A 203,266-nucleotide genomic window follows, 5' to 3' on the forward strand; every position below is an offset into this window, starting at 1 on the left:
GTGTAGGAGCTGGCGAAGGCTGCTACACGGGCTCGACTCGGGCAGGGGCGAGCTGCGCCACCAGAAACTCGACAAACGCCCGGGTCTTCTGCGGCACTCGCCGCGCCGATGAATACACGGCGTTGACGCTGATCGCCGGAGCCTGCCATTCACACATTACCGCCACCAGGCGCCCTGCCGCCAAACCCTCCTCGACGATGAAGTCCGGCAACAACGCGATCCCCATGCCGGCCTCGGCCGCCTGCGCGAGCAAATCCCCGTTGTTCGCGTGTAAGGGGCCAGTGACGTTGACTCGCTGCGTTTCCTTGCCGTTGCTCAATTGCAAACTGACACCGCTCTGCAGATAGCCATAGTTGAGACACTGATGGGCGCGCAGATCTTGTGGCATCTGCGGTACTCCCGCGCGTTCGAGGTAAGCGGGAGAGGCGACCATGATGCGCGGCGCGGGGGCCAGTTGCCGCGCGATCATGCTCGAATCAGGCAGGCTGGCGATGCGGATGGTCACGTCGAAACCGCCGCGCACCGGATCCACCTGCTGATCGCTGAGCACCAGTTGCAACTCGATGTTTGGGTGTTGCTCATGGAACAGCGGAATCAACTTGCCCAACCGTCGTAGACCGAACGACATCGGCGCGTTGACCCGGAGCACGCCGCGCAGCTCGCCGATCCCGTCCCGTGCCCGTTGCTCGGCCTCGTCCAGCGCGGCGATGACTTCCCGCGCCGCCTCGAAATATTCGGCGCCTGCTTCGGTCAAGTGCAGGCTGCGTGTGGTGCGTTGCAGCAATTGCACACCGATGGCTTCTTCCAGTGCCTGAATCTGTTTACTGACTTTCGAGCGCGGCACATCCATGGCCCGGGCAGCGGCGGCGAAGCCGTTCTCACCGACCGTCACCACGAAGGCGCGCATGCATTCGATGCGATCCAAGGATTGTCCCCAAATTGGAATCAATGATTCTCGATTTTAGGTAATTGTCCCTTTGTGCGCTAGCCCCTAAAGTGACATCCAAGCCGAGACAACAACGCCGCAGACGGCCAAACGCCTCGACTCACTCTTACTGATTAACACTTGAAATCGACATCAAAAGGAACGCGCCATGTCTATCCGTGAACTGCTGAACCCTGCTAACTCCGCCCTGATCCTGATCGACCACCAGCCACAAATGGCTTTCGGCGTGCAGTCGATTGACCGTCAGACCCTGAAGAACAACACCGTCGGCCTGGCCAAAGCGGCGAAAATTTTCAACGTACCGACGATCTACACCTCGGTGGAAACCGCCAGCTTCAGCGGTTACATCTGGCCGGAGCTGCTGGCGGTTCACCCGGATCAAAAGCCGATCGAGCGCACCTCGATGAACTCCTGGGAAGACAAGGCATTGGTTGATGCGGTGAAGGCCACCGGGCGCAAGAAACTGATCATCGCTGCGCTGTGGACCGAGGTTTGCCTGACCTTCCCGGCACTGGAAGCGCTGGCTGAAGGTTACGAGGTCTACATCGTGACTGATGCCTCCGGCGGCACCACCAAAGAAGCCCATGACATGTCGGTGCAACGCATGATTCAGGCCGGCGCGGTTCCAGTGACCTGGCAGCAAGTGCTGCTCGAATACCAGCGTGACTGGGCACACAAAGAGACTTACGAAGCGGTAATGGAACTGGTGCTGGAACACAGCGGCGCATACGGCATGGGCGTGGATTACGCCTACACCATGGTGCACAACGCCCCACAACGCCAAGCCAAGTAACTGCTCTCCCCGCAGGCTGCGATCTTTTGATCTTGATGTTTGAAGATTCAAAGATCGCAGCCTGCGGCAGCTCTACAGGGGGATTGTGGTTTACATGAGGTGTTTTTCAGGCTCGGGAATTGCGGCCGAGCCCAGCACCGCTGGCAACAACCCCGCCCGCAAATCCCCGCCACTCGGCTGCTGGTACAGGCTCAGGCCAAACTCCGGCAACACCGCCAGCAGATAATCGAAAATATCCCCCTGAATCCGCTCGTAATCGCCCCACGCCGTGGTGCGGGTGAAGCAGTAGATTTCCAGCGGAATGCCCTGCGCCGTGGTCTGCATCTGGCGCACCATGCAGGTCATGTTCGGCTGAATCTCCGGGTGACTCTTCAGATAGGCCAAGGCATAGGCGCGGAACGTGCCGATGTTGGTCATGCGCCGCCGATTCGCCGACATCGCCGCCACATTGCCCTGGGCTTCGTTCCAGGCCTTGAGTTCAGCTTTCTTGCGGCTCATGTAATCGGTGAGCAGATGCACCTGCGAGAGTTTTTCTTCTTCGTCATCACGGATGAACCGCACGCCGCTGGCGTCGATAAACAGGCTGCGCTTGATGCGTCGCCCGCCGGATTGCTGCATGCCGCGCCAGTTCTTGAACGACTCGGACATCAGGCGCCAGGTCGGGATCGACACGATGGTCTTGTCAAACTATTGCACCTTGACCGTGTGCAGGGTGATGTCGACCACGTCGCCATCGGCACCGACCTGCGGCATTTCGATCCAGTCGCCGACCCGCAACATGTCGTTGCTGGTCAACTGTACGCTGGCGACGAATGACAGCAGCGTGTCCTTGTAGACCAACAGAATCACCGCCGACATCGCCCCCAGACCCGACAGCAGCAACAGCGGCGAACGGTCAATCAGGGTGGCGACAATGATGATCGCGCCGAACACATACAACACCATTTTCGCCAGTTGCACGTAGCCTTTGATCGAACGGGTGCGGGCGTGTTCGGTGCGCGCATAGATGTCGAGCAAAGCGTTGAGCAGGGCGGTGATCGCCAGCAGCAGAAAAAGGATCGTGAAAGCCATGGCGATGTTGCCGAGAACCGTCATTGCCGTGTTACTCAAATCCGGCACCAGATGCAGGCCGAACTGGATCACCAGCGACGGCGTCATCTGCGCCAGCCGCTGAAACACCTTGTTATGGCGCAAGTCATTGATCCAGTGCAACGCAGGCTGGCGGCCGAGCATGCGGCTGGCATGCAGAATGAGATAACGCGCCACTCGTCCGAGCAACAGTGCGATCACCAGCAGCACCAGAAAACCGAGGCTGGCATGCAACAGCGGGTGCTGATCGAGGGCACCCCAAAGGTCTTGAACGTTGAGCCAGAGCTGTTTGATATCCATAAGTGAAACGATTCTTCTGTAAGACGCGATGGTGGATTAGAGCACTTAACACGCGATCTATTACGATTCAGGACAATTCCGGCAATAAAAAAGCCACTGATTGCCACCATTCGTATAAAGAAACTCGGCCTGAGCGCTCGAAACCGGTAACCTATGCAGCTGTTTTTTTGCATATCTTCGAGGTAGCACCCGTGTTTTCCGAATTCGCCCTGCACGAACGCCTGCTTAAAGCTGTGGCCGAGCTTAAATTTGTCGAGCCTACGCCTGTGCAAGCAGCGGCTATTCCGCTGGCGCTTCAAGGGCGTGACCTGCGGGTGACGGCGCAAACCGGTAGTGGCAAAACCGCCGCTTTCGTTCTGCCGATCCTCAATCGCCTGATCGGCCCGGCCAAGGTTCGCGTCAGCATCAAGACGCTGATCCTGCTGCCGACCCGCGAACTGGCCCAGCAGACCTTGAAAGAAGTCGAACGCTTTGCGCAGTTCACCTTCATCAAGTCCGGCCTGATCACCGGTGGCGAAGATTTCAAGGTACAAGCGGCGATGCTGCGTAAAGTGCCGGACATCCTGATCGGCACCCCGGGCCGGATGATCGAGCAACTGAACGCCGGCAACCTCGACCTCAAGGAAGTCGAAGTGCTGGTGCTCGACGAAGCCGACCGCATGCTCGACATGGGATTCTCCGAAGACGTACAGCGTCTGGTCGATGAATGCCCGAACCGTCAGCAGACCATGCTGTTCTCCGCCACCACCGGCGGTTCCGGCCTGCGCGAGATGATTGCCAAAGTGCTGAACAACCCTGAGCACTTGCAGCTCAACGCGGTCAGCCAGCTGAACTCGACGACCCGTCAGCAGATCATCACCGCCGACCACAACCAGCACAAAGAACAGATCGTCAACTGGTTGCTGGCCAACGAGACTTATCAAAAAGCCATCGTGTTCACCAACACCCGCGCCATGGCCGACCGCATCTACGGTCGCCTGGTGGCTCAGGAATACAAGGCGTTCGTGCTGCACGGCGAGAAAGACCAGAAGGATCGCAAACTGGCGATCGATCGTCTGAAGCAGGGCGGCGTGAAGATTCTGGTGGCCACCGACGTTGCCGCGCGCGGCCTGGACGTCGACGGGCTGGATCTGGTGATCAACTTCGACATGCCACGCAGCGGCGACGAATACGTTCACCGCATCGGTCGTACCGGCCGCGCCGGCAATGACGGTCTGGCGATCTCGTTGATCTGCCACGGCGACTGGAACCTGATGTCGAGCATCGAGCGCTACCTCAAGCAAAGCTTCGAGCGCCGCACGATCAAGGAAGTTAAAGGCACCTACGGCGGGCCGAAAAAGGTCAAGGCCTCGGGCAAAGCCGTCGGCGTGAAGAAGAAAAAGACCGACGCCAAGGGCGACAAGAAAAAAACCGCCGCCAAGACCCCGACCAAACGCAAGAGCGCCAACCGTCCGAAGCCGGACGCACTGGTGAGCAGCGATGGCATGGCACCGCTGAAGCGCCGTAAGCCGGCTGAGCCTGCGGCTGAGTAAGCTGTTCAGCGAGCCATAAAAAAACCGGACGATGTCCGGTTTTTTTACGTCTTTTAATCTTAGCTTTCTGCTTTTTTCTCGGCGGCATCCAACTCTTTCAACCGCTGATCAATCAACTGGCACTTGTCCGGCAGGTCCGCACTGGCTGTGCCCAAATCCATCTTCTGCAACTCAGCGTTGATTTCCTTGGCCTTGGCCGGATTCTGCTCGGTCAGCCTGGTGACTTCTTTCGCCAGCTGTTCACGCTTGGCGGTAGCTTCTTCGGGCGTGCATGCCCAGGCGGGAAGGGCGCAGGCGAGGGTGGCGGCGACGATAATCTTGGGCAGTATTTTCATGGGAGTCGTGCCTCGGTTCCGGTTAAGGCGGGTTACCCGGTTGAGGACGCAATGTCAGGAAAGTTCAGTGGGAGATTTCGCTGTGGCAGCAACTGGATTGGGCGGTCTCTTCATACCGGTCATGATGCCGCACCCACTCCATGATCTCCTCTTCGTTCCTGCCTTTGGGCGTGAGGTCGAGGTAATTATAGGCGCCGACCAGCATATCCAGACCGCGCGCGTACGTTGAATAGGTGTGAAATATCTCACCCTTGTCGTTTCGATAAAAAACGCTGAGCCCAGGCATTTCCTCCTCAACACTGTCAGTCGTTTCGTAGTTGTACGTAGCCTTTCCTGCAGCAACTTCTTCAGCCCTGGCACAAACCCCAAAGTCATAATTGAAATCGCAGCCTTCTGACGAAACCCAGTCAAACTGCCAGCCCATCCGCTGTTTGAAGTCTTGGAACTGGGCGAACGGTGCATGCGACACCGCAACCACCGCAATATCGTGATGTGCCAGATGCAGATTCGCGCCATCGATATGATCGGAAAGAAACGAACAACCCTGGCAGCCTTCCTCCCAGCCTTCAGCGAACATGAAGTGATAGACGATGAGTTGGCTCTTGTCGCCAAACAGGTCAGCCAGTCTGAGTTCGCCGTTTGCGCCTTGAAAGTGGTAGTCCTTATCGATCCTCACCCAAGGCAGCGCCCGGCGTTCGGCGCAGAGCCGGTCGCGCTCCTTGGTGAAGGCTTTTTCGTGAAGCAGATGTTGCTTACGGGCGGCGACCCATTCTTCGCGCGACACCACCGGATGATTCTCAATGTTCATGGCGATTTCTCCTGAGGAATTAAACCCGTTTACCCAGCCTAGTCGTTTGACCGGGTGGCAAATCGACAAACCGCCGGTCGGTACGCCGATCCCGGCTGAACGGCGGCGGCCCGCTTCGGTCACAACCAATGAGCCCCACTCATGCTTGGGCACCGGAGGTTGAATCAGGATGACGACTTATAACTGGGATTTGATTGAACGCTTGCTGCACGAAGTGCAGAACAGCGCCGGCCATAACTTCACGCCACGGCCTTACGCTGAGCAGCATGCGGCGGAAAAAGCATCGGCGGGCGAGTCGGTCGGGAATCTGGATCATCTGAAAACGCTGGCCTGCGAGTATGAAAAGCTATTGCTGGAGCGGGGCTATATCGAGCCTCGGCCGGAGGAGGAGGGCGGCAATGGCGAGAATTTTGTGCTGACGGCCCGGGGTTCGCGATTGCTGAGCCTGATCGACAGCAGCATTCCCGGCAATGACCATCCGCGGCAGGTGCTGGATGATCAGGACGATGCGCTGGATGAGTTTACGTTTGATGAGGTTGCGTCGAAGGCGCAGATTGCCTAGATCAAAATCAAAAGATCGCAGCCTGCGGCAGCTTCTTAGGAGCTGTCGCAGGCTCGGGCCGCGTTTGGACGATCTTTTGATCTTTAACCCTGGTTAGCCGCTTTCAAACATTTCAAATCGCTGAAGTCCTTGCGAACGCCCTCGATTTTCTTCAACAACCGCTCACGCTGTTCCGGGGTGCTCTCGGCCATCAAATCCACCGCCAGCGCCCTCCCTTGCGCTTCAGTATTGGCGTAGGCCTTTTTGTAATCCGCTGTCCACAAACGCTCGCGTTCCACCAGAAGCGTCTCGATCCGTTGTGGGAATTCAGGACTGTGTCGCTGCGCAACGGCCGCGCTGAATTGGGTCTGCCAGTGCGCCCGATTGGCGATCCACTGGGTGTTCTGGTCGCCCAGCGCCGTCGACCACGCAACGACGCGCTGCTTCTGGGTGTCGCTGAGTGGGCCGAGCCAGTCGTTGAGGCGCTTGTTCATGCGCTCGGCGCGTTCCTTGATCTGCTGCGCCAGTGGCGGCTTGAGGTATTCCTGCTGACGTTTGCGCAAGTCCTTGGCGAAGGCGTCGTTCATTTCCGCGACTTGCTTGTCGTCCAGCCCTTGCAGCAATTCGACGGCCGATGGGGTGATTTCCCGGGCAGTCTGGGCGATGGCTTGTTTGGCTTCAACGGTGCGGGTCTGCAGTGCGGCGTCGGTGACTTGATTGGTTTCGACCATCGCTTGCAAGCGATCCAGCCAGTCGAGGTAGCCCGGTAGTTGCGTAGTGCAATGCCAGCTCAAATGATCCTTGAGGCGGTCGTTGAACCAGTCTTTTTGCTCGCCGTTCATGTCCAGGTAGTCGCTGAGCGTCCACGGAATGATCACGTCGAGATTGCGATAGGCCAGGCCCACGCGGCTGCAAGCGCCGAGGGCGAGGCTGACGATAAGCAGCAAGGCGATGTTTCTGAACCAGCGAGACATGGGCGAATCCTTGCGTGGGCCTGGCTTCGAAGTCTGATTCTTATGTGGACGCAGGATGCGCGCGGCAGTTCAGCCGATCAATAGAAAGCGCGTTCGGCCCTGAGCGTGACCAGTCCGTCGCACTCGCTGTTGTGGCCCGAGTAGGCCGAGCAATCGCTGCCGCTCAGGCTGGAATTGCTGTAGGTCAGGTCGAGGTCGACACCCATGAACGGGCGGGAAAATTTCACCGACCAATCGGTGAAACTGCTGACATAACCGCCGTCGACAGCGACCGGCGAAGTCAAACTGTGGGTCGTGTATTTCATGCTGATGCCGATGCCGAACGGCTGGTTGCCACCGAGATCGGCAAACAGTGTGCTGTTCTGTTTATCGGGGTCATCGCTGAATGCCGCGCCAAAACGACTGCCGAGCAGGGTGAGGCCGCCGAATATTTCCTGGCTGTCGAGGGTGTCCAGGCTTGGATAGCTGTAGTGGATCAGCCCGACTTCGTAGCCAAGGGTTTGATCGAAGGGTTGTTTGAAGCCGACGTAGGAGTCCACTTCAAGGTTGGTGCCCGGCGCGATACCGACGCTCGGCGACCACTGCCCGACGTAAAGGCCGCTGATGTGGCTCAGGTCGAGGCCGCCATGAAACGAGCCTATCGAAGCGGGCTTGACCAGTCCTTGAGCCATGCTCCGGCTTGGGGTTGTGCCCAGTTTAAGATCGAAGTCGCCGAGTTCTCGCTGGAAGATTTGCCCATGCGCAGTCGAGCAGGCCAAAAGGCCTACGAATGATAAACAAAAAGAATGTTTAAGCATGCTTCGCTCCATGAACAGCGAGGGCAGGCGGGCGAACCTGCTGAAACGCTTGATCCAGACGCGTGCAAGGATACCGGCGAATGATCGGCGTCGAAGGCCGTTCGTCGATTTCTATGAGATTGGTTGAACTGGGGAGGGGGATTGCGAGTGGTGCCAGTCCAGACGCTTCGAAGCTCAAAGCGCCTTGGGACGGGTGTGTTACCGGATCTTACTTCTTGCCCAGGCTGATCTGCTTGGACGGGCCGAATGTCTGGCCGCTGACGCCCTTGGCAATTTGCTGGATTTCGCCACCGGATTTGAGGAATGCCGCGATCTGGTCGTTGATCGATTCGCTGGTTTCAACGGCTGGAGCTGGCTTTGCTTTGCTGTTGGATGCTTTTACGCGCATGGCGGCCATTAACCTTTCAGAAAGTAACTCGGCCAGGCATCGTACAGGAAATACTTGACAATTGCTTGGCAAATATCCCCCGGAATAACCTGGCCAAGTACTGCAATATTGTCGGGTTCCTATCCAGCGACTTTCGCTAACCTACTGTTTTTATTACGGACATTTGTGGTTGTAAGCGCTCTTGCCATAGAGCCTGAGGCGTTCGTGCAAGCGATGTCGTCCTGACGAGCGGCAGTCAGAAGCCGTCAAATAACCATTGAACCGGGCGCCCACGGATTTTCACGCCTGTGGCCGTTCGGCCGCGAACGCGTCCGGCAAAAACGGGTAGAATGCCGCCCACGCAATGAGGGTATTGGAAATGGCTTTAGTCGGGCGCTACAACAGTTTGCAAGTGGTTAAACACACTAACTTCGGTTTATATCTGGACGGCGGGGCCGACGGCGAGATTCTTTTGCCCAACCGTTATATCCCTAAAGATATTCCCAGCGAAGATGAGGATTGGCTCAACGTTTTCATTTATCTGGACAGCGATGACAAACTCATCGCCACCACCGAAAAACCGAAAGTTCAGGTCGGTGATTTCGCCAGTTTGAAAGTTGTGGAAGTCAACAGCATCGGCGTGTTCCTCGACTGGGGTCTACCGAAGGATCTGCTGCTGCCGTATTCCGAAGAAAAGCGCCAAATGACCGCCGGCGAATACTGCGTCGTGCACGCCTACCTCGACAAACACACCCGTCGTATCACCGCGACCGCGCGGCTGGATCGCTACCTCGACAAGACCCCGGCCAGCTACAGCCCGGGCCAGGAAGTCGACATTCTGGTGGCGGAAGCCACCGATATGGGTTTCAAGGCGATCATTAATAACAAGCATTGGGGCTTGATCCACAAGAATGAAATCTTCAAGTTCATGCGTTCCGGCATGCGTGAGAAAGGCTTCATCAAGGAAGTGCGCGCCGACGGCAAGATCAGCCTGAGCCTGCAACCGGTCGGTCAGGAAGCAGCCAGCAGCCTGAACTCGAAAATCCTCGCCAAGTTGCGTGAAAATGACGGCACGTTGCCTGTCAGCGACAAGAGCGATCCAGCGCTGATCAGCAGTCTGTTTGGTGTCAGCAAGGGTAACTTCAAGAAGGCTATCGGTTCGTTGTACAAAGACGGCAAGATCGTCATTCACGCCGACCGCATTGAACTAACCTGATTCCCAAACGCTCCATGTAGAACTGCCGCGGCCAGAGCCTGCGGCAGCTCCTATGCAAGAGGGCGGCGGTGATGAAGAAAGCGTTGATTGCTTACGTTGCCGCCCTGGTGACGTTTCTGGTACTTGATGGCCTCTGGTTGGGCGTGTTCATGGCCCCGACCTATCGATTGTTGCTCGGTTCGCTGATGCTTGATAAACCGCTGCTGTTTCCAGCCGCGGTTTTTTATTGCCTGTATGTTTTCGGTTGCCTGGTGTTTGTGATCTTGCCGGCGCGCACTTGGCAACATGCCGGGCGAATGGGCGCGTTGCTGGGGTTGGTGGCGTATGGCACCTATGACCTGACTAACTGGGCGACGTTGCGCGGTTGGTCGATGCAGGTGACGTTGATGGATTGGGCGTGGGGGACGGTGGCGACAGCGCTGATGTGTGTGATGGGGTTTTGGGCGGCTAATCGGTTTGTGAGGGTTTAGTTTTGGTCGGCGGTGACTGGGCTGGCCTATTCGCGAGCAGGCTCGCTCCCACAGGGGAGATTTTAAACAAGTTGCCTGGCGGTAATTTTTGCGCAACTGGTGAATAATCCACCGAATGACTATTCGCCCCGGACATTGATCCGGGGTTTTGTTTTGACGATTGGATGACTGCCATGTTGCGTGAAATGGAGAGGCTGCGATGAGTGTCAGTCGGCGCAATGCCGACGGTTTTGCCCTGCAAGTGATGATCGGTCTGTGTCTGGTCTGGGGTATTCAGCAGGTCATGATCAAATGGGCGGCAACCGACATCGCGCCAGTGATGCAGGCGGCCGGGCGGTCGGGAATTTCCGCGTTGCTTGTAGGATTGCTGATCTGCTGGAAGGGCGGCTGGGATCAGGTCGGAAGCACCTGGCGCGGTGGCTTGCTGGCCGGTGCGCTGTTCGGGCTGGAGTTCTATTTCATCTCCGAAGGTTTGCAACTGACCACTGCCGCGCACATGTCGGTGTTTCTCTATACCGCGCCGATTTTCACGGCGCTGGGCGTGCATTTTCTATTGCCGAGCGAGCGCCTGCGGCCGGTGCAATGGCTGGGGATTTTCCTCGCCTTTGTCGGCATCGCCATTGCTTTTGCCGGCGGCGTTTCGTGGGACAACCTCGACCGACGCATGTTGCTGGGCGATGCCCTTGGCGTGCTGGCCGGCGCCAGTTGGGGCGCGACCACGGTGGTGGTGCGTGCTTCAAAACTGTCTGAAGCACCGGTGACGCTGACATTGTTTTATCAGTTGATCGTCGGTTTCCTCGGACTGCTGTTGATTGCGCTGATGAGCGGCCAGATCACCCACGTCAGCCTGACTGCGGTGGCGGTGGGCAGCGTGCTGTTTCAGGGATTGGTGGTGTCGTTCTGCAGCTACTTGGTCTGGTTCTGGCTGCTGCGTCGGTACTTGGCCGCCAACCTGGCGGTGTTTTCGTTCATGACGCCGTTGTTCGGCGTGACCTTCGGCGTGCTGTTACTCGGAGAAAAGTTGAGCCTGAACTTTGTCGCGGGCGCGGTACTGGTGCTGCTTGGCATCACGTTCGTCAGCGCTGAGCAGTGGGTGCGTCGGCGACTGCGCAAAGCCCTCGGCCAACACTGAACGGACGAAGCGCCGGACGGCTTACAGAGGCTCTATCCCGCGGCTCCGACACAAACCCGAGAAATCGCTTGAACGAATGGAAGATGATTTGGATCAATTCAGTAACAGATCATTGCCGATTTGGCCAAGCATTTCGTAGCACTTCAGACTATTATCAGTGCGAAGTGGCTACAGAATTCCAGCCGCTCAGCACCACCCCAAGGGGGCACGACGATGAAAGAGAAAATTCAAAACTGGCTTCACGACTTGGGTGTTGCCCTTGGCTTGATCGAGCCGCCTATGCAACCGATCCCGATTCGCACGGATGATGAACAGCGTCGGCGTCAGCCGCGTCGGCGGTAAAGGGTTTAAAAGATCACAAGATCAAGAGATCGCAGCCTGCGGCAGCGCCTACATCAAACGGTGTAGGCGCTGCCGCAGGCTGCGATCTTTTGCTTCTAGTGCCGCGCGATCATCAGCAGAAACCGGCTCAGGTCATTCGCGGTTCTCGCCGAGCTGAGCAACTGATCCTCCTCAGCCGTAAACGCGGTCAGCCCCAGTTCATCCTCCAGGTGAAAGATCAGATCCTCGATATCCGCCTTGTCCAGGCCCAACTCCACCAGACTCGTGCCGTCGTTGAACGGGCGGTTTTCCAGCAGTCGACTGATGTACGCATGCACGGCGGCACGCACGGCGGCTCGTTTCATGGCGAAGATCGCACAGTGAAGATCATTTCAGTACAGCAGGCCTCAGCCATGTCGGCGCAGCCATTGGTCAATCATCGAGCGTAAATGCTCACCCGAAAAACTGCCGAAATGCCCGCCGTGTACGGTGCGGACAGGCAAAGCCTGCAGGCGCCGAAGGCTGGCGGCATAGTCATCCAGATTGGAATGGTAGGCGTCTTCGATCAGCGGTCCGTCGTAGATGATGTCGCCGCTGAACAGCGTTTCGGTGGCAGCCTCGTACAGGCTGATTCCGCCCGGTGAATGCCCCGGAGTGTGCAGCACTTGCAACGTTCGATTGCCCAGATCCAGCACGTCGCCGTCTTCGACAAACCCGGAGGCCGGCGCGGCTTTGACCCGGTATTCGGCGTAACACAGCGGGCAGTCGGGGTGTGCTTCGAACATGTCGTCACCGACAAAAGCGCGGCTCAGGTCGTTTTCACCGTCCGGCGCGGCAAGGATGTCGGCTTCGGCCGGATGCACCAACCGTTCGGCGAACTCATGATGCCCGGCGATGTGGTCAAAGTGGCAATGACTCGCCACCGCCACCAGCGGCCGCTCGGTCAGCCACGGCAGTTGCTCGCGCAGGCTGACCAGCCCCGAGCCGCTGTCGAGCAGCAGATCCTTGTCCCGCCCCTGTATGTGCCAGAGGTTGCAGCGGTAGAAGGGCCGAATAAACGGCTCGTGAATCAGGCGCACTCCGTCGCTCAGGGTTTGCACGTCGAACCACTGATCGCGCGAAACAATTTTCATCAGCACATTCCTTCAGGCGAAAAAAACGGGTATGGCAACCGACGCCACACCCGTCGAAGAAAGTTGTTGCTACCGCTTCAGCTTAGACGGCGCTGGTCACCAGGTTCGGGCGACGGGAGAGCAGGCTCACCAGCACGAAACTCACCAGGCTGACGCCCAGGCTGTAGTAGATCGGCGTGTTGGCGTCCATGCCGTCGGTGATCATGAAGATCAGCGCCGTAGCGAAGCCCAACGTCATCGCGGTGATTGCAGCGGCTGTCGTCGCGCGTTTCCAGAAGATCGCCCCCATCAGAGGGATCAGCATGCCGCCGACCAGCAGGTTGTACGCCAGGGTCAAAGCGCTAATCACATCGTTGACCACCAAAGCGATGCCTAACACAACGATGCCAGTCAGCATTGTGAAGAGGCGGTTGATGGCCACGTTCGACGGTTTGCCTTTGCGCAGTTTCGGCAGCAGGTCTTCGGTCAGCGTGGTGGACGCCGCCAGCAGGCCGGCACTGGCAGTGGACATCATCGCGGCCAGCGCAGCGGCGATCACCAGGCCACGGATGCCGTCAGGCAGCGAGACTTTGACGATGGCGGCGAAGGCGTTGTTGACGTTGTCCAGATCCGGAATCAGTACATGCGCCGCCATGCCGATCAGAGCGCAAACGAGGCCGTAAATGATGCAATAGATGCCGGCCGAGGTGCCGGCATACCGGGCGACTTTTTCGCTGCGGGCGGTGAACACCCGTTGCCAGATGTCCTGGCCAATCAGGATGCCGAAGAAATAAATCATGAAGTAGGTGATGATCGTGTCCCAGCCGATGCTGGTGAAGTTGAAGCTGGCGGCCGGCAATTGCGCGACCAGTTGATCCCAGCCACCGACGCGGTACAGGCAGATCGGCAACAGCACAAACATCAGGCCGACGGTCTGGATACCGAACTGGACGATGTCGGTCAGGGTCAGCGACCACATGCCGCCGATGGTCGAGTAGATCACCACCACACCACCGCCCAGCAGCACGGACATCCAGAACGGCAGGCCGAACAGCACTTGCAGCACGGTGCCGATCGCCAGGATCGAGGTCACGCCGATCATCAGCGCGTAGGCCAGCATGATGGTCGCGCTGGCGGTACGGGCCATCGGGTTGTAGCGTTTTTCCAGCACCTGAGTGACGGTGAACACTTTGAGTTTCAGCAGCGGTTTGGCGAGGAACAGGTTCAGCGCGACGATGCCGCACCCCAGTGCCGCGCACAGCCAGAAGCCGGAAATGCCATGCACGTAACCCAGGCGCACGGTGCCGACGGTGGACGCGCCACCCAGCACGGTTGCGGCCATGGTGCCCATGTAAAGGCCCGGGCCGAGGTTGCGACCGGCGACCAGGTAATCTTCGTGGGTCTTGGCCTTGCGCATGCCGTAATAGCCGAGAATCAGCATCGCGGCGGCGTAGATGAGTACGACGAATAAATCCAAAGCCATGATGGCGTGTCTCCGATTGTCTTTTTTATGTGAGGCTGAATTCAATTCCTCCTGTAGGAGCGAGCCTGCTGGCGATAGCGATCGGTCAGTCACATCGAGGTTGGATGTGCCGCCGTCATCGCGAGCAGGCTCGCTTCTACAAGGGATTCGCGTCAGGCGGCCTGACGCAGTTCAGGTTCTTCTTCGGCTTTTCGGCGCGAATCCGTTGGGCCATACACCAGCGCCGGCTCCGGAAACAGGCCCAGCAGCGTCATGTACAGCACTGACGCCAGGCCCAGTGTCACCAGCAGGCTGATGTCGATGCCGCCGGCCAGTTCGCCCAGCGGGCCGACAAACTGCCCCGGCAAATTGACGAAGCACAGACCGACCGCCGCGCTCGGGATCCACGCGCCCAGCCCGCGCCAGTTCCAGCCGTGGCTGAACCAGTAGCGCCCGCCCTGTTCGCCACGCGTGAACACTTGCAGGTCATCCGGGCAGTAGAAGCCGCGACGCACCAGCAGGCCAATGATCATGATCACCATCCACGGCGTGGTGCAGGTGATGATGAGCACGGCGAAGGTCGACACGCTCTGCACCAGGTTCGCCGCGAAGCGTCCGATGAAGATGAAGGCAATCGACAGCACGCCAATCAGCAATGTCGCCTTGACCCGCGACAGCACGCGCGGGAACACGCTGGACATGTCCAGTCCGGTGCCATACAGCGACGTAGTGCCAGTGGACATGCCGCCAATCACCGCAATCAGGCACACCGGCAGGAAGAACCAGCTCGGCGACACTGCCAGCAACCCCCCGACATAGTTGTTCGCCGCGATGTAGTCCGGCGCCTGGATCGCGACGATGGTCGCGGTGGTCAGGCCGAACAGGAACGGGATGAACGTGGCGATTTGCGAGAGGATCACAGCGCCCATGATGCGGCGCTTGGAGGTGTCACGCGGGATATAGCGCGACCAGTCGCCGAGGAACGCACCGAAGGAAATCGGGTTGCTCATCGCCACCAGCGCCGCGCCGATGAACGCTGCCCAGAAGCCCGGTTGACCGAGGCTGACGGTGCCGGCGTAGTGCGAATCGAACGGTCCGGCGAACGCAAAAGCACCCAGCAGAAACAACAGGCTGGCGCTCCACACCGCGATCTTGTTCACCCACAGCAAAAAGCGGAAGCCGTAGATGCACACGGTTAGCACCAGGATCGCGAACAGCCCGTAGGCCAGGCCCAGGGTCAGGTCGGTTTCCGGCAGACCGATCAGGCGTTTCGCTCCACCGATCAACGCATCGCCCGAACTCCACACCGAGAGCGAGAAGAAGGCGATGGCGGTCAACAACGACAGGAACGAACCGACGATCCGCCCGTGCACGCCGAAGTGCGCACCGGACGACACGGCATTGTTGGTGCCGTTGAGCGGGCCGAACAGGCCCATCGGCGCAAGGATCAGCGAGCCGAGCAACACGCCAGAGACAATTGCCCAGACGCCGGCCTGAAAAGACAGGCCGAACAGCACCGGGAAGCTGCCGAGCACGGCGGTGGCAAAGGTATTCGCGCCGCCGAAGATCATGCGGAACAAGTCCACAGGGCCGGCGGTGCGTTCGTTGTCCGGGATCTGTTCGACCCCATGGGTTTCAATCTGCGTAAGGCTTTGGTCGTTGTTGTTGTTATTCATGATCTGCTCCGATCATAAAGGCGCGCTCATCGTGCGTGAGCGTCACCTGTTTGGCTAAGGGGATGGCAGCCCTTCCGGCATTGCGGACAAATGTTCATGACAGGCCAGCCAAAGGCCTTGTTGTTCTAGGCTCGACGCGTGTTTCTTGAACACAATCGTCTCGCGCTCCTGGCTGAAGTGTTGCTCCCCTTGCATGCGCAGCTCGGTGGCCACGTCATGGATGAAAATCGCCACGTCACCCTGCAGGCTGACAAAGGCGTTGCTCGAAGTGCACGACAACACCTCGAAGCCATCCTCGGCGCGCCAACTGTCCCACAGCGCCTGATAGGCATCGCGCGACAGCAATGGCTGGTCGAGGGTGTAGAAGACGAAGCTTGCGTCGCTGCTGAATGCACCGAAGTAAGCTTCGCGATCGTTGCGGGCAAATGCCGACACCAGATCGGCGGCGGATTGCAAAACCTGATCACGTTCGTTCATGACCCACCCTCAGCGGTGCACAACGCCTGGCAGTACGCAGAGCATTTCGTACAGCAGATTGGCGGCCAGCAGCGAGGTGTTGCCGGTGGTGTCATAAGCGGGCGAGACTTCTACCAGATCGCAACCGATCAGGTCGAGGTCTTGGCAGCCGCGAATGATCTCAATCGCTTGAATGGTCGTCAGACCACCGATTTCCGGGGTGCCGGTACCAGGCGCCCAGGCGGGGTCGATGCCGTCGATGTCGAAACTCAGGTACACCGGGCCGCCGCCGACTTTCTCGCGCACTTCGGCCATCAGCGGGGCGAGGGATTTGTGCCAGCACTCTTCGGCCTGCACCACACGGAAACCCTGATTGCGGCTCCAGTTGAAGTCTTCAGCGGTATAACCCTGGGCGCGCAAACCGATTTGCACCACGCGGTCGCAGTCCAGAAGGCCTTCTTCAACGGCGCGACGGAAGGTGGTGCCGTGGGCGATTTTCTCGCCGAACATGTGATCGTTCACATCGGCATGAGCATCGATGTGCACGAGGCCTACCTTGCCGTGCTTTTTATGAATGGCGCGCAGGATCGGCAGGGTGATGGTGTGGTCGCCACCGAGGGTCATCGGGATGACGTTGTGCTCGAGGATGTTGTCGTAGGCTTCTTCGATGATGCGCACGGCGTCGAGCAGGTTGAACGTATTGATCGCCACGTCACCGATGTCGGCCACCGACAGCGAATCGAACGGCGCAGCACCGGTGGCCATGTTGTACGGGCGGATCATTACCGATTCGGCGCGGATATCGCGCGGCCCGAAACGGGTGCCGGGGCGCAGCGAAGTGCCGATGTCCAGCGGCACGCCAACGAAGGCAGCGTCGAGACCGGCAGCGGTAGGCACATGGGGAAGTCGGAGCATGGTGGCGATGCCGCCGAAGCGCGGCATTTCGTTGCCGCCCAGTGGTTGGTGAAGAATCTTGTCCACGGGTAGGGCCTCATCGTCTTTGTTTTATTTGTGTCGGCGCGCTGTTCAGCACAGGTTCGGACGCCGCTGTGGGGCCGATGATGCGAAATGTAGTGCGGCGGAAGAATCGCTACGGGCAAAAACTTAGTTCAGATTTTTCTAAACTAATGCCAGACTTCCCACCTGCTCGTTCCCATGCTCCGCGTGGGAATGCATCCACGGACGCTCCGCGTCCAGCTGTATTCGCAGGTGACGCAGAACGTCACGGGCTGCATTCCCACGCAGAGCGTGGGAACGATCCTTGGAGTAGACATGGCCAACGCTTTACCCGACCTGAAACTGTTGCGCATTTTCGTCAGCGTCGTGCGTCATCAGGGTTTTGCCAATGCGCAGCAGGAACTCAACCTGTCGACCTCGGCGATCAGCACTTACATGAGCCAGCTCGAAGCCGCGCTCGGTCTGGTGTTGTGCCATCGCGGGCGGGGCGGGTTCAGCCTGACCAGCAAGGGCGAGCTGTTCCATCAGGAAACCCTGCGCCTGCTCGGCGAGCTCGAAGGTTTCGAGCAATACGCCGCCGCGCTCAAGGGCGAATTGCGCGGCACGCTGAACCTCGGCGTGATCGACTCCACGGTCAGCGACAAGGCTTTGCCATTCGCCGAGGCCATCGGCGCCTACACCCAGGAACACCCGGCGGTGCATTTGCACTTGTCGGTGATGAGCCCGTACGAGTTGCAGCTTGGCGTTCAGGACAACCGCCTCGACTTGGCCATCGGCGCGTTTTCCACGCGCATGAGCGGACTGGTCTACATGCCGCTGTACCGCGAGCAGCACTGGCTGTATTGCAGCAGTCGGCATCCGTTGTTCACCGAGCGGCGGATTCCCGAGCAGGTCATCACCCAGCAACGCATGGTCGGACGCGGTTACTGGAGCCAGGCCGAACTCGCCCGCCATGGCTTCAAACACAGCGCGGCGACGGTGGAAAGTATGGAAGCGCAGCTGATTCTGGTGCTCTCCGGCGCCTACATCGGTTACCTGCCCGAGCATTACGCCCAGGCCTGGGCCGACAAGGGCGACTTGCGCGTGTTGCTGCCGGCCACGTTTGGCTATCAGGCGCCGTTCTCGATGATCGTGCGTCGGGGGCGCAGTCGCGAACCGCTGATCCAGACCTTCCGCGATCTGCTCAAAGCCCAGCTCAATCCGGCGGCATAAAGGAGCTAAAACATGTCCAGACCCCAATGCCCTCGCTGCCTGCGCCCGCAAAGCCATTGCCTGTGCTCACTGATCCCGAGCCTCGACAGCCGCACCCGGGTGTTGCTGCTGCAACATCCAAGCGAAGTGAACCATGCGCTGAACACGGCGCGCTTGGCGGCGCTCGGTTTGATGAATGCTGAGTTAATCGTCGGTGAAGTCTTCGAGGATCTGCCTGCGTTGCTGGACCGGCCCGGCTATCAGGCGCGCTTGTTGTTCCCTGCCGACGACGCGCAGCCGATGCAGGCGTACCGCGAGTCCGACGAGCCGCTGCTGCTCGTCGTTCCGGACGGCACCTGGCGCAAGGCGCGCAAGATGTTGCACCTCAATCCTCTGCTGGCGGCGTTGCCACGGGTGACCTTGGCCGAGGGCGGCGTGTCCCGATACCGGTTGCGCAAGGCACCGGGGCCGGGGGCGTTGTCGACGATCGAAGCGATCGTCCAGGCGCTGCAAGTGCTGGAAGCACCGACGTCATTCGAGCCTTTGCTCAAGCCGTTTGAAGCGCTGATCGAGGGGCAGATCGCGGCGATGGGGGAGGAGATTTTTCAGCGTAATCACAGCAAGTATTGATGGCGCGACTGCCGGCCCCATCGCTGGCAAGCCAGCTCCCACAGTGTTTGTGGTGTCCGAAAACCCTGTGGGAGCTGGCTTGCCAGCGATGGCGGTCTACCAGACACATCAGGAAAAAAGACTGACCCAGCCATAACGATCATTGAGGTCTAGCCTTCAGACGAACCCATTTTGAAAGGGGCAATGGATTGCCTGATCTTCCCGCGTCACATCGCCTGCGTGCTGGCCGCTTCGCCGAACCCCACCGAATCTACCTACTGACCACCATCACATTGGGGCGTGAGCCCATTTTTGCCGACTTCGGGTTGGGCAGATTGGTTGTCCACCAATTTCGCCGAGCACAAAATCTCGGGTTGGCTAACACGCTGGCCTGGGTCGTTATGCCTGATCATTTCCACTGGCTGGTCGAATTGGAAAGCTGCTCGCTCAGCAAGCTAATGCGCGAAACCAAGTCGCTGATTACTCGGGAAGTAAATGTTGCTGGTAACAGAAAGGGCGGATTGTGGCAGCAGGGTTTTCACGACAGGGCGTTGAGGCGAGAAGACGATTTGGTACGGATGGCGCGTTATGTGGTGGCGAACCCGTTGCGGGCTGGGCTGGTTAAAAAGCTCGGCGATTACCCACTATGGGACGCAGTTTGGCTTTAACAATCAGAACCGAGTCGGCCCCATCGCTGGCAAGCCAGCTCCCACAGATGCCATGTTGATTTCAAATCTAACGAACGACACGGATCCTTGTGGGAGCTGGCTTGCCAGCGATGAGGCCATTTGCAGCGCCACAAAATTAACGTTCGCGCATCGCCTCGGTTCGCGCCTTGAGCACCGGTTTCATCAGGTAATCCAGCACAGTTTTCTCCCCGGTAATGATGTCCACCGTCGCCACCATGCCTGGAATGATCAGCAGCGGTTTCGCATCCCCGCCCAAATGGTTTTTATCCGTGCGCACCTGAATCAGGTAGAAGCTGTTGCCCTTGTCGTCCGTGATGGTATCGGCGCCGATCAGTTCCAGTTTGGCGCTCAGTCCGCCATAGATCGTGTAGTCGTAGGCGCTGAACTTGACCATGGCTTTCTGGCCCGGATGCAGAAACGCTACATCTTGAGGTCGTACACGGGCTTCGATCAGCAGGTTGTCCTCCAGCGGCACGATTTCCACCATGTCGCTGCCCGGCTGCACCACGCCGCCGATGGTGTTGACCTTCAACACCTTGATGATCCCGTGCACCGGCGACGTCACCGTGGTGCGACTGACGCGGTCATCGATGGCGATGCTCGATGCGGTGATTTTCGACAGGTCGGTGCGTTTTTCATTGAGCTCTTTTGCGGCTTCCGAGCGGAAGGTTTGCTCAGACTCGTCGATCTTGCTGCGGATCTCGGCAATGGCCGATTCCGCCCGGGGAATCGCCAGTGTTGTGGCGTTCAGCGAACCGCGAATCTCCACGGCGCTACGCTTGAGTCGCAAGATTTCCACCGGCGAAACGGCGCCAGCCTTCACCAGCGGTTCCGACATGTTCATCTCTTGATTGACCAGCGCCAGGCTCGAACTGTATTGCCCTTGCTTGGAGCGAAACTCCGCCAGTTCCTGAGTTTTTTGCCGCAGCTGTTCACTGAGCGTGCGCTTCTCGCTCGACAGCCGCCGCTGCCGTTGCTCGTACAGCGAGCGCTCGTCTTCGGCGACTTGCGGTGACTTGGCAATCACCTCTGCGGAAAGGTTGAACGGCCGACCGTCGGCCTCGGCGGACAAGCGTTCAACCTGCGCGGTCAACGCGTACCGATCTGCCTCGCTCTCACCCTTGTTCGAACGAAACCGCGTGTCATCCAGGCGCAGCAAGGTGTCGCCCTTGTTCACCATTTGCCCTTCGCGCACGAAAATCTCGGTGACGATCCCGCCTTCAAGGTTCTGGATCACCTGCACCTTGCTCGACGGAATCGCCTTGCCTTCGCCCATGGTCACTTCTTCGAGCACGGCGAATTTGGCCCAGACCACTGCGCTGACCAGCAGCGCCGCCGCCAGCCATACGGTGATGCGCGACCAGCGTGGCGAATCCTGCAACGAAGCACCGGCGGTTTCCGGCATGAATTCGGCTTCCGCACTTTTGCTGAAACTGTCGAAATAGCCACGGGATTTGCTTTCGGATGAAGAGCCTGATGACGAGCCGGACACAGCAGACATGGGCAACTCCTAGACCGCCGCCGAGCCGACCCGGCCCTTGCGCAGTGCTTCAATGACCGCTTCTTTGGGACCGTCGGCGACGATCCGGCCGTTGTCCAGCACCAGCAACCGATCCACCAGACTGAGCATGGAAGTGCGGTGGGTGACCAGCAGCAGGGTTTTGCCTTGCATCAAGCCGTGGAGCTTCTGGCGCAGGAGGTCTTCGCTGCTGTTGTCCATCGCGCTGGTGGGTTCGTCGAGCAGCATGATCGGCGGATCGAGCAACAGCGCCCGGGCCAGCAACACGGCTTGACGCTGGCCGCCCGAGAGCAATTGCCCGCGCTCGCCTACCGGCCGGTCAAAGCCTTGCGGATGCTGGCGCGCCAGTTCGGTGACACCGGTCAGTTCAGCGACCTCAAGCATGCGTGAATCACTGATGTAGCGGGCGCCGAGGGTGAGGTTGTCGCGCAGGCTGCCGGCCAGTAGCGGCAAGTCGTGGGCGACGTAACCGATCTGCTGGCGCAGGTCGGCGACATCCAGTTGCCGCAGATCCAGACCGTCAAGCAGCAACTGGCCTTCTTCCGGTTCATAGAATCCCATCACCAGTCGCGCCAGAGTGCTTTTGCCCGAACCGCTGCGACCGATGATGCCGACCCGTTCGCCGGGTTTCAGGCTGAAACCGACATTGTTCAGCGCCGGTGCATTCTGGCCGTTGTAGTGGAAGATCACGCCGTTGACGTCGAGCGCGCCTTGCAGTTGCGTGCGCTCCAGCGGCCGTTGCCTGGCATCGCGTTCCTGGGGCAACGCCATCAGCGCATCGGTGCTTTTCATGGTCAGCTGCGCTTGTTGGTAACGGGTGATGAGCCCGGCGATCTGCCCCAGCGGCGCGAGCACGCGGCTGCCGAGCATGTAGGTCGCCACCAGCGCGCCGACGCTGAGATTGCCGGCGATGATGCTGTAGACCCCGGCGACAATTGTGGCCATCCCGCAAAACTGCTGGATGAACAGCGTGCCATTGGTGGCCAGCGCCGACAGATTGCGCGCGTGGCTGTCGAGACGGGTGAGGGCGCCATGGGTGCTTTCCCATTTGTGCTGGCGCTCGCTTTCGGCGCTGCACGCCTTGAGGGTTTCCAGGCCACCGAGGGTTTCGATCAGCACGGCCTGACGCTCGGCGCCGAGGCTCAGGCTTTTTTGCACGGTGTCGCGCAGGCGCACTTGAATGATCATCGCGAAGAGAATCGTGATCGGAAACGCCAACAGCGGAATCACCACCAGCCAGCCGCCAAGCAGGCCGATCACCACCAGCATCAGCACGGCGAAGGGCAGGTCGATCAGGCTGGTCAGGGTGACCGCGGTGAGAAACTCGCGCAGGCCCTGGAAGTCGTGAATGCTCTGGGCGAAACCGCCGATGGTGGCTGGGCGCGCCTTCATCGACATGCCGGTGATGCGTTCGAACAGCGTCGCGGAAAGGATCACATCGGTTTTCTTTCCGGCGGTGTCCAGCAAGTGCGCGCGCACCACCCGCAGCACCAGTTCGAAACCGGTGCCGATCAGCAGACCGATGGACAGCACCCACAGGGTCGACGTGGCCTGGTTGGGCACCACGCGGTCATAGGTCTGCATGACGAACAGCGGCACCATCAAGCCCAGAAGGTTAATCAGGAAGCTGGCGAGGATTGCGTCGCTGTACAGCCATTTCGACAGCTTCAACGTGTCGCGAAACCACGCTTCAACGCGCGGTACCAACGGTGAGCGCAGGTCTTCGAGTTCATGCCGTGGCCGGGCGAATAGCGCCTGGCCGCTGTAGTGTTCGGCGAGTTCTTCGCGGCTGACCCATTGTTCCCCACCGTCGGCTTCGCTCGGCAGAATCAATGCTTTGCCGTCATCACCGAAACGGCGCAGCACGGCGGTGCGGCCATCACCCAGCAGCAGCAACACCGGCAGGTTCAGCGGGGAAATGTCCTTGAGGGAGCGCCGCAACAACCGCGCCTGCAATCCGGCGCGAGCGGCGGCGCGGGGCAGCAAGTCGAGGCTCAGCCGTTGTTTGTTTAGCGGCAGCCCGGCACTCAGGCTGGCCCGACTGACCGTCGCGCCATGCAGTTTGCAGAGGATCAACAGACCGTCGAGTAACGGGTCATCGAAGCTCAGGCGCGGATCGACCCCGTGGTTGCCCTGTTCCATGCTGGTCACATTGATCGCCCTCATTGCAAGACAGCAAATGGAATACAACACACATCCGTGTAGGAGCTGTCGCAGGCTGCAATCTTTTGATTTTGAAGATCAAAAGATCGCAGCTCGTTGCGCGCGTCAGCTCCTGCAGGGGGTTTATTTCAACTGGGGCAGGCGGGCTTCGTTTTTGACTTCCGCCGAGGCGATCGCATCGGCCGGCAGTACCACCCGTTGTTTGCTCAGCAACTGGCCCATGTTTGCCAGCACGCGGTACATCGAATATTCCTCGGTGTAGCGGATTTCGGTGTAGCGACGGTTGGCGTTGTACAGCTCGTTTTCACTGTCGAGTACGTCGAGCAGGGTACGTTGACCGAGGCCGAACTGATCCTGATAGGCGGCGCGCACGCGTTTGCTGGTTTCGGCGTATTCACGGGCAGTCGGGGTTTGCTTCTTGGCATTGACCATCGCGTTCCACGCCAGGTGAATGTTTTCGTTGAGCTGGCGCAGGGCGTTGTTGCGGATGTCCATCGCCTGATTGATCTGATGCGCATCGGATGCCAGACGCGCCTTGTCGCTGCCGCCACGGAACAGGTTGTAGTTCATCACAACGCCCACGCGCCATTCGTTGTCGTGGCCTTCATCGCCCTGCACGTTATTGTTCGCGCCCACCGCAGCTTCGGCGTCGAAGCGTGGGTAGAACGGCGACTTGGCGACTTCGTACTGGCTCTCGGCCGATTGCACGTCAGCCTGGGCGGATTTCAGGTACGGGTTGTTTTCGACCATGCTCTGCTGGGCTTCGGGCAGGGTGGCGGGCAGTTCGCCACGGGTCGACGCCGGCGCTTCCAGTTCATCGGGCAGGCGTCCGACCACGTTGAAGAAGTTTGATTCGGCGTCGGCCAGATCGACTTCGGCGGTGTCGAGGTTGTTCTGCGCCAGGGCTTTACGTGCGCTGGACTGATCGGAGTCAGCGGTGCTGCCCACGCCACGTTCGGTGCGCAGGCCGATCTGATCGTTGACGCGCAAGTGCGCCTGCAGATTGTTCTGCGCCAGTGTCACCAATTCACGGCGCTTGAGCACTTCGAGGTAAACCTCAATGGTGCGCAGGGCCAGATCCTGGGCGGTGCCTTGCGCGTAATAGGCGCGCGAGTTGGACACGCCCTTGGTGCGCTCGACTTCGTTCGACGTGTTGAAACCATCGAAGAGCATTTGCCGCAGACGCAATTCCGACTGGGTGTAAGTGAGGATTTCGGTGTTGTGGTTACCGAAGGCTCGGGTGTTGGTGTTGTCGCTGTAGCCGCGACCGTAAGCGGCGTTCAGATCGACGGATGGATAAAAACCGCCCTTGGCGACTTTGATCTGCTCATCAGCCGACAGGCGGGCGTCCACGCGCGAAGCAAGTTCGGGGTGGGTGGCGATCGTGCTTTGGATCGCATCGGTCAAATTCATTGCCTGGGCTTGGGATGTGCAGGCCATGGCCAACAAAACCGCGCTGCAGAGGGGGTTTAAAACGCGCATGGGTGCATCTCCCTGAGTACGTGTGGTGCTTAACTGTCGCCAGTTATTTGACGGTTTTTAAGGTGAAAGCGTTTCACTCTTGTAACAGCAGAGCTAAGAACATCCTAGAGCGTAGCTAAGAAAAATTTTTCATAACGCTTATTCCAAAAAAAACTTATGCGCTTTTTTGATTCCAGCACATTGTTCAGCGTGAAAGCCTTGGTTTTATGCGCTTTAGGGAGCGCAAAAAGGCTTGAGGAAAGTTCCACTCACTTTGCGACATACCGCGAAGTACTGCTAAAGGGGAGGGACGCGTAGCGGAAAAGAGCGACATTTTTTTGTCACTCGGGTGGTTCACCGCCGTTACGTAGCGCTAGTGGGCAAAAGCGCTGATCAGGGATTCAATGTTGTTGATTGCATTGAGTTTTTGGTCAGCAGGCCTGCGAAACGAACTGTCGAGGGTGCGAGCGTCACCCCCGGCAACCCGCTTGAGCCATGGGCTACTTCGTGAACCAGCGCCGACGGTGGTCGGCAGCGGAGGATTTCACATGGCAACGCTCATCGGCACCGTCACCCAAGTCATTGGTCAGGTATTCGCCGTCTCCAGTGATGGCATCAAGCGTCAGGTCTTTGAAAAAGATCGGCTGTTTGCCGGCGATCAATTGATCACCGGGCCCGAGGGCGCGGTGGCGGTGCAGCTGCAAAATGGCCAGGAGCTCACCCTCGGCCGTGACAGCAGCCTGACCATGACCGGCCAGTTGCTGGCCCATCAGGCCGCCCATGTCGACACCCCCGAGGCGCTCACGCCTAGCGACGCGCAACTGACCGACGTCGAACAAATCCAGAAAGCCATTGCCGCCGGTGATGACCCGAGCAAAACCGCTGAAGCCACGGCGGCCGGCCCCGACAATCCCGGGGGCGCGCCGGGCACGTTGGGCGGCGGCCATAGCTTTGTGATGCTGAGCGAAGTCGCCGGCAGCGTTGATCCGACCGTGGGTTTCCCCACCGCCGGGTTCAATGGCATTCCTGAATTTCCCGAATACCGTTTCGACGCCACCGACAATAACGGCGATGACGCGGCCGGCGACAATGGCGACGGCACCTTACCGCCCGTGGTCGTTGCGCCGCCGCCACCGCCAGCCGGCGATGACAATCCCGTCACCCTCGGTGGCCTCGACGTCAGCGGTGGCGAACTGGATCTCAACGAAGCCAATCTTTCCGATGGCAGCGCCGCCAATCCTGGCGCGCTGATCCAGACCGGCACGTTTACCATCAACGCGCCGGACGGCCTGACCAGCCTCAACATCGGCGGCATCAGCGTGATCAGCGGCGGCGTGGCGACCGGTTTTCCCCAGTCGATCACCACGCAACTGGGCAACACACTCACCGTCACCGGTTACAACCCGGCCACGGGCGTGATCAGTTACAGCTACACCCTCAACGGCAGCGAAGCCCACGCGGCCGGCGATGGTGCCAACAGCGTCAGCGAGCAATTCACAGTGGTCGCAAGTGACAGCGACGGCGACACCGCCACCGGCACGCTCGACGTCAACATTACCGACGATGTGCCCAAAGCCATCGACGACAGCAACGCCAACACCGCCTCGGAAACCCTGCTGACTCTCACCGGCAGCGTGTTGCCAAATGACGTGCAAGGCGCCGACCGCATTCCCGTCGGCCCGAACAGCGGCCCAGTGATCGGCGGCACGTTCACCGGCACATACGGCACGTTGGTACTGAACGCCAACGGCACCTACACCTACACGCTGAACCCCGACGACACCGATTTCAAAAACCTGCACGGCGGCGGCAACGGCACCGAGACCTTCACCTACACCCTGACCGACGCCGACGGCGATACCAGCACCGCGAACCTGGTGCTGAACATTCACAACAACGATGACCCGGTGACCCTCGACGGCCTGAACGTCGAGAGCGGCGAGCTGACGGTCTACGAGAAAAATCTTGTCGACGGCAGCGCCCCGGATTCAACCTCACTGACTCAGAACGGCACGTTCACTGTGACCGCGCTGGACGGTGTTACCACCCTGACCGTCGGCGGCATCAGCGTGGTCACCAACGGCGTGGCGGCAGGCTTTCCACAGTCGATCACCACGCCACTGGGCAGCACGCTGACCATCACCGGTTTCAATCCGGCCACAGGCGTCGTCAGCTACAGCTACACCCTGGTCGACAACGAAGCCCACGCCAATGCCGATGGCACTAACATGCTGAGCGAGCAGTTCGCGGTGACGGTGGTCGATGACAACGGCACCACCGCCAATGCGTCGCTGGACGTGACCATCGTCGACGACGTGCCCACAGCCGTGGACGACAGCAACGCCGGCACCACTTCGGAATCGCTGCTCACGCTCAACGGCAATGTTCTGGACAATGACGTTCAAGGCGCCGACCGCCTGCCGTCGTCCAGCGCGACCACCGGCCCGGTCACGCCCGCTACCTTCATCGGCACCTACGGCACGTTGGTGCTCAACGCCAACGGCACCTATACGTACACGCTGGACACCAACGACACCGATTTCAAAAACCTCCACGGCGGCGGCAACGGCACTGAAACATTCACCTACACCCTCACCGATGCCGACGGCGACACCAGCACCGCGAACTTGGTGCTGAACGTTCACAACAACAATGATCCAGTGACCCTCGCGGGGCTGGACGTCGAGGGCGGCGAACTCACCGTCCACGAGAAAAACCTCAGCTTCGGCACCAGCCCCGACACCCCGGCGCTGACCCAGACCGGCAGCTTCACCGTGACGGCGCTAGACGGTTTGCAAACCCTCACCATCGGCGGCATCGCCCTGGTCACTAACGGCGTCGCCCTCGGGGTTGCGCAATCGATCGTCACGCCGCTGGGCAGCACGTTGACCATCACCGGATACAACCCGAGCACCGGTGTCGTCAGCTACAGCTACACCCTCGCCGACAACGAGAGCCACCCCAACGGCAACGGTGAAAACAGCATCACCGAAAACTTCACAGTGGTGGCGACGGACACCGACGGCAGCACCGCCACTGGTCAGATCAACGTCAATATCGTCGACGACTTGCCACTCGCCAAGCCCGACCACGACTCGGTGCGGGAGGGCGGCACGGTCAGCGGCAACGTCCTCGACAACGACATCGGTGGTGCTGACGGCCCGGCCGCATCCGGTGCGGTGGTCGGCGTGCGCGCCGGTTCCAACACCACCACCTCGGCCATCGGCGGCCTCAACACCCAAATCAACGGTGACTATGGTTACCTGACACTCGACGCCAACGGCAACGCGGTCTATCACAGCAATCCCAACGTGGTGAACGGCCCCGGCGCGGTGGATGTGTTCACCTACACCGTGCGCGATGCCGACGGTGACGAAAGCACCACGACCATCACCATCGACGTCTACAACAGCTGCCTGAAAGCGGTGAGCGACAGCGACGTCACGGTGTACGAAAAAGCGCTGGATCTGACCAAGGATGGCAACGATCTCGCCGCCGGTTCCGTCAATGGCAGCGAGCCGGGCAATACCGGCGAAACCGCGTCCGGCACGCTGGTCGGCTCGGTCACTGGCGCGGTCGGTGCGATCACTTACGCGCTGGTTGGCAGCGCCACCGGCAGCTATGGCCAGATCGTGCTCAACCCCAACGGCACGTACACCTACACCCTGACGTCACCCGCCAGCACCACGCCCCACGCGGACGACGGCGCCAACACGCTTCAAGAAACCTTCACCTATCAAGCGACAGATTCCCTCGGCAACATCGTCACCAGCACGCTCGTCGTCAACATCGTCGATGATGTGCCTAAAGCGTTGGATGACAGCAACAGCCGCACGGCGTCGGAATCGCGGCTGACCCTGACCGGCGATGTGCTGGACAACGACGTGCAAGGCGCCGACCTGGTAGCGCCCGGCCCGAACAGCGGTCCGATCACTCCCGGAACATTTACCGGCGTTTACGGGACATTGGTGCTCAACGCCAACGGCACGTACACCTACACACTGAACAGCAACGACGCCGATTTCAAAAACCTCCATGGCGGCGGCAACGGCACCGAAACCTTCACCTACACCCTGACCGATGCGGACGGTGATACCAGCACCGCAAACCTGGTGCTGAATATCCACAACAACGACGACCCGGTGTGCATCACCGGCCTCAATGCGAAGGGCGGCGAACTCACCGTCTACGAGAAAAACCTCAGCGACGGCACTAGCCCGAACGACACTGCGCTGACCCAAAATGGCAGCTTCACCGTGACGGCCCTCGACGGTCTGCAAACCCTGACCGTTGGCGGTATCGCGCTGGTCACCAACGGCGTGGCCCTCGGCGTTCCGCAATCCATCGTCACGCCGCTGGGCAGCACGCTGACCATCACTGGTTACAACCCGGCCACCGGCGTCGTCACTTACAGCTATACCCTCGTCGACAATGAAACCCATCCGAACGGCAACGGCACCCATAGCATCACTGAGAACTTCAACGTGGTGGCGACCGACACGGATGGCAGCACCGCCAGCGGCCAGATCAACGTCAACATCGTCGACGACTTGCCAACCGCAAACCCTGATCACGACTCGGTGCAAGAGGGCGGCACCGTCAGCGGCAACGTGCTCGACAATGACATCGGTGGCGCCGACGGCCCGGCCGCGACCGGTGCGGTGATCGGCGTGCGCGCCGGCTCCGGCAACCTGTCGACCCCGGCCGTGGGCGGCCTCGATACGCAAATCAACGGCAACTACGGTTACCTGACGCTCGACGCCAACGGCAACGCGACCTACCACAGCAACCCGAACTCGGTCGGAGAACCTGGCGCCACCGACACCTTCACCTATAGCGTGCGCGATGGTGACGGCGACATCAGCACCACGACCATCACCATCGACGTCTGCAACAGCAACATCAAAGCCGCCGTCGACTGCGACGTGACGGTCTACGAAAAAGCCCTCGACCTGAGCAAGGATGGCCAGGATCTGGCCGCCGGCACGGTCACCGGCAGCGACCCGACCCACACCGGCGAAACCGCGTCCGGCACCCTGGTCGGTTCGGTCACCGGCGCGAGCGGCGCGATCACGTACACCCTGGTCGGCAGCGCCACCGGCACATACGGGCAGATCCTGCTCAACGCCGACGGCACTTACACCTACACGCTGACCTCGGCGCCGAAAACGGCACCTGCTGCCAACGACGGGCCGAACAACCTGAGCGACAGTTTTACCTACAAAGCCACCGACGCACTGGGCAACAGCACCACCAGCACCCTCGCAATCAAGATTGTCGATGACGTGCCCAAAGCCGTGGCGTCGGATCGCTCAGTGGCGGCGGTCGAAATCGATTCCAACGTGCTCATCGTCCTCGATATCTCCGGCAGCATGGCCGATGCCTCCGGTGTGCCGGGCCTGTCGCGGCTGGCGCTGGCGAAGCAGGCGATCGGTGCGTTGCTCGACAAATACGATGATCTGGGCGATGTGAAAGTGCAGCTCGTCACCTTCAGCAGCAACGCCGCCGACCGCACCAGCGTGTGGGTCGACGTCGCCACAGCCAAGTCGATCCTCATCGGCCTCAGCGCCGGCGGCGGCACCAACTACGACGCCGCTGTAGCAACGATGCAAAGCGCCTTCAACACCTCGGGCAAACTCACTGGGGCGCAGAACGTCGGCTACTTTTTCTCCGACGGCAAACCCAACGAAGGTGACATCGGCACCAACGACGAGGCGGCGCTGAAAAACTTCCTCGACGCCAACAACATCAAGAACTACGCGATTGGCCTGGGCAACGGCGTGAGCAACGCCAACCTCGATCCGCTGGCCTACGACGGCATCAATCACACCAACACCAACGCGGTGGTGGTCACCGATCTCAACCAGCTCAACTCGGTGTTGTCCGGCACCGTCATGGGGGCGCCGGTCACCGGTTCGCTGCTGGGCGAGGGCGGATCGTTCGGTGCCGATGGCGGTTTCATCAAGTCCATCGTGATCGACGGCACCACGTACACCTACGATCCCAAAGCCCTCGGTGGCCAGGGTTCGCTGACCCCGAGCGGAGGCGTCAATCACGGCACCTTCAACACCGTCGGCAACACGTTGAGCATCGCCACCAACAATGGCGGCACCTTGCTGATCAGCCTCGACACGGGTGAATACACCTACACCTCGCAGAAAACCACGGCGGTGGTCATCACCGAAAATATCGGTTTCACCGTCAGCGACAACGACGGCGACCTCGCCAGCTCGACGCTGACCGTGAAGGTGATCCCCAATGCACCACCCGTGGCGACGGACGACCACATCATCACCAACGTGCTGTCGGGCAACATCGTGGTGCCGGGCGAATTGCTCCTGGCCAACGACACCGACCCGAACGGTGACCCTCTCAGCGCCTCGCCGACCTCGTTCAATACCGGCTGGATTTCCAAGGCTGCCGATTTCACCGGCACCGGCGCGATCGGCTTCACCGGCACCAACATCAACAACGCCGCCAATCAGAACCTCGCCAATGTGCGTAGCTCGTTCAGCGCCAACGCCGCGACCATGACCGCCGTGCTGGTGGTCAGCGGCTACCTCGGCGGCGTAACCCACACCAACGCTAACGATGAAGACCGCATCACGGTGAAGCTGCGTGAAGGTGAAACGCTGAACCTGGATCACAACCTGGCGGCGGGTCACATCAGCATGGAGTATTCGATCAACGGCGGTGCCTGGATTGCCCTCGCGGATGGCCAGACCCTGACGGCCACCGCCGATGGCACCTACCAGATCCACCTCACCAACATCACCAACACCAGCGGCAACAACGCCAATGCGGCGGAAAACTACCAACTGACCATGACCCTCAACTACGCCGGGGCCCACGACCTCACCCCGGACTATCACGGCACCTACGCCGCCAATGACAGCCATGGCGGCAGCGATTCGGCCAACGTGACCATCCGCTATCAGGACGGTCATACCCTCACCGGCACCGCTGGTGATGACGTGCTGGTGGCCGGTGCGGGCGACAACATTCTCAACGCCGGTGACGGCAACGACGTGCTCACCGGCGGCGCCGGCAATAACGAACTGCACGGCGGCTCGGGCAACGATTTGCTCTATAGCGGCGCGGGCAACGACCTGCTCGACGGCGGCACCGGCATCGACACGGCGAGTTACGCCCATGCCACGGCCGGCGTCACCGTCAGCCTCGCTACCCTCGGAGCGCAGAACACTCTGGGCGCCGGCACCGATACCCTCACCGGTATCGAAAATCTGGTTGGCTCGAACTTCAACGACAGCCTCACCGGCAACGATCAGAACAACGTGCTCAACGGCGGTCTCGGCAACGACTTCCTCAACGGCGGCGGTGGCGACGATCTGCTGATCGGCGGTATGGGCAACAACACTCTCACCGGCGGGGCAGGGGCCGACACCTTCCAGTGGCTCAAGGGCAACAGCGGCCACGACCTCGTCACCGACTTCACCCCGGGCACCGACAAACTCGACCTCTCGCAACTGCTGCAAGGCGAAAACGGCACCGCAGCGTCCCTCGATGACTACCTGCACTTCAGCGTCACCGGCACGGGCGCATCGGTAATGACCAGCATCAACGTCAGCGCCATGGCCGGCGCCACGCCGAACCAGACCATCGACCTGGCCGGCGTCAACCTCGCCAGCCACTACGGCGTCACGCCGGGCTCGAACGGTCTGATCGCCAGCGGCCACGACACCGCGACCATCATCAACGGCATGCTCAACGATCACTCGCTGAAGGTGGACACCGTTTGATCCAACGCTGAAACAACAAAACCCGCCCTCCCGTTCAAACGGAAGGGCGGGTTTTTTATGCCCGAACGTCTCACGCCTCCGGTACCCACCTCCGTCATGATGGCTCCAATTTCCCCCCGAATTTCCGATGAGCGGTAGCAATACCTGTAATTTCTGACAGTAGGCAGTCCACCTCATGACGCATTAAATGAAGTCCCGGTACGCAAATTTTCCGATGGCATGCATAGAACCGTCATGAACAGCCTGCAGCAGGGATACACGCAAATGGCAGCCTCAGAGACCCCAACCGATCAACAAGCGTCTGCAGCCGAACCTGCAGCGGATCTTGAGAAGCCAAAAGTCCCGGCCGTTCTCGATCCCGATGATCCGACCGGGCTTCTGCCGCTCAGGGTGCTCGGCCAGGATCTGATAGTCACCTACACGGGATGGGATTTTTCGGTCATTCCCGGACGAGTCGACGACGTCGAGTTGGGCTTCACCCCCGTAGGGGCAGACTTCCGCAAGGTTTCAACACAAGATTATCCCGCGGGTGAGCCGGTTGACCTTCCGCAAACCCAGTGCGTCCCCGTCGACCTTTTGAGTCAGGGGGTTTATGACGTATCAATCAAGGTGTATCGCGGAGGATTGAACCCAGTTGAGTCTCCCAAAAAAAGAATCACCATCGATACCACCAAACCCAACTTTGGCAACATCCCCGACCCGGTCATTTTTCCCGATGAGTTGAATGGGGTCATCTCCGAAAGCTATTTGACCCAGCATGGTCAGGTGGTCGTTGAGGTGCCGTATTACGACGATGTGAGAGTGGGAGATCGGGCTGTCTATTACTGGACGGATAAGGTCATTCCACCCGACAACGAAATTGAGATCCGAGAACAAGAGTTCAGTGCACAAGACATCATCGACAGGCGTCTGTTGATTACCGTTTATGCCGACCAGATACGTCCGTGGGGGTCAGGAACCCGCTACATGTATTACCGCCTTAGAGACCGGGCCGGCAATATTGGGCCTAATGCTCTTCTGGCGATGATTACTGTCGATCTGACGCCATTGCCGGGTATCTTGCCGCCACCGCGAGTGCCGTTGCCACGTGGGCTAATCGATCGCCAACAAGCACGTGAGGGCGTGTTGGTGGAGATAGACGAGTACGAATTTTCCGACGGCGCACACTGGCTGGCAATTGATTGGGATGGTACTTCGCTGGAGGAAACCCCTGTCGATCCAGCAGGGTTTCCCTTGCGCGTTACGGTTCCCTGGTTGGTATTGCAGGCTAATGGAAACGGGCCTTCGCGGGCCATGGTCGATTATCGGATACGCTTGGCCGATGGCAGCTACACGCCGCCTTCTACCGATATATCCGTTCCCGTTGATCTGACGATCGCCGGTCAGGATCATGCCAATGCTCCGGCCCTCCTCAATATGAATCTGGCCCAACTGGAAATTCGCGGGCGCAACTCAGATCTTCCAAACAAGTTGCAAGGAATAGATTTCGGCCTGCCTGCCAGAGCGTTGTTAGCGCTGTACGAAGATCCCCAGCCGTTTCAAACCATCGAACTCTATTGGGCGCAGATTGCCTGCCCGGTCGAGATTTACACCGTCCAGCATGGAGATACTGCCGGAAAGCCTCTAGAGCTTTCCGTACCTTGGGACGCTATTGAACCCGACCTGGAAAACCCGCGATTGCCGGTTTACTACATCACCCGCAACGGTGTGAATGATCAGCATGCACGCGTGACCGAAGTCGAGATGTCCATTGTGGTCATCGACAACCTTAAAGAGCCGACATTTCCTCACGCAGATAGAAACGGCGTACTCAATTGCTGTTCCCGGCCCCGTTTGTGGGAGGGCGTCACCGTGCATATTCCCTACGACCCACGTTTTTCCGCTATGGATGAGATCGTCATGTACTGGCAAGGCTGCGCAGGCCCGAACGGCAGCAGTCCTATCCCCGGAGTTAGTGACCAGTTCACACACAAATTGAGCGCATCGGATGCCGCGAACGGTTTTGATCTGGTGGTTGAGGATTATGAAAAATTGATCTCACCCATGGTGAACAAGGGCTCAGGACTTGTTTATTACATATTGAACAAGACCAATGGCAGCCGAGGGAAATCGATAGCCGATTTTGTGATTATCAATCGAACAATGCCCAGTGGAGAAGTTTGTTCACCCAACCACGAAGTTTTCTGTCCCGAAGATTCCTGATGGGGTGAGATTTTCAAAAGAGAGGTGATGCAGGAACGGACGAGATGTTCGATTCAGGAAATTTTTCGCGTGAAAAAACTGTTCGACAACTTTAGCTATGTTGCTGGGAGATAAACAATGGCCAAGTACAAAAAAGTTTATGATGAAGATCCGGGTCGTGCGGAGCTAAGAGCGATACGACTTGCCAGTGTTAGAGCTGCGTCAGCTCCAGAGCTGGAGGGCCTGTTGGACGACGTTGAGGGTGATGAACCAAACAAACTACCGAAAAAGTTTCAAAATACGGAGCTGGATGTAACAATCCCTGATTTACTTGGTATTACCGCACCGCCCAATAGAGCGGTCGTGTTTCGTCTGCTCTGGAATGATGTTCCAATCGGCGATGAGAAAAATTGGCTTACTCCGCTTACCTTGCCCATTATTGTCAAACTCCCCGCTTCCGCTACGCTGACAGAGGGTGTTTATAACCTGGCTTACGAATATACCTATCAGGGGAACCCCTATAAATGGTTACGTCCTGTGGCCATTTATATCGATAAAGAGTCCCCGAACCAAAACGCGCCCGGTGAGCCCGTCACTTTACCCGCTGAAGTGATTGATGGCATTCTCACCTTGGAGTATCTAGAGGATAATGATGGTGTTGAAATTACGATTCCTATTCCGACGGACACACGAACTGGCGATAAATTAGAGGTCTACTACGGGCAAAGTGATCCAGGAAATAAGGTGGGTGAGTTCTACGTGACGGAAGATCGTGATATTGAACCAAAAATCAAACTTGATCTGGATAAGATTAAGGAGGAAAAAGAAGGGCCGAAGATTTTTTACTATATCTGGACTGACCGTGTTGGTAATGTCAGCCCTCATTCCAAACACTTGCCTGTAAAAGTCGTATTGACGAAGGCCCCTCGCAATCTGGTGCCGCCGAGAATTCCGGAAGCCGTCCCGCCTGAAAAATTGATTGACTTGAGCGATGCCTTTCCAGAAGTTGGCGTGATCATCGACCAATATGAGGATTGGAGGCCCGAAGATGAAATCGAAGTTGACTGGGATACCAAAATTCAACCGCGTATAAAAGTCGGGAGTGGATTTCCAGTCTTTGTCGACGTTCCCTATGCGGATGTTCGAGCAGGTGGGGTGGGGCCCAGAAGTGTGCCGGTTGCCTATACCGTTTGGCGCAATGGGCTGGATTATCCCGAGACGGTAGGAGAAACAGTCAACGTTAATCTTTCTCGTCCTGGTCCGTTGCCGCCAGATCCCGAAGACCCGGAAGTTGGAAACCCCAATTTGTCTGAAGTTACGGTTCAAGGTAGCGTTACCACCGATCCCAATAAGCTTGAGCTGGTAGACGCTGACGACGTCGCTGTCGCAAGTTTTGAAATCGCCGATCCTCATCCTGCCGGTGATGTTTATACACTTTATTGGGATGACGTAGCAGTGCCGGGTGCTGTTTATAGTGCGACGGGTTCCGAAGCCGATGATTTCGTGATAGAGCTTGATATCCAGCCGGACTTTTTTAAAGGTGAGGGTAATAGTTCCGCTGTCAATGTTCATTATAAAATTACCAATGCTACGCAACCCAACGCCAATCCTTCATTACGGCAGCCGGTCAGTGTCTATGTCAACCCGGTCATACTGCCGACGCCGAAGATTAACCACATAACGACCGAAAATGGTTTTGATTATGTTTCTTGCTCTTCTCTGCGGAATATTTCAAATGTGGGGTGGGCGGCCGAGGTGGATGTACCAGGCGGTGCGCCTTTGGAGGCAGGCATAACACTGGAGTTTGTTTGGTCCGGAAAAAGTTGGCAAACAGGTTCACCCGTTGATGTTCCTGATTATGTGTTTGAAAAAATACTAACGGGGACGGAGCATACGACTGGGTTTACTGTGTACCTGCCACTGATAGCTGCTTTAGAACCTATCAAGGACGGGCAGGGCAGTATTAAGTACAGTGTTACGATTGACGGCCGTTTAGAAGAGTCTGAACCCCACGATGTTGAAGTTGTCGTTCAGGATGGGGAGGGCGGGGCGTGCCAATTGCCTTAGTTGTTTTTTGTTAAGGTTGAACATGGAGGGAAGCCTTTGTCTTCCCTTTTTTCTCTTGAATAATTAGCTTTTGACAAGTTGGTAGTGGGATTGCCGTCATTCTTCAGAAATGTGGAAGAGGAGAATAAACCACAGCGTTTAAGGATTAATCCTACAGAATTTTCGGACTGGTGAAGTTAGCATGCGTCAATGGCGCTATTCCTGCGTGATGGCATTAGAATTTACACGGAGTCAATTGTCATGCGAGTATTTTTTGCATCATCAAAATCTTTTCGTTCTGTAACGGCGTTTTATAAACTGGCGATGGCACCTGTTTTAATGCTCAGTACGCCAGTCATGGCGCTGACAACGGTAGGGCCGGGGCAAACACTCAATATCGATGGAACAACGGCTCCAGATAACTATCTGGTGACTGGCGGAGCACTCAATACCACCGGTTCTCGGACATTCGAAGTGTCAGTTCTGCAAGGTTCGGCTATTACCGCGACGGGGGGGACTTTCGCGGGGCGGGGCAACCAAAACGGTGTCACTGTCACGAACAGCCAGGCAACAATGAATGACGTCACGGTGACCGGAGGTAATTCAGGTTTGACGTTCAATCGATTAGGTACAAGTACCACGGGATCAACCGGCCGTGTCACCAATAGCGTTGTCAGCGGAGAAAGCTCTGGAGTCGCGATCACGGGGTTGAGTGCAGTTGAGTTGATCGGCACGCGCGTTACGGGAAATCGGACGGACAGCGTCGGCCTCAACTTCTTTGGCGGCAGCATCATCGCCAGTCAGAACTCGGTCATCAGCGGCGGCGAGAATGGCGTACGTATGGGCGAAGACTCTGACCGGTTTGGTGTGAACAGCCTGACAGTCGATAACTCTGTCGTCGAAGGGCGGGCCGGTTCCGCCATTGTCATCGAGCAGGGCATCGAGGCGACGGTGATGCTGCAGAACAATGCGCTTCTACAGTCTGGTAACGGCATTTTGCTTGAGATTCGTGAAGCGTCTACCGGCACAATGACGGTCGCGGGCAGCAGCGTTGAAGGCAGCATCAACATCTCCGACAGCAGCACTGCCAACCTCACATTCGAACAGGGCCGCATGACGGGCGACGTGCTGGTCGATGACACATCCGCAGCCACTGTTACTTTGAACAATCAGTCCGCGTTTACCGGCCGCCTCGACAAGGTCGACGGCGTGACCATCAACAGCTCATCGACCTGGACGCTGACCGGCAACGACACCATCGGCGCGCTGGCCATGGGGGGAGGGGCCGTCAATTTCGGCGCCGCTGATGCACCGGGCACTTTTTATCAATTGAACGTCGGTTCGTTGGCAGGCACCGGTACGTTTGCCATGAAAGGCAATTTCGTCACCGGCGAGCGGGACTTTCTCAACGTGACCGGTGTATCCACCGGCAACTTTGATCTGGCCGTCGCTGCTTCCGGTCTGGACGCCACGGCGCCGCAGCAATTGACACTGGTGCACACCGCTGCGGGCGATGCGCAGTTTTCGCTGGTCAATGGCAGGCCGGTGGATGTCGGCACCTTTTCTTATGAACTGGCCAAACGAACCGATGGCGCGGGCGGCACCGACTGGTTCCTCGATCCAACCACACAAACCGTCAGCCCCGGCGCCCGATCGGTACTGGCGCTGTTCAACACCGCGCCAACGGTCTGGTACGGCGAATTGACTTCGCTGCGCAGCCGCATGGGTGAATTGCGCTTCAATGGTGGCCAGTCCGGCGCGTGGATGCGCACCTATGGCAACAAATACAACGTAGCCGACGGATCGGGCGTTGGTTACCAGCAACGCCAGCAGGGCCTTTCCCTCGGCGCTGATGCCCGTGTGGGTGAAAGCGATGTGCTGGTCGGCGTGCTGGCGGGGTTCAGCGAGTCCGATCTGGATCTGAACCGTGGCACCTCCGGCACGGTGAAAAGCTACTACTTCGGGCCCTACGTGACCTGGCTGGATGCCGACACCGGTTACTACTTTGACGGCGTGCTCAAGTTCAACCGCTTTCGCAACGAATCAAAAGTCAGCCTCAGCGACGGTAGCCGTGCTCAGGGTGATTACGACAACTGGGGCGTTGGCGGATCGGCAGAATTCGGTCGCCACATCAAACTCGCCGACGGCTATTTCATTGAACCGTTCACCCAACTGTCGGCAGTGCAGATCCAGGGTAAGCGCTACAGCCTGAACAACGACATGGACGCCGACGGCGATCGCACCCGCTCACTGCTGGGCAAGGCCGGCGCCACGGTCGGACGCAACTTCGGCTTCGGCAACGGCAGCATCGCCCAGCCTTACGTACGAGCCGCCATCGCTCACGAGTTTGCAAAAAACAACGAAGTGCAGGTCAACAACAACGTATTTAACAATGATCTTTCCGGCACCCGTGCCGAGTTTGGCGCGGGTGTGGCAGTGGCGATGTCCGAGCAGTGGCAAGTGCATGCGGATTTTGATTATGCGAACGGGGAGAATATTGAACAGCCATGGGGGGCTAATGTTGGGGTTCGGTATAGCTGGTGAGGGTTGATTTGAGATAAACAAAAACCGCTTGTTCCCATGGAATAAGCGTTTTTTTGTTTGCCTGGTTTTTCTATGCGCGGCGAATACCAAATCCATCGGCTGTGCCGCCAGAATTGCCGAAATCCAACCTTGTGTCCGTCTGCCCCGTGGCAGGAAAAATCACCATTCGTTTGAAACCCCCCCCCGAATCCGATGCCCAGCACCAGCGCTCGATGCTCGGCCCGCCTCTGTAATTGTTGATATAGGCTCGCCACTCCGCGAGAGATGGAATCCGCCCGCCCATACTGCTAGCCGTGCTGGCACACAGACCGTAGACACTGAAATGGCCGGTGCCAAATAACAGATCCACATTCGAGGTCGTAACGGGGTAACTGACCGATTGGTTGGAGTTATCCCGCACGGTAATGGTCGCCGAGCCGTTACCCCTTGAGATCACCCGTCCGGTGTTGTTGTTGACTTCGGCAAAGGCAATATTACTCGACTCATAACGATAGGGAGGTACCCCCCCTTGAGGCGTTCTATCGCCATAGGCCCCCGCTGGTGGATTGGTGGGTGTGTTCAAGTCTCTGAAATGCCAGGCGCTGAGGTTCATTGTCGAGGTATTGATTGTTAGTGGAGGAATCGGCGAGTTAACGGTAAAACTCCGTGTATTGGAGTTGTTTCCAGTACCGATTGCTTTGGCATAAACGCTGTGACCGCCAATGCCGACAGCGAGGGTGGTGTTCCAATCGCCCGAGCCGTTACTGGTAACCGTATGTTTTGGCGAACCGTTATCGTAAATCTGAACCTGACGGGAAGGCGTGACGCGCCCATCGATCCGAACAGACGTATCGATAGTCGTACCGTTTTGAGGAATGTCACGAATTGAATCTCTCAGGTAAGTGATGGCGGGTGGCGTATTCACGCCCACGATGAAGGTTCGGGGCTCGCTGGAATCTGGAGTAACCGGATATAACGCCTTTGCGGTGATGCTGTAAGACTTGGCGGTCAGATTGGAAAGCGGAGCCTGCCAATCGCCGGTGCCGCCGACAGTGACGGATCCCTTTGACGCAGCGCTATCGAACACTTCGACTTTCTCCCGAGGCGTTGCTCTGCCGCGCACGGTCACCGATGTGTCATATGTCGTTGCCCCAGGCTGCACGATGCCTACAGTGTCGGTGACCGATGTGATGCTAGGGACAATGTGCGCCGCTACAGTGAACACCCGCGCCGGTTCAGATACAGGTTCGCTGCCATATTCGGCTTTGGCCGTGAGGCTGTAAGTTTTCAACGTGAGATTGCCGTAAACGTATTTCCATCCGCCGGTAGAGTCGATGATGACGGTGTCGATCAGCGTAGCCCCATCGCGAAGAGTGATTTTTTCGTTGGGACTGGCTTTGCCACTGAGTGTCACGCTTTTGTAATAAGTGGTTCCGTTGAGCGCCACGTCGCCTCGAACGTCCTCAACCCGTGAGATCGTCGGCGTGACGGCTTGGGCCACTATAAAGATGCGCGGTGGGCTGACATCGGGTTCTATTTCATACAACGCTTTGGCGGTCAGACTGTAGGTCTTGACGGTGAGGCCGGTGACTCGATAGTTCCAGTCACCGACATCGTCGACGTCACGGGTAGCGATGGATGAAGAACCATCGAACAACTGTATTTGCAAATTCGGCGTGGCACTTCCTGTAACCAGCACACTGTTGTCATAGGTAATCGCTTGCGGAGCAACGGGGCCCCGGGAATCGGTGACGGTAAGGATTTCAGGTGTCTGCGCGAATTTGACGGTGAAAGTTCTGGGCTCGCTGGACGCCGGATCAGCGCCATACAATGCCTTGGCGGTGATGCTGTAATCTTTTTCCACCGACGTGTCGATCTTGCGAGTCCAGACGCTGTCAGCACCGACGAGCGAGGTTCCCTTGGACGTCGATGCACCATCAAACAGTTCAATGGTCTCGCCTCGCGTGGCGGTGCCTTTTAGCGTTACTTCGGCGTCGCGGGTCTTACCACCTTCCGGCACTTCACCTCGGGAGTCCGTCACATCGGTGATGACGGGCGTCACATAGTCATAGCGGGTTCTTACGGTCAGTGAGCGCGACGGAAACGCGATGGCCTCGCCTTTACTGTCTTGTTCGTAGAATGCGACGGCGCACTTCACGCTGGCCGGGCTGGAATGTCCCAGCTTCATCAATTCATTTCTGGACAGGTTTTCTTTAAGACCACTGCTGACTTGTGCCGCAGTGACCTCTACGTTGTCCAGCAGGGTGATGATGTACTCGGTGCCTGCTGTGGTTTTGCCTTCGAGCCATAGCCAGGCGCGTTGTTTAAGTGCGATGTACGGCCATCTTTCCACGAGCACGTCTGCATCGCCGGTGAAAGTCATCAGATCCAGAACGTCATCAGTCGCCTGTGGAATCTGCGGGCGGGGTAGCTCGTTCTCGGGATCCTGAAAGCTCAACACCCTGAGGCCCAACGAGGGTGAATCCGTGTCGTGCCCATAGCGTTTGACGAAATAGCAGACGTCCACGGCCTTGTTGATGTTAGGGCCAATCACCGTAGGCGGCAGGTGAAACAGAACGCTGCCGCTGGAATCTCCAGGCAGTTCAAGATCTTTTGATGTGCCGGCCCCTGGCGTACCGACCCAATGCAGTGTGATGGTGTCCAGAGCCGGATCCATGTTTTCGTACCCGACCCTTACATCCACTCCGTTCAATGCCTGACCAGGATCCAGAAAATGATCGGGTGCTTGAACCACCTCCGGGGCATCCAGATCGCCAACGAGTGATCCGATTAAAAGATTCAGGGTCGCAGAATGGTTGAATAAGCCGGTCGCAGCTCGTTTCAATGAATATCGCACTTTTACGTATTGGCCGATGTTGGCTGTCACAAACTGTTTATCAACCCTGAAACGGATGGGTTCGCCTTCGATCAGGGAGGTGATTGGCATCCAGTCGCAGGTGCTGCCGAACGGTTTAACGCCTTGCCAATAATAAGTAAGGATGTCTCCCTTGATCGTACCCAGGTAGTCAACCAGCACCGTGACGTTGTCGAATACTTTTGAAGGGTCAAGAATATCCGGCGGATCAGCCTCCACCACTTTGGGTGCCGGTAGCGAAGCCGTTACGTTTTCAATCTTGACCAGCAACCGTTCCGACTCGCTCACCCCGTACAGCGCATCCAGATCATTGGATACCCGATAGGACAAATCCAGCCTGCCACCGTCGAGCACACTGATGTGCTCATTGCTGACGTACAACGTGATGATCCCGGCCTCGGCTTCGTTCCGGCTGATAATGTGCTCTTCCTCGTGCACGTAGGGTCGGTCATCGGAACGGATGCCATCCCAGATCATGTTGACCAGTTCCCCTTCGGTCATCGAGTAGCGGATATCCACCGTTGCGTTGGGTTCATCCGGTTCGAGCGTGTCGCCCAGCAATTCGCGGATGACCGGCTCAGGCAGCATGAAAGGATCGCCAACGACGTCGGCAGTTTCGCGCTTGGAGGACAGTGGTGGGTCACCGTTATTTTTTCTCAATACGTAAGAGGCATCCGCGCTACCTTTCGCGAGTTGCCGGACATCTTCGTAGGGCACCAGAAACGTCATGATGCTCGGAATGTTGACCACCGTTCTGGTTTCGGTGTGGATCAATGGCTTGCCGGTGAAGGGCGTGCCGATCCACGTCATGGTGACAGTGTCCTGCTGCTGGAAATCGGCGCCAATGGAAACATTAACCTCGACATCTTCCTTGTTCAGATCCCGAATCGTGATGACGCCATTGATCGACTGTTGAATGATTGGCGCATCCAGAAACCAGGCGCCGGCCTCGACGCCGATGTAAGTGCGTTTTGAGTGCCTTACCGCCCAGTTCCAGACTTCGTCATGAATGTCGTATTTGATTTCCAGCCTGTTACTGTCGCCACCGGCCAGAATCGCATCCTGATCCGCCGTGATTACGATGGCGTCTTTTTCGTCAGCCTGATCTTCTGTAACGGGATGTGGGGTGAGTGTCGTGGTTCCCCAGCGCACCAGCATCGTGTCGTGGGCTGTGATCTCCGGGTAGAAAGGTACGGTCATCGGCACGCCCTTTTCCGCCCACTCGGCATCGATCACGCCTTGTTCGATAAGGTCGTCCGGCAGTTTTACGATGTTCAATTCGGAATGGCCGTCAGGTAGATGGGGCGCGTTGTCGCGCCCGCCTGGCTGATTGAGTTTGACCAGTACGCGCAAGGCTGTGGACGGTTCCGGCGTGGTTTCGCCTAACCGGGTCAATTCGTAATGGCACTCGGCCCAACCCGGTTTGATGTAGTCGGTCGGTATGTAAAAGAACACGTCCTTGTTGACCTCATCCGGTGGTAGTTCTCCTTTGAAAACGGAATCACCGTCCCAGTAGACTTCATATTTATCGCCGGCCAGCATCGGCTCGCCCCACGCCCGAATCAAACACTGAACGCCGTTCGCATTTTCTTCCATCATTTCGATATTGATCCCGCCATCGCCGCCCACGACAGGCTCAATCATTCCCCTGATGTCCAAGGGTCTTAGAGCGAGTGGATCGGTTCGAGTGTCGCGCCGTGGGAACAGATATACACTTTTAAAAGGCATGTTGAAGCTCCTGACAAAGGCACCGCCGGTATGTTTCAGGCGGGCAATGGTTCAGTTGATTGAGCGCCGGGATGAGGGGTTTGGCTACTGTCAGAAGTAACAGGGTGGCGAGTGAAATCGACGAATGGTTGTTGAAGGCGGGATTTAATGCAGCCTTCGACAGCTCCTGCAAAAGCGGGGTCGCGCATCCGATTCATAGCCAATTCGCCCCCCGCCAGTCGATGGCGATGCGGCGTGTTTATCAGCGCAGTGATTGCTCAGTGTGGGCGTTCATGCGGCGGCGCCGCAGTCGTGATATTGGACGTACGCACAGGAAAAGTGGCCGCAGAGCGTTCATCAACGTTTCCTTCAAACGTCAGCTTGTAGACACGATCAGATACGTCCCGACCCTCTAATCCTTAAGACCGGTCGGAGCGATCAAGCTTGGAATGTCTTGGGCATCAGGATCGAAATCGAAAACGTAGCCGCTTTTCATGTCGCTGAAAGCCAAATGCACGATGGGCAGATAACGCCCGGTCTGTTCGTAGTAATCGCGTTGGAAAAAACGTGCTTGCGACAACCCTGACTCGGCTACATAAAAGAAAGCTTCAAGGGGAAGGCGGGAGGGTATGTCCTGAGGCCAGGTGGCAATGAATACTTCGTTGTGCTCAGCTTGATCATCAGGCCTGAGTTGCGCGCGCGCCTCAACACTGACAGCGAAAGGTTGTTGATCACCACTTAACGCACAACCGTGATAAGGGCTCGCTTGTGCATAAAAATGTTCGATGTAGGCCGCCACGGTGGTGATGCCTTGTTCTGCGCAAGGATGGCTTGTATCTGGGGCGTCTGAGTGAGCGTTGCAGCCGTCGCTGCGATGGAACGAGGCGGCATCAAAGGGAAACGCGCAGCGCACGGTCAGTGGATAACCGGTCGGTGCGGCCAGCTCTTTCATGATGAGCCCCTGGTTTTTTCCCCAGGCCAGACGCGGTAGATGAACATCGGCTCGAAGGTAAGAAAAAGAAACACCGTTGCGTTCGATAGAGCCTGGACTCGGGTTCCATGCATGAAACGCTGTAGAGGCGTCAGTGGTGCGTATCAGCACGCCGTTGCAGTTGTAAGCCGCACTGTTACCTCGGCATGCCATAGCCGTATCGTCATAGCGTGCGTTCAATCGTGAAGCTGTTTGATAGCCGGAGTACAACTGATCCGAAAGGTCAAAGCCGAACACGCCGGTGGATGTTTGGGTCAGATCCATCCGCAGAATCGGCAGCCAGTCTCCTGTGGCGTGGAAATAGTCACGTTGATCTCTTTGTGCTTCGAGCAGCGAACCGGATTGAGTCACGTCATAAAACAGGCTCTGCAGGGGAATCTGCTTTGGAGCGTCGGCGTTCCAGTTGCTTATCTGGACTTGCATCGGTTTTGCCGACCAATCGCCGTCGATGCCCTGATGGGCGATCAGGCTGGCATTGAACTGACCGGAAATTCGGGTACTCAATGAACACTGCTGATCAGGTTGCTGATTATGCTGCCGGAAATGGGTCAACCAACTCGCTGCGTCGGTCACACCTTGCTCATTACAGGAGCTTGCGTCCTGAGTTATTTGAGATGAAAAGGGAAGACCGCATCCAAACGCGGAGCGATTACCCGAGAGGAGTCGGTGAACACCACGCCATTGGTGGCTCTTGTCCGGCGAGTCCCGAGATCTTCCCGTAAATACGTAAAGCTCTCCGCGCCCAGTTGCGTGGCAATCTCGTCATGTTTCCAGAACTCACCTGATCGCGCGCTGCCGCGTATCAACACACCGCTGCAAAAGTATGCCGGGTTGGCGCCGGCACATTCGGGCACGGTGTTCTGATAACGCTTGTTGAGCAGCTGAGCGGTTTCCGGGCCGGTGGCAGCTTGACCAACAGCACTGAACAGTACTAGCGCAAGCAGGCAGTGTTTGAGAACGAATACTAAGCTTTTCATGACACTCTCCCTAGGGGTTACACGTCCATCAAGCTTGCGAGGTGCCGAGAATTTGCCAGACGGTGTCTGTGTTCTGACTACTGGCGTTGTCATTGACGGATGAGCCGTTAAGGTCATATGTCCATGCCGTTCCAGCGCCCAGGGTATCCCCCGTCCATACCGGGTAATTCAGCCATTCCAGGTAGTCGGCGACAGGTCCGGAACTGGGGAAGTACAGCGTCCACATTCGCTTGATTTGAATTATCGTGAGCGGTTGCAATTGGGCGGCGGCGCACAGTCGGGTCATGCCTTCCCAGTCCGCACCAGGGCTCAGGAAATGCACTTCGTGAATACCCGTTACGGTCAGTTTGTAGCTGAACATTTGGTTCAGTGAGTCGGTAGCAGTGATGGTGCATGAGCCATTTTTGATCGCCGTCACCTCACCGGATCGCTCATTAACGGTAGCAATTGCCAAGTCGCTGCTCAGGTAAACGTATGGCCCGGTGCCCCATTTGGCTTCGCGAATCATGCGCGCTTCGACGGGGGGAGCTTGCGGTGGTTTTTCCACTGAGGCGACATAGTTATGCTCACTCAAATCCAGCGTCGCATCACTCTCGAATGGTTCTTTGAGCAACAGTTCAAGAGTCTCAGACGGTTCCCGCGAGCCTTCAAAAAACTGCACCTCATAGCGGATGGCTACGACATCGTCGACGCCGACGAACTCCTTGGCGGCCACAATGAACTCAATGTCCTTGCCGACGGCGGTCAAGCTGATCGGGAGGTCGTCAGCGTAGTGTTCACCCACATAGACGTAAACGTGATCGCGATAAGCCATGTCATCGTAAGGTTTGATTCGTACAGTTGCGCCCATGGCGGGAATTGTCGCGGGATCCAGCACTCCATCGGGAGCCTGATCCACCGAAGGAGGACTCAATGAGATTTGCGATATTTTCATGACCTACCTCAGAAGGAAGTCACGCAACGCTCTATTTCGAGCGCCGCGCAACAGGTTCAAGGATTGCTTCCCTTGCTCAGGCGCGGTACGCCAAACGGCTGGCTTTGAGCGCCAGACCCCGGGATGCCGGATTGGCCAGGTAGGAAACCTTGCCTCTGAGTCGATCTTGTACGGCGCTGCTGTCGCCACCACCGGCCGCGTTACCCCAAGTCACCACGCGACCGTCAGCGGTCAGTGCGGTGAAACCGTGGGTATTGTCATAGAGCGCCTGCACCTGGGTTAGTTGATCGACAACCTCTGTGGTATCACCTCCAACCGTTGCGTTACCCCACGCGACAACCGTTCCATTCCTGCGCAGGGCGGCAAACGCCATTGACGAGCCGCATACCTGGACGATGTCATTCAATGTGGCGATGTCATCAGGTACCGCTCCTCCTTCCGCAGGGCGACCCCACGCGACCACTCGGCCATTGGCGCGACGCGCTGCGAATGCTCGCCAGTTCGAACTGACTTCGACGATGTCCGTCAATCCTTCGATCAGCGGGTCTATCGTGCCGCCATACTCGGCGGTGCCCCAGGCCACCACTTGTCCGGTAGCGCGTCTTGCAGCAAAGGCTTGGGCGTTGGCGCAACTGAGTTCGATGATGTCGGTCAGGGCGGCGATTTCCGCCGGCACGTTGCCGCCATGGGTCGCATGGCCCCAACCTACAATTCGGCCATTGGCGCGATGTGCCGCAAACGCCCCGAAGCTGCCGATCAGCGTTTCAATGTCGGTGAGCCCGGCGACGTCAGCGGGTATTGTTCCGCCGTTACCCTCTAACCCCCAAGCCACCACGTGCCCGGTGGCACGCTGTGCCGCGAAAGCCTGGCCTGCGGCAGTGATGTGGACAATGTCGGTCAACTCGGAAACCGGTGCGGGAATCGTTCCTCCGTCCGCAGCAGTGCCCCAAGCGACGATTCTGCCAGTCGTTTTCAGACCGGTGAATGCTGTGGCATTACCCACGACGTGAACGAAGTTCAGCGGGTCAATACCCGTCATGCTGCCGCCTTCGGCTGCCGTTCCCCACACAACCACCGCGCCGTTAGCGCGTCGTGCGGCGTACGCGCTACGTGTGCAACTCACTTCGACGATGTCGTCCATCGTGATGATGGTTGAAGGAATGAGTGCGCCATACTGAGCATTGCCCCAACCCACCACATCGCCCACATCACGGTGCGCAACAAATGCCGCGAGCCCGGTCACCGTGGTATCGATGCCATTACCGAAAATGTTCGCCGGATTGAGTGTGAGCTGGTCGTCATTCGTGCGTACCTGCAACGGTTCATGAGGATGGACATCGCGCCATGTCGTTGCCGTTTTCCAATCGGTTTCAGCCGGATATTTCCATTGCGCCTGCAAGGGTTGGCCAGTCGTGGCGTTGAAGGCACTCAACATGCGGATCGCACTGGAAGCCCTGTAAGTGCTGCGGTTATAGCGCGCGCCCATGACCTTCAGCGTGCCGCTGCCGACCACCTTGCGCACGTCGTAAACCGATGGGTTTGAAGGGCCATCCGTGCCTCCTGCGGCTCGCTTCACGGTGTAAGTCAGGGCAATGCTGCCACCGTCGTTGGCGTCGATAACACTGTGCGGCACTTTGATTGACGACAGCTCCTTGTCCTCTTCCGCCGCCGATACCTTATGTGCGTACGTGGTGGTGGCCTGGCCTTCTACTGTGACTGTGATTTCGTCATCAGTCTTGAGTCGAGCGGTTGCCGGAATCAGGACGATCGCCCCATCGGGATATACATCGTCAGGATTCAACTGGTCTTTTTGCGGGCCGGTTGCTTGCGCAAAAGTAGCGAGCGGTAACGTGACAGTCTGCTCCTGCACTTGCAGCTCGTAATCCTCGCCCTGCGCTTCACCACCTTCAAACAGCACAACGTGATAACTGATAATGACGGTCTTATCCTTGCTGGCCTGCACGACGCTTTGGTCAACGGTAAATTTCACTGGTAAGCCTTTGTTGTTACCAGTGATGACTTTGTCAGCTTCGTATACGGTGGCACCGTCCGTAGTAGTCCAGACCATGTAGAAATGATCGCCAGCGTTATCGGGGTCGTTGGCTTCAATCTCCACTGTTGCACCGTTCGGTACGTCGGCGGGATTCAGAATGCCATCGGGCGCTTCCAGTACTTTCGCCGGTTTTAACTGCGGTAGTTCTTTTTGGCCAATGATGAAGGTCAATGGATTCGAGAAGCTGGTCTTGTCTGTATCGGCACGCAGAATCCTGTATTTGGCGGTTACAGACTGGCCGCGATTGGGCTTGATGTGATTTTCCACGAACTCGGCATTCAGGTTGAACCTGACATCTTTGTTTTCAGTCAGGCTGCTGAGAGTGACTGAGTCTTCTGTTGTGCCGGTAACGTCACCGACCCAGGTATAGGTCACGATGTCGCCACGCTTGCTGATATCGACGGTGGGTCTGGGGGCAATCAATCCGGTCCCGTTGGGCAGTTCGTCGGGATCCAGCGCGCCGTCGATCACGCTTTCGACTATGGGGTGGATCAGTTCGAACTGAGGCTCGCCGACCCTAAGTTGTGATGCCGGCCGGGAACTGCGCCGGACGGGCTCATCCGGGTCTTCACCTTCGCTCAGCAGGTCGTAGGAAAGATCCAGCGTGCCACCTTCAATGGTCTTCAGATGTTTGCCTTCGACAGGAATGAGGAAGCCTTCCTCATGCTCGACTTCGTTTTTGTCGGGGATATACCAAGTCAGATCCGGTTCGTATCGGCTGCCGTTGGGACGGGTACCGCGCCATTTATGGTTTATCGCCATACCGTGTTTGATCATTGGGTCATGGGGTATGCGAATGTAGGTGGTGACCAAGTCCGGATCGATTGCGCCTTGATCGGCATGAGTCGCAATCGGTGCAGCAAGCCGTGTCGATTCACCGATGATCTGGATGAACTGGCCTTTGGAAGTCAAGGCGTTGCTTGCATCGGCGCTGCCGTCGCGTGTCAGTGTATAAGCGACGGTGGCTTGAGTTTTCGCCAGTGTGCGGATGTCCGCGTTCTTCATCGGTATGTCGAAAGTGTGCGGAATGTTACTGACGGCAGTGGCAGGGCCATGGTACTCAACCACTTCGCCTGCCTGCGTCGTGCCACGTATCGTCACATTGATGACGTCATGTTCTTTGAACAATGGTGATGTGGCCGTTACGTGCACCGTGATGTCCTTGTCGCCCAGCGTGTCCAGATTCAGAATATTGTTTTGGGTTTCATCAACGATGGGGGCTGAAAGCACCGCGATGCCGGTTGAAACCCGGATGCGGGTTGCCTTGCACCAATCCTCCGATTCGTTGTGCACCAGATCGCGGATTTTGAAGCTGACGGCCAAGCCGATGCCGTCCGTATCGCCGGCCTTGAGGATGGTGTCCTTTTCGACGCGGATTATGATCGGATGGTTGGCCGGGTCGTCGATCTGCTCGGCGGTGAGCGGTGAAGAGTCCACAAACTCTCCCCCCCAGCTCAGCTTGATGATGTCGCCGACAGCAGCGTCCGGATAAGGAGCGCCGGTGCCAGAGCGTGCACGAATGATGATCGGCACGCCTTCTTCAGCGATATCCATATCGACTATGCTGTTGACGATCTCGGGCGGGATGAACATGTACAGCTCTGAATGTTGACCGGGTTCCGGGTCAGTGTCTTGTCCGCCGGGAATTTCGATTTTGACGTAGAGCCTGACGGGCGGTTCGAACACTTCCTCTGCCTGTTTGTCCTTTTCAACCGCGTAAGTCAGCGTGTGAGAGCCCGTCAACAGATGGCGCGGTGCGACATACAACGTCACGCGTTCATTCACTTCGCTGTCTTCGGCGATCGTATGTTGATCGACTTGCCTGCCATCGAACAACAGCCTGACCGCGTCACCCTTTCCCATCTTGGCCCATTCGGCAATGTAGACCTGCATGCCGTATTCGGGATTCAAGGTATGCGCGGCGGCGCGGTTGATTCCCCACTCGCCTGAGGGCAGGAGCGGACGGGTACGGTCAGGAATCTCGGGTGCAATCAAAGACCGTGCGGGTGTGTTTTTCACCGGTGGGACGAGCATGGCAGGCACTCCTGTCGAGGGCTTGGATGACAGGATTCATTTAGAGCTTGGGTGCGTGTTTTGCCTACTGTCAGATCTGACAGGTAAAAGCGTGTTTAAGACGAACGGTAACTCAACCGCGCAGCGTTTTCTGCCGAAGGATATAAACCGTCACCAACACCGCACTGGTCAGCATGAAGACCCGTGCCCAGGGCAGCGGCACCAGATAACAGGAAAACAGAATGCTCGCCCACATCAGGCCGATCGCATAGACCTTGCCCTTGAGCGGAATGCCGTTGCCGTCGAGGTAGTCGCGGATCCATGGGCCGAGCCGGGGATGTCCGATCAGCCATTGATAGAAGCGCGGAGAGCTGCGGGCGAAGCAGGCTGCCGCCAGCAGGAGGAAAGGGGTGGTGGGTAAGACAGGCAGGAAAATCCCGATCACTCCCAGCGCTACGCTCAGCCAGCCAATGGCCAACAGCACGTAGCGCAAAATCGGGGAGCGGCTGCCTATGGGGTTGTCCATAGGCCGGAACTTAGTGGTGACGGGGCTTGAGGATCGCCGGTTTTTCGTCTGGCGCATTGCACAGCAGGTACAGCGCGGTCAGGGCTTCCGGGATCTGCACGATCATGTCGTCCATCAGGTTGGCGTCGGCGGCGATGTCGGCGAACTCTGGCTGCTCGTCGAACAGGCCCGAACCGACCATGATCGGCAGGAGCATTTCGCTGACTTCGTCTTCGGCGGTTTCGAACCAGGCCTCTTCGCGCAGGAACACGCCTTCCATGAAGCCGATGCACCAGCCGCGCAGATCCGAATCGTCCGGCTCTTCGCCCAGATCCAGGTCGCATGGCAGTTCGAATTCTTCATCCGATGCCAGTTGACGGGCGATGTGTGCCTTGAGGCCGATCAGCGTTGCTTCGATCTCGGCGCGCTGGGCTTCGCTGCTGTAATGCGGCTCTTCGGCAAACAGGGCATCGATCCACTCGCGATCCGGCACGACTTCCGAGCAGATCGACAGCGCGGTGAGATAGCCGTGGGCGGCCACGTAGTCCAGCGCCTCGTCATGCAGTTCGTCGGCGTCGAGGAAGACTTGCAGGCGGGTTAGTTGCTCAGCGAAGGACATTAAAGGGCTACCTTGGGGAATAAACAATGCGGGAATTCTAGGCCTTCTTGCGCGCTCAAGCCAGCCGCTCGGCAGATTTGCCCCCGTGACCTGTGTAGGAGCTGCCGAAGGCTGCGATCTTTTGATTTTGTTTTTAAAAGCCAGATCAAAAGATCGCAGCCTGCGGTAGCTCCTACACGGGGGATTGTGATTTCAGCCGATGGTGTCTTATCAGCGGTGCCCTGTGCAGGGGAGGGCTCGGGTATACTGCCGCGCTTTGTGATCCCTGTCGGCGCGCGCGCTTGGTTGCAATGCGCGCTTACGTTTTGTTTAAGCAGCCGCGGCTGTCCTGAACCAGCCTTTGCAGGGATGTTTCGGTAGATTTTTGGAGTTTTTATGCTCGAACAGGCTCAACGCGTCCTCAAGGACATCTTTGGCTACGACAGTTTCCGTGGCCGTCAGGGTGCAATCATTGAGCGCGTGGCCAGCGGCGGTGACGCGCTGGTTTTGATGCCTACCGGCGGCGGCAAGTCCCTGTGCTTCCAGGTGCCGGCGCTTTTGCGTGAAGGTTTGGCGGTGGTGGTTTCGCCGCTGATCGCGTTGATGGACGACCAGGTCGCCACACTCGAAGAACTGGGCGTCGCCGCTGCCGCACTGAACTCCACGCTGAGCGCCGAACAGCAGCGCGATCTCGCCAACCGGATCAAGCGCGGCGAAGTGAAGATGCTCTATCTCGCGCCCGAGCGCCTGGTTCAGCCGCGCATGCTGGCGTTCCTGCAATCGCTGAACATCGCCTTGTTTGCCATTGACGAAGCCCACTGCGTCTCGCAATGGGGCCACGATTTCCGTCCGGAATACCTGCAACTGGGTCAGTTGGCGGAAATGTTCCCGGACGTGCCGCGCATCGCCCTGACTGCGACCGCCGACAAGCGCACCCGGGAAGAAATCGTTACCCGCCTGCATTTGCAGAACGCCGAACGTTTCCTGTCCAGTTTCGACCGCCCGAACATTTTTTACCGCATTGTCCCGAAGGAACAGCCGCGCAAGCAGTTGCTGGCGTTCCTCGCCGAGCGGCGTAGTGATGCCGGTATCGTTTACTGCCTGTCGCGCAAAAAAGTCGAAGAGGTCGCTACGTTTCTCAGTGAGCAGGGCTTCCCGGCGCTGCCGTATCACGCCGGTCTGCCCAATGATTTGCGGGCACATAACCAGAAGCGCTTCCTCAACGAAGAAGGTCTGATCATGGTTGCCACCGTGGCGTTCGGCATGGGCATCGACAAGCCCAACGTGCGTTTCGTGGCTCACCTCGATCTGCCGAAGTCCCTTGAGGCTTACTATCAGGAAACCGGGCGCGGCGGGCGCGATGGTCTGCCAGCGGATGCCTGGATGGCCTACGGTCTGCAAGACGTGGTGATGCTCAAGCAGATGCTGCAGAACTCAGAGGGCGACGAGCGCCACAAGCGTCTTGAGCAGCACAAACTCGACGCCATGCTCTCGCTCTGCGAAGAAACCCGCTGCCGTCGCCAGACGCTGCTGGCCTATTTCGACGAAGACATGCCCGAGCCCTGCGGCCACTGCGACAACTGCACCGATGGCGTGCAGACGTGGGACGCCACCGAACCTGCGCGTCAGGCATTGTCAGCAATTTTTCGTACCGGCCAGCGTTATGGCGTCGGCCATCTGGTGGACGTGCTACTCGGCAAGGACAACGAAAAAGTGCGCAGTTTCGGCCATCAGCATCTATCGGTGTACGGCGTCGGCAAGGCACTGGGCGAAAGTGAATGGCGCTCGTTGTTCCGTCAGTTGGTGGCGCGCGGGCTTGCCGATGTCGATCACGAAGGCTACGGCGGCCTGCGTCTGAGCGACACCTGCCGGCCACTGCTCAAAGGCGAAGTGACCCTGGAGTTGCGCCGCGATCTAAAGCCTCAAACTACCGCCAAGAGCACCAGCAAAAGCCCGGCGAGCCAATTGGTGCGCGGCGAAGAGCGCGAACAGTGGGAAGCCCTGCGTGCCTTGCGCCGCAAACTGGCCGAAGAGCACGGCGTGCCGCCTTACGTCATCTTCCCCGATTCGACCTTGCTGGAAATGCTCCGCAGCCAGCCGACGTCCCTGGCGGAAATGGCCACGGTCAGCGGCGTCGGCGCGCGCAAGCTGGAGCGTTACGGCGAGGCGTTCCTCGAAGTGCTCGGCGGCGAAGTCGAGGCGCCGAAAGCGGTGGCCGATGTGCGCCACGAATTGATTACCCTGGCCCGCGCCGGTATGACGCCGCTGCAGATCGCCGGCCAGTTGCAGTGCTCGGAAAAGAACGTCTATACGATGCTTGCCGAAGCCATCGGCAAACAGCAACTGTCGCTGGAGCAGGCGCTGGACCTGCCGGAAGAGCTGATGGGCGAAGTCCAGGACGCATTCCTCGATGGCGAAGGCGAATTGCCGTCGGTCGCGGAGATTGCCGAATTGTTTGCCGGGCGTGTGCCGGAAGGCGTTTTGTATTGCGTGCGAGCGGCGCTGCAATCTGAATTCGAGATGTGAAATCGGCCATTTGGCTGGACTGGCATGCACATGTAACGATTCAGTTCAGATCAAGCCTTGCCTATAGCCAAAGGTCATGCTTAGCTGACTAATAATTAGTTTTTCTCTATTTCTATCAGTCTAATCATGAGTGCTTTATGCCGTTAACCGATCAACACCGTTTTGGCATGCAACTGGCCCAGATGTCCCGAGGCTGGCGTGCCGAACTGGATCGTCGTCTCGCCGGCCTGGGTCTGTCTCAGGCGCGCTGGCTGGTGCTGTTGCATCTGGCACGTTTCTCCGATGCCCCCACCCAGCGTGAGCTGGCGCAAAGCGTCGGCGTCGAAGGGCCGACTCTGGCGCGCTTGCTCGACAGCCTGGAAAGCCAGGGTCTGGTGCAACGCCAGTCCGTGATGGAAGACCGTCGGGCGAAAAAAATTGTTCTTTGCGCACCGGCCCGGCCGCTGATCGATCAGATCGAAACCATCGCCACGCAACTGCGCCACGAATTGTTCGATGGCGTCGACGAGGCGGATTTAAAGGTCTGCATGCGGGTTCACGGGCACATTCTGGCTAACCTGGAAAAATCTTGAGGCACAACCACACGCGGGTTTTTTGAGGGATAGCGCTGGGCAGACTATAAGAACTACTAGGCAATATCGTGTTCGTACCGGATGTGCGAACGCATAGAAGTCGGTTTTGCTTATTTAAGGGATGCTCAATGCTCGAAAGTCGGCGCATGGTTTGGCGTGGTTGCACGAAAGGTTTGTTGGTCGGTGGCTTGATCACCTGGTCGACGTGGGCGCTCGCGTTGGGGCTGGGTGACATCACCGTGCATTCGGCTCTTAACCAGCCATTCAAGGCCGATATTGCCCTGGTCGATGTCGCGAATTTAAGTGAAAGCGATCTCTCGGTCAGCCTGGCGACGGCGGATGAGTTCGGCCAGGCTGGCATTGAACGGGTGTTTTTTCTTAATGACCTCAAGTTCACCCCGATTCTGCGGGGCAATCGCCATGTGATCCGCGTGACGTCCGCCAAAGCGGTCAGCGAACCCTTCCTCAATTTCCTCGTGCAGCTCAGTCAGCCCAATGGCCGCCTGCTGCGCGAGTACACCGTGCTGATCGATCCGCCGGGATCGCCCAATATCGTTCCGGCCACGGACGAGCCGGCACCCCGCGCGCAATCTTCTGAATTCCCGACGGTTGAACCGGCCGTCGCGGCGCCACCTGCCAATCCTGCACCCGCAACACCGAAACCGGCGGCAGCACCGGTCAACGATGCCTTGGCCGAGCAGCTCGCTGCCAGCGTTTTGCAGAACCGGCAACTACAAAAAAAAGTCGATGAATTGAACGCAAAACTTTCGACGCAGGAGGCGCAGATCGCCGATGGCAAGAAGCAGGTGAGCGATCTGCAAACCCGGCTGGCGGAGATTCAGCAGGCGCCACCGGCACCGTCAGTCCCTGCGCCCGTAATGCCTGCCCCGGCGCAGGTGACGGATGACTCGCTTAACTGGCCATTGCTCGGCGGGCTATTGGCAATGGTCGGCATGTTGTTGGCGGTGGTGTACGTGCGCCGTCGTAAACAAGCGCATGCGTTCGACGAACCATTGCCGCCGACGTTCGAGAAAGTCCCCGAAATGGACGAGGTTGAAGCCGTCGAACCGGTCGTGATTCATGAAACCACCGAGCATCGCTACGAACCCGCCGCCGGGGATGTGCTGGAGGCCGTGGCGATTTATCTGGCTTACGGTCGCCTCGGCGAAGCGGTCGGTCTGCTACGCGAGGCGCTGGTCAAGGAGCCGCAACGAACTGATCTGGGCCTGCAGTTGCTGGACGTGCTCGGCCGTCAGGGCGATAACCCGGGCTATATCGCGCAGGAAAACCATTTGCGCGACACGGGCGTCGACGGTGAGCAGTTGCAGGACATTCGCGCCAGGCATCCGAAACTGGCGGGGTCTTCATATTCGTCGGCACTGCCCGTGGCGCCGCTGATTGTCGCCCCTCCCGTGGAGTCGAGCCCGCCGGTGCAGGCGGTGGCCGATGATGATTTCGAACTGAATCTGGACGACCTGTCGATGGATTCCAGTTGGGATCTTGAAGACAGCAGGCCAGCCGTCGAGCCACCCGCACACGCTAAGGCATTGGGCTCAAGCCTGGAAGTGTTGCCGCAGGACTTTGAATTGCCCGATGGCGCGCCTCCGGAGGATGGCGACGAGCTGGAGTGGATCGCTGACACCGATCCCCAACCGCTGGATGACGATTTCCTCAACGAATTCGGTGACACCCCGACGTCGCTGACACTCGCGCCGCTGGATCCCATGGAGATCGCAAGCGTCGAAAAACTCGAACAGGCCCAGACCTGCATCGACGACGGTGACCTCGACAACGCCATCGCCTTGCTCAATGAACTGCTCGCGGAAGGCGATGAACCCCTGAAACACACCGCCCGAACATTATTGGCCGGTATCCGCTAATCCCCTGTAGGAGCTGTCGAGTGAAACGAGGCTGCGATCTTTTGACTTTGTTTTTCAAGATCAAAAGATCGCAGCCTGCGGCAGCTCCTGCGCAGGGTGGTCAGAAGGTCTGGCCCAGGTTCAGATACACCGCCTGTTCGTGCGCATCGTTCAATCCGTAACTGAAATTCAGCGGCCCCAAGGGAGTGTCAAAACCGATGAACACGCTGGCGGCATTGATATAGCCGCTATCGAATTCATTGTCGTTGTTCCACGCCCGCCCGCGTTCCAGCGAGGCCCCGGCGTACAGCGGGAAATCCAGCGGCAGGTACGATCGCGGCGTCAGGCGGCGATAGTAAACCGCACGCATCAGGCTGACGTTCTGCCCGGAAATCGCATCCTCGCGGAAACCCGATAACTGCCGCGCACCGCCGAGCAGGAAGCTCGAAGTCACCACATTGGCGTCCTCCAGGGTTCGCGCATAACGGCCACCGAGTATCAGCGTGTCCGGGCCGCTGCTCATGGCTTTGTCGAGTTTGAATTCCCACTGGTGATAGCGATTGTCCGAGCCCAGGCTTGGCTCGAATTGCAGCAGGGTCAGGTTGATGTCTTCGCCTTCGTGGGGGAAGTAAACGTTGTCCAAAGAATCGAAGGAATACTTCAGCGAATAAAACCCTTCACTGAAACTCTCGCTGGGCAGATCCTGATCGCCGATGCGCACATCCGCCTTGCCCCACGCTTCGCCGACACCAAAACGAACTTCGCCGCTGTTGCCGATCTGCCGGCCGACGTTCATCGCGAAACCGTAACGCTCGACGCGGTATTGAGCGACCGGATCGTTATCGAGCACGGCGTCGACGTTCTGCGCTTCGAACACCACCGAGGGCGCGATGAAGTAGCGCGAGCCGACGTCGAGTGGCTGGTAGAACTCGCTGTACAGCTCCTGTTTGTCGCCGATCTGCGCACGGGTCAGCCATTCCGCGCCGAGCCGGTTGATGCCGTTGACCCGGTAGCTGGCGCCGAGGTTGAAGGCGCTGTCGCCGCGCATGTCGTCTGACAGATTCAAACCGACCCGCAGATAATCGGTGCCGCTGCGTTTACCTCGGGCCGTGATGACTAACGTGTGATCTTTGCCTTTGTGCGCGACGCGGTACTGCACTTGTTCGAAGTAATCCAGACCGTACAGCGTGCCCATGTCCGTTTGCAGCCGCCCAAGGTCCAGCGGTTCGCCGATGTGCTGGCGGATGTAATAGCGAATCACATCGTCGCCGACTTTCGAATCGTTTTCGACCCTGATCGCGGTGATGATTGGCGTGCGCTGGTCCGGCGTGCGCGCGGCGTTGAGTTCGGCGTCCTGGGATCGGGCGGGTTTCAACGTGGCGAGACGCCCGGCGAGGAGGGTGGTGGCGCGATAACCGGCGTCGATCATGTCTTGGGCGCGGCCGAAATCGGTGGAACCGAAACTCGCCAGCGGCGGCTGAATCAGCACATCGGTCGGGTGGAGGGTGGCGAGTTGTTCTTCGGAGTTGCGTCGGGTCATCAAGGTGATGGACTGGTTCAACACGTCGACCACGGTGACCAGTTCCTTGCGATTGCGCAGCGGCGTACCGATGTCGACGACGATGGCCACGTCCACGCCCATTTCCCGTGCGACATCCAGCGGAATGTTGTCGGTCATGCCGCCGTCCACCAGCAGTCGGCCGTCCAGCTCCACCGGGGCGAACACTGCGGGAATTGACATGCTCGCGCGGATTACTTGAGGCAAATGACCTTTGCGGAACACCACTTTTTCACCGTTGGCGATGTCGGTGGTGACCGCGCGGAACGGGATCGGCAATTTGTCGAAGTCGCGGGTGTCGCTGGTGTGCGCGAGCAGGCTTTCCAGCAACAGCGCGAGGTTCTGGCCCTGAATCACGCCCAGCGGCAAGCCGAGGCTGCCGTCGTCGCGGAAGCTGAGTTTCTGTTTCACCAGAAAGTCGCGGTCATCCTGTTTTCGGCGAAACGGCACGTCCTTGCGCGGCGGCGCATCGGACAGGGCTTGCTGCCAGTCGATGCCCAGCGCGAGTTTTTCCAGTTCATCGATCTTGTAACCCGAGGCGTATAAGCCGCCAACCACGGCGCCCATGCTGGTGCCGGCAATCGCGTCGATCTTGATGCCTTGCTCTTCCAGTGCCTTGAGCACGCCGATGTGCGCCAGCCCGCGCGCCGCGCCGCCGGACAACACCAGGCCGACCTTGGGCCGGGGCGGTTCGTCAGCCAGTGCGATGAAGGGAAGGAAACAAAGCAGGCAGAGCAGCAAACGACGCATTCTGAGTCTCGGAGCAAGCGCAAAGGTGGCTATTATAGCGGCGCCCCTCTGGCACAGGAGTTTCAGCGAACATGACCCAGAAAAAAGCGGAAATCGTCATCACTTACTGCACGCAATGCCAGTGGTTGCTGCGCGCGGCGTGGCTGGCGCAGGAACTGCTCAGTACTTTTGGCGACGATCTCGGCAAGGTTTCCCTGGTGCCCGGCACCGGCGGTGTGTTTCACATCAGCTGCGACGGCGAGCAGATTTGGGAGCGCAAGGCTGACGGCGGTTTCCCCGAGGCCAAAGTGCTCAAGCAGCGCGTGCGCGACCGGATCGATCCCGATCGCGACCTCGGTCACAACGACCGCACTCAGTGAGACGCTGCCTCGGTGGCCACGGCTTTCTTGTCGGCGCTACCTGACAATCGGCTCGACACGACGATGGCCACGATAATCAGCACGCCGCCGATCAACATGCGCAGGGTCGGATTCTCATCGAACAGCAGCCACGCCACGGTGATTCCGTAAACCGGTTCCAGCGCAAACACTACGGCGGCGGTGCGCGCCTTGATCACCGCGAGGCTGGCGACAAACAGGCTATGGGCAACGCCGGTGCAGAATACGCCGAGCAGGCCGATCCACAACCAATCCAGTGCGCGCACTTCACTCAAATGAGGCCCTGCGACCGGCAGCAGACACAGCGCAACCACCACGTTCTGACACAACGCAGCCTGCACTGCCGGAATCCGCCCGGAACCGGCCCGGTTGGTCAGCGACAGCAGGGAAAAAAGCAGGCCGGACAAAATCGCCCAGAGCAGCCCGGTGGTGGCGCCGCTGGCCAGGTCGAACGCTGGCGTGACGAGCACCAGGCCGACAGTGACCAGAACGACCAGCAGGATTTCATTGGCGCGAATGCGTTCGCGAAAGATCAAGCCTTCCAGAATGACCGTGAAGGCTGGAAAACTGGCAAACCCCAATGTCGCAATCGCCACCCCGGCGACCTTCACCGAGACGAAGAAACTGACCCAGTGCCCCGCCAGCAACAGACCGCTGAGCAGCAGTCGGCGCCAATCCTGCGCCTGAAGTTTTTTCCAGCCACTCTGACTGGCGAAACGCGCGAAGAAAGCGAGGGCGAGCACGGCAAACGCCGCCCGACCAAACACAATCACGGCGGGCGAGGCGGCGGCCAGTTTGCCGAACACACCGGTCAGGCCGAACATCAATGCGCCAATATGCAAGGCGCCGAGGGCGGTACGGGGAGTCATCACAATCCTTCAAAAACATAAATTTCAATGTAGGCGCAGCCTGCGGAGGCGCCTACATTGAACCGTGTTGGAACCGATAAATCTGTCGGCAGACTATCGTTTTTTGTCGCCAGCCTCGCGGCGTAACCGGCCGGGCGATGCGCCGAACTCGCGCAGCACGGCGGCGGCGAAGGCGCTTTGGGAGCTGTAGCCGACGCGGCTGGCGATTTCGCCGATGGGCAGGATGCTGCTGCGCAACAAATCCACGGCCTTGTGCAGGCGACGGCTGCGAATGTAATCCATCGGCGTCTGTCCGCACTCAAGGACAAAACGCGCATGCAGGCGCGCGCTGGACAGGCCGGCGATACGCGCCAGGTCGGCGACTTGCAGCGGATACGCCGCGTATTGGTCGATGTGCGCATCCAGCGCTGCGTAAGGCAGGCGTCGGACGGCCAGCTCGGCGGGTTTGGCATTGTTCAGGCTGGCGAGCAACAACACCGCACCCTGCTGAGCGATCAGCGGGTCAGCCACCGGGCTGTTCGCCAACCAATGAATCAACTGACTCTGACCGGTATCCAGCGACAATCGAGCGGTGTTATCGAGCAAGCGTCGGCTGGCATCGGCGTGATCACCCAGAGAGCGGCCAATCCATTCATCGTCTGGCACGTCCAGCACCAGACATCGGCTGCCGTTGGGACTGCCGCAAGCGTGATGCGCGCCGGAAGGGATGACCACGAAACTCTGTTGCAGTACCTGGCTGCCCTGACCCTCGACCTCGAAATCCAGCGCGCCGGACAAACCGAACACCAATTGCGCATGATCGTGGCTATGCACAATCAGGTCGTGGGTGTAATGGCGCAAGGTGAGGATCGGTCGCATGGCAGGTCGTCTCCAAAGTTGCTGCCAGTGTACCTGTTCACAATCGACCTGGGTTTTCACGGGACGGACTTGCGCCTCTGGCCCGACGTTGCGGAGATTGTCTGAATCAAGATCAAAAGATCGCAGCCTTCGTCAGCTCCTGCAGGGCATTGGTGCAGGCTGCGATCTTTTGATTGTCAGGCCGGCGCGTGTTGTTCCATCGCCGCTGTGTAGATGGAATTCTTCGGCTGGGCGAACAGCCGCAGCAGCATCGGCTCAAAAAAACTCAACGGTAGCGTGTCGTAAGCCGGGTCGAATGCCGCCGCGTCGTATTTGGCACAGAACTCGATGGTCGCCCGGTATTGCGGGTGATCACTGAATTGCTCGCGCAGGTGCCGATCCATGCCCAGGTGATGGAAAAAGTAGTAGCCCTGAAACACCCCGTGTTTTTCCACCATCCACAAATTGTCGGCGCTGACGAACGGCTTGAGAATTGCCGCCGCGATGTCCGGGTGGTTGTAGCTGCCAAGGGTGTCGCCGATGTCATGCAACAGTGCGCAAACCACGTATTCCTCGTCGCGGCCATCGCGATAAGCGCGGGTGGCGGTTTGCAGGGAATGGGTCAGGCGGTCCACCGGGAAACCGCCAAAGTCACCTTCCAGCAATTTCAGGTGAGTCATGATCCGGCCCGGCAAACGCCGCGCGTAGGCGCTGAAATCGGCAGCGATGATCGCCCAGTCTTCCTGGGTGCCATCCTTCATATGGGTGAAGCGAGCGCTGCTCATCGGCAATTCTCCTGCGTCGGACTAGAACGGCACACGGCCCAGAATCATGTCCCGGTACATGACGAAATCGCCCGCCAGGCTGTAGAAGGGATGCTGAAAGGTCGCCGGGCGATTCTTCTCGAAAAAGAAATGGCCAATCCAGGCGAAGGTGTAACCGGCCACCGGCAAAGCGAATAAAAGCAGCCACGCGCCTGTGGCGATGGTCAGCGCCAGAATAAAAATCACCAGGGTGGTACCGATGAAGTGCAAGCGACGACTGGTGCTGTTGCCGTGTTCGCTGAGGTAATACGGATAGAACTCAGCGAAGCTGTTGAAATGTCTGCTGTTTTCCAAGACCGCGATCTCTGTGGTTGTTGTTCTGACGGCAAGTTGTTCGGCGGGTAGCTTATTTGAGTCTAGAGTGATCATTGGCGTGGGCCAGTGACAATAGGCGCCACTTTAGTATCCTTCGCAAATCTGCCGTGAGATGCGGCCCATCATCTAAAGAAAACGCCATGAGCGAACGAACGACTTCTGCAAGCTGGGCGATGGGGATTGTCAAAGCACTGGAAATGGACGGCCTGGATTGCCGGGTTCTGTTCAAGCAACTGGGGCTCGATTACACGGCTCTGGACGATCCGGATGCGCGCTTCCCGCAAGACTCCATGACCCGACTCTGGCAACGGGCGGTCGAGCTGTCCGGCAACCCGGCGATCGGCCTGAACATGGGCAAAGTGGTGCGACCAGCGTCCTTTCATGTGGCCGGTTATGCGCTGATGTCCAGCAACACGCTGGCGGAGGGGTTTGAGCGGCTGGTGCGTTATCAGCGGATCATCGCCGAAAGTGCCGACCTGAGTTTTCGTCTGCTCGATGAAGGCTATGCGTTGATCCTCACGGTGCACGGCGATCACTTGCCACCGACCCGGCAAAGCGCCGAAGCCTCATTGGCCTGCGCATTGGCCCTGTGCGGCTGGCTGACCGGGCGAACGCTGCAACCGCGCAAAGTGTTGATTCAGGCTGATCAGCCGGTGAATCTTGAACCCTACAAACTAGCGTTCCACGCACCGTTGGTGTTCAACGCGCCATACGATGCGCTGATTTTCGAACGGGCCGACATGGAAGCCCCGTTGCCCACCGCCAATGAAGCCATGGCGCTGTTGCATGATCGTTTTGCCGGGGAGTATCTGGCGCGGTTTTCTGAAAGTCGTGTGACCCACAAGGCGCGCCAGGTGCTATGCCGCTTGCTGCCCCAGGGCGAGCCCAAACGTGACACCGTCGCGCAGACGCTGCACTTGTCTCAGCGCACCTTGCAGCGGCGTTTGCAGGAGGAGGGCACCAGTTTTCAGCAGTTGCTCGACGACACCCGCCGAGAACTGGCCGAGCAGTATCTGGCGCAACCGTCCATGACCTTGCTGGAAATCGCCTATCTGTTGGGATTCGCTGACCCGAGTAACTTCTTCCGCGCCTTCCGCCGCTGGTTCGACGCCACGCCCGGTGAATACCGGACGCGGTTGTTGCAGGCGCCGAGCGCGATCAGTGCCGCCAAAACGCCGGAATACACAGCACAAACACCGTAATGATCTCCAGTCGGCCGAGGAGCATGCCAAACGACAGGATCCACTTGGCCGCATCCGGCAGGGTGGCGAAGTTGCCGGATGGCCCGATCGTCTCGCCAAGGCCCGGACCGACGCCGGACACCGTGCTGGCCGCGCCGGTCAGTGCAGTCATCCAATCCACGCCGAGCAGCGATAGCAGCAGGGCGATCACGCAGATGGTGATGGCGAAGAAGAACGAAAACGTCAGGATCGAGCGCACGATTTCTTCATCAAGACGATGCCCGTTGTACTTTTGCTTGATCACCGCGCGCGGGTGGATCAACTGATTAAGGTTGGCCTTGAGCAGGATGTAGGCCACCTGGAAGCGGAAAATCTTGATCCCGCCCGCCGTCGAGCCGGAACATCCGCCGACGAAGCCCAGATAAAAGAACAGCATCAGCGAAAAGTTGCCCCACAGGCTGTAGTCGCCGAGGGCGAAACCAGTGGTGGTGACCACCGACGTCACGTTCAGCGCAACATGGCGCAAGGCGTCCAGCCAATGCAGGTTGGTCGTCCACCAATACCAGGTGCCGAGCACCAGCCAGGTCACCAGCAACATGCCGAGCAAACCCTGCACCTGCTGATCCTTGATCAACGCCTGGCGGTTGCCGCGCAACGTCGCCACATACAGGGTGAACGGCAGGCTGCCGAGAATCATGATGACCACCGCGACCCAGTGCACCGCCGGTTGCGTCCATTTGGCCAAGGATTGGTCGGACGTCGAGAAACCGCCGGTGGAAATCGCCGACATCGCGTGGTTGATCGCATCAAACGGGCTCATCCCCGCCCACCAGAACGCCAGGCTGCCGAGGATGGTGATGCCGACGTACGCCGCCACGATCAGCCGCGCCACCATGTGCGAGCGGGGCATGACCTTTTCCGAGCGGTCGGAGGATTCGGTCTGGAACAGCCGCATGCCGCCGATACGCAGCAGCGGCAGGATCGCTACCGCCATGCCGATAAAGCCGATGCCACCAATCCAGTGCAGCAGCGAACGCCACATCAGAATCCCGGGAGACATGTCGTCCAGATGATTGAGCACTGTCGAACCCGTGGCGGTGATGCCTGACATGCTTTCAAAGAATGAGTCGGTGTAGCTGATGTGCTGAGTCAGCAGAAACGGCAGCGCGGCAAAAATACACACCACCAGCCAACTGCTGACGGTCAGCAGATACATGTCGCGGGGGCGCAGGTGAATGTGTTCGGGACGGCCGGGAATCACCAGCGCGAGGCCGGCGACGAAGGTGATCAGGCTCGCCCAGAGGAACGACGGCATGTCGCCGGTGCGCTCGAAAATGATCAGCGTGGCCATGGGCACGACCATGGCGATCGCCAGCGTGATCAGGAAGATGCCGATGATGAAACCAATGATCCGTAAGGTCGGCAACGCCATGAAGTCCGCTCGGGCTGATGTGGGAAGGGCGCCATTCTACCCGTGGGGCAGGGCATGTAAACCGGCACTCCCGAGTTGGATACCGCTAGAATAGCCAAACATTTTTACAGGAGGTGGCCGATGCAGGCTCTCGACGCTTTGCTCAACCGTGTTTCCGTTCCCCGACTGATCGACCCGGCCCCGACCGCCGAACAGCGCGAAGTCCTGTTCGGCGCGGCGATGCGCGCACCGGATCACGGCCATTTGCAGCCATGGCGCTTCCTGACCGTTGAAGGTGACGCCCGCGTTCAAATGGGCGAGCTGCTGGCAGAAGCGGCGCGATTGCAGGGTGGCGAAGTCAGCGAAGCGGCCATCGACAAGGCGCGCAACGGCCCGCTGCGGGCGCCGCTGGTGGTGGTGGTAATCGCGAAGCTGCAGGATCACGTCAAATATCCGAAATCCGAGCAGTTACTGGCGGCGGGCTGTGCGGCGCACGGGATCTTGCTGGCGGCGTATGCGCAAGGTATCGGTGCTGTGTGGCGTACGGGTGAATTGGCGTACTCGCAGACTGTTGCCAAAGGGTTGGGATTGACGGCGGATGAAGAGGTGATCGCGTTTCTTTATCTGGGTACACCGCAGAAAGAACCGCGGGTGGCGGAGAAGGTTGATTTGAGCGCGTTTGTCAGCGCTTGGCCCGCTCCGTAATGATCGTTCCCGCGTCGCGTGGAAATGCCTCTACGGACGCTCCGCGTCTACGGTGATGCGGAGCGTCACGGGCTGCATTCTCACGCAAAGCGTGGGAACGATCATTGAGCAGAAATCCCCGGCACCAGCGGTAACTCAAGACTCGCGACAAACCCACCCTGAGGATGATTGGCCAGCACCAGCGTGCCGCCATGGCGTTCGGCTGCACGGCGCGCAATGGCCAGCCCCAGGCCATGTCCCGCCGCTGTCTGCCCCGGCGCCCGGAAGAACGGCTCGCCCAGTTGCGCCAAATGTTCTTCCTGTACACCTGGCCCATGGTCACGCACGCTGATCACGATTCGCTCGCCCTGGTGTGATGCCTGCATTTCAATCGGCTGCCCGGCCGGATTGAAGCGCTGGGCGTTGCGCAGCAGATTGTCCACGGCACGCTCGATCATGGTCGGCCAGCCAGTGAGCTTGAGCTGCGGTTCGGCATCGAGTCTGACCGTCTGCTCCGCCGACGCCAGTTGCGCATCCTTTTGCAGCGTACGCAGCAAGGCGTTCAGATCCACGTCTTCGGCACTGGCGTTGTCGGCATCGACCCGCGCCAGCACGAGGATTTCACTGATCAAGGCTTCCAGACGATCACACTCGCGGGTCAGGCGCGGCCAGAGTTTTTCCCGCTCTTCAGGGTTGGCCCGTTCCGCCAAGGCCAAGGCAATGCGTAGACGCGCCAGCGGTGAGCGCAATTCGTGGGACACATCACGCAGCAATTGGCGCTGACTGCTGATGAGGCTTTGCAAGCGTGCGCCCATGCGGTTGAAATCGTTGGCCAGCACGCCGAATTCATCGCGTCGATTGGCCAGTTGCGCCAGGCTGTTTTGCTGGTAAGTGGTCTGCCCAAGATCATGCACCGCACCACGCAAGCGGCTGAGCGGACGGGTGATCGAGAGCGTCACCATCAGGCTGAACAGGGTCAGCACCACCAGTGCGATGCCCAAAGCACTCAGCGGCCAGAGCAGACTTTCACGGTGCCAGGAATCCAGTTCCGGGTGGGGGATGCGGTAGATGAACAGGTAGGTATCGCCAGTTTTTTCGCTGGTGATTTCGTCGGTCAGGCGCCGCCACGGCAGCCGTCGCTCATCGTTGTTCTGCCGCGCTTCGAAGGCGGCCGCGCGTCTGGGGAACGTGCCGCGTACCACCGGGTCGCCACTTTCGTTGAGCACCTGAACATCGATGTGATATTCGCGTTTGCGCTGTTCAAGGATGTCCTGGGCGGCTTCTTCACCCTGACTTTCATACGTTTGCGTCCACTGCTCGGCCAAAGTGTTGAGGCCCGGATGGCGGCTGAGGATCCAGGCGTCCTGGTTGAGCATGTGCCCCAGCAGAATGGAAAGCCCTGCAACCAGAGCGATGGCCAGCCAGAAGCTGGCGAGAATACGCCAGAACAATGAACGCACGAAAAATCCCCAGATAGATACAAGACCCCGTGTAGGCGCTGCCGCAGGCTGCGATCTTTTGATCTTAAAATCGAGATCAAAACATCGCAGCCTGCGGCAGCGCCTACACAACGGAAACAGGCCCGACGGTGTTGACCGTCGGGCCCGGAGTTACTGCATTATTGCGCCTTTTGTGGCTGTTGCGCTTTCCAGGCCTTGAATTCGGCCCACTCGGCGCGACGCTCAGCTTTCTTCTTCTGGATCTCGTCGAATTTCTTCTGTTGATCCGGTTTCAGCACTGCCCGCACATCGCTTTCGGCTTTCTTGTGGTTGGCAGCCATCTCGTCTTTCATGGCCTTCTGATCGGCTGGCGAGAGTTTCTCCAGGTACTTGTCGACCACTTGCTTACGCTCGTGCATCTGCTCGCCCATGATCTTGCGGATCTGATCGCGTTGTTCGCGGGAGAGATCCAGTTGGCTGTACGGGCCTTTACCGTGCATGCCGTGCATTTGACCGCCGTGGCGTGGGCCATCCATTGGGCCACCCATCGGACCTGCACCTTCGGGCATGGCCATGGCGACGGTTGGCAGAGCGGCAGCAAACATCAGAGCGATAAGAGTCTTGCGCATGGTGAATCTCCTTGTCTCGTTCCCGGTACGTTCCGGATGTGTGCAGATTACGGAGATCAAGGTCAGCGGCGGTCAGCGCTGCGTAAAGCTTCGGTAAAGACGTTTCGAAATCAACCTGACAAACAACATCACCCCTGCGGCAGTCCTGCACAGGGGGCGTGTGCGGTTCAGAGGCTGTAGTAGTAACCGCGGCTGCGCAGGGCGACGATGCGTGGGCGGCCGTCGGGGTGAGGGCCGATTTTTTTGCGCAGATTGCTGACGTGCATGTCGAGGCTGCGGTCGTACAGCGTCAGCTTGCGACCGAGGGCAATCTGCGCCAGTTCTTGCTTGTCCAGCGGCTCTCCGGGTTGCTTGAGCAAGGCTTCGAGCAGGCGGCTTTCGGACACGGTAAGGGTGAATTCCTTCTCGTCGATGCTGACCACGCCGCGCACCGGGCTGAAGCTCAGGTCGCCCAGTTCAAGCTGAGTCGACACGGCCGCCGGGTGGCTGCGGCGCAACACGGCGCGCAGGCGGGCGGTGAGTTCGCGGGGATCGCAGGGTTTGGCAAGGTAATCGTCGGCGCCCAGTTCCAGGCCGAGGATGCGATCCAGCGGCTCGCCTCGGGCCGAAAGCATCAGCACTGGCAGATCGGCGTGGTCGTTGCGCAATTGCTTGAGCAACTCCAGCCCGCTGCCGTCGGGCAGCATCACATCCAGCACCACCGCCGCGGGAGCGGTTTCGGCCAACGCGCGGCGGGCGCTCTGGCCATCGTGGCAGGCACGCACCTGGAAGCCTTCCTGGCTTAACCAGCTGCAGAGGAGCTCACACAGTTCCACGTCATCATCAATCAGTAACAGCTCGCTCATGACTCACTCAATTTAGCCATTGTCGACGTTTTCGACTTGCACCGCTGGCAAAGATACCGCAGAGCAGCGCCAATAGCGCTACCCCGGCGCCGGTGACGAACCATTGTTGTTGATCGGTCAGCAATCGCGGCAACGGGCCGGCCTGGGCTTCCTTGAGTTGCAGCTTCAGGCGCTGATTGTCCTGGCGCAACCGGGCGAGCTGGGCGCTTTCGCGTTGGCTATCGGCATTTTGCAGCTGTCTGTTCAATTCTTCTCGCTGCTGCTCGCTGGCTTTGAGGCGCTGCTGCAACTCGGTGATCTGGCTGCCGGCACTCAACGAAAGCGGCGTGGAGCTGCTGCCTTCAGTGCTTTCTTCACCATGAGCGGGCGCCATGATCGACAACGTGATCAACATCAGACACAACGAACCTTTGCGCATCACGACTCCTGCTTCCAAATGGATATTGGGCAGGTTATCGGCGGGCAAACGAGAATAATGAGCGATTGAGAACGCGATGAACCGACAAGGTTCATCGCGTAGAAACAATTGAGGCAGGAAGTTACGGCAGGACTTGCTTGAACGGCTTGACGGTGACGTTGGCATAGACGCCGGCGGCGACGTATGGATCGGCGTCGGCCCAGGCTTGCGCTGCATTAAGGGAGTCGAATTCGGCGACGATCAGGCTGCCGGTGAAACCCGCAGCGCCCGGATCATTGCTGTCGACCGCCGGGTGCGGGCCGGCCAATACGATGCGGCCCTCGCCCTTGAGGGCTTGCAGGCGCTCAAGGTGGGTAGGGCGGGCGGCGAGACGGGCTTCCAGGGAGTTGGCGACGTCAGTGGCAATGATGGCGTAGAGCATGTCAGTCCTCAGTTTTTGGTGTTGTAGGATCGGCGTCGTGCAAGTGGCGGGACAGATAAATACCCTGGCCCAGCAGGAACAACAGCGTCATGCCCAGGCTGCCAAATACCTTGAAGTCCACCCAGATGCTCTGGAAGGTGAAGGCCACGAACAGGTTGGCGGCGCCACAGAAAAGAAAAAATACGATCCAGGCGATGTTCAGGCGCGTCCATACCGGATCCGGCAGGGTCAGCGCGTGGCCCATGATGCGCTTGATCAGCAGGCGGTCACCGATGAAATGACTGCCGATGAAGGCCAGGGCGAACAGCCAGTTGACCACCGGAGCTTTCCACTTCAGGAAGGTTTCGCTGTGGAAGGCCAGGGTCAGGCTTCCGAATACCAGGCAGGCAACGAGGGTCAGCCATTGGCTTTTTTCCAGCTTGCGCTGGGAGATGAACAGCGCGCCGTATACCACCACGGAACTGATGATCAACATCGCGGTGGCGCTGTAAATACCGCCTACAGTCAATTCATGGCCGGCGATGTCAACGGTGCGCGGATCAAGTTTGTAAACGATGAAGAACAGCAGAAGCGGGATGAAATCGATGAATTGTTTCACAGTGAGAGCCAGAAGCTGGATGTGGCGGCATAATAACAAACATATGGGCGCGCGATAGCGCCAGCTGATTTGAGGTTACACATCCCCGTGAATGTTGATTTGCACTGCCATAGCACGGCCTCCGACGGCGCTCTTGCGCCTGCGGTACTGGTTGCGCGTGCGTTCGAGAACGGCGTGCGAGTCCTGGCCCTGACCGATCACGACACGCTCGAAGGCCTGGAGGAGGCGCGAACCGCCGCGACCGGCCTGGGCATGCACCTGGTCAACGGTGTCGAGTTGTCCTGCACTTGGGGCGGTGCGACCATTCATGTGCTGGGCTATGGTTTCGACGTCAATGCCGTGCCGTTGGTCGAGGCAATCGCCAGATTGCACGATGGGCGCTGGCTGCGGTCGGAAGAAATAAGCCGCAAGCTCGCGCTAAAAGGCATGCCCGGCGCGCTCGAAGGCGCGCGGCAGATCCAGCAGGCGCTCGGCGATAGCGGTAACGCGCCGGCCCGTCCGCACTTCGCCGACTGGATGGTGCGCGAAGGTTTCGTCAAGGATCGCGCCGAAGCGTTTCGCAAATGGCTGGGCGCGGGCAAGCTGGGTGACGTCAAGCAACACTGGCCGACCCTCGAAGACACCGTTGGCACGCTGCGCGCCGCCGGGGCCTGGGTCAGTCTGGCGCATCCATGGCATTACGATTTCACCCGCAGCAAGCGCCGAAAACTGATTGGCGACTATATTCAAGCAGGCGGGCATGCGATCGAAGTGGTCAATGGCCACCAGCCTGCGGAACAGGTGGGCAGCCTGGCAATCCTTGCCCGGGAGTTCGGTCTGCTGGTCAGTGCCGGCAGTGATTTTCATGGCCCTGGAGGCTGGTCCGAAATCGGTCAATATCGACCGCTGCCGGAGGACCTCCCGCCCTTGTGGGTTCGGTTCAAACATGAGCCAGTTATTGCCGCCGTCTGAACAGGAAGACACTGTGAGTCAATTTTTCCAGATCCATCCGGAAAACCCGCAAGCGCGCCTGATCAAACAGGCTGTCGAGATCATCCGTAAAGGCGGGGTGGTGATTTATCCCACGGACTCTTCCTACGCCATCGGTTGCCAGATCGGCGACAAGAACGCCATCGAGCGTGTCCGCCGTTTGCGTCAGCTCGATGAAAAGCACAACTTTGCGCTGATTTGCAGCGACCTCTCGCAGCTGGGCAATTACGCCAAGATCGACACCGGCACCTTCCGCATTCTCAAAGCCCATTTGCCGGGCCCTTACACGTTCATTCTCAACGCCACCCGCGAAGTGCCGCGCCTGTTGCTGCACCCGAAGAAACGCACCATCGGCTTGCGCGTACCGAGCCATCCCATCGCGCTGGCACTGCTTGCCGAACTGGGCGAGCCGCTGATGAGCGTGACGCTGATCATGCCCGGCGATGAAGACCCGTTGAGCGATCCGTATGAAATGCGCCAGATGCTTGAGCATCAAGTGGACTTGATCATCGATGGCGGTTCCGGTGGGATCAAGGCGTCCACCGTGATCGATCTGACCGGCGATGATCCGGAAGTGGTGCGCGTGGGTTGCGGCGACCCAACGCCGTTCATGGTCGAAGCCTAGATGTCCGCAGTGGAAACCGTTGTCGACCCCCAGGCCGGCGCCCAGCAGGAGCTGCCGTTCGCCATGGTCTACGGCCAGGCGGTCATGGAAATGCCGCTGGATCTGTACATCCCGCCGGACGCCCTGGAAGTTTTCCTTGAAGCCTTCGAAGGGCCGCTCGACCTGCTGCTGTACCTGATCCGCAAACAGAACATCAACATCCTCGACATACCGGTAGCGGAAATCACTCGGCAATACATGGGCTACGTCGAATTGATGCAGTCGGTACGCCTGGAGCTTGCAGCCGAGTACCTGGTGATGGCCGCGATGCTCGCCGAAATCAAGTCGCGGATGCTCTTGCCCCGGGCCGAAACCGTTGAAGACGAAGAAGACGACCCGCGCGCCGAACTGATTCGCCGCTTACAGGAATACGAGCGCTTCAAGGCCGCCGCCGAAGGCATTGATAACCTGAGCCGCGTCGGCCGCGACGTCGTGGTGCCCAAGCTGGACGCGCCGGAAGCCCGGGCGCGCAAGCTGTTGCCCGATGTGGCGCTGGAAGAAATTCTGATGTCCATGGCTGAAGTGTTGCGCCGTGGCGATATGTTCGAAAGCCACCAAGTCAGCCGTGAAGCCTTATCCACCCGCGAGCGCATGAGCGACGTGCTTGAACGCCTGAAGGGTGGCGGCTTTGTGCCGTTCGTCGAGCTATTCACTGCCGAGGAAGGCAAGCTCGGCGTGGTCGTCACCTTTATGGCAATTCTCGAACTGGTCAAGGAATCCTTGGTCGAGCTGGTGCAGAATGAGCCCTTCGCCGCGATTCACGTGCGAGCCCGAGCCGAATAACGAGTCGAAACATGAACCTGACTGATCCCCGCGAGCTGGCGCCCCTGCTTGAAGCCTTTCTGTTGGCCTCGGGAAAGCCGCAATCCCTAGAGCGTCTGTTTGAACTGTTCGAAGAGGGCGAGCGGCCGGAGCCGGCAGTCTTCAAGAAAGCCCTGACGCTCTTGGCCAAGTCTTGCGACGGCCGCGCTTTCGAGCTCAAGGAAATCGCGTCCGGCTATCGTTTGCAAATCCGCGAGAAGTTTTCGCCGTGGGTCGGCCGTTTGTGGGAAGAGCGCCCGCAGCGTTATTCCCGCGCCTTGCTGGAAACCATTGCGCTAATCGCTTACCGCCAGCCAATCACCCGTGGCGAGATCGAAGACGTGCGCGGTGTGGCGGTCAACAGCAATATCGTCAAGACCCTGATCGAGCGCGAGTGGATCCGCATCGTCGGGTACCGCGACGTGCCGGGCAAACCGGCGATGTTCGCCACCACCAAGGCGTTTCTCGACCATTTCAACCTGAAAAATCTCGACGACCTGCCGCCACTCGCCGAACTGCGCGAAATGGAAAGCGACCCGGTGCTCGACTTCGACGACGCCCCGGTGCCCGCCAACTTGCAGGAACTGGCCGACGCCAGCGCCGAGCCGGAGGAAGAAAAAGAAGAAACCAGCTTCCACACCTTGCTGCTGGAACTGGACAGCATGGAGGAGGGGATCAAGACCGATTTCGACGATATGTTGCGGGATGCAGCGGATGGCGAGGCGGTTCCGGCCGATATTGAGCCAGAGCCAGAGCCAGAGCCAGAGCCAGAGCCAGAGCCAGAGCCAGAGCTCGAACCGGAGCGGGAAGACGACATCCTCGGCGTTGCCCAGGCCCGGGAAAAACTCCTTGCCGCCGTTGCCGCCCTCGAGCCACCCATGCCCGAACCTGAAGAGTCCGAGGAAGAAGCCGAAGCCCGTGCACTGGCCGAAGCCATCGAAGCCGAACGCCGCGAGTTCGATGATTGAAACACAGCTGACCCAACTGTAGGAGTGAGCCTGCTCGTGATAGCGGTGTATCAGTCACTCTCTTGATCGAATGTCACACCGCCATCGCGAGCAGGCTCACTCCTACAAGGAACTGTGCCGTTCTGGAGAATTGGATGAGCTCAACCAAAGACCCTTGCATCAGCCTCTGCAAATTCACCGATGACATCTGCCTCGGCTGCGGCCGCAGCAAGCGCGAGATCAAGGCCTGGAAGAAACTCGACAAGGATGACAAGCGCACGGTCTTGGCCGAAGCCGCGCTGCGCCTGATCAAACTCGGCGGCGCCGGTCGGCGGAAAAAGAAATAACCTGGCCTCGATCAGCTAGTCTCTGATGCGCGAACGCCCGCATGCGCGTATGATTCGCGACCCTTCGGCGATCCTTCGCCCGAAAACACAGTTTTCAATGCTTCAGGCGCCGCCTGAACAGACCACACCGGGAGGTGCCCAGATGAGTGACATCAATCAGAAAGACGACCAGGAAATCGGACCTGCAGGCGAAAAGCTGCAGAAAGTCCTCGCCCGTATCGGCGTCGGCTCGCGCCGTGACGTTGAAGCCTGGATCAGCCAGGGCCGCATCAAGGTCAATGGCAAAGACGCCACGCTTGGCCTGCGCGTCGACATGCACGACGCCATCACCATCGATGGCAAAGTGATCAAGCGTGAAGAAGCTGCCGAGTCGGTTCGCCGCGTGATCATGTACAACAAGCCCGATGGCGAAATCTGCACCCGTGACGACCCGGAAGGCCGTCCGACCGTGTTCGACAAGCTGCCGCGTCCGAAAGAAGGCCGCTGGATCAACATCGGTCGTCTCGACATCAACACCACCGGTCTGCTGATGTTCACCACCGACGGTGAGCTGGCCAACCGTTTGATGCACCCGTCCTACGAGATGGACCGTGAGTACGCAGTGCGTGTACGCGGTGAAGTCGATGACGAAATGATCGAACGCCTGAAGGCGGGCGTCGTGCTTGAAGACGGCCCGGCGCGTTTCACCGACATTCAACAGGCTCCGGGTGGCGAAGGCTTCAACCACTGGTATCACTGCGTGGTCATGGAAGGTCGCAACCGTGAGGTTCGTCGTCTGTGGGAATCCCAGGGCCTGGTGGTCAGCCGTCTGAAGCGTGTGCGTTTCGGTCCGGTGTTCCTCAACTCCGACTTGCCGATGGGCCGCTGGCGCGAAATGAGCCAGTACGAAGTCGACGTGTTGAGCGCCGAAGTCGGGCTGACGCCTGTAGCGATGCCGCAACTGAACGCCAAGAGCAAAGACAAGCTTGATCGCATGCAGCGCAAATCGTCGCGTCCGATGGGCAAGACCGAGCGCGTACGGACTTTGCGTCCGGCCACCGCTGGCCCGGCCAGTGGCCCGCGTCAAAGCCGTGAGCCGCAGATCGAAGGCGAACGTCCAGGTCGCAAACCGGCTGCACGTCCGGATGGCGAACGCGCGCCACGCGGCCGTACCGAACGTGGCGAAGGTCGTGCGCCGACCGGTCGTGGTACGCCGGTAGCGGATCGTCCAGCCGACACCGCCAAGCGCCCGGCCAAGCCGGCACCGAAGCGTCCGGGCATCAAACTGGTCGACGGCGACAAGCCATCGGGCAAACGCCGTGGCGCACCGGCAGGCTCGGGTCAGCGTCCGGGCTTCGGGCGCAAAAAGACGGATTGAGGCGGCTTTGAGCTTTGAGCGGTAAGAGAAATACGCCAACCACAGGGTTGGCGTTTTTTTTTGCCTGGCGAAAGTGTTTTTGATGTCCCCATCGCTGGCTTGCCAGCGATGAGGCCAGGAGAAGCACTACCCATATCAACGCTAGAGCACAAAACGCCCGTCAAACACGGGTTTGTCATCCAGCGCCAAAACGCCGCTTGAGAAGATCAGATCCAGGTGATGGCTGCCCTTGGCCCCGCCGCCCAACCCGAGGTGCAAGCCGCAATGGCGCTCTTCGAAACCGGCATTGCGCGCGTAGAGATCCTTCACGCCTTCGTTGGTGCCAATCCCCAGTTCTTCAATTCGCCGGTTCGACGGGTTGGCGTCGAGGTATTTGTTGAAATCATGTTCCAGCCCCGGCACGTCGGTGGCGATGCGGCTGATGGTCGAGTCTTCGATCCACAGCTCCAGCGGTGACTCCAGCACGCCGTATTTGCGCGCAAATGGAATCGTGCTGAGGAAAGTCCCCATGAATTTCACATGGCCGTTGATCGCTTCACTGTGGCTGGCGATTTCGCCGGGGGCCAGGTCGAAGTTGCCGACGCCGTTGATGTCCGTCCATTTCTTGATGCTGCTCAGCGGTGTTTCAAAGCGGGAGCCGTGTTCATCGGTGAACGTGAGGGTGGTGGCCTGAGACATGCGCTGGATCAAATGGCTGTTCAGCCCGGCGATCCGTTGCGGGGTGATGCTGAAGGTGTCGTAGAAATAATCGCCGTAATCCTTGAACAGCAGGGACTTCTTCCAGTTTTCCGCCATCACCGCTTGCAGGGCGCGGACGAAATCCGGGCCGTCGGGGCGCGGGTTGGGCAGGGTGGAAGAGTCGTAGAAGAAAATGTACAGGTCGCTGTCGGCAATTGCCGAGGTCAGTGTCGCGGTGGGTTCCAGATCCAGACGGCGTGCGCTGAAGCTGAAGCGCGGATGGTCGCCAGCCTGTTCGGCGATGGCCCCGGTCAGCGCTTCGTATTCAGCCGTATGACCGAGCAGGATTCTGGCCGAATCGAGGTCGGCGATGGCGGGATGATGTTCGAGGTAGTAGAGAAAATGTGAAATCGCGCGTGGCTTATCCATGAGCCCTCCCTGACGGTCCGTGAAATGGAGCGGCAGGCACGACCGGCCGGATCGTGCCTGCCCGGGAGGGGCTTACAGAGGCCACATCGCCGTGCCGAACGGAACGACCGCGTCAGCTTGCATCATTTCAACGGCGGCTTCATGGGTTGGTGCTTCGAACCATTCGTCCAGTTGCAGTTCGGTGTCCACGTCTTTTTCCAGTACTTGCATGGTCAATCTCCTAGAGACTTTTGAGTGGGGACAACGACGCGCTCCTCATGAGCAAACAGCGCGCTGACTTGCCGGTCGAGGCGGCCGGCAAGACGCTGGAAAGCTAGTTCACGGCTTTTGGGAGTGCAAAAAATTGTCGATTTAATTTTTAAATAAACTTTTTATTCTGTTTTGGCGTTGTCGGTTTTTCATTGCGAAACAAAAAACTAGGCAGCTTATTTGATAGCAAGCTATTTAACGTCAATTTGCAGGCAACTGAAGGACGCGTCTGATTCGGAAAAAATCCGTTACGCGCTGTAAAGATAAGTTTCCGAAAAGAGCCGTTATTGCGAACGTAAGCGCACACGGCAGTGGCCTGTAAGGAAAAGCTGCCGAAGCGGTGCCTGCTTCAAGCGTTACAGGCCTCTGTTCCGCTTGTTTGCGCTGCGATTGAAGGGTGAGATGCCACTCATCCCTGCCGTGCAGGTGCATAACAAAAAGGAGGCGCAATGAACGCCGAAGCTGATCTTCACTTCTCCCGAAAGGACGGTTATTCCATCGTCCCCGTTCATGGCCTGCAAAGGCTTGACTCACATTTTGCAGCCGCTCGAGCGTTTCGAGGCGGACACACGCAATCCCGGCAACCGGCACGCTGATCCAGTGATGTCTGGCAGCAGGGGGTTAGCGGTGTACAATGCGCCGCGTTTTAACTGTGACCCTCTGCGTAATCGCGCAAATTTCAAGGCTATCCGCTTTGTTCACTCCGCCGCGTCACGAGCGTGTCGGGTTCGATTTCGTCACAGATAAAAACAAACAGGTGACGCATGACCGTTGTAAAAACGCTGAATTCCTGGTGCCTGCGCTGGGGTTTGATCGGGGTTGCCTGAAATCGCAACCTTGCAGCAACGTCTTCTGAACATCATCAAACCTTGCGTGAGACCTTTTTCATGAGTGGACAAAACTCACAATCAGGCGAGCTGAAACGCGGCCTGAAAAATCGCCATATTCAACTGATCGCCCTCGGTGGCGCGATCGGTACGGGCTTGTTCCTCGGCTCGGCCGGGGTACTGAAGTCCGCCGGCCCGTCGATGATTCTCGGCTACGCCATCTGCGGCTTCATCGCCTTCATGATCATGCGCCAGCTCGGCGAAATGATTGTCGAAGAGCCGGTGGCCGGTTCCTTCAGCCATTTTGCGCACAAATACTGGGGCGGTTTCGCCGGTTTTCTCTCGGGTTGGAACTGCTGGATCCTGTACATCCTGGTGGGCATGTCCGAGCTGACCGCCGTCGGCAAATACATCCATTACTGGGCGCCGGACATCCCGACCTGGGTCAGCGCCGCTGCGTTTTTCGTGTTGATCAACGCGATCAACCTGGCCAACGTCAAAGTCTTCGGCGAGGCTGAATTCTGGTTCGCGATCATCAAGGTCGTGGCGATTGTCGGCATGATCGCCCTCGGCAGTTATCTGCTGGTCAGCGGTAACGGCGGCCCGCAGGCATCGGTCAGCAATCTCTGGTCGCACGGCGGATTTTTCCCCAATGGCGTCAGCGGTCTAGTGATGGCCATGGCGATCATCATGTTCTCCTTTGGCGGTCTGGAAATGCTTGGCTTCACCGCTGCCGAAGCCGACAAGCCGAAAACCGTGATCCCGAAAGCGATCAATCAGGTGATCTACCGGATCCTGATTTTTTACATCGGCGCCCTGGTGATTCTGCTGTCGCTGACACCGTGGGACAGCTTGCTGACCACGCTGAACGCTTCCGGCGATTCCTACAGCGGCAGCCCGTTCGTGCAGGTTTTTTCGATGCTGGGCAGCAACACCGCTGCGCACATTCTCAACTTCGTCGTATTGACTGCGGCACTCTCGGTGTACAACAGCGGCACGTACTGCAACAGCCGCATGCTGCTGGGCATGGCCGAACAGGGCGATGCGCCGAAAGGTCTGGCGAAAATCGACAAGCGCGGCGTGCCGGTGCGTTCGATTCTGGCCTCGGCGGCGGTGACGTTGATCGCGGTGTTGCTGAACTACCTGATCCCGCAAAGCGCGCTGGAACTGTTGATGTCGCTGGTCGTGGCGACGCTGGTGATCAACTGGGCGATGATCAGCTTCTCGCACTTCAAGTTCCGCCAGCACATGGACAAGACTGGCCAGACGTCGCTGTTCAAGGCGTTGTGGTATCCGTACGGCAACTACGTTTGCCTGGCGTTCGTGGTGTTCATTCTGGGCGTGATGTTGCTGATCCCGGGGATTCAAATCTCGGTGTATGCGATTCCGGTGTGGCTCGTGTTCATGTGGGTTTGTTACGGGATCAAGAACAAGCGCAGCGCACAACAGGCGTTGCACGCGGCGGCGGCTTCCAAGTAAGCGCAATCGCAAAAACAAAAAACCCGGCCAACGCGCCGGGTTTTTTGTGCCCTCGGATTCAGTCGATCCTTTGCAGGAGCGAGCCTGCAAAGGATCTTCATCGGGTTCGGAATCTGTTTCGCGGTATCCTGCATGCTCTGAATACGGACGCTTTTCCATGCTGGTGATTTCCAACAATGTGCATCTGCCGGATGCCGAGATCGAGTTGACCGCCATTCGCGCCCAGGGCGCCGGCGGGCAGAACGTCAACAAGGTGTCGAGCGCCATGCACTTGCGCTTCGACATTCCGGCCTCGTCGTTGCCCGAATTCTATAAGGAGCGGCTCTTGGCCCTGCGCGACAGTCGGATCACCAGCGACGGTGTGTTGATCATCAAGGCCCAGCAATACCGCACGCAGGAACAGAATCGCGCCGATGCATTGGAGCGGTTGGTCGAGCTGATTCTCAGCGCCACCAAAGTCGAAAAGAAACGCCGTCCGACCAAGCCGACACTCGGCTCGAAGAAACGCCGGCTCGAATCGAAAACCAAGCGCGGCAGCATCAAGGCCGGGCGTGGAAAAGTCGATTTCTAGCGCGCCTCGCGTTCTTGCCGATACTTCGGTGCCTGCCGGTACAGATACAGGCTCAGCGCCAGACCACCCAACGCCGCCAGTGCCGCGAAGAGAAAGATCGAAGCAAACCCGAAGCCGGCAGCAATCGCCCCCGCCAGCGGCCCGGTGATCCCCAGCGACAAATCGATAAACAGTGAATAGGCACCGACCGCCGCGCCACGGCTCGACGCTGGCACCAGGTTCACCGCTTCAACGCCCAACGCCGGAAACACCAGCGAGAACCCGAAGCCGCTCAATGCCGCCCCGGCCAATGCCCAATGGGCATCCGGCGCCAACCACAACAGCAGCAAGCCCAAGGTCTCCACTGACAGACAGGCAATCGCCACACGAAAGCCGCCCAGGCGATTGATGAGATTGCCAAACAGCAGCCGCGCACCAATGAAGCTGGCGCCGAACAGGCTCAGGCACAGTACGGCGTTTTCCCAATGCCGAGTCGCGTAATACAGGGTGATGAACGTAGCGATAGTGCCGAAGCCAATCGAGCCGAGCGCCAGGCCGCAGCCGTGCGGGAACACCCGGCCCAACACATGCATGAACGGCAAGCGCTCACCGACGACAATCGGCGCGGCGGTTTTTGGCCAGGCCAGCAGCACGCCGAGCACCGCCAGCAACATGATGCTCACGCCCATGCTCCACAAGCCGAAACGGCTGACCAGCCATACCCCGAACGGTGCGCCGATGGCCAATGCGCCATAACTGGCGATGCCGTTCCAGGAAATCACCTTGGCGGTGTTCGCCGCGCCGACGCGGCCGATGCCCCAACCGATTGAGCCGGAGCCGACCAGGCTTTCCGCGCTGCCGAGCACCAGTCGGCCGATGAGCAGGCTGATCAGGCTGACCATCGGCATGTTCGGCGTCCACGCCGACACCAGCATGAAAACACCGCTCAAGCCGCAACCGGCCAGGCCATACATCACCGCCAGTTTGCTGCCCTTGTTGTCGATGATTTTGCCCGCGTACGGACGACTGAGCAGGGTGGCGAGGTATTGCACGCTGATCACCAGGCCGGCGATCACGGCGCCAAACCCCAGGTCGCTGTGGACATAGCCGGGCAGTACGGCGAGCGGAATGCCGATGTTGAGGTAACCGATGAAGGTGAACAGGACGATGGAAACGACTTGCAGCGTGACCGCCAGGGGGCGCTGGTTTTCTGGCATGGGTAAAGGTCCACGGGGGCAGCAGGATAGATAGGCTGCTTATGATACCGGCGCGTGCGAGTCAGGGGCGGGGAAAAGTAAAACTATTTGCCGGATGGGAGTTCAGGCCTTAGGTGGGGCAACCAGTTGCGTCGTGACCAAGGCGGCGAGGGCGTTTTCTTCGCTGCCGAAACGGGCGAGCAGGGCGGCTTGTTTCTCCGGGGAGAGACGGTTCCAGATCTCGATCATTTTCTCGGTGGCGCCGATCAGGACGGCGGCTTGGCTTTCGGAAAATTCGTCGGTCATGGCGGGCTCGGTTTCAGGCAGTGTGGAAAGCGCATGTTAGCGCTTTCCACACGGTCTGTACGGCGGGTGTTTCAGTCGTTGCTGTCGGCCGGACGGCTTTCAGCGGCTTCTTTCGGCTCGGGCTGTTGGGCACCGGCTTGTTGCGTGGTCGTCTGCTCAGGTTCGTGCAGGCTTGGGAAGGGGAGATTAGGAATCTCGTGCATGGTTGCGCTCCTCGCTAAGTCTGTTGATAGATCTGGTAGATCCGCGCTTTTAGAAAGCTTGCGAAGGATACAGCAGTAAAAATGACAATAAGACCTTTAATTCAATTTATTGCGACAAATGGCCGCAGGGGGGCGCCAGAAGAATGTTACTGATCGTTCCCGCGCGGAGCGTGGGAACGATCATCAACCATTATTGGCTGACGTCGGCGATGGCTTGCGCGAGCAAGGCCAGCCGCGTGGCGTCAATGCCGGCGACGTTGGCCCGGCCCGTGCCGACCATGTACACGCTGTGATGGTCGCGCAGGTTTTTCACCTGTTCCGGCGAGAGGCCGGTGTAGGAGAACATCCCGCGCTGCGTGCCGACGTGCGCATAACGCTCGCGCAAACCGTGTGGCTCCAGTGCTTCCACCAGGCCGCTGCGCAGTTGCGCGATGCGCGAACGCATGGCCTCCACTTCATCGGCCCAGCGCGCTTTCAATTCCGGATCGTCGAGAATGGTCGCCACCACTGCCGCACCGTGATCCGGCGGCGTTGACCACAGGTTGCGGGCGATGTTGGCCAGTTGGCTGCGGATGTCGATGAGCTTGTCGGCGGTTTTCGCGCAGACGATCAGCGCACCGGTGCGGTCGCGGTAGAGGCCGAAGTTTTTCGAGCAGGAACTGGTGATCAGCACTTCCGGCAGTTCAGCGGCAAACAGCCGGGTCGACCACGCGTCCTGTTCCAGACCGTCGCCAAAACCCTGATAGGCGAAGTCGATCAACGGCAGCAAATCGCGACGACGCACAACGTCCAGCACACGACGCCAGTCGTCATGGCTCAGGTCGAAACCGGTCGGGTTGTGGCAGCAGGCGTGCAGCAATACCACGTCGCCCTTGGGCACTTCGTTGAGCACCGCGAGCATTGCTTCGACATCGAGACGGTTGTCGCTGCCCACATAAGGGTAGTGGCTGACCTTGACTCCGGCCGCCGCGAAAATCGTTTCGTGGATCGGCCACGTCGGATTGCTCAGCCAGACGCCACGGCCCGGCAGGCACTGGGCGATGAAGTCGGCACTCAGGCGCAGTGCACCGGTTCCGCCCGGAGTCTGTGTGGCGCCGACGCGTTGCTCGGTGATCAAGGCTGAATCGGCACCGAGCACCAGTTCATTGATGACTTTACCGAATAGCGGATTACCGTGACCGCCGATGTAAGTCTTGGTGTTCTGACTTTCAACCAGACGCGCCTCGGCGATTTTCACCGCTTCGGGGATCGGCGTCAGGCCTTGGGCATCTTTATAGACGCCAACGCCGAGGTCGAACTTGCGTGGGTTGGCGTCCTGAGCGTAAGCCTCCATGAGGCCCAGAATCGGGTCGCCGGGAACTCGGCCGATGGCGTCGAAATGCATTACTTGCGTCCTTCTGCGGTCTTGGCCACTTCGTCAGTGCGCGCTGCCATGATGAAGTCGTTGCGGTGCAGGCCTTTGATCGAGTGGCTCCACCAGGTCACGGTGACTTTGCCCCACTCGGTCAGCAGGCCCGGATGGTGACCTTCAGCCTCGGAAATTTCGCCGACGGCGTTGGTGAACGCCAGCGCGTGTTTGAAATTCTTGAACAGGAAAACTTTCTCCAGTTGCATCACGCCGTCGCGCACTTCGATGTTCCAGTCAGGGATCTGCTTGATCAGGATCGGCAGTTCTTCGTCGCTGACTTGTGGCGCATCGGCACGGCAGGCTTCGCAGTGGGCTTGGTTCAGAGCGTTCATGGTGAGTTCCTGAATTCGGTTCTTATTGGAAAATACGGGTTTTGCGCGCAAGTCGCGAGCGGGATCTGCTCAGGCCGCTTTCGGCTTGGGCGGAAATTTCGGTGCATGCAGACCCAACTGCATGCCTTGCTTGACCATGCTCATGATGTCTTCGTGGGCAAGATCGAACAGGCGCTTGAGGTTGGGCAGGACAAAGTACAGCGGTTGCAGTATGTCGATGCGATACGGGGTGCGCATGGCTTCCAGCGGATCGAAGGCCTGGTGCTCGGGCTCGTCCGACAGGGAGTAAACGGTTTCTTTCGGCGAAGATAAAATGCCGCCGCCATAGATGCGCTGGCCTTGCGGGGTGTCGACCAGGCCGAATTCGATGGTCATCCAGTACAGGCGCGCCAGATAAACGCGTTCTTCCTTGCTGGCTTGCAGACCAAGCTTGCCGTAGGTGTGGGTGAATTCGGCGAACCACGGATTGGTCAGCAGCGGGCAGTGACCAAAGATCTCATGGAAAATATCGGGTTCTTGCAAGTAATCCAGTTCTTCGCGGGTGCGTATAAATGTCGCCACTGGAAATTGCTTGCTGGCGAGCAGCTCGAAGAACGTCTGAAAAGGGATCAGCGCCGGAACGCGGGCGACCTGCCAGCCCGTGGTCTCGCCAAGGACTTTATTGATTTCGCCCAGTTGCGGAATGCGGTCGTGAGGCAGGCCGAGTTTTTCGATGCCGTCGAGATATTCCTGGCAGGCGCGACCCTCGATCACTTTCAACTGGCGGGTGATCAGCGTGTTCCACACCGCGTGTTCTTCGGCGGGGTAGTCGATAAAACCTTGCGCATCGGGCTCGCGGGCCACGTAGTGCGTCTGCTTCATGCAGCTCTCCTGCTAGGGGATGCGATTATTGTTATGTGTAGCGATGGACATAGGAATAACGCAGGAAGTGCCGGGTTGCAGCTGGGCGAGGCGAGCCTTACGTCTGGACAAAGTGGTGATTTTGTAAAGTATTCGTTACGAAATTCGACGGGCTTAGCAATCTTGGCGATTGGAGGGCTTGAATGTGCGCATTTCTGTCACATAATCTTGACGATTATCTGCGCGCTTCGGTAGAAAGCCGTGGCGAATTCCCTGTAGGAGCGAGCCTGCTCGCGATAGCAGACTGTCATTCAACATCAATGTCGCGTGATGCGCCGCCATCGCGAGCAGGCTCACTCCTACAGGGTCCATCGTTTTAACCAGGTCTTTCATATGCGTATCAAAGTCCATTGCCAGAACCGCATCGGCATCCTGCGTGACATTCTCAATCTGTTGGTCGAGTACGGCATCAACGTCGCCCGTGGCGAAGTCGGTGGTGAGCACGGCAACGCGATCTACCTGCATTGCCCGAACCTGATCAACATCCAGTTCCAGGCATTGCGTCCGAAGTTTGAGGCGATCGGCGGGGTATTCGGCGTCAAGCGTGTGGGACTGATGCCCAGCGAGCGTCGGCATATGGAGCTCAACGCTTTGCTGGGGGCATTGGAGTTTCCGGTGCTGTCGATCGACATGGGCGGCTCTATCGTTGCGGCGAACCGCGCGGCGGCGCAATTGCTCGGCGTGCGGGTGGACGAGGTGCCGGGGATTCCGTTGTCGCGTTACGCCGAGGATTTCGACTTGCCGGAGCTGGTGCGTGCCAACAAATCGCGAATCAATGGCATGCGCGTGAAGGTCAAGGGTGACGTGTTTCTCGCTGACATCGCGCCTTTGCAATCGGAACACGACGACAGTGAAGCCATGGCTGGCGCGGTATTGACGCTGCACCGCGCCGACCGGGTCGGCGAGCGCATCTATAACGTGCGCAAGCAAGAGCTGCGCGGCTTCGACAGCATTTTCCAGAGTTCGAAAGTGATGGCGGCGGTGGTGCGCGAGGCTCGACGCATGGCACCGCTGGATGCGCCGCTATTGATTGAGGGGGAAACCGGCACCGGTAAAGAATTGCTGGCTCGCGCCTGTCACCTCGCCAGTCCGCGTGGGCAGTCGCCGCTGATGGCGCTCAATTGCGCGGGTTTGCCGGAATCGATGGCCGAAACCGAATTGTTCGGCTACGGCCCCGGTGCTTTCGAAGGCGCGCGCGCGGAAGGCAAGTTGGGGCTGCTGGAACTGACGGCGGGCGGCACGCTGTTTCTCGATGGCGTAGGAGAAATGAGCCCGCGCTTGCAGGTGAAATTACTGCGCTTTCTGCAGGACGGCTGCTTCCGTCGTGTGGGAAGTGATGAAGAGGTTTACCTCGATGTGAGGGTGATCTGCGCAACGCAGGTGGATTTGTCCGAACTCTGCGCCCGAGGTGAATTCCGTCAGGATTTGTACCATCGCCTGAACGTGCTTTCTCTGCACATTCCGCCCCTGCGCGAATGCCTCGACGGATTGGCGCCGCTGGTGGAGCACTTCCTCGACCAGGCGAGCCGGCAGATCGGTTGCTCGCTGCCGAAACTGGCGCCGGCAGCGATGGATCGACTCAGCCATTACCATTGGCCGGGCAACGTGCGGCAACTGGAGAACGTGCTGTTTCAGGCGGTGTCGCTGTGCGACGGCGGCACGGTCAAGGCCGAACATATTCGTTTGCCGGATTACGGTGTGCGTCAGCCGCTGGGCGATTTTTCGCTGGACGGTGGGCTCGACGAAATCGTCGGGCGCTTCGAAAAAGCGGTGCTGGAAAGGCTGTATTCCGAGCACCCTAGCAGCCGGCAACTGGGCAAACGGCTGGGGGTTTCACACACCACGATTGCCAACAAGTTGCGTGAGTATGAAGTGGGCAAGGACAGCCAACCCTAAGATCAAGAGATCGCAGCCTTCGGCAGTTCCTACAGTTGGTATGCGATCCCTGTAGGAGCTGCGGCACGCTGCGATCTTTGCCGCGAAGCGGCACAACACCGCCGGTTTTTCGACTTCGATACATTTCCCCAATCCCCGCATTTCCCCTCAAACCCTTTGTTTCCCGGCACTGCGGTCGTAAAAATAAAGTTGGTCTGCAAATTGCTTATGGCTCAGCAGTAACGCGGTGGGCGGCAAACGTCCGGCATGCAGAGGAAAGAGCGTGGACAAATACCTTTATGTGGCAATGACCGGCGCCAGCCAAAACGCGCTGGCGCAGAAGGCTCATGCCAACAACCTGGCGAACATTTCCACCAACGGTTTTCAGCGCGATCTGGAACAGGCGCGTTCGATGCCGGTATTTGGTGACAGCTTTCCGGCGCGCGCGTTTGCCATGAGCGAACGGCCTGCCACCGACTTCACTTCAGGTTCGCTGGTCGAGACCGGTCGTGACCTGGACGTGGCCGTGACCGGCAATGGCTGGATGGCCGTGCAGAACCCGAGCGGTGGCGAAAGCTACGTGCGCACCGGCAGTCTCAACGTCGATGCCCTCGGTGTGTTGCGTGCCGGCAATGGCATGCCGGTGATGGGCAATGGCGGCCCGATTGCCGTGCCGCCGGAGCAGCAGATCGAAATCGGCGAGGACGGCACTATCAGTATTCGTGCGATGGGCGAAGGCCCGCGCGTCATGGCCGAAGTTGACCGCATCAAACTGGTCAACCCTGACATCAAGAACATGACGAAGGGCCTCGACGGTTCGATCTACACCAAGGACGGCCAGCCTGCGCCGGCCGATGCCAACGTCAAACTGGTGTCCGGTTTCCTTGAGTCGAGCAACGTCAATGCCGTGGAAGAGATGACCTCGGTGCTGGCCCTGGCCAAGCAATTCGAGTTGCACGTCAAGATGATGAACACCGCTAAAGACGACGACCAGGCCATGGCTCGGGTCTTGCAGATCAGCTAATTATCAGAACGTCGCGCCGTAAAACAGGCGCACGAGGAGAATCGAATGCTTCCGGCTCTATGGGTTGCCAAAACCGGTCTGTCCGCCCAGGACACCAACCTGACCACCATTTCCAACAACCTGGCGAACGTGTCGACCACGGGTTTCAAACGTGACCGCGCCGAGTTCCAGGACTTGCTCTATCAGATCAAACGCCAGCCAGGCGCCCAGTCGACCCAGGACAGCGAACTGCCGTCGGGTCTGCAAGTGGGTACCGGTGTGCGCATCGTCGGCACCCAGAAAAACTTCACCGCCGGTAGCCTGCAAACCACTGAGCAGCCGCTGGACATGGCCATCGACGGTCGCGGTTTCTTCCAGATCCTGCAGCCGGACGGCACCACGTCCTACACCCGCGACGGTACTTTCCACCTCGATTCCAACGGCCAGATCGTCAACGCCAGCGGTTTCGCGCTGGAGCCGGCCATCGTGATTCCGAACAACGCTCAGACCTTCACCGTGGGTCGCGACGGCACTGTGTCGATCACCGTTGCCGGCAACCCGGCGTCGCAAGTGATCGGCAACCTGCAAACCGCCGACTTCATCAACCCGGCCGGTCTGCAAGCCGTGGGCAACAACCTGTTCCTGGAGACCGCTGCCAGCGGCGCGCCGCAAGTCGGCACCCCGGGCCTGGCCGGTTTCGGCACCACGCTGCAGAACACTTTGGAAACCTCCAACGTCAGCACCGTTGAGGAGATGGTCAACATGATCACCACTCAACGCGCCTACGAGATGAACTCCAAGGTGATCTCCACCGCCGACCAGATGCTCTCGTTCGTAACGCAGAATCTGTAATCAAGTCTATGGGGCGGCCCTGAGGTCGCCTGCAACACCGTGAGGTAGGGTCATGAATCGCTTTGTATCCGTTTTGGCTTTGAGTGGAGTCGTCTCGCTTGCGGGTTGCGTCGCGCCGCCGCCCAAGCCCAATGACCCTTACTACGCGCCGGTGTTGCCGCGGACGCCGTTGCCGGCGGCCGCCAATAATGGCTCGATTTATCAGGCCGGTTTCGAGCAGAACCTGTACAGCGATCGCAAGGCATTCCGGGTCGGTGACATCATCACCATCACCCTGAACGAGCGCACCCAGGCCAGCAAGAACGCCAACTCGCAGATCGACAAGACCAGCGACACCAGCGTCGGCCTGACCTCGTTGTTCGGTTCCAGCCTGACCACCAATAACCCGATTGGCAGCAATGACCTGAGTCTCAGCGCCGGTTATAACGCCGACCGCGCGACCAAGGGTGACAGCAAGTCCGGGCAGAGCAACAGCTTGACCGGTTCGATCACTGTGACCGTCGCCGACGTGCTGCCTAACGGCATCATCGCCATTCGCGGCGAGAAGTGGCTGACCCTCAATACTGGCGATGAGCTGGTGCGGATCGCGGGCATGGTGCGCGCCGATGATATCGCCACCGACAACACCGTCTCGTCGACCCGGGTCGCCGATGCGCGCATTACCTATTCGGGTACCGGTGCGTTTGCCGATGCGAGTCAGCCAGGCTGGTTCGACCGTTTCTTCCTCAGCCCGCTGTTCCCTTTCTAGGTGGCTACGTTGAACTTCAAACACCTGATCGCAGCTACGTTGCTGATGTCTCTGTCCGTTGCGGCGCAAGCCGAACGGCTGAAGGACATCGCGAGCATTTCCGGCGTGCGTTCCAACCAGTTGATCGGCTATGGCCTGGTGGTCGGGCTTAACGGCACCGGCGACCAGACGACGCAGACGCCGTTCACGCTGCAGACGTTCAACAACATGCTCTCGCAGTTCGGCATCAAGGTGCCGGCGGGTTCGGGCAACGTGCAGTTGAAAAACGTTGCGGCGGTGTCGATCAGTGCCGAACTGCCGGCGTTTGCCAAGCCGGGTCAGCAAGTCGATATCACCGTGTCGTCCATCGGTAACTCGAAAAGCCTGCGCGGCGGCACCTTGCTGCTGACACCGCTCAAGGGTATCGACGGCAACGTCTATGCCGTGGCCCAGGGCAACCTGGTGGTGGGCGGTTTTGATGCCGAAGGTCGCGACGGTTCGAAGATCACCGTCAACGTTCCGTCGGCCGGCCGTATCCCCGGCGGTGCGTCGGTCGAGCGTTCGGTGCCGAGCGGTTTCAATCAGGGCAACAGCCTCACGCTGAACCTCAACCGTTCCGACTTCACCACGGCCAAGCGCATCGTCGACAAGATCAACGACATGCTCGGCCCTGGCGTCGCCCAGGCCATCGACGGCGGTTCGATCCGCGTCACCGCGCCGCTTGATCCGAGTCAGCGTGTCGACTATCTGTCGATCCTGGAAAACCTCGAAGTCGATCCGGGTCAGGCTGTAGCGAAAGTCATCATCAACTCGCGTACCGGCACCATCGTCATCGGCCAGAACGTGAAAGTGTCGCCGGCCGCCGTGACCCACGGCAGTCTGACCGTGACCATCACCGAAGACCCGATCGTCAGCCAGCCTGGCCCGTTGTCCAACGGTCAGACGGCTGTGGTGCCGCGTTCGCGCGTCAACGCCGAACAGGAAGCCAAGCCGATGTTCAAGTTCGGACCGGGCACCACCCTCGACGAGATCGTGCGCGCGGTGAACCAGGTCGGCGCGGCGCCGGGTGACTTGATGGCGATCCTTGAAGCACTGAAACAGGCCGGCGCGTTGCAAGCCGACCTGATCGTGATCTGAGGACGGCGACCATGGATATGCGCAAGAGCGGTCTGGTCAGCAGCAGCGATTCGGGTTCGTATTCGGACCTTAATCGCCTGAACCAGCTCAAGGTTGGCGACAAGGACAGCGATGCGAACATGCGCAAGGTGGCGCAGGAATTCGAATCGCTGTTCCTCGGTGAAATGCTCAAGTCCATGCGCTCGGCCACCAATGCGCTGGGCGAGGACAATCCGCTGAACACGCCGGCGGCCAAGCAGTATCAGGAAATGTACGACCAGCAACTCGCCGTCTCGATGTCTCGTGAAGGTGGCGGTATCGGCCTGGCTGACGTGTTGCTGCGCCAGATGTCGAAAAACAAGCCGATGGCGCCGGGTGAAGCCGCCGCTGCGTCCGCCGCCAAGCAGGAAGAGGCCAAAGCCAAAGCCGCCGCTGTGCCCACGCCGATTGCCGCCGGCACGGTTGGAACGAACGGCCCACTGTCGCGTTTGAATGGCGAGCGTCCGCTGTGGGCATCGCGTTCGATCAAAGCACCGAACACCGATATTTCGCACCGCAATGACATGGAGTTGATCAACCAGCGTCGTCTGGCCTTGCCGCCGAAACTGGCGGACCGTTTGCTCGCCGGCCTGGTGCCCTCGGCAACTGCGGCAACTGCAACGACCCCGGTCAACAACACCGTGTTGCCGCAACGCAGCACCGACGTGGCATCGACCGGTTCCGGGGCGCTGTACAACGGCGACTGGCTGGCACGCGCCGAATCGGAAAAAGCCGCTGGCGGGCAGATGCAGGTCTACGGCCGTGCCATCGCACAGATTCCTCTGGCACCGGCGAAGAAAGCCTTCAGTTCCGCCGACGAATTCGTCAACACCATGCTGCCGATGGCCAAGGAAGCTGCCGACCGTATCGGCGTCGATCCGCGTTATCTGGTAGCGCAGGCAGCGCTGGAAACCGGTTGGGGCAAATCGGTCATGCGAGCCCAGGATGGCAGCAGCAGCCACAACCTGTTCGGGATCAAGGCAAGCACCAACTGGAAGGGCGATTCGGCCCGGGCGATCACCAGCGAATTCCGCAACGGCGAGATGGTCAAGGAGACGGCTCAGTTCCGTTCCTACGCCTCGTACAAGGACAGCTTCCACGATCTGGTGACGTTGTTGCAGAGCAATAATCGCTATCAAGATGTGCTGAAGTCGGCCGATAACCCAGAACAGTTTGTACGCGAGTTGCAGAAGGCCGGTTACGCAACCGACCCGAACTACGCGACCAAGATTTCGCAAATAGCCAAGCAGATGGGCACGACCCAAAACTACGCGGCGGCGGGTACGACCACCACGCCTTTATAGGCATCAGTAATAAGGTTTGAATCATGAGTTTGCTCAATATCGGATTGTCGGGACTCTCCGCTGGCCAAACCGCTTTGATGGTCACCGGCAACAACATTGCCAACGTCGATACGGCCGGCTACTCGCGTCAGCAAACCGTGCAGAACACCAAGGGCTCGAACCAGTTCGGCAACGTTTGGGTCGGTACCGGTACGACCCTCGCCGACGTGCGTCGGGTGTACAACAGCTACATCGATGCGCAACTGCAAACCACCACGTCGTTGAACAGCGACTCCGCTGCTTACCTGGGCCAGGTCACGCCGCTCGACACCTTGCTGTCGGACAGCGGCACGGGCCTCAACGGCGCGCTGACCAAGTTTTTCGCCTCGGTGCAGAACGTCAACGCCAAGCCGGGCGACGATGCGTCGCGTCAGTTGCTGCTCAGCGATGCGCAAGCCTTGAGCAACCGTTTCAACTCGATCTCCAGCCAGTTGAACGCGCAGAACGCAGACATCAACGGCAACCTGACGAGCATGGCCGATCAGGTCAACAAACTGGCCGCCACCGTGGCCCAGTTGAACCAGAAAATTTCCGAAATTTCCAACGCCGGCGGCCAGCCCAACGAACTGCTCGACGCGCGTAATGAGACCGTGCGCCAACTGTCCACTTTCACCGGTGCGCAGGTCATCGAGCGTGACGGTAGCGTCGACATCTACCTGGGCAGCGGTCAGCCACTGGTCATGGGCAGCACCGCCAGCAAACTCGAAGTGGTCGCCAGCAAGACTGATCCTTCACGTGTCTCGGTGCAGTTGAACCGTGGCTCCAGCACCATCGACATCACCTCGGTGATGACCGGTGGCGAGATGGGCGGGCTGTTGCGCTATCGCAGCACCGTGCTGGATCCGGCCATGAACGAACTGGGTCGCGTGGCGCTGGTCGTCGCCGATCAGATGAACACGATTCAGGCGCAAGGCATCGACAAGAACGGTGACTTCGGCGGCAACCTGTTCAACAGCATAAACAGCATTGCGAACATCGCCCAGCGCAGCGTTGCCACGGTCGGCAACACCGGTTCCGGCAACTTCAATGTGAGCATTGAAGACAGCGGCAAGCTGACCCTCAACGATTACAAAGTGACGTTCACCAGCGCGACGGATTACACCGTGCAGCGGCTGCCAGAAGGCACTGCCGTGGGCGCGTTCAGCACCACCACAAACCCGGCACCGGTGATCGATGGTTTTTCCATGGACTTCGCCAACGGCACGCCGGCGGCGGGTGACACCTTCAAGATCACCCCGACCCGCAACGCCGCCGCGAACATCAAGACCGAAATGACCGACGCCAAGCGCCTGGCCATTGCGGCACCGCTGGGCGCTGCCATCGCGCCGGGTGCAAGTGGCACGCTGACCATTCCGGCCAGCGGCCAGCCGACCCTGACGACGAAGTTCGACATTTACGACGCGGCGACCGCTTCGGCGATGCAGAACGGTCTCAAGTATTCGACTCCGGTCAAAATGGTCTTCGGCTCGGCGTCGGCGGACGGCACCAGCCAGACCTATCAACTGCTCGATGCCAATGGCAACGAGTTGAGCAACGGCACAATCAAGCCTGGTGAAACCAACACCTTGAGCCTGAGCGTCCCGCTCAAGGATTCAACCGGTGCGCCGATCATGGATCCGGGCCCGCCCGCCGTGCAACGTACCGTGGCCTTCGACATGACCGTGGCCGGTTCGCCAGGCGCGGGCACCGCGATCAACGTCACCCTCAGCCAACCCGGCACGCTGGACAACCGTAACGGTACTGCGCTGGCTGATTTGCAGACCAGGCAGACCGTGGACACCGGTTCGGCCAGCAAGGGCATTTCCCTGAGCGATGCCTACGGCAAACTGGTCGAGGGCGTGGGTGCGAAAGCCGCCCAGGGCAAACTCGACAGCGCCGCCACTGAAGCGATCCTGGCCAACGCCAAGACCGCCCGGGATTCGCTGTCGGGCGTCGACCTCGACGAAGAAACCGGCAACCTGGTCAAGTTCCAGCAGTACTACACCGCGTCCTCGCAGATCATCAAGGCTGCGCAGGAAATCTTCAGCACATTGATCAACAGTCTTTAAGGAGTCGTAGCCCATGCGCATTTCCACCGGCCAGTTTTACGAGTCCTCGGCAGCCAACTACCAGCGTAACTTCGCCAACGTGGTCAAGAGCAGCGAAGAGGCGAGCAGTCTCGTTCGCGTCAACACTGCGGCGGATGATCCGGTCGGCGCTTCGCGGCTGCTGCAACTGGGCCAACAGGCGTCGATGCTGGGTCAGTACGAAGCCAATTCGACCACCATCAAGGGCACGCTGGACACTGCGGAAGCGGTGATGACCAGCATCAACAACGTCTTGCAGCGCGCCAAGGAATTGGCCGTCAGTGCCGGCAATGCCGGTTACACCGACGCCGACCGTCAGGCCACTGCATCGGAGCTGGGCCAGATCGAAGAGCAACTGCTCAGCCTGATGAACAGCAAAGACGAAAACGGCAAATACATCTTCGCCGGCTCTAAAGGCGACACCGTACCGTTCAGCCGCAACAACGACGGCACTTACAGCTACAACGGCGACCAGGTGACACTCGACCTGGCCATCGGCGACACCATGAAAATGGCCACCAACACCACCGGTTGGGAAGCGTTTCAGACGGCGGTCAACACCAGCCGCAGCGAGGTCACCATGACGGCGCCGGCGGTCAACGATAATCGCGTGGTGCTGTCCGACGGTCAGGTCTCTTCGAATGTCAGTTACAACAGCAAGTTTCGCAGCGGCGAGCCGTACACGGTTGAATTCACCAGCGGCACTCAGCTGAAAATCACCGATGCGGCGGGCAACGACGTGACGGCCGAAGCCAGCAAGGGTGGTGCGATCGATCCTGCCACGGCAGCCGGCCAAGCCGTGAGTTTCCGTGGTGTGGATCTGACCCTGAACATCAACCTGCAAGCCGGCGATGATGCGAATACCGTGCTGCCGGGTCATGAGTTTACTCTGGCCGCCAAGCCTGACACCTTCACCGGCACGCGCAGTCCAAGCAACTCGGCGTCGGCGCAAATCACCGGCAGCGAGATCGTCAATTCCACCGATTACCACGCCAAGTTCCCGACCGGGGCGGCCGTGATCAAGTTCACCAGCGCCACCGATTTCGATATCTATGCAGCACCGTTGACCGCCGACAGCAAACCGGTGGACAGCGGCACGCGGGTGGGCGATATCGCGACAGTAGCGGGTGTGAGTTTCACCGTGAGCGGTGCAACGGACGCCAACGACACCTTCAGCATCGCGGTCAATTCTCACGAAACCCAGAACATCCTGGACACCGTGAACCAGTTGAAATCCGTACTGAACACGCCAACCAACGGTGACGCCATCGCCTTGCAGAATTTGCAGGCAGGTCTGGCGTCCGGCCTCGGCAACCTCGCCAGCGGCACCGATCAATTGTCCAGCGCGATCAGCTCGGTGGGCGCCCGTGGCGCATCGCTGATTACTCAGAGTGACACCAATCAGTCGCTGGTCTTGGCCAACGCCCAGACCCAGTCGTCGATCCGCGATTCCGATCCGGCCGAGGTCATGACCCGTCTGACCTTGCAGCAAACCATGCTGCAGGCTTCGCAACTGGCCTTCAGCAAGATTGCTTCGCTGGGCTTGTTCAACAAGATCTGAGCCTGCGTCTGTCGAGCCGCCAACCGTCGTTTCCTAAGCGGTTACGGGGCCACTGCCTGAATAAGGCAGGGGCCCGCCGCTCGAGAGTTTTTTTGCCGTGAACCAACATCCCCTCGTCAGCATTGTCATTCCCGCCTACAACCCGCGCTTCTTCGATCAGGCGCTGATGAGTGCACTCGCGCAGACCTACGAAAACGTTGAAATCGTCATCTGTGATGATTCGGCCGATGAGCAGATTCGCGACATCGTCGAATCCTTTACCGACCCGGCCCATCCGATCCGTTACCTGCGTAATCCGCAACGCCTGGGCTTGCAGAAGAACGTATTGCGTTGTGTTGAAGCGGCGCGTGGCGAGTTCGTCAAAGTGCTGTGCGATGACGACCGTCTGTTTGCGCCGAGCATTGCCTTGCAGGCTCGGGTGTTGATCGAGCATTCGGATGTCACGCTGGTAGTTGCGCTGCGCATGCTCAGTGATGCAGGCAACTTCCTGCTGCCTTCACGCGTCGACAACTGCCGGTTTTCGCCTAACGATGCCGTGCTGAAAGGCGACGACATGTTGGCCATTTTTCAGTCGACACCGAAGAACTTCATTGGCAATTTCAGTGCGGCGTTGATGCGTCGCGCGGATGTCCTTGAACTGCTTCCAGCGTTGATGCAGGACGGCGCGGGTTTCCTCGCTACCCTCGATTTCGCATTGTTTGTCTGCCTGATGCGTCGCGGCAATCTGGCGACGCTCAATACGGTGCTGGGCACCGAGCGTTTGTATCCGGAGCGCTTGAGTCGTACGCCGGAAATGCTCAAGGCTGCGGCCGTCGAATGGAGCTGGCTGGCGCAGATGCTCGCGGCCCGCAGTGGCGAAGCGGCCCCGGCTTCGGGCTGGGTGCGCTATATCGATCTGGTGAACGTTAACGGTTTGCCGCATGCCTGGCAGGAACTGTGCGTGACGCGCATCCTCGGTAATCGCAATACAACGGTCAATGGCCGGGTCGGCGGGCAGAGCGAGAGTTACGCGGATTTTTATCGCGAGTGGCTGGCGATTCGACGCTTCAGCGAGGTCGAGCAGCAACTCATGCCGCAACGCATTGGCTCCTGGTCGTCACGCGCGCGGATCGTTCCGATCATCATCGATAGCGCCGCCGATGATGCAGCGTTGCGAGCTACGTTGCAGAGCATTGATGCACAGATTTATGCGGCTCAGGCGGTGGTCGTAGTGTCCGATGCATCGTGCGAGGCACATGAGCGGGTGGTGCAGTTACCGTTTCAGGAGGATTGGGCGCATCAACTGAACGCAGTGATCCCGCAACTTGAAGGTGCCGACTGGTTCTATTTGCTGCGTGCCGGTGATGTCCTGCGCGAATCGAGTCTGTTGATCCTGGCCGAGCGGATTGCCGGCACGCCGGGCATGCTGTGCGCCTACAGTGATGAGGGTGCGCTGGTTGATGGCGACTCAACCGAGCCGGTGTTCAAGCCGGATTTCAACCTTGACCTGATGCGCTCCTATCCTTATATCGGACGCACCCTGGCCTTCGATCGTCAACGCTTCCTGGCGCTGGGGGGCTTCGATTTCTCACACGGTGAACTGGCGCCCCATGATCTGGTTTGGCGTCTAGTAGAAGAGGCCGGGCCGCAGACCATCGAGCACATTGCCGACGTTCAGGTCGAGTCGACTCAAACCTACGCCGAGTGGTTGTCGTTGCCACAAGTGATCAACAATAACGCTGCCATGGTCGGCGGGCATTTGCAGCGCATTGGCTTGAATTATGCAATTCGCCACGAAGAGCTGCCGCTGATCAACCGTATCGACTATCACCATCAAGCGCGTCCGTTGGTGTCGATCATCATCCGTGCGGGTGACTCGCTGCATGCCTTGCAGCGCTGCACCGAAAGCCTGATCGAGCGCACCGCCTATAACCAGTATGAAATCCTCATCGTCGACACCGGCACCGCTGATCCGGCGATGGCGGCATGGCTGGCGGAGATGGCGCGGCTCGGTGCGTCGATGCTGCGCGTTCTGCGCTTCGCCGGTAATGCCGGTGATGCTGGTGTGCGTAATTTTGCGGCTGACCAGGCGCAGGGCGAATATCTGTTGTGGCTCGATGTTCACGCGCTGATTTGCGAGAGTGACTGGCTAGATGAGCTGCTCAATCATGCACAACGTCCCGAGGTCGGGATGGTGGGTGCCCGGTTGCTCAGTCCTGAAGGCGCCATCGTCAGTGCCGGCCTGATTCTCGGTTTGGCCGGATTGGCCGGATCACCTTTTGTCGGCGAGTCGGCTAGCTCGCGTGGTTACATGCAGCGCTTGCACGTGACGCAGAACTGGAGCGCCGTCAGCGCCCAGTGCCAGATGATACGCAAGCAAGTCTTTGACGAGCTCGGCCAGTTCGATGATGAGTCTTTCTCTGACGCGATGAGTGATGTCGACCTGTGCCTGCGTGCGGGCAAGGCGGGTTATCTGGTGGTTTGGACGCCTTATGCCAGCGTAGTCATTGCCGCGTTGCCACAGCCGGCTACCGTTGCGATTCCCGAGGCTCAGAAAGAGACGTTCTATCGCAAATGGTTGCCGACAATCGCCAAAGATCCGGCTTACAGCCCTTCGTTGAGTCTTGGCGTATCGAGCTTCAGTCTGCAGCCGACATTGCGCAATAACTGGAATCCGTTCTGTGCCCGTGCCCTGCCGCTGGTTCTCGGTCTGCCGGTCAACAACACCGCGGTGGGTCACTATCGAGTGATCGGGCCGATGGCGGCACTTGAGGCCTCAGGGCGGATTTATGGTCGCTATGCTTTTGAGTCACCTTCGACAGGCGATATCGAGCGTCTCTCGCCGGACTCGATCATCCTCCAGTGCCGTTACAGTGAAGGTGCTGTCGGGGACATTATGCGGATCAAAAAATACTCCGGTGCGCTGCGGATTTTCGAACTCGACGACTACGTGGTCAATGCACCGAAGAAGAACTCTCACGCGCGCAATAAACCGATCAACACAGAGCAAATGCTGCGCGAAGGCATCGGCTTGTGCGATCGCGTGGTAGTCACCACTCAGCCGCTGGCCGATGCCTTATCGAGCATGCACAGCGACATTCGTGTGGTGCCGAACATGCTCGCGCCGCAACCGTGGGCAAATCTGACCAGCCGTCGTCGTACCTCCAGCAAGCCGCGTATCGGCTGGGGCGGCGGCACCAGCCATACCGGCGACCTGGAAATCATTGCCGAGGTCGTCCGCGAATTGGCCAATGAAGTGGAGTGGGTATTCTTCGGCATGTGCCCCGACGCATTGCGCCCCTACATTCACGAATTTCATTCCACGGTCGGGCTGCAAAGTTACCCGGCCAAACTGGCGAGCCTGAATCTCGACCTGGCGCTGGCGCCGCTGGAATTTCACATCTTCAACGACTGCAAGAGCAACCTGCGCCTGCTGGAATACGGCGCGTGCGGTTACCCGGTGATTTGCACGGATACCGAGGCGTATCGCGGCCACTTGCCCTGCACGCGGGTTCGCAGCAACAGCACAGCGGAGTGGCTGCAAGCAATCCGCATGCATTTGGCCGATCCGCACGCCAGCTACCGCATGGGTGACGAATTGAAAGAAGCGGTACATCGCGACTTCATGCTGCGCGGCGACAACCTGAACCATTGGATGTGGGGCTGGTTGCCGGATTGACGGGGCGTTCCGACACAATCAAGGGATGAAATCCAGCCGCGGATTCATCCCTTTTTTATGGCCGATCAAGTCCCCGACACATCGCTCATTGAGCTGGCGCGTTTCCTGCAAGACCTCCTCAAATCGCCATAAAACGAGCGTTCTCAGGCGAGTTACCTGCGCTCGGATTGGCAAGACAGTTTCAGCCAGACGGCCCGAAAAGCTTGGAAAAGCTTGGTCGAGCCCTGTGACGAACAAGAGGGGAGACGATGAAGGCAGTAATTTTGGCGGGTGGCCTGGGCACGCGCATCAGCGAGGAGTCGCACCTCAAGCCCAAGCCGATGATCGAGATCGGCGGCAAGCCAATTCTCTGGCACATCATGAAGCAGTATTCCGCCCACGGAATTCACGACTTCGTGATCTGCCTTGGTTACAAGGGCTACGCGATCAAGGACTTCTTCGCCAACTACTTCCTGCACACCTCCGACGTCACCTTCGACATGCGCAATAACCGCATGGACGTACACCAGAATTACAGCGAGCCGTGGAGCGTCACCCTCGTTGATACCGGCGAAGAAACCATGACCGGCGGGCGTCTGCTGCGCACGGCACCGTATTTGAAAGGTGAAAAAGCGTTCTGCTTCACCTACGGCGACGGCGTGTCGGACATCAATATCGGCAACCTTGTCAAATTCCATGAAGCCCACGGCAAGATGGCGACCGTCACGGCTGTGCAGCCGCCGGGGCGTTATGGCGCGCTGCAGCGTGTGAATGACCAAGTTATGGGATTCACTGAAAAGCCTCGTGGCGATGGCGGCTGGATCAATGGTGGTTTTTTCGTTCTGTCGCCGGACGTCTTGCCGTTCATCGACGGTGATGCGACCAGTTGGGAAGCCGAGCCACTGATGCGCCTGGCTGAAATCGAAGAACTGCATGCCTACGAGCATTCCGGTTTCTGGCAACCCATGGACACCCTGCGCGACAAAAACCATCTCGAAGCGCTGTGGCAGAGCGGGGAGGCCCCATGGAAGCAATGGGCCTGAGTCCGGAGTTCTGGCGCGGCAAACGCGTTCTGCTCACCGGCCACACCGGTTTCAAAGGCACCTGGCTGACCCTGTGGCTGCAAAGCCTCGGTGCCGAGGTCAGCGGCTTTTCCCTGGATCCATCGACTGAGCCGAGCCTGTTCAACCTGGCGCGGGCGCACGAAGGCATCAACGATGTGCGCGGCGACCTGCGTGACCTTGGTGCCTTGCTCGAACTGATCGCCGAAACTCAACCGGAAATCGTCCTGCATCTGGCCGCCCAGCCACTGGTGCGCGAAGGCTATCGGGATCCGCTCGGCACATATTCCAGCAATGTCATGGGCACGCTCAATCTGCTCGAAGCGATCCGCCAAGTCGGCGGCGTGCGCGCCTGCGTACTGGTGACGACCGACAAGGTCTATGCCAACAGGGAGTGGCTGTGGCCGTACCGGGAAGACGAAGCCCTCGGCGGTCACGACCCTTACAGCAGCAGCAAGGCGTGCTGTGAATTGCTCGCGCAGTCCTATGCAGCATCGTTTTTCCCGGTGGGAAAATATGCCGAGCACGGCTTGGCACTGGCGACTGCTCGCGCCGGCAATGTGCTGGGCGGCGGTGATTTCGCGCCTGAGCGATTGATTCCTGATGTACTCAGGGCCTGGACGGCGGACGAACCGGTAACCCTGCGTTACCCGCAAGCCGTGCGTCCGTGGCAGCACGCGCTGGAACCGCTGGCCGGTTACCTGCAACTGGCCGCCGGCCTTTACGAACAAGGCCCGGAGTACGCCGGTGCGTGGAACTTCGGCCCGAGCGAAGCGGACATGTGCAGCGTCGGCGAAGTGGTCGAACTGCTCGCTGATCGCTGGCCACAGGCCCGTGGTTTGCGCATCGAACCGAGCGAGTTGCATGAGGCCGGTCTGTTGCGCCTGGACAGCAGCCGCGCGCGCCAACTGCTTGGCTGGCAGCCGCGCTGGTCGCTGCAAGAGTGTCTGACGCAAACCCTCGATTGGCATCTGGCGTGGCAGAACGGCGATGACATGCGCGCCGTCACGTTGAAGCAACTCAATAGCTACAAGGAACGGTCATGACGGATTTCACGTTGCAGGCCACAGAACTGGAAGGCTTGTACCTTATTGAGCAAAAAGTCTTCTGCGATGATCGTGGCCGGTTCGCGCGATTGTTTTGCCAGAATCGTCTGACGGCGCAGGGGCGTCCTTTCGCCATTCGCCAGATCAATCACTCGCGCACGGCCACGCAAGGCAGTGTGCGAGGCCTGCATTATCAGAACGCCGGTTTTGCCGAATCCAAGCTGATTACCTGCGTGAGAGGTGCCGTGTGGGATGTGGTGGTGGATTTGCGTCCGCAGTCATCGACCTACCTGCAATGGCATGCCGAAGAGCTGCGCGCGGACGATGGGCGCAGCCTGCTGATCCCGGCGGGGTTCGCCCATGGCTTCCAGTCGCTGACCGACGATTCAGAAGTGCTTTATCTGACTGACGCGGACTATGCCCCCGAGCATGAGGCCGGCCTATCGGTTAATGATCCGGCGCTATCGATCCAGTGGCCGCTGCCCGTCAAAAACTTGTCGGCAAAGGATGCAAGTCATCCATTGCTGGACAAACGCTTTCAGGGTGTCGAGCTGTGACGAAACGGCCATCTACTATTCTGGTCACTGGCGCCAGTGGCTTTGTCGGCCGCCATCTAATTGCGGCTTTGCTCGGAAAGGGCTTCGCTGTGCGCGCAGTATCACGAAATATCGAAGCCTTGCGCGCGATGTCTTGGTTCGACAGTGTCGAGGCAGTCGTCGCCGATATTCATGCGCCGGCGTTAGACGTAAAGCGCCTGACCAATGGGGTCGATGCCATCGCACATCTGGCCTGGGACGGGTTGCCAAACTACAACGCGCTGTTTCATTTCGAGCGTAACTTGCCGAATGATTATGCTTTTTTGAAGCATGTGATCAAGGCGGGTGTTGGCCAGGTGCTGGTCACCGGTACCTGTTTTGAGTACGGACTGCAAAGCGGCCCGTTGAGTGAAGCGCAACCCGCTCAACCTGCCACGCCATACGGTCTGGCCAAACACACATTGCGGTTGTTCCTCGAAGCCTTGCAAAACGAGCACGGGTTCACGTTGCAGTGGGCGCGTCTGTTTTATCTGCATGGCGAGGGGCAGAACCCCAACAGCTTGCTGGCCAGTCTTGATCGAGCGATCGATGCCGGTGACGCGCAATTCAACATGTCGACGGGCGACCAGTTGCGCGATTACTTGGATATTTCCGAAGCGGCGTTGCAGTTGGCGGCGCTCATTACTCACCCTGAAGTCAGCGGTGTAATCAATTGCTGCAGTGGCCAGCCGGTATCGGTTCGGGCGTTGGTCGAGCAGCGCGTCAGCCAGCGCCAGTCTTCCATCGTCCTGAATTTGGGACATTACGGTTATTCCGCTCATGAGCCCATGGCGTTCTGGGGGGATGCGCGGCGCATCTCGCAACTGAGGGATCAAGAATATGCAGCATGAACTCTATCGGGCGACCGGGCTGCCGGTGCTGCAAAACCGCACCTTCGCCACGGCCGGGCAGGCCCGGGCATCGGGGAGTGCCGATATCGTATTGGTGCAGGACAGCCAGAGCGGCCTGATCTTCAATCAGGCGTTCGACGCCAACAAGCTCAGTTACGATGCCGACTATCAAAACGAACAAGCCCACTCGGCACAATTCCAGCAGCACCTCAATGATGTCGAGTCAGTCCTGGCCCGGCATTTCAAGGGCCGTGAGCTGATCGAAATCGGTTGTGGCAAAGGCTATTTCCTCGAAATGCTGCGCGGGTTGGGCTACGCCATCACCGGTATCGACCCTTCCTACGAAGGCGACAACGCCGATGTGATCAAAGCGCCGTTTACTCGGGAACTGGGTCTGTCGGCCGATGCGATCGTGTTGCGCCATGTGCTGGAACATATCAGCGACCCGGTCAGCTTTCTCGCTGAAATGGGTGCGGCCAATCGAGGCGGGCAGATTTACATCGAAGTGCCATGTTTCGACTGGATCGTCGAGCACAACGCCTGGTTCGATGTGTTCTACGAGCACGTCAACTATTTCCGACTCGCCGATCTGCTCGGCATGTTTGATACCGTCCACGAAGCGGGTCATTTGTTTGGCGGACAATATCTGTACATCGTGGCCGACCTGGCAACGTTGCGCCGCACGCCGCCGCACGCACCGCAAATGCTGTCGCTGTCGGAAAACTTCACCGCAAGCCTTGCGCGCACGGTGCAAATCGTTCAGGCCGCCACGCAAAAAGGTTCGGCCATTTGGGGCGCGTCATCCAAGGGCGTGATCTATTCGTTGTTCCTGCAAAGAGCAGGCGTGGCGGTCGCTCATGTGGTGGATATAAACCCGGCCAAGCAAGGGCGTCATTTGCCTTTGAGCGGGGTGCGCGTGTCATCGCCACAGGAGGCGATGGATGCGTTGCCAGAAGGGGCCAACCTGTTTGTGATGAACTCCAATTACCTCGAAGAAATCAAGCGGATGACCGGTGGACGCTACGTCTATCACGCCGTCGATAGCGCTTCGTTCCAGTGACCATTGAGATTTTTGATATGACCGACAACAGCATCAACAAGGCTTTCGAGGCCGAATGCCAAGCTGAAATTGCGCGTCAGGGCGACGACCAGAAAGTCGTCGGCCTGGCCCGTGAGTTTTTCAACGAATCCGCTCGCCACAAATACAGCTACCACTTCTCTTGGATGGGCCGCCCGATCATCCAGTTGCCACAAGACATGATGGCGATGCAGGAGATCATCTGGCAGGTCAAGCCGGATTTGGTCATCGAGTGCGGTATCGCTCACGGCGGATCCATCATCTACTACGCCTCGTTGCTGGAACTGCAAGGTCATGGCGAAGTGCTGGGCATCGACCTCGACATCCGCCCGCACAACCGCGAGGCCATCGAAAGCCACCCGATGAGCAAGCGCATCACGATGATTGAAGGGTCGAGCATCGACTCGGACACGGCAGCAAAAGTACGCACGATTGCTGAAGGCAAAAAAGTGATTCTGGTGCTCGATTCGAATCACACCCACGACCATGTCCTGGAAGAGCTGCGTCTTTACGCGCCACTGGTCTCGGTCGACAGCTATTGCGTGGTGATGGACACCGTGGTTGAAGACATGCCGGCTGATTTCTTCCCGGATCGTCCATGGGGCCACGGCGATAACCCGAAGACGGCGGTCTGGAAGTACCTGGAAGAGAACAAGGACTTCGAAATCGATCGGCAGATGCAGAACAAACTGCTGATCACCGTGGCGCCGGACGGCTATCTGCGTCGCGTTCGTTAATAAAAAAATCGAATCAGGTTCTCGGCGGTCAGCCGGTTGTGGGGATAGAAAAATGCAGGTTCAAAGCAGCACTCAAGCCAACGTGGAACCGCTGAAGGAGCTGTTCACGGTGGTGGTCATCACCCACAACCGCAATGCGTTTTTGCGTCGCACCTTGCAGTACTACAGCAGTTACCCGGCCAGGGTGCTGGTGCTGGATTCGTCCGTGCAAGGGGATGAACGCATCTCTGTCGATTTTCCGTCGGTCGACTACCGGCATCTGCCGCAGTACACCTATAAAGGCTTGCAAGACAAGTTGACCTGGGGTGTCGCGCAGGTGACGACGCCGTATATGGTGTTTGCCGCCGACGATGACTTTCTGATTCATGAAGCGCTCACCGCATCGGTCGATTTTCTGCATGCCAACCGTGACTACGGCATGTGCCACGGCTACGGAATGATGTACCTGGCCCGCGCTACTGAGGTCACCTATTACCGGCGTGACAAGCGGGTGCAGGAAGACTATGACTCGCCCGATGCAAAAACCCGGATCATGGATTTCATGGGGCAGTTTCTGCCCCCGTTCTATGCCGTAACTCGCACCGACCTGCTCCAACAGTGGTACAGCCAATTACCTGCCGGTACCAGTTTCGAGTGGCAGGAAATCGGTCATGCTTTCTATCTGCTGGCACGCGCGAAGGCGCGGATCCTGCCAATTCCGTTTGCCGTGCGTGAGGTTAATTACGGCGGCTCGGATCACAACACTAACGTGTTGACCGTTCTGACCTATCAGGATACGAAAGCCGTAGCCGAGCGCGAGCAGTTTGCCGAGTTTCTGGCATCAATCCCGACAGCCTTGCACGGTCAAAATTCGGCGGAGCTCAAACGATTTGCACTGGACGGTTTTGCCGAAATGGCGAGCTGTCTTCTCGAGCGTCGTTCGTTGACTGCCGTTCCGATTTTCCGGTCAGCGTGGGTTGAAACGGATAAGGATCCGATCCGCTCGTTCGCACCCGAGCAGTTCGTCGAGATGCCGTTTTACAACAAACCGATGTTTGATTTGCTGACGCAATTCGAGTTTTTATTGCATGCGATGCCGGCCGGGCGTCTGCAATTGCAGGAGCTGGAAGGGATTCTGCTTCGCCAGCGAGAGTTGCTGCACGTTCACCCGAACGACGATGACCGCACCCTGCGTGCACGACTGTGGGAAGCGTTTGCGTTAAACGTGTTCAACCGCGAAGTGGTCACGCGTCTGGCCGAGTCGCTCAAAAGCACTGACGATTATCAGGAACAACTGAAGATGCAGGCTTGGCTGGAGCGCCTGGATTGCGTGCAGGGGCAGCAATCTCGCAAGCTGTTCGACAATATGCCGTCCGGTCAGCTACTCGCCTGGCTTGATGCACGTGAGCCCGATGCCATACTGCTTCAGGCCATCGCCAGACACTTGGCTGATCATGACGGCGGCGCGCAGTTCGGCATCCTGCTACTGGATCTTGATGGTGACATGGTCAGGCTTCAGGCCACGTTCGACAGTCTGGTCGGCGGCCACTGCAAGAATTTCAAAATCGTGGTGTTTACAACTGCGGAGCTGCCAGCAACCACGACCGTTCGCGACACCGTGCACTTCGTACAGGTGAACGCGAGCAATCATGTGGAGCGCATCAATCAGATCATTCCTCAACTCACGACGAACTGGGTGCTGCTGGCCGATGCCGGTGACCGGTTTACCACCAGCGGGCTCCTGCGCGCCAGCCTGGAATTAATCGGTGCCGAGGGTATACGCGCAGTGGCAATGGATGAAATCCAGCGCCAGCGCAACGGCACGCTGAGTGACGTATTCCGTCCTGGGGTTAATCTCGACCTACTGCAAACCGTGCCTTCGCTGATGGCTCGACACTGGTTGATCCAGCGCGACGTGCTAGTCAAAGCCAAGGGGTACTCCAGCGAATACACCGAAGCGCTTGAACTTGATTTGCTGCTTCGTCTGATCGAAGACGGAGGTCTAAGCGGTTTGGCCCACTTGTCTGAACCGCTATTGATCTGCAATGCACCGCCAGTCGAGGAAAATGCCCACGAACGAGAAGCGCTGGCCCGGCATTTGTCCAATCGCGGTTATCGCGCTCAAGTCACCTCGTCATTTGCGCAGATTTGGCAGATCGATTACCAGCATGCCGAACGGCCAATGGTTTCGATTGTTATCCGCAGCGAAGACAACCTCAAGCAATTGCAATCGGCATTGATCAGCGTGCTGCAGCGCACCCGTTATCAGCGTCACGAGATACTGATTGCCGACAACCACAGTTCATCGGACGAACTGTTGCAATGGCTGCAAAGCCTTGAAAGCAAGGGCGATAGAGTCCGTATCCTGCGTACAGGTCAGCGCCTTAGTGAAGCCGCACTCTACAACGCAGCCAGTGCTGAAGCGAAGGGTCAATACCTGGTGCTGATGTCTGCCGAAGCGCAGGTATCGAATGCCAACTGGCTCGATGCGATGCTCAATCAGGCTCAGCGTCCTGAAGTGGGTATTGTCGGCGCCAAGCTGATAGACCCGAGCGGTATGACGACTCAGGCCGGGCTGATTCTCGGCTTGAACGGCAGCATTGGTTCGGTGTTCGTGGGTGAGCACAAAGACGCCAAAGGCTATATGAATGGTCATCAGGCCGAACAGAATTACAGTGCGGTATCCGGGGCGTGCCTGATGATCCGCAAGGATCTGTTCGAAGCAGTAGGAGGTCTGGATGAAGAACATTTTGCCGATGCATTCGCTGACGTCGATATCTGCCTGAAAGTGGCCGACGCCGGTTACCTGACAGTGTGGTGCCCACAAGCACAATTGATGCACCCGGGCCAGTTGCCGGATGCGCCACAACTCGCCGCTGCTATGCGCGACAAATGGCAGGCGCGTTTCACCCAGGACGCTGCTTACAATCAGAACCTTTCCCTGACCGGCAAGGGTTTTACCCTCGGCGAGGCCTCCAGAGTGAATTGGGCGCAACTTATCGCCTGAGCCGTTGCTGGCTGGCGGATGATCGTTCCGTCGTAATGCCGGTCGGTGCTGTCGCCCTTGCGCCCTTGGTGCAGGGCATCAACACGCTTGATGAATGGCAGCGCGCCGCCTATCGTTATCCTTCGCCCTGGGTATGAAGAGAGTTGCAATGAGAGTGCTGATTCGCGCCGATGCCTCGCCGACCATCGGCAGTGGTCACATTGCTCGCTGTGTGACGCTTGCCCGTGCACTACGCGCGAAAGGCAGTCACGTGGCATTTGCTTGCCGGCGTCTGTGCGGACATCGGTTGGACGTCTTGCAGGCTCAAGGCTTCGAGACCTTCGCATTACCGGAGCGCTATTACGGCGAGGATCCGGATCAGGCTATCGAAGCGATGCTGCCGTGGCAGGCAGATATCGATGCGCTGGCGCTGATGTTGGAGGGGCGCGAACGATTTGATTGGATCATCGTCGACCACTACGGCCTTGATCACTACTGGCAGACCGCCGCCCGGCGCTGGGCGCCACGAATTGCGGCGGTGGATGATCTTGCCACCCGCCGCTACGATGTCGATTTGCTGCTCAATCAGAATCTGTCCGGCCTCAGCGAAAACTACGCGCCGCTGGTGCCTGTCGGTTGCCGTGTATTGCTCGGTCCGCACTACGCGATGCTGCGTGAAGAATTCAATTGTCCGGCCATCGAGATCAAACCCCACGCCCGGCGGGTGTTGGTAAATTTCGGAGGCTTCGACGCCGCGATGCAGACCTATCAGGTCATGCTGGCGCTGGCGGATTCTACCGAGCTGGAAGTGGACTTCGTCGCGGGCGCCGTTAATCCGGCGTGGGCTCAGATGCAAGCCATGGTTGAAGCGCGGCCCAACTGGCGCCTGAATCGTTTTGTCAGTGATTTTTATCAGCGCATGACTGAGGCCGATCTGTTTATCGGCGCTGGGGGCGGTACCTGTTGGGAGCGCGCCGCCTTGGGGCTGCCGACGATCTGCATTGCCGTGTCAAACAATCAGCAAGCCAATGGCGAGGCGATGGCGGTGACAGGAGGGCATGTTTTCATGGGGTCTCACGATCGGGTCAGCGTTGACCAGCTTAGACAGGCCGTCAACTTTGTAATCAGTAATCACTACCTGCGGCAATGCCTGGCTGGGCGTTCGCGGCAATTGGTCGACGGCCGGGGCGCATATAGGGTCGCATCAGCATTGGCCGAGCCGTTACTCCGGTGTCGGGCGGCGCCGGAGAATGCCTAGCTACGGTTTGAAGTCTGAAACGCGGTGGGTGCTGGTCGCCGGACGAGCATTCTCGATTGCCGTTGAACCTCCGATCTTTCCCGATTCGGCAAAATAGCGTGACCTGCGAGTCATAACGGGCATCTTCACTGTATTGTATTGATCGGTGAGCTGGCGCCTGGCCTGTTATCGGGTTTAGTGATAGCCCTCTGCGCTCCCGGTGGCTGTCCGCTGTGGCGGTCAGTGTTCTGTTTGTCGGCGCCCCTCGAATCCTTGCGAGCGGTGGTATTGGGCTGTTTTTTATTGGGAAGCCGTAATGATTGGCATAAAAAGCATTGCGAGCTACGTGCCTGTAGCCGGCGTGGACAATTACGCACAAGGTGCAAAATTCGACAAGGGTGAAGAATTCATCCTCGGCAAAATCGGTTCGGCGTTCCTGCCACGCATGGATGCCGATCAAGAAACATCTGATCTGTGTGTTGAGGCAGCCAAAGCGCTGTTTGCCAGCAATCCGGATCTCAAACCTGAATCCATCGATGCGCTGATCGTCGTCACCCAGAATGGTGACGAAGAAGGCTTGCCACACACCGCTGCAATCGTGCAGGACAAACTTGGCCTGCCGACTTCTGTAGCCGCGTTCGATATCTCGTTGGGTTGCTCCGGTTACGTCTACGGTATCTACGCGATCAAAGGCTTCATGGAAGCCGCAGGCCTGAAGAATGGTCTGCTGATCACTGCCGACCCCTATTCGAAAATCGTCGACCCAGAAGACCGCAACACCACGATGTTGTTCGGCGACGCCGCCACTGCCACCTGGATGGGGGAGGATCCGGTCTGGGGGCTGGGTAAGGCCAAATTCGGCACCGATGGTTCCGGCGCTCCACATTTGAAAGTCACCGACGGTGTGTTCTTCATGAACGGCCGTCAGGTGTTCAACTTCGCACTGCTGAAAGTCCCGGCGCACTTGCACGAGTTGCTCGACGATTCGAACCTCTCGGCCGACGATATCGATGCGTTCTGCATCCACCAAGGCAGCGCAGCGATTGTCGATGCTGTGGCCCGACGCTTCGAAGGCGAACCGGAGAAGTTCATCAAGGACATGGTTGAAACGGGCAACACGGTGTCGTCGAGTATTCCGCTACTCTTGGAAAAACACGCGCTCGACGCCGACTGGCAGCGCGTGGCGCTCAGTGGCTTTGGCGTGGGTCTGTCCTGGGGCTCGGCGATCATCTATCGCCCTTGATGCCGTGGCTCTACTCCTGAAAACGGGCAAAAAAATAGCGTTCACGTTGAACGCTATTTTTTTTTGCCTGAATAAAACGCGAGGCATACCGCAACCATACGCCATGCCTTGTGGCCCTTTTTCACAGCCAACGAGTACACCCCACCTAAACCTGCGGTTGTTCAACCGCGACATGATTTTGCGCCATTACCTCTCCGGCATGTTCCTGACGCCATTTTACTGCGCATCCACTATTGCCAAGTCCTTGATTTGCGAGGGGTGGCCAGCTGATGGCAAATTTTTTTTAAAATCCCCTCAAGCAAGTTCCAATCCCGACGATAACTATTACGAAGGTTCTCTAGGCCACACCCGGCGGTTGCCAGGGCCGGAAGCCGCAGTACCCAACCAACGAGGAATTCGTCATGGCTTTAACAGTAAACACTAACGTTACATCGTTGAACGTACAGAAAAACCTGAACAAGGCTTCTGATGCTCTGTCGACTTCGATGACTCGTCTGTCTTCCGGCCTGAAAATCAACAGCGCTAAAGACGACGCCGCCGGCCTGCAAATCGCTACCCGTATGACTTCGCAGATCCGCGGTCAGACCATGGCGATCAAAAACGCCAACGACGGTATCTCGATCGCTCAGACCGCTGAAGGCGCGATGCAAGAATCGACCAACATTCTGCAGCGTATGCGTGAACTGGCTGTTCAGGCACGAAACGATTCGAACAGTGGCGACGACCGCGTCGCACTGAACAAAGAATTCGCTCAGATGTCCGACGAGCTGACTCGTATTGCCAACTCGACTAACCTGAACGGCAAAAACCTGATCAACGGCGACGCTGGCACCATGACCTTCCAGGTCGGTTCCAACTCCGGCGCTGACAACCAGATCACCATCACTCTGTCCGACTCGTTCGACGCAGTGCAACTGGGTGTTGACTCCGACGCCATCGCCGTCACCGGTACTGACAGCGACACCGCCGAAGCTAGCTTCGCCGCTGCAATCGACGCAATCGACGCTGCACTGAAAACCATCAACACCAGCCGTGCCGACCTCGGTGCTGCACAAAACCGTCTGACCAGCACCATCTCCAACCTGCAGAACATCAACGAAAACGCCAGTGCTGCACTGGGTCGCGTACAAGATACCGACTTCGCTGCTGAAACTGCACAGCTGACCAAGCAACAAACTCTGCAACAAGCTTCGACCGCAGTTCTGGCTCAGGCCAACCAACTGCCATCCGCTGTACTGAAACTGCTTCAGTAATAGCCGGTGAGTTTTGGCGGGGGAGTGCGCTTGTCGCGCTCTCTCGCTTTTTAATTTAAGAGGTGATGGACATGGATATGAGCGTCAAGCTGAACTTGTCTTATCCTGCAGCCCAGCAGGCGACGACTGTTGCCGACAAGCCTGCGGAGAAGCCTCGAGCGGATACTGCTCCGGTGGTGGCCGTCAAGGAAGAAAGTAAGTCTGCTAAATCCGATCAGGAACAACTGAAGATGGCCGTCGAGGAAATCGAAAAGTTCGTACAGTCGGTCAAGCGTAACCTGGAGTTCTCGATCGATGAGCCTTCAGGCAAAGTAGTGGTCAAAGTGATTGCCGGCGACTCCGGTGAGGTGATCCGTCAGATCCCCAACGAAGAAGTCCTGAAACTGGCAAACAGTTTGAATGATGCAAGCAGCCTGTTGTTCAGCGCGAAAGTCTGACAGCTGGCACGAATTTTGTTGCTATGTTCTTTTGGGCGTTGTAGTGGTCAAAAGACCGGCGGCACACTGAAGGGAGTCCCACATGGCAAGTATTATCCTACCGGGCACGGGGCTCGGCTCCGGCCTTGATACCGGTGCTATCGTCAAAGCGCTGGTTGAAGCTGACAAGTCGGCCAAGCAGGGTCAGATTGATCGTGCCACTGCGACCAACACCGCAAGCATTTCCGGCATCGGTAGCTTGAAGTCGCTGATGGCTGCTTTCACCAAGTCGATGAGTGACCTGAGCAGCACAACCAGCCCACAGTTCCTTGGTTACGCTGCCACCGTGTCCGATGCCAAAGTGTTGGGTGCTGTCGCGAGCAATACGGCAGTGAGCGGTACGTACTCGATCAATGTCAAAAATCTTGCGACCGCTTCCAAGGTGACCAGTGCCGCGTTCGAAAATGGCGTGACCAGTTCGATCGACGAAGGCACGCTGACGTTCAAGCAAGGTACGAAATCCTACAACCTTGATATTGGTGCCGGTGCCACGCTGCAATCGGTGCGGGATTCGATCAACTCCGACGTTTCTCTGAAAGCTGCCGGTATCAGCGCCAACATCGTGACTGACTCGTTCGGCTCCCGTCTGGTGCTGGGCTCAACCACCACGGGTGCAAATTCGGATATCTCGGTCGAGGGTATTCCGAGTCTGGAGATTGACGGCAGTGCTGTCGTCGGTACCAGCACCAGTCCGATGACCAAGGACTCTGCGGGTTCGATCGGCGCGGTGGCAATCGATGCCAGTTTCACCATCGACGGCATGGAGCTGACCAGTGCATCCAACACGGTGGACAAAGCCGTTTCGGGGATGACTTTCAATCTGCTGGCGACCGGCACCTCAACCGTCACGGTTGCCAGCAATAATGATGGTCTCAAGGCTTCGATACAGAAATTTGTCGACTCCTACAACGCGCTGGCCAACGGCATCACATCGTTGACCAAGGCTACCGCCGACAGCGACGGTAACCTGACCGTGCCCGCAGCCTTGACCGGAGACGCGCTGCCGCGCTCGATTCTGGCGACCATGCGGGGCCCGCTTTCCGAAACCGGTGCGGGTGACAAGCTGACCGTTTTGGCGCAACTGGGGATCACCACCGATCAGAAGACCGGTGCGCTCAACTTCGACAGCACCAAGTTCACTGCGGCAATGAACGACAAAAAGCTCGGCGGCGATGTCCAGCAGTTGTTTCTCGGTGATGCAGGCGAGGACAACGGTTTGCTGAGTCGCATGACCAAGGCGCTGGAACCGTACTCGGCGACCGACGGGATCCTGACCCAGCGCACGACCAGCTTGAACGTCACCAAGAAAAAACTCGGTGAGGATCAAGATGCACTTGATCGCCGTATCGAGACCCTGACCGCTGTACTGACCAAAAAGTACAACGCCATGGACACCTTGGTCGGCCAACTGAAAGCCACCGCCAGCAACATCACTTCGATGTTCGAGGCGTTGACCGCTCAGCAAAAGGCCTGATGCCATAAGCGCCAAAAGCCCGGCAGCGTATTTCACGCTCCGGGCTTTTTGCATTTCAATCTAAAGTTTTTTGACGCATCGTCGATACACTTGATATGCGAACCACAGATATTTGATGAGGTAAAACATGAATCCGATGTTAGCCCTTCGCCAATACCAGAAGATTGGCGCTCAGGCCCAGACGTCCGAAGCCAGTCCCCACCGTCTCGTGCAAATGCTGATGGAGGGTGGACTGGATCGTATTGCCCAGGCCAAAGGCGCCATGGAGCGCAAAGATATTGCGAACAAAGGCGTTTTGATCGGCAAGGCCATCGGTATTGTCGGCGGCTTGCTTGAAGGTCTGGATCTGGAAAATCAGTCCGAGTCGGTTGGAGAGTTGGCCAATTTGTACGAATACATGATGAAGCGCCTGACCGAAGCCAACGCCAAGACCGATCCAAAAATTCTCGATGAAGTCGCCGACCTGCTCCGTACCGTCAAAGACGGTTGGGACGCCATCGGCACGCCTGCTCCACAGTTCTGAAGGAGACCACCATGAGTCTTGTATTGCAGCGAATCGAAGAAACCCGCGAGGCTCTGGTTGGTGCTTTGGCTGAGCGTAACTGGGAGGCCATCGGCGAGCTCGACCTGGCCTGCCGTTCCTGCATGGAAGACGTCTTGAGTGAAGCTTCGGTGGACGAGGCGGCGTTGCGCGATAACCTCGAAGAGTTGCTCGGGGTTTACAAAAAACTGCTGGACGCTGCATCGGGGGAGCGCCAGGCGATAGTCGATGAGATGTCGCAGATCACCCAAGCGCAGAACGCAGCAAAGGTATACCATCTGTTCGGTTAATTTACCGTCAGTTAATCCGGCCGCTTGCGCCATAAATTTGACTGCTCACGGTTTTTTGACTTAACTAGTGGCTGTTAACAGATTTCGGGCGTCTACAGGCACATGGTGTCCTGCAAGCGTGTCGCTTGCCCCTTATTTTTCGGGCATTGAGTTGACTAGGGAAGTTGCTATTGCATGTGGCGTGAAACCAAAATCCTGCTGATCGATGACGATAGCGTCCGCCGCCGCGACCTGGCGGTGATCTTGAATTTTCTCGGCGAAGAAAATTTGCCCTGCGGCAGCCATGACTGGCAGCAGGCTGTCGCTTCCTTGTCATCAAGTCGTGAAGTCATTTGCGTGCTGATCGGGACGGTCAATGCTCCGGGTGTGCTTTTGGGCTTGCTAAAGACACTCTCAACCTGGGATGAGTTCCTTCCGGTTTTGTTAATGGGCGATAATTCTTCCGTTGACCTGCCGGAAGACCAGCGTCGACGAGTGCTTTCGACCCTCGAAATGCCCCCCAGCTACAGCAAATTGCTCGATTCCCTGCACCGTGCCCAGGTCTATCGCGAGATGTACGACCAGGCCCGCGAGCGCGGCCGCCATCGTGAACCCAATCTGTTTCGCAGCCTCGTCGGCACCAGTCGGGCGATCCAGCATGTGCGCCAGATGATGCAGCAAGTGGCCGACACCGACGCCAGCGTGTTGATTCTTGGCGAGTCCGGCACTGGCAAGGAAGTCGTTGCACGCAACCTCCATTACCATTCCAAGCGCCGCGATGCGCCGTTCGTTCCCGTCAATTGCGGGGCGATCCCGGCCGAGTTGCTGGAAAGCGAATTATTCGGGCATGAGAAGGGCGCATTCACCGGCGCCATCACCAGCCGTGCGGGCCGTTTCGAGCTGGCCAACGGCGGTACGCTGTTTCTCGACGAAATCGGTGACATGCCGCTGCCGATGCAGGTCAAGTTGCTGCGTGTCTTGCAGGAGCGCACCTTCGAGCGCGTGGGCAGCAACAAGACCCAGAGCGTCGACGTGCGCATCATCGCCGCGACCCACAAGAATCTCGAAACCATGATCGAGATCGGTACCTTCCGCGAAGACCTCTACTATCGCCTGAACGTGTTCCCGATCGAGATGGCGCCGCTGCGTGAGCGCGTCGAAGACATTCCGCTGCTGATGAACGAACTGATTTCGCGCATGGAGCACGAGAAGCGCGGTTCGATCCGTTTCAACTCGGCGGCGATCATGTCGCTGTGCCGTCACGGCTGGCCTGGCAACGTCCGCGAGCTGGCCAACCTGGTCGAGCGCATGGCGATCATGCATCCGTACGGTGTGATCGGCGTGGTCGAGTTACCGAAGAAATTCCGCTACGTCGACGATGAAGACGAGCAATTGGTCGACAGTCTGCGCAATGATTTGGAAGAGCGCGTGGCGATCAACGGGCATACGCCGGATTTCACGGCCAACGCGATGCTTCCGCCGGAAGGCCTGGATCTCAAGGATTACCTTGGTGGTCTCGAACAAGGCCTGATTCAGCAAGCCCTGGACGACGCCAATGGCATCGTAGCCCGTGCCGCCGAGCGTCTGCGCATCCGTCGCACCACGCTGGTGGAGAAGATGCGCAAATACGGCATGAGCCGTCGTGATGGTGATGAGCAGGCGGATGATTGACGCCTGTTTTTCAAGTGCTTCATTTATAAGCGGTTTTTTTTAGGCACGGGTATTGCTATATCCCTCGCAACGTTCCGTTTCACTGACGGTCAGCCACGCGAGAGATCACGATGCCCCACGCCGCCCAGATGTCTTCTGCCCTCGATTCCCAAAGGCAATCGTCGTCCGTAGAGCTAGCCAGCCGGCAGGGTCTTGAGCAGGCGTTCTCGCTGTTCAATCAGATGTCGAGCCAATTGACTGACTCCTACAGCATGCTTGAAGCGCGGGTTACCGAGCTTAAAGGTGAGCTGGCCGTGGTCAGCGCCCAGCGCATGCAGGAGCTGGCGGAAAAAGAACGCCTGGCCAATCGTCTGCAACACCTCCTTGATCTACTACCCGGTGGCGTCATCGTCATCGACGGCCATGGCATTGTCCGTGAAGCCAACCCCACCGCCATTGAGCTCCTTGGTTTGCCGCTTGAAGGCGAGCTGTGGCGCCAGGTCATCAGTCGCTGCTTTGCACCGCGCGAAGACGACGGTCACGAAATCTCCCTCAAAAACGGTCGACGCCTGTCGATTTCCACGCGCTCGCTGGACGCCGAGCCGGGGCAACTGGTGTTGCTCAACGACTTGACTGAAACCCGTCATCTGCAAGATCAACTGGCGCGTCACGAACGGCTGTCTTCGTTGGGCCGGATGGTTGCCTCGCTGGCGCATCAGATCCGCACGCCGCTGTCTGCCGCGCTGCTTTACGCCAGTCATTTGACCGAGCAAGAACTGCCGGTCGCCACCCAGCAGCGTTTCGCCGGGCGCTTGAAAGAGCGGCTGCATGAACTTGAGCATCAAGTGCGCGACATGCTGGTGTTCGCCCGAGGCGAACTGCCCTTGACCGATCGCCTGACCCCTAATGCCCTGATGCAGGCGCTGCAATCCGCCGCGCTGACCCACGTTCAGGATTTGCCCATTCGCTGGCAGTGCGACAGCCACGTCGGCGAATTGTTGTGCAACCGCGACACGCTGGTCGGGGCCATTCTCAATCTGATCGAAAATGCGATTCAAGCCAGTGCCGGTCACGTGCGACTGAAGATCCATTGCTATGCCCGTGACAACACCCTGCGCCTGTGTGTCAGTGACAGCGGCAGCGGCATTGATCCGGCAGTTCTGGCGCGTCTGGGTGAGCCGTTTTTCACCACCAAAGTCACCGGAACCGGCCTCGGCCTGACGGTGGTCAAGGCTGTGGCACGGGCGCATCAGGGCGAATTGCAACTGCGCTCGCGGGTCGGGCGCGGTACGTGCGCGCAAATCATCCTGCCGCTGTTTTCCGCCGTTCAGGGAGCTGAGTGAAAGACATGGGCATCAAGGTTTTGCTGGTCGAGGATGATCGTTCCCTGCGCGAGGCGTTGGTCGATACGCTGCTGCTCGCGGGCCACGATTACCTTGCCGTCGGTTCGGGGGAAGAAGCGCTGACGGCGGTGGGGCGCGAGGCGTTCAGTCTGGTGATCAGCGACGTCAACATGCCCGGGATGGACGGCCATCAACTGTTGGCTCTGTTGCGTGCACGTCAGCCGCAGCTGCCGGTGCTGTTGATGACGGCTCACGGCGCGGTGGAGCGCGCCGTCGACGCCATGCGCCAAGGGGCGGCGGATTATCTGGTCAAGCCGTTCGAGCCTAAAGCGCTGCTGGATCTGGTGGCGCGCCATGCCCTTGGCAGCCTCGGTGCCAAGGATGACGAAGGCCCTGTGGCCGTAGAGCCGGCGAGTGCGCAACTGCTCGAATTGGCAGCGCGGGTAGCTCGCAGCGATTCGACGGTATTGATCTCTGGAGAGTCAGGCACCGGCAAGGAAGTCTTGGCTCGCTACATCCATCAGCAATCTCATCGGGCCAGTCAGCCGTTTATTGCGATCAACTGCGCCGCGATTCCCGACAACATGCTCGAAGCAACGTTGTTCGGCCATGAAAAGGGTTCATTCACCGGCGCCATTGCGGCGCAGGCCGGCAAGTTTGAGCAGGCAGACGGCGGTACTTTGCTGCTCGACGAAATTTCCGAAATGCCGCTCGGTCTGCAAGCCAAATTGCTGCGGGTCTTGCAGGAGCGCGAAGTTGAGCGCGTGGGCGGCCGCAAGCCGATCGCTCTGGACATTCGTGTCGTCGCGACGACCAACCGTGACCTGGCCGGCGAAGTGGCGGCGGGGCGATTCCGTGAAGATCTTTTTTACCGTCTGTCGGTATTCCCCCTGGCCTGGCGTCCACTTCGCGAACGTACTGCCGATATCCTGCCGCTGGCTGAGCGGCTGCTGGCCAAGCACGTCAATAAAATGAAACACGCGGCGGCGAAATTGTCTCCGGACGCTCAGGCCTGCCTCACGGCGTATCCGTGGCCGGGCAATGTGCGTGAGCTGGACAACGCCATTCAGCGGGCGTTGATTTTGCAGCAGGGCGGGCTGATTCAGCCGCAGGATTTTTGTCTCGCCGGGGCGGTGACCTTTGCGCCACTCGTTGCACCGGCAGCCGCGCAAGCGACGGTGCGTGGAATCGAAGTCGAGGCAGAATCGGCCGGTGCGCTGGGCGATGATCTGCGTCGACGCGAGTTCCAGATGATCATCGATACCCTGCGCGCCGAGCGCGGCAGGCGCAAGGAAGCGGCCGAAAAACTCGGCATCAGTCCGCGAACGCTGCGCTACAAACTGGCGCAAATGCGTGACGCGGGGATGGATGTCGAGGGTTATCTGTTCGCCACGTGATTGCTGCGCAACCGTTCAAATCGCTTTTCTGAAAGGCTGCCCGATAGCTGGCACCCTTGTTGCTAATACCTGTGTACCCGCCGAGTGAGTGTCAAAAAATTGCGGGCCGCCCAAGAGAGTAGACCATGAGCCAAGGTATTGAATTTAATCGGTTGATGCTGGACATGCGCGCCATGCAAATGGACGCCATGTCTGCGCCGAAATCGACTGCCGCTGTCCCTGAGATGGGCAACAGCAGCTTCGCCGACATGCTCGGTATGGCCGTCAATAAAGTGAACGATACCCAGCAGGCATCGAGCCAGTTGGCGAACGCGTTCGAGATCGGCAAGAGCGGCGTCGATCTGACCGACGTAATGATTTCCTCGCAGAAAGCCAGTGTGTCTTTCCAGGCGCTGACCCAGGTGCGCAACAAACTGGTTCAGGCTTACCAAGACATCATGCAGATGCCGGTTTAAGGACATATTGAGTCATGGCAGAAGCAGTCGCTGATAACGTTCCGGCCAAGGCCACCCCGATAGACGGAAAACCGCCGTTGTTCGGTCTGTCCTTCCTGGAAAACCTCTCCGAGATGACCATGCTGCGTCAGGTAGGCCTTTTGGTCGGCCTCGCTGCGAGCGTGGCGATTGGCTTTGCCGTGGTGTTGTGGTCGCAGCAACCGGATTACCGGCCTCTGTACGGCAGCCTTGCCGGTATGGACGCCAAGCAGGTCATGGATACGTTGGCTTCTGCCGACATTCCTTACACCGTTGAACCGAACTCCGGCGCCTTGTTGGTCAAGGCCGATGATCTGCCGCGTGCGCGGCTTAAACTCGCCGCCGCTGGTGTCACTCCCAGCGACGGCAACATCGGTTTTGAAATCCTCGACAAGGAACAGGGTCTGGGCACCAGCCAGTTCATGGAAGCGACCCGTTATCGTCGCGGCCTCGAAGGTGAACTGGCGCGCACGATCTCCAGCCTGAACAACGTCAAGGGTGCCCGTGTGCACCTGGCGATTCCGAAGAGTTCGGTGTTCGTGCGTGACGAACGCAAGCCGAGCGCTTCGGTACTGGTCGAGCTGTATTCCGGTCGTTCGCTGGAGCCGGGTCAGGTGGTGGCGATCATCAATCTGGTGGCGACTTCCGTTCCCGAACTGAGCAAATCGCAGATCACCGTCGTCGATCAGAAGGGCAACCTGCTCTCCGATCAGGCGGAAAATTCCGAAATGACCATGGCCGGCAAGCAGTTCGATTACAGCCGCCGCATGGAAAGCATGCTCACGCAGCGCGTGCACAATATTTTGCAACCGGTGCTGGGCAACGACCGCTACAAGGCTGAAGTCTCGGCCGATGTGGATTTCAGCGCCGTCGAGTCCACCGCCGAGCAGTTCAATCCGGATCAGCCGGCGTTGCGCAGCGAGCAGTCGGTCAACGAACAACGTACCGCCAGTAATGGCCCGCAAGGTGTGCCGGGTGCCCTGAGCAATCAGCCGCCGTCGCCGGCGTCAGCGCCGCAGACCACGGGCGGTGCAGCGGCATCGGCCAGCATGGTGCAACCGGGTCAGCCATTGGTCGACGCCAACGGTCAGCAGATCATGGATCCGGCCACCGGCCAGCCAATGCTCGCGCCTTACCCGGCAGACAAGCGTCAACAATCCACGAAGAACTTCGAGCTTGACCGTTCCATCAGTCACACCAAGCAGCAGCAGGGCCGCCTCAATCGCCTGTCGGTGTCGGTGGTCGTGGACGATCAGGTCAAGGTCAATGCGGCGAACGGCGAAACCAGCCGTGCACCGTGGAGCGCCGACGAATTGGCGCGCTTCACGCGTCTGGTGCAAGACGCCGTCGGTTTCGACGCCAGCCGTGGTGACAGCGTCAGCGTGATCAACATGCCGTTCTCCGCCGAGCGCGGTGAAGTGATTGCCGACATCCCGTTCTACTCCCAGCCATGGTTCTGGGACATCGTCAAACAAGTGCTGGGTGTGTTGTTCATCCTGGTGCTGGTGTTTGGTGTGCTGCGTCCGGTGCTCAACAACATCACCGGTGGCGGGAAAGGCAAGGAACTTGCAGGCCTGGGCAGTGACGTTGAACTGGGTGGCATGGGTGGTCTGGATGGCGAACTGGCCAACGACCGCGTCAGCCTCGGCGGCCCGACCAGCATTCTGCTGCCGAGCCCGAGCGAAGGCTATGACGCCCAGTTGAATGCAATCAAGAGTCTGGTGGCAGAAGACCCGGGTCGTGTGGCCCAGGTCGTGAAAGAGTGGATTAACGCAGATGAGTGATAACCGAGCCGTTGCCGCCAAACTGACCCGGGTCGACAAAGCCGCGATTTTGCTGCTGTCCCTGGGTTCGACTGACGCCGCACAAGTGTTGCGCCACATGGGCCCGAAAGAGGTTCAGCGTGTGGGTGTGGCCATGGCCCAGATGGGCAACGTCCACCGTGAGCAAGTCGAACAGGTGATGAGCGAGTTTGTCGAAATCGTCGGCGACCAGACCAGCCTGGGCGTCGGCTCCGACGACTACGTGCGCAAAATGCTCACCCAGGCATTGGGCGAAGACAAGGCCAACGGTCTGATCGACCGCATCCTGCTCGGTGGCAACACCAGCGGCCTCGACAGCCTGAAATGGATGGAGCCGCGTGCCGTTGCCGACGTGATCCGTTACGAACACCCGCAGATCCAGGCGATCGTGGTCGCGTACCTCGACCCGGATCAGGCCGGTGAAGTACTTGGCAACTTCGACCACAAGGTGCGTCTGGACATCATCCTGCGCGTCTCGTCGTTGAACACCGTGCAGCCTGCGGCATTGAAAGAATTGAACCAGATCCTCGAGAAGCAGTTCTCGGGTAACTCGAACGCTTCGCGTACTACCTTGGGCGGTATCAAGCGTGCGGCGGACATCATGAACTTCCTCGACAGCTCGATCGAAGGCCAGCTCATGGACTCGATCCGCGAAGTCGACGAAGACCTGTCCGGTCAGATCGAAGACCTCATGTTCGTGTTCAACAACCTCGCCGACGTCGACGACCGTGGCATTCAGGCGCTGTTGCGCGAAGTGTCCTCGGACGTGTTGGTGCTGGCCCTCAAGGGTTCGGACGAAGGCGTCAAGGAGAAAATCTTCAAGAACATGTCCAAGCGTGCCGCCGAACTGTTGCGCGACGACCTGGAGGCCAAAGGCCCGGTGCGTGTCAGCGACGTCGAAACCGCGCAGAAGGAAATCCTCACCATCGCCCGCCGTATGGCCGAAGCCGGAGAAATCGTGCTCGGTGGCAAGGGCGGCGAGGAAATGATCTAAGCCCATGGACAAGCATGACGAGTCTGTGACGGATCTGATCCGCGCCCGCGACGTCCGGGGTTTCGATACCTGGGCGCTGCCGAGTTTCGACCCGCCCAAGCCTGAACCCGAACCGGAGCCCGAGCCCGAGCCGCCGGAAATGGAAGAAGTGCCGCTGGAAGAAGTCCAGCCACTGACCCTTGAAGAACTCGAGAGCATCCGTCAGGAGGCTTACAACGAGGGCTTCGCCGTTGGCGAAAAAGAAGGTTTTCACAGCACTACGCTCAAGGTGCGTCAGGAAGCCGAAGTTGCCTTGGCGGCGAAGATCGCCAGCCTTGAGCAACTGATGGGGCATCTGTTCGAGCCTATCGCCGAGCAAGATACGCAGATTGAAAAATCATTGGTTGACCTTGTGCAACACATCACCAAACAGGTGATCAAGCGCGAACTGGCCATTGATTCGAGCCAGATCGAACACGTCATGCGCGACGCGCTCAAGCTGTTGCCGCTGGGCGTGGATAACGTGCGTCTGTACGTTAATCCGCAGGATTTCGAGCAGGCCAAAGCCCTGCGCGAACGCCATGAAGAAACCTGGCGCATCGTCGAGGATGAATCCCTGTTGCCGGGCGGCTGCCGCGTTGAAACCGAGCACAGCCGCATCGACGCGAGCATCGAAACCCGCGTGACCCAGGTCATGGCCAAGCTGTTCGATCAGTTGCACGAACAGGCGTTGCATCCAGCCGCAGGGGACATCACGCTGGACGTGCCCGTGGACAGCAAATCCGCCGACGCCATGGCCGACGAGCCGCTTGCGGACAATCCCGATGCGCCTTGAACGCACCAGTTTCGCCAAGCGCCTGGGCAGCTACGCTGAGGCGACCGAGATTGCCGGCGCGCCGATTCTCGAAGGGCGCCTGCTGCGCATGGTCGGCCTGACCCTCGAAGCCGAAGGCCTGCGCGCCGCCATGGGCACTCGCTGCCTGGTGATCAACGACGACAGCTATCACCCGTCTCAGGTCGAGGCCGAAGTCATGGGCTTCTCCGGCAATAAAGTTTTCCTGATGCCGGTGGGAAGCGTTGCCGGTATCGCGCCGGGCGCCCGTGTGGTGCCGCTGGCCGATGCCGGTCGCTTGCCGATGGGCATGAGCATGCTCGGTCGCGTGCTGGACGGCGCCGGTCGTGCGCTGGATGGCAAGGGCGGCATGAAGGCTGAAGACTGGGTGCCGATGGACGGCCCGACGATCAACCCGCTCAACCGTGATCCGATCAGCGTGCCGCTGGACGTCGGTATCCGCTGCATCAACGGTTTGTTGACGGTGGGTCGCGGTCAGCGTCTCGGTCTGTTCGCCGGTACCGGTGTCGGTAAATCGGTGCTGCTGGGCATGATGACCCGCTTCACTGACGCCGACATTATTGTCGTCGGCCTGATCGGCGAGCGGGGCCGCGAAGTTAAAGAGTTCATCGAGCACATCCTCGGTGAAGAAGGCCTCAAGCGTTCGGTGGTCGTCGCCTCGCCAGCGGACGATGCGCCGCTCATGCGCTTGCGCGCGGCCATGTACTGCACGCGTATCGCCGAATATTTCCGCGACAAGGGCAAGAACGTCCTGTTGCTCATGGATTCCCTGACCCGTTTCGCCCAGGCCCAGCGGGAAATCGCCCTGGCCATCGGCGAGCCACCAGCGACCAAGGGTTATCCGCCATCGGTGTTCGCCAAGCTGCCGAAACTGGTCGAGCGCGCCGGTAATGCAGAGAAGGGCGGGGGTTCGATTACTGCGTTCTACACCGTGCTGTCCGAAGGCGATGACCAGCAGGATCCGATTGCCGACTCGGCGCGAGGCGTGCTTGACGGTCACATCGTGCTGTCTCGGCGTCTGGCCGAAGAAGGCCATTACCCGGCCATCGACATTGAGGCGTCCATCAGCCGGGTGATGCCGTCGGTAGTCGGCATCAAGCATATGAATCACGCGCAGATGTTCAAGCAATACTGGTCGCGCTATCAGCAGAGCCGCGACTTGATCAGCGTCGGCGCCTACGTGGCGGGCGGTGATCGCGAAACCGACACCGCGATCAATCTGCAACCGGCCATGACCATGTACCTGCGCCAGGGCTTGAACGACAATATCAGCATGGCCGCCAGCGAGAATCATCTGGCGTCCATCTTCGCTCCAGCGCTCGGCGGGTAACCGGTCATGGCGACGAGCCGAGCCGCACGTCTGGCCCCGGTGGTGGACATGGCCGAACAGGCCGAGAAAACCGCCGTGCAGCGCATGGGTCACTTCCAGGGTCAGGTGAAACTCGCCGAGAGCAAGCTTGCCGATCTGGAAGCCTTTCGCCTGGATTATTCGGAACAGTGGATTGCGCGCGGCAGTGGCGGCGTTTCCGGGCAATGGCTACTCGGCTATCAGGGCTTTCTGGCGCAACTGGGCACCGCCATCGATCAGCAGCGCCAAAGCCTGCAGTGGCATCAGAACCAATTCGTCAAATCCCGTGACGCGTGGCAACAAGCTTTCGCCCGCGTCGAAGGTCTGCGAAAACTTGTACAACGCTATCGCGACGAAGCCCAGCGCGCCGAAGACAAACGCGAGCAGAAGCTGCTGGACGAATTGTCCCAGCGCTTGCCGCGCCATGACGCATATTAACGGGGCCGCGGCAAACCCCTGTCGGAGCTGTCGCAGGCTGCGATCTTTTGATCTCGTTTAGCACCTTGCCCCATCCCCCGCCAGATGCTAAACCTTGTAAACGTTCGCAATGACAAGGAAGCCAGTTCATGTCAGTTGTTTCAGAAGTCTCCGATCAAGGTAAAAAACTGACGATATCGATCAAGGGACGATTCGATTTCGGCACGCATCAGGAATTTCGTCAGTCGTACGAAAAGCAAACACCGAAGTCGGTCGTGGTGGATTTGAAAGAAACCACTTTTCTGGACAGCTCGGCACTGGGCATGCTGCTTCTGTTGCGCGATCATGCCGGTGGCGATCACTCGCAAATCAAAGTCATTAACAGCAATTCCGACGTGCGCAAGATCCTCGGCATTTCCAATTTCGACAAACTCTTCGACATCAGTTGACGGCCATGCAGGCGCAAGAGCCGCTGACGATTCTTATCGCCGAAGACAGCGCCGGCGACCGGCTGTTGTTGTCGACCATCGTCCGCCGTCAGGGCCACCAGACGCTCACGGCGGCGAACGGTGCCGAGGCGGTTGACATATTCCGCGAGCAACGACCGCATCTGGTGTTGATGGACGCCATGATGCCGGTAATGGACGGCTTCGAATCGGCGCGGCAGATCAAGGCGCTGGCCGGCGATACGCTGGTGCCGATTATCTTTCTGACATCCCTCACCGAAAGCGAAGGCCTGGCTCGATGCTTGGACGCCGGTGGCGACGACTTTCTGGCGAAACCGTACAACCAGGTGATCCTTGCCGCCAAAATCAAGGCGATGGATCGGTTGCGACGGCTTCAAGCCACTGTTTTGCAGCAACGTGACCTGATCGCCAAGCACCATGAGTATTTGCTCAACGAACAGCGAGTCGCCAAAGCGGTGTTCGACAAGGTCGCGCATTCGGGTTGCCTGAGTGCGCCGAACATTCGTTACCTGCAATCACCCTATGCGCTGTTCAATGGCGATCTGTTGCTCGCGGCCTATACGCCGACTGGCGACATGCACGTGTTGCTCGGCGACTTCACCGGTCATGGCCTGCCGGCCGCAGTCGGCGCCATGCCGTTGGCTGAGGTGTTTTACGGCATGACCGCCAAGGGGTACGGTCTCGCCGAAACCCTGCGGGAAATGAACGCCAAGCTCAAACGCATCCTGCCAGTGGACATGTTCTGTTGTGCGACGTTGTTGTGCCTGAGCTTTCAGCGCCGTTCGGTCGAAGTGTGGAACGGCGGGATGCCAGACGGCTACCTGCACAGCATTGCCAGCGGGGAGCGCCGCCCTTTGACCGCACGGCATTTGCCGTTGGGAGTGCTCAGTGCACAAGCCTTTGATGACCGCACCGAAGTGCATCCAATGGCTGTTGGCGATCGGGTGTTCCTGCTGTCCGATGGCGTGATCGATACCTGCAATGCGAGCGAGCAGTTGTTTGGCGTCGAGCGTTTGCAGGCAGTGTTTGCTGCCAATCGCGAACCGGATCGGCTGTTCGAGGACATCGAGCAGGCCTTGCAGGAATTTCGTGGCGAGGCGCGGGACGATGTGAGCATGGTTGAAGTGCGCCTGCTTGATGCGAAGCAGATCGTTCCGGCCGCGCCGGTGTATTCCGACAGCGGGCAGTCCTCTCCGCTGGACTGGTCAGCCAGTTTCGAGTTTCGCGGTGCCACGCTTAAACGCTTTAATCCGTTGCCTTACCTGTTGCAGTTGTTACTCGAAGTGCATGGCCTGCGCGCACAAAGTGGCGCTCTCTATAGCGTGCTGGCCGAGTTGTATTCCAATGCGCTGGAACACGGCGTGTTGGGTCTCGACTCTAGCCTCAAGCGTGATGCCTCGGGTTTCGCGCGTTACTATGAGCAGCGCTGCACGCGCCTCGACGCCTTGCAGGACGGCTACGTGCGGGTGCATCTGGACGTCAAGCCGCAAGGCGAGGGCGGTTGTCTGGTCATTCGTGTCGAAGACAGTGGCGAGGGTTTTGATGTGTCGCGGGTGATGCAGACGCCCGCAGATAACGTCCGTCTGTCGGGTCGCGGCGTCAGTTTGATCCGGCAACTGGCGCGAAACGTCAGTTGGTCAGACGATGGTCGCAGTGCTCGCGTGGAGTTTTTCTGGGAGGCTCTGGCATAATCCACGGATTCTTGATCAGGGAGTGAACAAGTGGCAGACACACACGTTGATCGCGACGTGCTGAGCGCGTTGCAAGATGTCATGGAGGAGAGCTATTTCGAATTGCTCGATACCTTCCTGGCAGACTCCGAGTCTCGTTTGCGCGAGCTGGAAATTTCCGACGACGCCGCAACGCTGGCTGACGTTGCCCATAGCTTCAAGGGTAGCAGCAGCAACATGGGCGCCATCCGCCTGGCCGAGCTCTGTCATGAGCTGGAACATCAAGCCAGAAACAGCAACGCTGCGGCGACCCGCAAACTGGTGGATGACATTCACGGCGAATTCGCGATTGTCCGGCCGGTCTATGAAGAAGAGCGGCAGCGCTCCCACGCCCATTAATGCGACCGTCCGGCATTTTTATACGATGCCGGGCGAAAGTGGCCCGCCACTTGCAGCCATCTCTGCCAACTGTACCTACGATCCCAGTGCAGCGGAGACCGTGTCATGCCCGTAAGTCCCAACATTCTTCTTCAGACAGCCGCCCAGGCCAAGGCGCAATCTGCCTCTGCCCATTCATCGGCGGTGGCCGCAGAGCCCGGGGACAAGGCCTCAAGCTTCTCGCAAGTGTTCGCCGATCAGGGCCGGAAAAAGCCTGTCGCCCTGGCCGACAACGCCGTGAAACCCGCTCGCGACAAGGTCGCTGACAATAGCGGCAAAAAAGACATCGACAAGGATCAGTCTGCCGCTGCGGCACCGACCGTTGCCGATAGCGGCAAAGCCTTGCCCGCCGACAAACCGGCGGCTGCCGATGACAAGACTGCCGATGACGAAGCGCCAGACGCCTCGCAAACACCGGTGGCTGATGCCGCACCGGCCGATCCCGCGCTTGATCCTGCGCTTGGCGAAGTCGTTGCGCCTGTAGTGACCGCACCGGGGGTGGAAACGCCCGTGGTGTCGGCACCGACAAAAGAAGCCGAGGCGTCGCTGGTTGCCGTGCTGCCGGGTGCGGCCACTGATGCGGCGAAAGCGCCGGTCGACAGTGCGTTCGATCCCGAGGCCGACCCGCTCGACGCTTTGCCGGCCGTACGCATGGCAATGGAGCAGAGCGGGCACATTTCCGCGTCCAGCCAGGCTCAATCAAAAGCGTCACCCGCCCAGACGCAAGCGGATGGCGAGCTGACCTCGGCGCAAAACTTCGCTGCCGGCATGGCCAGTATGCTCGACGTGCAGGCCGACAAGGACAGCACCAGCGAGGGCGGCGACAAAGCCTTCAGCGGTCTGTTGGACGACGGTCTGAAAGACCTGAAGTCGGCCAGCAGCGATACGCGTGTCGATGACTTCGCCAACCGTCTGGCGGCACTGACCCAGGCTGCCACGCCGAAAACCGCGAATGCGGTGCCGGTGAATCAGCCAATCGTCATGAACCAGAGCGGCTGGACTGAAGAAGTGGTCAACCGTGTCATGTACCTGTCCAGCGCCAACCTGAAAGCGGCTGATATCCAGCTGCAACCGGCCGAGCTGGGCCGTCTGGACATTCGCGTGAACATGGTGCCGGATCAGCAGACCCAAGTGACGTTCATGAGTGCCCATCCGAGCGTGCGTGAAGCGCTGGATGGCCAGATGCATCGGCTGCGCGAGATGTTCACGCAGCAGGGCATGGGTCAGGTGGATGTCAACGTGGCTGATCAGGGTCGCGGCTGGCAGGGACAAGGCCAGGAACAGGCGCAGCAGGGGCAGGGTGGTCGAACCAGCGCTGCCGGCGGACGCCTTGATTCGGCGGATGACGAAATCGCCGCTGCCACGAGCGTCGCTGAAGCCGCCGCTCAGACCACCAGCGTCATCGGCACCAGCGCCGTCGACTATTACGCCTGACACGTACACACAAAACCTGTGGGAGCTGGCTTGCCGGCGATGGGCGATTTAACTGACACATCAAATTTGAATGTGCCGGCCTCATCGCGGGCAAGCCCGCTCCCGCAGGGTTTTGCATCAATCTTCAGATGCCCGCCATCCTCTCCCGAGACTTCTGGCATAACACTTGCTCTTGCCTTGCCGTGCGATTGTGAAAACCCGATTAGTGACGGATTATTGGCATGGCGAAGAGTGACGCAGCAGCTGTAAAAGACCCGGCAACCAAAGGCAAGATCAAGCTGATCATCGTGATCGTGCTGGCGTTGCTGCTGGCCATCGGTGCCTCCGTGGGGGCGACCTGGTACTTCATGCACAGCGCCCAGAGCAAACCTGCCGAGACCGCCGAAGCGGCGCCGGTCGGCAAGCAACCGGCGATCTTCGAACCGATGGCGCCCGCCTTCGTGGCCAATTACACCCAGAACGGCCGTCAGCGCTACATGCAGGTGAGCATTACCATGCTTGGGCGCAATCAAGCCGATCTGGAAGCGCTCAAGGTGCACATGCCGGTTATCCGCAACAACCTGGTGATGCTCTTCTCCGGACAGGATTTCGCCACCTTGGCGACCCCGGTCGGTCAAGAGATGTTGCGCCAGAAGGCCACCGCCAGCGTCCAGGAAGTGGCGCAGAAAGAACTCGGCAAAGTCGTGATCGAACAGTTGCTTTTCACTAATTTCGTACTGCAGTAGGAACACGACATGGCCGTGCAGGATCTTCTGTCCCAGGATGAAATCGATGCGCTGTTGCATGGCGTCGACGATGGTCTGGTCCAGACCGATACCGCTGCCGAACCCGGCAGTGTCAAAAGCTACGACCTGACCAGTCAGGATCGCATCGTCCGCGGACGCATGCCGACGCTTGAGATGATCAACGAGCGTTTTGCCCGTTACACCCGCATCAGCATGTTCAACATGCTGCGTCGCTCGGCGGACGTGGCGGTCGGCGGCGTGCAGGTGATGAAGTTCGGCGAATACGTGCACTCGCTGTACGTGCCGACCAGCCTCAACCTGGTCAAGATCAAGCCCCTGCGCGGCACCGCGCTGTTCATCCTTGACGCCAAACTGGTGTTCAAGCTGGTGGACAACTTCTTCGGCGGCGACGGCCGTCACGCGAAGATCGAAGGACGCGAATTCACCCCGACCGAACTGCGCGTGGTGCGCATGGTGCTGGAGCAGGCTTTCGTCGATTTGAAAGAAGCCTGGCAGGCGATCATGGAAGTGAACTTCGAGTACATCAACTCGGAAGTGAACCCGGCCATGGCCAATATCGTCGGCCCTAGCGAAGCGATCGTCGTCTCGACCTTTCACATTGAACTCGACGGCGGTGGCGGTGATCTTCACGTGACCATGCCGTATTCGATGATCGAGCCGGTACGCGAAATGCTCGACGCCGGTTTCCAGTCGGATCTCGACGACCAGGACGAGCGCTGGGTCAACGCCCTGCGTCAGGACGTGCTCGACGTGGACGTGCCGATCGGTGCCACCGTGGCCCGCCGCCAATTGAAATTGCGCGACATCCTGCACATGCAGCCGGGGGATGTGATCCCGGTCGAAATGCCGGAAGACATGATCATGCGCGCCAACGGCGTGCCGGCCTTCAAGGTCAAGATGGGCTCGCACAAAGGCAACCTCGCGTTGCAAGTGATCGAGCCGATCGAGCGCCGCTGACCGGCGCTCAACCCCAACCGCATTTAACTGAATTGTTGCCCGCCGAGGACACATGATGAACGACGATATGAACGCTCAGGACGATCAGGCTCTGGCTGATGAATGGGCTGCCGCCCTGGAAGAAACCGGTGACAGCCAAGCCGACATCGACGCACTGCTGGCGGCCGACGCCGGCTCGTCGAGCTCCAACCGTCTGCCGATGGAAGAGTTCGGCAGCGTGCCGAAGAACAACGATCCGGTGACGCTGGACGGTCCGAACCTGGACGTGATCCTCGACATCCCGGTATCGATTTCCATGGAAGTGGGCAGCACCGACATCAATATCCGCAACCTGCTGCAACTCAACCAGGGTTCCGTCATCGAGCTGGATCGTCTGGCCGGCGAGCCGCTGGATGTGCTGGTCAACGGCACGCTGATCGCCCATGGCGAAGTGGTCGTGGTCAACGAGAAGTTCGGCATCCGCCTGACGGACGTGATCAGCCCGAGCGAACGCATCAAGAAGCTGCGCTGAGTGAATAAGGTGCTGGGTTGTTTGCTCAGGTTGGCGCTGGCATTGCCATTGACGGCCATGGCGGCTGAACCGGCCGTGACCACTGTCGCGACCACTGCCGTGGCTGCAACCACCGCCGCCGCGCCCGCCGTGAGCATTGGTGTGGCCGGTCAGTTGACGCAGTTGGTGCTGGGCCTGTTGCTGGTGCTGGGGCTGATTTTTTTCCTCGCCTGGCTGTTGCGCCGCGTGCAACAGGCGGGGCCTGCGGGCAAGGGGCAAGTGATTGAGCTGATCGGCTCGCGCGCGCTCGGACCGCGTGACCGGCTGATGCTGGTGCAGGTCGGCAACGAGCAGATCCTGCTCGGCCTCAGCCCCGGCAGCATCACCGCGCTGCATGTGCTGAAAGAGCCCGTACCCGTGCCTGCCGGTACCGAGCATGCCACGCCGGAATTTGCCCAGCATCTGATGAGAATGCTCGGCAAGGATCAGAAGGATAAGAAGTAATGGGTGCGCTACGCATCGTCTTGACGCTGGCTCTGTTGCTGGCCGCGCCGCTGGCGTTCGCCGCCGATCCGTTGTCGATCCCGGCGATCACGCTGGGCACCAACGCCGATGGTGCGCAGGAATATTCGGTCAGCCTGCAGATTCTGCTGATCATGACCGCGCTGAGTTTTATCCCGGCGTTCGTCATGCTGATGACCAGTTTCACCCGGATCATCATCGTGTTTTCGATCCTGCGTCAGGCCCTCGGCCTGCAACAGACGCCGTCCAACCAGATCCTCACCGGCATGGCGCTGTTTTTGACGCTGTTCATCATGGCGCCGGTGTTCGACCGGGTGAACAACGATGCATTGCAGCCTTATCTGGCGGAGACGCTCACCGCGCAACAGGCGGTGGAAAGGGCGCAGGTGCCGATCAAGGATTTCATGCTCGCGCAGACCCGCGCCAGTGATCTTGAGCTGTTCATGCGCCTGTCCAAGCGTACCGACATTGCTTCGCCGGATCAGGCGCCGCTGACCATTCTGGTGCCGGCCTTCGTCACTTCCGAGCTGAAAACCGCGTTCCAGATCGGCTTCATGATCTTCATTCCGTTCCTGATCATCGACCTTGTCGTGGCGAGCGTACTGATGGCGATGGGTATGATGATGCTGTCGCCGCTGATCATTTCCTTGCCGTTCAAAATCATGCTGTTTGTGCTGGTGGATGGTTGGGCGCTGATCATCGGCACCCTGGCCAGCAGTTTTGGCGGTGTCTCGCCATGACGCCAGAAGTTGCGGTCGACATCTTTCGCGAAGCGTTGTGGCTGACCACGATGATGGTCGCGGTGCTGGTGATTCCGAGCCTGCTGGTGGGCTTGCTGGTGGCGATGTTCCAGGCCGCGACGCAGATCAACGAACAGACCCTGAGCTTCCTGCCGCGTCTGCTGGTGATGCTGGTGACGTTGATTGTTGCCGGGCCGTGGCTGGTGCAGACCTTCATGGAATACATCATCCAGCTCTACCACAACATTCCGATGGTCATCGGCTAAGCCATGCAATCGCTGCTTCAGCTGACCGACACCCAGATCAGCACCTGGGTGGCGACGTTCATGTTGCCGCTGTTTCGCATTGGCACGGTGCTGATGGTCATGCCAGTGTTCGGCACGACCCTCGTGCCCAAGCGCATTCGTCTGTATTTCGCCCTGGCAATCACACTGGTGATCTCGCCCAATCTGCCGCCCATGCCGCCGGTCAATGCCCTGGATCTGAGCGGCTTGCTGTTGATCGCCGAGCAGATCCTCATCGGTGCGGTGATGGGCTTCTCGCTGCAACTGTTTTTCCAGGCCTTCACGGTGGCGGGGCAGATTGTCGCGATCCAGATGGGCATGGGTTTCGCCTCGATGGTCGACCCTACCAACGGCGTGTCGGTGGCGGTGATCGGGCAGTTCTTCACCATGCTGGTGACCTTGCTGTTTTTGTCCATGAACGGCCATCTGGTGGTGTTCGAAGTCCTGACGGAAAGCTTCACCACGTTGCCGGTGGGCGGTGGTTTGATGACGGCTCACTATTGGGAATTGGCCGGCAAGCTGGGCTGGGTGCTCGGTGCGGCACTGGTGCTGGTGTTGCCGGCGATCACGGCGCTGCTGGTGGTCAACATCGCGTTTGGCGTGATGACCCGCGCCGCGCCACAGCTCAATATTTTCTCCATCGGTTTCCCGCTGACCCTGGTGCTCGGCCTGTTCATCATCTGGGTCGGTCTGGCGGATATTCTCAATCAGTATCAACCGCTGGCCGCCGAGGCTTTGCAGTTTTTACGCGAACTGGCACAGGCGCGCTGAGTCATGGCTGAAAGCGAAAGCGGTCAGGACAAAACGGAAGACCCCACGGAGAAACGCAAAAAGGACTCCCGTGAAAAGGGTGAGATTGCCCGTTCCAAAGAACTCAACACCCTGGCGATCATGCTTGCCGGCTCAGGCGCGCTGCTGATATTCGGCGGCGCCCTGGCGCAAGAGATGATGGAGCTGATGCGCATGAACTTCTCGTTGCCAAGGGAAGTGATCCTCGACCAGCGCTCCATGGGTTCTTATCTGATGCACTCCGGGCTCATCGCATTGCTGGCGATCCAGCCGATCATGATCACCCTGTTGCTCGCAGCGGTGATCGGCCCGATTTCCCTCGGCGGCTGGCTGTTTGCTGCTGGCTCATTGGCGCCGAAATTCAGCCGGATGAACCCTGGCGCCGGCCTCAAGCGCATGTTTTCCATGAAAGCTATCGTCGAGTTGCTCAAGGCGCTGGCGAAGTTTTTTATTGTTCTGGCCGTGGCGTTGGTGGTGCTGGCGGGCGATGTCGATGATTTGTTGCGCATCGCCCATGAGCCGTTGGAGATGGCAATCATCCACAGCCTGCAATTGGTGGGTTGGAGCACGTTGTGGATGGCGTGTGGCCTGATCATCATCGCGGCGGTCGACGTCCCGGTGCAGATCTTCGAGAGCATGAAAAAGCTCAAGATGACCAAGCAGGAAGTGCGCGACGAGCACAAGGATCAGGAAGGCCGGCCGGAGGTCAAGCAGCGCATCCGTCAGGTCCAGCGCGAGATGTCCCAGCGGCGGATGATGGCGGCGATCCCTGAAGCCGATGTGGTCATCACCAACCCGACCCACTACGCCGTGGCGCTTAAATACGACGCCGAGAAAGGCGGGGCGCCGGTATTGCTGGCCAAGGGTAACGATTTCCTGGCGCTGAAAATCCGCGAAATCGCTGTCGCCAACAACGTCATGCTCCTGGAGTCCCCGGCGCTGGCGCGTTCGATTTACTACTCCACCGAGCTTGATCAGGAAATTCCGGGCGGACTGTATCTGGCCGTCGCCCAAGTCCTGGCCTACGTCTACCAGATCCGCCAGCACCGCGCCGGCAAGGGTAAACGCCCGGATCCGCTCAAGGACGATCTGCCGATTCCACCGGATCTGCGCCGCGATTCTTGATGGGTTGCTCCGGTCAGCGAGACCGCCGCCCGTCCGAAAGGCCACTGTACCTGCTACTTCTGACAGTAGACGTTTATCGCCGCTGGCGTTGTCATGCCGTTGAACCGATCCGGTCCGGCCGATGCTGGACCACGGGGTCGGCAACGGTTAATCGATCACGCGTCAGAGGAGTGCGATCATGGCTCAAAGCGTCTACAGATACTTGCAAGGCATGGAGTTGGACTTCGTTTTCGGTGTGCTCGAAGAGCGGCCCGAAATGGCGATCGGCTATACCGTCATGTTCAAGCTTTCGCTGGATTTCACTCACTTTGTGCAGATGGCCAATGTTTACATTCCCGGCTACCTGAATGGGCCGATCAACGCGATCCGGCCAGAGTTGGCGGGGCTGGGATATCACTATGCATACAACTATTTTTTCGACGCGGCCGGCAAAATGCGCGGCAACGAAGATTTGTTCAAGGTGTTCCGGGCTCCCGAATATTATTTCGACGATTGGTCCGACGGGCTGTTGATCCGTCGATACGGCAAGCCCGAGTTCGAATATGTTGACGGTCAATTGCAGATGACCGCACGTCAGGACTTTCGCTTGAGCCACAAGCGTCAGATCCAGATCAGCGATTTGCCGGTCGTTCAGTTCCAGTGGGCACTTCATTTATTGGAAGGGCACACCTTCAATGGCGATCAGCGGGCAGCCGCTTCGTTTGAAACCCTAAATGCACCCACTTCGGTTGTGGTTTTTGGGTCTGCCCAAGAGGATCTGGTACCCGTCGAGGGCGATCAGATGCTCCGCGGCTCGAAATATTTAGTCGGTAGAGAGCTCAATTTCGGCCCCATCACGGCAGACCGGGTTCGCACCGCCGGAACGGATTGATATCTGCGGAACACCCCGTTTCGAGCTTTAGGCAAAAGTTGGAAGGCTTCTTGCAATAGCCGTCCTGCGCCAATACAAGGCGTCAAAAGTTTGCTTTAAAGGAACGGGGAAAACCGGTGGATCGCACTCAATTTATCAACACTGCCCGCACGAACGTTGCCGACCTCAGTCGTGGCAATCTGGGCGTGCCGTTGTTGCTGTTGGTCATGCTGGCGATGATGATGTTGCCAGTGCCGCCGTTCCTGCTCGACGTGTTTTTTACCTTCAACATTGCCCTGTCGATCGTCGTGCTGCTGGTGTGCGTTTACGCATTGCGGCCGCTCGATTTCGCGGTTTTTCCGACCATTCTGCTCGTGGCTACGTTGCTGCGACTGGCGCTGAACGTGGCCTCGACGCGGGTGGTGATGCTTCACGGTCAGGACGGCCACGCCGCTGCCGGTAAGGTGATCCAGGCCTTCGGTGAAGTGGTGATTGGCGGCAACTACGTCGTCGGTATCGTGGTCTTCGCCATTTTGATGATCATCAACTTCGTCGTGGTGACCAAGGGTGCCGGGCGGATTTCCGAGGTGAGCGCACGTTTCACCCTCGATGCGATGCCCGGCAAACAAATGGCGATCGACGCCGACCTCAACGCCGGTCTGATCGATCAGAACCAAGCCAAGGCGCGCCGTTCAGAAGTGGCTCAGGAAGCTGAGTTCTACGGTTCGATGGACGGTGCCAGCAAGTTCGTTCGCGGTGACGCCATCGCAGGCTTGCTGATTCTGTTCATCAACCTCATTGGTGGTGTGGCAGTCGGTATCTTCCAGCACAACATGAGCTTCGCTGACGCCGGCAAGGTTTACGCCTTGTTGACCATCGGTGACGGTTTGGTGGCGCAATTGCCATCACTGTTGTTATCTACAGCTGCAGCGATCATGGTGACCCGTGCTTCCGGTTCGGAAGACATGGGCAAGCAAATCAACCGTCAGATGTTTGCATCGCCAAAAGCCCTGGCCGTGGCCGCTGGCTTGATGGCGGTCATGGGCCTGGTGCCGGGCATGCCGCATTTCTCGTTCCTGAGCATGGCGGCACTGGCGGCCGGTGGTGCGTACCTGTTCTGGAAGAAGCAGAACGTCGCTAAGGTCACCGCGCTGCAAGAGGTCAAGCGTCAGCAGGAACTGCTGCCGTCGCCGGCCCGCGCCATGGAAACCAAAGAGTTGGGCTGGGACGACGTGACCCCGATCGACATGATCGGCCTGGAAGTCGGCTACCGTCTGATTCCGTTGGTGGATCGCAATCAGGGTGGTCAGTTGCTCGCGCGGATCAAGGGCGTGCGCAAGAAGCTCTCGCAGGATCTGGGCTTCCTGATGCCGACCGTACACATCCGCGACAACCTGGATCTGGCGCCAAGCGCGTACCGTTTGACGCTGATGGGCGTGATCCTCGCCGAGGCCGAGATCTATCCGGATCGCGAACTGGCGATCAACCCGGGGCAGGTCTACGGCACGCTGAACGGCATCACCGCCAGAGATCCGGCTTTCGGCCTGGAAGCGGTGTGGATCGAAATCAGCCAGCGCGCTCAGGCGCAATCGCTTGGATACACCGTGGTCGATGCCAGTACCGTGGTCGCGACGCACCTGAACCAGATTCTGTACAAGCATTCCAGTGAGCTGATCGGCCACGAGGAAGTGCAGCAACTCATGCAATTGCTGGCCAAAAGCTCGCCAAAACTGGCTGAAGAGCTGGTGCCGGGCGTGGTTTCGTTGTCGCAGCTGCTCAAAGTGCTGCAAGCGCTGTTGGCTGAACATGTGCCGGTACGCGACATTCGCAGCATTGCAGAAGCCATCGCCAACAACGCTGCCAAGAGTCAAGATACCGCCGCGCTGGTGGCCGCCGTACGCGTCGGCGTATCCCGCGCCATCGTGCAAAGCATTGTAGGCACTGAGTCGGAGCTGCCTGTGATCACCTTGGAACCAAGGTTGGAACAAATATTGCTCAATAGTCTGCAGAAGGCAGGACAAGGCTCGGAAGAGGGCGTTCTGCTGGAGCCAAGCATGGCCGAGAAGCTGCAACGTTCGCTCATCGAAGCGGCGCAGCGTCAGGAAATGCAAGGTCAGCCGGTCATCCTGTTGGTAGCAGGCCCGGTACGCGCGATGCTCTCGCGCTTTGGCCGACTGGCAGTCCCCGGATTGCACGTGCTGGCCTACCAGGAAATACCGGACAACAAGCAAGTGACCATCGTTGCGACAGTAGGGCCCAACGGCTGAGGTAGTGGTTTATGCAAGTTAAGCGTTTTTTTGCCGCCGATATGCGTCAGGCCATGAAGCTGGTTCGTGATGAGCTGGGCGCTGATGCCGCCATCATCGGTAACCGCCGCATTGCCGGCGGTGTCGAACTGACGGCGGCGCTGGATTACAAATTGTCAGCGCTGGCCCCGCGTGTTCCGAACATGGAACTTGAGGATGAGCTGCGCAAGACTCAGTCGCGCATCGTCACTGCACAAGCCGAGTTGAGCCTGCGAGGCGAAGCTGATGGCAATACCAATCAGCAGCTGTTCTCCGGCCTGCCGTTGACCGCGGGTTTGCCGCTGACCGCTGCCGAGCCGCTGACCGAAGCGACTTACAGCGCACCGGCTCGTCCAGCCCCGGCACCTGCGCCGGTGTCGGCCGGTGTCGATCCGCGTGCGCTGGATTCGATGCGTTTCGAACTCAACAGCTTGCGCGAGTTGATGGAAGTCCAGCTCGGCACTCTGGCCTGGAATCAGCTGCAAGGCAGCCGTCCGGCCCAGGCCAATCTTTATCGTCGTCTGCAACGCATCGGTTTGTCCGGCCCGCTGTCTCGCGATTTGCTGGCAATGATCAGCGACATCGACGAGCCGCGTCAGGCCTGGCGCATGTTGCTGGCGCACCTGGCGCGAATGATCGCGACGCCGGAAGTCGAGCCACTGGAAGAGGGCGGTGTGATTGCCGTGGTCGGCCCTGCCGGCATGGGCAAAACCACCACGCTGGCCAAACTGGCCGCCCGTTACGTGCTCAAGTACGGCGCGCAGAACATAGCGCTGGTGAGCATGGACAGTTTTCGCATCGGCGCACAGGAACAGCTCAAAACGCTGGGCCGTATCCTGAACGTGCCGGTGACTCACGTCGACCCGGGCCAGTCGCTGGTTCAGGCACTGGATCCACTGCTGCGCAAACGCGTCGTGCTGATCGATACCGCCGGCCTGCAAGCCAGCGATCCGGCATTGCGCATGCAGCTGGAAAGCCTGGCGGGGCGTGGCATCCGTTCAAAAAATTATCTTGTGCTGGCAACCACCAGCCAAAAACAGGTTCTAACCGCCGCTTATCACAGTTACAAGCGTTGCGGGCTGGCCGGGTGCATCCTGACTAAACTGGATGAAACAGCTAGCCTTGGTGAAGTGTTGAGCCTGGCGATCAGTCATGAATTACCGGTCGCGTACCTGACCGATGGCCCACGGATTCCGGATGATCTGCATCTGCCGCGCCGCCATCAACTGGTCAGCCGCGCCGTCAGCGTGCAAATGCAAGAAGAACCCAGCGAAGAAGCCATGGCTGACATGTTCGCTGATATCTACCACAGTCCCACCAAGCAGGTTGGCTGAGGTATTAATGAACGTTTTTTGTACCTACATCGATGGTCTGCCATGCATTGCTCAGTTGTTGAGCGCGCAGCCAGTAATGTGGCCTCCGTCTATGCAAGACAAGGTAAAGAAATAACATGGGCAGCATGCATCCCGTACAGGTGATCGCGGTGACCGGCGGCAAAGGTGGCGTCGGCAAGACTAACGTGTCAGTGAACTTGTCCCTGGCGCTGGCAGAGCTTGGCCGTCGGGTCATGCTGCTGGACGCCGATCTGGGGCTGGCGAACGTCGACGTTCTTTTGGGGCTCACCCCTAAACGCACCCTGGCCGACGTGATCGAAGGCCGCTGTGAGCTGCGCGACGTGTTGTTGCAAGGCCCCGGCGGAATTCGCATCGTGCCGGCCGCGTCCGGCACCCAGAGCATGGTTCATCTGAGCCCGGCTCAACATGCCGGTCTGATCCAGGCCTTCAGCGACATCGGCGACAACCTCGACGTATTAGTCATCGACACCGCTGCCGGTATTGGTGACTCGGTAGTCAGTTTCGTGCGCGCCGCGCAGGAAGTGTTGCTGGTGGTCTGCGACGAGCCGACTTCGATCACTGACGCCTATGCGCTGATCAAGTTGCTCAACCGCGACTACGGCATGAATCGCTTCCGCGTTCTGGCCAACATGGCCCAGAGCCCGCAAGAGGGTCGCAACCTGTTCGCCAAGTTGACCAAGGTCACCGATCGCTTTCTTGACGTCGCTCTGCAATACGTTGGCGCGGTGCCTTACGACGAAAGCGTACGCAAGGCCGTGCAGAAACAACGTGCGGTTTATGAAGCCTTCCCGCGATCCAAGTGCGCCCTGGCGTTCAAGGCCATCGCACAGAAGGTCGATACATGGCCGTTGCCCGCCAACCCGCGTGGGCATCTGGAGTTTTTCGTCGAGCGCCTCGTGCAGCAAACGGCAGGGCCCGTGTTATGACCGCAAGCGGTATGAACTACTACAAGAAGTCGGCGCGTGACGCGCAGTACGAATTGATCGAGCGTTACGCGCCCCTGGTCAAACGCATCGCCTATCACTTGTTGGCGCGATTGCCGGCGAGTGTGCAGGTCGAGGATCTGATCCAGGCCGGCATGATCGGTCTGCTTGAAGTCTCGACCAAATATGACGCCAGCAAAGGCGCCAGTTTCGAAACGTACGCGGGCATCCGGATCCGCGGCGCCATGCTCGATGAAGTGCGCAAGGGGGACTGGGCGCCACGCTCGGTTCACCGCAACACCCGTATGGTCAGCGACGCGATTCGCTCGATTGAAGCTAAAACCGGCCGTGACGCTAAAGATCACGAAGTTGCGGCCGAACTCCAATTGAGCCTTGACGATTATTACGGGATTTTGAACGACACCCTGGGCAGCCGACTGTTCAGCTTCGACGACCTCTTGCAGGACGGCGAACATGAAGGGCTGCATGAGGATGGCGCGAGTGCCCATCTCGAACCGTCACGCGATCTGGAAGATGAACGCTTCCAGGCGGCGCTGGCGGACGCGATTGCCAACTTGCCGGAGCGTGAGCGACTGGTGTTGGCGCTGTACTACGACGAGGAGCTGAACCTCAAGGAAATCGGTGAGGTTCTTGGCGTCAGCGAATCGCGGGTCAGCCAGTTACATAGCCAGTGCGCGGCCCGTTTGCGGGGGCGTTTAGGGGAGTGGCGAGCGCGCTGAAGGCAGTGTGGGGACACTGCGAAAGAGGCTGGTGCGGTGATGAACGGCACCGGTCTCGATCTGCTGTGCTCCAGACAGTCATCGAATGCTTTGCCGGATTGATTGAAATGGCGCGTCCAGGTGCTGGGCGCGTTTAAGACTGCTTGGAGGTCGAATTGGACAAGAACATGAAAATCCTCATCGTTGATGACTTCTCAACGATGCGGCGGATCATCAAGAACCTGTTGCGTGACCTTGGGTTCACCAACACCGTTGAAGCCGACGATGGCATCACTGCCATTCCGGTGCTCAACAGCGGCAGCATCGACTTTCTGGTAACGGACTGGAACATGCCAGGCATGACCGGCATCGACCTGCTGCGCCACGTGCGCGCCGATGAAAAACTCAAGCACCTGCCAGTGCTGATGGTGACCGCTGAAGCCAAGCGCGAACAGATCATCGAAGCGGCCCAGGCCGGCGTGAACGGCTATGTCGTGAAACCTTTTACCGCCCAGGCGCTGAAAGAAAAAATCGAGAAGATTTTCGAACGCATCGGCTGATATACGCGCCCCGGGGGAGCTATGGAGCAAAAAGAATCTTCACAGGGCGACTTTGAGTCGACCCTGAAAAAACATGCGGTCGAACTGGTCGAAAGCCTTGAAAAAGGCAAGTTCGGCGACGCTGTGCAATTGATCCATGAGCTCAATCAGACCCGTGACCGTGGCCTGTATCAGGAAGTGGGCAAGCTGACGCGCGAGCTGCACAGTGCGATCGTCAATTTCCAGATTGACCCGCACATGCCCCAGGCCGAAGAAGTGTCGCAAATCACCGACGCGACCGAACGTCTGGGCTATGTGGTCAAGCTGACGGAAGCCGCGGCCAACCGCACCATGGATCTGGTGGAAAGCGCCACACCGCTGGTCAATGGCCTGGCCGATGAAGCCCAGGCATTGAGCACCGATTGGGGCCGCTTCATGCGTCGCGAAGTCGGGGCTGAAGAGTTCCGCGAGCTGGCGCGCCGGGTCGACGGTTTTCTGTCACGCAGCAGCGCGGACAATCGCGCCGTGTCGGGCAATCTCAACGACATTCTGCTGGCCCAGGATTACCAGGATCTCACCGGTCAGGTGATCAAGCGCGTGACCCAGTTGGTCACCGAAGTCGAAAGCAATTTGCTCAAACTCGTACTCATGGCAAGCCAAGTGGACCGCTTTGCGGGCATCGAGCATGACCGTGAAGCGATGCTTGCAGAAAAAGATCCACAAAAACATCTCTCGCAGGGTGAAGGTCCGCAGATTCATGCCGATAAACGAGAAGACGTTGTGTCCGGTCAGGACGATGTGGACGATTTGTTATCCAGCCTTGGATTTTGAGTTTTTTTGGGTTTTTAGACCTGTAGGAGCACCCCATTAATGAGCTTCGGCGCCGATGAAGAGATCCTTCAGGATTTCCTGGTTGAGGCCGGCGAGATTCTTGAGCAACTGTCCGAACAACTGGTCGAGCTGGAAAGCCGTCCGGATGATGCAGATCTGCTCAATGCAATTTTTCGCGGTTTCCACACTGTAAAAGGGGGCGCCGGCTTCCTTCAGCTCAATGAGTTGGTGGAGTGCTGTCACATCGCCGAAAACGTGTTCGACATCCTGCGCAAGGGTGAACGTCGCGTTGATGCAGAATTGATGGACGTTGTGCTCGAAGCACTGGACGCGGTGAACAGCATGTTCAGCGAAGTCCGCGAGCGCAGCCCCATCACTGCGGCAACACCTGAATTGCTGGCGGCGCTGGCCCGTCTGGCCGAGCCGCAATCGGCAGACGAAGCCATCGCTGCGCCAGCGGTTGAAGAACCTGTCGCACAAAGCGATGACGGTGATATCACCGACAACGAATTTGAACAGTTGCTGGATTCGCTGAACGCCGTCAAGGCCGAAGCCGAAGCCCCGGCCGCTGCCGCTGCGCCGGCCGCTGATGCAGCCGCCAGCGATGAAATCACCGACGCCGAGTTCGAGTCGTTGCTCGATCAACTGCACGGTAAAGGTCAGTTCGCCGTTGACGCGGTGGCGCCTGCTCCTGCGCCAGCTTCTGCTGCTCCGGCGGCGGGTGACAGCTCGGACATCACCGACGACGAATTCGAAGCCTTGCTCGATCAGTTGCACGGCAAAGGCAACTTCGCCGTCGATGCATTGGAATCGGCGATTGCTTCGGTTCCAGCGCCTGCCGCTCCGGCGGCCGCTGCTGCCGGCAGCGATCTGATCACCGATCACGAGTTCGAATCGCTGCTCGACGAATTGCACGGCAAAGGCAAGTTCACCGAAGTCGGCGCCGCCTCGGCTGTCGCCAAGGCACCAGCCGCTGCTGCGCCCAAGCCTGTCGCCAAGCCTGAACCGAAAGCCGAAGCGGCCAAACCTGCTGCCGCTGCTGCGCCGGCTCCGGCCCGTGCGCCGGCGGCGCCGCCACCGGAAAAACCGGCCAGCGAAGCCGAAACCACTGTGCGTGTCGACACCGCGCGTCTCGACGAAATCATGAACATGGTCGGCGAGTTGGTGCTGGTGCGTAACCGTCTGGTGCGCCTGGGCCTCAACAGCAGCGATGAAGCCATGCAAAAAGCCGTGTCGAATCTCGACGTGGTCACCGCTGACTTGCAGACCGCCGTCATGAAGACGCGGATGCAGCCGATCAAGAAAGTTTTCGGGCGCTTCCCGCGTCTGGTTCGTGACCTGGCGCGTCAGCTCAAGAAAGAGATCAACCTGGAACTGGTCGGCGAAGAAACCGACCTCGACAAGAACCTCGTCGAGGCTCTGGCCGACCCGCTGGTTCACTTGGTGCGCAACGCGGTCGACCACGGCATCGAGTCGCCGGAAGAACGCGAAGCCTCGGGCAAGGCCCGTGGCGGCAAGGTCGTTCTGGCGGCCGAACAGGAAGGCGATCACATCCTGTTGTCGATCTCCGATGACGGCAAAGGCATGGATCCGAATGTCCTGCGCGCCATCGCGGTGAAACGCGGCGTGATGGACAAGGACGCGGCGGATCGTCTGAGCGACACGGAGTGCTACAACCTGATTTTCGCTCCGGGCTTCTCGACCAAGACCGAGATTTCCGACGTGTCCGGCCGTGGCGTCGGCATGGACGTGGTGAAGACCAAGATTTCCCAGCTCAACGGTTCGATCAACATCTATTCGACCAAGGGCCAGGGTTCGAAGATCGTCATCAAGGTGCCGCTGACGCTGGCGATCATGCCGACGCTGATGGTCATGCTCGGCAACCAGGCGTTCGCGTTCCCGCTGGTGAACGTCAACGAGATCTTCCACCTCGACCTGTCGACCACCAACGTGGTGGATGGTCAGGAAGTGGTGATCGTGCGGGACAAGGCACTGCCATTGTTCTACCTCAAGCGCTGGCTGGTCAGCTCCGCCGCTCACGAAGAGCAGCGCGAAGGCCATGTGGTGATTCTTTCGGTGGGCACTCAGCGGATCGGCTTCGTCGTCGATCAACTGGTCGGTCAGGAAGAAGTCGTCATCAAGCCATTGGGCAAAATGCTCCAGGGAACGCCGGGCATGTCGGGCGCCACCATTACCGGTGACGGCCGCATTGCACTGATTCTCGATGTTCCAAGCATGCTCAAGCGTTACGCCGCACGGCGTATTTGAATCTGGTGTAGCGGGGCGCTCGACGTCCCGCTGCGTCTAACGGAGTGTTTATGGCAGTTAAAGTCCTGGTGGTGGACGATTCGGGTTTTTTCCGTCGCCGCGTCTCGGAAATTCTTTCAGCAGATCCGAGCATCCAGGTTGTCGGCACGGCAACCAATGGTAAAGAGGCGATCGATCAGGCCATGGCGCTCAAGCCGGACGTGATCACCATGGACTACGAGATGCCGATGATGGATGGCATCACGGCGGTGCGGCACATCATGCAGCGCTGCCCGACCCCGGTGTTGATGTTCTCCTCGCTGACGCACGAAGGCGCCCGGGTCACCCTGGATGCGCTGGACGCCGGCGCGGTGGATTTCCTGCCGAAGAATTTCGAAGACATCTCCCGTAACCCGGAGAAGGTCAAGCAACTGCTCTGCGAGAAGGTTCACAGCATCTCGCGCAGCAATCGTCGCTTCAGTGCCTACAGCTCGCCAGCGCCTGCCGCTGCACCGACGCCGGCTTCCGCGCCCGCGCCGTCTAGCGTCAGCAGTTATGGCAGCAGCGCCCCGGCACGTCCGACGCCGACACCTGAGCGCAGCCCTGTGCCAAGCCGCGCGCCGGCGGCCGGCCCGTCATCGCCGGCACCGAAACGCAAAGCCTACAAACTGGTTGCCATCGGTACGTCGACTGGCGGCCCGGTCGCCCTGCAACGTGTACTCACTCAATTGCCGGCCAACTTCCCGGCGCCGATCGTGCTGGTTCAACACATGCCGGCGGCGTTCACCAAAGCATTTGCCGAACGTCTCGACAAGCTGTGCCGCATCAGCGTCAAGGAAGCCGAGGATGGCGACATCCTGCGTCCGGGCCTGGCGCTGCTGGCCCCTGGTGGCAAGCAAATGATGATTGATGGTCGCGGCGCGGTGAAAATCCTGCCGGGCGACGAGCGTCTGAATTACAAACCGTGCGTGGACATCACGTTCGGTTCCGCCGCGAAATCCTACGGCGACAAAGTGCTGGCGGTCGTGCTGACCGGCATGGGTGCTGATGGTCGCGAAGGCGCGCGCCTGCTCAAGCAGGGCGGTAGCTCAATCTGGGCGCAGGACGAAGCCAGTTGCGTGATTTACGGCATGCCAATGGCCATTGTCAAAGCGAACCTGGCCGACGCGGTTTACGGTCTGGACGAAATCGGCAAGCACCTGGTCGAGGCGTGTATCTGATGGATGTTCTAAGCCTGATCGGGATCATCATGGCGTTTGTCGCCATCATCGGCGGCAATTACCTTGAAGGCGGTCACCTCGGCGCGCTGGCCAACGGCCCGGCGGCACTGATCGTACTCGGCGGCACCGTCGGCGCGGCGTTGCTGCAATCGCCAATGAGCGCATTCAAGCGCGCCATGCAGATTCTCGCGTGGATCTTCTTCCCGCCACGGGTCGATCTGGCCGGTGGCATCGACCGCGTTGTCAACTGGAGCCTCACCGCTCGCAAGGAAGGCTTGCTCGGTCTGGAAGGCGTGGCCGATGCCGAACCGGACAGCTACTCGCGTAAAGGCCTGCAATTGCTGGTCGACGGCGCTGAGCCGGAAGCGATCCGCAGCATCCTCGAAGTGGACTTCTACACCCAGGAAGCCCGCGACATTGCAGCGGCAAAGGTTTTCGAAAGCATGGGCGGCTACGCGCCGACCATCGGCATCATCGGTGCGGTGATGGGTCTGATCCACGTCATGGGCAACCTGGCTGATCCTTCGCAATTGGGCAGCGGCATTGCCGTGGCGTTCGTCGCCACCATTTACGGTGTGGCCAGTGCCAACCTGATTCTGTTGCCGGTTGCCGCCAAGCTGAAGTCAATCGCGTTGCGCCAGTCGCGTTATCGCGAAATGTTGCTGGAAGGCATTCTGTCGATCGCCGAAGGTGAAAACCCACGTTCTATCGAGTTGAAGCTGCAAGGCTTCATGGATTGATGGGGGTAAAGGACTATGGCTCGTCGTCGACATCAAGAAGAACACGTCAATCATGAGCGCTGGCTGGTGTCGTATGCCGACTTCATCACCTTGCTGTTCGCCTTCTTTGTGGTGATGTACTCGATTTCGTCGATCAACGAAGGCAAGTACAAAGTCATTTCCGAAGCGTTGATCGGAGTTTTTACCGACTCCGACCGCGCGCTTAAGCCGATCCCGATCGGTGACGAACGACCGAAGACCGTGACCCCGGCCAAGCCGCTGGTCAAGGACGCCGAACAAATCGACGCCGGTATTGCCGGGGCCAGTGATCCGCTGAAAAGCATCGCCGATGACATCAGCGCCGCGTTTGGCGACTTGATCAGCTCCAACCAGATGACTGTGCGCGGCAACGAGTTATGGGTTGAGATCGAACTCAATTCCAGCCTGTTGTTCGGCAGCGGCGATGCCATGCCGAGCGACATGGCGTTCAACATCATCGACAAGGTTGCCGGGATTCTGAAACCGTTCGACAACCCGATCCACGTCGAAGGCTTCACCGACGATCAACCGATTCGTACCGCGCAGTACCCGACCAACTGGGAACTGTCTTCGGCGCGCTCGTCAAGCATCGTGCGCATGCTCGCCATGCAGGGTGTGAACCCCGGACGTTTGGCGTCGGTGGGCTATGGAGAATTCCAGCCGGTGGCCAATAACGCGACCGTCGAAGGCCGTGCAAAAAACCGTCGAGTGGTGTTGGTGGTGTCGCGCAATCTGGATGTACGCCGCAGCCTCACGGGCACCGGAACCGCCAACGCGCAACCGGATGCCGCATTGAAGCGTGCTGGCACACAAACTGCACCGACCCCGGTCAAGACGCCGGGACGCGAGAGTGCCGTCAATTCTCCGTCGCCCGCATTAACACGCTGAACCATGTCTTGACCGGGTCGACCGGTCGAGAGGAACGAACCGAATGAGAGTCTGGGCAGTTGCCAACCAAAAGGGTGGTGTCGGTAAGACCACTTCCTCCATCGCTTTAGCCGGGTTGCTGGCCGAGGCGGGCAAGCGCGTGGTCGTGGTTGATCTCGATCCGCACGGGTCGATGACCAGCTATTTTGGCTACGATCCCGACAGCCTCGATCACAGCAATTACGACCTGTTCCTGCACAAGGGCAGCGTGCCCCAGGGCTTGCCCGGGCAACTGCTGTTGTCGACCAGTGACGAACGCATTTCCCTGCTGCCGTCGAGCACCGCGCTGGCGACTCTTGAGCGGCAGTCGCCGGGGCAGAGTGGTCTGGGTCTGGTGATCGCCAAGAGTCTGGCGCAGCTGTGGCAGGATTTTGATTACGCCATCATCGACAGCCCGCCATTGCTTGGCCTGTTGATGGTCAATGCCCTTGCGGCGAGCCAGCAACTGGTGATCCCGGTGCAGACCGAGCACTTGGCCGTCAAAGGCCTGGAGCGCATGGTCAACACCTTGGCGATGGTCAACCGCTCGCGCAAACAGGCGCTGCCGTTCACCATCGTGCCGACGCTGTTTGACCGCCGCACCCAGGCATCACTAGGCACGCTGCGCATATTGCGCGACAAATTCCCGGACGATATCTGGCAGGGTTACATCCCGGTCGATACCCGTCTGCGCGATGCCAGCCGTGCCGGTGTCACGCCGTCGCAATTCGACGGCAAGAGCCGGGGCGTGCTGGCCTATCGGGCACTGCTCAAACACCTGTTGGCGCAACAACTCGTCGCGCAGGTGGCCTGACCATGAACCCGATCCGTGTAGGAGCTGCCGCAGGCTGCGATCTGTTGATCTGGCTTTGTGACGCCCTTGGAAAAGTCAAAAGATCGCTGTCTGCGGCAGCTCCTATAGGGGGCTGTGTATGAGTCGGCCGATCAAGTTGACTTCGCGTCCGCAGATGGCGTTGCAGTCTTATCTGGATGATCTGTTGCAGAACATTCCTGAAATGGACGTTGAGGTGGTCGAGTCCACCCAGGCCATTGATGAATTCCAGGCAGCGGTGTTGGAAGAGCAGGCGCGTGATGCGCAGAAAACCGCCGCTCCCGTTGCCGCTCCCGTTGCCGCGCCCAGCGTCGCACCGGTTGCCAAGGCTCCGCTGACGTTAGCGGAAGAGGCCGAGCCGGTCCGCCCATCAGTGTCGATCCTCGCGCCGCTGTTGCAGACGCAGCTGCTGCAAGTGCCGGTCGAACCCGCTCCGGTCGTGGTGCCACCGCCGCCGCAAGTCCTGGTACCTGCGGTCGTAGAAGTTCATTTACCACCGAGCAACACACCGCCGCCGGTGGAAACCGACGGCCGCCCGGCGTGGGCCGCCGAGCCGTTCGAATGTCTGTTGTTCGACGTCGCCGGGCTGACCCTGGCCGTGCCGCTGGTGTGCCTGGGCTCGATTTATTCGCTGGCGGGGCACGAGCTGACGCCGCTGTTTGGTCAGCCGCAATGGTTCCTCGGAATCCTGCCGAGCCAGGCCGGCAACCTGAAGGTGCTGGACACCGCCCGTTGGGTCATGCCGGATCGTTATCGCGACGATTTCCGCCAGGGCCTGCAATACGTGATTTCGGTGCAGGGTTACGAGTGGGGGCTGGCGGTGCATCAGGTCAGCCGTTCGCTGCGCCTGGATCCGAATGAAATCAAATGGAGAAGTCACCGGGGTCAGCGGCCATGGCTCGCCGGCACCGTGATTGAACACATGTGCGCCTTGCTCGATGTATCCGAACTGGCCGAGTTGATCGCCAGCGGCGGGGCAAAACACATGTCCGGCAGTAAGCCGAACCACAAACCGACATAAAGACACGCGCCGGCGTAAGAATGCTGGCGCACAGAACACACACCGCAAGGGCGGTATTTCGAGGGGCAAGGGTATGAACGACAAGGCGACAGCGGCAAAAGGTTCTGAAGATCCGATCCTGCAATGGGTGACCTTCAAGCTGGATAACGAAACCTACGGCATCAACGTGATGCGCGTTCAGGAAGTCCTGCGCTACACCGAAATCGCGCCGGTGCCAGGTGCGCCGAGCTACGTGCTGGGCATTATCAATCTGCGCGGTAACGTGGTCACCGTGATCGACACTCGTCAGCGCTTCGGCCTGAACAGCGGTGAGATCAGCGACAACACGCGGATCGTCATCATCGAAGCCGACAAGCAAGTCGTCGGTATCATGGTCGACAGCGTGGCGGAAGTGGTTTACCTGCGTCAGTCGGAAATCGAGACCGCGCCGAACGTCGGCAACGAAGAGTCGGCCAAGTTCATCCAGGGCGTGTGCAACAAGAACAACGAGTTGCTGATCCTGGTCGAGCTGGACAAGATGATGAGCGAAGAAGAATGGTCGGATCTGGAGAACATCTGATTGATTCTCGAGGTCGCGGTCATCGTCCTGTTCCTTTTTTGGGCAGGCACCCTGGCGATGTTTCTGGCGTACATCCGCTCGCAGCGTGAAATCGCTGCGCAGCAGGCGCTGGGCGATGCGTTGCGTGATCAACGCATCAAGGAACTGGTCAAAAGCGTCGAAGACTATCGCAATGGCAACGTACGCATGGGCGAAGCCCTGCACGAACTGCGTGCGGTGGTCGGTCCGCTGCCGGACAAAATTACTCAGCTGGAGCAGCGCGACCCTTCAAGCCTGTCGTTCGCCCAGGCGGCGCGACTGGTCGGTATGGGCGCCAGCGTCGATGAGCTCACCCAGTCCTGCGGGTTGACCCAGGCTGAGGCGGAGTTGATGAGGAAGTTGCATAAAGGCAGCTGAGAGCTTTCAGCTTTCAGCTTCCCCGCGCCCCGTGATGTCTTTCTCGACCATCGGTGCATTCGGATCCTGCCCCTCAGGGAATTTGCCCTTGAGGTTCCAGGCAAACGCGATGATCTCGGCGATCGTCCGGTACAGCTCCTCCGGAATGCTGTCGCCCAATTCCATGCGCGCCAACAGCCTGACCAGCTCGGGGTTTTCGTAGATCGGCACTTCGTAGTCGCGGGCGATGCGCAGGATTTCTTCGGCCAGTTCTTCATCGCCTTTGGCAGTGAGTGTCGGGGCGTGGGTGCCGTCGTATTTGAGCGCGATGGCCTGGCGTGGGGCGGTGGAATCGTTCATGCGGTTTCATCCACCCAGCGTTGTTCGAGACGGGTTTGATTGCCTTGGGGCGGCGTGCCGAGGTGGCAATCCAGATCGCCGACGTTCAGGCCGGAGTCCAGCAGGCGTTGACGCAGTGCCACGAGATTGCTTTCGATCAGGCTGGCGGTGTACGGGCGCTCGGCCCATAGCTGGCTGGACAGGCTGCCCTTGATCAGTTGCGCCTGAATCTGCATCGGCCCGAGCGGTTCCATGTCGAACGCCAGTTCGACGCGCCAAAGTTGTTGCTTGGGCTCGCGTTCGTCACGGCGTTGTTCATTCGGCTGTTCTTTCTCCGGCGCTTCTTCTCGCTGGAACTTGACCTGCAATGGCACGATGTCTTGCAGGTTGCGCATGGGGATTTCCAGCTGCCAGGTGCTCAGCAACCGACCGTCATCGGTAACGCCGGTCTGTTCCAGGCTCGACAACTGATGGCTTTGCAGGCGCGACACCGCCGCCGCAGCAAGGCGCAGCAATTGCTCCAGATCGCCTTCACCGTCGAGACTTTGCAGCAGACGTTCGGGCAGCGGAAAACTGCTCGGCAGCGGTTTTGCACTGACTTGGCCAAGGGTGCCGAGGGCGTTACGCACGAAACTCGGCAGTGCCTGGGCAAGGGTGTTGGCGGCGATGATCGCGTTGAAATTGGAGCTCGATGGCAAGCCCGGGGTCAGTTGCGCGATGAGTTTGAGCAGGTCGCCTTTCATGTCCGGGGTCAGTGTCGGATTTTGTCCGGTCAGCAGCTTGGCTTCGAGGAAGGCGCCACTGTTTGCCAGCGCCAGTGCCACGCCTTTGGGCGTGCTCAATTGCTGCACGTCCGGCAGACTCGACAGCAGACGATCGACCACGGCGCGCAAGTCTTTCGATGCCGGGTCGGTGGCGGGCGGCAAGTTCTGCAAGACTTTCAGCACAGCATCCAGCGAGCCCTGGCGACTCTGTTGGCCGAGCAGTTGCTGGCTTACCGCCAATTGTTCCTGACGGTTGCTCAAGGGCACGAACTTCAGAGTCTGCGAGTCCTGCACCAGCGCCGACAACAACGTATTGATGCGCAGCGGTTGCGGGCTGTCGATGCTCAGGGTGCTGCCACTCAGGGCGGTATTGAGCAGGCTGACCATTGAACGGAACACCGTCGGTTGTCCCGGCACTTGCGGCAACGCCTGGGTCGTCAGCACCTTGCCTTGCACCAGACTGCCGACTGGCAATTGCGCGGTGTCGATGCGGGTGAGGGTGGCGACGCTGGACGCCAGCGCTTGTTGCACGGTAATCGCCAGATTGCCCGACGACGGTTGGGTCACCGCCAGGCTGGTGCCTTGGGGCAGCGGCTGGTTGCTGGTGGCCTGGACGGTCGTCTGGCGACCGCTGTCGAGTGTCACTTTAAGCAACAATTGAAACGTCTGGTCTGCCTGCTTGAGCGACAACACCTCGGCCTTGGCGCTCTGGCCGGCGGCAATCAACCCGTCGATTGGCGTCAGCAGCTTGAGCAATTCACCGCTGATTGCCAGCGGACGCGTGGTCGCCGGGGCTATCTGCGGGAGCGTGGGGATGTTGATTTCGCCTGTCATACGCGGACACAACCTGTGGAAATTGCACTCTTGAGAGGTAGCGACGGCATGTATAATGCCGCCCGTTCTTCGCTTCGTCGTAAAAACATACAAATGATTGACGCAGCTCTCTAGAACACGCCGTCATTGCATCTATGCTGCATCACTTTAACGGCCGCGCCAGAGCCGACTTGAACCGTATAAGGCCCGCAAATCCTTGACCAGTCCCGTCCTGCAAACTGTTGCCCTTGCCTGTGAGCGCGACCTTCGGCTGCTCTTCGAAAATCTCGAATTGAGACTGGCCAGTGGCGATATGGTGCAGATCAGTGGCCCCAACGGTAGCGGCAAAACCAGTTTGCTGCGTCTGTTGGGCGGCCTGATGCAGCCGACGGACGGACAGGTTCTGCTCAACGGCAAACCCTTGAACGAACAGCGCAGCGAACTGGCGCGCAATCTGCTGTGGATCGGCCATGCCGCCGGCATCAAGGATTTGCTGACACCCGAGGAAAACCTCGCCTGGCTTTGTGCGTTGCATCAACCTGCCGAGCGCGACGCGATCTGGCAAGCCCTGGCGGCGGTTGGATTGCGCGGTTTCGAGGATGTTCCCTGTCACACCCTGTCCGCCGGCCAGCAACGACGTGTGGCGTTGGCGCGTTTGTATCTGGACAGCCCGCCGCTGTGGATTCTCGATGAACCCTTCACCGCCCTCGACAAGCAGGGCGTGGCGCAGCTTGAAGAACACCTGGCCGGGCATTGCGAGCGTGGCGGTCTGATCGTGCTGACAACCCATCACACCTTGAGCCGGATCCCGGCAGGGTATCGCGACGTCGATTTAGGGAAATGGGCGCTATGAGTGTGTTCGGCCTGTTGGTTGCCCGTGAATCCCGGTTGCTGTTCCGCCGCCCGGCGGAGCTGGCGAATCCGCTGATTTTCTTCGCCATTGTTATTGCAATGTTTCCGCTGGCCGTCGGCCCGGAAACACAACTCTTGCAAAACCTGTCCCCGGGGTTAGTCTGGGTGGCGGCGCTGCTGGCGGTTCTGCTATCGCTGGACGGACTTTTCCGCAGTGATTTCGAAGACGGATCCCTTGAACAGTGGGTCCTTTCGTCGCACCCCCTGCCTCTTCTGGTATTGGCCAAGGTGCTGGCACACTGGCTTTTTTCCGGACTGGCACTGGTGTTGCTCTCACCGTTGCTGGCACTGATGCTCGGTTTGCCGGTCGCCTGCCTGCCGGTGTTGCTGTTGTCGTTGTTGCTGGGCACACCCGTGCTGAGCTTGCTCGGTGCGGTGGGCGCAGCGCTGACGGTCGGTTTGAAGCGTGGCGGCTTGTTGCTGGCGCTGCTGATTTTACCGTTGTACATCCCGGTTTTGATCCTCGGCAGTGGCGCCTTGCAGGCAGCCTTGCAAGGAATGCCGGCGACCGGTTATCTCCTGTGGCTTGGTAGCCTGACCGCCCTGGCGATCACCCTGACACCCTTTGCAATAGCTGCTGGCCTGAAGATCAGCGTCGGCGAATAATAATGAGGTCTGGTTAATTTTTAACCACTTTTGCAAGAAAGGCAGACCCTGACTCTTCATAGCGAAGAGCACCCGTGATGGACACAACATGAATTGGACGTGGTTTCACAAGCTCGGCTCGCCCAAATGGTTCTACGGCATCAGCAGCAGACTGTTGCCGTGGCTGAGCATCGCTGCACTGCTGCTCATCGGTGTCGGCGTCGTTTGGGGCCTGGCCTTCGCGCCGCCGGACTACCAGCAGGGCAACAGCTTTCGCATCATCTACATCCATGTGCCTGCCGCGATGCTCGCCCAGTCGATCTACGTGATGCTGGCGGTGTGCGGCGTGGTCGGGCTGGTGTGGAAAATGAAACTGGCGGACGTCGCCCTGCAATGCGCCGCGCCGATCGGTGCCTGGATGACTGCCGTGGCGCTGGTCACCGGGGCGATCTGGGGCAAACCGACCTGGGGTTCGTGGTGGGTGTGGGATGCGCGCCTGACGTCAATGTTGATTCTGCTGTTCCTGTATTTCGGTGTGATCGCCCTCGGCAACGCCATCAGCAACCGCGACAGCGCCGCCAAGGCCTGCGCGGTGTTGGCCATCGTTGGCGTGATCAACATCCCGATCATCAAATACTCGGTGGAATGGTGGAACACCCTGCACCAGGGCGCGACCTTTACCCTCACCGAAAAACCGGCAATGCCAGCCGAAATGTGGCTGCCGTTGCTGCTCACGGTACTGGGTTTCTACTGTTTCTTTGGCGCCGTGCTGCTGATGCGCATGCGCCTCGAAGTGCTCAAGCGCGAGGCTCGCGCGAGTTGGGTGAAAGCCGAAGTGCAGAACACGCTGGGAGCCGCTCGATGAGTTTCGCGTCATTCGGCGACTTCCTCGCCATGGGCCATCACGGCCTGTATGTCTGGTCGGCCTACGGCATCTGCCTCGCGGTGCTGGCTTTCAACGTGGCGGCGCCGATCCTGGCCCGCAAGCGGTATCTGCAAGAAGAGGCGCGTCGTCTGCGTCGGGAGAACGGCAAGTGAATCCGCTGCGCAAAAAACGTCTGATCATCATTCTGGCGATTCTGGTCGGGGTCGGCGCCGCCGTCGGCCTGGCCCTGAGCGCCCTGCAACAGAACATCAATCTGTTTTACACCCCGACCCAGATCGCTAACGGCGAAGCACCGCAGGACACGCGCATTCGCGCCGGCGGCATGGTCGAGAAGGGTTCGCTGCAACGTTCCGGCGACTCTCTGGACGTGAAGTTCGCTGTCACCGACTTCAACAAGTCCGTGACTATCACTTATCGCGGCATCCTCCCGGATCTGTTCCGCGAAGGGCAGGGCATCGTCGCCCTCGGCAAGATCAACGCCGATGGCGTCGTGGTCGCCGATGAAGTGCTGGCCAAGCACGACGAGAAATACATGCCGCCGGAAGTCACCAAAGCCTTGAAGGACAGCGGCCAGTCCGCGCCAACACCTGCGAAGGAGGGTTGATCAATGACGTCCGGTATTTTCATTCCTGAGCTCGGCCACCTGGCGATGATCCTGGCGCTGTGTTTCGCGGTGGTGCAGGCCGTGGTGCCGTTGCTCGGTGCCTGGCGCGGCGACCGGTTGTGGATGAGCCTGGCCCAACCGGCCGCGTGGGGACAGTTCGCGTTTCTGCTGTTCGCCTTCAGTTGCCTGACCTACGCCTTCATGACCGATGACTTTTCCGTCGAATACGTGGCGATGAACTCCAACAGCGCCTTGCCCTGGTATTACAAATTCAGCGCGGTGTGGGGTGCTCACGAAGGCTCGCTGTTGCTCTGGGCTTTGATTCTCGGCGGCTGGACCTTTGCGGTGTCGGTGTTCTCCCGACAATTGCCACAAGTCATGCTCGCTCGCGTACTCGCGGTGATGGGCATGATCAGCATCGGTTTTCTGCTGTTTCTGATCCTCACGTCGAACCCGTTCGCGCGGATCCTGCCGCAGATTCCGGCCGATGGGCGTGATCTCAATCCACTGCTGCAAGACATCGGCCTGATCGTCCACCCGCCGATGCTGTACATGGGTTATGTCGGTTTCTCCGTAGCGTTCGCGTTTGCCATCGCCGCACTGCTCGGCGGTCGCCTCGACGCCGCATGGGCACGCTGGTCGCGGCCGTGGACGATTGTTGCCTGGGCTTTTCTTGGCATCGGCATCACCCTCGGTTCCTGGTGGGCGTACTACGAACTCGGTTGGGGCGGCTGGTGGTTCTGGGATCCGGTGGAAAACGCCTCGTTCATGCCATGGCTGGTGGGCACGGCGCTGATTCACTCGCTGGCGGTCACGGAAAAACGCGGTGTGTTCAAGAGTTGGACGGTGCTGCTGGCGATTGCTGCCTTTTCGTTGAGCCTGCTCGGCACGTTCCTTGTGCGCTCCGGCGTGCTGACCTCGGTTCACGCGTTTGCGTCCGACCCTGAGCGCGGCGTGTTTATCCTGATCTTCCTGCTGTTTGTGGTTGGCGGCTCGCTGACGCTGTTTGCGTTGCGCGCGCCAGTGGTCAAGAGCCAGGTCGGATTCAACCTGTGGTCGCGGGAAACCCTGCTGCTGGGCAACAATCTGGTGCTGGTGGTGGCGGCGTCGATGATTTTGCTGGGTACCCTGTATCCGCTGATTCTTGATGCGCTGAGTGGTGCCAAGCTGTCGGTCGGGCCGCCGTACTTCAACGCGTTGTTCATTCCATTGATGGCGCTGTTGATGGTGGTGATGGCGGTCGGTGTGATCGTGCGCTGGAAAGACACCCCGGTGAAATGGCTGGTGAGCATGCTCGCCCCGGTGCTGCTCGGCAGCGCCGCGCTGGCGGTGGTGGCCGGTGTTGCCTACGGCGATTTCAACTGGGCGGTGCTCGCCACGTTCATGCTCGCGGCTTGGGTGTTGCTGGCCGGCGTGCGCGACCTCCTCGACAAAACGCGACACAAGGGGCTGATCAAAGGCCTGCCAACCCTGACTCGCAGTTATTGGGGCATGCAGATCGCTCACCTCGGCATCGCCGTGTGCGCGCTCGGCGTGGTGTTGTCGAGCCAGAACAGCGCCGAGCGCGACCTGCGCCTGGCGCCGGGCGAATCGATGGATCTGGCCGGTTATCAGTTTGTGTTCGACGGCGCCAAGCACTTCGAAGGGCCGAACTTCACTTCGGACAAAGGCACCATTCGCGTGATCCGCAATGGCCAGGAAATCAGCGTGCTGCACCCGGAAAAACGCCTCTACACCGTACAGAACTCGGTGATGACCGAGGCCGGGATCGACGCTGGCTTCACCCGTGACTTATATGTCGCACTCGGCGAACCCCTCGGCGATGGCGCCTGGGCGGTGCGGGTACACGTCAAGCCGTTCGTGCGCTGGATCTGGTTCGGCGGCTTGCTCACCGGTTTCGGTGGATTGCTGGCGGCGCTGGATCGGCGTTATCGAGTCAAGGTCAAAGCCAAGGTGCGTGAAGCCCTGGGCATGGAAGGAGCCGCTGCATGAGACGTTGGTTAATGCTGGTGCCACTGGCGATTTTCCTGCTGGTGGCGGTATTTCTTTATCGCGGTTTGTACCTGGATCCTGCGGAATTGCCCTCGGCGATGATCAACAAGCCGTTCCCGGAGTTTTCCCTGCCCGCCGTGCAGGGCGACAAGACCCTGACCAGGGCTGACATTCTCGGCAAACCGGCACTGGTCAATGTCTGGGGCACCTGGTGCATTTCCTGCCGGGTCGAGCATCCGGTGCTGAACAAACTGGCCGAGCGCGGCGTGGTGATCTACGGCATCAACTACAAGGACGTCAACGCCGATGCATTGAAGTGGCTGGCCGAATTCCACAACCCGTATCAGCTCGACATTCGCGATGACGAAGGCTCGCTGGGCCTGAATCTCGGTGTATATGGCGCACCGGAAACCTTCTTCATCGACGCCAAGGGCATCATCCGCGACAAATACGTCGGCGTAATCGACGAGCAGGTCTGGCGCGAAAAACTGGCGGCCAAATATCAGGCACTGGTTGATGAGGCCAAGCCATGAAGCGCTTTTTAGCTGCCGTGGTATTGGGCTTGAGTCTGGCCGGCGTGGCCCACGCCGCCATCGACACTTACGAATTCGCCAAAGAAGGCGACCGCGAGCGTTTCCGTGAACTGACCAAGGAACTGCGCTGCCCTAAATGCCAGAACCAGGACATCGCCGACTCCAACGCGCCGATTGCCGCCGACCTGCGCAAAGAGATCTTCCGCATGCTCGGCGAGGGCAAGGACAATCAGCAGATCATCGACTTCATGGTCGACCGCTACGGTGATTTCGTCCGCTACAAACCGGCGCTCAACGCCAAGACCGCATTGCTCTGGTTCGGTCCGGCCGGCCTGTTGCTCGGCGGGTTCGTGGTGATTGCCGTGATCGTCCGCCGTCGCCGCGTACAACGCAGCGCCACGGCGTCGTCGCTTTCCACCGAAGAGCGCCAGCGCCTCGACCAACTGTTGGATAAAACCCAAGAATGATTGATTTCTGGCTTGCCGCAGGGCTGTTGCTACTGGTCGCCCTGAGTTTTCTGCTGATCCCCGTGTTGCGCGGTCGCCGCGCCCAGCGTGAGGAAGACCGCACCGCTTTGAACGTCGCCCTGTATCAGGAGCGCGTTGCCGAATTGCAAGCGCAGCAGGCCGAAGGCGTACTCGACAACGCGCAAATGGACAGCGGTCGTGCCGAAGCAGCGCGTGAATTACTGGCCGATACCGAAGGCGCTGCGCCGGCTCGTGTTTCGAAGCTGGGCAAACCATTGCCATTGCTGGCCGCCGTTTTGGTGCCGTTGCTGGGTCTGGGGTTGTATCTGCATTTTGGTGCCAGCGACAAGGTCGAACTGACCCGCGAATTCGCCCAGGCGCCGCAGTCCATGGAAGAAATGACCCAGCGTCTGGAGCGTGCAGTCGCAGCGCAACCGGACTCCGCCGAAGGCCTGTATTTCCTGGGTCGCACTTACATGGCTCAGGATCGGCCGGCAGACGCGGCGAAGATGTTCGAGCGCACCGTCAGCCTCGCCGGTCGCCAGCCTGAGTTGCTCGGCCAGTGGGCGCAGGCTCAGTACTTCGCCGACAACAAGAAGTGGTCGGACAAGGTTCAGGTCCTGACCGACGAAGCGCTGAAAGCCGATCCGAAAGAAGTCACCAGCCTCGGTCTGCTGGGTATCGCCGCGTTTGAAGGCGAGCGTTATCAGGAGGCCATCGACTACTGGAATCGCCTGCTGGCGCAGTTACCACCGCAAGACAAATCCCGCGAAGCATTGCAGGGCGGCATCACCCGCGCCGAAGAGAAGCTCGAAGCCGGCGGCGGTAAAATCGCGCAGGCGCCGGAGGCGAAAGCGGCCGCGCTGCTCAAAGTGCACGTCGATCTGGCCAGCGAACTGAAAGCCAAGGTTCAACCGGGCGACAGCGTGTTCATCTTCGCCCGCGCCACGTCCGGCCCACCCGCGCCATTGGCGGCTAAGCGCCTGACCGTGGCCGACTTGCCAGTGACCGTCGAATTGGGCGACGCCGACGCGATGATGCCGCAGTTGAAACTGTCGAACTTCCCTGAAGTCCAACTGGTTGCGCGCATCTCCCGGGCCGGTCAACCGACGGCAGGGGAATGGGTTGGACGCAGTCAGCCACTGGCCAGCAGCACCACCGCGCAACAAACACTGACCATCGACAGCCCGGACAAATAACAGGAACACCGCCATGACCGCCATCGCTAAAATCACACTTCTCAGTCTGGTGCTGGGACTCAGCGCGTGTGCGGCCCATAGGCCTGAGCCGACGACAACCCTGCCGCCGATCCCACCGTCGCAACCGAGCCCGACACCCTCCACGTCGCCGACGCCGAGCAAACCGAGCATCCCCGCCAAACCGGCCAAACCCGTCCCGCGCACCTCTGCCAGCTTCGCGCCACCGCCGGGCGGCAACAGCCATTGGGATCAGAAACTCGGCGTCTACGTCCTCGACGATCAGACCGACACCTTCTACCGCCAGCGCACCTACTACCGCTGGAACAACGGCTGGAGCCGCTCCATCAGCCCGGATGGCCCGTGGGAAGACACCAACATCCACGGCGTGCCGGCGGGATTGGGCAAGCAGTACGGGCAGTAAGCGAAAACGGCGATCTTTGGATCGCCGTTTTTTTGGGGCTCGGTAGGAGCTGACGAAGCCTGCGATCCTTTGATTTTTCTTTTTATGGCTACCTGGCCAACAACTCCTGCACATACTCCACAAATGCCCGCGCTTTGGCGCTGGCCATTCGGCCTGTAGGAAATACCGCCCACAGGTCGATGTCTGACAACGCCCAATCAGTCATCACTTCCTTGACCGCACCGCTTTCGAGTTCCGGGGCGAACATCCATCGCGAGGCTATGCTCAGGCCTTGATGGGCGAGCACCGCTTCACGCAAGCCTTCGGCTGCGCTGACACGTAGGCGACCGCCGAGGATCACCGGTTGCTGGTCGCCATTCTTGCTGAATTGCCAGGTCATGCCACCGCCGAGGCTGTAGACGATGGCCTGGTGCTTGCTGAGTTCGGCGGGGCAGGCGGGTTCGCCGTGTCTGGCGAAGTAGGCCGGGGTACCGAGCACCACGCGGCGGCAGTCGGCGATTTTGCGTGCGGTCAGGCCGGAGTCGGTGAGCGCGCCCATGCGCAGGGCGACGTCGATACCTTCCTCGACCAAATTGATGTTGCGGTCGTCGAGCATCAAGTCGATGTTCAAGTTCGGATGTTGATCGAGAAACGCACCCAGGTGCGGGACGATGTGCATGCGGCCGAACGTTACGGCGGCGCTGATGCGCAAGTTTCCGCTCAGGCCGCTGGCGGCTCCGCGCGCGGCTTCGTCCGCTTCATCGGCCTCTTCCAATGCACGTTTGGCCCGTTCGAAAAACGCCAGCCCGGCTTCGGTCGGCGTCAGGCCACGGGTCGAGCGCAACAACAAGCGCACGCCAAGTCGGCTTTCCAGTTGGGCGATGGTTTTCGATACGGCGGGCTGACCGATGTTCAGACGCCTGGCGGCGGCGGAAAACGAGCCGGTTTCGACGACGTAGACGAAGGTTTCCATGGCAGCGAGGCGATCCATTTCAGATCCTTATACAACTTCGAAGATTGCTGAAAATCTCTGGAGGAGTGAGCGTCCTCGCGATAGCGATATTTCTAGACACATCGATTTGGCTGATGCACCGCAATCGCAAGCAGGCTCGCTCCCACAGGGGAAAAGTGGTGTCTGTCAGAACGCGGCCTTACTGATCGACGCGTCGCCATCCACAAATTATGTCGGCCGCTGAGTGTAATCCGGGAAGGCGTCAGTGTGCTTCGTAGAACATGCAACTACCCGGAAATCACACTCTGTAAAACAACCGGACGTCGCGATAAAGGATTCTGTGCTTGAGTAAAGATAACTCTAGAGTTATTTTTATCATGCCGAAGCAAGGAGGCGGTTGGTGCAAAGCAGGTTATTGATCAAGGAGCTGGAGGAGGCTGGCTGGACGCTGGATCGGGTGACCGGCAGTCATCACATCTTCATAACCCCTACACGATTCCCGTCCCCCATCCGAAAAAGGCTTTACCGGTCGGGACGGTCAAGAGCATCAGGAGGCGAGCCGGGCTGTATTGCCCGTCAGCCAGTGGCAAAGGAGATCCGTAAATGCAATATCCAATCTGCATCGAGTGGGGTGACGAAAACACCGCCATCGGTATTCAGATCCCTGATATTCCTGGCGCCGTTACGGCTGGGGATACGTTTGAAGAGGCTTATAACGCGGCCATTGAGGTGGCCCACATCATGCTGCAGGAAATGGCAGCGGAGGGAGAGTCGGTGCCGATGCCGACTTCAGCCGCAGTTCATCGTGGCAATCCGGAATTTGCCGAGATGGGCTGGGGCATGCTGGAGCTGGATATTTCTCCGTACATGGGCAAGACCGAGAAGGTCAACGTGACATTACCCGGGTACGTGATCCAGCGTATCGACCGTTATGTGCGAGAGCATAACGTCAAAAGCCGCTCTTCCTTTCTGGCAGATGCGGCGATGGAAAAACTGGTAAGGCACTGATCGGATGCATCGTCGGGCAATCGTCCCGACGATGCTTTCCAGATTCAGGCCGTCGCCAATGAAGCTTTCTGCGAAGCACTCAAAAACCGCAGCAATGCCAGCACCGGAAATGCGCTGCCGACAATCACGATCCACAACCAGCCGCCCTGTTCGTACACCGCACTGGCCACAGACGAACCGAAGGCGCCACCGATGAAGATGCTGGTCATGTACAGCGCGTTGAGGCGGCCACGGCTCTTGGCGTCGAGGGAGTAGACAGCGCGTTGGCCGAGCACCATGTTCATCTGCACGCAGAAGTCGAGCACGACGCCGGTCACGGCCAGGCCGATGACGCTGTAGGCCGGGTGGATGAAAGCGGGCAGGAAACTGACGCTGGCGAATACCATGGCCAGCAGCGAAGCCACACGGGTATGGCCGGCGTCGGCGAGGCGACCGGCAATCGGTGCGGCGATGGCACCGATGGCACCGACCAAGGCGAAGATTGCGATCTGGGTTTGCGACAAACCATGGTTACGCGCCAGTTCCAGCGGCACGGCCGTCCAGAACAGGCTGAACGTGGCGAACATGCAGCCTTGATAAAACGCTCTTTGGCGCAGCACCGGTTGCTGGCGCAGCAATGTCCACAGCGAACCGAGCAACTGGCCGTAGGAGGCGCTGTGATCCGGTTGACGCTTGGGCACCGTCAGCGCGAGGACAATGCTGATCGCCGCCATCAACGCCGCCGCAATCATGAACATCGCACGCCAGCCGAAATGGTCGGCGACCACGCTCGACACCGGCCGCGCCAGCAAAATACCCAGCAGCAAGCCGCCCATGATCCCGCCAACCACACGGCCCCGTGATTCCTCCGGCGCCAGATGTGCGGCCAGTGGAATGAGGATTTGTACCGACACCGAACTGAAACCGACCAACAGCGAGACGATTAAAAATACATTGGGCTGATCGGTAAACGCCGCCGCCAACAGACTGCCGATCGCTACCACCGTTGTGATAATCATCAACCGGCGGTTTTCCAGCAGATCACCCAGCGGCACCAAAAAGAACAGGCCCAGCGCATAACCGATCTGGGTCAGCGAGACGATGAAACTGGCCATGGTGTCGGTCAGGCCGATGTCCGGCGCGATCAGGCCGATGATCGGCTGTGCGTAGTAAATGTTGGCAACGATGGCGCCGCAGCAGAACGCGAACAGCAGCACCATGCCTCGGGTCATTGCGTGAGTGGTGGTGGTCATAGTTTTCTCGATCCAGCGAAAAGGGATGCAGTGAGGCTAATGGACAGGCCGGGGTGGCGGAAGAAACGTCGGGTTGATATCAGTTATTCCGTTGCGGAATGAGCGAGACGTTGAGCGTGTCCGAATAACGAAAGGCGATGATACATTCACTTACATCCGCTTCGATAGCCTGCTTACATTTCCCTGTACCGGTACAAAAAAGGCGACCTTTTCAGGTCGCCTTTTTCATGGCAGCTCAGGCGTTATTGGCCGGTGTAGATCTGGTCAAAGATTCCGCCATCGTTGAAGTGAGTCTTTTGCACCGTGCGCCAGTCACCAAAGGTCTTCTCTACCGACAGGAAGTCGACCTTCGGGAAACGGTCGGTGTACTTCGCCAGCACCGCCGGATCACGCGGACGCAGGTAATTGGCCGCAGCAATTTCCTGACCTTCCGGCGACCACAGGTATTTGAGGTATTCCTCGGCGGCCGCGTGGGATTTTTTCTTCTCGACCACTTTGTCGACCACAGTCACCGGTGGCTCGGCTTCGGCGGAGACGCTTGGGTAGATCACTTCGAACTGGTCGCGACCGAATTCACGAGCGATCATTTCGGCCTCGTTTTCGAAGGTCACCAGCACGTCGCCGATCTGGTTGGTCATGAACGTGGTGGTCGCCGCGCGGCCACCGGTGTCGAGTACCGGGGCTTGCTTGAACAGTTTGCCGACGAAGTCTTTCGCCTTGTTCTCGTCACCGCCGTTCTTCAGCACGTAGCCCCAGGCCGAGAGATAGGTGTAGCGCCCGTTACCCGAGGTTTTCGGGTTCGGCACGATGACCTGTACGCCGTCCTTGAGCAGATCCGGCCAGTCCTTCAAGGCTTTCGGGTTGCCTTTACGGACGATGAACACGGTTGCTGAGGTGAACGGTGCGCTGTTGTTCGGCAGACGCGTGACCCAGTTCTCCGGGATCAGTTTGCCGTTGTCGGCGAGGGCGTTGATGTCGGTCGCCATGTTCATGGTAATGACGTCAGCCGGCAGGCCGTCGATCACTGAACGCGCTTGTTTGCTCGACCCGCCAAAGGACATCTGCACCGTGATGTTTTCGTTGTGCTCGGCTTGCCAGTGTTTCTGGAAGGCGGTGTTGTAGTCCTTGTAAAAATCGCGCATCACGTCGTAGGAAACGTTAAGCAAGGTCGGTGCAGCGTGAGCCACGCTGCCAAACGCCAGGCCGGCGGCGAGAAGAGAAGCGCCCAGGATTTTTTTCACTGCGAATTCCTTTTTGTTTTCCTACACGGGGGTGATGTTCAATTGCCAGCGACTATAGCGGGGTGCGCATAGTGGTTTAAAGATTAAAAAGCTCTTTGCTTATTCCAGTTTTTTGAACAGCTGATTGCCGCAGCGGGAGCAGAACGCTGCGCTTTGTTCATGGCTGTTTTTCTTGCACACAGGGCAGTCGTGTTGCAGTTGATCGCCGCGCATGGCGTTCGCCAGTTCGGCGGTAAAAATTCCGGTCGGCACGGCGATGATCGAGTAACCGGTGATCATCACCAGTGATGAAATCACCTGGCCCAACGGCGTCTTCGGCACGATGTCGCCGAAGCCCACCGTGGTCAGGGTCACGATAGCCCAGTAGATGCCTTTGGGAATGCTGGTGAAGCCGTGTTCCGGGCCTTCGATCACGTACATCAAGGTGCCGAACACCGTCACCAACGTGCAGACACTGACCAGAAACACTACGATCTTCTGCTTGCTGCCGCGCAGCGCCGACATCAGGTAGTTGGCTTGCTTGAGATAGGGGCTGAGCTTGAGTACGCGGAATATCCGCAGCATCCGGATGATGCGGATGATCAGCAGGTACTGCGCATCGCTGTAATACAGCGCGAGAATGCCGGGCACGATGGCCAGCAGATCGACAATCCCATAGAAGCTGAACGCATAGCGCAACGGTTTCGGCGAGCAGTACAGGCGCAGCAGATATTCACCGAGAAAAATCGCCGTGAAGCCCCACTCGATATACGCCAGCACGTCGGCGTAGTTGCGGTGAACGCTGTCGATGCTGTCGAGCATCACGATCACCAGGCTGGCGAGGATGATCAACAACAAAATGCCGTCGAAGCGTCGTCCAGCCTTGGTGTCGCTCTGGAAAATCATGACGTAAAGCTGTTCACGCCAGTTGTTGCTGCTGTCCATGGATCACGCCTGAATCGTAGATCAGCGCAGCCTAGGTTGATTCTCCCCGTGAGCGCAAGGCGCGGTGTTCACCTCGGGCTGGCGCATCAGTCCGATACCGCTGCGCAACAGCCAGCAAGCAAGGATGAACGGTGCGGTCAGGGTCGCTAAACCGATAGCGCTGAAAATCGGCGTCACCAGCAGGGCCAGACCGATGCCGAGCAATGGCAGCCACGGTTGATCGCGTCGGGTGCTGAAGGCGAGGGCGGCGAGTACGGCGTTATAGCCGCCGAGGCCGAGCAGGGTGAATTGATTGTCGTGATGCAACAGGCTGGAACCCAGACCGATGAACGAGGCGAGCAGCGCCCAGAGAAACGCCCGGCGATTGGCAATCAGCAAACCCGTCGCGATCAACGCACCGGCAAGCGGGTGGTCGAGGAACATCACTTGACCCAGACCTCTGAGCACAGCGGCCAGCAGGTTTTGCGTGTTCATCTCCACTGCGGCGCTCGGTGCCAACGGTTCGGCGAAACACAGCAGCAGCCAGCCCATACCGACGAAGGACGAGGTGTAAGCGGGCAGGGCGCGGGTCGTCCAGACGCGTTTGAGCCACTGTTGCGAGACCATTGCGCTCAGACCCCCGGCCGCCAGAATCAGCGACGGCAGCATCGGCGACCAAGGGAAATACAGGCTCAGCAACAAGCCGAGCAGCACGCCGTTATAACTGAACAGTCCAGCCTGGCGATCAGCCTTGGCGTAGTTGCGGCGTTGCGCGGTGAGCAACCCGGCGACACCGCCGAGCAACGCACCGGCAAACAACACCGGCGCGGTGGACAGAATCGCCAACAGGCACAGCAAGCCGCACAGCGGATGACGCTGGAGGAATATTTGACTGAAACCGTTAAGCAAAGCCTCGGCCCAGTCGGGGCAGTGGGTGTTGAAATGATTGGCAGGCATGGCAGATTTTTCGATGCTGATCGTTCCCACGCTTTGCGTGGGAATGCCTCAATGGACGCTCTGCGTCTGCTCTTGGGACGCAGAGCGTCCCGGGCTGCATTCCCACGCGGAGCGTGGGAACGATCATGTGAAGGGTTAAATCAATGTTTCGATCCGCAGCGAGTTGGTCGACCCCGGTTGCCCGAACGGCACGCCGGCCGTAATCAGCAGCGTGTCGCCGCGCTCGGCCATTCCCTGGGCCTGGGCGATTTCCAGCGCGGTCGAACAGACTTCATCGACCTGACGCAGGCGATCGTTGACCACCGAGTGAATCCCCCACGCCACGGTCAAGCGGCGGGCGGTCTGCAGATTCGGCGTCAGGTTGAGGATCGGCGCTTTCGGCCGCTCCCGCGCAGCACGCAGGCTCGATGTGCCGGATTCGCTGTAATTGACCAGCACCGCCACCGGCAACACGTTGCCGATCCGCCGGATCGCGCAGCTGATGGCGTCGGACACCGTCGCTTCGGCTTTCGGTCGGCTGACGTCGAGCTGGGTCTGATAGTCCGGGCCGTTTTCCACCTGGCGAATGATCTTGCTCATCATCTGCACGGCTTCCAGCGGGTATTCGCCGGAGGCGGTTTCCGCTGACAGCATCACCGCATCGGCACCCTCGGCCACGGCGTTGGCGACGTCCGTGACTTCGGCGCGGGTCGGTGCCGGCGAGAAGCGCATCGACTCAAGCATCTGCGTGGCTACCACCACCGGCTTACCGAGCTGTCGGCAAGTGGTGATGATGTCCTTCTGAATCTGCGGGACGCTTTCCGCCGGCACTTCGACACCGAGGTCGCCACGGGCCACCATGATCGCGTCGCTCAGTTCGGCGATTTCGCGCAGTTGCTCGACGGCCGAAGGCTTCTCGATTTTCGCCATCAGGAAGGCTTTGTTGCCGATCAATGCGCGGGCCTCGATGATGTCTTGCGGGCGTTGCACGAACGACAACGCGACCCAGTCCACACCCAGTTCCAGACCGAAGCTCAAATCGCGGCGATCCTTGGCGGTCAGCGGACTCAGGTCGAGCACGGCTTGCGGCACGTTGACGCCTTTGCGATCCGACAACTCACCGCCATTGAGCACGGTGGTGTCAATGGCGTCGGCGTATTTGGTTACCACGCGCAGGCGCAGTTTGCCGTCGTCGAGCAGCAGATCCATGCCGGCATCGAGCGCTTCGATGATCTCCGGATGGGGCAGGTTCACCCGGCGTTCATCGCCCGGGGTGGCGTCCAGATCGAGGCGGAACGCCTGGCCGCGATGCAACTGAACCTTGCCGTCGGCGAACTTGCCGACCCGCAGTTTCGGGCCTTGCAAATCCATCAGGATGCCCAGCGGATAGTTGAGCTGGCGCTCGACTTCGCGGATCCACTGATAGCGCTTGGCGTGGTCGGCATGATCGCCGTGGCTGAAGTTCAGACGGAAGATGTTGACCCCGGCCTCGACCAGTTCACGGATGTCTTTGATGCCATCGACGGCAGGTCCGAGGGTGGCGAGGATTTTGACCTTTTTGTCAGGCGTCATGGTTTAGGGCTCTCGAGGATCAGGATGGCGCGGAAGTCGTTGACGTTGGTGCGGGTCGGCTCGGTGACGATCAACGCGTCGAGCGCCTCGAAGTAGCCGTAGCCATTGTTGTTGTCGAGTTCGTCGCTGGCGCTCAGACCGAGGGCGGCAGCCCGGGCGTAGCTGTCCGGTGTCATGATTGCGCCAGCGTTGTCTTCCGAACCGTCGATGCCGTCGGTGTCACCGGCCAGGGCGTAGACGCCGGGCTGGCCCTTGAGGCTGTCGGTCAGGCTGAGGAGGAATTCGGCGTTGCGTCCGCCCCGGCCATTGCCGCGCACGGTCACGGTGGTTTCGCCGCCGGACAAAATCACGCAGGGCGCCGCCAGGGGCTGGCCGTGCTGGATGATCTGGCGGGCGATGCCGGCGTGGACTTTCGCCACATCGCGGGACTCGCCTTCGAGGTCACCGAGGATCAATGGACTGAAACCGGCCTGACGGCATTTCACCGCCGCCGCTTCCAGGGATTGCTGCGGACGGGCGATCAGTTGGAAATGACTGCGGGCCAGACTTGGATCACCGGGTTTGACGGTTTCCGATTCCGGGCTTTGCAGCCAAGTGCGCACCGACGCCGGAATTTCGATGCCGTAGCGCTTGATGATCGCCAAGGCTTCGGCGCTGGTGCTCGGGTCGGCCACCGTCGGGCCGGAGGCGATGACCGTGGCGAGGTCGCCCGGCACATCCGAAATCGCATAGGTATAAACCGTTGCAGGCCAGCAGGCCTTGCCCAGGCGTCCGCCCTTGATCGCCGAGAGGTGCTTGCGCACGCAGTTCATCTCGCCGATGGTCGCGCCGGATTTGAGCAGGGCTTTGTTGATCGACTGCTTGTCGGCCAGGGTGATGCCTGTGGCCGGCAGGGCGAGCAGGGCAGAACCGCCACCGGACAACAGAAAAATCACCCGGTCGTCTTCGCTCAGGTTGCTGACCAGATCCAGCACGCGTTTGGCCACGGCCAGGCCGGCAGCATCCGGCACGGGATGCGCGGCTTCGACCACTTCGATTTTTGTGCAAGGGGCGCCGTGACCGTAACGGGTCACCACCAGGCCAGACACTTCACCCTGCCAGCAGCGCTCTACCACTTCGGCCATGGCGGCCGCGGCTTTGCCGGCACCGATGACGATCACACGGCCGGTGCGGTCGGCGGGCAAATGGGCTTCGAGGACTTGCTGCGGATGGGCCGCGTCGATGGCTGTGGCAAACAGCTCGCGCAGCAGTTGTTGCGGATCGACCGACATGGCGGGCTCCCGGAATTCTTGTTATTGGGATAAAGCGACAACGGTGTAGCGGCGCGGTCCTTGTGGGAGCTGGCTTGCCAGCGAATCAGGCGCTGCGGTCGTTCAGGCAGACCGAGTTGAAGCCATCGCGGGCAAGCCCGCTCCCACAGGAAGCGAGCCATAGGCGCAGATTATTTCTTGTCGCGGATCGAGAAGTTGGCCATGTGTTCCAGGCCTTTGATCAGCGCCGAGTGGTCCCAGTTACTGCCACCGATCGCTGCGCAGGTGCTGAACACTTGCTGGGCGTTGGCGGTGTTCGGCAGGTTGATGTTCAGCTCTTTGGCGCCTTGCAGGGCCAGGTTCAGGTCTTTCTGGTGCAGGCTGATGCGGAAGCCAGGATCGAAAGTGCCTTTGATCATGCGCTCACCGTGCACTTCAAGGATCTTCGAGGAGGCGAAACCGCCCATCAGCGCTTCACGCACCTTGGCTGGATCGGCACCGTTTTTCGAGGCGAACAGCAGGGCTTCAGCCACGGCCTGAATGTTCAGGGCAACGATGATCTGGTTGGCGACCTTGGCGGTTTGACCGTCGCCGTTACCGCCGACCAGCGTGATGTTCTTGCCCATGGCCTGGAACAGCGGCAATGCGCGCTCGAACGCATCGACATCGCCACCGATCATGATGCTGAGGGTCGCTGCCTTGGCGCCGACTTCACCGCCGGATACCGGTGCGTCGAGGTATTGCGCGCCTTTCTCGTTGATCTTCGCAGCGAAAGCCTTGGTGGCAGTCGGCGAGATCGAGCTCATGTCGATAACGATTTTGCCTTTGCTCAGGCCTGCGGCAACGCCGTCGGCACGGAACAGCACGTCATCGACCTGAGGGGTGTCCGGCACCATGACAATGATGAATTCGGCTTCCTGGGCAACTTCGCGCGGGTTGGCCAGAGCGACGGCGCCGGCTGCGACCAGATCGGCCGGGGCAGCGTCGTGGTGCGCCGACAGGAACAGGCTGTGACCGGCTTTTTGCAGGTTCGCCGCCATTGGGTGGCCCATGATGCCGGTGCCGATAAATCCGATTTTAGCCATGAGAAAATCCTCTTGTTTTTGTCTTGCTCAAGCAAATAGGGGAAAGCTGTTGCTTTTATGTAGGAGTGAGCCTCATCGCGAGCAGGCTCACTCCTACAGGGGATCTGCGTCAGATTGCGTTATGGGTTTTCAGCCAGCCGAGGCCTGCTTCGGTGGTAGTCAGCGGCTTGTATTCGCAGCCGACCCACCCCTGATAACCGATGCGGTCCAGGTGCTCGAACAGGAAGCGGTAGTTGATCTCGCCAGTACCCGGTTCGTTGCGGCCAGGGTTGTCCGCCAGTTGCACATGGTTGATCTCGCCCAAGTGCGATTGCAGCGTGCGGGCCAGGTCGCCTTCCATGATTTGCATGTGATAGATGTCGTATTGCAGGAACAGATTGGCACTGCCGACTTGTTCGCAAATCGACAGGGCTTGCGCCGTGTTGTTCAGGTAGAAACCGGGGATGTCGCGGGTGTTGATCGCTTCCATCACCAGTTTGATGCCGGCCGCTTGCAGCTTGTCGGCGGCGTAGCGCAGGTTGGCGACGAAGGTTTTTTCTACGGTGGCATCGTCCACGCCTTGTGGGCGGATACCGGCCAGACAGTTGATCTGAGTGTTGCCCAGAACTTGCGCGTAAGCGATGGCCAGATCGACACCGGCGCGGAACTCTTCGACCCGGTCCGGCAGGCACGCGATACCGCGCTCGCCCTTGGCCCAGTCACCGGCCGGCAGGTTGAACAGCACCTGAGTCAGACCGTTGGCGTCGAGCCTGGCCTTGATTTCGGCGGAGCTGAAATCATACGGAAACAGGTATTCAACGCCACTGAAACCGGCCTTGGCGGCGGCATCGAAACGGGCAAGGAAATCCTGTTCGGTGAACAGCATGGACAGGTTGGCTGCGAAACGCGGCATGGTGGTCTCCCGTTTAAATTCTCGTTCCCACGCTCTGCGTGGGAATGCCTCAATGGACGCTCTGCGTCCGCTTTGGGACGCAGAGCGTCCCGGCTGCATTCCCACGCAGAGCGTGGGAACGAGCATCAGCTAAAGCAAATCAGTCGAGCAGCGAAATCGCCGTTGGCGCATCGTTGCCGACCAGTGCCAGGTCTTCAAACTCGTTGACCGCGTTGATTTCGGTGCCCATGGAGATGTTGGTCACACGCTCCAGAATGATTTCAACAATCACCGGCACCTTGAACTCTTCGATCATCTCTTCGGCCTTGCGCAGGGCAGGGGCGATTTCCGATGGCTCGAATACGCGCAGAGCCTTGCAACCCAGACCTTCAGCGACGGCGACATGATCGACGCCGTAACCGTTGAGCTCCGGCGCGTTCAGGTTATCGAAGGACAGCTGCACGCAGTAGTCCATCTCGAACCCGCGCTGTGCCTGACGGATCAGGCCCAGGTACGAGTTGTTCACCACGACGTGGATGTAAGGCAGTTTGAACTGAGCGCCGACCGCCAGTTCTTCGATCATGAACTGGAAATCATAGTCCCCCGACAGGGCCACGACTTTCCGGCTCGGATCGGCCTTCACCACGCCTAGCGCTGCCGGAATGGTCCAGCCCAGCGGGCCGGCCTGGCCACAGTTGATCCAGTGACGCGGCTTGTAGACGTGCAGGAACTGCGCGCCGGCAATCTGCGACAGACCAATGGTGCTGACGTAGCAGGTGTCTTTACCGAACACTTGGTTCATTTCTTCATAAACGCGCTGTGGCTTGACCGGCACGTTGTCGAAGTGGGTTTTGCGATGCAGGCTGGCTTTGCGCTGCTGGCAATCCTGCAGCCAGGCGCTACGGTTTTTCAGCTTGCCGGCGGCTTGCCATTCACGGGCCACTTCGATGAACACGGTCAGCGCGGCAGCGGCGTCGGAAACGATGCCCAGATCCGGCGTGAACACGCGGCCGATCTGGGTGCCTTCGATGTCGACGTGAATGAATTTGCGACCTTCGGTGTAGACATCAACCGAACCGGTGTGACGGTTGGCCCAGCGGTTACCGATACCCAACACGACGTCGGATTTCAGCATCGTGGCGTTGCCGTAACGGTGCGAGGTCTGCAGACCGACCATGCCGACCATCAACGGGTGATCGTCAGGGATGGTGCCCCAGCCCATCAGGGTCGGGATGACCGGGATGCCGGTCAGTTCAGCGAACTCGACCAGCAAGTCGCTGGCGTCGGCGTTGATGATGCCGCCGCCGGCCACCAGCAATGGGCGCTCGGCCTGATCCAGCAAGGCCAGAGCCTTCTCGACCTGAACGCGGGTCGCGGTCGGTTTGGCCAGTGGCAGCGGCTGGTAAGCGTCGATGTCGAATTCGATTTCGGCCATCTGCACGTCGAACGGCAGGTCGATCAGCACCGGACCTGGACGGCCGGAGCGCATTTCAAAGAATGCCTTCTGGAACGCGTAAGGCACTTGGCCCGGTTCAAGAACAGTGGTCGCCCACTTGGTGACTGGCTTGACGATGCTGGTGATATCGACAGCCTGGAAGTCTTCCTTGTGCATACGGGCGCGGGGTGCCTGGCCGGTGATGCAGAGGATTGGAATCGAGTCGGCCGAGGCGCTGTAGAGCCCGGTGACCATGTCGGTACCGGCAGGGCCGGAAGTCCCGATGCACACGCCGATGTTGCCGGCCTTGGTGCGGGTGTAGCCCTCGGCCATGTGCGAGGCGCCTTCAACGTGGCGAGCAAGGACGTGATCGATGCCACCGACTTTTTGCAAAGCCGAGTACAGCGGGTTGATGGCGGCGCCGGGAATGCCAAAAGCGGTATCAACCCCTTCGCGGCGCATCACCAGAACGGCGGCTTCGATTGCTCTCATTTTGCTCATGGTTTTGTGCCTCTTTACGTTTTGTAATTGTATACAAGTGGCTTTGCGCAGAGTGTATTCACGGCGGACGGCGCAGGTCAATCCATTTTCTCAAGCGCCTGTTTCATTCGTCGGAAGCCGTATGTGCTGTGGCTTTTCGTCGCATGTGGCGCTTTTCGATAATTATTGTATACAAAAAAACAGTCCATTGTGTTCTATTTGTTGCATCGGGCTGCGGCACAAACGCGCAGCCCAACCGCTTTCCAATAACAAAATGAGGACAGCACCATGAGCGCTTTAACCTTGAAAGTTGCAGTCAACCTGGTCAACGAAGCCATCCACGCCGGCCGCGTCATCTCCGCCGCTCCCCTGACCATCGCGGTACTCGACACCGGCGGCCACCTGATCGCCCTGCAGCGCGAAGACGGCGCCAGCCTTTTGCGCCCGCAAGTCGCCATCGGCAAAGCCTGGGGCGCCATCGCCCTGGGCAAAGGCTCACGCCTGCTCACCGACGACGCCCAAAAACGTCCCGCCTTCTACGCCGCGCTCAACAGCATGGGGCAGGGCAGCGTCGTCCCGGCACCGGGCGGTGTGTTGATTCGAAATCAGGCGGGTGAAGTGCTGGGGGCGATCGGGATTAGCGGGGATCTGTCGGATGTTGACGAGCAAGTGGCGATCAAAGCTGTGGAGGCGCTGGATTTGAAGGCGGATGCGGGGGTGACTGCCTGATTTGCGTTGACTGATCGACCGCTATCGCGAGCGGGTTTGTTCCTACACTGTTTCTGTGAACGGCACAGAACCAATGTGGGAGCGGGCTTGCTCGCGAAAGCAACCTTTCGGACACATCCCGCTAAAAGTCATTCACTCGACCTCCACTTTCCTGTTCTAGGCTCTCAAAGAGTTCATCAAGATATAGAGGCAAAGGAATGCCCAAACTTTCCGCATCACATCGCCTGCGAATCGGTCGCTATGCCGAACAAAATCGCATCTATTTACTGACTGCCAATACGCTCAAGCGCGAATCCGTTTTCAGGAGTCCAGATCTTGGGAGGCTGGTGGTTCGTCAATTCAGGCATGCGCAGGACGAAGGATTGGCTGAAACTCTGGCCTGGGTCGTGATGCCGGATCATTTCCACTGGTTGATCCAATTGCAGCGGGGGTCGCTGGGAGAACTTATGTGTCAGGCCAAGTCCTTGAGCACTCGGGCAGTCAACAAGGCGACTGAAAGGAGTGGCAGCCTCTGGCAGCAAGGCTTTCATGATCGGGCATTGCGGCGGGAAGAAGATTTGGTGAAGGTAGCGCGGTATGTCGTAGCTAATCCTTTGCGGGCTGGGTTGGTTGAAAAGCTAGGCAACTATCCGCTGTGGGATGCGATTTGGCTTTGAGCGGAAATTGAGTTGCCCCCTTCGCGAGCAAGCCCGCTCCCACATTAAATCTCTGTCGTTCACAAATCCAGTGTGGGAGCGGGCTTGCTCGCGAAGGATGGCACCGCGGTCTTACTGATCCGGCTCACACCCTTTGAGCACCAGCCGAATAATCGTCTGCGCCGCCGCTTCATAATCCGCCTCGTCCAGCTTCTCTTTGCCGGTCACCGCAGAGATCTGCCAGTCGAAGTCGGCGTAGGTCTGGGTCGCGGCCCAGATGCTGAACATCAGGTGGTTCGGGTCGATCGGGGCGATCTGGCCGCGGTCGATCCAAATCTGGATGCAGTCGATGTTGTGCTTGGCCTGGCCGTTGAGTTGCTCGACGAGGTCGGCGCTCAGGTGCGGGGCGCCGTGCATGATTTCGCTGGCGAACACCTTGGAGGCGAAGGGCAGGTCGCGGGAGATACGGATCTTCGAGCGGATATAGCCGCTGAGCACTTCGCTCGGCACGCCGTCCGGATTGAAGGGGGTCGAGGCCTGCAGTATCGGCTCGATGATGCTTTCCAGAACCTCGCGGTAGAGGTTTTCCTTGGACTTGAAATAGTAGTAGACGTTGGGCTTGGGCAATCCCGCCTTCGCGGCGATGTCGCTGGTTTTAGTCGCAGCGAAGCCTTTGTCGGCAAATTCTTCACTGGCTGCACGCAGGATCAGTTCTTTATTGCGCTCGCGGATTGTGCTCATAAACCCGGTGGTTCCTTGCCTGTTCTGGCGGTGGCGCATGGTAGCACCGGCGTTGCACAGCGCTCAAGAATGCCCCGTGTGGCCTGCGGTCGCGCTATGCTGCACGGCATCATTCACAAAAGGAAACATGATTCATGGCAGGAAGCAGTTTGCTGGTGCTGATCGACGACATTGCCACCGTTCTGGACGATGTGGCGTTGATGACCAAAATGGCCGCCAAGAAGACCGCCGGGGTACTGGGCGACGATCTGGCGCTCAATGCCCAGCAGGTCTCCGGCGTGCGTGCCGAGCGGGAAATCCCCGTGGTGTGGGCGGTGGCCAAGGGCTCCTTCGTCAATAAACTGATTCTGGTGCCGTCGGCCCTGGCGATCAGCGCATTCGTGCCGTGGCTGGTGACACCACTGTTGATGATCGGCGGTGCATACCTGTGTTTCGAAGGCTTCGAGAAACTCGCGCACAAATTTTTGCACAGCAAGGCTGAAGACGACGCCGATCATGCGCAATTGGTAGAAGCCGTGGCTGATCCGACCACCGATCTGGTGGCGTTTGAGAAGGACAAGATCAAAGGCGCGATCCGTACCGACTTTATCCTCTCTGCCGAAATCATCGCCATCACCCTTGGCACCGTGGCCGACGCGTCGCTGACTCAACAAGTGATTGTCATGTCGGGCATTGCCATCGTCATGACCGTTGGCGTTTATGGTCTGGTAGCGGGCATCGTCAAACTCGACGACCTCGGCTTATGGTTGACCCAAAAGCCCGGGCAAATGGCGAGGAGCATTGGCAACGGCATCTTGCGTGCCGCGCCGTACATGATGAAAAGCCTGTCGGTGATTGGCACGGCGGCGATGTTTTTGGTCGGTGGCGGGATCCTGACCCACGGCGTGCCAGTGGTGCATCACTGGATCGAAGGTGTCGGCGCTGCGGCAGGTGGGGCGGGGTTTGTGGTGCCGTTGTTGCTTAATGGCGTGGCGGGGATCGTGGCGGGTGCGGCAGTGTTGGCGGTTGTAGTTGGCGTCAGCAAAATCTGGCGCGCCCTCAGGGGATGAGCTCCATCCCCCTGTAGGAGCGAGCAGGCTCACTCCTACAGTTGATTTGTGTCGCTAAATGAAAAGGGCCATTCGACTTGCATCGAATGGCCCTTTTTTGTGCCTGCCGGATTTACTCGGCGATCTGCAACTTGCGCGATTCCGTGTACACGTAACGCACTTTTTCGTACTCGAACGGCGAGTTCAGCTGACCGTAGCGGAAGCTCGTCTGGTAGCGCTTGTCGACGCCACGCAGCACCCAGACTTCCGGATGGTTGGAGCTGACTTCCGAGACGTTGAGGAAGTTGATCGCCGATTCCGCTGTGTAATCCACGGCGAGGCCGGCGGTGTCACGCAGGTTCGACGGGCCGAAAATCGGCAACACGAAGTACGCGCCGCCCGGTACGCCATAGAAGCCCAACGTCTGGCCGAAGTCTTCGCTCTGGCGGGGCAGGCCCATGGCGGTAGCCGGATCCCACAGGCCGGCGATGCCAATAGTGGTGTTGAGCAGCAGACGCGCGGTGGTTTCCATCGAACGCTGGCCCTTGAACTGCAACAGGCTGTTGACCAGGTTCGGCACGTCGCCAAGGTTGTTGAAGAAGTTGCTCACGCCGGTGCGCAGGAAACTCGGCGTGATGTAGCGATAGCCATCGACGACCGGCAGGAACACCCACTGGTCGAAGCGATAGTTGAAGTGATAAACCCGGCGGTTCCACTCTTCCAGCGGGTCATAGACGTTCAACGCGCCGAGCGTCGAGCGCTCGAATTCGCGTTGATCCAGCCCCGGGTTGAATTTGAGTTTGGACAGCGGCTCCTTGAAGCCGTCACTGTCGATCACCACCGGTGCGTTGGCTTTGCTGTTGTCGGCCTGGGCCACGCCTGCACAGAGGAACGCTGCAATCAGCAGGAGATATTTAGCCACGGAAGAACTCCAGCATGGCGTCGCTGTTGACGCGGTAGTTAATGTTGCCGCAATGGCCGCCCAGTGGATAAACGGTCAGTCGATCACCGAAGGTCTTGCGCAGGAAGCCGAGGTCGCCAGGGCCGAGGATCACGTCGTCGGCGTTGTGCATGACAGCGATTTTCGGGCTGTCGTGCAGGTAATCCTTAAGCGCATAAAGGCTCACCTGGTCGATCAGTTGCAGCAGGCTGCCGCCGTCGGTGCGGGCACGCCACATCGGGATGACTTGTTCGGTCAGGTAGCAGTCGAAGTCGCATTGCAGCGCACGCTTGAGAAACGGCGTAAGGCTGGTGCCTTCGGTGATCGGGTATTTCGGTGGGATGATCAGGCCGCGACGGTTGATCAGGTCAGAGGTGAACGCGATGTCGGCCGCCGAGAATCGGAATGACGTGCCGATCAGCATTGCCATCTGCTCGTTGCTCAAGTGCTGCTTGGACTGCTGGAAGTCGTAGAGCAGGGCGTCGTTGAGATCGATGTAGCCTTTTTGCTGGAAGTAGCGGGTCAGTTTGCTCAGTACCAGTTCATAGAAGGTGGTGCTGTTGTTGATGCCCTTAACTTCGGTCTGCACCAGTTTGTCGAGGTTGGTGATCGACGTGTAGAGGTTGACCGGCGGGTTCAGCAGCAAGACTTTCTTGAAGTTGAAGCTGCGACGGGTCTCGTCCAGATGCGCGACGAAGGCGGCGTCCAGAGCACCGAGACTGTAACCGGTGAGGTAATACTCGGTGACCGGCAGTTTCGGATTTTGCGCGCGCACTGCCTGCATCACCCGGTACATGTCTTCGGCGTCTTCTTTGGTCACGCCTGGCGTTGCGAAGCGCGAAGCGGCGCTCATGAAGTCGAAGCTGGTGGGCGACGACAACTGCACGACGTGATAGCCAGCTTTGTAATAAAGCTTTTTCAGGTACTCGTTGAGCGTGCTGTCGTAGCGCGCGCCAGTGCCGGCGATCAGGAAGATCAGCGGTGCGGGCTTGTCCTGGGTGGCAATGCGGTAAGTAAGTTTTTTCACTGGCCAGAAGTTGTCCGGCAGGATGAATTCGCGCTCCGGACGCAGGGTGACGCTGCGGTCGGCCTGGTCGATGTCATCGTCCAGTGGCAATTCAGGGCGCAGATCCGGCGGAGTTGTGGCGATCGTCGCTTCGAACGGGTTGGTCAGGGGATAGCCATAACTGGCGGCGTCGATATCCACCGCCAGTGCGGACGCACTCAGAATAAGGCCGCCAAACAGGGCGGCAAAGCGCAAGGAACGGAGCATGACTAGATCCCTTAGAGGAAGGTGCCGAATGAAGTTCGCAGGCTATGACCACCGGACTTGCGCCAAAGTGCCATGACTCGGCACCAAACAGGCGGAAATCGGGGTAATAGTAGCTGGACGATACACTTTGCACCGATCAAGTGGCGAGTTAAGTGTTGTTAGTGCTTGCGTATGAATGGCGGCAGATTAAGCTGGCCGCCGATTTCCGTCGATTGGAGCGTTCCATGTCCCGCCGCTTGCCCCTGATTTTGTTGCTCGTTCTGTTGCCGTTATGGTTGCTCGCCAGTTACGGCGCGCGTTATGGCTTCATGGAGGACGGGCAGTGGGTCGGCATCTGCGTCGACGAGGCCAGCCGCTGGGAATGCCAGGTGCGCTCGAACCTTGGACTGATGATTCATTTCAAGGTATTGGGTTGGGCGGCGTTGGCGGCGGCAGTGACCGGATTCATCGCGCCGGGACGGGCAGGGTGGTGGCTGGCGGTGTTGGCGCTGGTGTTCGGCTTGCCGGCGCTGGCGTTGTACAACACGACGTTGGCGGTGTTTGCGGTGGTGATTGCCGGATTGCGGTTGGTCAGGGCGCCCCGTAGCGTCTGAGGGTCAGTCATCGCTGGCAAGCCAGCTCCCACATGGATTATCGTTTTTCACATATTTTGTGTTCAACGAAATACCTGTGGGAGCTGGCTTGCCAGCGATGAGGCCAATGCCAGCAATGAAGCTTAGGCGTTGCGAACCCGGAGGCAGCGCCACAACGCGATAACCATCAACACACTGACCAGCGCCCAGCCCCAGGCCTGTTCATTGTGCAGCCCTTCACGAAACAACTGCGGCGCAATCCCCACGCCAACAATAAAGGTCAGCAGGGCGATTTCGCGCCGAGGCACGCTGACCGGGCGGCACAGGTAAACCAGCGCTGGCAGCACAAACGCCATGCTCGGAAAGCTGCGATAGCGCGGATCGAACACCAGTTCCAGCATCATCACCGCCCCGGCGAAACCTGCCGCCAGCACCAGCCATCCGGCCCGGCGTTCCAGCAAGTTGAAGGCACGTTCACGCCAACCTTCGCGGGTACTCAGCGCCAGTGCGGCATGCATCAGCACCAACAAATTCAAAAGAGTCAGCAAGCCAACCCATAACCATTCGCTGGCGAATCGCGTGGTGACCAGCGCCAAATCGCCCCAAGCGCCAATCGAGCAAGCCGCCAAGGCGCCCAGCAGCGGAAGAATCAGTGCTGAACGGGTCGTGCGAATCCGACCGCCCAGCAACAGCGTGCCGAGGAAAATCAAACCGCCCACAGCCAGCCACTCTTTCCAGAACGGCACGTTCGTTACCGGCCCGGCGAGTACGCCCTTGTCCTGGCGATCGGCATCGAACAGCCCCCAATACCCGCCGACAGCGCCTTCACTGGCACGTTTCCACGGTTGGTCGAACGCTTCGATCAGGTTGTAGCGCCAGCCCTCATGCTCGGCCATTGCCACGAATCCGCGGATGAACTTGGCTTCGTTGACCCGGCTCGGCAACGCGGTTTCGCGCTGACGGCCTTCGCTCGGCCAGCCGGTTTCACCGATCATCACGTCCTTGGGGGCGAACTTGTTGCCGAACACTTGACGCACTTGGGCGACATGCTGCAACGCCGCATCGATGTTCGACGGGTCGTCTTCCCAGTACGGCAGCAAGTGGATGGTCAGGAAATCCACAACAGGGGCGACTTCCGGATGCTGGAGCCAGAACTCCCAGACATCGGCATAGGTCACCGGTTGCTTGACCTGACTTTTGACCTTGTTGATCAGTTTGGCCAGGTGCGCGCCAGTCACTTCCTTGCGCAGCAATGCTTCGTTGCCGACGATCACTGCACTCACCACATCCGGGTTGGCGTTGGCCGAGGCGATCAGCAGGTTGACTTCCTTCCCGGTGTCCACCGGGTTGCTGTTGACCCAGGCACCGATCATTAATTTCAGACCGTGTTTGCGCGCCAGATCCGGTAGCGCTTCGAGGCCGGTCATTGAGTAGGTGCGGATGCATTCGAAGCGGGTCGCCAGTAAAGCGAGGTCGGCGTCCATGCGCTCGGGGCGCAGCTTGAACGGCACGTCGAACGGCGACTGGTCTTTATCGAACGGCGTGTAAGAGGCGCATTGCAGCTTGTGCGTGGGGCTCGCCACGTCCGGCAGGATCACCGGTTTGCCAAGGCCGTACCAGAAACCGCCGAGGGCGAACAATCCGAGCAGGCTGGCAAACAGATAGGGCAAAAAAGCAAAGCGTGGGGTCGCGGACATGGTCAGGCCAAGTGGCAGCAAAGCGCCGCATGTTACCTGCATTTGTGCCGGGCTTGGTGTGCTGCATCACGTTGACATGCAAAGTTCGGGCGGATTGCACCACGGTGTGCTTGTCAGTGTGATTAATGGCTTTCTGATGTCGTTTCTCGTTGCCTTGAGGTCGCTGGCAGAGCAGGTCGCCTTGAGCGTCGGGTTGATGATCAAAGTCGTCAGTACCCTTGTTCATAAATCATGCTGATGTTCGAACGAGTCTGCGGTCAGGCGTGATGGGGGCGCTGTGCACCATAACAATACGTTGACGTCGTCCGGCACCCGTCGGGCGCAGCATTTCGGGGAAGTAACGATGAAGATGCGACGACTTTTAGGCGCAGGTGCCGCTCTGGTACTTGCGATGGGCTCCACGCTGGCCAGTGCAGAAACCAAAACCCTGAACATCGGTTACGTTGACGGCTGGTCCGACAGCGTTGCGACCACCCACGTGGCCGCCGAAGTGATCAAACAGAAACTCGGCTATGACGTGAAACTGCAAGCCGTCGCCACCGGAATCATGTGGCAGGGCGTTGCCACCGGCAAACTCGATGCCATGCTGTCGGCCTGGCTGCCGGTCACCCACGGTGACTACTGGACGAAGAACAAGGATCAAGTCGTCGATTACGGCCCGAACTTCAAGGACGCAAAAATCGGCCTGATTGTGCCGGAGTACGTCAAAGCCAAATCCATCGAAGACCTGAAAACCGACGACACCTTCAGGAACCGCATCGTCGGCATCGATGCCGGTTCAGGCGTAATGCTCAAGACCGACCAGGCCATCAAGGACTACGGTCTGGACAAATACTCCCTCAAAGCCAGTTCCGGCGCCGGCATGATCGCCGAGCTGACCCGTGCCGAGAAGAAAAACGAATCCATTGCCGTCACCGGTTGGGTGCCGCACTGGATGTTCGCCAAGTGGAAACTGCGCTTCCTCGACGATCCAAAAGGCGTGTACGGCGCGTCTGAAACCGTGAACAGCATCGGCAGCAAGGAGCTTGAAGCCAAGGCGCCGGAAGTGGCCAAGTTCCTGAAAAACTTCCAGTGGGCGTCGAAAGACGAAATCGGCGAAGTCATGCTGGCGATTCAGGACGGCGCCAAGCCTGACGCAGCGGCCAAGGCCTGGGTTGCCAAACACCCGGATCGCGTAGCTGACTGGACTAAATAACCCGCACATCGCAGGCTTTCTGTAGGAGTGAGCCTGCTCGCGATAGCGACCGGTCAGTTAACGTCAATGTTGACTGAAACGACGCTATCGCGAGCAGGCTCACTCCTACATTTATTTATTGCATGCTGAAAATTGGCGCAAACATCATGACGTTCTAATACTAAGGTCGTCTGGAACCTGTTCCGCAGCCGCATACAGTGGATACGTTCCAACAATAATCTGTGCTGCGAGGATAAAAACAATGAACGACAGCATTTACCTCTCGATACAAAACAGCCCGCGCTTCAAGGAGCTGGTGAGTAAAAGGGAAAGATTCGCCTGGATTCTCTCGGCGATCATGCTTGGGTTGTACTCCGCATTCATCCTTCTTATTGCTTACGGGCCGCAGGTGCTGGGGGCGAAAATCAGTCCCGAGTCCTCGATTACCTGGGGCATCCCGATCGGTGTCGGGCTGATTGTTTCAGCCTTTATCCTGACCGGCATTTATGTGCGCCGTGCCAATGGCGAGTTTGACGACCTGAACAATGCGATTCTCAAGGAGGCTCAGCAATGATCCGGCGTCTACTGGCTTTTTTGAGCATTTCGGCGTTCGCGCCGGCCGTCTGGGCGGCTGAAGCCCTGACCGGCGAAGTCCAGAAACAACCGCTCAACGTTTCCGCGATCGTGATGTTCGTGGCCTTCGTCGGTGCGACCCTGTGCATCACCTACTGGGCCTCCAAACGCAACAAGTCGGCTGCCGACTACTATGCGGCGGGCGGCAAGATCACCGGTTTCCAGAACGGTCTGGCGATTGCCGGTGATTACATGTCGGCGGCCTCCTTCCTGGGTATTTCCGCGCTGGTGTTCACCTCCGGCTACGACGGCCTGATCTATTCGATCGGCTTCCTGGTGGGCTGGCCGATCATTCTGTTCCTGATCGCCGAGCGTCTTCGCAATCTGGGCAAATACACTTTTGCCGACGTAGCGTCCTACCGCTTGGGCCAGACCCAGATCCGCTCGCTGTCCGCCTGCGGCTCGCTGGTGGTGGTGGCGTTCTACCTGATCGCGCAAATGGTCGGTGCCGGCAAGCTGATCCAGTTGCTGTTTGGCCTCGATTACCACGTTGCGGTGATTCTGGTTGGTATCCTGATGTGCATGTACGTGCTGTTCGGCGGCATGCTCGCGACCACTTGGGTGCAAATCATCAAGGCAGTGCTGCTGCTGTCCGGTGCCTCGTTCATGGCGCTGATGGTGATGAAGCACGTCAACTTCGACTTCAACGTGCTGTTTTCCGAAGCCATCAAGGTTCACCCGAAAGGCGAGGCGATCATGAGCCCCGGCGGTCTGGTGAAAGATCCGATCTCGGCGTTCTCGCTCGGTCTGGCGTTGATGTTCGGTACTGCGGGTCTGCCGCACATTTTGATGCGCTTCTTCACCGTGAGTGACGCAAAAGAAGCGCGCAAGAGCGTGCTGTATGCGACAGGTTTCATCGGCTACTTCTACATCCTGACGTTCATCATCGGCTTCGGCGCGATTCTGTTGGTCAGCACTAACCCTGCGTTCAAAGATGCAGCGGGCGCGTTGCTCGGCGGCAACAACATGGCGGCGGTGCATCTGGCCGACGCAGTGGGTGGCAGTATTTTCCTCGGCTTCATCTCGGCCGTGGCGTTCGCGACCATTCTGGCGGTTGTGGCGGGTCTGACCCTGGCCGGTGCTTCGGCGGTGTCTCACGACCTGTATGCCAGTGTGATCAAGAAGGGCAAGGCCAACGAGAAGGATGAAATCCGCGTTTCGAAGATCACCACCGTCGCGCTGGGCGTACTGGCCATCGGCCTGGGCATCCTGTTCGAAAGCCAGAACATCGCGTTCATGGTCGGCCTGGCGTTCTCCATCGCGGCGAGCTGTAACTTCCCGGTGCTGCTGCTTTCGATGTACTGGAAGAAGCTGACCACCCGTGGCGCGATGATTGGCGGCTGGCTGGGTCTGGTGAGTGCTGTAGGCCTGATGATCCTTGGCCCGACCATCTGGGTGCAGATTCTGCATCACGAGAAGGCGATCTTCCCTTACGAATACCCGGCGCTGTTTTCTATGATCATTGCCTTCGCCGGGATCTGGTTCTTCTCGATCACTGACAAGTCGGCGGCGGCAGAGAACGAGCGTGCACTGTTCTTCCCGCAGTTTGTGCGTTCGCAGACTGGGTTGGGGGCGAGTGGAGCCGTTTCGCATTGATGGTTTGATGGTTTGATGGGTTTGTAATGTTGTGCTGGATGCCCCGGTTGAGAGATCGGGGCATTTTTATTGGGCGTTTATTGGCTAGAGCTGTGTACATATCCGTTGCTGCGGTAATGGCTGCTTAGGGTTCCGCCCTTACGGCGGGTCACTTTTTCCAGACGCCGAAAAAGTAACCAAAAAGGCTTGCTCCTACGTGCGGCCCGCTCGCCGGGGCTCGGGGTTCCTTCGCTGCGGGATCGATCCGGGCGCAGCGCCTACGGTTTGCTTCGCTGCACCTCCTCTCGCTGTGTTTGGCTGCGCCAAACGGTCGCTGCGCTCCCACGCCCGGATCAATCCCTCCACTCAGCCTTCCGACGTCGCCTTACAGATCAAAAGCCGCAGCCGAGCTAACGCTCATCCTGTTGAGTGGTGAGGAGCAACAGCGTATTCGGCTTTGGATTGGTGTTGGATTCACCCCTCACCCCAGCCCTCTCCCGAGGGAGAGGGGGCCAATTTGTGGGATTTTCAGAATATAAGTTCGACGCGGTATCGCACGTCGGCGTAGCTCTCCCAAACACCTCAATCAGTCACCTCTCCCTCCGGTAGTGGAAGGAAATGGGGCTGATTTGGGTGCTTTTCAAAGCCTGAGTCCACCGCGGTATCGCACGTCGGCGAAGCTTTCCCAAACACCTCGATCAATTCCCTCTCCCTCCGGGAGAGGGCTAGGGTGAGGGGCTCTTGATCTGGCTTTTGATCTTGATCTGGCTTCGGCTTTTGATTTTTTGCCCCATCGGCAGGCCGAGCGGAGGTGTTCATCCGGGGGTTAGGCGCGCAGCGCCGTTCGACGAAGTCGAACACATCGAGAGGAGGTGCAGCGAAGCAAACCGTAGGCGATGCCCCCGGATGGACACCGTAGCGAGGGAACACTGAGCCTCAGCGAAGTGCCGTACGCCAGGGGCAAAGCCTCTTGGTTCCTTTTTGGCGTTTGAAAAAGGGACTCGCTGTAAGAGCGAAACCGCCAGCGGCACCACCCGCAGCAACGGATATGCCCCCAATCCCCAATCCCCAAATCCCAGACAAACAAAAACGGCCCCTATATAAATAGAGGCCGTTCCCGATACAACTTAAGACGTTATCGCAAGACAAATCTTATTTGCGGTCTTCCAGCTTGGAGATGTCACGCGACTCGTAGCCGGTGTACAGCTGGCGCGGACGGCCGATCTTGTACGGGCTGGAGAGCATTTCTTTCCAGTGGGAGATCCAGCCGACGGTACGTGCCAGCGCGAAGATCACGGTGAACATGCTGGTCGGAATGCCGATCGCCTTGAGGATGATCCCCGAGTAGAAGTCGACGTTCGGGTACAGCGAGCGTTCGATGAAGTACGGGTCGGTCAGGGCGATCTCTTCCAGGCGCATGGCCAGTTCGAGTTGCGGATCGTTGTTGATGCCCAGTTCTTTCAGCACTTCGTCGCAGGTCTGCTTCATCACAGTGGCGCGTGGGTCGCGGTTTTTGTAAACGCGGTGACCGAAGCCCATCAGTTTGAACGGATCGTTTTTGTCCTTGGCCTTGGCGATGAATTTGTCGATGTTCGAGACATCGCCGATTTCATCGAGCATGGTCAGGACGGCTTCGTTCGCACCACCGTGGGCAGGGCCCCAGAGGGCGGCGATGCCGGCGGCGATACAGGCAAACGGGTTGGCACCCGACGAACCTGCCAGACGCACGGTGGATGTCGATGCGTTCTGCTCGTGGTCGGCGTGGAGGATGAAAATCCGATCCATTGCCTTGGCGAGCACCGGGCTGATCGGTTTGATCTCGCACGGCGTGTTGAACATCATGTGCAGGAAGTTTTCCGCGTACGTCAGGTCGTTGCGCGGGTACATCATGGGTTGGCCCATGGAGTACTTGTAAACCATCGCTGCCAGGGTCGGCATCTTGGCAACCAGGCGGATCGCGGAAATTTCGCGATGCTGCGGGTTATTGATGTCGAGGGAGTCGTGGTAGAAGGCCGAGAGGGCACCGACTACGCCGCACATGACGGCCATCGGGTGAGCGTCGCGACGGAAGCCGTTGAAGAAGGTCTTCAACTGCTCGTGAACCATGGTGTGGTTCTTCACGGTGCTGACGAACTGGGCCTTCTGCTCTGCGGTCGGCAGTTCGCCGTTCAGCAGGAGGTAGCAGGTTTCCAGGTAGTCCGACTTTTCAGCCAGTTGTTCGATCGGGTAGCCGCGGTGCAACAGAATGCCGTTGTCGCCGTCGATATAGGTGATCTTCGACTCGCAGGACGCAGTCGACATGAAGCCAGGGTCGAAAGTGAAGCGGCCCGTGGCCGTCAGGCCCCGAACATCGATTACATCGGGACCAACGGTGCCGGTTAAAATGGGCAGCTCGACGGGGGCTGCGCCCTCGATGATCAACTGCGCTTTTTTGTCAGCCATGTGGCCTCCTATTTATGCTTGAACCATCAGACAGACCCCCCACGCAGGGCCCGCACCACTATAGTGAGATAAATTCGAATGTCAATTTGCCTAAAGTCTTGCTCCAGAAGGCTTTAACCGTACTTTTTCCTCGAAATTGACTGCCATTTACGCCTTTTATGCGCGTTGCGCAATCCGCTATTGGGGGTAGGTGAACGCGTTGTCATTAGTAGCCTAACTGTCTATACTCGGCCACCGACCGCCAAGGGCTTTTGGGCTTGCTTTCATTGGGGGTCGCATCCCTGGGTGGTGGTTACCTGACCAGTGCACTCCCCAACAACTTTGCCCTGATTGTTAGGGGCTCTTCAGTGTGAAAAAAAAGCCGTGAAAAGCCAACGACCTGTAAACCTAGACCTAAGGACCATCAAACTCCCAGTCACTGCTTACACGTCCATTCTTCACCGTATCTCCGGTGTCATCCTCTTCGTGTGCCTTGCCATCATGCTTTATGCATTGGACAAGTCGCTGAGCTCCGAGGAAGGCTTCGGTCAGGTGAAGGCGAGTGTAACCAGTCCGCTAGCCAAGCTAGTGATTTGGGGCATCCTGTCCGCTCTGCTGTATCACCTGGTTGCCGGTGTGCGCCACTTGATCATGGACATGGGCATCGGTGAGACGCTGGAAGGCGGCAAGCTGGGCTCGAAAATCGTTATCGCCGTTTCCGTGGTGGTAATCGTTCTGGCAGGAGTCTGGATATGGTAACTAACGTCACGAACCTTTCGCGTTCGGGCCTCTATGACTGGATGGCGCAACGTGTGTCTGCGGTCGTTCTCGCGGCTTACTTCATTTTTCTGATCGGATACATCGTTGCCAACCCTGGCATCGATTACGCCCAGTGGCATGAACTGTTCGCCCACAACGGAATGCGTATTTTCAGCCTTTTGGCCCTTGTTGCTCTCGGCGCTCACGCCTGGGTCGGCATGTGGACCATCGCGACCGACTACTTGACGCCAATGGCGTTCGGCAAGTCCGCGACGGCTATACGTTTCCTTTTCCAGGCAGTATGCGGCGTTGCGATGTTCGCTTACTTCGTCTGGGGTGTGCAGATTCTCTGGGGTATCTGAGTCATGGCTAACATTCCAACGATTTCTTTCGACGCCATCATTATTGGTGGTGGCGGTGCCGGCATGCGCGCTGCGCTGCAACTGGCACAGGGCGGTCACAAGACTGCCGTGATCACCAAGGTCTTCCCGACCCGTTCGCACACTGTATCCGCCCAGGGCGGCATTACTTGCGCCATTGCGTCTGCCGACCCGAACGATGACTGGCGCTGGCACATGTACGATACCGTCAAGGGTTCCGACTACATCGGTGACCAGGACGCTATCGAATACATGTGTCAGGAAGGTCCGGCCGCCGTTTACGAGCTGGACCACATGGGTATGCCGTTCTCGCGTACCGAGCAGGGCCGTATCTACCAGCGTCCATTCGGCGGTCAGTCGAAGGATTACGGCAAGGGCGGTCAGGCTGCACGTACTTGCGCGGCATCCGACCGTACCGGTCACGCGCTGCTGCACACCCTTTATCAGGGCAACCTGAAAGCCGGTACCGTGTTCCTGAACGAGTACTACGCTGTCGATCTGGTGAAGAACCAGGAAGGCGCGTTCGTCGGTGTGATCGCAATCTGCATCGAAACCGGCGAAACCACCTACATTCGCGCCAAAGCCACCGTGTTGGCTACTGGCGGTGCAGGTCGTATCTACGCGTCCACCACCAATGCCCTGATCAACACTGGTGACGGCGTCGGCATGGCTTTGCGTGCCGGCGTACCGGTACAAGACATTGAAATGTGGCAGTTCCACCCGACCGGCATCGCCGGCGCCGGTGTACTGGTGACAGAAGGTTGCCGTGGTGAAGGTGGTTACCTGATCAACAAGCACGGCGAGCGTTTCATGGAGCGTTATGCTCCGAACGCCAAAGACCTTGCCGGTCGTGACGTGGTAGCCCGTTCGATGGTTAAAGAAATCATCGCCGGCAACGGTTGCGGCCCGAATGGCGACCACGTCATGCTCAAACTCGACCACTTGGGCGAGGAAGTGCTGCACAGCCGTCTGCCAGGCATCTGCGAACTGTCGAAGACATTTGCACACGTTGACCCTGTGGTTGCTCCGGTTCCGGTCGTTCCGACTTGCCACTATATGATGGGCGGCGTTGCCACCAACATTCATGGCCAGGCAATGACCCAGGACGCCGAAGGCAAGGACGAGATCATCCCTGGTCTGTTCGCCGTTGGTGAAGTGGCTTGCGTGTCGGTTCACGGTGCAAACCGTCTGGGTGGCAACTCGCTGCTCGACCTGGTGGTATTCGGTCGCGCTGCCGGCCTGCACCTCGAAAAAGCACTGACTGACGGCATCGAATACGATGACGCTACAGAAGCTGACATTGAAGCTGCGTTGTCGCGTTTGAACGCACTGAACAGCCGTACCGACGGCGAAGACGTAGCAACACTGCGTCGCGAGCTGCAAAGCTGCATGCAGAACTACTTCGGCGTATTCCGTACCGGCGAATACATGCAGAAGGGCATCGCCCAACTGGCCGAGCTGCGTACCCGTATCGCCAACGTGAAGATCAACGATAAGTCGCAGGCGTTCAACACTGCACGTATCGAAGCGCTGGAACTGCAAAACCTGCTGGAAGTGGCCGAAGCGACTGCTATCGCCGCCGAAGTGCGTAAAGAGTCCCGTGGTGCTCACGCCCGCGAAGACTTCGAAGATCGCGACGACGAAAACTGGCTGTGCCACACCCTGTACTTCCCGGGTGACAAGCGCGTGACCAAGCGTGCCGTTAACTTCTCGCCGAAAACTGTTCCGACTTTTGAACCTAAGATTCGGACTTATTAAGGGTGGCCGCCATGTTGCAAGTCAGCGTTTATCGTTACAACCCTGATCAGGACGCCGCGCCGTTCATGCAGGAATTCCAGGTCGATACCGGTGGTAAAGACCTGATGGTGCTGGACGTGCTGGCCCTGATCAAAGAGCAGGACGAAGGTTTTTCCTATCGTCGCTCTTGCCGTGAAGGCGTTTGCGGCTCGGACGGCATGAACATCAACGGCAAAAATGGCCTGGCGTGCATCACGCCGCTGTCCGCTGTCGTGAAAGGTAACAAGCTGATTGTTCGTCCGCTGCCAGGTTTGCCCGTTATCCGTGACCTGGTCGTCGATATGAGCATCTTCTACAAGCAATACGAGAAGGTTAAGCCATTCCTGCAGAACGACACGCCGGCTCCTGCCATCGAGCGTCTGCAGTCCCCTGAAGAGCGTGAAAAGCTCGACGGTCTGTACGAGTGTATCCTGTGCGCTTGCTGCTCGACCTCTTGCCCGTCCTTCTGGTGGAACCCGGACAAGTTCCTGGGCCCGGCCGCTCTGCTGCAAGCGTATCGCTTCCTGGCAGACAGCCGAGACACCAAGACGTCCGAGCGTCTGGCTTCACTGGATGACCCGTTCAGCGTATTCCGCTGCCGGGGCATCATGAACTGCGTCAACGTATGTCCGAAAGGCCTGAACCCGACTAAGGCCATCGGTCACATCCGTAACATGTTGCTCTCAAGCGGCGTGTGATTCAGCCGATGTACCCGTAGAACCGCTGTACCGTAGAGGCTGTGGCGCGGGCTTCAACCCGCGTCATGGCTATAGCCAGAGCAGCAGCCCATAAGGCTGCGGTTCTTATTTTGAAGAAATGAGACAAGCAGGGGCATCCGGGCTGGTACCCGGACTATCAGCGTTTTCCTAGGTGGCTTGTTTTAGTCGCTGCATTCGGACTTCTGCAAGTTTGCTCGGTATCGACGCCGATGGTGTTCCCCTAACCGAGGGTGACCAAGCATGCAAGAAAGCGTGATGCAGCGCATGTGGAACAGCGCCTACCTTTCAGGTGGAAACGCTGCCTATGTGGAAGAGCTTTATGAGCTCTACCTGCACGACCCTAACGCTGTGCCAGAAGAGTGGCGCACCTACTTTCAGAAGCTGCCTGCCGACGGCAGCTCTGCCACTGATGTTTCGCACTCCACAATTCGCGATCATTTCGTGCTGCTGGCAAAGAACCAGCGCCGCGCTCAACCGGTTTCCGCCGGGAGCGTGAGCAGTGCGCACGAGAAGAAGCAAGTTGAAGTGCTGCGATTGATCCAGGCCTACCGTATGCGTGGCCACCAGGCAGCCCAGCTTGACCCGCTGGGGCTGTGGCAGCGTCCTGCACCTGCAGACCTGTCGATCAATCATTACGGCTTGACCAATGCCGATCTTGATACGACCTTCCGTGCCGGCGACCTGTTCATCGGCAAAGAGGAAGCGAGCCTACGCGAAATTCACGAAGCGTTGCAGCAGACATATTGCCGCACCATCGGCGCTGAATTTACGCACATCACCGATTCCGAGCAGCGCCAGTGGTTCCAGCAGCGTCTGGAAAGCGTGCGCGGCCGTCCGATATTCTCCGCTGACATCAAGAGCCATCTGCTCGAACGCGTCACTGCGGGTGAAGGCCTGGAGAAATACCTGGGTACCAAATACCCGGGTACCAAGCGTTTCGGTCTGGAAGGTGGTGAAAGCCTGATTCCGATGCTCGACGAGCTGATCCAGCGTTCCGGTTCCTACGGCACCAAGGAAGTCGTCATCGGTATGGCCCACCGTGGTCGCCTCAACGTACTGGTCAACACCTTCGGCAAGAACCCTCGCGAGCTGTTCGACGAGTTCGAAGGCAAGAAGAAGGTCGAGCTGGGTTCCGGTGACGTTAAGTACCACCAGGGCTTCTCGTCCAACGTGATGACTACCGGCGGTGAAGTTCACCTGGCCATGGCGTTCAACCCGTCCCACCTGGAAATCGTTTCCCCGGTGGTCGAGGGTTCGGTTCGCGCCCGCCAGGATCGTCGCAACGATTCTACCGGTGAGAAGGTTCTGCCGATCTCCATCCACGGTGATGCTGCTTTCGCTGGTCAGGGTGTGGTTCTGGAAACCTTCCAGATGTCGCAAACCCGCGGTTTCAAGACCGGCGGCACTGTGCACATCGTGATCAACAACCAGGTCGGTTTCACCATCAGCAATCCGCTGGACGCGCGTTCCACCGAGTACGCCACCGACGTCGCGAAAATGATTCAGGCGCCGATCCTCCATGTGAATGGTGATGATCCGGAAGCCGTTTTGTTTGTGACCCAGATGGCCATCGACTATCGCATGCAGTTCAAGCGTGACGTGGTGATCGATCTGGTCTGCTACCGTCGTCGCGGCCACAACGAGGCCGACGAGCCGAGCGGTACCCAGCCTCTGATGTATCAGCAGATAACCAAACAGCGCACCACCCGTGAGCTGTACGCTGATCGTCTGACTCAGGACGGTACCCTCGACGCCGAGCGTGTTCAGGCCAAGGTCGATGAATACCGCAATGCGCTGGACAACGGTCTGCACGTCGTAAAAAGCCTGGTCAAAGAGCCGAACAAAGAGTTGTTCGTGGACTGGCGTCCGTATCTGGGCCACGCCTGGACTGCGCGTCACGACACGCGTTTCGATCTGAAAACCTTGCAGGAACTGTCCGCCAAGCTGCTGGAAATTCCGGAAGGCTTCGTGGTTCAGCGCCAGGTCGCAAAAATCTACGAAGACCGTCAGAAGATGCAAGCCGGCGGCCTGCCGATCAACTGGGGTTACGCCGAAACCATGGCGTACGCGACCCTGGCGTTCGAAGGTCACCCGATCCGCATGACGGGTCAGGACATCGGTCGCGGTACGTTCTCGCACCGTCACGCTGTTCTGCACAACCAGAAAGATGCCGGCACTTACATCCCGCTGCAGAACCTGTACGACGGTCAGCCACGTTTTGACCTGTACGACTCGTTCCTGTCGGAAGAGGCGGTACTGGCATTCGAGTACGGTTATTCGACCACCACGCCAAACGCGCTGGTGATCTGGGAAGCCCAGTTCGGCGACTTCGCCAACGGTGCCCAGGTTGTGATCGACCAGTTCATCACCAGCGGCGAGCACAAGTGGGGCCGTCTTTGTGGTCTGACCATGTTGCTGCCACACGGTTATGAAGGTCAGGGCCCGGAGCACTCTTCCGCGCGTCTTGAGCGTTACCTGCAACTGTGCGCCGAGCACAACATCCAGGTAGCCGTACCGACCACGCCTGCTCAGATCTACCATCTGCTGCGCCGTCAGGTCATCCGTCCGCTGCGCAAGCCGCTGGTGGTACTGACGCCGAAGTCGCTGTTGCGCCACAAACTGGCCGTCTCGACGCTGGAAGATCTGGCCGAAGGTTCGTTCCAGACCGTGATCCCGGAAATCGATACTCTGGATCCGAAAAAGGTCGAGCGCATCATTCTGTGCAGCGGCAAGGTCTACTACGACCTGCTGGAAAAACGCCGTGCCGAAGGCCGTGACGATATCGCCATCGTGCGTATCGAGCAGTTGTATCCGTTCCCTGAGGACGACTTGAACGAAGTCCTTGCGCCGTACACCAACCTCAAACATATCGTTTGGTGTCAGGAAGAGCCGATGAACCAGGGTGCCTGGTACTGCAGCCAACATCACATGCGCCGCATCGTTGGCCATCACAACAAGTCTCTCGTACTCGAGTACGCGGGCCGTGATGCCTCTGCTGCACCTGCATGCGGTTACGCATCGATGCACGCCGAGCAGCAGGAAAAACTGCTGCAAGACGCGTTTACCGTTTAAGCCTTCGCACCTGAAACCGAATTTAAGGACACACAGATAATGGCTATCGAAATCAAAGCCCCGTCATTCCCGGAATCGGTTGCCGATGGCACCGTTGCTACCTGGCACAAGAAACCGGGCGAAGCCGTCAAGCGTGACGACCTGATCGTCGACATCGAAACTGACAAGGTTGTTCTGGAAGTACTGGCCGAAGCCGACGGCGTCCTGGGCGCAATCGTTGCCAACGAAGGCGACACCGTTCTGTCCAACCAGGTTCTGGGCTCGATCGAAGCGGGCGGCGCTGCTGCCGCTGCTCCGGCTGCCGCTGCTGCTCCGGCCGCTACCGCCGCTGCTGCTCCTGCCGCCGAAGGCGAAGATGACCCGATCGCTGCACCGGCTGCTCGCAAGCTGGCTGAAGAAAACGGCATCAACCTGGCTTCCGTCAAAGGCACCGGCAAAGACGGCCGTGTGACCAAGGAAGACGTGGTTGCCGCTGTTGAAGCGAAGAAATCCGCTCCGGCTGCCGCGCCTGCCAAGGCTGCTGCTCCGGCTGCCGCTGCGCCTGTGTTCGCCGCCGGCGACCGCATCGAGAAGCGCGTACCGATGACCCGCGTGCGTGCCACCGTGGCCAAGCGTCTGGTTGAAGCTCAGTCGAACATGGCGATGCTGACCACGTTCAACGAAGTCGACATGACCGAAGTCATGGCCTTGCGTTCGAAGTACAAGGATCTGTTCGAGAAGTCCCACAACGGCGTACGCCTGGGCTTCATGTCGTTCTTCGTGAAAGCGGCCACCGAAGCGCTGAAACGCTTCCCGGCTGTCAACGCTTCGATCGACGGTGCAGACATCGTTTATCACGGCTATGCCGACGTTGGTGTTGCTGTTTCCAGCGACCGTGGCCTGGTGGTTCCGGTTCTGCGTAACGCCGAACTGATGAGCCTGGCTGAAATCGAAGGCGGCATCGCCACCTTCGGCAAGAAAGCCCGTGACGGCAAACTGTCGATCGACGAAATGACCGGCGGTACTTTCACCATCACCAACGGTGGTACCTTCGGTTCGATGATGTCGACCCCGATCGTCAACCCGCCGCAAGCGGCTATCCTGGGCATGCACAACATTCTGCAGCGTCCTATGGCGATCAACGGTCAGGTCGTTATCCGTCCGATGATGTACCTGGCTCTGTCCTACGATCACCGTCTGATCGATGGCAAAGAAGCTGTGACCTTCCTGGTGACCATCAAGAACCTGCTGGAAGATCCGGCTCGTCTGTTGCTGGATATCTAAAAAACAGCGGCAAGCTGCAAGCGCAAAGCCTCAAGTTCAAAGCGAACGAGCGGGCTTGAAACTTGCGGCTCGCCGCTTGTAGCTTTATTGCTAAAGAGGATTTTTTGAATGTCGCAGAAATATGACGTAGTAGTGATCGGTGCTGGCCCTGGTGGCTACGTGGCTGCCATCAAGGCCGCCCAACTGGGCCTCACCACTGCTTGCATCGAGAAGTACACCGACGCTGAAGGCAAGCAAGCCCTCGGCGGTACTTGCCTGAACGTCGGCTGCATTCCTTCCAAGGCGCTGCTGGACAGCTCCTGGAAATACAAGGAAGCCAAAGAAAGCTTCAACGTTCACGGTATCTCCACCGGCGAAGTCAAAATGGACGTTGCCGCGATGGTTGGCCGCAAGGCTGGCATCGTCAAGAACCTGACCGGCGGTGTTGCCACCCTGTTCAAGGCCAACGGCGTTATTTCGATCCAGGGCCACGGCAAACTGCTGGCCGGCAAGAAAGTCGAAGTCACCAAGCCTGACGGTTCGGTAGAAATCATCGAAGCTGAAAACGTCATCCTGGCCCCGGGTTCGCGTCCGATCGACATTCCACCGGCTCCGGTCGATCAGAACGTTATCGTCGATTCGACTGGCGCTCTGGAATTCCAGACCGTGCCAAAGCGCCTGGGCGTGATCGGCGCTGGCGTGATCGGCCTGGAACTGGGTTCGGTATGGTCGCGTCTGGGTTCTGAAGTGGTTGTCCTGGAAGCTCTGGACACTTTCCTGATGGCAGCGGACACCGCTGTTTCCAAGGAAGCGCTGAAAACCCTGACCAAACAGGGTCTGGACATCAAGCTGGGCGCTCGCGTGACCGGCTCGAAAGTGAACGGCGACGAAGTCGTTGTGAACTACACCGATGCCAACGGCGAACAAACCATCACTTTCGACAAGCTGATCGTTGCCGTTGGTCGCCGTCCGGTGACCACTGATCTGCTGGCTGCCGACAGCGGCGTGACCCTGGACGAGCGCGGTTTCGTGCATGTTGACGATCACTGCGCTACCACCGTGCCGGGCGTATTCGCTATCGGTGACGTGGTTCGCGGCATGATGCTCGCTCACAAAGCATCCGAAGAAGGCATCATGGTCGTCGAGCGCATCAAGGGCCACAAAGCCCAGATGAACTATGATCTGATCCCTTCGGTTATTTATACTCACCCGGAAATCGCGTGGGTTGGCAAAACCGAGCAGGCCTTGAAAGCTGAAGGCGTTGAAGTTAACGTCGGCACCTTCCCGTTCGCCGCCTCCGGCCGTGCCATGGCCGCCAACGATACCGGTGGTTTCGTCAAGGTCATCGCCGATGCCAAGACTGACCGCGTATTGGGCGTGCACGTGATTGGCCCGAGCGCTGCAGAACTGGTTCAGCAGGGCGCGATCGGTATGGAATTCGGCACCAGCGCTGAAGACATGGGCATGATGGTTTTCTCCCATCCGACCCTGTCTGAAGCCTTGCATGAAGCTGCTTTGGCTGTGAATGGCGGCGCCATCCACATTGCCAACCGCAAGAAGCGTTAAGACAATAAGAAACCACGGCGGTGTCGGCCCGTCGTGAGCCTTGCGAGCAAGACTCACCGCGGAATGTCCGCTGGACGCAGCCTTGCGTAGCTGCACCGGTTAACCGGAAAAGCTACGCAAGCAGCAGTCACAGGTGGCGCGGCACTCATCATGAGCGCAGCGCCGAATGCGCAGTACCTAACGAAGACGGTAAAAAGCATGAATCTTCACGAGTATCAGGGTAAGCAGCTGTTCGCTGAATACGGCCTGCCAGTTTCCACTGGTTACGCAGTAGACACCCCGGAAGCAGCAGCAGAAGCTTGCGACAAGATCGGCGGCACCGAGTGGGTTGTCAAAGCCCAGGTTCACGCCGGTGGTCGCGGTAAAGCGGGCGGCGTCAAGCTGGTTCGCAGCAAAGAAGACGCCAAAGCCTTTGCACAGCAGTGGCTGGGCAAGCGTCTGGTGACTTACCAGACTGACGCCAACGGCCAGCCAGTCACCAAGATCCTGGTTGAATCGTGCACTGATATCGCTAAAGAGCTGTACCTGGGCGCTGTCGTTGACCGTTCGAGCCGTCGCATCGTGTTCATGGCTTCCACCGAAGGTGGCGTGGACATCGAGAAAATCGCTCACGAAACGCCAGAAAAAATTCTCAAGGCCACTATCGATCCACTGGTTGGCGCTCAGCCATTCCAGGGTCGCGAGCTGGCATTCCAGCTGGGTCTGGAAGGCAAGCAGGTTGCTCAGTTCGCCAAGATCTTCGTAGGTCTGGCCAAGCTGTTCAAGGATCACGACCTGGCGCTGCTGGAAGTGAACCCGCTGGTGATCAAGGCTGACGGCGATCTGCACTGCCTCGATGCCAAGATCAACATCGACGCCAACGCCATGTACCGTCAGCCTAAGCTGAAGACTTTCCACGATCCGTCGCAAGACGATCCGCGCGAAGCGCACGCTGCCAAGTTCGAACTGAACTATGTAGCGCTGGAAGGCAACATTGGTTGCATGGTCAACGGTGCCGGCCTGGCCATGGGTACCATGGACATCGTCAACCTGCATGGCGGCAAGCCAGCCAACTTCCTCGACGTAGGCGGTGGTGCTACCAAAGAACGCGTAACCGAAGCGTTCAAGATCATCCTGTCCGACACTAACGTCGCTGCAGTACTGGTCAACATCTTCGGCGGCATCGTTCGTTGCGACATGATTGCCGAAGGCATCATCGGTGCAGTGAAAGAAGTCGGCGTGAAAATCCCGGTTGTTGTTCGTCTTGAAGGCAACAACGCTGAACTGGGCGCTAAAGTACTGGCAGAAAGCGGTTTGAACATCATCGCTGCTACCAGCCTGACCGACGCTGCTCAACAAGTCGTTAAAGCTGCGGAGGGCAAGTAATGAGCGTCCTGATCAATAAAGACACCAAAGTTATCTGCCAGGGTATTACCGGTTCGCAAGGTAGTTTCCACACCCAGCAAGCCATCGAATACGGCACCCAGATGGTGGGTGGCGTTACTCCTGGCAAAGGCGGCACCGAGCACCTGGGTCTGCCAGTGTTCAACACCGTTAAAGACGCCGTAGCTGCCACTGGCGCCACCGCCAGCGTTATCTACGTTCCGGCTCCTTTCTGCAAAGATTCGATCCTGGAAGCGGCTTTCGGCGGCATCAAGCTGATCGTTTGCATCACCGAAGGCATTCCTACCCTGGACATGCTGGATGCCAAAGTAGTTTGCGACGAGCTGGGCATTGTCCTGATCGGCCCTAACTGCCCAGGTGTGATCACCCCAGGCGAATGCAAGATCGGCATCATGCCAGGTCACATTCACTTGCCAGGCAAGGTCGGTATCGTTTCCCGTTCCGGCACCCTGACCTACGAAGCTGTGAAGCAGACGACTGACGCCGGTTTCGGCCAGTCGACTTGCGTCGGCATCGGTGGTGACCCGATCCCGGGTTCGAACTTCATCGACATCCTGAAGCTGTTCCAGGAAGACCCGAAGACCGAAGCGATCGTCATGATCGGCGAGATCGGCGGTTCGGCTGAAGAAGAGGCGGCTGCCTACATCAAGGCACACGTGACCAAGCCGGTTGTTTCCTACATCGCTGGTGTGACTGCTCCTCCGGGCAAGCGCATGGGCCATGCTGGCGCAATCATCTCTGGCGGCAAAGGCACTGCAGACGAGAAATTCGCTGCACTGCAAGACGCAGGCGTTAAAACCGTGCGTTCGCTGGCAGACATTGGCAAGGCCCTGGCCGAGCTGACCGGTTGGGCTGTCAAGTAAGCCTCGCGCTTAGCTGACGCTTCACCAGACAAAGGCCACCTTCGGGTGGCCTTTGTTGTTTTAAAAGCAGTTGCAAGCTGCAAGCTGATAGCCGCAAGTGCTGAAGCTTGAAGCTGCTTTTCTTACATAAACGCGACACAGAAATGTCGCGTATCGGATAGTTCGCCCCCTAACAGTGCGTTTGGCAGGCAAATTCGTTAGGCTACACGCCATTTTTGCGTCTGCGGCCCACAAGGCGGCGATGCGCTGAAGGGTCAATCCCATACGGATCGACAGCATTTCCCTCACCCCACAGGGAAATCCCCTCTAAATTCCGATTCAGTCGTGTGGTATTTCCTTAAATGAAAGTGTTGAAAGGCCAGGACATCCTGGCACTTGGTTTTATGACGTTTGCCCTGTTCGTCGGGGCCGGTAACATCATCTTCCCGCCTATCGTCGGCCTGCAGGCCGGACCTCACGTCTGGATGGCGGCGCTGGGCTTCTTGATCACCGCCGTCGGTTTGCCGGTGATTACCGTTGTAGCGTTGGCCAAGGTTGGCGGTGCGATGGATGCGTTGAGCAGCCCAATCGGCAAGATCGCCGGTGGTCTTTTGGCTGCGGCTTGCTACCTGGCCGTTGGCCCGTTATTCGCCACGCCACGTACCGCAACCGTGTCTTTCGAAGTGGGTCTGGCGCCGCTGACCGGCGAAAGCCCGCTGGCGCTGTTCCTCTACAGCTCGGTGTACTTCCTGCTGGTGTTCTTCATTTCGCTGTATCCGGGCCGTCTGCTGGACACGGTTGGCCGTTTTCTCGCACCACTGAAAATCATCGCCCTGGCCTTACTCGGTATTGCTGCATTCGCTCTGCCGGCGGGTGATATCGGCCACGGTACTCCCGAATACGTGGCGGCGCCGTTTTCCCAAGGGTTCATCAATGGTTACCTGACCATGGATACCTTGGGAGCACTGGTGTTCGGCATCGTCATCGTCAACGCGATTCGCTCCCGTGGTGTCGAGTCGCCAGCGCTGATTACCCGTTACGCGATCATCGCCGGGCTGATTGCCGGCGTCGGTCTGGCGCTGGTCTACGTCAGCCTGTTCCGCCTCGGTTCGGGCAGCCACGATGTCGCCATGGGCGCCACCAATGGCGCGGCGGTGCTGCATGCCTACGTGCAACACACTTTCGGTTCGCTGGGCAGCGGTTTCCTTGCGGTGCTGATCTCGCTGGCGTGTCTGGTGACAGCGGTGGGCCTGACCTGCGCCTGCGCCGAATATTTCAGCCGAGTGTTGCCACTGTCCTACAAGACATTGGTGATTATCCTCGCGGCGTTTTCGCTGCTGGTGTCCAACCTGGGCCTGACGAAGCTGATCGCATTCTCGATCCCGGTGCTGACCGCGATTTACCCGCCATGCATTGCGCTGGTCGCTTTGAGCTTCTGCAAGGATTTCTGGCATGAACAGCGCCGCATCGTCGGCCCGGTGATGCTGGTGTCGTTCATTTTCGGCACCATCGATGCACTCAAGGGTGCCGGTCTGGCCGAGTGGATGCCGTCGCAGATGTCGCATCTGCCGCTCAGCGAGCAAGGCTTGGCGTGGCTGGTGCCATCGGTGATGACGCTGGTGGTCGCGGTGGTTTGCGATCGCCTGCTGGGCAAGCGCAGCGAAGCGTTGGCTTGATGTCGTCGGGCCCGCCACAAGCGGGTCTGGAGCGATGAACAGAAATGCCCCGTATCAATCGATACGGGGCATTTTTTATGGGCTTCTGGCAGTGTCTTTTGCCTCACAACAGCGTCCAAGCACTGCACCGATTCATGTAGGAGTGAGCCTGCTCGCGATAGCGATATTTCATTCAACTTTAGGGTTGTTTTGTACACCGCTATCGCGAGCAGGCTCACTCCTACAAATACAGCGTTCTTACATCACAGGGATTTGCATGTCGTTCATCCAAGCCAATCTGGTTCACTTGCTCGCCGCGTGCTGGTTCGTCGTCTGCTGGGGCGGTTACACCCGTTATGCCTCTTGGAAAGGTCGTGACACTGCTTGCCTGGCCAGCGTGTTGCACTTGTATCGCGAAGACTGGATGCGCCGAATGTTGCTGCGCGACAACCGCATCGCTGATGCCAGTGTGATTGGCAACCTTGAGCGCAACGCCTCGTTCTTTGCATCCAGCACGCTGATTATTCTGGCTGGCATTCTCACCGTTCTCGGTGCTTCAGAGCGTGCGGTGTCGCTGCTGGCGGATATTCCGATGGTGCAGCAAGCTTCGCAAGGCATGTCGGAGATCAAGTTGCTGTGCCTCGCGCTAGTGTTCGTTTACGCCTTCTTCACCTTTAGTTGGTGCATGCGCCAGTACAACTTTGCAGCGGTGCTGGTGGGGTCGGCGCCGATGGTCGGTGAGCGGCATGTGTCGGAGCAGGAGCGCAAGGCCTTCGCGTCCCGGGCGGCGCGGGTGATCTCGATGGCGGCCAACCAGTTCAACTTCGGACTGCGCGCCTATTACTTCGGCATGACCATGTTGGCGTGGTTCGTCAGCCCGTGGTTGTTCATGTTGATGAGCACCGGTGTGGTGTTGGTGTTGTATCGCCGGGAGTTTCATTCCGACGTTCTTGATGTGATGGTCTATACCCCTACAGAGGCGCCATTGCCCGAAGCGAACAAAGAGGCCGTTTGATGAGTATTCCGTTCTGGTGTGTGTTTATCAGTGCGCTGCTGATTTACGTAGCGCGCATGCCGGTGGCCAAGGCCATGAAAGAGCAGGGCGGTTACGACAACCACTCGCCACGTCAGCAGCAGGCGCAACTCACCGGGTTTGGCGCCCGGGCATTGGCCGCACACCAGAACACTATTGAAGCATTCATGTTGTTTGCGGTCGGCGTATTGATGGCGCATGTCACGCAGACCCAAGGCTGGCTGATCGACTTGCTGGCGATCATCTTCGTCATTACGCGGATTGTTTACTTGCTGTGCTATTGGACGGATCTGGCCTGGCAGCGCAGTCTGGTCTGGCTGGTGGGGCTGGTGTGTTCGTTACTACTGATGATTAGTCCGACTTTTAAAACTGTGCTGCTTTGAAAAGAACGTTATAAAACGTCAGCGCCGACAAATGACAGGCGAAAGAAAACCCGCACTTGGCGGGTTTTCTTCTATCGCGCTAAAAACAGACTTAGTTCTTAGGCGCTTCTTGTGATGCTGCTTCGTTCGATTCAGCCTGATCTTTGGCGGCTTCGGCGTTTTCTTTCGCCGCGTCGTTCACTTTATCCTGAGCCTCATTCATTTTTTCCTGAGCTTGTTCAGCGTGCTCGTTCGCATCTTGAGCTTTGTCCTCGGATTTTTTATCGCAAGCAGCGAGACCGAGGGAAGCGGTCAACATCAAGGCAATAGCTAAAGTCTTACGCATGGGGTGTTTCTCCTTATGGAAAATAACTACTGGCCTTAAGAGCTCAGCCCGTTACGTTAAGTTCCTCATTTCTTTCAGATATATAAGTTTGTTTCTTTATGGAACTTTTGCCGGCCTTGCCGCTACTGAAAACAGCTACTAACAAGAGTATTTCTCATATGGCTGAAAACCCCGTTTTTGAGCGCGCGACGCGCTTTCTCTCAGCGCTTCCACACTGTCGGGTGCTCGCTTTACAGGTACACAGCGCCAGCAGCGAGGGACTTACGGTGATTCTTCCCTATAGCCCGAAAATCGTCGGTAACCCACAAACCGGTGTCATCCATGGCGGCGCTTTGACGACACTGATGGACACTGCATGCGGCATGTCGACCCTGTGCGTACTGCCGGAATTCGAAGTTTGCCCGACCCTTGATCTGCGCATTGACTACATGCATGCCGCCGAGCCCCATAAGGATGTCTACGGTTTCGCCCAATGCTATCGGGTCACCACCGACGTGATCTTCGCCCGTGGTTTCGCGTACCAGGACGATCCCGAGCAACCGATTGCGCATGTCGTCGGTACTTTCATGCGCATGGGCGAGGCAATCAAAGGCACTCAGGGGTTTGGCGGAAGGATCAAGGGAACGAAGCCATGAACAACGATTTTAAACAACAACTGCAAGACGCCCATGAGCAGGGCGATTACGCACCGTTATTGAAGCTGATTCCCTACGCAGGCCTGATCGGTGTCGAGTGCTCACGCGTCGGTGATGAGTTGCTGTTCAAGCTGCCGGCCAACAAGGACAACATTGGTAACCCATTGTTGCCGGCCATCCATGGCGGCGTCATTGCCGGGTTCATGGAACTTTCAGCTGCCCTGCATTTATTGATTTTCACTGGCGCGCCGGATGTGCCGAAGATCATCGACTTCTCTCTGGATTACCTGCGTGCCGGGCAATTTCGCGATACGTGGGCCAAATGTCAGGTCTGCCGCCAGGGGCGACGAGTGGCCAATGTCGCGATTACCGCGTGGCAAACCACCGAGGCCGAGCCCATTGCCACCGCCCGCGCACATTTCAAAATCGATGAGCCCTTGAAATCCTGAACACAGCCCCAAACTCAGATGACAACCCGCTGCAGACTATTTGGGTCGCGGCCACTGCCATCTGATTGGAGTTTGATGACCATGAGTGTGGAAACTCAAAAGGAAACCCTGGGCTTCCAGACCGAGGTGAAGCAACTGCTGCACCTCATGATCCATTCGCTGTATTCCAACAAGGAAATTTTCCTTCGCGAATTGATCTCGAACGCCTCTGACGCTGTCGACAAACTGCGCTTTGAAGCCCTGGCCAAGCCAGAATTGCTCGAAGGCGGTGCTGAACTGAAAATCCGTGTGAGCTTCGACAAAGACGCCAAGACCGTCGCCCTCGAAGACAACGGCATCGGCATGAACCGCGACGATGTGATCACCCATCTGGGTACCATCGCCAAGTCGGGCACCGCCGATTTCATGAAAAACCTCTCCGGCGACCAGAAAAAAGATTCTCACCTCATCGGCCAGTTCGGTGTGGGTTTCTACTCCGCGTTCATCGTTGCCGATCAGGTCGACGTGTACAGCCGTCGCGCCGGTACGCCGGCCAGCGAGGGCGTGCACTGGTCGTCGAAAGGCGAGGGCGAGTTTGAAGTCGCCACCGTCGACAAGCCAGAGCGCGGCACTCGCATCGTCCTGCACCTGAAGGCTGCTGAAGACGAGTTCGCCGATGGCTGGCGTCTTCGCAACATCATCAAGAAGTACTCCGACCACATCGCCCTGCCAATCGAGTTGCCGAAGGAAGTCACGGCTGCCGAAGGTGAAGAGGCTCCAGCCGTTGAATGGGAAACCGTCAACCGCGCTAGCGCCCTGTGGACTCGCCCTCGCACTGACGTGAAGGACGAGGAATACCAGGAGTTCTACAAACACATCGCCCACGACTTTGAAAACCCGCTGGCCTGGAGCCACAACAAAGTCGAAGGCAAGCTTGAATACAGCTCGTTGCTGTACGTGCCGGCTCGCGCACCGTTCGACCTGTACCAGCGTGAAGCGCCGAAAGGCCTGAAGCTCTATGTGCAGCGCGTGTTCGTGATGGATCAGGCCGAGTCGTTCCTGCCGCTCTACCTGCGCTTCATCAAGGGTGTGGTCGACTCCAACGATCTGTCGCTGAACGTGTCGCGGGAAATTCTGCAGAAAGACCCGATCATCGATTCGATGAAGTCGGCGCTGACCAAGCGCGTCCTCGACATGCTGGAAAAACTGGCGAAAAACGAGCCTGAGCAATACAAGGGCTTCTGGAAAAACTTCGGTCAGGTCATGAAAGAAGGCCCGGCAGAAGATTTCGCCAACAAGGAAAAAATCGCCGGCCTGCTGCGTTTCGCATCGACCCACGGCGAAGAGGGCGAGCAGATCGTCGGTCTGGCCGATTACCTGGCGCGCGCCAAGGAAGGTCAGGACAAGATCTACTACCTCACCGGCGAAACCTACGCGCAGGTCAAGAACAGCCCGCACCTGGAAGTCTTCCGCAAGAAAGGCATCGAAGTGCTGCTGCTCACCGACCGCATCGACGAGTGGCTGATGAGCTACCTCAGCGAGTTCGACGGCAAGAGCTTTGTCGACGTGGCCCGTGGTGACCTGGATCTGGGCAACCTGGACTCGGAAGAGGACAAGAAGGCCGCAGAAGAGGTCGCCAAGTCCAAAGAAGGTCTGGTTGAGCGCCTCAAGACTGCGCTGGGCGACTCTGTCGCTGAAGTGCGCGTCTCCCATCGTCTGACCGATTCGCCGGCCATCCTGGCCATTGGCGAACAGGATCTGGGCTTGCAAATGCGCCAGATCCTCGAAGCCAGCGGGCAGAAAGTGCCGTATTCGAAGCCGATCTTCGAATTCAACCCGAACCACCCGTTGATCGAGAAACTCGACAATGAGGCCAGCGAAGAGCGTTTTGGCGACTTGTCGCACATCCTCTTCGACCAGGCGGCGCTGGCTGCCGGCGACAGCTTGAAAGATCCGGCCGCGTATGTGCGCCGGCTGAACAAGCTGCTGGTTGAACTGTCGGTTTAACCACGCTGCATAAAAACCCGCTTCGGCGGGTTTTTTCATTCTGGTGTTTAACCATTCAGGAGTCAGAAATGAGCCAAATCACTGTACGTTCCGTGGCCTATCAGATTGACGGGCAAAGCTACGAAAGCCGTCTGGCCTTCGACGCCGAGCAAACAGAACCGCTCCCGGGTCTGCTGATGGCGCCGAACTGGATGGGTGTCAGTGCCGGCGCGGAAGAAATCGCCAAATCAGTGGCTGCCAAGGGCTACGTGGTGTTGATCGCCGACCTCTACGGGCAATCGGTGCGTCCGCAGAACGGCGACGAGGCCGGTGCCGCGATGATGCCGTTGAAGAATGACCGTGCGTTGCTGCGCAAGCGCATGCAAGTGGCGTTCGAGCAATTGCAGCAGCAGGCCGAGGCATCGGTCGATACGTCGAAACTGGCGACCTTTGGTTTCTGCTTCGGCGGTTGCTGCTCGCTGGAATTGGCTCGCACCGGTGCGCCAGTGAAGGCGGCGGTGTCGTTCCATGGCACGCTGGACACGCCGAATCCGGCGGATGCGAAGAATATCAAGGGCTCAGTGCTGGTGCTGCACGGCGCTTCCGATCCATTGGTGCCGAAAGAGCAACTGCCGGCGTTTGAAGACGAGATGAACGCTGCGGGTGTGGATTGGCAACTGCTGAGCTATGGCGGTGCGGTGCATTCGTTTACCGATCCGCACGCGAACGTGCCGGGCAAGATGATGTACGACGCGAAGACCGCCAAGCGGGCGTTTGTGTCGATGCATAATTTGTTGGATGAAGTGTTCAAGGGCTGAAAGCTGCATGTTGCAAGCTCTGAGCGGAAAGCCCCTCACCCTGGCCCTCTCCCGGAGGGAGAGGGTACTGATTGGGAAGTGCGCCGACGTGAGAGATTTTTGGCGAATCCATAATCGCCCGGATTTTTCAGGTCGGTGTACGACATCAGACACTTCGGTCGGCTCCCTCTCCCTTGGGAGGGGGCTGGGG

Annotated in this window: 180 protein-coding genes and 3 pseudogenes; 122 read left to right on the forward strand and 61 right to left on the reverse strand. The window is 58.9% G+C overall.

Going from position 1 to position 203,266, the window contains the following annotated elements; genetic code table 11:
* Nucleotides 1–22: 22 nt before the first annotated feature.
* Entirely contained in the window at nucleotides 23–925 is a 903-nt protein-coding gene (locus GIW69_RS05660) for a LysR family transcriptional regulator (RefSeq protein WP_236481159.1), read from the reverse strand.
* Between the two features lie 169 nt (nucleotides 926–1,094).
* On the opposite strand from GIW69_RS05660, the gene GIW69_RS05665 reads away from it, so the two are divergent.
* Nucleotides 1,095–1,739, forward strand: coding sequence for a hydrolase (locus GIW69_RS05665; protein ID WP_236481160.1), 645 nt, complete (start codon nucleotides 1,095–1,097; stop codon nucleotides 1,737–1,739).
* Nucleotides 1,740–1,829: 90 nt separating this feature from the next.
* Here the strand turns inward: GIW69_RS05665 and GIW69_RS05670 are convergent.
* A pseudogene (locus GIW69_RS05670) lies at nucleotides 1,830–3,128 on the reverse strand (mechanosensitive ion channel family protein).
* Nucleotides 3,129–3,319: 191 nt separating this feature from the next.
* Here GIW69_RS05670 and GIW69_RS05675 point away from each other — a divergent pair.
* A complete protein-coding gene (locus GIW69_RS05675; RefSeq protein WP_236481161.1) occupies nucleotides 3,320–4,660 on the forward strand; it encodes a DEAD/DEAH box helicase in 1,341 nt (446 codons plus the stop codon).
* Nucleotides 4,661–4,719: 59 nt separating this feature from the next.
* Here the strand turns inward: GIW69_RS05675 and GIW69_RS05680 are convergent, their stop codons facing one another.
* Both GIW69_RS05680 and GIW69_RS05685 read right to left on the reverse strand, forming a co-directional pair.
* The gene (locus GIW69_RS05680) at nucleotides 4,720–4,995 is read right to left on the reverse strand and encodes a hypothetical protein (protein WP_236481162.1); all 276 of its coding nucleotides are present in this window, start codon (nucleotides 4,993–4,995) and stop codon (nucleotides 4,720–4,722) included.
* Nucleotides 4,996–5,059: 64 nt separating this feature from the next.
* The gene (locus GIW69_RS05685; RefSeq protein ID WP_236481320.1) at nucleotides 5,060–5,803 is read right to left on the reverse strand and encodes a DUF899 domain-containing protein; all 744 of its coding nucleotides are present in this window, start codon (nucleotides 5,801–5,803) and stop codon (nucleotides 5,060–5,062) included.
* 169 nt (nucleotides 5,804–5,972) lie between these two features.
* Between GIW69_RS05685 and GIW69_RS05690 the strand changes: the two genes are divergently transcribed.
* Nucleotides 5,973–6,365 carry an Eisosome component PIL1/LSP1 family protein gene (locus GIW69_RS05690; RefSeq protein WP_236481163.1) on the forward strand — a complete coding sequence of 131 codons (393 nt, stop codon included), beginning with the start codon at nucleotides 5,973–5,975 and terminating at the stop codon, nucleotides 6,363–6,365.
* Nucleotides 6,366–6,448: 83 nt separating this feature from the next.
* Here the strand turns inward: GIW69_RS05690 and GIW69_RS05695 are convergent, their stop codons facing one another.
* From GIW69_RS05695 to GIW69_RS05705, 3 genes are all read right to left on the reverse strand, one after another.
* Nucleotides 6,449–7,318, reverse strand: a complete 870-nt coding sequence (locus GIW69_RS05695) for a DUF6279 family lipoprotein (protein WP_236481164.1) — start codon at nucleotides 7,316–7,318, stop codon at nucleotides 6,449–6,451.
* Between the two features lie 77 nt (nucleotides 7,319–7,395).
* Nucleotides 7,396–8,115, reverse strand: coding sequence for a TorF family putative porin (locus GIW69_RS05700; protein ID WP_236481165.1), 720 nt, complete (start codon nucleotides 8,113–8,115; stop codon nucleotides 7,396–7,398).
* A gap of 208 nt (nucleotides 8,116–8,323) precedes the next feature.
* The gene (locus tag GIW69_RS05705) at nucleotides 8,324–8,512 is read right to left on the reverse strand and encodes a PFL_1563 family small protein (RefSeq protein WP_016702300.1); all 189 of its coding nucleotides are present in this window, start codon (nucleotides 8,510–8,512) and stop codon (nucleotides 8,324–8,326) included.
* Between the two features lie 349 nt (nucleotides 8,513–8,861).
* On the opposite strand from GIW69_RS05705, the gene GIW69_RS05710 reads away from it, so the two are divergent.
* The 4 genes from GIW69_RS05710 (at nucleotide 8,862) to GIW69_RS26350 (ending at nucleotide 11,642) form a co-directional block, all read left to right on the forward strand.
* Nucleotides 8,862–9,698 (forward strand): S1-like domain-containing RNA-binding protein, encoded by an 837-nt coding sequence (locus GIW69_RS05710; protein WP_236481166.1) that lies wholly within the window; start codon nucleotides 8,862–8,864, stop codon nucleotides 9,696–9,698.
* Between the two features lie 71 nt (nucleotides 9,699–9,769).
* Entirely contained in the window at nucleotides 9,770–10,168 is a 399-nt protein-coding gene (locus tag GIW69_RS05715; protein WP_236481167.1) for a DUF2177 family protein, read from the forward strand.
* A gap of 199 nt (nucleotides 10,169–10,367) precedes the next feature.
* On the forward strand, nucleotides 10,368–11,300 hold the full coding sequence (locus GIW69_RS05720; protein ID WP_236481168.1) for a DMT family transporter: 933 nt from the start codon (nucleotides 10,368–10,370) through the stop codon (nucleotides 11,298–11,300).
* A gap of 213 nt (nucleotides 11,301–11,513) precedes the next feature.
* Nucleotides 11,514–11,642, forward strand: a complete 129-nt coding sequence (locus GIW69_RS26350; RefSeq protein ID WP_256222727.1) for a PA1414 family protein — start codon at nucleotides 11,514–11,516, stop codon at nucleotides 11,640–11,642.
* A gap of 95 nt (nucleotides 11,643–11,737) precedes the next feature.
* On the opposite strand, the gene GIW69_RS05725 is transcribed toward GIW69_RS26350, so the two are convergent.
* The 6 genes from GIW69_RS05725 to speB form a co-directional block, all read right to left on the reverse strand.
* Nucleotides 11,738–11,986: an acyl carrier protein gene (locus GIW69_RS05725; protein ID WP_236481169.1), complete on the reverse strand. Its 249-nt coding sequence runs from the start codon at nucleotides 11,984–11,986 to the stop codon at nucleotides 11,738–11,740.
* A 42-nt stretch (nucleotides 11,987–12,028) separates the two neighbouring features.
* Nucleotides 12,029–12,754 (reverse strand): MBL fold metallo-hydrolase, encoded by a 726-nt coding sequence (locus tag GIW69_RS05730; protein ID WP_236481170.1) that lies wholly within the window; start codon nucleotides 12,752–12,754, stop codon nucleotides 12,029–12,031.
* A gap of 82 nt (nucleotides 12,755–12,836) precedes the next feature.
* A complete protein-coding gene (locus GIW69_RS05735) occupies nucleotides 12,837–14,216 on the reverse strand; it encodes a sodium:solute symporter family protein (RefSeq protein WP_236481171.1) in 1,380 nt (459 codons plus the stop codon).
* Nucleotides 14,217–14,368: 152 nt separating this feature from the next.
* The gene (locus tag GIW69_RS05740; protein ID WP_236481172.1) at nucleotides 14,369–15,871 is read right to left on the reverse strand and encodes a purine-cytosine permease family protein; all 1,503 of its coding nucleotides are present in this window, start codon (nucleotides 15,869–15,871) and stop codon (nucleotides 14,369–14,371) included.
* A gap of 54 nt (nucleotides 15,872–15,925) precedes the next feature.
* Entirely contained in the window at nucleotides 15,926–16,348 is a 423-nt protein-coding gene (locus tag GIW69_RS05745) for a nuclear transport factor 2 family protein (protein WP_236481173.1), read from the reverse strand.
* A gap of 9 nt (nucleotides 16,349–16,357) precedes the next feature.
* On the reverse strand, nucleotides 16,358–17,308 hold the full coding sequence (speB, locus tag GIW69_RS05750) for an agmatinase (protein WP_236481174.1): 951 nt from the start codon (nucleotides 17,306–17,308) through the stop codon (nucleotides 16,358–16,360).
* A 291-nt stretch (nucleotides 17,309–17,599) separates the two neighbouring features.
* Here speB and GIW69_RS05755 point away from each other — a divergent pair, with 291 nt between their 5' ends.
* The 3 genes from GIW69_RS05755 to GIW69_RS05765 all read left to right on the forward strand — a co-directional run bounded on the left by GIW69_RS05755 (nucleotide 17,600) and on the right by GIW69_RS05765 (nucleotide 19,752).
* Nucleotides 17,600–18,496 carry a LysR family transcriptional regulator gene (locus GIW69_RS05755; protein ID WP_201201626.1) on the forward strand — a complete coding sequence of 299 codons (897 nt, stop codon included), beginning with the start codon at nucleotides 17,600–17,602 and terminating at the stop codon, nucleotides 18,494–18,496.
* A 12-nt stretch (nucleotides 18,497–18,508) separates the two neighbouring features.
* A complete protein-coding gene (locus GIW69_RS05760) occupies nucleotides 18,509–19,105 on the forward strand; it encodes a DTW domain-containing protein (RefSeq protein ID WP_236481175.1) in 597 nt (198 codons plus the stop codon).
* Nucleotides 19,106–19,293: 188 nt separating this feature from the next.
* Nucleotides 19,294–19,752, forward strand: coding sequence for an REP-associated tyrosine transposase (locus GIW69_RS05765; RefSeq protein WP_236481176.1), 459 nt, complete (start codon nucleotides 19,294–19,296; stop codon nucleotides 19,750–19,752).
* 136 nt (nucleotides 19,753–19,888) lie between these two features.
* On the opposite strand, the gene GIW69_RS05770 is transcribed toward GIW69_RS05765, so the two are convergent.
* From GIW69_RS05770 to GIW69_RS05780, 3 genes are all read right to left on the reverse strand, one after another.
* Nucleotides 19,889–21,274, reverse strand: coding sequence for an HlyD family type I secretion periplasmic adaptor subunit (locus tag GIW69_RS05770; RefSeq protein ID WP_236481177.1), 1,386 nt, complete (start codon nucleotides 21,272–21,274; stop codon nucleotides 19,889–19,891).
* 9 nt (nucleotides 21,275–21,283) lie between these two features.
* A complete protein-coding gene (locus GIW69_RS05775) occupies nucleotides 21,284–23,443 on the reverse strand; it encodes a type I secretion system permease/ATPase (protein WP_236481178.1) in 2,160 nt (719 codons plus the stop codon).
* 135 nt (nucleotides 23,444–23,578) lie between these two features.
* Nucleotides 23,579–24,937, reverse strand: coding sequence for a TolC family outer membrane protein (locus tag GIW69_RS05780; RefSeq protein ID WP_236481179.1), 1,359 nt, complete (start codon nucleotides 24,935–24,937; stop codon nucleotides 23,579–23,581).
* Between the two features lie 527 nt (nucleotides 24,938–25,464).
* Here GIW69_RS05780 and GIW69_RS05785 point away from each other — a divergent pair.
* The 4 genes from GIW69_RS05785 to GIW69_RS05800 all read left to right on the forward strand — a co-directional run bounded on the left by GIW69_RS05785 (nucleotide 25,465) and on the right by GIW69_RS05800 (nucleotide 39,447).
* Nucleotides 25,465–32,676: a retention module-containing protein gene (locus tag GIW69_RS05785; protein ID WP_236481180.1), complete on the forward strand. Its 7,212-nt coding sequence runs from the start codon at nucleotides 25,465–25,467 to the stop codon at nucleotides 32,674–32,676.
* A gap of 234 nt (nucleotides 32,677–32,910) precedes the next feature.
* Nucleotides 32,911–34,878 (forward strand): hypothetical protein, encoded by a 1,968-nt coding sequence (locus GIW69_RS05790; RefSeq protein WP_236481181.1) that lies wholly within the window; start codon nucleotides 32,911–32,913, stop codon nucleotides 34,876–34,878.
* A 117-nt stretch (nucleotides 34,879–34,995) separates the two neighbouring features.
* Nucleotides 34,996–36,924 carry a hypothetical protein gene (locus GIW69_RS05795; RefSeq protein WP_236481182.1) on the forward strand — a complete coding sequence of 643 codons (1,929 nt, stop codon included), beginning with the start codon at nucleotides 34,996–34,998 and terminating at the stop codon, nucleotides 36,922–36,924.
* A 240-nt stretch (nucleotides 36,925–37,164) separates the two neighbouring features.
* Complete coding sequence (locus GIW69_RS05800) at nucleotides 37,165–39,447, forward strand: autotransporter outer membrane beta-barrel domain-containing protein (RefSeq protein WP_496570899.1); 2,283 nt, start codon at nucleotides 37,165–37,167, stop codon at nucleotides 39,445–39,447.
* Between the two features lie 70 nt (nucleotides 39,448–39,517).
* Here the strand turns inward: GIW69_RS05800 and GIW69_RS05805 are convergent, their stop codons facing one another.
* The 7 genes from GIW69_RS05805 to GIW69_RS05835 form a co-directional block, all read right to left on the reverse strand.
* Entirely contained in the window at nucleotides 39,518–44,029 is a 4,512-nt protein-coding gene (locus tag GIW69_RS05805; protein ID WP_236481184.1) for an immunoglobulin-like domain-containing protein, read from the reverse strand.
* 391 nt (nucleotides 44,030–44,420) lie between these two features.
* The gene (locus tag GIW69_RS05810) at nucleotides 44,421–45,572 is read right to left on the reverse strand and encodes a hypothetical protein (protein ID WP_236481185.1); all 1,152 of its coding nucleotides are present in this window, start codon (nucleotides 45,570–45,572) and stop codon (nucleotides 44,421–44,423) included.
* A 32-nt stretch (nucleotides 45,573–45,604) separates the two neighbouring features.
* Nucleotides 45,605–45,976 (reverse strand): hypothetical protein, encoded by a 372-nt coding sequence (locus GIW69_RS05815; RefSeq protein WP_236481186.1) that lies wholly within the window; start codon nucleotides 45,974–45,976, stop codon nucleotides 45,605–45,607.
* A 28-nt stretch (nucleotides 45,977–46,004) separates the two neighbouring features.
* Nucleotides 46,005–46,910: an immunoglobulin-like domain-containing protein gene (locus GIW69_RS05820; RefSeq protein ID WP_236481187.1), complete on the reverse strand. Its 906-nt coding sequence runs from the start codon at nucleotides 46,908–46,910 to the stop codon at nucleotides 46,005–46,007.
* Nucleotides 46,911–46,986: 76 nt separating this feature from the next.
* On the reverse strand, nucleotides 46,987–50,997 hold the full coding sequence (locus GIW69_RS05825; protein ID WP_236481188.1) for an RCC1 domain-containing protein: 4,011 nt from the start codon (nucleotides 50,995–50,997) through the stop codon (nucleotides 46,987–46,989).
* Between the two features lie 112 nt (nucleotides 50,998–51,109).
* Complete coding sequence (locus GIW69_RS05830; RefSeq protein WP_236481189.1) at nucleotides 51,110–51,502, reverse strand: YbaN family protein; 393 nt, start codon at nucleotides 51,500–51,502, stop codon at nucleotides 51,110–51,112.
* Nucleotides 51,503–51,512: 10 nt separating this feature from the next.
* Entirely contained in the window at nucleotides 51,513–52,100 is a 588-nt protein-coding gene (locus GIW69_RS05835) for a YecA family protein (protein WP_236481190.1), read from the reverse strand.
* A 375-nt stretch (nucleotides 52,101–52,475) separates the two neighbouring features.
* Here GIW69_RS05835 and recQ point away from each other — a divergent pair, with 375 nt between their 5' ends.
* The 3 genes from recQ (at nucleotide 52,476) to GIW69_RS05850 (ending at nucleotide 57,057) form a co-directional block, all read left to right on the forward strand.
* Nucleotides 52,476–54,605: a DNA helicase RecQ gene (recQ, locus tag GIW69_RS05840; protein ID WP_236481191.1), complete on the forward strand. Its 2,130-nt coding sequence runs from the start codon at nucleotides 52,476–52,478 to the stop codon at nucleotides 54,603–54,605.
* A gap of 137 nt (nucleotides 54,606–54,742) precedes the next feature.
* On the forward strand, nucleotides 54,743–55,177 hold the full coding sequence (locus GIW69_RS05845; protein ID WP_236481192.1) for a MarR family transcriptional regulator: 435 nt from the start codon (nucleotides 54,743–54,745) through the stop codon (nucleotides 55,175–55,177).
* 128 nt (nucleotides 55,178–55,305) lie between these two features.
* The gene (locus GIW69_RS05850; RefSeq protein WP_236481193.1) at nucleotides 55,306–57,057 is read left to right on the forward strand and encodes a FimV/HubP family polar landmark protein; all 1,752 of its coding nucleotides are present in this window, start codon (nucleotides 55,306–55,308) and stop codon (nucleotides 57,055–57,057) included.
* A gap of 100 nt (nucleotides 57,058–57,157) precedes the next feature.
* Here GIW69_RS05850 and GIW69_RS05855 read toward each other — a convergent pair whose 3' ends face one another.
* Complete coding sequence (locus GIW69_RS05855) at nucleotides 57,158–59,344, reverse strand: patatin-like phospholipase family protein (RefSeq protein WP_236481194.1); 2,187 nt, start codon at nucleotides 59,342–59,344, stop codon at nucleotides 57,158–57,160.
* A 71-nt stretch (nucleotides 59,345–59,415) separates the two neighbouring features.
* On the opposite strand from GIW69_RS05855, the gene GIW69_RS05860 reads away from it, so the two are divergent.
* Complete coding sequence (locus GIW69_RS05860; RefSeq protein WP_236481195.1) at nucleotides 59,416–59,703, forward strand: Rdx family protein; 288 nt, start codon at nucleotides 59,416–59,418, stop codon at nucleotides 59,701–59,703.
* Here the strand turns inward: GIW69_RS05860 and GIW69_RS05865 are convergent.
* The 4 genes from GIW69_RS05865 to GIW69_RS05880 form a co-directional block, all read right to left on the reverse strand.
* Nucleotides 59,697–60,590, reverse strand: coding sequence for a DMT family transporter (locus tag GIW69_RS05865; RefSeq protein WP_236481196.1), 894 nt, complete (start codon nucleotides 60,588–60,590; stop codon nucleotides 59,697–59,699). The genes GIW69_RS05860 and GIW69_RS05865 overlap by 7 nt on opposite strands.
* A 93-nt stretch (nucleotides 60,591–60,683) precedes the next feature.
* Nucleotides 60,684–61,448: an AraC family transcriptional regulator gene (locus GIW69_RS05870; RefSeq protein ID WP_236481197.1), complete on the reverse strand. Its 765-nt coding sequence runs from the start codon at nucleotides 61,446–61,448 to the stop codon at nucleotides 60,684–60,686.
* Nucleotides 61,449–61,624: 176 nt separating this feature from the next.
* Nucleotides 61,625–62,212 carry an HD domain-containing protein gene (locus tag GIW69_RS05875; RefSeq protein ID WP_236481198.1) on the reverse strand — a complete coding sequence of 196 codons (588 nt, stop codon included), beginning with the start codon at nucleotides 62,210–62,212 and terminating at the stop codon, nucleotides 61,625–61,627.
* A 21-nt stretch (nucleotides 62,213–62,233) separates the two neighbouring features.
* Complete coding sequence (locus tag GIW69_RS05880) at nucleotides 62,234–62,545, reverse strand: DUF962 domain-containing protein (protein ID WP_236481199.1); 312 nt, start codon at nucleotides 62,543–62,545, stop codon at nucleotides 62,234–62,236.
* Between the two features lie 161 nt (nucleotides 62,546–62,706).
* Here GIW69_RS05880 and GIW69_RS05885 point away from each other — a divergent pair, with 161 nt between their 5' ends.
* Entirely contained in the window at nucleotides 62,707–63,768 is a 1,062-nt protein-coding gene (locus GIW69_RS05885) for an AraC family transcriptional regulator (RefSeq protein ID WP_236481200.1), read from the forward strand.
* Here GIW69_RS05885 and GIW69_RS05890 read toward each other — a convergent pair.
* Complete coding sequence (locus tag GIW69_RS05890; RefSeq protein ID WP_236481201.1) at nucleotides 63,725–65,179, reverse strand: TrkH family potassium uptake protein; 1,455 nt, start codon at nucleotides 65,177–65,179, stop codon at nucleotides 63,725–63,727. The two genes, GIW69_RS05885 and GIW69_RS05890, sit on opposite strands and share 44 nt — an antisense overlap.
* A gap of 120 nt (nucleotides 65,180–65,299) precedes the next feature.
* On the opposite strand from GIW69_RS05890, the gene GIW69_RS05895 reads away from it, so the two are divergent.
* The gene (locus tag GIW69_RS05895) at nucleotides 65,300–65,863 is read left to right on the forward strand and encodes an NAD(P)H nitroreductase (RefSeq protein ID WP_236481202.1); all 564 of its coding nucleotides are present in this window, start codon (nucleotides 65,300–65,302) and stop codon (nucleotides 65,861–65,863) included.
* A 101-nt stretch (nucleotides 65,864–65,964) separates the two neighbouring features.
* On the opposite strand, the gene GIW69_RS05900 is transcribed toward GIW69_RS05895, so the two are convergent.
* The 6 genes from GIW69_RS05900 to GIW69_RS05925 form a co-directional block, all read right to left on the reverse strand.
* The gene (locus tag GIW69_RS05900) at nucleotides 65,965–67,302 is read right to left on the reverse strand and encodes a sensor histidine kinase (RefSeq protein WP_236481203.1); all 1,338 of its coding nucleotides are present in this window, start codon (nucleotides 67,300–67,302) and stop codon (nucleotides 65,965–65,967) included.
* Nucleotides 67,303–67,460: 158 nt separating this feature from the next.
* Entirely contained in the window at nucleotides 67,461–67,910 is a 450-nt protein-coding gene (locus tag GIW69_RS05905) for a Spy/CpxP family protein refolding chaperone (RefSeq protein WP_236481204.1), read from the reverse strand.
* 167 nt (nucleotides 67,911–68,077) lie between these two features.
* Entirely contained in the window at nucleotides 68,078–68,755 is a 678-nt protein-coding gene (locus GIW69_RS05910; RefSeq protein ID WP_236481205.1) for a response regulator transcription factor, read from the reverse strand.
* 7 nt (nucleotides 68,756–68,762) lie between these two features.
* Nucleotides 68,763–69,173 carry an SH3 domain-containing protein gene (locus tag GIW69_RS05915; RefSeq protein WP_236481206.1) on the reverse strand — a complete coding sequence of 137 codons (411 nt, stop codon included), beginning with the start codon at nucleotides 69,171–69,173 and terminating at the stop codon, nucleotides 68,763–68,765.
* Nucleotides 69,174–69,294: 121 nt separating this feature from the next.
* Nucleotides 69,295–69,594: a YciI family protein gene (locus GIW69_RS05920; protein WP_236481207.1), complete on the reverse strand. Its 300-nt coding sequence runs from the start codon at nucleotides 69,592–69,594 to the stop codon at nucleotides 69,295–69,297.
* Nucleotide 69,595: 1 nt separating this feature from the next.
* Nucleotides 69,596–70,192: a septation protein A gene (locus GIW69_RS05925; RefSeq protein ID WP_236481208.1), complete on the reverse strand. Its 597-nt coding sequence runs from the start codon at nucleotides 70,190–70,192 to the stop codon at nucleotides 69,596–69,598.
* Nucleotides 70,193–70,279: 87 nt separating this feature from the next.
* On the opposite strand from GIW69_RS05925, the gene GIW69_RS05930 reads away from it, so the two are divergent.
* From GIW69_RS05930 to rluB, 6 genes are all read left to right on the forward strand, one after another.
* Entirely contained in the window at nucleotides 70,280–71,143 is an 864-nt protein-coding gene (locus GIW69_RS05930; RefSeq protein ID WP_236481209.1) for a PHP domain-containing protein, read from the forward strand.
* 13 nt (nucleotides 71,144–71,156) lie between these two features.
* Complete coding sequence (locus GIW69_RS05935) at nucleotides 71,157–71,786, forward strand: L-threonylcarbamoyladenylate synthase (RefSeq protein ID WP_236481210.1); 630 nt, start codon at nucleotides 71,157–71,159, stop codon at nucleotides 71,784–71,786.
* Nucleotides 71,787–72,608 carry a segregation and condensation protein A gene (locus tag GIW69_RS05940; protein WP_496570897.1) on the forward strand — a complete coding sequence of 274 codons (822 nt, stop codon included), beginning with the start codon at nucleotides 71,787–71,789 and terminating at the stop codon, nucleotides 72,606–72,608.
* Between the two features lie 11 nt (nucleotides 72,609–72,619).
* Complete coding sequence (scpB, locus tag GIW69_RS05945) at nucleotides 72,620–73,594, forward strand: SMC-Scp complex subunit ScpB (protein WP_236481211.1); 975 nt, start codon at nucleotides 72,620–72,622, stop codon at nucleotides 73,592–73,594.
* Between the two features lie 134 nt (nucleotides 73,595–73,728).
* Nucleotides 73,729–73,920: a DUF1289 domain-containing protein gene (locus GIW69_RS05950; protein WP_007919669.1), complete on the forward strand. Its 192-nt coding sequence runs from the start codon at nucleotides 73,729–73,731 to the stop codon at nucleotides 73,918–73,920.
* 142 nt (nucleotides 73,921–74,062) lie between these two features.
* Nucleotides 74,063–75,277, forward strand: coding sequence for a 23S rRNA pseudouridine(2605) synthase RluB (gene rluB, locus GIW69_RS05955; RefSeq protein ID WP_236481212.1), 1,215 nt, complete (start codon nucleotides 74,063–74,065; stop codon nucleotides 75,275–75,277).
* Between the two features lie 141 nt (nucleotides 75,278–75,418).
* Here rluB and GIW69_RS05960 read toward each other — a convergent pair whose 3' ends face one another.
* Both GIW69_RS05960 and GIW69_RS05965 read right to left on the reverse strand, forming a co-directional pair.
* A complete protein-coding gene (locus tag GIW69_RS05960; protein ID WP_236481213.1) occupies nucleotides 75,419–76,384 on the reverse strand; it encodes a CgnE/CgnB domain-containing protein in 966 nt (321 codons plus the stop codon).
* 72 nt (nucleotides 76,385–76,456) lie between these two features.
* A complete protein-coding gene (locus GIW69_RS05965) occupies nucleotides 76,457–76,594 on the reverse strand; it encodes a hypothetical protein (RefSeq protein WP_236481214.1) in 138 nt (45 codons plus the stop codon).
* Nucleotides 76,595–77,520: 926 nt separating this feature from the next.
* Between GIW69_RS05965 and GIW69_RS05970 the strand changes: the two genes are divergently transcribed.
* The gene (locus GIW69_RS05970) at nucleotides 77,521–78,939 is read left to right on the forward strand and encodes an amino acid permease (RefSeq protein ID WP_236481215.1); all 1,419 of its coding nucleotides are present in this window, start codon (nucleotides 77,521–77,523) and stop codon (nucleotides 78,937–78,939) included.
* A 157-nt stretch (nucleotides 78,940–79,096) separates the two neighbouring features.
* Nucleotides 79,097–79,510, forward strand: a complete 414-nt coding sequence (gene arfB / locus GIW69_RS05975; RefSeq protein WP_236481216.1) for an alternative ribosome rescue aminoacyl-tRNA hydrolase ArfB — start codon at nucleotides 79,097–79,099, stop codon at nucleotides 79,508–79,510.
* Here the strand turns inward: arfB and GIW69_RS05980 are convergent.
* The 6 genes from GIW69_RS05980 to phhA form a co-directional block, all read right to left on the reverse strand.
* Entirely contained in the window at nucleotides 79,507–80,706 is a 1,200-nt protein-coding gene (locus GIW69_RS05980; protein ID WP_236481217.1) for an MFS transporter, read from the reverse strand. The genes arfB and GIW69_RS05980 overlap by 4 nt on opposite strands.
* Nucleotides 80,707–80,808: 102 nt before the next feature.
* Nucleotides 80,809–80,991 carry a hypothetical protein gene (locus GIW69_RS05985; RefSeq protein WP_236481218.1) on the reverse strand — a complete coding sequence of 61 codons (183 nt, stop codon included), beginning with the start codon at nucleotides 80,989–80,991 and terminating at the stop codon, nucleotides 80,809–80,811.
* Between the two features lie 71 nt (nucleotides 80,992–81,062).
* Nucleotides 81,063–81,194, reverse strand: a complete 132-nt coding sequence (locus tag GIW69_RS26200; protein WP_268945377.1) for a hypothetical protein — start codon at nucleotides 81,192–81,194, stop codon at nucleotides 81,063–81,065.
* Nucleotides 81,195–81,384: 190 nt separating this feature from the next.
* Nucleotides 81,385–82,578: an amino acid aminotransferase gene (locus GIW69_RS05990; protein ID WP_236481219.1), complete on the reverse strand. Its 1,194-nt coding sequence runs from the start codon at nucleotides 82,576–82,578 to the stop codon at nucleotides 81,385–81,387.
* Nucleotides 82,578–82,934, reverse strand: a complete 357-nt coding sequence (locus tag GIW69_RS05995; protein ID WP_236481220.1) for a 4a-hydroxytetrahydrobiopterin dehydratase — start codon at nucleotides 82,932–82,934, stop codon at nucleotides 82,578–82,580. Before GIW69_RS05995 ends, GIW69_RS05990 begins: the two co-directional genes overlap by 1 nt.
* Nucleotides 82,935–83,003: 69 nt before the next feature.
* Entirely contained in the window at nucleotides 83,004–83,795 is a 792-nt protein-coding gene (gene phhA / locus GIW69_RS06000; RefSeq protein ID WP_236481221.1) for a phenylalanine 4-monooxygenase, read from the reverse strand.
* Nucleotides 83,796–84,167: 372 nt separating this feature from the next.
* On the opposite strand from phhA, the gene GIW69_RS06005 reads away from it, so the two are divergent.
* The 59 genes and pseudogenes from GIW69_RS06005 (at nucleotide 84,168) to GIW69_RS06295 (ending at nucleotide 148,218) form a co-directional block, all read left to right on the forward strand.
* Nucleotides 84,168–85,730 carry a sigma-54-dependent transcriptional regulator gene (locus GIW69_RS06005; RefSeq protein ID WP_236481222.1) on the forward strand — a complete coding sequence of 521 codons (1,563 nt, stop codon included), beginning with the start codon at nucleotides 84,168–84,170 and terminating at the stop codon, nucleotides 85,728–85,730.
* 262 nt (nucleotides 85,731–85,992) lie between these two features.
* Nucleotides 85,993–86,733, forward strand: coding sequence for a flagellar basal body rod protein FlgF (locus GIW69_RS06010; RefSeq protein WP_236481223.1), 741 nt, complete (start codon nucleotides 85,993–85,995; stop codon nucleotides 86,731–86,733).
* A gap of 45 nt (nucleotides 86,734–86,778) precedes the next feature.
* Entirely contained in the window at nucleotides 86,779–87,564 is a 786-nt protein-coding gene (gene flgG, locus GIW69_RS06015) for a flagellar basal-body rod protein FlgG (RefSeq protein WP_018929947.1), read from the forward strand.
* A gap of 52 nt (nucleotides 87,565–87,616) precedes the next feature.
* Nucleotides 87,617–88,312, forward strand: a complete 696-nt coding sequence (gene flgH / locus GIW69_RS06020; protein ID WP_236481224.1) for a flagellar basal body L-ring protein FlgH — start codon at nucleotides 87,617–87,619, stop codon at nucleotides 88,310–88,312.
* 45 nt (nucleotides 88,313–88,357) lie between these two features.
* Nucleotides 88,358–89,428 carry a flagellar basal body P-ring protein FlgI gene (locus tag GIW69_RS06025; protein WP_236481322.1) on the forward strand — a complete coding sequence of 357 codons (1,071 nt, stop codon included), beginning with the start codon at nucleotides 88,358–88,360 and terminating at the stop codon, nucleotides 89,426–89,428.
* Nucleotides 89,429–89,439: 11 nt separating this feature from the next.
* Nucleotides 89,440–90,750, forward strand: coding sequence for a flagellar assembly peptidoglycan hydrolase FlgJ (gene flgJ / locus GIW69_RS06030; RefSeq protein ID WP_236481225.1), 1,311 nt, complete (start codon nucleotides 89,440–89,442; stop codon nucleotides 90,748–90,750).
* Between the two features lie 23 nt (nucleotides 90,751–90,773).
* Nucleotides 90,774–92,837 (forward strand): flagellar hook-associated protein FlgK, encoded by a 2,064-nt coding sequence (gene flgK / locus GIW69_RS06035; protein WP_236481226.1) that lies wholly within the window; start codon nucleotides 90,774–90,776, stop codon nucleotides 92,835–92,837.
* A 13-nt stretch (nucleotides 92,838–92,850) separates the two neighbouring features.
* The gene (locus GIW69_RS06040) at nucleotides 92,851–94,416 is read left to right on the forward strand and encodes a flagellar hook-associated protein 3 (RefSeq protein ID WP_236481227.1); all 1,566 of its coding nucleotides are present in this window, start codon (nucleotides 92,851–92,853) and stop codon (nucleotides 94,414–94,416) included.
* A 97-nt stretch (nucleotides 94,417–94,513) separates the two neighbouring features.
* Nucleotides 94,514–98,074 (forward strand): glycosyltransferase, encoded by a 3,561-nt coding sequence (locus tag GIW69_RS06045; protein ID WP_236481228.1) that lies wholly within the window; start codon nucleotides 94,514–94,516, stop codon nucleotides 98,072–98,074.
* A gap of 248 nt (nucleotides 98,075–98,322) precedes the next feature.
* Nucleotides 98,323–99,096, forward strand: coding sequence for a glucose-1-phosphate cytidylyltransferase (rfbF, locus tag GIW69_RS06050; RefSeq protein WP_236481229.1), 774 nt, complete (start codon nucleotides 98,323–98,325; stop codon nucleotides 99,094–99,096).
* The gene (rfbG, locus tag GIW69_RS06055) at nucleotides 99,078–100,160 is read left to right on the forward strand and encodes a CDP-glucose 4,6-dehydratase (protein ID WP_236481230.1); all 1,083 of its coding nucleotides are present in this window, start codon (nucleotides 99,078–99,080) and stop codon (nucleotides 100,158–100,160) included. Before rfbF ends, rfbG begins: the two co-directional genes overlap by 19 nt.
* Nucleotides 100,157–100,717 carry a dTDP-4-dehydrorhamnose 3,5-epimerase gene (gene rfbC, locus GIW69_RS06060; RefSeq protein ID WP_236481231.1) on the forward strand — a complete coding sequence of 187 codons (561 nt, stop codon included), beginning with the start codon at nucleotides 100,157–100,159 and terminating at the stop codon, nucleotides 100,715–100,717. The genes rfbG and rfbC overlap by 4 nt, the downstream gene beginning before the upstream one ends.
* Before the next feature lie 17 nt (nucleotides 100,718–100,734).
* Nucleotides 100,735–101,586 carry an NAD-dependent epimerase/dehydratase family protein gene (locus GIW69_RS06065; protein WP_496570900.1) on the forward strand — a complete coding sequence of 284 codons (852 nt, stop codon included), beginning with the start codon at nucleotides 100,735–100,737 and terminating at the stop codon, nucleotides 101,584–101,586.
* A complete protein-coding gene (locus GIW69_RS06070; RefSeq protein WP_236481232.1) occupies nucleotides 101,576–102,646 on the forward strand; it encodes a class I SAM-dependent methyltransferase in 1,071 nt (356 codons plus the stop codon). Before GIW69_RS06065 ends, GIW69_RS06070 begins: the two co-directional genes overlap by 11 nt.
* Before the next feature lie 17 nt (nucleotides 102,647–102,663).
* On the forward strand, nucleotides 102,664–103,401 hold the full coding sequence (locus tag GIW69_RS06075) for a rhamnosyl O-methyltransferase (protein WP_236481233.1): 738 nt from the start codon (nucleotides 102,664–102,666) through the stop codon (nucleotides 103,399–103,401).
* Nucleotides 103,402–103,453: 52 nt separating this feature from the next.
* Nucleotides 103,454–106,387, forward strand: coding sequence for a TIGR00180 family glycosyltransferase (locus GIW69_RS06080; protein ID WP_236481234.1), 2,934 nt, complete (start codon nucleotides 103,454–103,456; stop codon nucleotides 106,385–106,387).
* A gap of 148 nt (nucleotides 106,388–106,535) precedes the next feature.
* Nucleotides 106,536–107,609 (forward strand): annotated as a pseudogene (gene pseG / locus GIW69_RS06085) (UDP-2,4-diacetamido-2,4,6-trideoxy-beta-L-altropyranose hydrolase); the annotation flags it as partial.
* 310 nt (nucleotides 107,610–107,919) lie between these two features.
* A complete protein-coding gene (locus GIW69_RS06090; RefSeq protein WP_236481235.1) occupies nucleotides 107,920–108,846 on the forward strand; it encodes a ketoacyl-ACP synthase III in 927 nt (308 codons plus the stop codon).
* Nucleotides 108,847–109,247: 401 nt separating this feature from the next.
* On the forward strand, nucleotides 109,248–110,099 hold the full coding sequence (locus tag GIW69_RS06095) for a flagellin domain-containing protein (protein WP_236481236.1): 852 nt from the start codon (nucleotides 109,248–109,250) through the stop codon (nucleotides 110,097–110,099).
* A 71-nt stretch (nucleotides 110,100–110,170) separates the two neighbouring features.
* On the forward strand, nucleotides 110,171–110,536 hold the full coding sequence (locus GIW69_RS06100) for a flagellar protein FlaG (RefSeq protein WP_236481237.1): 366 nt from the start codon (nucleotides 110,171–110,173) through the stop codon (nucleotides 110,534–110,536).
* Between the two features lie 82 nt (nucleotides 110,537–110,618).
* Entirely contained in the window at nucleotides 110,619–112,049 is a 1,431-nt protein-coding gene (fliD, locus tag GIW69_RS06105; protein ID WP_236481238.1) for a flagellar filament capping protein FliD, read from the forward strand.
* 127 nt (nucleotides 112,050–112,176) lie between these two features.
* Nucleotides 112,177–112,572: a flagellar export chaperone FliS gene (gene fliS / locus GIW69_RS06110; RefSeq protein WP_236481239.1), complete on the forward strand. Its 396-nt coding sequence runs from the start codon at nucleotides 112,177–112,179 to the stop codon at nucleotides 112,570–112,572.
* A gap of 11 nt (nucleotides 112,573–112,583) precedes the next feature.
* Nucleotides 112,584–112,880 (forward strand): flagellar protein FliT, encoded by a 297-nt coding sequence (gene fliT, locus GIW69_RS06115; RefSeq protein ID WP_236481240.1) that lies wholly within the window; start codon nucleotides 112,584–112,586, stop codon nucleotides 112,878–112,880.
* A gap of 174 nt (nucleotides 112,881–113,054) precedes the next feature.
* On the forward strand, nucleotides 113,055–114,530 hold the full coding sequence (locus GIW69_RS06120) for a sigma-54-dependent transcriptional regulator (protein WP_236481241.1): 1,476 nt from the start codon (nucleotides 113,055–113,057) through the stop codon (nucleotides 114,528–114,530).
* A 128-nt stretch (nucleotides 114,531–114,658) separates the two neighbouring features.
* Nucleotides 114,659–115,852 carry an ATP-binding protein gene (locus tag GIW69_RS06125; protein ID WP_236481324.1) on the forward strand — a complete coding sequence of 398 codons (1,194 nt, stop codon included), beginning with the start codon at nucleotides 114,659–114,661 and terminating at the stop codon, nucleotides 115,850–115,852.
* 5 nt (nucleotides 115,853–115,857) lie between these two features.
* Nucleotides 115,858–117,249, forward strand: coding sequence for a sigma-54-dependent transcriptional regulator (locus tag GIW69_RS06130; RefSeq protein WP_236481242.1), 1,392 nt, complete (start codon nucleotides 115,858–115,860; stop codon nucleotides 117,247–117,249).
* A gap of 125 nt (nucleotides 117,250–117,374) precedes the next feature.
* On the forward strand, nucleotides 117,375–117,704 hold the full coding sequence (gene fliE / locus GIW69_RS06135) for a flagellar hook-basal body complex protein FliE (RefSeq protein ID WP_236481243.1): 330 nt from the start codon (nucleotides 117,375–117,377) through the stop codon (nucleotides 117,702–117,704).
* Nucleotides 117,705–117,718: 14 nt separating this feature from the next.
* On the forward strand, nucleotides 117,719–119,506 hold the full coding sequence (gene fliF / locus GIW69_RS06140; protein WP_236481244.1) for a flagellar basal-body MS-ring/collar protein FliF: 1,788 nt from the start codon (nucleotides 117,719–117,721) through the stop codon (nucleotides 119,504–119,506).
* The gene (fliG, locus tag GIW69_RS06145) at nucleotides 119,499–120,518 is read left to right on the forward strand and encodes a flagellar motor switch protein FliG (protein ID WP_236481245.1); all 1,020 of its coding nucleotides are present in this window, start codon (nucleotides 119,499–119,501) and stop codon (nucleotides 120,516–120,518) included. The genes fliF and fliG overlap by 8 nt, the downstream gene beginning before the upstream one ends.
* A gap of 4 nt (nucleotides 120,519–120,522) precedes the next feature.
* On the forward strand, nucleotides 120,523–121,332 hold the full coding sequence (gene fliH / locus GIW69_RS06150; RefSeq protein ID WP_236481246.1) for a flagellar assembly protein FliH: 810 nt from the start codon (nucleotides 120,523–120,525) through the stop codon (nucleotides 121,330–121,332).
* Nucleotides 121,322–122,680 carry a flagellar protein export ATPase FliI gene (gene fliI, locus GIW69_RS06155; RefSeq protein ID WP_236481247.1) on the forward strand — a complete coding sequence of 453 codons (1,359 nt, stop codon included), beginning with the start codon at nucleotides 121,322–121,324 and terminating at the stop codon, nucleotides 122,678–122,680. Before fliH ends, fliI begins: the two co-directional genes overlap by 11 nt.
* A 6-nt stretch (nucleotides 122,681–122,686) precedes the next feature.
* A complete protein-coding gene (gene fliJ, locus GIW69_RS06160; protein WP_236481248.1) occupies nucleotides 122,687–123,136 on the forward strand; it encodes a flagellar export protein FliJ in 450 nt (149 codons plus the stop codon).
* 128 nt (nucleotides 123,137–123,264) lie between these two features.
* Nucleotides 123,265–123,564: an STAS domain-containing protein gene (locus GIW69_RS06165; protein ID WP_236481249.1), complete on the forward strand. Its 300-nt coding sequence runs from the start codon at nucleotides 123,265–123,267 to the stop codon at nucleotides 123,562–123,564.
* Nucleotides 123,565–123,569: 5 nt separating this feature from the next.
* Nucleotides 123,570–125,273, forward strand: coding sequence for a fused response regulator/phosphatase (locus GIW69_RS06170; protein ID WP_236481250.1), 1,704 nt, complete (start codon nucleotides 123,570–123,572; stop codon nucleotides 125,271–125,273).
* 30 nt (nucleotides 125,274–125,303) lie between these two features.
* Complete coding sequence (locus GIW69_RS06175) at nucleotides 125,304–125,651, forward strand: Hpt domain-containing protein (RefSeq protein WP_236481251.1); 348 nt, start codon at nucleotides 125,304–125,306, stop codon at nucleotides 125,649–125,651.
* Nucleotides 125,652–125,756: 105 nt separating this feature from the next.
* Nucleotides 125,757–127,124, forward strand: coding sequence for a flagellar hook-length control protein FliK (locus GIW69_RS06180; RefSeq protein ID WP_236481252.1), 1,368 nt, complete (start codon nucleotides 125,757–125,759; stop codon nucleotides 127,122–127,124).
* Nucleotides 127,125–127,345: 221 nt separating this feature from the next.
* Nucleotides 127,346–127,849 (forward strand): flagellar basal body-associated protein FliL, encoded by a 504-nt coding sequence (gene fliL / locus GIW69_RS06185; protein ID WP_236481253.1) that lies wholly within the window; start codon nucleotides 127,346–127,348, stop codon nucleotides 127,847–127,849.
* A 9-nt stretch (nucleotides 127,850–127,858) separates the two neighbouring features.
* Complete coding sequence (gene fliM / locus GIW69_RS06190; RefSeq protein WP_064586584.1) at nucleotides 127,859–128,827, forward strand: flagellar motor switch protein FliM; 969 nt, start codon at nucleotides 127,859–127,861, stop codon at nucleotides 128,825–128,827.
* A gap of 55 nt (nucleotides 128,828–128,882) precedes the next feature.
* A complete protein-coding gene (fliN, locus tag GIW69_RS06195; RefSeq protein WP_496570898.1) occupies nucleotides 128,883–129,338 on the forward strand; it encodes a flagellar motor switch protein FliN in 456 nt (151 codons plus the stop codon).
* Nucleotides 129,339–129,821, forward strand: coding sequence for a flagellar biosynthetic protein FliO (gene fliO / locus GIW69_RS06200; protein WP_236481255.1), 483 nt, complete (start codon nucleotides 129,339–129,341; stop codon nucleotides 129,819–129,821).
* Nucleotides 129,821–130,579, forward strand: coding sequence for a flagellar type III secretion system pore protein FliP (fliP, locus tag GIW69_RS06205; RefSeq protein ID WP_236481256.1), 759 nt, complete (start codon nucleotides 129,821–129,823; stop codon nucleotides 130,577–130,579). Before fliO ends, fliP begins: the two co-directional genes overlap by 1 nt.
* Entirely contained in the window at nucleotides 130,576–130,845 is a 270-nt protein-coding gene (gene fliQ, locus GIW69_RS06210) for a flagellar biosynthesis protein FliQ (protein WP_008077662.1), read from the forward strand. Before fliP ends, fliQ begins: the two co-directional genes overlap by 4 nt.
* Nucleotides 130,846–130,848: 3 nt before the next feature.
* Nucleotides 130,849–131,634 (forward strand): flagellar biosynthetic protein FliR, encoded by a 786-nt coding sequence (gene fliR, locus GIW69_RS06215; RefSeq protein WP_236481257.1) that lies wholly within the window; start codon nucleotides 130,849–130,851, stop codon nucleotides 131,632–131,634.
* A 3-nt stretch (nucleotides 131,635–131,637) separates the two neighbouring features.
* The gene (gene flhB / locus GIW69_RS06220; RefSeq protein WP_236481258.1) at nucleotides 131,638–132,777 is read left to right on the forward strand and encodes a flagellar biosynthesis protein FlhB; all 1,140 of its coding nucleotides are present in this window, start codon (nucleotides 131,638–131,640) and stop codon (nucleotides 132,775–132,777) included.
* 178 nt (nucleotides 132,778–132,955) lie between these two features.
* Nucleotides 132,956–133,648, forward strand: a complete 693-nt coding sequence (locus GIW69_RS06225; protein WP_236481259.1) for a hypothetical protein — start codon at nucleotides 132,956–132,958, stop codon at nucleotides 133,646–133,648.
* Between the two features lie 116 nt (nucleotides 133,649–133,764).
* Nucleotides 133,765–135,894, forward strand: a complete 2,130-nt coding sequence (flhA, locus tag GIW69_RS06230) for a flagellar biosynthesis protein FlhA (RefSeq protein ID WP_236481260.1) — start codon at nucleotides 133,765–133,767, stop codon at nucleotides 135,892–135,894.
* A gap of 11 nt (nucleotides 135,895–135,905) precedes the next feature.
* On the forward strand, nucleotides 135,906–137,246 hold the full coding sequence (gene flhF / locus GIW69_RS06235) for a flagellar biosynthesis GTPase FlhF (protein ID WP_236481261.1): 1,341 nt from the start codon (nucleotides 135,906–135,908) through the stop codon (nucleotides 137,244–137,246).
* A gap of 116 nt (nucleotides 137,247–137,362) precedes the next feature.
* Nucleotides 137,363–138,193: a flagellar synthesis regulator FleN gene (gene fleN, locus GIW69_RS06240; RefSeq protein ID WP_003222917.1), complete on the forward strand. Its 831-nt coding sequence runs from the start codon at nucleotides 137,363–137,365 to the stop codon at nucleotides 138,191–138,193.
* Entirely contained in the window at nucleotides 138,190–138,930 is a 741-nt protein-coding gene (gene fliA / locus GIW69_RS06245) for an RNA polymerase sigma factor FliA (protein WP_007920004.1), read from the forward strand. The genes fleN and fliA overlap by 4 nt, the downstream gene beginning before the upstream one ends.
* Before the next feature lie 167 nt (nucleotides 138,931–139,097).
* Nucleotides 139,098–139,469, forward strand: a complete 372-nt coding sequence (locus GIW69_RS06250; RefSeq protein ID WP_008006721.1) for a chemotaxis response regulator CheY — start codon at nucleotides 139,098–139,100, stop codon at nucleotides 139,467–139,469.
* Between the two features lie 21 nt (nucleotides 139,470–139,490).
* The gene (locus GIW69_RS06255) at nucleotides 139,491–140,279 is read left to right on the forward strand and encodes a protein phosphatase CheZ (RefSeq protein ID WP_236481262.1); all 789 of its coding nucleotides are present in this window, start codon (nucleotides 139,491–139,493) and stop codon (nucleotides 140,277–140,279) included.
* Between the two features lie 39 nt (nucleotides 140,280–140,318).
* Nucleotides 140,319–142,547, forward strand: a complete 2,229-nt coding sequence (locus tag GIW69_RS06260) for a chemotaxis protein CheA (RefSeq protein ID WP_236481263.1) — start codon at nucleotides 140,319–140,321, stop codon at nucleotides 142,545–142,547.
* Nucleotides 142,548–142,597: 50 nt separating this feature from the next.
* Nucleotides 142,598–143,746 (forward strand): protein-glutamate methylesterase/protein-glutamine glutaminase, encoded by a 1,149-nt coding sequence (locus GIW69_RS06265; protein ID WP_236481264.1) that lies wholly within the window; start codon nucleotides 142,598–142,600, stop codon nucleotides 143,744–143,746.
* Nucleotides 143,746–144,486 carry a flagellar motor protein gene (locus GIW69_RS06270; protein WP_236481265.1) on the forward strand — a complete coding sequence of 247 codons (741 nt, stop codon included), beginning with the start codon at nucleotides 143,746–143,748 and terminating at the stop codon, nucleotides 144,484–144,486. The genes GIW69_RS06265 and GIW69_RS06270 overlap by 1 nt, the downstream gene beginning before the upstream one ends.
* A 15-nt stretch (nucleotides 144,487–144,501) precedes the next feature.
* Nucleotides 144,502–145,392: a flagellar motor protein MotD gene (gene motD / locus GIW69_RS06275; protein ID WP_236481266.1), complete on the forward strand. Its 891-nt coding sequence runs from the start codon at nucleotides 144,502–144,504 to the stop codon at nucleotides 145,390–145,392.
* A 43-nt stretch (nucleotides 145,393–145,435) separates the two neighbouring features.
* Nucleotides 145,436–146,224, forward strand: a complete 789-nt coding sequence (locus GIW69_RS06280) for a ParA family protein (RefSeq protein WP_236481267.1) — start codon at nucleotides 145,436–145,438, stop codon at nucleotides 146,222–146,224.
* A 118-nt stretch (nucleotides 146,225–146,342) separates the two neighbouring features.
* On the forward strand, nucleotides 146,343–147,263 hold the full coding sequence (locus tag GIW69_RS06285) for a CheW domain-containing protein (RefSeq protein ID WP_236481268.1): 921 nt from the start codon (nucleotides 146,343–146,345) through the stop codon (nucleotides 147,261–147,263).
* A 73-nt stretch (nucleotides 147,264–147,336) separates the two neighbouring features.
* Entirely contained in the window at nucleotides 147,337–147,822 is a 486-nt protein-coding gene (locus GIW69_RS06290) for a chemotaxis protein CheW (protein WP_108226832.1), read from the forward strand.
* Nucleotides 147,823–148,218: a DUF2802 domain-containing protein gene (locus GIW69_RS06295; protein WP_236481269.1), complete on the forward strand. Its 396-nt coding sequence runs from the start codon at nucleotides 147,823–147,825 to the stop codon at nucleotides 148,216–148,218.
* Between the two features lie 6 nt (nucleotides 148,219–148,224).
* Here GIW69_RS06295 and GIW69_RS06300 read toward each other — a convergent pair whose 3' ends face one another.
* Both GIW69_RS06300 and fliK read right to left on the reverse strand, forming a co-directional pair.
* Nucleotides 148,225–148,557, reverse strand: coding sequence for an EscU/YscU/HrcU family type III secretion system export apparatus switch protein (locus tag GIW69_RS06300; protein ID WP_236481270.1), 333 nt, complete (start codon nucleotides 148,555–148,557; stop codon nucleotides 148,225–148,227).
* The gene (gene fliK / locus GIW69_RS06305; protein ID WP_236481271.1) at nucleotides 148,554–150,134 is read right to left on the reverse strand and encodes a flagellar hook-length control protein FliK; all 1,581 of its coding nucleotides are present in this window, start codon (nucleotides 150,132–150,134) and stop codon (nucleotides 148,554–148,556) included. The genes GIW69_RS06300 and fliK overlap by 4 nt, the downstream gene beginning before the upstream one ends.
* A 196-nt stretch (nucleotides 150,135–150,330) precedes the next feature.
* On the opposite strand from fliK, the gene ccmA reads away from it, so the two are divergent.
* The 10 genes from ccmA (at nucleotide 150,331) to GIW69_RS06355 (ending at nucleotide 157,712) form a co-directional block, all read left to right on the forward strand.
* Nucleotides 150,331–150,966, forward strand: a complete 636-nt coding sequence (gene ccmA, locus GIW69_RS06310; protein WP_236481272.1) for a cytochrome c biogenesis heme-transporting ATPase CcmA — start codon at nucleotides 150,331–150,333, stop codon at nucleotides 150,964–150,966.
* The gene (gene ccmB / locus GIW69_RS06315; protein ID WP_236481273.1) at nucleotides 150,963–151,631 is read left to right on the forward strand and encodes a heme exporter protein CcmB; all 669 of its coding nucleotides are present in this window, start codon (nucleotides 150,963–150,965) and stop codon (nucleotides 151,629–151,631) included. Before ccmA ends, ccmB begins: the two co-directional genes overlap by 4 nt.
* Nucleotides 151,632–151,719: 88 nt before the next feature.
* A complete protein-coding gene (locus GIW69_RS06320) occupies nucleotides 151,720–152,475 on the forward strand; it encodes a heme ABC transporter permease (RefSeq protein WP_236481274.1) in 756 nt (251 codons plus the stop codon).
* Nucleotides 152,472–152,648, forward strand: a complete 177-nt coding sequence (gene ccmD, locus GIW69_RS06325; protein WP_236481275.1) for a heme exporter protein CcmD — start codon at nucleotides 152,472–152,474, stop codon at nucleotides 152,646–152,648. The genes GIW69_RS06320 and ccmD overlap by 4 nt, the downstream gene beginning before the upstream one ends.
* Nucleotides 152,645–153,100 (forward strand): cytochrome c maturation protein CcmE, encoded by a 456-nt coding sequence (gene ccmE, locus GIW69_RS06330; RefSeq protein ID WP_236481276.1) that lies wholly within the window; start codon nucleotides 152,645–152,647, stop codon nucleotides 153,098–153,100. Before ccmD ends, ccmE begins: the two co-directional genes overlap by 4 nt.
* Nucleotides 153,101–153,103: 3 nt before the next feature.
* Nucleotides 153,104–155,092 (forward strand): heme lyase CcmF/NrfE family subunit, encoded by a 1,989-nt coding sequence (locus GIW69_RS06335; protein ID WP_236481277.1) that lies wholly within the window; start codon nucleotides 153,104–153,106, stop codon nucleotides 155,090–155,092.
* Nucleotides 155,089–155,625, forward strand: a complete 537-nt coding sequence (locus GIW69_RS06340) for a DsbE family thiol:disulfide interchange protein (RefSeq protein ID WP_236481278.1) — start codon at nucleotides 155,089–155,091, stop codon at nucleotides 155,623–155,625. The genes GIW69_RS06335 and GIW69_RS06340 overlap by 4 nt, the downstream gene beginning before the upstream one ends.
* Nucleotides 155,622–156,092, forward strand: a complete 471-nt coding sequence (locus tag GIW69_RS06345) for a cytochrome c-type biogenesis protein (RefSeq protein ID WP_236481279.1) — start codon at nucleotides 155,622–155,624, stop codon at nucleotides 156,090–156,092. Before GIW69_RS06340 ends, GIW69_RS06345 begins: the two co-directional genes overlap by 4 nt.
* Complete coding sequence (gene ccmI, locus GIW69_RS06350) at nucleotides 156,089–157,291, forward strand: c-type cytochrome biogenesis protein CcmI (RefSeq protein ID WP_236481280.1); 1,203 nt, start codon at nucleotides 156,089–156,091, stop codon at nucleotides 157,289–157,291. The genes GIW69_RS06345 and ccmI overlap by 4 nt, the downstream gene beginning before the upstream one ends.
* A gap of 13 nt (nucleotides 157,292–157,304) precedes the next feature.
* Nucleotides 157,305–157,712, forward strand: coding sequence for a hypothetical protein (locus tag GIW69_RS06355; protein ID WP_236481281.1), 408 nt, complete (start codon nucleotides 157,305–157,307; stop codon nucleotides 157,710–157,712).
* A gap of 88 nt (nucleotides 157,713–157,800) precedes the next feature.
* On the opposite strand, the gene GIW69_RS06360 is transcribed toward GIW69_RS06355, so the two are convergent.
* Entirely contained in the window at nucleotides 157,801–158,682 is an 882-nt protein-coding gene (locus GIW69_RS06360) for a LysR family transcriptional regulator (protein WP_236481282.1), read from the reverse strand.
* A gap of 361 nt (nucleotides 158,683–159,043) precedes the next feature.
* Here GIW69_RS06360 and GIW69_RS06365 point away from each other — a divergent pair.
* Nucleotides 159,044–159,246, forward strand: a pseudogene (locus tag GIW69_RS06365) (type II toxin-antitoxin system HicA family toxin).
* Entirely contained in the window at nucleotides 159,247–159,651 is a 405-nt protein-coding gene (locus GIW69_RS06370) for a type II toxin-antitoxin system HicB family antitoxin (RefSeq protein ID WP_236481283.1), read from the forward strand.
* A gap of 44 nt (nucleotides 159,652–159,695) precedes the next feature.
* Here GIW69_RS06370 and GIW69_RS06375 read toward each other — a convergent pair whose 3' ends face one another.
* From GIW69_RS06375 to gcl, 9 genes are all read right to left on the reverse strand, one after another.
* A complete protein-coding gene (locus GIW69_RS06375; RefSeq protein WP_236481284.1) occupies nucleotides 159,696–160,883 on the reverse strand; it encodes an MFS transporter in 1,188 nt (395 codons plus the stop codon).
* A gap of 242 nt (nucleotides 160,884–161,125) precedes the next feature.
* The gene (locus GIW69_RS06380) at nucleotides 161,126–162,124 is read right to left on the reverse strand and encodes a sulfate ABC transporter substrate-binding protein (RefSeq protein WP_236481285.1); all 999 of its coding nucleotides are present in this window, start codon (nucleotides 162,122–162,124) and stop codon (nucleotides 161,126–161,128) included.
* A gap of 99 nt (nucleotides 162,125–162,223) precedes the next feature.
* The gene (locus GIW69_RS06385; protein ID WP_236481286.1) at nucleotides 162,224–163,048 is read right to left on the reverse strand and encodes an ion transporter; all 825 of its coding nucleotides are present in this window, start codon (nucleotides 163,046–163,048) and stop codon (nucleotides 162,224–162,226) included.
* Between the two features lie 21 nt (nucleotides 163,049–163,069).
* On the reverse strand, nucleotides 163,070–163,984 hold the full coding sequence (locus tag GIW69_RS06390) for an urea transporter (protein WP_236481287.1): 915 nt from the start codon (nucleotides 163,982–163,984) through the stop codon (nucleotides 163,070–163,072).
* 135 nt (nucleotides 163,985–164,119) lie between these two features.
* Nucleotides 164,120–165,535 carry a pyruvate kinase gene (gene pyk / locus GIW69_RS06395; RefSeq protein ID WP_236481288.1) on the reverse strand — a complete coding sequence of 472 codons (1,416 nt, stop codon included), beginning with the start codon at nucleotides 165,533–165,535 and terminating at the stop codon, nucleotides 164,120–164,122.
* The gene (locus GIW69_RS06400) at nucleotides 165,532–166,806 is read right to left on the reverse strand and encodes a glycerate kinase type-2 family protein (protein ID WP_236481289.1); all 1,275 of its coding nucleotides are present in this window, start codon (nucleotides 166,804–166,806) and stop codon (nucleotides 165,532–165,534) included. Before GIW69_RS06400 ends, pyk begins: the two co-directional genes overlap by 4 nt.
* 170 nt (nucleotides 166,807–166,976) lie before the next feature.
* Nucleotides 166,977–167,870 (reverse strand): 2-hydroxy-3-oxopropionate reductase, encoded by an 894-nt coding sequence (locus GIW69_RS06405; protein WP_236481290.1) that lies wholly within the window; start codon nucleotides 167,868–167,870, stop codon nucleotides 166,977–166,979.
* 109 nt (nucleotides 167,871–167,979) lie between these two features.
* Nucleotides 167,980–168,762, reverse strand: a complete 783-nt coding sequence (hyi, locus tag GIW69_RS06410; RefSeq protein ID WP_236481291.1) for a hydroxypyruvate isomerase — start codon at nucleotides 168,760–168,762, stop codon at nucleotides 167,980–167,982.
* A 139-nt stretch (nucleotides 168,763–168,901) separates the two neighbouring features.
* Complete coding sequence (gcl, locus tag GIW69_RS06415) at nucleotides 168,902–170,677, reverse strand: glyoxylate carboligase (RefSeq protein WP_236481292.1); 1,776 nt, start codon at nucleotides 170,675–170,677, stop codon at nucleotides 168,902–168,904.
* A gap of 267 nt (nucleotides 170,678–170,944) precedes the next feature.
* Here gcl and GIW69_RS06420 point away from each other — a divergent pair, with 267 nt between their 5' ends.
* Both GIW69_RS06420 and GIW69_RS06425 read left to right on the forward strand, forming a co-directional pair.
* A complete protein-coding gene (locus GIW69_RS06420; protein ID WP_236481293.1) occupies nucleotides 170,945–171,385 on the forward strand; it encodes a GlcG/HbpS family heme-binding protein in 441 nt (146 codons plus the stop codon).
* 197 nt (nucleotides 171,386–171,582) lie between these two features.
* Nucleotides 171,583–172,041, forward strand: a complete 459-nt coding sequence (locus GIW69_RS06425; protein ID WP_236481294.1) for an REP-associated tyrosine transposase — start codon at nucleotides 171,583–171,585, stop codon at nucleotides 172,039–172,041.
* 111 nt (nucleotides 172,042–172,152) lie between these two features.
* Here GIW69_RS06425 and GIW69_RS06430 read toward each other — a convergent pair whose 3' ends face one another.
* Nucleotides 172,153–172,761 (reverse strand): TetR/AcrR family transcriptional regulator, encoded by a 609-nt coding sequence (locus GIW69_RS06430; RefSeq protein WP_236481295.1) that lies wholly within the window; start codon nucleotides 172,759–172,761, stop codon nucleotides 172,153–172,155.
* A gap of 134 nt (nucleotides 172,762–172,895) precedes the next feature.
* Between GIW69_RS06430 and GIW69_RS06435 the strand changes: the two genes are divergently transcribed.
* Nucleotides 172,896–173,810, forward strand: a complete 915-nt coding sequence (locus GIW69_RS06435) for a DUF808 domain-containing protein (RefSeq protein ID WP_236481296.1) — start codon at nucleotides 172,896–172,898, stop codon at nucleotides 173,808–173,810.
* A gap of 112 nt (nucleotides 173,811–173,922) precedes the next feature.
* Here GIW69_RS06435 and GIW69_RS06440 read toward each other — a convergent pair whose 3' ends face one another.
* Nucleotides 173,923–174,711 (reverse strand): MlaA family lipoprotein, encoded by a 789-nt coding sequence (locus GIW69_RS06440; RefSeq protein WP_236481297.1) that lies wholly within the window; start codon nucleotides 174,709–174,711, stop codon nucleotides 173,923–173,925.
* The gene (locus tag GIW69_RS06445) at nucleotides 174,704–176,002 is read right to left on the reverse strand and encodes a serine/threonine protein kinase (protein WP_236481298.1); all 1,299 of its coding nucleotides are present in this window, start codon (nucleotides 176,000–176,002) and stop codon (nucleotides 174,704–174,706) included. Before GIW69_RS06445 ends, GIW69_RS06440 begins: the two co-directional genes overlap by 8 nt.
* Nucleotides 176,003–176,226: 224 nt before the next feature.
* On the opposite strand from GIW69_RS06445, the gene GIW69_RS06450 reads away from it, so the two are divergent.
* Nucleotides 176,227–176,595: a hypothetical protein gene (locus tag GIW69_RS06450; RefSeq protein ID WP_236481299.1), complete on the forward strand. Its 369-nt coding sequence runs from the start codon at nucleotides 176,227–176,229 to the stop codon at nucleotides 176,593–176,595.
* 122 nt (nucleotides 176,596–176,717) lie between these two features.
* On the opposite strand, the gene GIW69_RS06455 is transcribed toward GIW69_RS06450, so the two are convergent.
* The gene (locus GIW69_RS06455) at nucleotides 176,718–178,313 is read right to left on the reverse strand and encodes a glycoside hydrolase family 17 protein (RefSeq protein WP_236481300.1); all 1,596 of its coding nucleotides are present in this window, start codon (nucleotides 178,311–178,313) and stop codon (nucleotides 176,718–176,720) included.
* A 301-nt stretch (nucleotides 178,314–178,614) separates the two neighbouring features.
* On the opposite strand from GIW69_RS06455, the gene GIW69_RS06460 reads away from it, so the two are divergent.
* From GIW69_RS06460 to GIW69_RS06470, 3 genes are all read left to right on the forward strand, one after another.
* On the forward strand, nucleotides 178,615–179,466 hold the full coding sequence (locus GIW69_RS06460; RefSeq protein WP_236481301.1) for a glycine betaine ABC transporter substrate-binding protein: 852 nt from the start codon (nucleotides 178,615–178,617) through the stop codon (nucleotides 179,464–179,466).
* 241 nt (nucleotides 179,467–179,707) lie between these two features.
* Nucleotides 179,708–180,019, forward strand: a complete 312-nt coding sequence (locus GIW69_RS06465) for a DUF485 domain-containing protein (protein ID WP_236481302.1) — start codon at nucleotides 179,708–179,710, stop codon at nucleotides 180,017–180,019.
* On the forward strand, nucleotides 180,016–181,674 hold the full coding sequence (locus tag GIW69_RS06470) for a cation acetate symporter (protein ID WP_236481303.1): 1,659 nt from the start codon (nucleotides 180,016–180,018) through the stop codon (nucleotides 181,672–181,674). The genes GIW69_RS06465 and GIW69_RS06470 overlap by 4 nt, the downstream gene beginning before the upstream one ends.
* A gap of 1,131 nt (nucleotides 181,675–182,805) precedes the next feature.
* Here the strand turns inward: GIW69_RS06470 and gltA are convergent.
* Nucleotides 182,806–184,095 carry a citrate synthase gene (gltA, locus tag GIW69_RS06475; RefSeq protein ID WP_007919904.1) on the reverse strand — a complete coding sequence of 430 codons (1,290 nt, stop codon included), beginning with the start codon at nucleotides 184,093–184,095 and terminating at the stop codon, nucleotides 182,806–182,808.
* Between the two features lie 363 nt (nucleotides 184,096–184,458).
* Between gltA and sdhC the strand changes: the two genes are divergently transcribed.
* The 12 genes from sdhC to GIW69_RS06535 all read left to right on the forward strand — a co-directional run bounded on the left by sdhC (nucleotide 184,459) and on the right by GIW69_RS06535 (nucleotide 198,884).
* Nucleotides 184,459–184,833 (forward strand): succinate dehydrogenase, cytochrome b556 subunit, encoded by a 375-nt coding sequence (gene sdhC / locus GIW69_RS06480; RefSeq protein WP_236481304.1) that lies wholly within the window; start codon nucleotides 184,459–184,461, stop codon nucleotides 184,831–184,833.
* On the forward strand, nucleotides 184,827–185,195 hold the full coding sequence (gene sdhD, locus GIW69_RS06485) for a succinate dehydrogenase, hydrophobic membrane anchor protein (protein WP_236481305.1): 369 nt from the start codon (nucleotides 184,827–184,829) through the stop codon (nucleotides 185,193–185,195). Before sdhC ends, sdhD begins: the two co-directional genes overlap by 7 nt.
* A gap of 3 nt (nucleotides 185,196–185,198) precedes the next feature.
* Nucleotides 185,199–186,971 (forward strand): succinate dehydrogenase flavoprotein subunit, encoded by a 1,773-nt coding sequence (gene sdhA, locus GIW69_RS06490; protein ID WP_236481306.1) that lies wholly within the window; start codon nucleotides 185,199–185,201, stop codon nucleotides 186,969–186,971.
* A gap of 11 nt (nucleotides 186,972–186,982) precedes the next feature.
* Nucleotides 186,983–187,687, forward strand: a complete 705-nt coding sequence (locus GIW69_RS06495) for a succinate dehydrogenase iron-sulfur subunit (protein ID WP_007959035.1) — start codon at nucleotides 186,983–186,985, stop codon at nucleotides 187,685–187,687.
* A 261-nt stretch (nucleotides 187,688–187,948) separates the two neighbouring features.
* Entirely contained in the window at nucleotides 187,949–190,780 is a 2,832-nt protein-coding gene (locus tag GIW69_RS06500) for a 2-oxoglutarate dehydrogenase E1 component (RefSeq protein WP_236481307.1), read from the forward strand.
* A gap of 39 nt (nucleotides 190,781–190,819) precedes the next feature.
* Nucleotides 190,820–192,043 carry a 2-oxoglutarate dehydrogenase complex dihydrolipoyllysine-residue succinyltransferase gene (gene odhB / locus GIW69_RS06505; RefSeq protein WP_236481308.1) on the forward strand — a complete coding sequence of 408 codons (1,224 nt, stop codon included), beginning with the start codon at nucleotides 190,820–190,822 and terminating at the stop codon, nucleotides 192,041–192,043.
* A gap of 108 nt (nucleotides 192,044–192,151) precedes the next feature.
* On the forward strand, nucleotides 192,152–193,588 hold the full coding sequence (gene lpdA, locus GIW69_RS06510) for a dihydrolipoyl dehydrogenase (RefSeq protein WP_236481309.1): 1,437 nt from the start codon (nucleotides 192,152–192,154) through the stop codon (nucleotides 193,586–193,588).
* A gap of 198 nt (nucleotides 193,589–193,786) precedes the next feature.
* Nucleotides 193,787–194,953, forward strand: a complete 1,167-nt coding sequence (gene sucC / locus GIW69_RS06515) for an ADP-forming succinate--CoA ligase subunit beta (RefSeq protein ID WP_236481310.1) — start codon at nucleotides 193,787–193,789, stop codon at nucleotides 194,951–194,953.
* A complete protein-coding gene (sucD, locus tag GIW69_RS06520) occupies nucleotides 194,953–195,834 on the forward strand; it encodes a succinate--CoA ligase subunit alpha (protein ID WP_236481311.1) in 882 nt (293 codons plus the stop codon). The genes sucC and sucD overlap by 1 nt, the downstream gene beginning before the upstream one ends.
* 341 nt (nucleotides 195,835–196,175) lie before the next feature.
* Nucleotides 196,176–197,489 (forward strand): branched-chain amino acid transport system II carrier protein, encoded by a 1,314-nt coding sequence (gene brnQ / locus GIW69_RS06525; protein WP_236481312.1) that lies wholly within the window; start codon nucleotides 196,176–196,178, stop codon nucleotides 197,487–197,489.
* A gap of 256 nt (nucleotides 197,490–197,745) precedes the next feature.
* The gene (locus GIW69_RS06530) at nucleotides 197,746–198,483 is read left to right on the forward strand and encodes a DUF599 family protein (RefSeq protein ID WP_236481313.1); all 738 of its coding nucleotides are present in this window, start codon (nucleotides 197,746–197,748) and stop codon (nucleotides 198,481–198,483) included.
* Nucleotides 198,483–198,884, forward strand: coding sequence for an MAPEG family protein (locus tag GIW69_RS06535; RefSeq protein WP_236481314.1), 402 nt, complete (start codon nucleotides 198,483–198,485; stop codon nucleotides 198,882–198,884). Before GIW69_RS06530 ends, GIW69_RS06535 begins: the two co-directional genes overlap by 1 nt.
* A gap of 91 nt (nucleotides 198,885–198,975) precedes the next feature.
* Here the strand turns inward: GIW69_RS06535 and GIW69_RS06540 are convergent, their stop codons facing one another.
* A complete protein-coding gene (locus GIW69_RS06540; RefSeq protein ID WP_236481315.1) occupies nucleotides 198,976–199,209 on the reverse strand; it encodes a hypothetical protein in 234 nt (77 codons plus the stop codon).
* A 158-nt stretch (nucleotides 199,210–199,367) separates the two neighbouring features.
* Between GIW69_RS06540 and GIW69_RS06545 the strand changes: the two genes are divergently transcribed.
* The 4 genes from GIW69_RS06545 to GIW69_RS06560 all read left to right on the forward strand — a co-directional run bounded on the left by GIW69_RS06545 (nucleotide 199,368) and on the right by GIW69_RS06560 (nucleotide 203,076).
* Nucleotides 199,368–199,844: a PaaI family thioesterase gene (locus GIW69_RS06545; protein ID WP_236481316.1), complete on the forward strand. Its 477-nt coding sequence runs from the start codon at nucleotides 199,368–199,370 to the stop codon at nucleotides 199,842–199,844.
* Entirely contained in the window at nucleotides 199,841–200,293 is a 453-nt protein-coding gene (locus GIW69_RS06550; protein WP_236481317.1) for a PaaI family thioesterase, read from the forward strand. The genes GIW69_RS06545 and GIW69_RS06550 overlap by 4 nt, the downstream gene beginning before the upstream one ends.
* Before the next feature lie 81 nt (nucleotides 200,294–200,374).
* Complete coding sequence (htpG, locus tag GIW69_RS06555) at nucleotides 200,375–202,279, forward strand: molecular chaperone HtpG (protein WP_236481318.1); 1,905 nt, start codon at nucleotides 200,375–200,377, stop codon at nucleotides 202,277–202,279.
* A 68-nt stretch (nucleotides 202,280–202,347) separates the two neighbouring features.
* Nucleotides 202,348–203,076: a dienelactone hydrolase family protein gene (locus tag GIW69_RS06560; RefSeq protein ID WP_236481319.1), complete on the forward strand. Its 729-nt coding sequence runs from the start codon at nucleotides 202,348–202,350 to the stop codon at nucleotides 203,074–203,076.
* Nucleotides 203,077–203,266 lie beyond the last annotated feature (190 nt).

This window comes from Pseudomonas syringae (genome assembly GCF_021605415.1).
Classification (GTDB): domain Bacteria; phylum Pseudomonadota; class Gammaproteobacteria; order Pseudomonadales; family Pseudomonadaceae; genus Aquipseudomonas; species Aquipseudomonas syringae_S.

What these genes read in the sequence shown, in the direction of transcription:
- GIW69_RS05665 (WP_236481160.1), top strand. Translation starts at nt 1,095, where the DNA reads ATGTCTATCCGTGAACTGCTGAACCCTGCTAACTCCGCCCTGATCCTG.
- GIW69_RS05680 (WP_236481162.1), bottom strand. Translation starts at nt 4,995, where the DNA reads ATGAAAATACTGCCCAAGATTATCGTCGCCGCCACCCTCGCCTGCGCC.
- GIW69_RS05685 (WP_236481320.1), bottom strand. Translation starts at nt 5,803, where the DNA reads ATGAACATTGAGAATCATCCGGTGGTGTCGCGCGAAGAATGGGTCGCC.
- GIW69_RS05690 (WP_236481163.1), top strand. Translation starts at nt 5,973, where the DNA reads ATGACGACTTATAACTGGGATTTGATTGAACGCTTGCTGCACGAAGTG.
- GIW69_RS05695 (WP_236481164.1), bottom strand. Translation starts at nt 7,318, where the DNA reads ATGTCTCGCTGGTTCAGAAACATCGCCTTGCTGCTTATCGTCAGCCTC.
- GIW69_RS05700 (WP_236481165.1), bottom strand. Translation starts at nt 8,115, where the DNA reads ATGCTTAAACATTCTTTTTGTTTATCATTCGTAGGCCTTTTGGCCTGC.
- GIW69_RS05705 (WP_016702300.1), bottom strand. Translation starts at nt 8,512, where the DNA reads ATGGCCGCCATGCGCGTAAAAGCATCCAACAGCAAAGCAAAGCCAGCT.
- GIW69_RS05710 (WP_236481166.1), top strand. Translation starts at nt 8,862, where the DNA reads ATGGCTTTAGTCGGGCGCTACAACAGTTTGCAAGTGGTTAAACACACT.
- GIW69_RS05715 (WP_236481167.1), top strand. Translation starts at nt 9,770, where the DNA reads ATGAAGAAAGCGTTGATTGCTTACGTTGCCGCCCTGGTGACGTTTCTG.
- GIW69_RS05720 (WP_236481168.1), top strand. Translation starts at nt 10,368, where the DNA reads ATGAGTGTCAGTCGGCGCAATGCCGACGGTTTTGCCCTGCAAGTGATG.
- GIW69_RS26350 (WP_256222727.1), top strand. Translation starts at nt 11,514, where the DNA reads ATGAAAGAGAAAATTCAAAACTGGCTTCACGACTTGGGTGTTGCCCTT.
- GIW69_RS05725 (WP_236481169.1), bottom strand. Translation starts at nt 11,986, where the DNA reads ATGAAACGAGCCGCCGTGCGTGCCGCCGTGCATGCGTACATCAGTCGA.
- GIW69_RS05730 (WP_236481170.1), bottom strand. Translation starts at nt 12,754, where the DNA reads ATGAAAATTGTTTCGCGCGATCAGTGGTTCGACGTGCAAACCCTGAGC.
- GIW69_RS05735 (WP_236481171.1), bottom strand. Translation starts at nt 14,216, where the DNA reads ATGGCTTTGGATTTATTCGTCGTACTCATCTACGCCGCCGCGATGCTG.
- GIW69_RS05740 (WP_236481172.1), bottom strand. Translation starts at nt 15,871, where the DNA reads ATGAATAACAACAACAACGACCAAAGCCTTACGCAGATTGAAACCCAT.
- GIW69_RS05745 (WP_236481173.1), bottom strand. Translation starts at nt 16,348, where the DNA reads ATGAACGAACGTGATCAGGTTTTGCAATCCGCCGCCGATCTGGTGTCG.
- GIW69_RS05755 (WP_201201626.1), top strand. Translation starts at nt 17,600, where the DNA reads ATGGCCAACGCTTTACCCGACCTGAAACTGTTGCGCATTTTCGTCAGC.
- GIW69_RS05760 (WP_236481175.1), top strand. Translation starts at nt 18,509, where the DNA reads ATGTCCAGACCCCAATGCCCTCGCTGCCTGCGCCCGCAAAGCCATTGC.
- GIW69_RS05770 (WP_236481177.1), bottom strand. Translation starts at nt 21,274, where the DNA reads ATGTCTGCTGTGTCCGGCTCGTCATCAGGCTCTTCATCCGAAAGCAAA.
- GIW69_RS05780 (WP_236481179.1), bottom strand. Translation starts at nt 24,937, where the DNA reads ATGCGCGTTTTAAACCCCCTCTGCAGCGCGGTTTTGTTGGCCATGGCC.
- GIW69_RS05785 (WP_236481180.1), top strand. Translation starts at nt 25,465, where the DNA reads ATGGCAACGCTCATCGGCACCGTCACCCAAGTCATTGGTCAGGTATTC.
- GIW69_RS05790 (WP_236481181.1), top strand. Translation starts at nt 32,911, where the DNA reads ATGAACAGCCTGCAGCAGGGATACACGCAAATGGCAGCCTCAGAGACC.
- GIW69_RS05795 (WP_236481182.1), top strand. Translation starts at nt 34,996, where the DNA reads ATGGCCAAGTACAAAAAAGTTTATGATGAAGATCCGGGTCGTGCGGAG.
- GIW69_RS05800 (WP_496570899.1), top strand. Translation starts at nt 37,165, where the DNA reads ATGCGAGTATTTTTTGCATCATCAAAATCTTTTCGTTCTGTAACGGCG.
- GIW69_RS05805 (WP_236481184.1), bottom strand. Translation starts at nt 44,029, where the DNA reads ATGCCTTTTAAAAGTGTATATCTGTTCCCACGGCGCGACACTCGAACC.
- GIW69_RS05815 (WP_236481186.1), bottom strand. Translation starts at nt 45,976, where the DNA reads ATGAAAAGCTTAGTATTCGTTCTCAAACACTGCCTGCTTGCGCTAGTA.
- GIW69_RS05820 (WP_236481187.1), bottom strand. Translation starts at nt 46,910, where the DNA reads ATGAAAATATCGCAAATCTCATTGAGTCCTCCTTCGGTGGATCAGGCT.
- GIW69_RS05825 (WP_236481188.1), bottom strand. Translation starts at nt 50,997, where the DNA reads ATGCTCGTCCCACCGGTGAAAAACACACCCGCACGGTCTTTGATTGCA.
- GIW69_RS05830 (WP_236481189.1), bottom strand. Translation starts at nt 51,502, where the DNA reads ATGGACAACCCCATAGGCAGCCGCTCCCCGATTTTGCGCTACGTGCTG.
- GIW69_RS05835 (WP_236481190.1), bottom strand. Translation starts at nt 52,100, where the DNA reads ATGTCCTTCGCTGAGCAACTAACCCGCCTGCAAGTCTTCCTCGACGCC.
- recQ (WP_236481191.1), top strand. Translation starts at nt 52,476, where the DNA reads ATGCTCGAACAGGCTCAACGCGTCCTCAAGGACATCTTTGGCTACGAC.
- GIW69_RS05845 (WP_236481192.1), top strand. Translation starts at nt 54,743, where the DNA reads ATGCCGTTAACCGATCAACACCGTTTTGGCATGCAACTGGCCCAGATG.
- GIW69_RS05850 (WP_236481193.1), top strand. Translation starts at nt 55,306, where the DNA reads ATGCTCGAAAGTCGGCGCATGGTTTGGCGTGGTTGCACGAAAGGTTTG.
- GIW69_RS05855 (WP_236481194.1), bottom strand. Translation starts at nt 59,344, where the DNA reads ATGCGTCGTTTGCTGCTCTGCCTGCTTTGTTTCCTTCCCTTCATCGCA.
- GIW69_RS05860 (WP_236481195.1), top strand. Translation starts at nt 59,416, where the DNA reads ATGACCCAGAAAAAAGCGGAAATCGTCATCACTTACTGCACGCAATGC.
- GIW69_RS05865 (WP_236481196.1), bottom strand. Translation starts at nt 60,590, where the DNA reads ATGACTCCCCGTACCGCCCTCGGCGCCTTGCATATTGGCGCATTGATG.
- GIW69_RS05870 (WP_236481197.1), bottom strand. Translation starts at nt 61,448, where the DNA reads ATGCGACCGATCCTCACCTTGCGCCATTACACCCACGACCTGATTGTG.
- GIW69_RS05875 (WP_236481198.1), bottom strand. Translation starts at nt 62,212, where the DNA reads ATGAGCAGCGCTCGCTTCACCCATATGAAGGATGGCACCCAGGAAGAC.
- GIW69_RS05885 (WP_236481200.1), top strand. Translation starts at nt 62,707, where the DNA reads ATGAGCGAACGAACGACTTCTGCAAGCTGGGCGATGGGGATTGTCAAA.
- GIW69_RS05890 (WP_236481201.1), bottom strand. Translation starts at nt 65,179, where the DNA reads ATGGCGTTGCCGACCTTACGGATCATTGGTTTCATCATCGGCATCTTC.
- GIW69_RS05895 (WP_236481202.1), top strand. Translation starts at nt 65,300, where the DNA reads ATGCAGGCTCTCGACGCTTTGCTCAACCGTGTTTCCGTTCCCCGACTG.
- GIW69_RS05905 (WP_236481204.1), bottom strand. Translation starts at nt 67,910, where the DNA reads ATGCGCAAGACTCTTATCGCTCTGATGTTTGCTGCCGCTCTGCCAACC.
- GIW69_RS05910 (WP_236481205.1), bottom strand. Translation starts at nt 68,755, where the DNA reads ATGAGCGAGCTGTTACTGATTGATGATGACGTGGAACTGTGTGAGCTC.
- GIW69_RS05915 (WP_236481206.1), bottom strand. Translation starts at nt 69,173, where the DNA reads ATGCGCAAAGGTTCGTTGTGTCTGATGTTGATCACGTTGTCGATCATG.
- GIW69_RS05920 (WP_236481207.1), bottom strand. Translation starts at nt 69,594, where the DNA reads ATGCTCTACGCCATCATTGCCACTGACGTCGCCAACTCCCTGGAAGCC.
- GIW69_RS05940 (WP_496570897.1), top strand. Translation starts at nt 71,787, where the DNA reads ATGTCCGCAGTGGAAACCGTTGTCGACCCCCAGGCCGGCGCCCAGCAG.
- scpB (WP_236481211.1), top strand. Translation starts at nt 72,620, where the DNA reads ATGAACCTGACTGATCCCCGCGAGCTGGCGCCCCTGCTTGAAGCCTTT.
- GIW69_RS05950 (WP_007919669.1), top strand. Translation starts at nt 73,729, where the DNA reads ATGAGCTCAACCAAAGACCCTTGCATCAGCCTCTGCAAATTCACCGAT.
- rluB (WP_236481212.1), top strand. Translation starts at nt 74,063, where the DNA reads ATGAGTGACATCAATCAGAAAGACGACCAGGAAATCGGACCTGCAGGC.
- GIW69_RS05960 (WP_236481213.1), bottom strand. Translation starts at nt 76,384, where the DNA reads ATGGATAAGCCACGCGCGATTTCACATTTTCTCTACTACCTCGAACAT.
- GIW69_RS05965 (WP_236481214.1), bottom strand. Translation starts at nt 76,594, where the DNA reads ATGCAAGTACTGGAAAAAGACGTGGACACCGAACTGCAACTGGACGAA.
- GIW69_RS05970 (WP_236481215.1), top strand. Translation starts at nt 77,521, where the DNA reads ATGAGTGGACAAAACTCACAATCAGGCGAGCTGAAACGCGGCCTGAAA.
- arfB (WP_236481216.1), top strand. Translation starts at nt 79,097, where the DNA reads ATGCTGGTGATTTCCAACAATGTGCATCTGCCGGATGCCGAGATCGAG.
- GIW69_RS05980 (WP_236481217.1), bottom strand. Translation starts at nt 80,706, where the DNA reads ATGCCAGAAAACCAGCGCCCCCTGGCGGTCACGCTGCAAGTCGTTTCC.
- GIW69_RS05985 (WP_236481218.1), bottom strand. Translation starts at nt 80,991, where the DNA reads ATGACCGACGAATTTTCCGAAAGCCAAGCCGCCGTCCTGATCGGCGCC.
- GIW69_RS26200 (WP_268945377.1), bottom strand. Translation starts at nt 81,194, where the DNA reads ATGCACGAGATTCCTAATCTCCCCTTCCCAAGCCTGCACGAACCTGAG.
- GIW69_RS05990 (WP_236481219.1), bottom strand. Translation starts at nt 82,578, where the DNA reads ATGCATTTCGACGCCATCGGCCGAGTTCCCGGCGACCCGATTCTGGGC.
- GIW69_RS05995 (WP_236481220.1), bottom strand. Translation starts at nt 82,934, where the DNA reads ATGAACGCTCTGAACCAAGCCCACTGCGAAGCCTGCCGTGCCGATGCG.
- phhA (WP_236481221.1), bottom strand. Translation starts at nt 83,795, where the DNA reads ATGAAGCAGACGCACTACGTGGCCCGCGAGCCCGATGCGCAAGGTTTT.
- GIW69_RS06005 (WP_236481222.1), top strand. Translation starts at nt 84,168, where the DNA reads ATGCGTATCAAAGTCCATTGCCAGAACCGCATCGGCATCCTGCGTGAC.
- flgG (WP_018929947.1), top strand. Translation starts at nt 86,779, where the DNA reads ATGCTTCCGGCTCTATGGGTTGCCAAAACCGGTCTGTCCGCCCAGGAC.
- flgH (WP_236481224.1), top strand. Translation starts at nt 87,617, where the DNA reads ATGAATCGCTTTGTATCCGTTTTGGCTTTGAGTGGAGTCGTCTCGCTT.
- GIW69_RS06025 (WP_236481322.1), top strand. Translation starts at nt 88,358, where the DNA reads ATGTCTCTGTCCGTTGCGGCGCAAGCCGAACGGCTGAAGGACATCGCG.
- flgJ (WP_236481225.1), top strand. Translation starts at nt 89,440, where the DNA reads ATGGATATGCGCAAGAGCGGTCTGGTCAGCAGCAGCGATTCGGGTTCG.
- flgK (WP_236481226.1), top strand. Translation starts at nt 90,774, where the DNA reads ATGAGTTTGCTCAATATCGGATTGTCGGGACTCTCCGCTGGCCAAACC.
- GIW69_RS06040 (WP_236481227.1), top strand. Translation starts at nt 92,851, where the DNA reads ATGCGCATTTCCACCGGCCAGTTTTACGAGTCCTCGGCAGCCAACTAC.
- rfbF (WP_236481229.1), top strand. Translation starts at nt 98,323, where the DNA reads ATGAAGGCAGTAATTTTGGCGGGTGGCCTGGGCACGCGCATCAGCGAG.
- rfbG (WP_236481230.1), top strand. Translation starts at nt 99,078, where the DNA reads ATGGAAGCAATGGGCCTGAGTCCGGAGTTCTGGCGCGGCAAACGCGTT.
- rfbC (WP_236481231.1), top strand. Translation starts at nt 100,157, where the DNA reads ATGACGGATTTCACGTTGCAGGCCACAGAACTGGAAGGCTTGTACCTT.
- GIW69_RS06070 (WP_236481232.1), top strand. Translation starts at nt 101,576, where the DNA reads ATGCAGCATGAACTCTATCGGGCGACCGGGCTGCCGGTGCTGCAAAAC.
- GIW69_RS06075 (WP_236481233.1), top strand. Translation starts at nt 102,664, where the DNA reads ATGACCGACAACAGCATCAACAAGGCTTTCGAGGCCGAATGCCAAGCT.
- GIW69_RS06080 (WP_236481234.1), top strand. Translation starts at nt 103,454, where the DNA reads ATGCAGGTTCAAAGCAGCACTCAAGCCAACGTGGAACCGCTGAAGGAG.
- GIW69_RS06090 (WP_236481235.1), top strand. Translation starts at nt 107,920, where the DNA reads ATGATTGGCATAAAAAGCATTGCGAGCTACGTGCCTGTAGCCGGCGTG.
- GIW69_RS06095 (WP_236481236.1), top strand. Translation starts at nt 109,248, where the DNA reads ATGGCTTTAACAGTAAACACTAACGTTACATCGTTGAACGTACAGAAA.
- GIW69_RS06100 (WP_236481237.1), top strand. Translation starts at nt 110,171, where the DNA reads ATGGATATGAGCGTCAAGCTGAACTTGTCTTATCCTGCAGCCCAGCAG.
- fliD (WP_236481238.1), top strand. Translation starts at nt 110,619, where the DNA reads ATGGCAAGTATTATCCTACCGGGCACGGGGCTCGGCTCCGGCCTTGAT.
- fliS (WP_236481239.1), top strand. Translation starts at nt 112,177, where the DNA reads ATGAATCCGATGTTAGCCCTTCGCCAATACCAGAAGATTGGCGCTCAG.
- fliT (WP_236481240.1), top strand. Translation starts at nt 112,584, where the DNA reads ATGAGTCTTGTATTGCAGCGAATCGAAGAAACCCGCGAGGCTCTGGTT.
- GIW69_RS06120 (WP_236481241.1), top strand. Translation starts at nt 113,055, where the DNA reads ATGTGGCGTGAAACCAAAATCCTGCTGATCGATGACGATAGCGTCCGC.
- GIW69_RS06125 (WP_236481324.1), top strand. Translation starts at nt 114,659, where the DNA reads ATGTCTTCTGCCCTCGATTCCCAAAGGCAATCGTCGTCCGTAGAGCTA.
- GIW69_RS06130 (WP_236481242.1), top strand. Translation starts at nt 115,858, where the DNA reads ATGGGCATCAAGGTTTTGCTGGTCGAGGATGATCGTTCCCTGCGCGAG.
- fliE (WP_236481243.1), top strand. Translation starts at nt 117,375, where the DNA reads ATGAGCCAAGGTATTGAATTTAATCGGTTGATGCTGGACATGCGCGCC.
- fliF (WP_236481244.1), top strand. Translation starts at nt 117,719, where the DNA reads ATGGCAGAAGCAGTCGCTGATAACGTTCCGGCCAAGGCCACCCCGATA.
- fliG (WP_236481245.1), top strand. Translation starts at nt 119,499, where the DNA reads ATGAGTGATAACCGAGCCGTTGCCGCCAAACTGACCCGGGTCGACAAA.
- fliH (WP_236481246.1), top strand. Translation starts at nt 120,523, where the DNA reads ATGGACAAGCATGACGAGTCTGTGACGGATCTGATCCGCGCCCGCGAC.
- fliI (WP_236481247.1), top strand. Translation starts at nt 121,322, where the DNA reads ATGCGCCTTGAACGCACCAGTTTCGCCAAGCGCCTGGGCAGCTACGCT.
- fliJ (WP_236481248.1), top strand. Translation starts at nt 122,687, where the DNA reads ATGGCGACGAGCCGAGCCGCACGTCTGGCCCCGGTGGTGGACATGGCC.
- GIW69_RS06165 (WP_236481249.1), top strand. Translation starts at nt 123,265, where the DNA reads ATGTCAGTTGTTTCAGAAGTCTCCGATCAAGGTAAAAAACTGACGATA.
- GIW69_RS06170 (WP_236481250.1), top strand. Translation starts at nt 123,570, where the DNA reads ATGCAGGCGCAAGAGCCGCTGACGATTCTTATCGCCGAAGACAGCGCC.
- GIW69_RS06180 (WP_236481252.1), top strand. Translation starts at nt 125,757, where the DNA reads ATGCCCGTAAGTCCCAACATTCTTCTTCAGACAGCCGCCCAGGCCAAG.
- fliL (WP_236481253.1), top strand. Translation starts at nt 127,346, where the DNA reads ATGGCGAAGAGTGACGCAGCAGCTGTAAAAGACCCGGCAACCAAAGGC.
- fliM (WP_064586584.1), top strand. Translation starts at nt 127,859, where the DNA reads ATGGCCGTGCAGGATCTTCTGTCCCAGGATGAAATCGATGCGCTGTTG.
- fliN (WP_496570898.1), top strand. Translation starts at nt 128,883, where the DNA reads ATGAACGACGATATGAACGCTCAGGACGATCAGGCTCTGGCTGATGAA.
- fliP (WP_236481256.1), top strand. Translation starts at nt 129,821, where the DNA reads ATGGGTGCGCTACGCATCGTCTTGACGCTGGCTCTGTTGCTGGCCGCG.
- fliQ (WP_008077662.1), top strand. Translation starts at nt 130,576, where the DNA reads ATGACGCCAGAAGTTGCGGTCGACATCTTTCGCGAAGCGTTGTGGCTG.
- fliR (WP_236481257.1), top strand. Translation starts at nt 130,849, where the DNA reads ATGCAATCGCTGCTTCAGCTGACCGACACCCAGATCAGCACCTGGGTG.
- flhB (WP_236481258.1), top strand. Translation starts at nt 131,638, where the DNA reads ATGGCTGAAAGCGAAAGCGGTCAGGACAAAACGGAAGACCCCACGGAG.
- GIW69_RS06225 (WP_236481259.1), top strand. Translation starts at nt 132,956, where the DNA reads ATGGCTCAAAGCGTCTACAGATACTTGCAAGGCATGGAGTTGGACTTC.
- flhF (WP_236481261.1), top strand. Translation starts at nt 135,906, where the DNA reads ATGCAAGTTAAGCGTTTTTTTGCCGCCGATATGCGTCAGGCCATGAAG.
- fleN (WP_003222917.1), top strand. Translation starts at nt 137,363, where the DNA reads ATGGGCAGCATGCATCCCGTACAGGTGATCGCGGTGACCGGCGGCAAA.
- fliA (WP_007920004.1), top strand. Translation starts at nt 138,190, where the DNA reads ATGACCGCAAGCGGTATGAACTACTACAAGAAGTCGGCGCGTGACGCG.
- GIW69_RS06250 (WP_008006721.1), top strand. Translation starts at nt 139,098, where the DNA reads ATGAAAATCCTCATCGTTGATGACTTCTCAACGATGCGGCGGATCATC.
- GIW69_RS06255 (WP_236481262.1), top strand. Translation starts at nt 139,491, where the DNA reads ATGGAGCAAAAAGAATCTTCACAGGGCGACTTTGAGTCGACCCTGAAA.
- GIW69_RS06260 (WP_236481263.1), top strand. Translation starts at nt 140,319, where the DNA reads ATGAGCTTCGGCGCCGATGAAGAGATCCTTCAGGATTTCCTGGTTGAG.
- GIW69_RS06265 (WP_236481264.1), top strand. Translation starts at nt 142,598, where the DNA reads ATGGCAGTTAAAGTCCTGGTGGTGGACGATTCGGGTTTTTTCCGTCGC.
- GIW69_RS06270 (WP_236481265.1), top strand. Translation starts at nt 143,746, where the DNA reads ATGGATGTTCTAAGCCTGATCGGGATCATCATGGCGTTTGTCGCCATC.
- motD (WP_236481266.1), top strand. Translation starts at nt 144,502, where the DNA reads ATGGCTCGTCGTCGACATCAAGAAGAACACGTCAATCATGAGCGCTGG.
- GIW69_RS06280 (WP_236481267.1), top strand. Translation starts at nt 145,436, where the DNA reads ATGAGAGTCTGGGCAGTTGCCAACCAAAAGGGTGGTGTCGGTAAGACC.
- GIW69_RS06285 (WP_236481268.1), top strand. Translation starts at nt 146,343, where the DNA reads ATGAGTCGGCCGATCAAGTTGACTTCGCGTCCGCAGATGGCGTTGCAG.
- GIW69_RS06290 (WP_108226832.1), top strand. Translation starts at nt 147,337, where the DNA reads ATGAACGACAAGGCGACAGCGGCAAAAGGTTCTGAAGATCCGATCCTG.
- GIW69_RS06300 (WP_236481270.1), bottom strand. Translation starts at nt 148,557, where the DNA reads ATGAACGATTCCACCGCCCCACGCCAGGCCATCGCGCTCAAATACGAC.
- fliK (WP_236481271.1), bottom strand. Translation starts at nt 150,134, where the DNA reads ATGACAGGCGAAATCAACATCCCCACGCTCCCGCAGATAGCCCCGGCG.
- ccmB (WP_236481273.1), top strand. Translation starts at nt 150,963, where the DNA reads ATGAGTGTGTTCGGCCTGTTGGTTGCCCGTGAATCCCGGTTGCTGTTC.
- GIW69_RS06320 (WP_236481274.1), top strand. Translation starts at nt 151,720, where the DNA reads ATGAATTGGACGTGGTTTCACAAGCTCGGCTCGCCCAAATGGTTCTAC.
- ccmD (WP_236481275.1), top strand. Translation starts at nt 152,472, where the DNA reads ATGAGTTTCGCGTCATTCGGCGACTTCCTCGCCATGGGCCATCACGGC.
- GIW69_RS06335 (WP_236481277.1), top strand. Translation starts at nt 153,104, where the DNA reads ATGACGTCCGGTATTTTCATTCCTGAGCTCGGCCACCTGGCGATGATC.
- GIW69_RS06340 (WP_236481278.1), top strand. Translation starts at nt 155,089, where the DNA reads ATGAGACGTTGGTTAATGCTGGTGCCACTGGCGATTTTCCTGCTGGTG.
- GIW69_RS06345 (WP_236481279.1), top strand. Translation starts at nt 155,622, where the DNA reads ATGAAGCGCTTTTTAGCTGCCGTGGTATTGGGCTTGAGTCTGGCCGGC.
- ccmI (WP_236481280.1), top strand. Translation starts at nt 156,089, where the DNA reads ATGATTGATTTCTGGCTTGCCGCAGGGCTGTTGCTACTGGTCGCCCTG.
- GIW69_RS06355 (WP_236481281.1), top strand. Translation starts at nt 157,305, where the DNA reads ATGACCGCCATCGCTAAAATCACACTTCTCAGTCTGGTGCTGGGACTC.
- GIW69_RS06360 (WP_236481282.1), bottom strand. Translation starts at nt 158,682, where the DNA reads ATGGATCGCCTCGCTGCCATGGAAACCTTCGTCTACGTCGTCGAAACC.
- GIW69_RS06370 (WP_236481283.1), top strand. Translation starts at nt 159,247, where the DNA reads ATGCAATATCCAATCTGCATCGAGTGGGGTGACGAAAACACCGCCATC.
- GIW69_RS06375 (WP_236481284.1), bottom strand. Translation starts at nt 160,883, where the DNA reads ATGACCACCACCACTCACGCAATGACCCGAGGCATGGTGCTGCTGTTC.
- GIW69_RS06385 (WP_236481286.1), bottom strand. Translation starts at nt 163,048, where the DNA reads ATGGACAGCAGCAACAACTGGCGTGAACAGCTTTACGTCATGATTTTC.
- GIW69_RS06390 (WP_236481287.1), bottom strand. Translation starts at nt 163,984, where the DNA reads ATGCCTGCCAATCATTTCAACACCCACTGCCCCGACTGGGCCGAGGCT.
- pyk (WP_236481288.1), bottom strand. Translation starts at nt 165,535, where the DNA reads ATGACGCCTGACAAAAAGGTCAAAATCCTCGCCACCCTCGGACCTGCC.
- GIW69_RS06400 (WP_236481289.1), bottom strand. Translation starts at nt 166,806, where the DNA reads ATGTCGGTCGATCCGCAACAACTGCTGCGCGAGCTGTTTGCCACAGCC.
- GIW69_RS06405 (WP_236481290.1), bottom strand. Translation starts at nt 167,870, where the DNA reads ATGGCTAAAATCGGATTTATCGGCACCGGCATCATGGGCCACCCAATG.
- hyi (WP_236481291.1), bottom strand. Translation starts at nt 168,762, where the DNA reads ATGCCGCGTTTCGCAGCCAACCTGTCCATGCTGTTCACCGAACAGGAT.
- gcl (WP_236481292.1), bottom strand. Translation starts at nt 170,677, where the DNA reads ATGAGCAAAATGAGAGCAATCGAAGCCGCCGTTCTGGTGATGCGCCGC.
- GIW69_RS06420 (WP_236481293.1), top strand. Translation starts at nt 170,945, where the DNA reads ATGAGCGCTTTAACCTTGAAAGTTGCAGTCAACCTGGTCAACGAAGCC.
- GIW69_RS06425 (WP_236481294.1), top strand. Translation starts at nt 171,583, where the DNA reads ATGCCCAAACTTTCCGCATCACATCGCCTGCGAATCGGTCGCTATGCC.
- GIW69_RS06430 (WP_236481295.1), bottom strand. Translation starts at nt 172,761, where the DNA reads ATGAGCACAATCCGCGAGCGCAATAAAGAACTGATCCTGCGTGCAGCC.
- GIW69_RS06435 (WP_236481296.1), top strand. Translation starts at nt 172,896, where the DNA reads ATGGCAGGAAGCAGTTTGCTGGTGCTGATCGACGACATTGCCACCGTT.
- GIW69_RS06445 (WP_236481298.1), bottom strand. Translation starts at nt 176,002, where the DNA reads ATGCTCCGTTCCTTGCGCTTTGCCGCCCTGTTTGGCGGCCTTATTCTG.
- GIW69_RS06450 (WP_236481299.1), top strand. Translation starts at nt 176,227, where the DNA reads ATGTCCCGCCGCTTGCCCCTGATTTTGTTGCTCGTTCTGTTGCCGTTA.
- GIW69_RS06455 (WP_236481300.1), bottom strand. Translation starts at nt 178,313, where the DNA reads ATGCAGGTAACATGCGGCGCTTTGCTGCCACTTGGCCTGACCATGTCC.
- GIW69_RS06460 (WP_236481301.1), top strand. Translation starts at nt 178,615, where the DNA reads ATGAAGATGCGACGACTTTTAGGCGCAGGTGCCGCTCTGGTACTTGCG.
- GIW69_RS06465 (WP_236481302.1), top strand. Translation starts at nt 179,708, where the DNA reads ATGAACGACAGCATTTACCTCTCGATACAAAACAGCCCGCGCTTCAAG.
- GIW69_RS06470 (WP_236481303.1), top strand. Translation starts at nt 180,016, where the DNA reads ATGATCCGGCGTCTACTGGCTTTTTTGAGCATTTCGGCGTTCGCGCCG.
- gltA (WP_007919904.1), bottom strand. Translation starts at nt 184,095, where the DNA reads ATGGCTGACAAAAAAGCGCAGTTGATCATCGAGGGCGCAGCCCCCGTC.
- sdhD (WP_236481305.1), top strand. Translation starts at nt 184,827, where the DNA reads ATGGTAACTAACGTCACGAACCTTTCGCGTTCGGGCCTCTATGACTGG.
- sdhA (WP_236481306.1), top strand. Translation starts at nt 185,199, where the DNA reads ATGGCTAACATTCCAACGATTTCTTTCGACGCCATCATTATTGGTGGT.
- GIW69_RS06495 (WP_007959035.1), top strand. Translation starts at nt 186,983, where the DNA reads ATGTTGCAAGTCAGCGTTTATCGTTACAACCCTGATCAGGACGCCGCG.
- GIW69_RS06500 (WP_236481307.1), top strand. Translation starts at nt 187,949, where the DNA reads ATGCAAGAAAGCGTGATGCAGCGCATGTGGAACAGCGCCTACCTTTCA.
- odhB (WP_236481308.1), top strand. Translation starts at nt 190,820, where the DNA reads ATGGCTATCGAAATCAAAGCCCCGTCATTCCCGGAATCGGTTGCCGAT.
- lpdA (WP_236481309.1), top strand. Translation starts at nt 192,152, where the DNA reads ATGTCGCAGAAATATGACGTAGTAGTGATCGGTGCTGGCCCTGGTGGC.
- sucC (WP_236481310.1), top strand. Translation starts at nt 193,787, where the DNA reads ATGAATCTTCACGAGTATCAGGGTAAGCAGCTGTTCGCTGAATACGGC.
- sucD (WP_236481311.1), top strand. Translation starts at nt 194,953, where the DNA reads ATGAGCGTCCTGATCAATAAAGACACCAAAGTTATCTGCCAGGGTATT.
- brnQ (WP_236481312.1), top strand. Translation starts at nt 196,176, where the DNA reads ATGAAAGTGTTGAAAGGCCAGGACATCCTGGCACTTGGTTTTATGACG.
- GIW69_RS06530 (WP_236481313.1), top strand. Translation starts at nt 197,746, where the DNA reads ATGTCGTTCATCCAAGCCAATCTGGTTCACTTGCTCGCCGCGTGCTGG.
- GIW69_RS06535 (WP_236481314.1), top strand. Translation starts at nt 198,483, where the DNA reads ATGAGTATTCCGTTCTGGTGTGTGTTTATCAGTGCGCTGCTGATTTAC.
- GIW69_RS06540 (WP_236481315.1), bottom strand. Translation starts at nt 199,209, where the DNA reads ATGCGTAAGACTTTAGCTATTGCCTTGATGTTGACCGCTTCCCTCGGT.
- GIW69_RS06545 (WP_236481316.1), top strand. Translation starts at nt 199,368, where the DNA reads ATGGCTGAAAACCCCGTTTTTGAGCGCGCGACGCGCTTTCTCTCAGCG.
- GIW69_RS06550 (WP_236481317.1), top strand. Translation starts at nt 199,841, where the DNA reads ATGAACAACGATTTTAAACAACAACTGCAAGACGCCCATGAGCAGGGC.
- htpG (WP_236481318.1), top strand. Translation starts at nt 200,375, where the DNA reads ATGAGTGTGGAAACTCAAAAGGAAACCCTGGGCTTCCAGACCGAGGTG.
- GIW69_RS06560 (WP_236481319.1), top strand. Translation starts at nt 202,348, where the DNA reads ATGAGCCAAATCACTGTACGTTCCGTGGCCTATCAGATTGACGGGCAA.